This window comes from Streptomyces sp. NPDC087270 (assembly GCF_044744625.1).
In the GTDB taxonomy this organism is placed as follows: domain Bacteria; phylum Actinomycetota; class Actinomycetes; order Streptomycetales; family Streptomycetaceae; genus Actinacidiphila.
In genome coordinates, this window is record NZ_JBIUYR010000011.1 from 106519 (window position 1) to 318079 (window position 211561).

The window sequence follows — 211561 nt, forward strand, 5'->3', positions numbered from 1 at the left end:
GGGTTTCCCCCCCCCCCCCCCCCCCCCCGCGGGGGGGGGCGGGGGGGGGGGGGGGGCGGCGGGGGGCCCCCCCCCCCGGGCCCCCCCCCCCCCCGGGGGGGGGGGGGGGGGCCCCCCCCGGCCCCCCCCCCCCCCGCTTCCGCGTGGGCGCGCCGTGCGCGCCCCGCCCTGCCTCAGTCCTTGATCTCGCAGATGACCGCGCCGGAGGAGATCGAGGAGCCGACCTCCGCCTTCAGGCCGACGACGGTGCCGGAGCGGTGCGCGTTGAGCGGCTGCTCCATCTTCATCGCCTCCAGCACCACGATCAGGTCGCCCTCGGAGACCTGCTGGCCCTCCTCGGCCGCGACCTTCACGATGGTGCCCTGCATCGGCGAGGCGAGCGTGTCGCCGGACACGGCGGCGCTCGCCTTCGCCGCGGCCCGCCGCTTCGGCTTGGCCCCCGCGGCCAGCCCGGTACGGGCCAGCGTCATCCCCAGGTGCGCGGGCAGCGACACCTCCAGGCGCTTGCCGCCGACCTCGACCACGACGGTCTCGCGCCCGCCGGACTCCTCCTCGTCGGCCGCCGCGCCCTTGAACGGAGGGATGGTGTTGTCGAACTCCGTCTCGATCCACCGGGTGTGCACCGTGAACGGGCCGCCGTCCGTCGGCGCGAACGCCGGGTCGACGACCACCGCGCGGTGGAACGGGATCGCGGTCGCCATGCCCTCGACGGTGAACTCGCCCAGCGCGCGGGAGGCCCGCTGCAACGCCTGCTCACGGGTCGCCCCGGTCACCACCAGCTTCGCCAGCAGGGAGTCCCAGGCCGGGCCGATCACGCTGCCGGACTCCACGCCCGCGTCCAGCCGTACGCCGGGACCCGAGGGCGGGGTGAAGACGGTGACGGTGCCGGGCGCGGGAAGGAAGTTGCGGCCCGGGTCCTCGCCGTTGATCCGGAACTCGAAGGAGTGGCCGCGGTGCTCCGGGTCGTCGTAGCCGAGCGCCTCGCCGTCGGCGATCCGGAACATCTCCCGGACCAGGTCGATGCCGGAGACCTCCTCGGTGACCGGGTGCTCCACCTGGAGGCGGGTGTTCACCTCCAGGAAGGAGATGGTGCCGTCCTGGCCCACCAGGAACTCGCAGGTGCCCGCGCCGACATAGCCGGCCTCGCGCAGGATCGCCTTCGACGCGCTGTAGAGCTGCGCGTTCTGCTCCGGCGACAGCCAGGGCGCCGGGGCCTCCTCCACGAGCTTCTGGTGCCGGCGCTGCAAGGAGCAGTCACGGGTGGAGACCACCACCACGTTGCCGTGCGTGTCGGCCAGGCACTGCGTCTCCACGTGCCGGGGCCGGTCCAGGTAGCGCTCCACGAAGCACTCGCCGCGGCCGAACGCGGCCACCGCCTCGCGCACCGCGGAGTCGTACAGCTCCGGGACCTCCTCCAGCGTGCGGGCGACCTTCAGGCCGCGGCCGCCGCCGCCGAAGGCCGCCTTGATGGCGATCGGCAGGCCGTGCTCCTTCGCGAACGCGACGACCTCGTCCGCACCCGACACCGGGTCGGGGGTGCCGGCCACCAGCGGGGCGCCCGCGCGCTGGGCGATGTGACGGGCCGCCACCTTGTCACCCAGGTCGCGGATCGCCTGCGGCGGCGGGCCGATCCAGGTCAGCCCGGCGTCCAGCACCGCCTGGGCGAACTCCGCGTTCTCCGACAGGAACCCGTAGCCGGGGTGCACCGCGTCGGCGCCCGACTCCGCCGCGGCCGCCAGCACCTTGCCGATGTCGAGATAGCTGGTCGCCGGGGTGTCACCACCCAGCGCGTACGCCTCGTCGGCAACCCGGACGTGGACCGCGTCCCGGTCCGGCTCCGCGTACACCGCGACACTGCCGATACCGGCATCCCGACACGCACGAGCGACACGGACAGCGATTTCACCGCGGTTGGCGATGAGCACCTTGCGCACGATGGCTCCCTCCTTGGAACAAGCAGAGTTTAGGCAATGGCCACACTTGAAACCGAGGCACCCCTACACGTGAGGTTGCCCACACAGAGGGTGATCCAGGGGCCCGGAGAACCCGTGGAAAGCCTGCTCATTCCAAGGTACGGCGCGGGTTGGCGCAATGTCCCGCACTCCCGTGTGTGGAACGGGTCTCGCATGTCGGCCGACCTGGGACGCGCCGATCCTTTGTGGAGTTCCTACGAAGAGAGCACGGAAACTTTGCTGCCGTCCGTTCCCTGACGAGTGGTTGTGCCCGGGCCCTTGCCGCCGCGCATACCCGTGAGTAGCCTGCGAGCCGCGGGGTACCTGGGGTAACTCCCCGGAAAATCCCGGCGAGTCGGGGCGCGGTAGGGCTTCGGCTCGCAAGGACCACCCGGACGGACCATGACAAGGGGGACGATGTGCGCAGAGGTATAGCCGTGGCCACCGCCGTGGTGCTCGTGCTCGACGCCCTCACCATCGCTGCGGTGAACTGGATACTCGGGCTGGCGGTTCGCCGCCAGCAGATGTCCCTCGGCGGGCTGCCGACCCACGCGATGGAGGTCGGGTCGTGGGTGGCGGGCGGGATATTCGCGCTCTTCCTGCTCGGGTGCGCGGCGCTGGTGGCCCGCATCGCGCTGCGCGACCGGATGGCCGGCAGGGTCGGCCGCATCGTGCTCATCGTCTGCGCCGTCATCCACGGCGTGGTCGGCGCCGCCGTGGTCGGGCTCGTCGGGTGGTACGCGTTCGTGGTGATGATGGTGATACTCGCGCTGCTCGTGGGCACGTTGCTGCTCTACGCGCCCGACCAGAACGGTACCGACGAGAACGGCGCCGTCGAGGCGGTCCCGGCCACGTAGCGAGGCGTCGGCCGCGCAGCGAGGCTTGGCCCCACCTCCACGCCCGGCCCCACCTCCACCCCCGGCTCTACGCCCACCCCCGGCCCCACCTCCACCCCCGGCTCTACGCCCCCACGTCGGCGGTCACGCCCACAAGTCGGTGATGGGGATGCCCAGCTCGGCCAGGAGGGCGCGCAGGAGCGGGAGGGAGAGCCCGATGACGTTGCCCGGGTCGCCCTCGATGCCGTCGACGAAGGGGGCCGAGCGGCCGTCGAGGGTGAAGGCGCCGGCGACGTGGAGGGGTTCACCGCTGGCGACGTAGGCCGCGATCTCGGCGTCGTCCGGGGTGCCGAAGTGCACCGTGGTGGAGGCGGTCCGGGACAGCCGGCGGCCGTCGGCCGTGTCGATGACGCAGTGCCCGGTCTGGAGCACCCCGCTACGTCCGCGCATCGCGTGCCAGCGCTGCGTCGCCTCGGCCGCGTCCTTCGGCTTGCCCAGCGCGCGACCGTCGAGTTCGAGCACCGAGTCGCAGCCGACCACCAGCTCGCCGCCGTCCAGCCCACCGCCGTCCGCGACCGCCGTCGCCTTCGCCTCGGCCAGCACGCGGGCCAGTTCGGCGGGGGAGGGCGCGGTGATCGCCTCCTCGTCGACGCCGGAGACCACCACCTTGGGGTCGAGCCCGGCCTGTCGCAGCAGCCCGAGACGGGCGGGCGAGGCGGACGCGAGGACGAGGGCGCGGCGGGGCGAAGAGGTCACCGGGCCATCGTAGAGAACGCCGGGAGGGCGACCGCCGCCCGCTCACGCATGCCAGGCGGCCAGCGCCATCACCATGACCGCCGCCACCGCGAGCACCAGCATCGCCCGGCGCAGCATCACCTGAGCCCGGCGCAACTCCTCGTCGCGCTTGCGCGGTTGATCATCGGACCACAGCATGCCGTCAAGGGTGGACCGTCGCGCGGACGCGCGCCTGAGTACGAGTACTCACTGCGCGGCCCGACGCACTGACCGCCCCACCCGTCCCACGGGCCCCTGCGGTCAGGCATCCTGCACGGTCAGGCATCCTGCACGGTCAGGCCGGCCACACCGAGGTGCGCCACGCCGTCGGGCCGGGCCGGGGCGAGGCGCCCGGCACCGTACGGGCCGGGTCGGACCACGCGCTGCGCGCGCCCGTCCGGCCGTCGCCGCCACCGTCGGAGTCCAGGGCGGCGGCGCGCGCCTGGACCAGCGCGACGACCGCCGCCAGCTCCTCCGGGGTCGGCCGGCCCCGCTCCACCTTGATCATCATCCGTACGGTCCTCCTTCGCGGGTCCGGCTGCCCGGCTGCCGTTGCTACAGCGGGATGTTGCCGTGCTTCTTCGGCGGCAGGCTCTCCCGCTTGTTGCGCAGCGTCCGCAGCGCCTTGACGAGTTGGGCGCGGGTCCTGGACGGCTCGATGACCGCGTCCACGTAGCCGCGCTCGGCCGCGACGTAAGGATTCAGCAGGGTGTCCTCGTAGTCGGTGATGAGCTGCCGGCGCAGCGCGTCGGCCTCCTCCGGGGTAGCCGCCTCGGCGAGGGTGCGGCGGTGCAGGATGTTGACGGCGCCCTGCGCGCCCATCACGGCGATCTGGGCGGTGGGCCAGGCGAGGTTGAGGTCCGCGCCCAGGTGCTTGGAGCCCATCACGTCGTACGCGCCGCCGAACGCCTTGCGGGTGATGATCGTGATCAGGGGCACGGTCGCCTCGGCGTACGCGTAGATCAGCTTGGCGCCGCGGCGGATGATGCCGTCCCACTCCTGGCTGGTGCCGGGCAGGAAGCCGGGGACGTCGACGAAGGTGACCACCGGGATGTTGAAGCTGTCGCAGGTCCGCACGAAGCGCGCGGCCTTCTCGGAGGCGTTGATGTCCAGACAGCCGGCGAACTGCAGCGGCTGGTTGGCGACCACGCCCACCGGCCGGCCCTCGATCCGGCCCAGGCCGGTGAGGATGTTCGGCGCGAAGAGGGCCTGCGTCTCCAGGAACTCGCCGTCGTCCAGGACGTGTTCGAGCACCTTGTGCATGTCGTAGGGCTGGTTCGCGGAGTCCGGGATGAGCGTGTCCAGCTCGCGGTCCTCGTCGGTGGACTCCAGGTCCGCCTCGGCCGGGAAGGCGGGCGGCTCCTCCAGGTTGTTGCTCGGCAGGTAGGACAGCAGCGCCTTGACGTACTCGAAGGCGTCCTTCTCGTCGCCGGACAGGTGGTGGGCGTTGCCGGAGGTGGTGTTGTGGGTGCGCGCGCCACCCAGCTCCTCCATGCCGACGTCCTCGCCGGTCACCGTCTTGATCACGTCGGGACCGGTGATGAACATGTGCGAGGTCTGGTCGACCATCACCACGAAGTCGGTGATCGCCGGGGAGTAGACCGCGCCGCCCGCACACGGGCCGACGATCAGGCTGATCTGCGGGATCACCCCGGAGGCGTGGGTGTTGCGGCGGAAGATCTCGCCGTACATGCCGAGCGAGGTGACGCCCTCCTGGATGCGGGCGCCGCCGGAGTCGTTGATGCCGATCACCGGGCAGCCGGTCTTCAGCGCGAAGTCCATCACCTTGACGATCTTCTCGCCGAACACCTCGCCCAGCGCCCCGCCGAAGACCGTGAAGTCCTGGGAGAAGACCGCCACCGGGCGGCCCTCGACGGTCCCGTAGCCGGTGACCACCCCGTCGCCGTACGGGCGGTTCGCCTCCAGGCCGAAGTTGGTCGAGCGGTGCCTGGCCAGCTCGTCCAGCTCGGTGAAGGAGCCGTCGTCCAGCAGCAGTTCGATCCGTTCCCGGGCGGTCAGCTTGCCCTTGGCGTGCTGCTTCTCGACGGCCCGCCGCGAACCCGCGTGCGTCGCCTCCTCGATCCGGTGGCGCAGATCGGCGAGCTTCCCCGCGGTCGTGTGGATGTCGTACTGCGGCTCGGCCATGGAAGCGGCTCTCCTGCTCTCGGCGGGTCGTACGCGTATGGTCAGCGCGCACGTGACTGGCGAGTAACGCTGCTGAGTAGCGTAGTGGTGACGCAGACGAACGAGCAGTGCGGCGTTCACCACATCGCGTGCGGGGCGGCGGGCGTGGCGTGGTTCCCGCGGGCGGTGCTCATAGGGTGGGGGCATGACGTCCAGCCGCTGGTCCGACCTGGAACGGCCGCCGCTCAACGCCGGCGCCCTGCGCAAGGCGGTGGTCACACCGGAAGCGGTATGGACCTCGCTCGATGTGGTGGAAGCCACTGGCTCGACCAACAGTGACCTGTCCGCCCGGGCCGCCGACGGCGCGCCCGAGGGCGCGGTGCTGGTCGCCGAGGAGCAGACCACCGGGCGCGGCCGGCTGGACCGGCGGTGGAGCGCACCGGCCCGGTCCGGACTGTTCTTCTCGGTGCTGCTCCGGCCGGGTGAGGCCGCCGCGACCGCCGACGGCATCCGCAAGCCGGTGCCCGTCCACCGCTGGGGCTGGCTGCCGCTGCTCGCCGGTGTCGCCACCGCCACCGCGCTGTCCCGCGCCGCGGGTGTCGACACGGCACTCAAATGGCCCAACGACCTGCTGCTCACCGTTGACGGTGAGGAGCGCAAGGCCGGCGGCATCCTCGCCGAGCGGGTCGGGGAGACCGCGGTCGTCGTCGGCATCGGGCTGAACGTGTCGCTGCGCGCCGAGGAGCTGCCGGTCGGCACCGCCACCTCGCTCGCCCTCGCCGGCGCCCCCGGCACCGACCGCGACCCCCTGCTGCGGGCCGTCCTGCGCTCCCTCGGCGACTGGTACGACGCCTGGCGGGCGGCGGGTGGCGACCCGGCCGCGTCCCGGCTCCAGCAGACCTACGCGGCGGGCTGCGCCACCCTCGGCCGCCAGGTGCGGGCCGAGCTGCCCGGCGGCCGGGACCTGTCCGGCACGGCGGTCGCGGTCGACGGCGACGGGCGGCTGGTGATCGCCGGGTCGCACGGCGAGCAGGCGGTCGGCGCCGGCGACGTGGTCCATCTGCGCCCCACCGGGTGAGAGTGAGCCAGGGCACACCTGCCGTATCGTTGAGGGGCTGCGTCGTCTCGATGATCGGAAGGGCTGTGCGCAGGGACTCTTCAGGGGCCGGGCGGTAGACGTGGACAACGACAGCCCCCCGCCGAATGCCTCCGGCGGTGAAGCCGCCTCCGACGGTGCGCGTGCCGCGTCCGGCGGTGATTCGGCGTCCGGCGATGCCCGGGCCGAGGGTTCTGGTGGGGCCGCGGGTTCGGGTGGGGCCGCGGGTTCGGGTGGTGCTGAGGGTTCAGGCGGTGTCGAGGGTTCCGGTGAAGCCGCGGGGGGCGGCGAGCCCGCACTTTCCGGTGGACCGGAAGACGGCGCGGACGGCGGCGGGGGAGAACCGGACGGCGGCGGGGGAGCCGGCGGGGAAGCGGACCCTGGTGAGAACCAGGACGAGGACCCGGACCCGGACCAGGACCAGGACCTCGGCGAGGCCGGGGTGGAGTCCGGGGAGCACCCGCTGGCGCTGCGGTTGGAGCAGCTGATCCTCGGCGCGCCGCGCCGCTACACCCCGTTCCAGGCGGCCCGTACCGCGGGCGTGTCCATGGACCTGGCCTCCCGTTTCTGGCGGGCGATGGGCTTCGCCGACATCGGCCAGGCCAAGGCGCTCACCGAGGCGGACGTCCTGGCGCTGCGCCGCCTGGCCGGGCTGGTCGAGGCGGGCCTGCTCAGCGAGTCGATGGCGATCCAGGTGGCGCGGTCCACCGGGCAGACCACCGCGCGGCTCGCCGACTGGCAGACCGACTCCTTCCTGGAGGGCCTGACCGAGCCGCCCGAGCCGGGCATGACCCGGGCCGAAGTGGCGTACCCGCTGGTCGAGTTGCTGCTGCCCGAGCTGGAGGAGTTCCTGATCTACGTGTGGCGCCGGCAGGTCGCGGCCGCCACCAGCCGGGTCGTACAGTCCGACGACGAGGAGGCGGTCGACCGCCGGCTCGCCGTCGGCTTCGCCGACCTGGTGGGCTTCACCCGGCTCACCCGCCGGCTGGAGGAGGAGGAACTCGGCGAGCTGGTCGAGGCGTTCGAGACCACCGCGGCGGATCAGGTCGCCGCGTACGGAGGACGGCTGATCAAGACGCTCGGCGACGAGGTGCTCTTCGTCGCCGACGACCCGGGGACCGCCGCGGAGATCGGTATCCGGCTGATCGAGACGATGACCGGCGACGAGACGATGCCCGCGCTGCGGGTGGGGATGGCGTTCGGCACGGTCACCACGCGGATGGGGGACGTGTTCGGGACGACCGTCAACCTCGCGTCCCGGCTCACCTCGATAGCGCCACGCGACGCCGTCCTCGTGGACGGGGACTTCGCGGAGGCGCTCGGCGCGGCCGGGGAGGCCCCGCTCTCCGAGGCCGACGTCGACGCGACCGCGGAGAAGTACCGCTTCGCCCTCCAGCCGATGTGGCGCCGCCCGGTCCGAGGGCTCGGCGTGGTCGAACCCTGGCTGCTCTCTCGCCGAGAGGGCTGACCCGATCCCCCCGGGTGCCCTCGTTCCCGTCGCTTCCGGGGGCACCCGCCGGAGGGGGTCCCTACCTGGCGAGAACACCGTCCAAGTACGCCTGCACAGGCGCGAAGAGCCCGTAGGGAACGTATTCGGCGATCTCGGAGTGCGCACACCAGGCCAGCTCCGCCAGTTCGTCGTCGTCAGCGACACGTGCGATGCCCGCTACGACGTCGCAGGCGGTGTACGACATCAGCCGGTGCGTCTTCGGATGGACCCGCTCGCCGATCCGTTGGACGGCTACGACGTGGAGACCGGTCTCCTCAAGCGTCTCCCGAACGGCGGCTTCCTCCGGCGACTCTCCCGCCTCGATCGCTCCGGCCGGGAACTGCCAGGAGAGCTGTCCCTCGGCGATGCGTCGACGGACCATCAGGACACGGCCCTCATGGGCGATGATCGCCGCCGAGATGCCCGGGCGCTCATCGGTGGGTTGATCGGTCACGATTGTTCCTCCAAAGCTGCAATCACTGGCGGGAAATGACGACGAGTACGCCTGGGGCCGGCCGGTTCGTAAAGCGTCATGCTGCCCTTGGTCTTCGCTGTTCGGTGATGTCAGCAGAACGAACCGCGCTCTCGCCGCGTGCGCGCACCTTCGGAAGGATGACGGCACCGCCGTATGACCCAGCTCACGAGGGATGTTTGGTGGGCTCGCGTTGGTGGCTGGCCCAGTCCTCGTGGATGGTGCGGAAGGCGGGGAGGACGTCGCGGGCGAGGAAGTCGGTGTGGGCGCGTAACCGGGCGATGAGCGCGGCGAGTTCGGCGGGTTCGTGGCAGGTCGTCGTGTGGTTCTGGGTGATCTGGACGAGGAGGACGGGGGTGAGGGGGTCGTCGGGGCGGGCGTGGTCGGGGTGCGGGTGGCATTCGATCTCGCAGAAGTACGACGCGATGCCGTCGTCGGCGTCCGGGTCGTCGTCGCTTTGTGTGACGAGGGGCGTGGCCAGGCCCGTGAACGGGAAGTGGTGCACGATGTCGGTGAGGGTGAGGCTCAGGGCGCGCGGGTCGAGGTCGGTCTCGCTGGGGTCGTCGTCCGCCCAGGCGGGCAGGTAGCCGTAGGCCGTGGTGCCGTTGGTCGTGGTGATCCGCCAGGTGCGTGCTCGGCTGGTCATACCCAACGCCGAGGCGTCGGCGCTCATCGGTGGGGCTCCATCGCGGTGTGTTCGGCCAGCGCGGTGCGGAGGAAGGTCAGGGAGTCCGTCGGCGTGAGGGCGGTGTCGCGGAGCAGGTCGTAGGCGAGGCGCAGGGGTTCGACGTCTTCGGGTTCCTCCACGAGGTGGCCGCTCCAACTGCTTTGCGTGTACGCCACCACGTGGCCGTCCTGGAAGAAGATCAGCTCCAAGCAGCTGCGGATGTGGTGCGGGCCGGTGCCGAACGGGACGACGTGCAGGGAGACATCGGGCTGCTGGGCGGTCTCGATGAGGTGTTCCAGTTGGCCGGTCCACGTCCGGGGGTCGCGGGCTTTGCGGCGCAGTACGGCCTCGTCGATCAACGCGCGGTAGTGGACGGGGTTCGGGCCGGTGAGACGGTCTTGCCGCTTCAGCCGTGCGGCGACCTGGGCGCCCAACTCCTTGACCCGGTGCGGGCGGACGGTGCTCAGTTGCTCCTCGGCGTAGGCGCGGGTCTGGAGGAGGTACGGCACGGCACTGACCGCGTACTCCTGCACGCTCACCGCGTCCGCCTCCAAGGGCGCCAATCCGAGGAACGGTCGGTCCTTCGCCTCGCGTTTGGCCAGGTGCCACAGCTTCACCAGGAGGTCGCCGGTCCCGTACACCTTGTCCAGCGCGGCAGCCGCCTCCACGGTGCCCAACCGCTGCCCCCGCTCCAGCCGGTGCAGGTACGACTGCTCGTACATGCACAGCCCCGCGAGTTCCATCAACGTCAGCCCCGCCTGCTGCCGCCGACAGGCCAGCTCGCTGGCGTACAACTCCCGCGCGGATAACCACTCCCAGTCGATGACGACCTTGCTCCCGCTCCCGCCGCTTACGCTGCTTCCGGCCATACGGAATTCCTCTCTACGGTGATGGTCGTGCTGGTGCTATGTGCCCCGGGGGCCACGGGAATTCCGCGTGCCGGGGCGCCACGTCCCCTTGTCCGGAATCGAACCGGAGTCATCGGGCCTGCCCGCACGCATGAACGGAGAGTGTGCGGTGCCGCCCGGGCTCTTCCTGACTGAGCTACAAGGGGGAGTTCATGAATCAAGGGGGCGACCGGGTGCCACCGGTGGCAGGTCCAGCAGCGCACCACGGCTGTCGGCAACGCGCAGCGCGTCCGACAACGCCGTGCACAAGTGCGTCACCATGCCGCGGAGTTCGGTCTCCGACGGAGCCGCCTCCCGCAGCGTCTTACGCACGATGCCCAGCAACTCCGAGCCCATTCCGAGCTGCACCGACTCCATCTCGTCCGCCAACCGCCACAACGCCGATGCCGTGTCGCGCTCAACCGAGGGCAGGTAACACGCCTGTCCGTTCGGCCCGGGCCAGGGCAGCAATCGCAGACTCACCGTGCAGCCCCCGACTGCGTTGAGATCGCGACACCAATCAGAGCAGTGCGCGGCGCCGGCCACCAACGCCTGACGGGTTTCCACATGTCGGCCTGCCTCCCAGGTGCGTCACACCCCGCGCCGCGACAGCGGCATCCGGGGCTGTGTCAGTCCATGGTGAAGACCCGTCAGGGACTTTTGTTTCCAGGTCGGGAGACAGTCCAGACGTCTGGCCGCTATCGTAGAGAACGCCCAAACGACCCAGGGGTAAGTATTGAATACGTACCTGCGATCTGCTATGCAGTCGGCGAGCATGTCGCCGCGACAGCTTGCGCTTCGAGTTGGCGTTTCTGGCAAGACCGTTGAACGATGGGTGGCTGACGCGGAGCTGATCCCGCACGCCAGAAATCGGGAAGACGTATCCTCTGTGCTGGGAGTTGACCAGGATATGCTGTGGCCGAAAGCGGTGAAAAATCGAATCAAGACGGGTGGCGACCAGGAGATTGTTCGCTCTTACCCCTACCGCTCGGCGTGTCCGTCGACGGTTTGGGGGGAGCTGACCGCCAACGCTGCAGATGATCTTTTCTTCGCCGGCTACACGAATTATTTCCTTTGGTTGGATCAACCGCATTTCGTTGCAACTCTGCTCGGGAAACTCGACAATGGATGTCGAGTCCGTTTTCTGCTCGGAGATCCCGAAGGTGAGGTCACGCGCAGTCGAGAGCGGGTGGAAGAGGTTGCTCTCAGCGTGTCGACGCGGATTCGCATCACCCTGGAGCAGATAGAGAAACTCGGATCGCACCAGGGGCTTGAGGTCCGGTACTCGGCGACGGAAGACGCGGTGAACCACGTGTCCTTGTCCGTGTTCAGATTCGATGGCGAAGCCCTCGTCACTCCGCATCTCGCTCGATTGGTCGGGCATGACTCGCCCCTTCTTCACCTGCGAAAGCTGAGCACAGGGGGACTCTTCGATCGTTTCGCTGAGCACGCCGAGGAGTTGTGGTCAAGGGGTGTCCCCATTGACGCGACGAAAGCAGTGCGGAACTGACTCCGGCCGGTCGGCTCCGGTCACCTCTCGCCGTCTACCAACGACGTAGGGTGCCCGGAGCGTCCGAACTGGCCCGCCGCGCGCGGGAAGCGCTGGCCTGAGATGCCGATCGGCCGGCCGGCGAAGGGACGCATCGTGGTTCCGGAACCGTGTCGTCCTGCTTCAGCGCAGCGAGAACGCCACGTTCGTCCGTAGGCCCGTAGGCCCGTAGGTCCGGAGGCTCGGCCGGCTGCCGGGGGCCGTGCGTGCCCCCCCACCGGCAGGTGGTCCCTCGGCCGGACGGAACCCGGGGCACCCCGGGGGGTCAGGGGCGCCGTCCACGGAGCCTGCGGCGTTCGCCTTCGGGGCGGGACGGGGGGGAGTCGGCGAGGCGGACCACCGGGTCCTGCGGGCCCTCACGGCCCGCGACCACCGGGTAGTCCGCGCGGAGCGCCTTCGCCCGGTACTGTGCCGCGTCCGCCAGACGGAAGAGGCGCCGGGCGGAGCGGACCGGTCCGATCGGGTCACCGGTGGAGGCGAGCCCGCAGGCCACTCCGTCACCGACTTCCAGTTCGGCGGCGCGGCGGCACAACTCGTCGGCGGCGCGTACGACTTCGTCGGCGGTCTGCCCCACCGCGACGAGGCAGAACTCGTCCCCGCCGAGCCGTGCCGCGAGACTCCCGGGAAGCATCGCGCCGCAGAGCGAGAGGAGCGAGCCGAATCGTTCCAGCAACCGGTCGCCGACCGCGTGCCCGAGCCGGTCGTTGACCCGCTTCAGCCCGTTCAGGTCGCACACCACCAGGCTCACCACCGCGCCCTGCTCCCGGTGCAGCTCCAGCGCCTCGTCCAGCCGCACGTCCACCGCCCTGCGGTTGCCGAGGCCCGTCAACGGATCGGTGAACGCGAGGAGTTGGACTTCGGCGAGGCGTTCGGTCTGGGCGATCCCGGACGCGATCAGCGCCGCCAGCACCGTGGCGAAGTCGGCGTCCGCGCGGTCGAAGCCGGCCTCGCCCACCCGCCGCGCGACGTACAGCTCGCCCCACGCCCGCCCGTGCAGCACGATCGGCGCGACAACGCAGCTGCCCCGCCCGCGCCGCCGCAGCGCCGCGGCCCGGCCCCAGCTTCCTCCGCCGGGGGACGTACCGGTCGCGTCCTTCGTCTCCACCCACGCGTGCGGCTCACCGCCCGCGGCCCAGGTGCCGTGCAGGAACTCGGCGATCTCCGGGAAGTCGTGCACCGAGTACGACTCGTCGGCCGGCTCCGCCTCCTCGCCCGGGGCCAGGTCGCCGTCGTTGACCAGGACCCGCAGCCGGCCGGTCTCCCGCTCCCACGCCGAGACCGCGGCGAAGGTGCCCTGCATCGCCAGCCTGGCGCGGCGCGCCCCCGCCCGGACCGTCGCACGCGGGGTTTGCGCCGTGGCCAGCGCCTGTGCCAGCTCGACGACCGCCCGCAGCCGCACATCGGCTGTACCTTCCGCCATCACCCCAGGCTAGGCACGTTTGCCCCGCCTTGACGCTCGACCGGCCCCGCACTGAGCCGAACGGACCTCCCCGATTCCCGCCGCCCCGGCGCGCCGTCGTCAGAGCCCGGGCCAGGCGGGCGGGCGCTTCTCGTTGAACGCCGCGACCCCCTCCGCCCGGTCCGCCGAGAACGCGACGGTGCGCCAGGCCGCGTCCTCGACCTCCAGACCGGTCCGCAGGTCCAGCCCGTGGCCGACCCGCAGGGCCTGCTTGGCGGCGCGCAACCCCACCGGGGAGTTCCCCGCGATGCGCTCCGCGAGGGCGAGAGCGGCGGTACGGGCCTGGCCCGCGGGCACGAGCTGGTCGACCATGCCCAGCTCCAGCGCTTCGGCCGCCGGGACGCGGCGCGCGGTGAAGACCAGTTCCGCGGCCCGGGCGGCGCCCACCCGGCGCGGCAGCAGCTGGGTGCCGCCGCCACCGGGGATGACCCCCACGGACACCTCCGGCAGCCCGACCACCGCGGACTCGTCCGCGACGATGAGGTCGCAGGCGAGGGCGAGTTCGTACCCGCCGCCCAGGGCGAACCCGCCCACCGCGGCGATCGCGGGCATCGGCAGGTCCAGCACGCCGCCGTACGCCGCCCGTGCGCGCGGGCGCTGGCGCAGCAACTCGGCGTCGCTCAGCGAGTTCCGCTCCTTCAGGTCCGCTCCGGCGCAGAAGGCGCGCTCGCTCGACGAGGTCAGCACCGCCACGCTCACGGCCGGGTCCGCGGCCACCGCCGCGCACGCGGCCGCGATCGCCTCGGCCATGCCCGTCGACACCGCGTTCATCGCCTTCGGGCGGTCCAGCACCACCTCGGCGACACGGTCCCCGTGCCGGCGCACCACCACGAAGTCCCCGAACCTCCGCGTGCCCTCTTCCACTTGCTCGCCCATTCCGCCCGTCCCTCCCGCGCTCGGTTAACGATCGCAAACCTCCCGCCATCCTCGCACGCCACCGCGTCCGCCCGCCGCCGTTCCCGGCGGAGCCTCCGGAGTGGCTTTACGGGCCCGCGCCGGGTGGTGAGCATGGAACCGCACGGCGCCGCGTGGGCGCCGGAGGGGGCGGGCGGCGTGAACAGGTGGCAGCGGGTCTCGGTCGCGGCGGTGACCGCGTCGGCGGTCGCGGGGTGGGTCGTGTTGTGGCTGGTGGTGGCCGACCGCGCGTGGGAGGCGCCGGCCCGGATCGCGCTCACCGTGACCGCGGCCGCCCTGCTGGTGGCCGTGCTGACCGCCCTGCCCCTGCGCAAGGGGGAGGACCTGGGCGAACACCTCGGCGCGTCCGCGGTGGCGCTCGCCCTGGTCTGGAGTTGCGCGGCCTCGACCGCGTGGAGCACGCACGCGCTGCGGGAGTGGGGCGACTCCCCCACGAAGGTCCGCGCGACCGTCACCGCGTGCCGCCGGGACGGCACCGAGGTGAACCCGGACGTCGGCTCCAGCCAGGACGTGTACTCCTGCGTCTACCACTGGAGCGTCGACGGCCGCTCCCACCAGCAGCGCCGCGACGCCGCCCGCCGCTACCCCGACGGCACGGTCGCGTACGTCCACGTGGACACGTCGGGCGCCGCGCACAGCCACAGCGTCACGAACATCGTCTTCGCGCTCCTCGCCGCCGCCGTGTCCGGCGGCCTCCTGCTCTTCGGCCTCGGCGCCTTGGCGGTGGACCTCCGCGACCGGCGCCGTGAGAACCGCCGCCGGAACCGAAACCACGGCCGCCGGGGCGGCGGGTGACAGGGAACGATTCAGTGCTTAGGGTTTGTGAATATGGATATGCAGAACGTGGTGGTGCTGGGCGCGCACGGCACGGAAGCGGAAGACGTCACAGCCGTCGCCCGCGGCAACGCGCGGATCGAGGTCGGCGCGGAGGCGCTGGAGGGCGTCGCGCGAGCGCGCGACGTGATCGACGCGCTCGCCGCGAAACCGGAACCGGTCTACGGCGTCTCGACGGGCTTCGGCGCGCTGGCGGTGCGCCACATCAGCCCGGAACTGCGCGCCCAGCTGCAACGCAGCCTCGTACGGTCGCACGCCGCGGGCATGGGTCCGCGGGTGGAACGCGAGGTGGTGCGCGCGCTGATGTTCCTGCGGCTGAAGACGCTGGCGTCGGGCCGTACCGGGGTGCGCCCGGTGGTCGTGGAGACGATGGCGGCGGTGCTGAACGCGGGCATCACTCCGGTCGTGCACGAGTACGGCTCGCTCGGCTGCTCCGGCGACCTCGCGCCGCTCGCGCACTGCGCCCAGGTGCTGATGGGGGAGGGCGAGGCGGAAGGGCCGGACGGCGTGGTGCGCCCTGCGGGGGAGCTGCTCGCCGAGCACGGCATCGAAGCGGTCGAGCTGCGCGAGAAGGAGGGCCTGGCCCTCATCAACGGCACCGACGGCATGCTCGGGATGCTCGTGATGGCCTGCGCGGACCTGGCGGGGCTGTTCACCGCGGCCGACGTCACCGCCGCGCTCACCCTCGAAGCGCTGCTCGGCACCGACCGGGTGCTCGCGCCCGAACTGCACGCGATCCGCCCGCACCCCGGGCAGGCGGCCAGCGCGGACAACATGCGCAGGGTGCTCGCGGGCTCCGGCCTGACCGGCCACCACCAGGACGACGCGCCGCGGGTGCAGGACGCGTACTCCGTGCGGTGCGCGCCGCAGGTCGCCGGGGCCGGGCGGGATACCCTCGCGCACGCCCGGCTGGTCGCGGACCGCGAGCTGGCCGCGGCCATCGACAACCCGGTGGTGACGGAGGCCGGCACGGTCGAGTCGAACGGCAACTTCCACGGCGCCCCGGTCGGTTACGTGCTGGACTTCCTCGCGATCGCCGCGGCCGACCTCGCGTCGATCGCGGAGCGGCGTACGGACCGGCTGCTCGACAAGAACCGGTCGCACGGGCTGCCGCCCTTCCTCGCCGACGACCCGGGCGTGGACTCCGGGCTGATGATCGCGCAGTACACCCAGGCGGCGCTGGTCAGCGAGATGAAGCGGCTGGCGGTGCCCGCGTCCGTCGACTCGATCCCCTCCTCGGCGATGCAGGAGGACCACGTGTCCATGGGGTGGTCCGCGGCGCGGAAGCTGCGGACCGCGGTGGACGCGCTCACCCGGGTCATCGCGGTGGAGATGTTCGCGGCCACCCGGGCGCTGGAGATCCGTACCACCGGGACCGAGCTGCGCCCGGCGCCCGCCACCGCCGCCGTGCTCGCCGCGCTGCGCGCCGCCGGGGTGCCCGGGCCCGGGCGGGACCGCTTCCTCGCGCCCGACCTCGCGGCCGCGGAGGCCTTCGTCCGCCACGGCTCCCTGGTCCGGGCCGCGGAGAGCGTGACGGGGCCGTTGGCCTAGTGCCGTGACCGCACCAGCCGGGGGCGGGCGTCCGGACCCGCGGCCGTGTCCGGGTCCGGGTCCGCTCCGGGAGAGCGTCCGGACCCGCATCGCCGGCATGCGGGTCCGGACGGGTCAGGGTGCGCCCGCCGTCGTCCTCGGCGTCAGATCCTCCAGGTCCTTCTGGTCCTCCAGGTCCTTCAGGTCCTTCAGATCTTGTTGAAGATCTTGGAGTAGGCGTACCCGGTCGGCTTGTCGTACTGGTCGACCTCCCAGAAGGCCAGTTCCTGCACGCCCTTCGACGCGGCGAAGCTCTCCAGGGTGGAGGCGTTCGCCTGGGTGAAGTTCTCGTCGTCGTCGTTCTGCCCGGCGATCGGGGTCAGGCCCATGCGGGCCCAGTTCTGCGCGGCCGAGCCGCCGTAGATGCTCGCGAACTGCTTCTCGGCGGCGGTGGCACCGGACTCCGCGTCCGCCAGGGCGTTCTCGCCGTCGCCGAAGTCCATGGTCATGAGGTTCACCGCGCTGGTCTTCACCCCCGCCGACTGCGCGTTCTTCAGCAGCGTGGTGACGTCGGACTCCATGCCGTCCGGGTCCACGGCCACCGTCCAGTCGATCTGCACGGACGGGTCGGCCTGCTGGAGCGCCGCCAGGGCCTGGTCCCGCCGGGCGTTGGCGTTGCCGTTGGCGAGGGTGTCGCCCTCGATGTCGAAGTCGAGCCGGGTGACGCCGTAGGTGCTGACCACCTTCTGGTAGGCCGCGGTGAGACTGGAGACCGAGGTACAGGTCTGGGCGAGTTCCTTGCTGCCGGCGCCGCCGAAGGACGGGATCACGTTGCCGCCGGCCGACTTCACCGCGTTGATCTGGGAGCTGAAGGCGCCGACCGAGTCCCCGCCGTCCTCCCACTGGAGGGTGCAGCCGGACTTGGAGGTGAGGAAGGCCAGCGTGTAGTTCTTCAGCCCGCTCGCGCTCTGGTCGGCGGCCATGTCCTTGGCGGAGGAGGAGTCGATCTGCAGGTACGGCGCCGCGAACTGTGCGGGGAGCGCGGTCGGGGCCACGGCGGCGGCGTGGGCGCCGGGGGCCGCGGCGAGCAGCGCGAGCACCGGGGCGACCGCGGCCGCGGCGACGAGTGCGGGGCGGACGGGTGACTTGGCCATGGTGAAACCTCTCGGGAGGCGGAGGAGACAGTGGGGGAGCGCAAGACCGCAGGGGTGACAGGTTAGGAAAGCTTCCTAACCATGAGTCAGCATGGTTGGGCCGTTGGCTGGTGCACGTCAAGACCCGGAGTTCAGATAAATGAATCGCGGCCACCCTCTTGACCGAGGTTTTGCCTGCCGCGGGTCCGGGGTCCGGTCCCGGGGCGTGGGGCGTGGGGCGTGGGGCGTGGGGCGTGGCGGCGCGCGGCCGGGGCTGGCTGGGCCGGGCCGAGCGACGCGGGAGGGCGCGCGCCCGGCGATGGGCGGGGGAGGGCGGGCTCGGCGGAGAGCCGCCGGCTTACTCCTCCGGGTCGGCGTCCTCCGCCGCCTCGGCGACCTGCAAGGCGTGGCGGGAGCGGCGGGTGGCGTTGACGACGAGCCCGGCGCCGGCGAGGAGGAAGACCGCGCCGCCGATGACGTAGGGCTTCGTGTCGATCATGCCGGTCTCGGCGAGCGACCCGGCGGGCGCCGCCTGCGTGGTCGTGGCGGGGGTCCGGGCGGAGGTGGCGGCCGGCGTCGTGGCCGCGACGGTGGAGGTGGCCGCGACGGTGGCGGTGTCCGCGTGTGCCGAGGGGACGAAGTAGAGCGCGGCCAGCACGGCAGCGGCGGCCACGGCGACGTACGGGCGGGGCGAGGCCATCTGATCCCCCAGCGGATGCGGCGAGTTGACCGTAAGGGCCGATCGTAGTGACTGGCGGCGGCCGGTGGGAAGCGGCGGGTCGGCCCGACGGGGATTCGCCGGCGGTTCGCGGTGCGTGGCGGGCGGGCTACGGAATGCCGCGGAAAGCCGCGTGACGGTCATCACGGGGAGTACGTGTCAAAGCCCACAATTTCCATCGGAAAGGACATACCTGGCGCCGAGGCTGTTTCCATGGATGGCGGAAGAAGCCCCGCGCCGATCGTTTCGGCCTGCGGGCGACCCCGATCATGGGAGAGACGCGTGACGCCGCCCGACACCGGAAAATCCCCCGCCTCCGCAGAGGACGGCCCCGCCGAGCACGGCCCGACCGGAGCAGTCCGCCGGAAGCGCACCGTGTTCCGCCGCGGCACCCTCGCGGCGCTCGCGGTGGTGGCCGGCGGCGCGGTGGCGCTGACCGCGTGCGGCCACGGCGACAGCGGCAAGGACAGCAGCCAGAACGCGGCCGCGTCCGTCTCCCCGACGACGAGCGCCACCTCCGCCGACCCCGGCTCCAACCCCACCACGAGCCCGACCACCAGCCCGCAGACGCAGGCCCGGGAGGACGCGGCGGCGGCCAAGCACACCTCGACCGCGAAGATCACCATCTCGCCGAAGTCCGGCACCACCCAGGCCGCGGTGAGCGGCGCGGTGAAGGTGAGCGTCACCGGCGGCAAGCTGACCAAGGTGACGATGACGGCCACGTCGACCGGCCACACCGTGGCGGGCAGGATATCCGCCGACGGCACCACCTGGACGCCGAACGCGACGCTCGCGCACGGCCTCCAGTTCCGGATATCCGCCACCGCCAGCGACTCGCAGGGACGTACGACCTCCACGCAGGCCACGTTCGGCACCAAGGCGGCCACCGGCAGCTTCGTCGGGTACTTCACCCCGGAGGACGGCTCCACGGTGGGCGTGGGCATGCCGGTCTCGATCAACTTCAGCAAGGCGATCTCGTCCGCCGACCGGGCCGCCGTGCAGCGCGGGATCTCCGTGCAGTCCAGCAGCGGGCAGCAGGTCGTCGGCCACTGGTTCAGCTCCACCCGGCTCGACCTGCGGCCGCAGAGCTACTGGCAGGCCGGCTCGCACGTCACGCTGAACCTGAACCTGGCGGGCGTCGAGGGCGCCCCGGGCGTCTACGGCACGCAGCACAAGACGGTCGGCTTCGACGTGGGCCGCTCGCAGGTCTCCACGGTGGACGCCGCCACGCACATGATGACCGTGGTCCGCGACGGCAAGGTGATCCGCACCCTGCCGATCTCCGCCGGCGGCGACGGGCACACCACCTACGACGGCCAGATGGTCATCGAGGAGAAGGACCAGACCACCCGGATGAACGGCGCGACGGTGGGCTTCACCGACGACGACGGCAAGGGCGAGTACGACATCCCCGACGTGCCGCACGCCATGCGGCTGAGCAACTCCGGCACGTTCATCCACGGCAACTACTGGTCCGACAAGTCGATCTTCGGCACCGCCAACACCAGCCACGGCTGCATCGGGCTGAGCGACGTCAAGGGCGGCAAGGACGACACGACGGACGCGGCGTGGTTCTACAACAACTCGCTGATCGGCGACGTGGTCGTGGTGAAGAACTCGCCCGACAAGACCATCCAGCCCGACAACGGCCTCAACGGCTGGAACATGTCGTGGAGCAAGTGGGTGGCCGGCTCCGCGCTGTGAGCTGAGCCGGGCAGGTAGCCGGCCGGGCAGCAGACCGTACGGGAGCGGCCGTACGGGAGTGAGCCGGGCGGTACGGGTCGCGTCTCGGGGGCGCGGCCGGTACCGCCCGGCTCGCTCGTCAGTCCAGGGCGGTGTGAATCCAGGCGGCCGGGTCGTCCAGGACGGCCCGCACCGCGCTGTAGGCGGCGCCGCGCAGCACGCCGTCGCGGCCGAGCCGCGAGGTGACCACGTCCTCCGGGCGCCACTGGCGGTCGGTGACGCGGGCGGCCAGTTCGCGGCGCGCGCCGGGCAGCAGCCAGGGCGCGAGGTCCGCGAGCGGGCCGCCGACCACCACGGCCTGCGGGTCGAGGAGGTTGACGGCGCCGCTCAGCGCGATGCCCAGGGCCGCGCCGGCGTCCTCCAGGGCGCGGATCGCAGCGGGGTCGCCGGCCGCCGCGGCGGTGCGCAGCTCCCTCGGGGTGCCGGCGCCCGCGGACCGGAGCAGGGCCTCCTCGCCGGCGAAGGTCTCCAGGCAGCCGTGCGCGCCGCACGAGCACAGCGGCCCGTCCGGGTGGACCGGGACATGGCCGAGCTCGCCGGCGAAGCCGCGGGCGCCGCGGAAGAGCCGGCCCTCCACGATGAGGGCGGCGCCGATGCCGATCTCGGCGGAGACGTGGACGAAGTCCGCGAGGCGGTCGTGGCCGCCGAGCCAGAGCTCGGCGAGCGCGCCGAGGTTCGCCTCGTTCTCCACGACGGTCGCGTGCGGGCCGAGCGCGGTGGCGACGGAGACGTCCTCCCAGCCGAGGTTGGGGGCGCGCAGTACGGTGCCGCGGTCGCGGCTGACCAGGCCGGGGACGGCGACCGTGGTGCCGACCGGGCGCAGCTCCATCGCGGCGGCCTCCTTGGCGACCTGCGCGGTCAGCTCCGCGAGTTCGGCCAGCACGGACGCGGCCGGGCGGCCCCGGTTCGCGGCGGGGGACTCGGTACGGCAGCGCAGCTCGCCGCGGAGGTCCACCACGCAGGCGGCGAGGTGGTCGATACCGATCTCCGCGCCGATGCCGGCGGGGCCGGTGTCGGACAGCGCGAGGGCAGTGCCGGGGCGGCCCACGGTGCCGGGGCGGCGGGCTCCGCGCTCCTCCAGCAGGCCCGCGGCCAGGAGTTCGTCCACGAGCGTGGAGACGGTGGCCCGGGTGAGGCCGACCTCGGCGGCGATGGTGGCGCGGGTGAGGTCGTCTTCCGTGGCCAGGGCTCGCATCACCAGGGAGAGGTTGCGGTGGCGTAGTTCCGATTGGGCGCCGGTGCGTTTGACCACGGTTCTCCTTTCACGCCGTGCCGTCCACAAAGTATGTGCGGCCCCTCCGGGGGCTCCTCCCCGCCCACCCGCCGCTTCTGGTGGGGAGCACGCCCCGGGCCCCCGCCGCGGGGGTTCCGACATTCGCCCTTCCGCCCCGCGGCAAGCGCCTGTGACGTCAGGCGCCCACCAACGGCAGCGCTGCCCGCAGCCGTTCGAGCGTCGCGTCGTCGCGTTCCGTCGCCGGGAGCAGCTCGCCCCGGTCGGTGCCCCAGCGCGCGGCGACCGCGGCGGGCTCCTCGCCGGTGAGGAGGACGGCCGCCTGGACCGCCGCGCCGAGGGCGACCAGCTCCGAGGCGACGGGCACCTGGACCGCCCGCCCGGAAAGCCTCCGTACGGTCTCCCGCCACGCGGCCCCCCGTGCGCCGCCGCCGATCAGCAGGATCGGCTGGTCGCCGGGGTCCGCCCCGTCGACGGCGAGCACGAGGTCGAGCGCGGCGAGCAGCGCGTACACCGCACCGTCGTAGGCGCCTTGGAGCACCTGCCCGGCGGTGGTGTCGTGCCGGACGCCGGTGAGCAGGCCGGAGGCGTACGGCAGGTTCGGGGTGCGCTCGCCGTCGAGGAAGGGGAGGAAGGCGACCGAGCCGCCGGGGTCGACCTGCTCGCGGTCGCGGCCGAGCAGCGTGGCGACCTTGTCCACGGCGAGCGTGCAGTTCAGCGTGCAGGCCAGCGGCAGCCAGGCCCCGTCGGCGGCGGCGAACCCCGCGACGGTGCCGGAGGGGTCGGCCGGGCGCTGCCGGGCGACCGCGTAGACGGTGCCGGAGGTGCCGAGGCTGAGCACCGGCCGCCCCGGGGCGAGCCCGAGGCCGAGGGCGGCGGCTGCGTTGTCGCCGGTGCCGGCGCCGACCAGCGCGCCGGGCCGTACGCCGGCGCCGTCCCGTACGGTGCCGGCTTGCTCGCCGGGCCCGAGCACCGCGGGCAGCAGCTTCGGGTCGAGCCCGACCTCGGCGAGCAGCGCGTCGTCGTACGCCCCGGTGCTCGCCGCCCACCAGCCGGTGCCGGAGGCGTCGCCGCGGTCGGTGACGGCGGTGCCGCTCAGCCGCTCGGTGAGGAAGTCGTGCGGCAGCCGGACCGCCCGCGCGGCCGCGGCCGCCTCGGGTTCGTGGGCGCGCAGCCACTCCCACTTGGCGATGGTGAAGCTCGCGCCGGGCACCGAGCCGACCCGCTCGGCCCACCACGCGGCGCCGTGCCGTTCCACCAGCGCCTCGGCCTGCGGGGCGGAGCGGACGTCGTTCCACAGCAGCGCGTCCCGCACCGGGCGGCCCCGCTCGTCGAGCACGACCAGGCCGTGCTGCTGGCCGCCGACCGAGATCGCGTCGGCCCGCGCCGCGTACGGTCCGAGCTCGCCCAGCGCTTCCTGGAGGGCGTTCCACCACACCTCGGGGTCGGTCTCGCGCCCGGCGCCGGTGCTGACGGTGTGCGCCGCCTGGCCGCGGGCGAGCACCTCGCCGCTGTCGACGTCGACCGCCAGCACCTTCGTGGACTGCGTCGAACTGTCCACGCCGAGCACGATCTGCCCTTGTCGCGCCATGTGATCCCGGTCCTTTCGCGCGGTTCCTACTTCCCAACCCTGGGCTCGCATACTAATTTGTTCAACAGTCTGACGAATAGGAGCCGACCGCAATGACTTCCGAGACGAACCTCACCCCCACCCCCGCCGACAAGTTCACCTTCGGACTGTGGACGGTCGGCTGGCAAGGCCGCGACCCGTTCGGCGACGCGACCCGCGCCCCGCTCGACCCGGTCGAGTCGGTGAACCGGCTCGCCGAACTGGGCGCGTACGGCGTGACGTTCCACGACGACGACCTGATCCCCTTCGGCTCCTCCGACGCCGAGCGCGACGGCCACATCAAGCGCTTCCGGCAGGCGCTGGACGCCACCGGCATGAAGGTGCCGATGGCCACCACCAACCTCTTCACCCACCCCGTCTTCAAGGACGGCGGCTTCACCTCCAACCTCCGCGAGGTGCGCCGCTTCGCGCTGCGCAAGGTGATCCGCAACATCGACCTGGCCGTGGAGCTGGGCGCCGAGACCTACGTCGCGTGGGGCGGCCGGGAGGGCGCGGAGTCCGGCGGCGCCAAGGACGTCCGGGTCGCGCTGGACCGGATGAAGGAAGCCTTCGACATCCTCGGCCAGTACGTCACCGAGCAGGGCTACAACCTGCGCTTCGCGGTGGAGCCGAAGCCGAACGAGCCGCGCGGCGACATCCTGCTGCCGACCGTCGGCCACGCGCTGGCGTTCATCAACTCGCTGGAGCGCCCCGACATCGTCGGCGTCAACCCCGAGGTCGGCCACGAGCAGATGGCCGGGCTCAACTTCCCGCACGGCATCGCCCAGGCGCTGTGGCACGGCAAGCTCTTCCACCTCGACCTCAACGGCCAGACCGGCATCAAGTACGACCAGGACCTGCGGTTCGGCGCCGGCGACCTGCGCTCGGCCTTCTGGCTGGTCGACCTGCTGGAGCGCGGCGGCTACGAGGGCCCGCGGCACTTCGACTTCAAGCCGCCGCGGACCGAGGACATGTCCGGCGTGTGGGCGTCGGCGGCCGGCGGCATGCGCAACTACCTGATCCTCAAGGAGCGGGCCGCCGCCTTCCGCGCCGACCCGGTGGTCCAGGAGGCGCTGCGCGTCTCCGGCCTGGACGAGCTGGCGCAGACCACGCTGGGCGCCGACGAGTCGCTGGCCGAGCTGCTCGCCGACCGCAGCGCGTACGAGGACTTCGACGCGGACGCGGTGGCCGAGCGCGGGATGGCCTTCGAGGCGCTCGACCAGCTCGCCATGGACCACCTGCTCGGCGTGCGCTGAACCGTACGACCGCTGCACGTCCCCGGTCGGACCGGCGGACCGGCCTGCCGGCCCGTACGCCGGTCCGGGCAACGGACAAGAGTCCCGGACCAACCTGGGGACCGGCTGTGAACAGGCCGTGCGCGGCCTGTTCAAGGAAGAAATCACCTTCCGCTCAGCCGGACCTCATCTCCACGTGCTCTTTCTCAAGCCCCCCTCACTTTCGCCTCACCGCGCCCTCACCGCCGATTCCTAGCGTTGCGCGGCAGTGGGAGCAGGGGCGGACGCCTCGCCCTCCTCGCGTTCGCCCCCGCTCTCCGCACCTCACCCCGGTGCACTCCACTGCCTCTCTCTGCCAAACACGAGGAATCGGATGTTCTTCACGTATCTCCGGCGCGAGCTGCGCCGCCGGCGCAAGGCGGCGCTCGTGGTCGCGCTGGGCCTCGCGCTCGGCATCGGCCTCGTCATCACGGTCGACTCGGTCTCGTCCGGCATGGACCAGGCCCAGGGCAAGGTGCTCAAGTCGCTGTACGGCCTGGGCACCGACATGACGGTCACCAAGGCCGCGCCGGCCGCCGGCACCGGTTCCACCACCCGGCCCAAGTTCGACTTCGACGCGAACAGCGACGGCAAGTCGCAGAGCAGCGACCGGGTCACCGTGCAGGGCTTCCAGACCCTGTCCTCCTCGGTCGTCAGCAGCGTCGGCAAGCAGAAGAACGTCGCGGGCGCGGTCGGCGGGCTCAACCTCCAGGTGCTGAAGATCAACGGCACCTTCACGCCAGGCCAGTTCCAGCAGCGCCAGAGCACCTCCGGCGCGGGTGGCGGGCCCGGCGGCGGCTCCGGCGGCAGCGGCGCGCCGCAGGGCGAGGTCAAGGGCGGCGGCGCGCAGTTCGACGCCAACAGCTACACGCTCTACGGCGTGGACGTCTCCAACCTCTCGCTCGGCCCACTGACCTCCTCCAAGATCACCTCCGGCACCACCTTCACCGCGGCCGACGCCGACGCGAAGGTGATGGTCGCCGACTCCGCGTACGCCAAGCAGAACAAGCTCAAGGTCGGCTCCACCGTCACCGTCAAGGGCACCAAGTACAAGGTGATCGGCATCGCCACCGCCGACAGCGGCGACGCGGCGGCCAACCTCTACCTGCCGCTGAAGCAGGCGCAGACCCTCTCCTCCTCGGCGAACAAGGTCACCACGGTCTACGTCAAGGCGGCCGACTCCAAGCAGATCTCGGGGGTCAAGTCGGAGATCCAGAAGAACATCTCCGGCACCACCGTCACCACCTCCGCCGACCTCGCCTCCACCGTCTCCGGGTCGCTGTCCACGGCGTCGTCGCTCGCCACGAACGTCGGCAAGTGGCTGTCCATCGCGGTGCTGATCGCCGCGTTCCTCGTCGCCGGGCTGCTCACCTCCTCGGCGGTCAGCCGCCGCGTGCGGGAGTTCGGCACGCTCAAGGCGCTCGGCTGGAAGAGCGGCCGGGTCACCCGGCAGGTCATGGGCGAGGCCCTGGTCAACGGCCTGATCGGCGGCGTCCTCGGGATCGCGCTGGGCCTGGCCGGCGCCTTCGCCGTCACCGAGATCAGCCCCAGCCTCACGGCCCAACTCGGCTCCTCCGCCTCCTCCGGCGGCACGGGCGGGCCCGGCGGCGGGGGCCCCGGCGGCTTCGGCGGCGGCGCCCGGCAGGCCGCGTCCAAGACGCTCGACGTCGCCCTGAGCGCGCCCGTCAGCGCCGGCACCATCGTGCTGGCCGTGGGGCTCGCCATCGGCGGCGGCCTGATCGCCGGCGCCTTCGGCGGCTGGCGCGCGTCCCGGCTGCGCCCGGCCGACGCGCTGCGCCGCGTCGAGTAGCCGCGGCTGTGATCGGCCGCCGATCGGCCGCGCCGCCCGCTGATCGGCCTCGCTGATCGGCCTCGCTCGTCGGCCTCGCCGCCCGGCCCCACCCGGTGGCCGGGCAGGGCCGGGTGGCCGCCACCCGGTCACTCGGTCACCTGGCCGCTCCGCCGCGTGACCCCGGCCGTCCGGCCGCCCCCGGGGCCTCTCACCCGGCGGCCACCCCCACTTCCCTTCCGCTCCCAGGAGTCCACCCATGTACCAGCTCAGCGGCGTCACCAAGCGCTATCGCCGGGGCAAGACCAACGTCGACGCCCTGCGCGGCATCGACCTCACCATCGCCGACGGCGACCAGGTCGTCATCCAAGGCCCCACCGGCGGCGGCAAGTCCACCCTGCTCCAGATGCTCGGCGCGCTGGACCGGCCCACCTCAGGCTCGATCGAGTTCGACGGCACCGACCTGGCCAAGCTCAGCGAGGCACGGCTGACCAAGGTCCGCTCGGAGAACATCGGCTTCATCTTCCAGAGCTTCAACCTCATCCCCACGCTCACCGCCCAGGAGAACGTCGAGACCGCGCTGGTGCCGCTCGGGGTCCGCCCGTCGCTGCGCCGCACCCGCGCCGCGGCCGCCCTGGAGTCGGTCGGACTCGGCGAGCGCCTCACCCACCTGCCGTCCGAGCTCTCCGGCGGCCAGCAGCAGCGCGTCGCCATCGCCCGCGCCCTGGTCAAGGAGCCCAAGGTGCTGCTCGCCGACGAGCCGACCGGCAACCTCGACGAGGGCACCCGCGACGACATCATGGCGTTGCTCGAAGGGCTGTGGCGCGACCGCGGCCTCACCTTCATCCTGGTCACCCACGACTCCACCATCGCCAAGCGCGCCCCCCGGCTGGCCACCATCCGCAAGGGCACCCTCACGGTGCGCGAGTCCACCCGCAAGTGAGCCCCCGGGGCGGCGCCGCCGCCGGTCGTCAGCCCGTCGTCGGCCCGCCGCCGGCCGTCAGCTCGCCGCCTGCCCGGCGGCGCGCTCCTGGGCTTCGAGCAGTTCCTCGCCGTGCTCCCGGGTCCAGCGGCCCATCGCGCGCAGCGGGCCGTCCACCAGGCTGGTGCCGAGCGGTGTGAGGCCGTAGTCGACCCGGGGCGGCGCGGCGCGGAAGGCGCGGCGCTCCACCAGGCCGTTGGCGAGCAGGCGGCGCAGCGACTCGGTGAGCACCTTGTCGCTGATCCCGCCGGCCAGCGCCCGCAACTCGGCCCGGCGCAGGGGCCCTTCGCTGAGCCCGGCGAGGATCACCGGGTCCCAGGTGTGGGCGAACAGCTCGGTGGCCGCGCGCAGCCGGCAGTCCACGAGCAGCCGCTCGCAGGAGGCGTCCCCGGGGTTCCGGGTGGTGGGGGCGCCTCGGTTCTCCCGGGCGTCGTGCGGGGCCCGGGTGCCGGTCGCCGGTTCGGCCGTCACCGGTGCGGCGGTCGTCGGTGCCGTGGTCGCCGGTGCGGTGGTCGTCGGGGTGGCGCGGTCGTCGTCCATCGTGCCGCCATGGTCCCGCATCCGTTTCCTACCGTCCGGTGCGCGTCGGTTTTCCTACGGTGGCGGTCCCGCGGCGGCCTCGACCCGCAAGCCGCCCACACCTTCGGGAGCACACGATGAGGATCGGGATTCTCGGCACCGGAAACCTGGCGACCGCGCTGGGGGCGGCCTGGGTACGGGCCGGGCACGACGTGGTGGTCGGCGGCCGTTCGCCGGAGAAGGCCGCCGCGGCGGCGGCCGCGATGGGCGCCGGTACGGTCACCGGTGATCCGGGCCGTGGCGGTACGGCCGCCCGTGGCACCGCCCGCGCGGGGGCCACCCCTGCTGAGGCCGTCGCCGGGCAGGACGCCGTGCTGCTCGCCGTCACCTGGACCGGGGTGCCCGACATCCTGCGCGCGGCGGGCGCCGCCGGCGGCGCGCTGTCCGGGACCGTGCTGATCGACCCGGTCAACGCGGTGGACCACGGCGTCGGCGAGCACCTCGTGGCCGACGGCCGGGCCGCCGCCGAGCACATCGCGGAACTCGCCCCGGGCGCACACGTGGTCAAGGCGTTCCACCTCTTCCCCGCGGACCAGTGGTCGCCCGGCCGCGCACCGGTCACCGTACCGATCGCGGGCGACGACGAGGCGGCCCTGCACACCGCCGCCGGCCTCGTCCGCGACGCCGGCGCCGAGCCCGCGGCCGTCGGGCCGCTGCGCCGCGCGCGCCAACTGGAGGAAGCGGCGGGCCTGGTGATCGCCCTGGTCTTCGCCGGGCACGACCCGGGCGCGGCCGTCCCCCACGTGCCGGCCCGCGCCACCGCGCGGGCCTGAGCCGCCCCGGCCGCCGGGCGCGGACCCGCCCGGTCGGAACGGGGGCGCGCGCCACGCCGTACGATCCGGCGCGTTGCGCCGATCAGCGGGTCACGGTGCTCGGCGGCTACGCTCGGCGGCATGAACGATAGCCCTCACCACCCGCGTGCGCACCAGCACTTCGAGACCCTGGCGATCCACGCCGGCCAGCCGGCCGACGCGCAGACCGGTGCGGTGGTCACGCCGATCTACCAGGTCTCGACGTACAAGCAGGACGGCGTCGGTGGACTGCGCGGCGGTTACGAGTACAGCCGCTCGGCCAACCCGACCCGCACCGCGCTCGAACAGAACCTCGCCGCCCTCGAAGGCGGCAGCCGCGGCCTCGCCTTCGCGTCCGGCCTGGCCGCGGAGGACTGCCTGCTGCGTACGGTGCTGACGCCCGGCGACCACGTGGTCATCCCCAACGACGCCTACGGCGGCACCTTCCGGCTCTTCTCGAAGGTCGCCGAGCGGTGGGGCGTGCGGTGGTCGGTCGCCGACACCTCCGACGTGCAGGCGGTACGCGACGCCGTACGGCCGGAGACGAAGCTGATCTGGGTGGAGACGCCGTCCAACCCGCTGCTCGGCATCACCGACATCGCCGCGCTCGCCGGGGTGGCGCACCAGGCCGGGGTGCGGCTGGTGGTCGACAACACCTTCGCCAGCCCCTACCTCCAGCAGCCGCTGGCGCTGGGCGCGGACGTGGTGGTGCACTCCATGACCAAGTACATGGGCGGGCACTCCGACGTCGTCGGCGGTGCGCTGGTCACCTCCGACGCCGCGCTCGGCGAGGAGTTGGCGTACCACCAGAACGCGATGGGCGCGGTGGCCGGGCCGTTCGACGCGTGGCTGGTCATGCGCGGGATCAAGACGCTCGCGGTGCGGATGGACCGGCACAGCGAGAACGCCGGGCGGATCGCGGAGATGCTGGCGGGCCACGGCAAGGTCACCCGGGTCTACTACCCCGGGCTCGCCTCGCACCCCGGGCACGAGGTCGCGGCGAAGCAGATGCGGGGGTTCGGCGGGATGGTGTCCTTCCAGGTGGCCGGCGGTGAGGAGGCGGCGGTCGCCGTCTGCGACCGTGCGGAGCTCTTCACGCTCGGGGAGTCGCTCGGCGGGGTGGAGTCGCTCATCGAGCACCCGGGGCGTATGACGCATGCGTCTGTGGCCGGTTCCGCGCTCGAGGTTCCGGCGGACCTCGTCCGTATCTCGGTCGGCATCGAAGCGGTGGACGACCTCATCGACGATCTTCGCGGCGCGCTCGGCTGATCCACCCGGGTGCCCCGGTCCGACGGTCGAGGGACCACCTGCCGGTTTGGGTGCTCGCGCGGGGGGTGGTTGCTCGCCGTGTCCAAGGGCAGCCCCCAGGGGGTGGTCCCGGCGCCGGCAGGGCTGGGGCACCCGGGGGGTTCAGGCGAGGAGGAGCACTGCCGTGGTGGCCGCGGCGAGGAGGACCGCGCAGAGCGCGTAGCGCACGATGCGGCGGCGCCGTAGGAGGTGGCGGCCCCGCGCGGCGGCGCGCTCCGCGAGGTCGGAGGGCACCAGCGGGTGCGGGGTGTCGAGTTGCCGCCGCAACTCGTCCTCGCGCCGGTTCGGCGGCGCACTCACCGTCCGACCGCCGAGGCCGTACGGGACCGGGACCGTGCGGCCCGGGGGCCGACCCGGGCCGGCCGGCTGCGCAGCCTCGCCCCGCTGTGCGCGGCGATCTCCCCGACCCGTTCGACCCCCATCCCGAGCAGCGCCGCGGTCTGCTCCTCCCCGATCCCCTCGAAGTACCGCATGGTGATGATGAGCCGCTCGCGCGCGGAGAGCCCGTCGAGGGCGCCGCCGCGCAGGCGGCGCCAGGGCCGGTAGGCGTACCGCACGAACAGCTCGGTGCGCGCCCGGTCGTAGGGGTCGTCGCCGTCGAGCAGGTGCTGCCAGTCCGCGTAGAGCCGGGCGAGCGCGGCGGTGAGCAGCCGCTCGGCGGCGGCCCGGTCGCCGGTGAGGAGGAGGGCGGAGTGCAGCAGCCGTCCGCCCGCGCCCGCGACGAACGCCGCGAACTCGGCGTCCCGGCGGGTCCCCGCGACCGCCCGGCGCTGACGCCCTGGAGTGCGTCCTGGAGTGCGCCCTGGAGTCCCCACGCGGCCATGGGACGGCACGCCCGGGCCCGGGGTCAATACTCGTGCGTGACCCGGGTCACACCGGTTCGGCGGCGCCGGTGCGGGGGTGCGCTCAGCGGCCGACGATGTCCTCGCCGCGGTCCGGCTCGCCGCGCTGCCCGAACCCGGAGTGCCAGTCGGCCAGCGCGATGTTGAAGCGGCCCAGCAGCTCGGTGAACAGCTCCCGTTCCCGCGGCGACCAGTCCTCGGTCACCTTGGCCATCAACTCCCGCCGGGAGTCGCGTACTTCGCCCAGCCGACCGCGGCCGCGCGGGGACAGCGCGAGGACGACCGCACGTCCGTCCTCGGGGTGGGAGGTGCGCTTGACCAGGCCGGTGTCGACCAGCGGCGCGACCTGGCGGGTGACCGTGGAGGAGTCGATGCCCATCGCCTCGGCGAGTGCCTTGACGCCCATCGGGCCCTCGTGGTCGAGCCGGTTGAGCAGGAGGTAGGCGGCGCGGTCCATGGAGTTGCGGGCCCTGCCGACACCGCCGAGCCGGGTCTGCTCGGCGCGGCGGGCGAAGAGGGCGACCTGGTGCTGGAGGCTCTCAAGGAGTTCGGTCGAGGTCTCCGGAGGGTTGGACATGACCTTGAAGCTCGCGTTCTGTCGGTCCGGTGGAGTACCGGTGAGGGTTCCGGTCGAAGGTGGGATGAGCGGGGGATGAGCGGGAGGTACGGCGCGGGTACGGCGGGAAGTTGGGAGAAGAGTACGCGGCCACGGTCACCGCGGGGAGCTTCTGTCGACTTCCCGGGCAAAGGGTTGGCCGGGATCGCGAGGTCGGACTGCGAGACTGGGCGCATGGACAACAATCGGCTCCGGTCGATCACCCTGGATGACGTGCGCGGAGCCCACAAGATGCTCTCCGGGGTCGCCCGGATCACCGCGATGGAGACCTCCCGCCACTTGTCGTCGCTGGTCGGGGCGCCGGTGCATCTCAAGTGCGAGAACCTCCAGCGCACCGGGTCGTTCAAGATCCGCGGCGCGTACGTGCGGATCGCCGGGCTGCGCCCGGAGGAGCGCGCGGCCGGCGTGGTGGCCGCGAGCGCCGGCAACCACGCGCAGGGCGTCGCGCTCGCCGCGTCGCTGCTCGGCGTGCGCTCGACGGTGTTCATGCCCATGGGCGCCCCGCTGCCCAAGGTGGCCGCGACCCGCGACTACGGCGCCGAGGTCCGGCTGCACGGCACGGTCGTCGACGAGACGCTGCGCGCGGCGATCGCGTACGCGGAGCGGACCGGCGCGGTGTTCATCCACCCCTTCGACCACCCGGACATCATCGCCGGGCAGGGCACGGTGGGCCTGGAGGTGCTGGAGCAGTGCCCCGAGGTGCGGACCGTGGTGGTCGGCGTCGGCGGTGGCGGGCTGGTGGCGGGGATGGCGGTGGCGATCAAGGCGCTGCGGCCGGATGTGCGGGTCGTCGGGGTGCAGGCGGCGGGCGCGGCGGCGTATCCGCCCTCGCTCGCGGCGGGGCGGCCGATAGCGCTGGGCTCGGTGGCGACCATGGCGGACGGCATCATGGTCGGCCGGCCGGGCGACGTGCCGTTCGCGCTGGTCAAGGAGCTGGTCGACGACGTGGTGACGGTCTCCGAGGACGACCTGTCGTCGGCGCTGCTGCTGTGTCTTGAACGGGCGAAGCTGGTGGTGGAGCCGGCCGGGGCCAGTTCGGTGGCGGCGCTGCTGGCGGCGCCGCGGTCCTTCGAGGGCCCGGTGGTGGCGGTGCTGTCGGGCGGGAACGTGGACCCGTTGCTGATGCAGCGCATCCTGCGGCACGGCATGTCGGCGGCCGGCCGCTACCTGTCGCTGCGGCTGCGGCTCACCGACCGACCGGGCGCGCTGGCCGGGCTGTTGAGCACATTGTCAGAGGCGGATGCCAATGTGCTCGACATCAGCCACATGCGCACCGACCCGCGGCTCGGCCTCACCGAGGCGGAGGTCGAGGTGCACCTGGAGACGAAGGGGCCCGAGCACCGCGCGGTGGTCGCGACGGTCCTGGAGGACGCCGGCTACCGGGTGATCGGCTGAGCGGGCGGCGCGGCCCGGGAAGACCGGGCCCGGGAAAACCGGGCCCCGGAAAAACCGGTTGACGCGATATATCGCGTCTGGCATGCTCGCGGACTATCGCGAAGACGCCCGTCGACCGATGAGTTCCGGTCGGCGCACCGGTCGAACGGGCACGAGGCAGCGGGCCCGGCCGCGGGCACGCGGCTGCCGCCCCGGTACGCGTCCCGCGTACGCGCACACACAGATCACCGACGGGAGCGAAAGACATGGCGGGCGCCATCTACGCCGAAGGTCTGGTCAAGACCTTCGGAGACGTCAGAGCACTGGGGGGAGTGGATCTCGACGTGCCGGAAGGCACCGTCCTCGGCCTGCTCGGGCCCAACGGCGCGGGGAAGACCACCGCCGTCCGGGTCCTGACCACACTGCTCCGCCCCGACAGCGGCAAGGCCGTCGTCGCGGGCATCGACGTGCTCAAGCACCCCAACGAGGTCCGCCGGCACATCGGGCTGTCCGGCCAGTTCGCGGCCGTCGACGAGTACCTCACCGGCCGCGAGAACCTGCAGATGGTCGCGCAGCTCTACCAGCTCGACGCGAAGCGGGCCAAGGCGCGCGCCGACGAACTGCTGGAGCGGTTCAACCTCGCCGACGCCGCCAACCGCGTCTCCAAGACCTACTCCGGCGGTATGCGCCGCCGGCTCGACCTGGCCGCCGCCCTCGTGGTCAGCCCGCCGGTGATGTTCATGGACGAACCCACCACCGGGCTCGACCCGCGCAACCGGCAGCAGTTGTGGGAGGTCATCCAGGAACTGGTGGCCGGCGGCACCACCTTGCTGCTCACCACGCAGTACCTGGAGGAGGCCGACCACCTCGCGCACGACATCTGCGTCATCGACCACGGCCTGGTGATCGCCCGCGGCACCTCCGACCAGCTCAAGGCGCAGACCGGCGGCGAGCGGATCGAGGTCGTCGCCCACGACCAGGGCCGGATCGAGGACACCGTGGCCGTGCTGGTCCGGCACGGCAAGGGCGGCCGGGACGCCGTCACCGTCGAGCAGCACACCCGCAAGGTCACCGTGCCGGTCGCCGGCGGCGCCAAGCTGCTGGCCGAGGTGATCCGCGACCTCGACGCCGAGAGCATCGAGATCGACGACATCGGGCTGCGCCGCCCCACCCTCGACGACGTGTTCCTCTCCCTCACCGGGCACACCGCCGAGGAGTCCGAGGCGCAGGCCGCGGAGGCCGCCGAACGCGCCGGCTCCGACTCCGGCTCCGGTGACGACCAGCAGGCCGCTTCGGCGAAGGAGAGCACGAAATGAGCGCCGTCACCGGCACCCCCGAGACCCCGCACGCCACCCTCGCGCCGACCCCGCGCGGCGGCGTGCTGGGCTCCCTGCACGACTCCCTGGTCGTCGCCAAGCGCAACCTGCTGCGGATGATGCGCATCCCCGAGGTCGTGATCTTCGGCCTGTTCCAGCCGATCATGTTCGTGGTGCTGTTCAGCTACGTCTTCGGCGGCTCGGTCGCCGTCGGCGGGTCGTCCAACGCCTCCGACTACCGCAACTTCCTGATGGCGGGCATCTTCGCGCAGACCGTCACCTTCGCCACCGCGGGCGCCGGCGCGGGCATCGCCGACGACATGCACAAGGGCCTGATCGACCGGTTCCGCTCGCTGCCGATGTCGCGCGGCGCGGTGCTCACCGGCCGTACCCTCGCCGACCTGGTGCAGACGGCGCTGACCGTGGTCGTCCTCGCCTGCGTCGGACTGCTGGTCGGCTGGCGCATCCACAACGGCGTGCCGAAGATGTTCGGCGCGTTCGCGCTCCTGCTGCTGCTCGGCTACGCCTTCTCCTGGATCGGCGCGCTGATCGGCCTGTCGGTGCGCACCCCCGAGGCGGCCACCTCCGGCGGCCTGGTCTGGCTCTTCCCGGTCACCTTCGTGTCCAACGCGTTCGTCTCCCCGGAGAACATGACGCCGTGGCTGCGGCACATCGCCGAGTGGAACCCGTTCAGCGCCACCGTCCAGGCGAGCCGCACGCTCTTCGGCAACCCGGGCGTGGTCAAGTCCTCGGCCTGGCCGATGGAGCACCCGGTGTGGGCCTCGCTGGCCTGGTCGGTGGTCATCGTGGCGATCTTCCGCACCCTCGCGGTGCGCAAGTACCGCTCCGCGGCCTCCTAGCCGGTCCCGTACGAGGCCGTACACAGCCCGTACGCAGGCCGTACGCGCCGGTACGCCCGCGCCCCGGACGTACGCCGTACACGTACGCAGCCCCGGCCGTCACCCGACGGCCGGGGCTGCGTCATGCGTGCCGCGAGGGCGGCGCCGCGCGGAGGGCTCAGCCCTGGTACGGCTTCACGTCGAGGACCTTCACCGCCGCCGTCTTGCCGTTCGGCAGCTCGTACGTGGCGTCCTCGCCCTTGCGCTTGCCGGCCACACCCCGGCCGAGCGGCGACTGCGGCGAGTACGTGTCGAGGTCGCTGCCGACCCCCTCGCGCGAGCCGAGCAGGAAGGTCAGCGTGTCGTCCGGGTCGCCGTCGAACGCGATGGTCACCACCATGCCGGGCGCCACCACACCGTCGTCGGCCGGCGCCTCGCCGACCTTCGCGGTCTCCAGGATCTGGTTGAGCTGCCGGATGCGCAGCTCCAGCTTGCCCTGGTCCTCACGCGCCGCGTGGTAGCCGGCGTTCTCCTTGAGATCGCCTTCCTGACGGGCTTCCTCGATCTTGGCGACGATCTCGGCGCGGGCCGGACCAGACAGATGCTCCAGCTCGGCCTTGAGCTGGTCGTACGCCGCCTGGGTGAGCCAGGTGACGTTGTCGCTGGTCTGGGTCACAGGTGCTCCTCGTCGGTACTGTCATGCGGTGTGCGTATGCGTGTCCCTTTCCGGTGAACAAGTGCATTGCCAGCCGGTGCAGGGACGAAACCACGAGCCTAACAATTCCTGACCGGCGAGGCGGCCTCGTCCTGCCGGTCCGCGGCCACTCGGCGGCCGGCGGGCGGGTCCCGGGCGGGCACCGGGCGGGGCCCCGGGCGCGTCCCGCACGCGCCTCGAACGCGTTTCCGGGCCTCGTGGAGCCCTTCTGGCGCGTGCCGCTCGGCGCGCGGCCGACATGCGGCGGCGCCCCCGGCCGGGTGCGGGGAGATATGCCCCACATGCGGTTACATCGTGCGGAGCGACCGTACTGCGCGAAGGGTGGCAGCGTGCCGGACAGCCCGAGCCGGGACACGGCTTACACGACCCTGGGCGTGCCGCGGCAGCGCCTGCTGTTCGGCGGCGTGTACGGGACGGTGCTCGCCAGTTCCCTCGCGTCCGCCCTCGACCACGACACCGGCCAGCCCAACCCCGGCTACGACGCGCTGTGGATTCTGCTGGCCGCGGTCACGGCGGCCGCGGCCCACGGTTACGCGCACACCATCTCCCACTGGTCGGCCGGCGGCGGCAAGAAGGCCACCGTCGAGACGCTCCGGTCGATGCGGGACGAGTGGCCGCTGGTCGCCGCCGTGATGCCGACGCTGTTCGTGCTCCTGGGCGCGTCCGCCGGGTGGTGGAGCGAGAGCGGCGGCACCAGCGTCGTCCTGATCGTCAACACCGCGACGCTCTTCGGATGGGGGCTGTGGGCGGCCCGCGCGGCGGGTCAGGGCTGGGGGCCGTCCTGCCGGGTCGGCGGCGTGGACGTGCTGATCGGCCTGTTCATCGTGGGCGCGAACGTGCTCAGCCACTGACGGGAGCGGGGCCGGGCGGCCGGCCCGGGGCCTGCCCTTCGGCCGTCCTCCGGCTGCTCGTCAGCTGTTCTTCGCGGTCTGGCAGCCCACGAGTTCGCCGGTGGTGCCCAGCGCCGTGGTGCGGAGCGTCACGATCGTGTCGACGTCCTTGGCGTGCTGGGTGATCCGTACGTCCTTGCGCCCGACCTCGTTGTGGTCGGTGTCCTGGGAGCGGACCGTGCAGATCGCGACGGTGCCGGCGCCCTTGTGGACTTCGAGGTGGATCTGCAGGGAGTGGTCGGTCACCGCCTTGAAGGAGACGACCTGCGCGCTGATCTTGTTCCCGGTCAGCGAGTGCCAGGCGAAGTAGCCGATGCCGACCGCCAGGAGCGCGCCCAGCACGACCGCGGCCCTGCGCAGGGCGCGGTCCTTGCGGGCGTCCGCGTCCGGGCCGCCGCCGTAACGCCCTTCGGGCAGCGCGGGTGCCGGGCCAGGCTGCACGGCCGTCATGATCGTCCCTCCGTCGGGGAACCGCGGAATTATTCGCCCCCGTCTCCCGTCACTATAGGGAGGTTCCCCCGGGTGACTTCGGAGGGGGTTCGACACTGTTGTGAAGACCGGAGACCTAAGGAAGCCAGCCTTGACCGATCAGCTTCGACTGATGGCCGTGCACGCCCACCCCGACGACGAGTCGAGCAAGGGTGCGGCCACCATGGCCAAGTACGTGTCAGAGGGGGTCGACGTGCTGGTGGCGACGTGCACCGGCGGCGAGCGCGGCTCCGTGCTCAACCCCAAGCTACAGGGCGACGCCTATATCGAGGAGCACATCCACGAGGTCCGGGCCAAGGAGATGGACGAGGCCCGGCAGATCCTCGGCGTGAAGCAGGCGTGGCTCGGCTACGTGGACTCGGGGCTGCCCGAGGGCGACCCGCTGCCGCCGCTGCCCGAGGGCTGCTTCGGCCTGGAGGACGTGGACACCGCGGCCGGCGTGCTGGTGAAGCTCATCCGCGAGTTCCGGCCGCAGGTGATCACCACCTACGACGAGAACGGCGGCTACCCGCACCCCGACCACATCATGACCCACAAGATCTCGGTGGTGGCGTTCGAGGCGGCGGGGGACCCCGAGCGCTACCCCGAGGCGGGCGAGCCCTGGACCCCCTCGAAGCTCTACTACAACCAGGGCTTCAACAAGGCCCGCACGCTCGCCCTGCACGAGGCGCTGCTCGCCCGCGGCCTGGAGTCCCCGTACGAGGACTGGATCAAGCGGTTCGAGGAGTCCGACCGGCCCGAGCGCAACCTGACCACCCACGTGCCGTGCGGCGACTTCTTCGAGATCCGTGACAAGGCGCTGCTCGCCCACGCCACCCAGATCGACCCCGACGGCGGCTGGTTCCGGGTCCCGATGGACGTCCAGCGCGAGGTCTGGCCCACCGAGGACTACGAACTCGCCCGCTCCCGGGTGGACGTCTCCCTGCCCGAGGACGACCTGTTCGCGGGCGTTCGCGGGGCCTGACCTCCGGGGCCTCGCGGGCCTGAGCAACAATGGAGGGCGTGACTGACTACCACGCCCTCCACCACCTTGTCCCGCTCGCCCAGGAGCTCGACAAGAACAAGGTGACCCCAGGGCTGCTCGGGTTCGTGGTCTTCGCCGTGATCGCGGTGGGCCTGTGGGCGCTGATGAAGAACATGAACAAGCAGATGAAGAAGATCGACTTCGAGGAGCAGCCGGCTCCCGACACGAAGCCGAAGATCCCGGCGGCGCGGGAGTAACCGCGCGGCGGCCCGCCGCTACGTCGGGACCGCCATCACCATCCGGGCAGACCTCGTCGGGGTCATGCCCAGCCTCCACGCGTCCCAGGGCGACCCGGGGACGATGGAACCGCGGGCGAGCAGCAGCAGGTGCGCCTCGGCGTACTCCGTGAGATCGGGGTCGCGCTCGGGGAAGGACTCGGCCAGCAGCGCCTGGAGCTCCTCACGGGCCCGGGTGGTGCCGTCGGGCCCGGCCGGGTCCGGCGGCAGCAGCGGCAGCACCGTGGCCCGCAGGAAGACCGCCCAGTCATGGCCGCGCCGGTCCCCGAGCGAGGCGAAGAGCTCCGCCGCCTCGTCCAGCAGCGTCAGCGCCTCCAGCAGCCGCCCGTTCCCCGCGTCGATCACCGCCAGCTCCACGCACGACCACGCCTCGCCGTGCTCCACCCCGATCCGCCGGAAGTCCTGCCGGGCGTCCTGGAGCAGCTGCCGGGCGAACCCGCTGTTGCGCAGGTTCCCGGTGCGGGCCGCCCGCTGGTCCCGGGTCACCCGCGCGGAGTGGTGCCGGGCGCACGCCAGCCCGTAGACGTCCCGCATCCGGGAGAACATGCTGCGCGACCGCTCCAGGGTGCGCAGCGCCGCGTCGGTGTCGCCGCTCTCCTCCAGCGCGTGCCCGAGGTAGTACAGCGTCCACGCCTCGCCGCGGGCGTCCTCACTGGTCCGGTGCCGCTGCACCGCCTCGTCCAGGTCGCGGGCGGCCTCCCGCGCCTCGCCCCGCATCAGCCGCGCACGGGCCTGCTGGGTGAGCGTCCACGCGGTGCCGCGCGGGTCACGGGCCAGGGCGTACGACCGCCCGGCCGCGCGCAGTTCCTCCTCGCCCTCCGCCAGCCGGCCCAACCGCAGGTAGACCTGGCCGAGTTGGAGGTGCGCCCAGGCCTCGCCCTGCACGCTCTCGTTCTCCCGGTGCAGCGCCAGCGACTCCTGGAGCAGTCCGAGCGCCTGCCCGACCTGGCCCATGTCCCGCAGTACCGCGGCGAGCGCGTGCAGCGTCCAGGCCCGGTCCTCCTCCAGCCCGGGCGCCGCCTGGATGTCGACGGCCTCGCGCAGCCGCAGTTCGGCCTCCCGCAGGTTGCCCTGGTGGTGCAGGGTGATGCCGAGGCTGTCCAGCGCGCGGGCGGCGCCGGCCGGGTGCTCGGCCTCGAAGTACAGGTCCACCACCGCGCTGAGGGTGGACTTCGAACGGTCCAGCTCGCCGAGCTGCCGGGCCGCGATGCCGGTCCGCCACTGCACCGACCGCACCAGCACCGAACGGTCGTCCTCGGTGCCCGAGCGCAGCCCCGCGGCCTGCTGCGCCTGGGCCATCTCGCTGATCTCGCCCAGCCGGTACAGGTCGCCGCGCAGCAGGCAGTAGTCGCACAGCGCGCCCAGCAGCGCCTGCACGGCGGACTGGTCCACGCCCGCGGTGTCGCGCAGCGCGGCGGTGATGAACGAGGACTCCTCGTCCAGCCAGCGCAGCGCGAGTTCGAGGGAGGCGAAGCCGTGCGGCCCGAACCGGCCGGCCCGGGTCGAGGTCTTCCCCTCGACCAGCCGGATCACGGTGTCGGCCAGGTCGGCGTAGGAGCGGATCAGCCGTTCGTGGGCGGCGGCCCGCTCGACCGGGTCCTCCTCGTCGAGCAGCCGCTCCGCGGCGAAGGCCCGGACCAGGTCGTGCGGCCGGTAGCGGCTGCCGCGGACGTTCTCCAGCAGCCCGGCGGCGGCCAGTTCGGCCAGCCGGCGGCCGGCCTCCTGCTCGTCGGTGGCCAGCAGCGCCGCGGCCGCGGCCGCCCCGAAACTGGCCCGGCCGGCGAGCGCGAGGCGGCGCAGCAGGCGGCGGCCCGGCTCGGGCTGGTCGTGGTAGCGCAGCGCGAGCACCCGGTCGACCGGGTCGCGCGGCCCGAACACCTCGATGTCGTCGGCCAGTCCGGCCGCGCCGCCGTGCTCGGCGAGCCCGGAGGCCGCGATCCGCAGCGCGATCGGCAGGCCCGCGGTCAACTCGCGCAGCCGCTCGGCCTGTTCGGGCGGCGCGGTGTCGGTACCGGCCGCGTCGGCGATCTCGCCGAGCAGTTCGAAGGTGTCGTCGAGGTTCAACGGGCCGACCGGCAGGTGATGCACGACCGCGCCCGGCAGATCCGGGTCGAACGGCTCGGCGGAGGTGACCAGCACCAGGCTCTCGGAGCGCTCCGGCACCAGCTGCCGGATCTGCTCGGCGTCGGCCGCGTCGTCCAGCACGATCACCACCGGCACGCCGGTCAGGTGCTGCTGGTACTGCTCGGCGAGGCGGCGCATGTGCTGGCCCTGGTCCTGCCGCTCCGGCCGCTCCCGGAAGAGGAGCTGGTCGCGGGGCGCGCCGAGCCGGTTGAGCAGGTGCAGCAGCGCGTCCCTGACCGGCAGCGGCGCGGCGCCCGCGCCGCGCAGGTCCACCACGCACGCGCCCTTGAACTGGTCCTTCAACTCCCTTGCCGCGCGCACTGCGAGGGCGCTGCGGCCACCGCCGGCCGGGCCGTGCAGGACCACGACCGTGGGGCGTACGGCAGTTGACGCGCGGGCCTGGTGCACCCACTGCGCGATCTGGGCGAGGTGGCCGCGCCGGCCGGCGAACGGCCCCTCGGTCTCCGGAAGTTGGCCGAACGACTGCTCCAGGACCGCCCGGGCCCGGGCGGCGGCGCTGCGGTCCCCGCCGCGCCGCGCCTTGGTGGCCGCGGCCCGCTCCGGTACGGGCGGCGGCACCGGTGCGGGCGGGGCCGGGGAAGCGGGTGCGGGCGCGGGCCCGCGGGTGGGCGGCGGCGCGGTCGCGCGCGGCGGCTCGGGCGCGGCGGTGCGCTGCCTGGCGATCGATGGGGCGCCCGCGCCGGATGCGGAGCCCTGCGTGGAGCCCTGCGCGGAGCTCTGTGCGGAGCCGGATGCGGAGCCCGGTGCGGCCGGCCGGGCGTCCAGCACGAACGGCCTTATCCCGCGCTGCTCCACCGCCGCCAGCCACGCCGACCTGGCCTGCGCGGCGCCGGCGGGCAGCGCCTGGTGCGCCCGGAGGGTGCGCAGCGCCGCCACGCAGAAGGTCGCGGCGCCGGTGGCGAGGCCGGTGATCACGGCGGCGCCGGCCGACAGCCCGTGCCCGAGGTCGAGGCCGAAGGCGACCACCGCGGCCACGATCGCGGCGAGTCCTGGCACCGAACCGGGCGCCATCGCCGAGACGTTGGAGGCTGCCCGGCCCTCGCGCAGCGCCTTGCGGTAGGCGGTGTACTCCTCGGGAGCGGCACCCGCAAGGTCGTCCAACTGCTTCCGGCCGCGCGCCAGCAGCGCCCGCGTGTCGCCCGCGGGGCTCCCGGCGCCGGCGCCCCGCTCGGCCACCGTTCGGCGCAGCAGCCGCTCCACCTCGGCCCGGTCCGCCGCCCGCAACGCGATCCGCGACTCCGCCACATGCCCTCCCGTTGCCTACCGGCCCCGTGGTGAACACACTCCACGGGTAGTAGGAGGTTCCCGTACCGGGCCCGCCTCAACCCCCCGTTTCCGGCGCACCGTTGACAAGCACCCGGAGCCCACCGCGCGCGCCGGGCGGACGCAGGCGCCACCGGGCGTGGTGCCGGACCGGCGGCAGGCGCTGCGGCGGAGCCGGTACGGGCGCGCGCACGGTGCGGGCCGCGGGCGTCAACTGCCTTGCGGCTGAACTCCGTTGTCGGCGGCAGCGGTGGCGCGCTTGCCTGCTTCCCTGCCCGGCTCCGGCGCCGGCTCCACCTCCGCCTTCGCGCCTGCCTCGGTCTTCGCGCCCGCTTCCGCCTCTGCGCCCGCCTGCGCCGACCGCCGCAGCAGCAGGGCCCGTTCGGCGTTGTTCCGGGTCGACTCCGCGGCCCGGGCGAACTCCTCGCGCGCCTCGGCCGCCCGCCCCAGCCGCAGCAGCAGGTCCGCCCGTACGGCCGGCAGCAGGTGGTAGCCCTCCAGCGCGCCCGAGTCGGCGAGCGCGTCGGCCAGTTCGAGGCCCGCGGCCGGGCCGCGCGCCATGCCGACCGCCACCGCGCGGTTCAACTCGACCACGGGGGAGCCGGTGCGGGCGGCCAGCATCCGGTACAGCCCGGCGATCCGGTCCCAGTCGGTGTCCGCCGGGTCGAGCGCGCTCGCGTGGCAGGCGGCGATCGCGCCCTGGAGCGCGTACGGCCCCGGCGCCACGCCCCGCTCCCGCGCCGCGGCGTTCGCCCGGGCCAGCGCGGCGAACCCGCGGCGGACCAGCAGCATGTCCCAGCGCCGCCGGTCCTGGTCGGCCAGCAGGACCGGCTCGGCGCCGCCGCGCGCGGCCGACCGCGACGCCTGGATCTCCAGCAGCGCGGCGAGCCCGTGCACCTCCGGCTCGGCCGGCATCAGCCCCGCCAGCACCCGGGCCAGCCGCAGCGCGTCCTCGCACAGCGCGGGACGCGTCCAGTCGTCGCCGGCGGTCGCCGAGTAGCCCTCGTTGAAGACCAGATAGACCACTTCGAGGACCGACGCGAGGCGCTGCGCCCGCTCCGGCCCGTAGGGCACCTCGAACGGCACCCGCTCCTTCGCGAGGGTGCGCTTGGCCCGGACGATCCGCTGCGCCACCGTCGGCTCCGCGACCAGGTACGCGCGGGCGATCTCGTCCGTGGTCAGGCCGCCCACCAGCCGCAGGGTCAGCGCGACCCGCGCCTCCTGGGACAGCACCGGGTGGCACGCGGTGAACACCAGCCGCAGCAGGTCGTCCTCGATCGCGTCCGGGTCCTCCGCCCGTGCGAACGCCTCCTCGACGTCCGCCGGCCCGGGCCCGGTCTCCTGCTCGCGGGCGAGCAGCCGCAGCTTGCGGGCGAACGTCTCGTCCCGGCGGATCTGGTCGATCGCCCGCCGCTTGGCGGTGGTCATCAGCCACGCGCCCGGGTTGCGCGGCACCCCCTCGCGCGGCCATTGCTCCAGCGCGGCGACCAGCGCGTCCTGGGCGAGTTCCTCCGCCGTGTCCAGGTCCCGCACCAGCCGGGCCAGCCCGGCCACCAGCCGCGGCGACTCGATCCGCCACACCGCGGCCACGGCCCGATGCGCGTCCCGTCCCGGGTCCGTACGGGACCGGGCCTGCCCGTCCACCGCCGCTTGCCCCTGTCCCTCTTCCTCCGTCATACCGTCATACCGCCACACCCGCCGCCTGCCGTGCCCGCCGTCGTCGCCGTGCTCGCCGTGCTCGCCGTGCTCGCCGTACCGACCCATGACAGCAGCCGGGGGCGCCCGCGCACGGCAGGCGCCCCCCGACGCGCGGATCGCGTTACTGCGGCTCCACGATCTGCCGGATCTCCGACGACAGCTCCCACTCGTCGTCGTGCACCGACAGGAAGCGGGACGCCCACTCCAGGGCCTCCTCCTGCGACTTCACCTGCACGATGCAGTAGCCGCCGACGATCTCCTTGGCCTCGGTGAACGGCCCGTCCAGCACGGTCTGCTTCCCGCCGGACAGGTGCAGCACGGTGCCCTCCTCGGCCGGCCGCAGCCCCCCGGTGTCCAGCAGCACCCCGGCCTTGGCCATCTCGTCGATGAGCTTGCCCATCTCCGTCATCATCTCCGCGCTCGGCCCCGCCGCGGGCGCCTTCGAGGGGTCCACCTTGACCAGCATCATGTAGCGCATCTCGTGCTCCTTCGGTCCGTCCGGAGATCCTCCGGCCGCGGGACTTCTTCCCGCTCCCACCAGTGCGTCGAGCGGACCACCCCGGAATCGACACGCCCGCGGAACTTTTTTCCGGGCGGTCGTCGAAGACCGGGCACGCGCGCCCGGAAGCAGCACATACGGGTGGACCAGCGCCACGGTCGCCGGCGCCCGCTCGACCCGCCAGTGGAACGGAATGCCCGCGCACTGCTCGGCCGACCACGAGTCGTACTGCTGGGCGGTGATCCGCTCGTGCATCCACGCGGGCACGACCCTCCCGGCACTCATCGTGCGCTTCCCGGTCCTCCTGGTCTCCGGCGCCGTCCGACGGCAGCGTGCGCAGCGTACTGGCCAGGGACGCGCGACGCGGTGACGGTGGGTCGTGGAGCGGCCGTCACGACACCTCCACGTCGGCGCGCGCGGAGGGTCGTGGCGGCGTGAGAAAGTGGCCGGGTGAACCGACTTGGTGACGCGACGTCGCCGTACCTGCTTCAGCACGCGGACAACCCGGTGGACTGGTGGCCCTGGGGCGAGGAGGCGTTCGAGGAGGCCCGCAAGCGGGGGGTGCCGGTGCTGCTGAGCGTGGGGTACAGCAGCTGCCACTGGTGCCATGTGATGGCGCACGAGTCGTTCGAGGACGAGGCGGTCGCCGCCTACCTGAACGAGCACTTCGTCGCGGTCAAGGTGGACCGGGAGGAGCGCCCCGACGTCGACGCGGTCTACATGGAGGCCGTGCAGGCCGCCACCGGCCAGGGCGGCTGGCCGATGACCGTCTTCCTCACCCCCGACGGCGAGCCGTTCTACTTCGGCACCTACTTCCCGCCCACCCCGCGCGGCGGCATGCCCGGGTTCCGGGAGGTGCTGGAGGGCGTGGTCGCCGCGTGGCGGGAGCGCCGCGAGGAGGTCGGCGAGGTGGCCGGCCGGATCGTACGCGAACTGTCCGAGCGGGCCGGGGCGTACGGCAACGCGACCGGCGGCGTGGGCGAGAGCGAACTCGCCGCGGCGCTGCTCGGCCTGACCCGGGCGTACGACGAGACGCACGGCGGCTTCGGCGGCGCCCCGAAGTTCCCGCCGTCGATGGCGCTGGAGTTCCTGCTGCGCCACCACTCCCGTACCGGCGCCGAGGGCGCCCTGCGGATGGTCCGCGACACCTGCGAGGCGATGGCCCGCGGCGGGATCTACGACCAACTCGCGGGCGGCTTCGCCCGGTACAGCGTGGACGATGCGTGGGTCGTGCCGCACTTCGAGAAGATGCTCTACGACAACGCGCTGCTCACCCGCGTGTACGCACACCTGTGGCGGACCACCGGCTCCGACCTCGCTCGCCGGGTCGCCCTGGAGACCGCGGACTTCATGGTCACCGAACTCGGCACGGCCGAGGGCGGGTTCGCCTCGGCGCTGGACGCGGACAGCGACGACGGCAGCGGCCACGGCGTCGAAGGGGCCTACTACCTCTGGACGCCCGCCCAGCTCGCCGACGAACTCGGCCCGGCCGACGGCGAGTTCGCGGCCGGCTACTTCGGGGTGACCCCGGAGGGCACCTTCGAGGAGGGCGCCTCGGTCCTCCAACTCCCGCAGGGCAACGGCGTGGTGGACGCCGACCGGGTGGCCTCCGTACGCGACCGGCTGCTCACCGCCCGGGCGCGGCGGCCCCGGCCCGGCCGGGACGACAAGGTGGTGGCCGCCTGGAACGGGCTGGCCATCGCCGCGCTCGCCGAGACCGGCGCCTACTTCGACCGGCCCGACCTGGTGCAGGCCGCGGTCGACGCCGCCGACCTGCTGGTACGCGTCCACCTCGACCCCGACGGACGGCTGCTGCGCACCTCCCGCGACGGCGCGCCCGGCACCAACGCGGGCGTGCTGGAGGACTACGGCGACGTCGCCGAGGGCTTCCTCGCGCTCGCCTCCGTGACCGGGGAGGGCGCCTGGCTGGACTTCGCGGGGCTGCTGCTGGACGGGGTGCTCGCGCATTTCACCGCGCCCGACGGCACGCTCTACGACACCGCCGACGACGCCGAGGCGCTGATCCGCCGCCCGCAGGACCCGACGGACAACGCGGTGCCCTCCGGGTGGAACGCGGCGGCGGGCGCCTTGCTGTCGTATGCCGCGCACACCGGTTCCGAGCGGCACCGCACCGCGGCGGAGCGGGCGCTCGGTGTGGTCGGGGCGCTGGCCGCCCGCGCGCCCCGCTTCGTCGGGTGGGGGCTCGCGGTGGCCGAGGCGATGCTCGACGGGCCGCGGGAGGTCGCGGTCGTCGGGGCGGTCGGGGACCCGCTCACCGACGAGTTGCACCGCACCGCGCTGCTGGGCGCCGCGCCCGGCGCCGTGGTGGCGATCGGGGAGGAGGGGTCGGAGGAGTTCCCGCTGCTGCGGGGGCGCCCGACCAGAGGAGGGCGCGCGGCGGCGTACGTCTGCCGCCGCTTCGTCTGCGACGCCCCCACCTCCGACCCCCGCGCCCTGCGCTCCCAACTCCGAGTGGACGCCTGACCCCCCGGTGCCCCCGTCTCCGTAGGCACGGTCCCGGGGGCGCGGGGTGGTTCAGGTCAGGTCGGCGGGATGTCGAGACCTCGGCGGAGCAACCCGAGGGTGCGGTCGAGCAGTTCGATCATGTCCTCGGACCGGTGGTGCTCGATCCAGTACATCGTGGTCTCGTGGATCGCCCCGAAGACCGCCGTCGTGAAGACCCGGACCTCCAGGTCGTCCGCGGGCCGCCCGGTCCGCTCCGCGATGATCCCGCCGAGCAGCCGCCCGGTCGTGGACATCGACTCGTGCGCGCGGGCCCGGATCGCCGGCACGTCCCGGACCAGTTCCTCGCGCCGGACCATCTCGTCCCGCGCCTGCGGGTCGTCGAGCATGCGGCTCAGCACCTCGTGCATCACGTGCCGCACGGAGGCGAGCGCCGGCTCGTCCATCGGGCGGGTGCGCAGCACCCTCGCCATGTCGTCGTCGTACTCGTCCGTGAGGACGATGTCCTCCTTGGTGGGGAAGTAGCGGAAGACGGTACTGGGCGACACGTCCGCCTCCGCGGCGATCTGGTCGACCGGCGTCGCGTCGTACCCCTGCTCGGCGAAGAGCCGGTACGCGGCCGTGCGGATGGCCTGCCGGGTTTTGACCTTCTTGCGTTCCCGCAGGCCGGGCGCGGGCACGTCGGTGGGGGTCGTACGAGGGCACATGCCGCTCATTGTCGGGCATCGGTGGCCTTGGGAGCCATGGGCGCGGGCGCGCCCTGCGGTACGTCCTGCCGTGCGTCCGGCGCGGTGGCCTGGCCGGATGCCTGGCCGGACGCGTTGCCCGCGGCCTTCCCGGATGCCTGGCCGGGGGCCGCCGGCGTGCGCGTGTCGGGCAGGAAGACCGCGACGAGCGCGGCCGCGGCCAGCGCGGCGGCGCCGCAGACCACGATCGCCAGGTCCATGCCGTGGACGTAGGCCCGGTCCGCGGCGGCGGCGAGCGCGCGGTCGCCGAGCTTGGCGGCGACCTGGTGCGCGCCGACCACGGAGTCCCGTGCGGTGCGGGCCGCCGCGCCGGTCAGCCCGGTGGAGCCGAGCCGGTCGCGGTAGCCGGAGGCCAGCACGCTGCCGAGGATCGCGACGCCGACCGCGGAGCCGGTCTGCCGCAGCGTCTGGAGCAGCCCCGAGCCGCTGCCGGCCCGGTCGCGGGGGAGCGCGCCGAGCGCGCCGTCCATCGAGGGCACGATGGCCAGGCCGAAGCCGAGCCCGGCGATCGGCTGCCAGGTCGCGCAGGCGCCGTAGCCGTCACCGCTGCCGGTGGTGGCCCCGAGGAAGGCGGCCGCGGCGAGCAGCAGCAGCCCGGTGGCGATCACCGGCCGGGGGCCGAACCGCCGTACCAGGCCGGCGCTGAGCCGGGCGGCGACCATCAGCCCGCCCATCATCGGCAGCAGCCGCAGGCCGGTGCCGAAGGCGTCGTAGCCCAGCACGGTCTGGAGGTAGGACGGCAGCACGAAGAGCAGGCCGGTGAGGATGAAGCTGACCAGGGTCGCGGCCACCGCGTTCCACAGGAAGCCGCGCTGCCGCAGCAGCGACAGGTCGAGCATCGGCCGCGACACCCCGCGCTCGCGCAGCACCAGCGCGGCGATCAGCAGCACCGACCCGAGCAGCGAGCCCAGCACCAGCGGGTCGGCCCAGCCGCGGTCGGGGGCCTCGATGATGCCGTAGACCAGGGCGCCCAGGCCCGCGGCCGCGCACACGGTGCCGACCGGGTCCACCCGTGGCGCGGCCGGGTCGCGGGTCTCGGGGAGCAGCAGCACGCACGCCACGATGCTGATCGCGACCAGCGGGATGTTGATCAGGAAGACCGAGCCCCACCAGAAGTGCTCCAGCAGCGCGCCGCCGATGATCGGGCCGAGCGGCATGCCGAGCGCCATCGAGGTACTGGTGATGGCCACCGCCTTGGGCCGGTCGGCCGGGCCGAACAGCGACGGGATCACCGACAGCGCCAGCGGCATCACGAACGCCCCGCCCAGGCCCATCACGGTACGGGCCGCGATCACCGGCCCCGGGCTGTGCGCGAGGGTGCCGATCATCGAGCCGGCGAGGAACACGACCAGGCCGGCCACCAGCATCCGGCGCCGCCCGAACCGGTCGCCGAGCAGGCCCGCGGGCAGCATCGCGGCGGCGAAGACCACGGTGTACGAGTCCACGATCCACTGCAGGTCGCCGGTCCCGGCGTGGATCTGCCCGGCCATGCTCGGCAGCGCCACGTTGAGGATCGTCATGTCGAAGCTGAGCACGAGGGTGCTGGCGACCAGCGCGCCGAGCGCGAGCCATCTCCTGGGGTCGGCGCCCGGCTGGTGGGTGTGGGGCGCTGCTGCGGAGGGTGTTGCGGACGGTGCCGACACGAGATCTCCCGCGAGTAGATGTCAAATGAGAGTGACTACTAAAAAATAGTAGCTGTCACTCCGGACATGCGAAAGCCCCGCACTCCCGTGGGCGGGGAGTGCGGGGCGTGGCGGGTGCGGCGGGTCGGTTCTGGTGGTCGGTTCCGGTGGGGCGGATCTGGCGGGGAGGGTTGTGGCGGGACCGGGTCTGGCTGGATCAGTTGTGGCTGTAGGCGACCAGCGAGATGCCGACGTAGTGGACGATGAACGCCGCCAGCGTGAAGGAGTGGAAGACCTCGTGGAAGCCGAACCAGCGGGGTGAGGGGTTGGGCCGCTTGAAGCCGTAGACCGCCGCGCCGGTGCTGTAGAGGATGCCGCCGACGACCACGCAGACCATCACGGCGACGCCGCCGGTGCGCATGAAGTCCGGCAGGAAGAAGACCGCGACCCAGCCGAGCGCGATGTAGCAGGGCGTGTAGAGCCAACGGGGGGCGCCGACCCAGAAGACCCGGAAGGCGATACCGGCCAGCGCGCCGGCCCAGACCAGCCACAGCAGCAGCTCGGAGGTGGCTCCGGGCAGCAGCAGGATCGTCAGCGGCGTGTAGGTGCCCGCGATGATCAGGAAGATGTTCGCATGGTCAAGTCGTCGCAAAATTCCGGCACCGCGCGGGCCCCAGTTGCCGCGGTGGTAGAGCGCGCTGACGCCGAAGAGGGCGCAGGCGGTGACGGTGAAGACGGCGCAGGCGATCCGCCCGCGGGTGCTCTGCGCGAAGGCCGTCAGTACCACGCCGGAAATGAGTACCGCGGGGAACATTCCCGCGTGCAGCCACCCCCTGAGCTTGGGTTTCGTGAGCTTGGGCAGGTCGACCGAAGCAGCGGGGGAGGCTGCGTCGTCGGTCTCGTCCACGGCGGTCATACCGCGGATGATACCTACGCGACCGTAAGTTACCCGTAAGTAGTATGACCGCCCTCCGAGTGGTAATGCTCACGCTGGGTGGTCTGGACAGAATCATTTCGCCGGGACCACACTCATATGAGTGCGGTCGGCACCGGATGAGCACTCCACGAACGCGTCCGGGCCGCAGCCCCCAAGGGGCCGAGACAACACCCTCACACCACGCCGGTCTGTGCGGACCCGGCGGGACGGAGCGATCGTGGCGCGCGGCAATGCGGCTCCCACCAACCATCAGGAACTGATCAACTGGGTCGGCGAGATCGCCGAACTCACCCAGCCCGACGAGGTCGTGTGGTGCGACGGCTCGGAGGAGGAGTACCACCGGCTCGCCGGGGAACTCGTCGCCAAGGGCACCTTCACCAGGCTCGACCCGACCCTGCGCCCCAACTCGTACTACGCGGCATCCGACCCCACCGACGTGGCGCGGGTCGAGGACCGGACCTTCATCTGCTCGCGGCGCGAGGCCGACGCGGGCCCGACCAACCACTGGAAGGCGCCCGCCGAGATGCGGGAGATCTTCACTGGCCGGAAGGGTGACCACGGGCGCGGCGGCACGAGCGGCGGTGCCGGCACGAGCGGCGAGATCCCTGAGGGCGGTGAGGGCGGCCTGTTCCGCGGCGCCATGCGCGGCCGGACCATGTACGTGGTGCCGTTCTGCATGGGCCCGCTCGGCTCGGAGCTGTCCGCGATGGGCGTGGAGATCACCGACTCCGCCTACGTCGCGGTGTCCATGCGCACCATGACCCGGATGGGCCGCGCGGTGCTCGACGAACTCGGCACCGACGGCGCCTTCGTCAAGGCCGTGCACTCCGTCGGCGCCCCGCTGACCGACAAAGCGGCCGACGTGCCGTGGCCGTGCAACGCGACCAAGTACATCTCGCACTTCCCCGAGGACCGCGAGATCTGGTCCTACGGCTCCGGCTACGGCGGCAACGCGCTGCTCGGCAAGAAGTGCTACGCGCTGCGGATCGCCTCGGTGATGGCCCGCGACGAGGGCTGGCTCGCCGAGCACATGCTGATCCTGAAGCTGACACCCCCGCACGGCGAGGCCCGGTACGTGGCCGCGGCCTTCCCCTCGGCCTGCGGCAAGACCAACCTCGCCATGCTGGAGCCCACCGTCTCCGGCTGGAGCGTGGAGACCATCGGCGACGACATCGCCTGGATGCGGTTCGGCGCGGACGGCCGGCTCTACGCGATCAACCCCGAGGCCGGCTTCTTCGGCGTCGCCCCCGGCACCGGCGAGCACACCAACGCCAACGCGATGAAGACCATGTACGGCAACTCGGTCTTCACCAACGTCGCCCTCACCGACGACGGCGACGTGTGGTGGGAGGGCATGACCGAGCAGCCGCCGGCCCACCTCACCGACTGGAAGGGCAACGACTGGACGCCGGACAGCGCCACCCCGGCCGCCCACCCCAACGCCCGGTTCACCGTGCCGGCCGCCCAGTGCCCGATCATCGCGCCCGAGTGGGAGGACCCCAAGGGCGTGCCGATCTCGGCGATCCTCTTCGGCGGGCGCCGCGCCTCCGCGGTGCCGCTGGTCACCGAGTCCTTCGACTGGCAGCACGGCGTCTTCCTCGGCGCGAACGTCGCCAGCGAGAAGACCGCCGCCGCCGAGGGCAAGGTCGGCGAGCTGCGCCGCGACCCGTTCGCGATGCTGCCGTTCTGCGGCTACAACATGGGCGACTACTTCGGCCACTGGGTCAAGCTCGGCAAGGAGCAGGACCCCGCGAAGCTGCCGAGGATCTACTACGTCAACTGGTTCCGCAAGGACGCCGACGGGCGCTTCGTGTGGCCCGGGTTCGGCGAGAACAGCCGCGTGCTGAAGTGGATCGTGCAGCGGCTGGACGGCCAGGCGGAGGGGGTGCGCACCCCCATCGGCGTGTTGCCGGCCGAGGGCGCCCTCGACACGGACGGGCTGGGCCTGTCCGCGGCTGACCTCGAACTGCTGCTGAGCGTCGACCGCGACATCTGGCGGCAGGAGGCGGCGCTCATCCCGGCCCACCTGGAGACCTTCGGGGAGCACACCCCGCCGGAGCTGTGGACGGAGTACCGCTCGCTGGTCGAGCGGCTGGGGTAAGCGGTGAGGGGCGCGGGGGATGGACCCCGCGCCCCTGCGAAACGGCTCGTACGGCTGGAGTTCTTACGGCTGGAACTCCTACGGCTGGAACTCGTACAGCTGGAACTCCTACGGCTGGAGCGCTTACGGCTGGCTGTAGCCGTCGAGGAAGCGGCCGATCCGGCCGACCGCCTCGCGCAGGTCCTCCGCGCGCGGCAGCGTGACGATGCGGAAGTGGTCCGGCTCGATCCAGTTGAACCCGGTGCCGTGCACGATCATGATCTTCTCCGCGCGCAGCAGGTCAAGCACCATCTGCCGGTCGTCCTTGATCTTGTACACCTGCGGGTCGAGCCGCGGGAAGGCGTACAGCGCCCCCTTCGGCTTGACGCAGGTGATGCCGGGGATCTCCATCAGCGCTTCGTACGTGGCGTCGCGCTGCGCCCGCAGCCGGCCGCCGGGCAGGACCAGGGAGTTGATCGACTGGTGGCCGCCGAGCGCGGTCGCGATGGCGTGCTGTGCCGGCATGTTCGCGCACAGCCGCATGTTCGCGAGGATGGTCAGGCCCTCGATGTAGCTGCCGGCATGCTTCTTCGGGCCGCACACCGCCATCCACCCGCTGCGGAAACCGGCCACGCGGTACGCCTTCGACAGCCCGTTGAAGGTGAGCGTGAGCAGGTCGGGGGCGATCGCGGCGGTGGGGGTGTGGGTGGCGTCGTCGTAGAGGATCTTGTCGTAGATCTCGTCGGAGCAGACCACCAGGCGGTGCCGGCGGGCGATGTCGGTGATGCCGCGCAGCAACTCGTCGTCGTAGACGGCGCCGGTGGGGTTGTTCGGGTTGATCACCACGATCGCCTTGGTGCGGTCGGTGACCTTGCGCTCGATGTCGGCGAGGTCCGGCATCCAGTCGGACTGCTCGTCGCAGCGGTAGTGCACCGCGGTGCCGCCGGCCAGCGAGACCGAGGCGGTCCACAGCGGGTAGTCGGGGGCGGGGACCAGCACCTCGTCACCGTCGTCGAGCATCGCCTGCATCGACATCTGGATCAGTTCGGACACGCCGTTGCCGAGGTAGATGTCCTCGACCTCCAGCGGGATGCCCTTGGTCTGGTAGTGCTGCATCACCGCGCGCCGCGCCGACAGCAGCCCCTTCGCGTCCCCGTAGCCATGCGCGTCACCCAAGGTGCGCAGCATGTCCTCCAGGATCTCCGGCGGGCAGTCGAACCCGAAAGGCGCCGGGTTGCCGGTGTTCAGCTTCAGGATGCGGTGCCCGGCCGCCTCCAGCCGCATCGCCTCCTCAAGAACCGGACCCCGGATCTCATAACAGACGTTCGCGAGCTTCGTGGACTGAATCACCTGCATGTCGGTCACCTTACGGCGGCGTCACGGGAGCCGCGCGGTGTTTTCCACCACGTGGACACCGGACGGATTTCGCCGGGCCCGCCCCTGGGGCGTCCAGGGCTGGAAGACTCGGGGGATGGCGATCCAACCGCCGCACGGCGGCCGGCCCGGGCCCGCCGCGCCCGGCACGGTACGGATGGGGGAGGGCGCCCGCAGCGGGCTGGTGCTGCTCAACGACGAGCCGGTGACCGGCGCCGAGGACGACGAACTGGGTGCCCGGTGGGTGGCCGAGCAACTGTCCGCGCTGCTGCTGGCCTCCCGGCGCTCCACGCCCTTCACCCTCGCGCTGGAGGGCGGCTGGGGGATGGGCAAGAGCAGCCTGATGCGGCTGGTCGACGCCAAGCTCCAGGACACCGACGGCGTGCACACCGTCTGGTACAACGCCTGGAGCTCGACCGGGGCCGACGCGCTCGAAGGGCTGATCAAGTCCGTGCTGGCGCAGTTCGACCCGAACGTCCTGCGCCGCGCGCTGCGCCGGTTGCAGGGCGGCAGCGGCCTGGCCAGGGTGGTCCGCGCGCTCACGCTGGTGGCCGCGGGGCCGCTGGGCGTGGCGGGCATGGTGGACGCGCTGTGGCGCGCCCTGTCGGTGGACGCCACCGCGCGCAACCGGATGCGGGACGCGCTGCGCAGGATGGTGGCGGACTGGACGGCCGCGCCGCACCCGGGAGCCCCCGGCAGGCTGCTGGTGATCTTCATCGACGACCTCGACCGCTGCTCCCAGGAGACGGTGCTCGCGCTGTGCGAGGCGCTCAAGGTCTACCTGGACGTGCCGGGCCTCGCCTTCGTGATCGGCTGCGACCGCGAGGCGATGAGCGAGGAGGGCATGCTGCGCAACCTCACGCCGGCCGGCGCGGCCTTCATGGAGAAGATCTTCCAGACCAGCTACCGCATCCCCGCTCCCGGCAACCGCGACATCCAGCGCTACGTATGGAGCTGCGCCGGGCGGGCCGGCATCGCCGACCTCCTCGACCAGCAGCTGGTGGAACTGCTGGGCTACCGGGCCGCCCGCAACCCGCGCCGGGTGAAGACCCTGGTCAACGGCCTGCTGCTGGAGGCGAACCTCAACCCGAGCTGGTCCGACCTGAGCACCGAGGCGGTCATCATCACGCTGCTGCTCCGGTACCTCTACATGGACTTCTACCGGTTGATGACCGCGCAGAACGAGCCCGGTTCGCAGCCCGAGGTGGTGGACACCTTCTTCGAGTACTGCGCGGTCCGGACGCTGCTGCGGGCCGGTTCGCACTGGTCGGCGCGGGACGCGGAGCGGGTCGAGGGCTTCCTGGCCCGGTACGCCATGGCGCCGCCGGAGGGGGAGGACCAGCACGACCGCGAGGACACCCTGCGCGTGCTGGAGGGCGAACTGCCCGACCGGTTCCCCGCGTTGGCCATCGACCAGACGTTCGTGTCGCTGCTGTGGGGGCTGCGGGAGCTGGAGGGCGCGGAGCTGGTGCTCCAGCGGCTGCGGGAAGGGATGGACCGCCCGCTGGAGCCGCTGCCGTCATCGCCGTCCGAGCCGCCGGCGGGGTGGGTCGCGCCGGCGATGGTGGGGCTGCCGGACAGCGGCGAGCCGACGATGCTTCCGGGGGCGCGCGGGGAGCCCGGATCGAGCGTGCCCGGTGGGGACCGTCCCGGGGCCGGCCGGCCGAGCGGGGACTCGCCGAGCGGGAACCCGCCGGGCGGAGACGGGTCGGGCGGCGACCGGCCGGTCGGGAACTGGCCGGCCGAGAACTGGCCGACTGGGAACCGGCCGGGCGGGAACCGTTCGACGAGCACGCCGCAGGCGTCGCCGCGCACCACCACGCAGCCGCCCGCGGCCCGGCCGGCCGGGCCGGTCGATCCGGTCAGCCCCGCGCTCGACCCGCAGGACACCGAGACCTTCCCGGTGGACTATCCGCTGCCCGCCGGGTACGCCCAGCGGATGCCCTCGTCCCTGTCCCCGGGCGGCGACGGGCGGGGCGCGCGCCCCCCGGTCGTGGTGGTGGCGGGCTTCACCTCGGGCGCCGCGGGGGCGGTCGGTTTCGCGCTGCGCCGCGGCGGTCTTGACCACGACTTCGACTTCTACGAAGAGCTGTGGCCCGACGTGCTCGCCCGCGAACCGCGGGCCGTGCTGTGCCATGTCGCCGCGTTCGGCACCCCCGGCCGGGGCTTCGAGCTGATCCGGGCCGCCCGCGATGACGGCTACCGGGGCGTCGTCGTCTTCTACACCCCGACACTGACCCCGAACGAGCGGCTGGCCGCCGACCGGCTCGACGCCGAGATCACCAACGACCCGGACCAGGCGGCCGCCCTGCTGTGGGCCGGGCTGCGGCGACCGCAGGCCGGGCCGCCCGCCGCCTCGGGCTGAGCGGCACCGCCCGACGCCCGCCCTCCCGTCCCCGCCTCACCCGCGCCGGCCGCCGCGCGCCGGCGACCTGCGCACCGAGCGCCCGGCGAGCACCCCCGTACGCCGGCCGTCGGCCATCACGAACCGGCCGTCCACCAGCACGTACGGAATGCCCGTCGGCAAGGTGCGCGGGCGCTCGAAGGTGGCGCCGGCCGCGACCGTGTCCGGGTCGAAGAGGACCAGGTCGGCGCGGTAGCCGGTGCGGACCAGGCCGCGGTCGGGCAGCCGCAGCCGGGCCGCGGGCCGCCCGCTCAGGTGCGCCACGCACTCCTCCAGCGTCAGGACGCCCAACTCCCTCACGTAGCGGCCGAGATAGGCCGGGAAGGTGCCGTAGGCGCGGGGGTGCGGTTTGGCGCCGCGCAGGATGCCGTCGGAGCCCGCGGTGTGCGCGCGGTGGCCCATGATCGTACGGACGTTGGACTCGTCGCCGACGTGCTGCAGGATCGTGGTGCCCAGGCGGTCGTCGAGCAGGAGGCGGCGGGCGGTGGGCCAGCCGTCCACCCGGGTGCCGATGCGGGGGGACAGGGCGGGGTCGGTGACGCCCGAGATCTCGATGGTGGACCAGTCGACGGGCACCCCGTGGCAGCCGTCGGAGCCCTCGACCTCCAGGGCGCGGCGGATGGCCTCGGCCGCGGTGTCGTCCCGCAGCCGGGCGAGGGTCGCCTCCGGACCGCCCTCCGCGGCCCAGCTCGGCAGCAGCGCGACCAGCGTGGTGCAGCCCGGGGTGTACGGATACGTGTCGAGGGTGACGTCGATGCCCGTGTCCAGGGCGCGGTCGAGCAGGGCCAGCAGTTCGGGGGCGCGGCCGGTGTTCTCGTCGAAGTTCATCGTGGCGTGCGCCAGGTGCAGGGCGCACCCCGAGGTGCGGGCGAGCGCGAGCATCTCCTCGTACGCGGTCAGCGCGCCGGCGCCGTACGACCGGTGGTGCGGGCAGTAGTAGCCGTCGTAGGCCGCCACCACCCGGCACAGCTCGGTCAGTTCGCCATCGGAGGCGTACATCCCCGGGGTGTAGGTGAGGCCGGAGGACATGCCGACGGCGCCCTCGGCGAGGCCGCGCGCGACCTCCTCCTTCATCCGGTCCAGCTCGGGCTCCGTCGGCGGCCGGTCCGCCCAGCCCATCACCATCGCCCGCACGGTGCCCTGCGGCACCAGGTAGGCGGCGTTCACCGCGATGCCCTGGTCCAGCCGGTCCAGGTAGCCGCCGACGCTGCGCCAGGTGAACTCCGCGTCGGCGCCCGGACCGTTCCACCCGGCGATCTGGGTGCGCAGCTCCTTGAGGGTGACGTCGTCGACCGGGGCGTACGACAGGCCGTCCTGCCCCAGCACCTCCAGGGTGACGCCCTGGGCGGCCTTCGCCTCGTGCGCGGGGTCCTCCAGCACCGCGAGGTCGCTGTGCGCGTGCATGTCGATGAAGCCCGGGGCCAGCGCCAGCCCGTCCGCGTCCACCACGAGCCGCCCGCCGAGCCGCGCCCCGCCGTCCCGCTCCCGCCGGATCTCCGTGATCCGCCCGCCGTCCACCCCGACGTCGGCCCGGTACGAGTCGCCGCCCGACCCGTCCACCACCCGCGCCCCGCGTACCACCAGCTCCATGAACAGCCATCTTCCCTTACGAATCGAGCGTTTCCGGCGGGCGGCCCGCCCCCGCAGCCCCGGGGCCGCCGGGTCACGGGCGGCGAGGGGCGGGCCGTACCACCGGGTCGGAAACGGGTCAGAAGAACGTGCGGACGTAGGACGTGACCGTGCCGTCCGCCCGGGCGACCGGGATGAGCACCCACTTGTCGAATGTGGTGCAGGGGTGGGACACGCCGAGCGCGACCCAGTCGCCGACCTCCAGGCCGTCCTCGGGCGGGACGCGCAACCAGGCGTGCTGGTCGGAGAGTTTGACCACCTCCAGCCCGTCCGGCGCGGTGCGCACCGCGCCGTCGCGGGCCGAGCGGACCGTGCGGGGCGTCGGCAGCCCGAGGTCGTAAGGGGCGTCCCGCTTGCCCGCGTTGAGGAACGCCTGGTCCGGTGCGGGCCGGGAGACGACCTGCGCCCACAGCCGGAAGGCGGGCTGAAGGTCGCCGTCGTCCGGCACCCGGTTGAAGGGCGTGATCCGCCGGTAGTGGTCGTCGTCGTGGGTGACGTACGCCCCCGAACGCAGCAGCCGCAGCGCCGGACGGGACAACTCCGGTACCTCCGCGAAGACTTCGGCGACCGCGTCGAACCACGCGGAGCCGCCCGCGCTCACCACGATTTCGGTGGCGTCCGCGAACCGGCCGGCCCGGTCGAGCGTTTCGGCGAGCGCCACCAGCCGGCGCAGGTAGGCCCGTACCCGCTCCGGATCGGCCGCGGGCACCTCGCCCTCGTACCCGGCCACGCCCACCAGCCGCAGCGTGCCGGCCGCCGACACCGCCGCCGCGACCGCTTCGGCCTCGCGGTCGGTGCGCACCCCGGTCCGCGCGCCCTGCCCGGCGCCGAGTTCGACCACGACGTCCAGCTGCCGCTGTACGCCGGCCGCGCGCAGCGCCGCGTCCATCAGCTCGACCCCGCGCAACGAGTCGACGTAGGTGATGAGCTGGAAGTCGGGGTCGGCGTCCAGTTCGGCGCCGATCCAGCGCAGCGCGGCCGCGTCGACCAGTTCGTTGGCGAGGAAGATCCGCGGCACCCCGAACGCCCTTGCCACCCGCACCTGGTGCGGCACGGCCAGGGTGATCCCCCAGGCGCCGTGGGCGAGTTGGCGGGCGAAGAGCTGCGGCGCCATGGAGGTCTTGCCGTGCGGCGCGAAGACCAGGCCGTACTTGTCGGTGTACTCCTCCAGCGCGGCCAGGTTGTGCGCCAGGGCCTCCTCGGACAGCACGAGCAGCGGCGTGCCGAAGCCGCCGTCGAACAGGCTGCGGCGCTGCGCGGCCAGCTCGCCCACGGTCAGCCCCTCGGCGTCCGGCGGAAGCGCCTTGAAGCGATGGTCGATCCGCTCGGCGTCCAGTGCCGCGATCCGCTCGTCGATGTCCATCCACCCTCCCGGGAAGCGGCCCGGCGGTGCCGGTGCCGCGTCGTACGGCCGTTGCATCCTGTGCAACGTCCGTTGCGTATTCTGTTTCAAGCTGTCTAACATCCTGGTCGGCGCGGGGTCAACGGCGTCCGGACCGGCCGGCCCGATGATCCGCCGGCTCCGATCCGGCCCCGTCCGCCCGCCCGAGCCCGTACCGACGAGGAGCGGAGACCCGCGTGACCGCAACGCCGAGCGCCGAACGTGTCGATGTCGTCTGCCTGGGCGAGTCCATGGTCACCTTCGTACCCTCCCGGCCGGGACCGCTCGCCGACGTCCCCTCCTTCCACCGTGCCATCGGCGGTGCCGAGTCCAACGTGGCCTGCACGCTCGCCCGTGCCGGGCACACCACGAGCTGGGTGAGCCGGGTCGGCGCGGACGGCTTCGGCGACCACCTGGTGGACACCATCGCCGCGGCCGGGGTGGACGTCGGCGCGGTGCAGCGCGACCCGCGCCGTCCCACCGGCGTCTACTTCCGCACCGCGCAGGAGCGCGCCACCACGGCGGCCGGGCCGTCCGAGCGCGCCGAGGTCGTCTACTACCGCAAGGGCTCGGCCGCCTCCGCGCTGTCGCCCGCGCTGGTCCGCCGGAGCGACGTGTGGGCCGGCCGGGTGCTGCACCTGACCGGCATCACCGGTGCGCTGTCCGCGAGTTGCCGCGCCCTGATGGCCCGCCTCACCCACCGCGAACCGGGCCGCCCGCTGGTCTCCTTCGACGTCAACCACCGCCCGGCGCTGTGGCACGACGCCGACCCGTGGCAGCTCGCCGAACTGGCCCGAGGCTGCGACCTGGTCTTCGTCGGGGAGGACGAGGCGCAGGCGGCGTGGGGCCTGCCGGACGCGGACGCGGTACGGGCCGCACTGCCGGAGCCGGCGATGCTCGTGGTCAAGCAGGGCGCGGCCGGGGCGACGGTGTTCACGTCCGCGGGGGCGGAGTTGCCGGAGGGGCTGGGGGATCTGGGGGACCTGAGCGGCCTGGGTGACCTGGACGGTTCGGGCGGCGCGGGTGCTTCGAGCGGCGCGGGTGCTTCGGGCGGTTCGGGCGGGCCTGGCGGTGATGCGGGGCGGGGCGGCATCCGGCTCCAGGTGCCGGCGCCCGCCGTGGAGGTGGTCGCGCACGTCGGCGCGGGTGACGCCTTCGCCGCCGGGTTCCTGTCCGCGACGCTGCGCGGGCTGCCGCTACGGGACCGGATGCGGCACGGCCACCTGCTGGCCGCCGCCGCGCTGACCGTCGCCGACGACCTGGCGGTTCCGCCGGACCGGTCCCGTACCGACGCGTTGGCCGCGCTGGACGACGCCGCATGGGGCAGACTGCGGCTGGGCCCGGGGTGGACGCGGGACGCGGGCGGAGAGGTGCCGGGATGAGCCAGACCGTGGACCGGGCGCTGAGCATCCTGCCGCTGCTCGCCGAGGGGCCGGCCGGGCTGGAACAGGTCGCCACCCGGCTCGACGTGCACAAGTCGACCGCGCTGCGGCTGCTGCGCACCCTGCACGAACACGGCCTGGTCTACCGCCAGCAGGACCAGCGCTACCGGCTCGGCGCGCGGCTGTTCGCGCTCGCCCAGCAGGCCGTCGAGGCGCTGGACATCCGGGAGATCGCCCACCCCCACCTGGCCGCGCTCAACGAACGCACCGGCCACACCGTGCACCTGGCGGTGTACGAGCAGGGCGAGGTGGTCTACATCGACAAGGTGGACAGCCGCTACCCGGTGCGGATGTACTCCCGGGTCGGCCGCCCGGTCGCCATCACGGTGGCCGCCGTCGCCAAGCTGCTCCTCGCCGACCTGCCGGAGCCCGAGCGGCGGGCGGTCGCCGAACGGCTGGACTACCCGCGCTACACCGCCCGTTCGACGCCGGACGCGGCCGCGTTCCTCGCCGAGCTGGCGCGGGTGCGCGAGCAGGGCTGGGCGAGCGACCTCGGCGGCCACGAGGAGTCCATCAACTGCGTCGGCGCGCCGATCCACGGCCCGGACGGCCGGGTCTGCGCCGCGATGTCGCTGTCCGCGCCCAACGTGATGGTCGGCGCCGACGAGTTGCTGCGGCTGCGCCCGCTGATCCTGCGAACCGCGCACGCGGTGGGCGAGGAACTGTGCGGCAGGCACGGGAGCGAGCGCGACGAGCACGAAGAGCCCGACGGACGCGACCGCCCCGACGAGCGTGACCGCCCCGATGAGGGCGACCGCCCCGACGACGCCGTACACCTCGCGGACCACCACGACGCGGACCACCCCGACGCGGACCACGACTGACGCCACGGCCACGCCACGACCGACACCACGTCTCCCGACCCCCCTACGACTCCCCTCCCCGACGAACCGAGCAACGAGGACACCGACGCATGAGCGACCAGCCCGAGACCGGCACCGACCGGCTTCCGCGCCTGACCAAGACCGCGATCACCCCGCCCACGCACACCGCGCCCCCGGCGAAGTTCTCGCACGGCGTCCGCAAGGGCAACATCCTCCAGGTCGCCGGCCAGGTCGGCTTCCTGCCCGCCGTCGAGGGCCAGGCCCCGACCCCGGCCGGCCCGACCCTGCGCGAGCAGACGCTCCAGACCCTGGAGAACGTCCACTCCGTGCTGACCGCCGGCGGCGCGAGCTGGGAGGACGTGGTGATGGTGCGGATCTACCTGACCGACACCGCGCACTTCGCCGAGCTGAACGACCTCTACAACGCCTACTTCGCCGACCTGGAGCAGCCGCCCGCGGCCCGCACGACGGTCTACGTCGGCCTGCCCGCCGGCCTGCTGATCGAGATCGACGCGCTGGCCGTACTGGGCTGAACCGCGGCTTCTTCCCACGGCGAAGGGAGCGCCCCAAGTGCGGGGCGCTCCCTTCGTGTTGTGCGGTTGGTGCCTACGTGCCTACGTGCCTACGCGCAGACGTTCAGACGTTCAGACGTGATTACGACATCGCGTGGACGTGGGCGCCCACCGTGTTGGACCAGGAATTCCCGTTGGAGGCGTCCCAGTTCGTGGACCAGGTCATGGCGCCGCGAATGGTGGGCCACTTGGCCGACGGGTGGAAGGTACCGCAGTTGGTGCCGCTGGCCAGGCAGTCGAGCGCGTTGTCGACCACCGACGGCGAGACGTACCCGGAGCCGGCCGCGCTGGTGGAGGCGGGGGTGCCGATGCCGACCTGGGACGGGTCGAGCCCGGCCTGGATCGCGGTGCAGGCCAGCGTGGTGATGAAGTCCACGGTGCCCTGGCTGTAGACCCCGCCGTCGCAGCCGTTCATCGAACCGCTGTTGTAGTACTGCGTGTTGACGACGGTGAGGATGTCCTTGATGTTCAGCGCGGTGGCCAGGTAGTCACTGGACGGCGACAGCATGTCGATGGTCTGCGGCGCCATCGTGATGATCAGCCCGGAGCCCGCCTTCGCGCTGAGGCTGCGCAGCGCCTGCGACATGTAGGTCGGGTCGATCCCGTTCTCCAGGTCGATGTCCACGCCGTTGAAGCCGTACGTCTGCATCAGGGTGTAGACGCTGTTGGCGAAGTTCGTCGCCGAGGCGGAGTCGCGCACCGAGATGGTGCCGTCCTGCCCGCCGACGGAGATGACCACCTTCTTGCCCGCCGCCTGCTTGGCCGCGATGTCCGCCTTGAACTGCGCCTCGCTGTAGTTGAGCGAGGGGTCCAGGGAGAAGCTGACCGCGCCGGGCGTGGTGGTGGCGGTCGCGAAGGCCACGGCGATGATGTCGTACTGGTTCTGCACCTGCGCGATGGTCTGCACGGTCGCGCCGTTGGAGAAGTCCTGCCAGTACCCGGTCACCGCGTGCTTGGGCAGGTCGCCGGCCGGCGGGCTGGTCGGCGGCGTGGTGGGGGGAGTGGTGGGCGGCGTCGTCGGGGGCGTGGTCGGCGGGGTGGTCGCGGTGCCGCCCGGGCCGGACAGGGTGACATCGTCGGCGTAGTAGGCGGGTTGGCCGTACCAGCCGTGCGTGTAGACGGTCACCGAGGTGGTGCTCGCGCCGGTGGTGAAGTTGACGCTGAGCTGGGAGTAGGAGGAGGCGCTCGGCGTCCAGGTGGACGGGTCGGTGCCGCCGGTGCCGGTCGCGCCGAGGTAGACGTACGACCCCTGCACCCACGCGCTCAGCGTGTAGGCGGAGTTGGGCTGCACGCTGATGGTCTGCTGGCACTGGGCGGTGTCGCTGCCGGACGGGGTGGCCTTCAGCGCGCTCGACCCGGAGTGCACCGGGGTGGAGACGGCCGCACCGCTGCCGGCGGAGCAGGTCCAGCCGGAAAGGCCGCTCTCGAAGCCGGAGTTGGCCACCAGATTGGTGGTGGCGGCGGAGGCGGCGCCCTCCGTGACGAGCGCGACGCCGGAGCCGATCACGGCCGCGGCGCTCAGCCCGGCGATCAACCGGCGCTTGAGGGTTGCTCTCGACTTCGCATGGCTCGCTCGATTCGCGTGCGATGCACGTTCCACGACTGCCTCCTGGGGGCAAGGAGTTGGGGGGTGGTGGGGTGTGCGGGTGACCCGGGTGCCCACGGATGGCATGGACACACGTAGTAGGGAGAAAGTTGGTCCAGACCAATCCGGTTGTCAAGACCTCTGATGGACACCGGTCGTTCACCTCGTTCGATCCGCAACTTTCCGCGCCCAACTCGCTACACATCGATAAGCTGACGACCGCGTACGGCCAGGCGGACCCCACTCGACCCGGACCGCCGCGCGCAGATGGGGAGGGGTGCCGCATGCCGAGCGTCATCACGGTGACCGCGGACGACCTCGCGCTCCCGCTGGAGGAGCAGGTGGTGCGCACCTCCACCGCGCTGGACATGCACGGCCACCTGGTCGCGCTCGCCCCGGCCGAGGCCGACGACCCGGCCCGGCGCCGGATGCACACCGTCCGCTCCGCGCTGGAGGGCGACCGGATCGCGATCGTGCCGCTGGCCCTGCCGCCGCTGGCCCGCACCCTGCTCGGCGAGCAGTTACGGCAGCTGTCCGGCACCGACCTCGGGCCCGGCGTGCTGGCCGGCGCCGCCCGCCTGCTGTCGTACTACCTGCACTCCGGCGCGCTGCTCGCGTCGGTCAGCAAGCTGGACCGGGTGCCGGTGAGCGTCGGCAGCCACGTCAAGTCCCTCGTGCCCGGGCGGCACTTCGCGGTGGTCGCGCACCCCGAGCCGTACCTGGGCGAGGCCGACGCGGAGCACGTGCCGCCCGGGCCCGGCTACCAGACGCAGCTCGCGGTGGCCGGAAACGGCCTGGACCCCGGCTGGGTGGCCGGGCCGCTCGCCGCGGCCTGGCGCACCCAGCATCTGCGCGAGGTTCCGCTGCCGCCCGACTCGGCGCGCTGGTGGGGGACTTCACGGCTGGTCGAGTTCACCGCGTACATCGCCGACGTCGGCATGCTCTACCAGCTCGTCACCTCGGTGCGGCGCGACACCTGCACCTGGTGCGGGCTCGAAGTCATCGGCGACCAGTGCCTGTTCTGTGCCACCCGGATCAACGACCGCGGCAACCCGGCCAAGCACGCCGCCCGTCCGCCCGGCACGGCGGTCGAGACACCGCGCCGCCCCCAACTCGAACCCCACAAGCGATAGGTCCACCCGCACATGAACTCACGTCAGCGCCGTGGCGTCGTCCTCCTGGTGGTCTCCGTGGTCTGCGCGGTGGCCGCCTTCGCCGGGGTGCTCGCCGTCGTCAGCAACGCCCGCTCCCAGGTGGGCCAGAAGGTGACGGCGTACGAACTGTCGTCGGACGTGCCCGCGTACACCGCGCTGGACTCCTCCAAGGTGCACCGGATATCGATGCCGAAGCGGTGGCTGCCGGACACCGCCGTCCGCGACCTCGGCGAGTTCCAGGGGAAGATCGCCGCGGTGCCGCTGAAGAAGGGCTCGCTGCTGGAGTCCGACATGGTCGCCGCCCGGCCCGAACTCAAGCCCGGGCAGATGGAGATCGCCATCATGATCGACGCGGAGACCGGCGTCGCGGGCAAGATCACCCCCGGCGCCCGGGTGAACATCTTCGCCACCTTCGCCGGCCGCAAGGACACCGACCCCGACGTCTCGAAGATCATCGTGGCCGGCGCGCAGGTCCTCGACGTCGGCCAGATCAAGGCGTTCGACAAGAACGAGGACGCGCAGCGGCTGTCCGAGGAAGGCGTCCCGATCACCTTCGCGCTCGACGCCCAGGACGCCCAACGCGTCGCGTACGCCGAGTCGTTCGCCGAACACGTCCGGCTCGCCCTGGTCGCCCCCGGCGACACCGCGGCCCCGCCGGACAGCGACCGCACCTACACGCTCTCCGGCGACACGTCGGCGGCGTCCACGTCGGGAGCCGCGCGATGAGGCCGGGCGCGGTCGGGCCGGGCAGGGTCGGGCCGGGCGCGGTCGGGCCGGGCGAGACGAGGCCGGGCATGGTCGGGCCGGGCATGGTCCGGCCGGGCGAGACGAGGCCGGGCGCGGCCATGGGAGGGCCGAGATGACCGTACGCATCCTCGCCGGCACCGCCGACGCCGACGCCGCCCGTGCGCTGGTCGGGCTGCTCGGCCAACTCCCGGGCGCCGAACCCGCCCCCGCCCTGCCCAACTCCACCGCGCTGCTCGACGCCCTCGCCCGCGCCGCCGAGGCGGGCGTCGACGAGCTGCCCGAAGTCGTCGTCGTGCACGACCTGATCGGGCCGATGCCCGCGCTCGACCTGGTGCGGGACGTGGCGCTGCGCTTCCCCGCGGTCGGGGTGGTGCTGCTCACCGCCGACCCGAGCCCGGCGATGCTGGCCTCCGCGATGAACTCCGGCGCCCGCGGGGTGATCGGAATGCCGCTCGCCTACGACGAGTTGGGCGCCCGGGTGGAGGCCGCCGCGTCCTGGGCGGAGGGGGTGCGCCGGCACCTCGCGCCGGGCCGGGCCGCGCTGCCCGCCGTCGCCGGCGGCACCCTGGTCGCGGTGGCCGGCGCCAAGGGCGGTGTCGGCACCACCGTCATCGCCGTCCAACTCGCCCTGGCCGCACACGCGTCGGGCCGCTCCACCGCCCTGGTCGACCTCGACCTGCAAGGCGGCGACGTCGCCTCGTACCTCGACGTCCAGTTCCGCCGCTCCATCGCCGACCTGGCCGACATCGCCGACGTCTCCTCGCGGGTCCTGAACGACGCGATGTACGTCCACGAGTCCGGGCTGGCGCTGCTGCTCGCCCCCGCCGACGGCGAGCGCGGCGAGGACGTCACCGACCGGGCCGCCCGCCTGGTGCTGACCGCCCTGCGGCAGCGGTACGAAGTGGTCGTCGTCGACTGCGGCACCCAGGTCACCAGCGCCAACGCGGTCGCCGTCGAGACCGCCGACACCGCCGTGCTGGTCACCACCCCCGACGTCGTCGCCGTGCGCGCCGCCAAGCGGATGGTGCGGATGTGGGACCGGTTGCAGATCCGCAAGCCCCAGGACACCACCGCCGCGGTCAACCGGCACACCCGGGGCAGCGAGATCCAGCCCTCGCTGATCGGCCGGATCACCGGCTCCAGGATCGCCGAGTCCGCCATCCCGGCCGGCTTCCGCGAGCTCCAGCCCGTCATCGACGCGGGCCGGCTGCACGACCTCGACGCGCGCTCCACCGTACGCACCGGAATCTGGTCGCTGGCGGGGGAGTTGGGCCTGGTCACCGGCGCGACGCTGCCGGCCGGGCGGTCCGGGAAGCGGCTGCGCCGGGGCGACCGCGACCGCGGCCAGGTCACCCTGGAGACGCTGGGCATGACCCCGGTCATCCTGATCACCCTCATCCTGGTCTGGCAGGCCGTGCTGGCCGGCTACACCTTCACCCTCGCGGGCAACGCCGCCGACCAGGCCGCCCGCGCCGCCGCCGTCGGCGCCGACTACCGTGCGGCCGCGGCCAGTGACCTCCCCGGCGCCTGGGCCTCCGACATGCAAGGCCCCACCGCCGACCGCTCCCAGGACGGCCAGGTCTCCGTCACCCTCGGCCTCAAGGTCCCCGTCCTGTTCCCCGGCGCCATCGACTTCCCCGTCACCGTGCACGGCCACGCGAGCACCGTGGACGAGACGGCCGGCGAGGGGACCACGCCATGACGACGCGGCGGGAGCGGCACGGGGAGCGGCACGGCGGGCGGGCTGGTGGGCGACTCGGCGGCACGTTCAGCGAGCGGTCCGGCAGGCCGTCCGGCAGGACGCTCCGCGAGCGGCACGGCGAGGGGCACGGCGGGCGGTACCGCGGGCGGATCGGCGGGCGGCGCCCGGCCGGCCAGGCATCCCTGGAATACCTCGGCATGCTGCCCTTCCTGCTGCTCATCGCACTCGCGGGCATCCAGCTCGGCATCGCCGCCTACTGCGGCTCGCAGGCGGGCACCGCGGCGCGGACCGCCGCACGTACCGCGGCGCTGCCCGACCCGCAGGGAGGCATCGACGCCGGCGCCCGGGCGGGCGAGGCCGCGGTCAGCGGCTGGGTCCACCCGGACATCGGATGGCCGGTGAACGACGCGCAGAGCGTCACCGCGGAGGCCACCGTGGACATCCCGTCCGTGCTGCCCGGTGTACACCTGTTCGGGCCGGTGCACCGCGACGCGACCATGCCGAAGGAGGACTGGACGCCATGAGCCTGCGTGCCCGCCTCGCCGTCGAAGAGGCCACCCCGCAGACCCAGGAAGGCCACCTCGTGGCCGTCTACCGGGCCAAACTGCTCCAGGAGATCGACCTCGCCGAGATGTCGGCGCTCGCCGCCGCCGAGCGCCGCGCCCGGCTCGAACGCGTCCTCGGCCACATCATCAGCCGCGAGGGCCCGGTGCTCTCCAGCGCCGAACGCGCCGCGCTGATCCGCCGGGTGGTCGACGAGGCGCTGGGCCTGGGCATCCTCGAACCGCTGCTGGAGGACCCCTCCGTCACCGAGATCATGGTCAACGGCCCGGACCGGATCTACGTCGAACGCGGCGGCCGGGTCGAGCTCGTCCCGGCCCGCTTCTCCTCCGCCGACCAACTCCTGCAGACCATCGAGCGCATCGTCTCCACCGTCAACCGCCGCGTGGACGAGTCCAATCCGATGGTCGACGCCCGCCTGCCGTCCGGCGAGCGCGTCAACGTCATCATCCCGCCGCTCTCGCTGACCGGCCCCACCCTGACCATCCGCCGCTTCCCGCGCGCCTACACGCTCCAGGAACTCATCGGCCTGGGCACCCTCGACGAGCACATGCTGCTCCTGCTCTCCGGGTTCGTCCGCGCCAAGTGCAACATCATCGTCAGCGGCGGCACCGGCTCCGGCAAGACCACCCTGCTCAACGCGCTGTCCGGGCTGATCCCCGACGGCGAGCGGATCATCACCGTCGAGGACGCCGCCGAACTCCAGCTCCAGCAGGAGCACGTGATCCGGCTGGAGTCCCGCCCGCCGAACGTCGAGGGCGAGGGCCGCATCACCATCCGCGACCTGGTCCGCAACTCCCTGCGGATGCGCCCCGACCGCATCATCGTCGGCGAGGTCCGCGGCGGCGAGACCCTCGACATGCTCCAGGCGATGTCCACCGGCCACGACGGCTCCCTCGCCACCGTGCACGCCAACTCCGCCGAGGACGCCGTCCTGCGCCTGCAGACCCTCGCCTCCATGAGCGAGGTCAAGATCCCCTTCGAGGCGCTGCGCGACCAGATCAACTCCGCGGTGGACGTGCTGGTCCAGCTCCAGCGGCACGTCGACGGCACCCGCCGGATCGCCGAGATCGCGGTGCTCTCCTCCCGCGGCCGCGACACCTTCCGGCTCACCTCCGCCACCCGCTTCCGCGCCGAACCCCTCGGCGTCGACCGCATCGTCCGCGGCTGGTACGAACACCACCCGCTGCCCCGCGAGATCGGCGACCGCCTCTACCTGTCCGGCGAGCACATCCCCGCCGCGTACGGTGTGGGCGCCACCGAACTCGAACTCGACAGCCGGGAGGCGAAGTGACCCTCGCGCGAACCCAGTTCGCCAGTACCCAGTTCGCCTCCGGGCCCTACCCGCTGTTCGTGCTCGGCGTCGCCACCGTCGCGCTCGCCTTCGGTGTCTGGGGCCTGCACGCCTGGTGGGGCGGCCGCGCCGACCGCGCCGCGCTCGTCGAACGCCTCGCCGGCGACTTCGGCGACGACGGCCCCCGGCGGCCCGCCTTCGCCGCGCTGGACCGCCGGGTGCGCCGCTACGCCTGGGGCCGCCGGCTGGCCGGACGGCTCGCCGCCACCGGCACCAACCTCACCCCCGGCCAGTTCACCGCCGCCGTGACCGGCGTCATCGCCGCCGCCTGGATCGTCGCCGCGACCCTGCTCGCGCCGTTCTTCGGCCCGATCGCCGCGCTCCTGGCCGGCTGGGCCGGCTTCTCCTTCCTCGCCTGGCGCCGCCGGGTGCGCACCGAACGCTTCATCGCCCAACTCCCCGAACTCGCCCGGGTACTGGCCAACGCCACCCAGGCCGGCCTGGCGCTGCGCACCGCGGTCTCCATGGCAGCGGAGGAGCTGGAGGCGCCCGCCGGCGAGGAGTTGAAGCAGGTCGCCGACGCCATGGCGCTCGGCCACTCCGTCGAGGACGCCCTCGGCGAACTCCAGCAGCGCCTGCCCAGCCGCGAGTTGGTGGTCCTGGTGTCCACCCTCGTGCTGTCCAGCCGGGCCGGCGGCTCCGTCGTGGAGTCCCTGCGCAACCTCACCGTCACCCTGGAGGAGCGCAAGGAGACCCGTCGCGAGATCCGTACCCAGATGTCCCAGGTCACCGTCACCGCCTACGCGGTCCCGGTGATCGGCATCGGCTCGCTGCTGCTGCTCAACCGCATCATGCCCGGCTCGCTCAGCGCCATGACCGGCTCCGGCATCGGCCGGATCTGCGTCCTGGTCGCCCTGGCCCTGTACGTGGTCGGCTTCGCGCTCATCCGCCGGATGTCCCGGATCGACGTGTGAGGAACCTGCCACGATGACCCTGATCGGACTCGGCCTCGCCGTCCTGCTCGCCGCCGCCCTGACCGGCGTCGTCTACGGCGTCGGCCTGCTGCGCGCGGACACGAAACTCCCCGACGACCTCGCGCTCGCCCTCGAAGTCGGCCGCACCCGCACCACCCGCACCGGCAACGCCATCGACCGGGTCGGCATGCGCTGGGCGCCCATGGTGCTGCGGATGATGGGCCCCGCCCGGATCGCCAAGATGCGCGCACGGATCGACCACGCCGGCCACCCCTACGGCCTCACCGTCGAGCGCTACGCCGCCCGCCGCGCCGTCTACGGCTTCCTCGGCGGCCTGGCCGCCCTGGCGCTGTTCAGCCGCGGCAACTGGTTCCTGGCGCTCCTCCTGCTCGGCTACGCCTGGTGGTGGGCCGACCTCGGCATCTGGCTCGCGATCCGCCGGCGCCGCGACGACATCGAGCGCACCCTGCCGGACTTCCTCGACGTGCTCGCGGTCGTGGTCAGCGCCGGGCTCGGCTTCCGCCAGGCCCTCGAACGCGTCAACTCCGTCTACCAGGGCCCCTGGTCCGACGAAGTCCGGGTCGCCCTGCGGCAGATGGACGTCGGGGTCAGCCGCCGCGACGCCTTCGACCAGCTGCGCAAGCGCAACCGCAGCGACCAGGTGGGGCAGTTCGTCACCGCGCTCCAGCAGGGCGAGGAACTCGGCGCCCCCATCGCGCGCACCCTGCTCCAGATCGCCACCGACATGCGCCGTACCGAGGCGCAGAACGCCCGCCGCCGCGCGGCCCGCATGGTCCCGCGCGCGACGGGCGTCATCACGATCCTGCTCGTCCCGGCCACCATGATCCTGCTCATCTCGGGCACGATCATCGGCTCCCAGATTCACTTCGGTGACCTCTTCGGGGGCGGGTGAGCCGTTGTTTTGCGTGAACGGGGTACGACACAGCGTGAGTTCGCGTCATGCTGGCTCAGAGGGCGCCGACGTGCCCGGTATGAGCAGCAGGACCAGCGAAAGGCGGTGCGCCGTGCCCCCCGAGCCCGACCGGCCGGAACCGGCCGCCGTGACCAGGAGCCAGGTGATCAGGAATGGGGCGAGCAATCGTGAACAGGTGGGTTCTCCAGCACTACACGGACGCCGAGGTCTGGCTCCGCACCCGCACGGACCGTCTGACCGCCCGCCTCGCCGCCCGCACGGCGACCCGCTCGGACCGCGGCCAGACGTCCTTCGAATACCTCGGGATCGCGGTGGTGATCGCGGTGATCATCGGGGTGCTGGCGGGGACGACGGATATCGGCGACAAGATCAAGAGCGCGATCACCAAGGCCATCAACCGGATCTCGAACGGCGGCAAGTAGGGCTGCTGCGCGACGACCGCGGCCAGACGGTCGGTATCTACATCGTCGCCATCGCCGCGCTCTTCTTCCTGGCCTTCGCGTACTTCGCGGTCGGCCAGGCGGCGGTGACCCGCAACGGAGCGCAGACGGCGGCGGATTCGGCGGCATTGGCGGCGGCTCGCCAGAACCGCGACGACGTCCAGGTCGCGTTCCTCGCTGCCCTGAAAGGCGGCGACGTCACGGTGCTCGGCCGGCTGCTCGACAGCGCCGGCCTGGACGACCAGAGCGCGTGCGGAGCCGCTTCCGACTACGCCGACGCGAACCACGCGACCGTCAACGACTGCGTCCCGCTGTCCGGCAAACCGGGATACACCATCACCGTGACCACCAAGGGCCCCATCGGCGATTCGGTGATCGACAGCACCAAGAGCACGCACGCGAAAGCAACCGCGACCGCCGTGGTCGAACCTCGGTGCAGCCTCGGTTCCAAGGACGGGGACATCCTCAAGTTCAGCTGTGACAACGGTTCGCTCGCGATCAACCCCAAGGCGGACGACTTCACACTGGACCTGTCGGACTTCTACTCGGTCCGCCTGACCAAGTGACCACCGAACGAGCAGCGAGGGAACGGGGAACGATGGCATACGGGCGCAGGGCGACGACCGCAGTGGCTTGTGCGGTCGTCGCCGCCATCACGCTGGCGGGTTGCGGCGGGGGAGGCGGGGACAAGAAGGCGGACGACAAGCCCTCCGCCTCGGCGAGCGCATCTGCCAAGAACACCCCGGGCAAGAAGGGCAGTTCGCCGTCCGCGACTCCGACGCAGATTCTGGCCCAGATCAAGGGAGAACAAGGGGTCTCGATCACCATCAACTCCGCGGTGCGCGACGCGGGCGGCTTCGTCACCGTGCAGGGTGTGCTGACCAACGGCGGCTCCGAAATCTACGACGCCAATGATCTCCGCGGCAATGAGACGGCACTTGTTGCGTCGGGCGCCTCAGTTGCCGGTGCGGTTCTCGTCGATGAAGCCGGGAAGAAGCGCTACTACGTGTTGCGGGACACGGACGGTCGGTGCCTGTGCACGATGGGCCTGGAGGACATTGACCCGAACGCCTCCCGCCCCTTCTTCGCCCAGTTCCCCTCCCCACCCGAATCAACCACCTCCGTCGAGTTCGAACTCCCCACCATGCCCCCCGCCAAGATCTCCATCTCCGAGGGGTGACCCCGCCGTGACCCGCACACCCCACCCCCGTCGGACCGTCGCCGCGGCCGGCGCCTCCGCCGCGGCCGCGCTGATCCTCGTGTGCGCCACCCCCGCCGGCGCGGACCCGAACCCGCCGCCGACCGCGGGCGACCCAACGCCGTCCGCCCCCGTGCAGATCGACCCGAAGTCACCGGACCTGAAACTCCCCGAGGGCGCCACGCTGGCCCCGCCGAAGGTCCTGGACATCGTCTCGGTGACCGACCAGGGCTCGGTGTCCGCGAGCCAGCCGGAGGAGCGGCAGGAGACGTCGAACACGACGGTGACGTACGCCCTGCAGGCCGAGGTGCTGTTCACGAAGGACAGCGCGAAGCTCTCGGCGACCGCGACGTCCCGTATCCAGGCGATCGCGGGTGACATCAACGCGCAGCACGTCACCTCACCCATCCGTGTCTTCGGGTTCACCGACAACCTGGGCAGCAGCGAGCACGGCGACGTGCTGTCGAAGCAGCGGGCCACCGCGGTCTACAACGTGCTGGCCGCCCAACTGGCGACGCTGGGCGACCCCGCGCACACCTTCCAGGTCCGCGGCTACGGCGAGCAGTACCCGATCGCCGACAACTCCAGCGAGAGCGGCCGCCGCGAGAACCGCCGGGTGGAGATCACCTTCACGCCACCCGCGTCGTCGTAGGGAGCACCGGCCCCGGGCGCGGTAGCGTGTGAGTCCCCCCTCGGGCCGGTTCGCGCTCCCCCCTTGCGAACCGGCCCGTTCCCGTTTCCGCGTACCGGGAGCCCGACCCGCGACGCCGCCAAGGCCGTTCCTCAGTCCGGCACTTCCAGCGTGACGCCCTTCACGATGCCCCACCGGGCGAAGGCACCCGCCTCGGCCTCCAGCACGTGCCGGGCCCGCAGCCGGGGGCGGCCGACACGGCCGGGCGGCATGGTGCGGACCGCGAGGACGCGCAGCCGCCGGTCGAGGTAGGCCACGTCGATGGCGAACCGCATCCGGACGGTGTGGATGCTGGACGCGGGGGTGAGCAGCAACGCGCCGTCGAGCCCGTCGCAGCCCAACAGCCCCCGGGTACGGGCGCGGTAGGAGGCGGCGACCCGGAGCGCCACCTCGGTGCCCGGCGTGCGCAGCAGGCCCTCGCCGTCCTGCCAGCGTCGGCGCATGGTCCGTCTCCTCCCCGTCCGCCCGGCCCCTCCCGAACGGCGCGACCGCCCGTGTACGGTCGGCCCGGTGCATGTCTATCTGATCGTGGGCGCCGCCGTCTGGGGAATAGCGAGCGGGCTGCTCCTGCCGCGCGCCGCCTACCGGTTGGCGGTCCCCGCCGACGAGCCCTGGGCGGCGGCCTGCCCGTCCGGGCACCCGGTCGGCGGCTGGCTCGGCCCGGCCCGCTGCGGGCGGTGCCCCGAGGACCAGCGGCGCCACGGACCCGGCCACGGTGCCGCGCTGGGCTGCGCGCTGGTCTGCGCGGCACTCGCCTGGCGGGTGGGCGGGCACCCCGAACTCGCCGTCTGGCTGCTGCTGGTACCGGTCTGCGGGGTCCTCGCCCGGGTCGACCTCGCGGTCTTCCGGCTGCCGGACGTCCTGACCCTCCCCGCGCTCGGGCTCACCGCGCTCCTGCTCGGCGGCGCCGCCCTGCTGCCCTCCCACCACGGCTCCTGGACGCGTGCCCTGATCGCCGCGGTGGTGCTGGGGGTCCTCTACGCCGTGCTGTTCTTCGTCAACCCGGCCGGCATGGGCTTCGGCGACGTGAAGCTCGCCCCCACCCTCGGGCTGGTCCTGGGCTGGTACGGCTGGGGCGCCGTGATCACCGGCACGTTCGCCGGGTTCCTGCTCGGGGCGGTGGCCGGGCTCGTCCTCATCGCCACCCGGCGGGCCACCCGCAAGACCGCGATGCCGTTCGGCCCCTTCATGCTCGCCGGCGCCCTGACCGCACTGCTCCTGGTGCCCTGACCCGTCAGCCCGCGGCCGTCAGAGGCTCCCGTCAGCCCCTGCCGCCAGCCCCGCCCTCAGCGCCCCCGCCCTCAGAGCCCCCCGCGCCCGGGTGCCCCTGAACCGGCGGAACAGGGGCACCCGGGGTCCGGCTACGCGTCGCTGCTGACGCTCCAGAGGTTCACGCCCTCCGGCTCCACGGCGTGCCGGTCGATCTCCGCCAGCTCCTCCGCGGTCAGCGGCGCCGCCCCGACCGCGGCGACGTTCGCCTCCAGCTGCCCGACGGACGACGCCCCGATCAGCGCCGAGGTCACCCGCGGGTCCCGCAGCACCCAGGACAGCGCGAGCTGCGCCAGGGACTGGCCGCGGGCGGCGGCGACGTCGTTGAGGGCGCGCAGCCGCGCGATCGTCTCGTCGTTGACCAGCGCGGGGTTGAGCGACTTGCCCTGCGCGGCCCGGGAGTCGGCCGGGATGCCGCCGAGGTAGCGGTCGGTGAGCAGGCCCTGGGCCAGCGGCACGAACCCGATGCAGCCCATGCCCTCCTCGTCGAGGACGTCCAGCAGCCCGTCGTCCTCGATCCAGCGGTTGATCATGGAGTACGACGGCTGGTGGATCAGCGCCGGCACGCCCAGCTCACGCAGGATGCGCGCCGCCTCGCGGGTCCGGTCCGGCCCGTAGGAGGAGATGCCGACGTACAGCGCCTTGCCCTGCTGGACCGCGGTGGCCAGGGCGCCCATCGTCTCTTCGAGCGGGGTGTCCGGGTCGAAGCGGTGGGAGTAGAAGATGTCGACGTAGTCCAGGCCCATCCGGGACAGCGACTGGTCGAGCGAGGCGAGCAGGTACTTGCGGGAGCCCCACTCGCCGTAGGGGCCCGGCCACATGTCGTAGCCGGCCTTGGAGGAGATGACCAGCTCGTCGCGGTAGGGGCGGAAGTCCTGCGCGAAGAGGGTGCCGAAGTTGGCCTCGGCGGCGCCGTACGGCGGGCCGTAGTTGTTGGCCAGGTCGAAGTGGGTGATCCCGAGGTCGAAGGCGCGGCGCAGGATGGCCCGCTGCGAGTCCAGGGTGCGGTCGTCGCCGAAGTTGTGCCACAGGCCGAGCGAGACGGCCGGGAGCTTGAGGCCGCTGCGTCCGGTGCGGCGGTACTCCATCGAGTCGTAGCGCTCGTCGGAGGCGCGGTAGAGGTTTCGGATGTTCACGTCCTCTGCTTATCACGCGCGGTTGAAGGATCTACTACGCGATACCGCCCGCCCGCGCGGTCGCGCCGCCGCTCACGGCCCCGCCGCGCCACCGTCCGGCGCCCGTATCCGGCCCCGTCCGCGACCTGCGGCTGCTCGACCCGGTTCGTCCGTACGGCTGTTCGCGCAGTAGTGTGGCCGCTCGGGCGACGAGCACATGAGGGGCTGGTACGCGATGAATCTGCGCGACCTGGTGTACGGGTTGTACTCCCGCCGGGTGGAACGCCGGATCGACGTGTCGCAGACCCCCAAGCACATCGGCGTGATCCTGGACGGCAACCGGCGCTGGGCCAAGGCGTCCGGCGGCAGCCCCGAGCAGGGCCACCGGGCCGGCGCGGACAAGATCGCCGAGATGCTGGGCTGGTGCGAGGAGACCGGGGTCGAGGTGGTCACCCTGTGGCTGCTGTCCACCGACAACCTGGACCGGCCGGCCGACCAGCTGGTGCCGCTGCTGGGCATCATCGAGGACGCCGTCACCGAACTGGCCGCCGCGGGCCGCTGGCGGGTGCACCACGTGGGCACGATGGACCTGCTGCCCGCGCGCACCCAGAGCGTGCTGAAGGAGGCCGAGCAGGCCACCGACGGCCAGGAGGGCATCCTGGTCAACGTGGCGGTCGGCTACGGCGGCCGGCAGGAGATCGCCGACGCGGTCCGCTCGCTGCTGCACGAGCACGCCGGGCGCGGCACCTCCATCGAGGACCTGGCCGAGATCCTCGACGTCGAGCACATCGCCGAGCACCTCTACACCCGCGGCCAGCCCGACCCCGACCTGGTGATCCGCACCTCGGGCGAGCAGCGGCTGTCCGGCTTCATGCTGTGGCAGAGCGCGCATTCGGAGTACTACTTCTGCGAGGTCTTCTGGCCCGCCTTCCGCAAGGTGGACTTCCTGCGGGCGCTGCGTGACTACGCGGCCCGGCATCGCCGCTACGGAGCGTGATCGCCTCCACCGGAGGGGTGAGCGTTCCGTGGCGAGGCGGTGACCGTCGGGTGACTGTCGTATGCATCCGCATGCGAGCGGCTGATGCAGGGCATATCACTGGCAGACCGGCATCCGGACCTTGGCTGCCGGACCGCAAGACTCACCTCTCCCGAGGGGGTTCGTCCACACGTGGTGACCAGCAAGAATCGCCGTGATCACGACCGGCGCACATATGTACTCGACACCAGCGTGCTGCTCGCCGACCCCAACGCCTTCACCCGTTTCGACGAGCACGAGGTCGTGCTGCCGGTCGTCGTGGTGACGGAGTTGGAGGCCAAGCGCCACCACCCCGAACTCGGCTACTTCGCCCGCCAGGCGTTGCGCACGCTCGACGAGTTCCGGATCAGGTACGGCAGGCTCGACGCGCCGATTCCGATCGGCGACATCGGTGGCACGCTCAGGGTCGAGCTCAACCATTCGGACCCCGGGGTGCTGCCCGCGGGTTTCCGGCTGGGTGACAACGACTCGCGCATCCTCGCCGTCGCCCGCAACCTCCAGGCCGAGGGGTACGACGTCACCGTCGTCTCCAAGGACCTGCCGCTGCGGGTGAAGGCGTCCTCGGTCGGCCTGCTCGCCGAGGAGTACCGCGCGGAGCTCGCCATCACCTCCGGCTGGACCGGGATGGAGGAGCTGCAGATCGGCGCCGAGGACGTGGACGCCCTCTTCGCTCAGGAGGTCATCGATCTGCCCGACGTGGCGGATCTGCCGGTGCACACCGGGCTGGTGCTGCAGTCCGAGCGCGGCAAGGCGCTGGGCCGGGTCACCGAGGACGGCCGGGTGCGCCTGGTGCGCGGCGACCGGGAGGCGTTCGGCATCCACGGCCGCAGCGCCGAGCAGCGGATCGCGCTGGATCTGCTGCTGGACCCGGAGGTCGGCATCGTGTCGATGGGTGGGCGGGCCGGCACCGGCAAGTCCGCGCTGGCGCTGTGCGCGGGCCTGGAGGCGGTCCTGGAGCGCCGCCAGCACCGCAAGGTGATGGTCTTCCGCCCGCTGTACGCGGTCGGCGGGCAGGAGTTGGGCTATCTGCCGGGCAGCGAGGCGGAGAAGATGAGCCCGTGGGCCCAGGCCGTCTTCGACACCCTCGCGGCGGTGACGTCGAAGGAGGTCATCGAGGAGGTGGTGGCGCGCGGCATGCTCGAAGTGCTGCCGCTCACCCACATCCGGGGCCGCTCGCTGCACGACGCGTTCGTGATCGTCGACGAGGCCCAGTCGCTGGAACGGAACGTCCTGCTGACCGTGTTGTCCCGGATCGGGGCCGGCTCGCGGGTGGTGCTCACCCATGACGTGGCCCAGCGCGACAACCTCCGGGTCGGGCGGTACGACGGAGTCGTGGCGGTGGTGGAGAAACTGAAGGGGCATCCGCTCTTCGCCCACGTGACGCTCAGCCGCTCCGAGCGGTCGCCGATCGCGGCACTCGTCACCGAGATGCTGGAGGAGACCGGCGGCTGAGCAATGGCCGTATCTGTCCGATAATCAGGCGAGTTGAGGCTGCTGCGTCCGGGAAACCGGGCGCAGCAGCTTAGCGTTCGGGGGGTGTGCGTGCAGGGATTTACCTCCGTCCGCAGCATGTGAAGTTTGCCACTCAACCGGAAATTGCCGCACGGCGTCGGAGTACGGCAGGGTGTGAGGCTGTCAGGCCCCGCTCATGGCACTCCCGTACCCCTCGGGGCGCGGGAACGCGTCACCCACAAGTCCACATCGACGCCATGAGCCGCCCGAGCACCACGCGGACCCCGCAAGGGACTTCGCACCGGGCCAGTACCCCCGTGACCGCCCGGCCCGTACGGCGGACCGGCCCAGGGGGACCGCGCCAGGGGCACGATTCCGTCCGTGCGGTCACCAAGCGGGCGATTCCGGAAGGAAACCGTGTGAGCCGGATCTCGGTCCGGGGACTCGCGGTGGCGTCAGCCACTGCGGTCACCACAGTGGGCGCCGTGGTAGGCGTCGCGTCGGGCGCAGACCAGGGCAGCGGCACAGCCGACCAGCCCGTCGAAGCCGCGGGCACGACCACCCTCCTCGCAGACATCCCCGCCGGCCAGCAGGTGCAGCAGGCGTCGTTGACGGAGCAGGTACAAGCTCAGTCGGACGCCGCAGACGCCTCGGCCCGGCAGTCCGCGGAGCAGGCAGCCCGCGTCCAGGCCGCGAAGGACGCCGCCAGCAAGAAGAAGGCGGACGACGCAGCGGCGGCCAAGGCGGCCAAGATCAAGGCGGAGTCCGGCAAGGGCGACTCGAGCGCGACCTTCTCGGTACAGGCCTCGTACACCACCGCACAGGTGCAGGCCATGGCGCAGCAGATCGTCGGCAGCGGCCAGTACATGTGCTTCTCCAACATCGTGACGCACGAGAGTGGCTGGGACTACACCGCTCAGAACGCGTCCAGTGGTGCCTACGGTCTGGTCCAGGCCCTGCCCGGCTCCAAGATGGCCTCGGCGGGCGCCGATTGGCGGACCAACCCGGCCACGCAGATAAAGTGGGGCCTGAACTACATGAACAGCCGCTACGGCAGTCCTTGTGACGCCTGGCAGTTCTGGCAGGTCAACCACTACTACTAGAATCCGGCGCCGGACCGGCAGCCGCGTCGCGCCACCGATCGGGCCACTACCGTGGCCGGGTCAACCCTGATCCCGGGTAACGTCGTCTTGCACAGCAGTGCCACAGAGGGCCGACGGGTCAGGGGGAGAACAGCGATGCCGGACAAACGCCACTGGAGCGCCACGCTCGCGTCCGGTCTGGCGAACCTCGCCGGGCGACTGGACGAACGACACGCCACTGTTTCCGCGCGCGACGCGGAGCACCGGGGGGCCGCGACCACCGCGGCCCCCTCTGGCGTGCCCGCCCAGCCGGAGCCGGCCCGGCCCGAGGCCGCCGTCGCGCAGCCGCCGGACCCGGCGGCGGCCGGCACCGCCGACCCGGCGTCAGTTCCCGCGCAGGCGGCGGCATCCGACCCGCCCGCGCCGCCGCGCACCGCGCCGGTGCCGAACCCGGTCGCGGTGGTGCCGTGGAGCATGCGGGTCGCCGCCGAGATCGGCTGGCGGCTGCTGGTCCTGGCCGGCACCGTGTGGGTGCTGATGCGGGTGATAGGCGCGGTCCGGCTGCTGGTGCTGGCGTTCGTCGCCGCGCTGCTGATCACCGCGCTGCTCCAGCCGTTCGTGGCCCGCCTGAAGCGGATGGGGGTACCGCGCGGGCTCGCCACCGCCATGGTCTTCATCGGCGGCTTCGTGGTGATGGGCCTGGTCGGCTGGTTCGTGGTGTGGCAGGTGATGGACAACATCGACAGCCTGTCCACCAGCCTCCAGGACGGTATCGACCAGGGGAAGAAGTGGCTGCTCAACAGCCCCTTCCACGTCACCGACGACCAGATCAACCAGGTCGCCAACAACCTCAGCAACGCGATCGGGCACAACACCAAGCAGCTCACCGACGCGGGCCTGCAAGGCGTCACCGTCATCGTGGAGTTCCTGACCGGCGTGCTGCTGGCGATGTTCAGCACCCTGTTCCTGCTCTACGACGGGCCGAACATCTGGAACTGGGTGCTGCGGCTGTTCCCGCGGGACGCCCGGGCCGGACTGGCCGAAGCCGGCCCGCGCGCCTGGCGCACCCTGACGCTGTACGTGCGCGGCACCGTGATCGTGGCGATGATCGACGCGATCTGCATCGGCATCGGCATCTTCTTCCTCGGCGTGCCGATGGCGGTGCCGCTGGCGGTCGTCATCTTCGTGTCGTCGTTCGTGCCGCTGGTCGGCGCGGTCGCCTCGGGCGCGGTGGCGGTGGTCGTCTCGCTGGTCACCCAGGGGCCGTTCACCGCGCTGCTGGTGCTGCTCGTGGTGCTCGCGGTGCAGCAGATCGAAGGGCATGTGCTCCAGCCGTTCATCCTCGGCCGCGCGGTGCGGGTCCACCCGCTGGCCGTGGTGCTGTCGGTGGCGGCCGGGTCGATGATCGCCGGGATCGGCGGGGCGATCAGCGCGGTGCCGCTGGTCGCGGTGAGCAACACGGTCGTCGGCGTGCTCAGGGCGCGGGCGAAGTCGGGTTCCGAGGGCGAGACCGGGACCGGGACCGGGACGTCCCCGGCTGCACCCGCGCCGGACGCCGAGCCCGCCCAGGAGGCGGCGGACCCGTCCTCGGCCCCGGGTCCCGACGCGGACCCCGCCGCGGAGACGGCTGCGGAGGGGCGCGCGACGGCGGATACCGACACGGACACCGGCACCGACACCGGCACCGACGAGGACGAGCTCGACGCGCGTGAACTGGCGGACGACGGCGTGAAATAGGGGCGCGCGGGAGGGAATTCCGACCCCCACCACGCGCCCCGTCGGGACGCGCCCTACTCCGTGCGGAGCCCGTCCGCCCGCATCAGCCGCCACAGCGGCGGCATGCTGAGCAGCGTCACCGCGAAGATGACCCCCGCCCCGACCCCGGTCATCGTGGCGACGCTGACCCAGTCGGTGTGGAAGGGCCGCTCCACCATCGCGAGCAGCGCCGCGCCGAACCCGATGCCGGCCGCGACGGCGAGCACCAGCCCCAGCACCACCGGCACCGCCGCCTGCCACAGCACCGACCACGCCAGCACCGAGCGCCGGGTGCCGAACGCGACCAGTACCGCGAGCAGCTTCTTGCGCTCGCGCAGTTGCTCCAGCATCGTCACCAGCAACCCCGCGCCTATCAGCCCCATGGTGAAGACCGCCCCGGCGAGCAGACCGCGGTGGATCTGCGTGAAGCTGGCCTTCGTCCGCGTGTCATACAGGGTGTAGATGGACATGTTGACACCGAGGCGGGCCACGGCGTTGCGCGCCCGTTCGATCGCGTCGGGCTGGTCCGGGTCGAGCACGACCGCCAGCTGCCCGTCCAGGTACTTGAGCGACGAGCTGTCGATCGCCTCCGGAGTGGCGAGCACGCCCCACGTGTGCGCGCCCGTGGCGTCCGCGCGTGAGCGCACGCTGACCGCGGTGGCCGGGATCTGCCACAGCCGGGGCTTGCCGCTGTAGGCGTTGCCGTCCGGTGTGTTGAGGTCGAGTTTCCCGCCGGGCCTGGCGTACTTCTGGTAGTCGCTGTCGGTGCCGTCGCCCGGCGGCACCAGGAACACGCTGCCGGGCCGGCAGGTGGTGATCCGCGCCATCTGCCGGAGCGCGGTGCAGTCGCCGACGCTGATCGCCAGGTCGGGGTACTGCGTCTCGTCGTTCCTGGGGAGTTTGCTCGCGTCCGGCCCGGTGGCGTCGCCGTGCACGTAGCCGTAGACCTGCTTGACGCCCTGCGCGGCGGCGATGGACTTCGCGTCCGCGTCGAGCTGCGCGCCGCTCGAGACCATGCCGTTGACGGCGGCCTGGGCGCGGTTGGTGTCGGCGCCGGTGGACCGGACGTAGTCGCCGCTGACGCCGTTGAAGAGCATCTGGAGCGCGATCGCGCCGGCGACGGCGATGGTCACCCCGCTCACCATCCGGGCGGACGCGCTGCTGCTGAGCTGGAGCCTGCGGGTGGCCAGCTGCCAGGCGATCGGCCCGCCGCGCAGCCGCCCCACGACGGCCTCCACCAGCCACGGCAGCACCGCGGTCACCCCGAAGAGCAGCAGGACGGCGCCGGTCGCGACCTGGTACTCGTTGATCCCCGAGCCCCCATGGACCTTGCCGAACAGCGGTACCAGCAGGGCCAGTCCGACCGCGGGCAGCAGCAGCCGCCACCACAGCCGGCGGCGCCGGCCGACGGCGTGCCGTACGACGCCCAGCGGCTCGATCGTGGTGCCGCGCAGGCTGGCCAGGGTCACCGCGATCGACGCGATCGGCACGGCGAGCACGATCAGTACGGTCAGCGCCGGGTTCGGCGTCAGGTCCGAGGAGAACGCGGAGATCGACATGACGCTGATCTTCGAGGCGAGCTGTCTGCCGATCAGGAACAGCGCCCCGCCGAAGAGCAGCCCGAACAGCGCCCCGAACACCGCCTCGCCGGCCGCGATCCGGTGGGTCATCCGGATGTCCGCGCCGACCAGCCGCAGCGCGGCCAGCCGCCGGTCCCGGCGCTCACCGCCGAGGCGTACCGCGGTGCCGATGAACACCGCGACCGGCAGCAGCAGCACCACCAGGACGATGACCAGCAGCAGTTCGAGCGTCGGGCCGAGCGGCTCCGACTGGTCGGCGAGGCCGAAGCCGGTGATCCGGTCGGCGTTGCCGACCAGGTAGCGGGAGTCGTGGGGGACCAACTGGTTGCTGCCGGCGTAGTAGTACAACTCCGCCGGGCCGGTGATCCCGGCCTTCCCGATGGTGCCGGTGATCGTGTACGGCAGGCGCTCGCGCAGCAGCGGCGCGGACGCCAGCAGCTTCTTCAGCGCGGGCGACACCACCATCTGCCCGTTGCCGGGCCAGCGGGTCAGGCCGGGCGGCAGTTGCGCCTCCGCGCCCTCCGGGTGCACCAGGGCCCCGCCGATGTCGTGGTCGCGGTACGTCGTCTGGGCGTCCGCCCGCAGCAGGCTGTCGGCGGTGGGATGGGCGACGTAGGTGGCGTTGGCGGGCTGGCGGGCGTTCTCCTTCTCGCTGCGGGTCTGCATCATCGCCGGCACCGCCGCGGTCAGCAGCAGCAGTGCCACCCCGAGCCCCACCCCGACCGCGGTGAGCATGGTGCGGGTCCACCCCTCGCGCCCGCCGCTGATCGCGAAGCGCGCGCCGAGCGCGAGGTCGCGCAGCCATGTGCGCAGGTCGGCGGAGTGCTCGGGCGGGCGCCCTGGGTGTCCTGGGTCTCCTGAGCGTCCCGGGCTGCGCGGGCCGCCGCCGGTCGCGTCGAAGCCGGCGAACGGCTCGAACCGCGCGCTTCCGTGCTGGGTGCTCATGACACCCGTTCCATGTCGCGCGACTTCCCGTCCCGCACGACGATCTCCCGGTCGGAGTACGCGGCCACCCGGGGTTCGTGGGTGACCAGGACGACGGCCGCGCCGGTGTCGTGGGCGGCGTCGGTGAGCAGCCGCATCACGCGCTCGCCGTTGAGCGAGTCCAGCGCGCCGGTCGGCTCGTCCGCGAAGACCACCCGGGGGTCGTCGACCAGGGCGCGGGCGACCGCGACCCGCTGGCCCTGCCCGCCGGAGACCTCGCCGGGCCGCTTGCCGGAGACGTCGGAGACCTCCAGCCGCTCCAGCCACTGGGCCGCCTTCTCCTCCGCGACGCGGCGCTTGACGCCGCCCAGCCGCATCGGCATCGCCACGTTCTCCAGGCAGGTCAACTCGGGGACGAGCTGGCCGAACTGGAAGACGAAGCCGAAGTCGGTGCGGCGCAGCGCGCTGCGCTCCCCGTCGGACATCGCCGACAGCTCCTGCCCGCGATAGCGGACCTCGCCGGAGTCGGGCCGCACGATGCCGGCCAGGCAGTGCAGCAGCGTCGACTTGCCGGACCCGGACGGGCCCATCACCGCGACGACCTCGCCGGCGCGGATGGTCAGGTCCGCCCCGTCGAGGGCGGCGGTGGGTCCGTACGCCTTGCGTATCGCGATCGCCCGCAGCAGCGGTTCGGTCGAGGCGCCCTGGTCACGGGCGCCCGGACGGTTGTCGGCTTCTCCAGCGCTCACTTGGCCACCTCCGCGGCGAGTTGGTCCAGTCGGGCCGCGGTCAGTTCCAGCCACCGCAGGTCGGCTTCCAGGTGGAACAGGGCGTGGTCGCAGATGAGCTGGTCGGCGAGGTCGCCGTCCTTCTTGCGACGGGTCAGCTCGCGCATCAGCCGCAGGTGTTCGGCGCGCTGGGTGTCCAGCAGGTCCACGGCGGACCTGCCGGTCAACAGGGCCAGGACGACCTTGGTGTAGAGGGTCGTCTGGAGGTAGGGCTCGGGCTTCTCCGGTTGGGCGAGCCAGTCGGCCACGTCGGTGATCCCGGCGTCGGTGATGGCGTACCGCTTGCGTTCCGGGCCGCCGCCGGGCTCTATGCCGTCCACCTCGACCAGGCCGTTCTTCAGCAGCCTGGCCATCGTGGAGTAGACCTGGCCGTAGGCGAGCGGCCGATCGTGTCCGAAGCGTTCGTCGAAGGCGCGCTTGAGGTCGTAACCGTGGCGCGGCCCGGACTCCAGGAGTCCGAGCAGGGTCTGGCCGATTGACATGCCGAGCAGACTACACCATGGGTATACATCACGTGTATACCCACTGTGCATAACTCTTCGGCTCGGCTGTTTCCGCAGGTCAGGGCGGTTCTATGGTCTCAACGGGGCTCGGTTGGCGGCTCCTTCGCCGGGCGCCCGCGGCGTGGGATCGGCCGGGCGGCCGGCGGCATCCGGCCCGCCTCGGTCAGTGCCCGCCGGAGCAGGTACTCGATCTGCGCGTTCGTGCTGCGCAACTCGCCCGCCGCCCACGCGGCGAGCGCGTCGTGGACGGCCGGGTCGAGCCTGAGGAGCACCTGCTTGCGGGAGGGGCGGCTGGGTTCGGTCACTGGCTGCGGTCCGCCTTACTGGTAGAGCGTGCCGGTGTTCAGCACCGGCTGGGCCGCCCGCTCGCCGCAGAGCACGACCAGCAGGTTGCTGACCATGGACGCCTTCCGCTCCTCGTCCAGGATCACGATGTCCTGCTCGGCGATCCGCGACAGCGCCGACTCGACCATGCCCACCGCGCCGTCCACGATGGTCTGCCGGGCCGCCACGATCGCCCCCGCCTGCTGCCGCTGCAGCATCGCCGAGGCGATCTCGGCGGCGTAGGCGAGGTGCGTGAACCGCGACTCGATGATCCGCACCCCCGCCGACGCCACCCGTGCCGCGATCTCCGTGGAGAGCCGCTCGGTGATCTCCTCGCTGTTCTCGCGCAGCGACAGCCCGTCGGTGTCATGGCTGTCGTACGGGTAGCGCGTCGCGATGTGCCGTACCGCGGTGTCGGTCTGGATCGACACGAACCGCACGAAGTCGTCGACCTCGAAGACCGCCTGCGCGGTGTCCTTGACCTGCCACACCACGACCGCGGCCAGCTCGATCGGGTTGCCGTACGCGTCGTTGACCTTCAGGACGGCCGTCTCCTGGTTGCGCAGCCGCGTGGAGACCCGGCGCCGGCTGGTGAACGGGTTCACCCAGCGCAGGCCGTCCTGCCGGATCGTCCCCTGGTAGCGCCCGAACAGCTGGCACACCCGCGCCTGCCCCGGCGCGACCTGGGTCAGCCCGAAGAGCAGCACGAAGGCCACCACGGCCACCACGATGCCGACCGTCACCAGTGCGACCGCCGTACCGCCGCCCGCCCTGGCGCCGACCACCGTCAGTGCCACCCCGGCCGCTATCACCAGCAGCGCGATCAGCAGGAACGGCAGCCCCGGCATCCCCGCCGCCCGACGCTCGGACACTCTCGGCGCCGGCATCTCCGGGACGTCGCTCTGCTCGGCCGGAGCCGTCCCCTGTGGTTGCTCGGTCATGAGATCCACCCCGTTCTTGTGATTCCCTGCACTTATCTAAGTGATATCATAAAAACGCGAGGCGGTCACGGTTAAGGCATGGCCGGGGCCGGCACGCGATGCAGCCCCGGAGCACGGGGGGGACACGTGTTCCGGGGCTGCGCTCTTACGGTGGGTCCAGGCGAGAACGGACCGATCCTGGGCCGATCCTGACGGTCGGCGGGTTCTGGCGGTCAGCCGGTCTTGCCGGTCAGCGGGTCTTGACGGCCTGGGCGATCCGGTCGCCGACGGTCTGGTCGATGCTGCGCCAGTACGCGAAGGCGCGTTCCAGGACGGGCGCGCTGACCCCGTCGGACAGATGCCCGGCGACATTGCCGACCAGCCGGTCGCGCGCAGCGTCGTCCAGCACCTCGCGCACCAGCGTGCCCGGCTGCCCGAAGTCGTCGTCCTCGCTGTGCGGCGTGTACGCCTCCCGCACCATCTCACCGGCCGACTGCCACCCGGCGATGTCCCCGTACGCCTGCGCGGACGCGGCCGGCCCGCCGTAGGAGTTCGGCGCGTACGGTGCCCCGGTCCTGGCCGGCTCGAACCGCATCGGGCCGTCCTTGGCGTAGGAGTGCACCGGCACGTGCGGACGGTTCGGCGGGAGTTGCTGGTAGTTCGGGCCGATCCGGTAGCGGTGCGTGTCCGGGTAGGAGAACAGCCGCCCGAGCAGCATCTTGTCGGGGGAGGGGCCGATCCCCGGCACCATGCTCGACGGTTCGAACGCCGCCTGCTCGATGTGGATGAAGTAGTCCTCCGGGTTGGTGTCCAGCGTCATCCGGCCGACCTCGATCAGCGGGTAGTCGCCATGCGGCCACACCTTCGTCAGGTCGAAGGGGTTGAACCGGTAGTCCGCCGCGTCCTCGAACGGCATGACCTGCACCCGCAGCGTCCACGACGGGTGGTCGCCCCGCTCGATCGCCTCGTACAGGTCCTGCCGGTGGAAGTCCGCGTTCTGCCCGGCCATCGCGTCCGCGTCGGACTGGGTGAGGAAGTCGATGCCCTGGTCGGTCTTGAAGTGGTACTTCACCCAGAACTTCTGGCCGGCGCCGTTGATCCACATGTAGGTGTGCGATCCGTAGCCGTTCATGTTCCGGTAGGTCTTCGGGATGCCGCGGTCACCCATCAGCCAGGTCACCTGGTGCGCGGACTCCGGGGAGAGCGTCCAGAAGTCCCACTGCATGTCGTTGTCGCGCAGGCCGTTGTCGGGGCGGCGCTTCTGGCTGCGGATGAAGTCCTGGAACTTGATCGTGTCCCGGACGAAGAACACCGGGGTGTTGTTGCCGACCAGGTCGTAGTTGCCGTGCTCGGTGTAGAACTTCAACGCGAAGCCGCGCGGGTCGCGCCAGGTGTCGGGGCTGCCCTGCTCACCGGCGACCGTCGAGAACCGGGCCAGCATCCGGGTGGAGCGGCCCGGCTGGAACAGGTCGGCCTTGGTGAACTGGCTGACGTCGTTGGTCACCTCGAACCGGCCGTACGCCCCGCTGCCCTTGGCGTGCACCACCCGCTCCGGGACCCGTTCCCGGTTGAACTGGGCCATCTTCTCGATCAGGTAGTGGTCCTGCAGCAGGATCGCGCCGTCGGGTCCGACGGTCAGCGAGTGCTCGTCGCTCTCCACCGGGATGCCGGCGTTGTCGGTGGTGGGCGGGATGTTCGACGTGCTCATGGAGTGTCCTTCCGGGTCCTCCTGGGCCGATGCCGCATCAGGACACCGGTCATCGTCTCGCGGTCCGCTACCCACCCTCGCACCGAACATTCCGCGCGGCATGCCGGCTCAGGGCGCTCAGGCCACGGCGGTGACGGCACTCCCCGTGAACTCGGTCGCGCCGGAACGCGGGCACTGAGCCCCGGACGTGAAGGGCAGGAAATCAGGGCAGCGGGAGCTCGAACCAGACGACCTTGCCGGCGCCCAGACGGGTGGCGCCCCAGCGCTGGGCCATGCGGTTGACGAGGTAGAGGCCGCGGCCGCCCTCCTCCTCGGGAGCGGCGTGCCGCATCCGGGGGAGCAGCGGGGCGTCGTCGCCGACCTCGCAGCGCAGCACGTCGGTGCGCAGCAGCCGCAGGGTGACCGGGCGTTCCGCGTACCGCACCGCGTTGGTGACGATCTCGCTGACCAGCAGCTCGGCGGCGTCGACCTGGTCGTCCAGGCCCCAGCGCATCAGCGCTTGGCGGACCAGCCGGCGGGCGCGTCCCGCGGTCTGGGCCTGCGGCTCCAGGAACCAGTACGCGACGTCGCTCGGCGCGATCCCGGCGAACCGGGCCGCGAGCAGCGCGATGTCGTCGTCGCGGTCACCGGGGCCGAGGATCTCCAGCACCTCGTCGCACAGCGGCTCCAGGGGCGGCGGGGAGACCACGGTGGCGGCGTCGTGCAGCCGCTCGCGGAGCAACTCGATACCGCCCCAGACGTCGCGGGTGCGGGACTCCACCAGGCCGTCGGTGTAGAGCAGCAGCGTGGCCCCGGCGGGAGCGGGCAGCTCCACGGCCTCGAACGGCACGCCGCCGACGCCGATCGGGGCGCCCGGAGGCACCCGCAGCACCTCGGCGAGACCGTCGGCGTGCAGCAGTACGGGCGGCGGGTGACCGGCGTTGGCCACCACCAGGCGGTGCGCGATCGGGTCGTACACGGCGTAGACGCAGGTGGCCATCCGGTCCTGGCCGAGCCGCTGGGCCTGCTCGTCGAGGTGGTAGAGCACCTCCTGCGGGGCGAGGTCCAGCCCGGCGAGGGTCTGCACGGTGGTGCGCAGTTGGCCCATGATCGCCGCCGAGGTCATGGAGTGGCCCATCACGTCGCCGACCACCAGCGCGACCCGGCTGCCGGGCAGCGGGATCGCGTCGTACCAGTCGCCGCCGACCCGCGCGGACTCGGCGGCCGGCAGGTAGCGGCTGGCGAGCTGCACACCGGTCGGCTGCGGCAGCGAGTCCGGCAGCATCTCGCGCTGGAGGGCGTCGGCGATGTACGCCTCGCGGCCGTAGAGCACCGCCTTGTCGACGCCGAGCGCGGTGTGCGTGGCGAGTTGGGCGGCGACCAGCAGGTCGTCGGACTCGAACGGCGGCCGGTCCGCGCGGCGCAGCAGCACCGCGGCGCCGATCACCCGGCGGCGGCCGCGCAGCGGGGCCAGCAGCGCGCGGCGGCCGACCGGCAGCGGGCCCGGGGGGTTGCCGAGGAGTTCGGCGAGGGCGTCCGCGGCCCGCGGCGAGTCCGCGAAGACCGGGCGCACCCCGCGCAGCACCTCGGCGAGCGGACCGTCGAGCAGCACCCCGATGGTCTCGGGGGCGCCGCCGGACGGGGTCTCCAGCGCCGGCAGGTCGCCGACCGGCATGTCCGGGGTGTCGCCGGGACCCTCCAGGCCGCCGTCGGCCCGGCGCAGCCGCAGCCGCAGCGGACCCGAGGGGCGCTCGTCGCCGACCGGGAGCGGCTCGCGCAGGTAGACCAGGATCGCGTCGGCGAACGCGGGCACCGCCGAGCGGCACAGCCCGAGCAGGATCTCGTCCAGGTCGAGGCCGCGGGCGATCCGCCGGGTGGCCGCGCCGACGTACCGCAGCCGGTCCGCCTCGGGGCCGGTCTGCACCGGCATCGGGATGCGCATGCCCACCGAGTCCTCGTCCGCGGTGTGCCCGGCCGCGGTGTGGCCGGCCGCGTCCAGCGGCGTGCCCCGCGGCGGTGTGCTCACAAACGAGCTCAACGCCTCGCTCCCCTCCGTCACTGCCGGCACCCATCCCGTGTCGTGCGCCGGGGCGGGGGACTGCGCGGGTCCCTCAGGCTGGGCCCCGCCGCGCGCCTCGCCCGGCGCCGTTTCCGCGCGGTGCTGCCCGGCCGCCGGGGCACCATCGCTCCGCCGTGCACTGTACGCCCCGGGCCGGGTGGGCGCGGCGGGCTCGGTGGTCTGCTCGTCGTGCGCGCGGGCGGCGGGCGGGTGTCCCGCGTGGTCGTGGTCGTGCGCCTCGGACCCGGCGGCGCTCGGCGCCGCGGTCGTGTCGTCCTGGGCCGGCGGCGCCGATTCGCGCACGCCGAAGCTGCCGCGCGGGTCCTGCGGGGACGGCACGGTGTGCGGCCGGGGTGGGCGGGGCGGGTCCGTGGTCACGCGAGTGGGTCCATCCGTCGGTGCTCCGCCGCGGCCAGCGCGAGGCGGGGCTCGGGCCTGGTCTGGGTCAGGCGCGTCGGCAGTAGAGGAAGATCTGCTCCTCCGGCGGCACGTCGGTGCTCGCCGGCGCGTACGTGTACGACATCTCCTTGATCACCTCGAAGCCCGCGTCCACCACGATCTCGCGCAGCTCGTCCTTCAGGTACCCCGAAACCCGCACGGTGTGCCCGAGGAAAGGGATCGGTACGTCGTCCACGTCCGCCTCGACCATGCCGAGCGCCAGCAGGCCGCCGGGCTCCAGCAGTTCGCGGACGGCGGTCAGCGTGGCCGGGATCTCGGCCCTGGGCAGCATCAGCAGGGTGAAGAACGCCGCGATCGCGGAGAAGCCGCCGGTGGCCAGCGACCCGCCGTCGACCAGGTCCGCCACGTCCGCCTGGACGAACTCCGCCTCGGGGACGTTCGACCGGGCTCTGGCCAGCATGCCGGCGGACAGGTCCACTCCCGTCACCCGCATGCCGGCCTCGACGAACTGCCGGGCGGTCGGCAGGCCGGTCCCGCACCCGAGGTCGAGCACCCGGGCGCCGGACGGCAGCTCGGCGATGAGCCAGCTGCCCGCGGTGATCTGGCCGTCCTTGTGTGGGAACGCCTCGTCGTACCGGTCGCCGATGGCGTCGAACGCCTCGGCCTGGCCGGTACGGTCCCGCCCCGACGCCGCCGCGGGGTTGTCGGACGGCGTGCCAACGGGCTCGTAACCGTCGGTATCCACTGCTCAGGGCCTCCCTGGCTGCTGTGACTGGTGTGACGGACGGGGCTGGAATGGGACCGGGGTGAAGCGGTGACGGGAAGGGTGGGTCCGGTGGGGCGTTGTTTGGCATATGCACAGGAGCGGCACTCGTTTGTACCCCCGTGACGTGGCGTCAAACTCTAGGCCGTGCCGGGCAATTGCGCAGGCTTCCGGTGGACGATCCTACGGTTGACGGCCCGGGGCGCGCCAAGGGGATCATGACCGGCGCCCGGACCTGAGCGCGCGCCCCCCGTCTTCGCTGGTCCCGCGCTCCCTGTTCCCGGGCTCACACCGCGGGGCGGTCCCAGTCGGACGGCAACTCGGGCACCGGCCATGACGGGTCGGGCCGCCAGTCCTGCCAGCGGTCGCGGAAGGGCGGGTCCCAGGCCCTGATCGCGCGCACCGCTTCCCGGCCGGCCTGCCGGACTCGGGCGGCAAGCTCGGCCGGCATCAGCCCGTCGGCCTGCGCCTGCGCGAACTCGTCCTCGTCCCGCCAGTACCAGTTGCGGTCCGGGTGGACCGAGATGTCGAGGAAGTGGTCTTGCGAGTCCACCCCCGCGGACCAGCGGTTGAGCGGCTCCTCCAGATTCACGTACCAGCTTCTGAACTGCCAGTCCTGCTCCCAGAACAGCCACACCGACCAGGGCTGACCCGGCCGGGCCAGCTTCAGCACCCCCGAGCCGAACCACTCCTCCACCACCCGGGTGCGGGGCTTGGTGTACCGGGTGGCCAGCGGCTCCTGGTACAGCGGAGTGCCGTCGGCGAGCACCGGCTTGATGCAGCGGGTGCCCGCCGCCAGCCACACCACGAGCAGGTCCGGCTCGTCGCGCACCACCGTCACCGGGCGGCAGATGTGCACCTCGTCCGTGCCGTTGCCGCGGTAGCGCCACAGCACATGGTCACCAGGGGCCCAGCGGCCCGGCCGCGGCGCGTTCGATCCGTCCGGTTGCGTGGTGTCGAGGTCGGCTGTCATGAACAGAGTTTACGGAAGGCGTGTTACGGGTGGGTCATTCGCAGCACGTCCAGCGCCTCGTCGAGCTGCGCCTCGGAGAGCTCGCCGCGCTCCACGTACCCCTCCTCGATCACCACCTGCCGGATCGTCTTCCGCTCCGCCAGCGACTTCTTCGCCACCTTCGCGGCTTCCTCGTAGCCGATGTAGCGGTTCAGCGGGGTGACCACGGACGGCGAGGACTCGGCGTACTCCCGGGCCCGCTCCGGGTGCGCCGTGATGCCGTCGATCGTGCGGTCCGCGAGCAGCCGCGAGACGTTCGCCAGCAGCCGTACCGACTCCAGGACGTTGCGGGCGATCACCGGGAGCATCACGTTCAGCTCGAAGTTGCCCGCGGCGCCCGCGACGGTGATCGCCGTGTCGTTGCCGATCACCTGCGCGGCCACCATCAGCACGGCCTCCGGGACCACCGGGTTGACCTTGCCCGGCATGATCGACGAGCCCGGCTGGAGGTCGGGCAGGCTGATCTCGGACAGCCCGGTGCGCGGGCCCGAGGCCATCCACCGCAGGTCGTTGGCGATCTTCGTCAGCCCCACGGCGATCGTCCGCAACTGGCCGGACGCCTCCACGATGCCGTCCCGGGCGCCCTGGGCCTCGAAGTGGTCGCGCGCCTCGGTCAGCGGCAGGCCGGTCGCCCGGGCGACCTCCGCGATCACCGCGGCCGGGAACCCGGGCGGCGTGTTGATCCCCGTCCCCACCGCGGTGCCGCCCAGCGGCAGCTCCGCCAGGCGCGGCAGCGACGCCTCCAGCCGCTCGACGCCGTACCGCACCTGCGCGGCGTACCCGCCGAACTCCTGCCCCAGCGTCACCGGCGTGGCGTCCATCAGGTGGGTGCGGCCCGCCTTCACCACGCCCGCGAACTCCGCCGACTTCGCCTCCAGGGACTCCGCCAACCGGGTCAGCGCCGGCACCAGGTCGCCGGTCACCGCCGCGGTCGCCGCGATGTGGATCGAGGACGGGAACACGTCGTTGGACGACTGGGAGGCGTTCACATGGTCGTTCGGGTGCACCTTGCGGCCCAGCCGCTCGGTGGCCAGCGCGGCGATCACCTCGTTCGTGTTCATGTTGGACGAGGTGCCCGAGCCGGTCTGGAACACGTCGATCGGGAACTCCGCGTCCCACGTCCCCGCGGCGACCTCGTCCGCCGCCGAGGCGATGGCCGCCGCCATGTCGGCGTCGATCACGCCCAGCTCGGCGTTCACCTTCGCCGCCGCGGCCTTGATCCGGGCCAGCGCCTGGATGTGCGCGCGGCTGATCCGCTGCCCTGAGATCGGGAAGTTCTCCACGGCGCGCTGGGTCTGCGCGCCCCACTTCGCCGCCGCGGGAACCCGCACCTCGCCCATCGAGTCGTGCTCGACCCGGAAGTCGTCCATACCGTCGTCCATACCTCCTACAGTGCCTCGCCCCCTGCCTTTGTTCCCCCGGACGCGCCCGTGCGCGGCCAAGCCCGGCAGCGGTCCCCGGGTGCCTTCAGCGTGCCGCCGTCCTCCCGCTGGCGTGCCTCCGTCGCGCTCCCGTCGTGCTCCCGTCGTGCAATGGATCACCCCGCTCTCTGGCGTGCATGTGCATTCCACCCCGCCCCGGCCGCCGCCAGGGGTGCGCTGCGCGAACGGGCGGAGCTCAGTCCTCCCAGTCGAGTTGGGATTCCGGTATGCCGATGCCTCGGCCGTAGGCGGCGACCTCGGCGCGTCCCGCCGGGTCGCCGCGCGGGTAGCGGAACACGCGGTCGGCGAAGACCACGAACGCGTCGGCCGCGGTGTTGTAGTTGACGTACCAACCCCCGCTCGGCGCGAGGCAGTCGGCCAGCGCCGCGGCCAGCCGCTCCGCTTCCGCTTCCGGGGCGCGGAAGTCCAGCAGCGTCCACTGGGTCGGCTGCCCCTCGGCCGCACCGGTCACCGCGATCCGCCGCACCGTCGACACCTGCAAGGGCACGCCGTCGAGCGCCGACCCGACCCGAAGGCTCTCCCCGATCAGGACCCCACGCAGCATCTCGCCGACCTCTCCCTGCTGACCGTTCATCCGCCCACGCACCTCCAACACCATCGATCTCTCCGACTCGTTCGCCCGCTTACCTCCACATTTCCGAGCGTATGTGCGAACCGGTGCGCCAGGGAAGAGGAACCGTGCATGATTCGCTCGTTTGAGCGAATATGCGAAACGTGCAACCACCCACTCCGGGCTCCGCGCCCGCCCTCGAAGCCCGACTCACGGCCTTCCTGAGGCGATACGAACAGGCCAACAACAGCCATCGGATCGACCGCGTGCTGCCGATGATCGCGGAGGACGCCGTCTACTGGTTCACCGACGGCTCCTTCCACGGCGTCCCCGAGATCGCGACGGCGATCCAGCGGACCTTCGACGCCATCCAGGACGAGAACTACGAGATCCGCGACCTCGAATGGCTTGTTCTCGGCGCCGAACACGCCGTCTGCCGCTACCGGTTCCGCTGGACCGGAACGGTTGACGGCCGCTCCCGATCCGGTCAGGGCCGGGGCACCAACCTGATCGTCAGACGCGATGGCGAGTGGAAGATCCTCCACGAGCACCTGAGCGCGTGAGTGTGCCGCCGCCCTACGGATGCGGCGCGGTCCTTCCGGGGCACTGCTCCGCGACGGGGCGGTCCGCCGTGTCCAGCCACACGTGCGAACCGTGCGGCGTGACCGTCAGGCCGAAGCGGTCGATGGTCGGGTGGTCCTGGGAGCGCCACCAATGGACGGCGGACTCGACCTCGTCCCACAGCCGGCGGGGGCCGAACTGCCAGACCGGCGAGGCCGGTTGACCGTCGCGGAAGGCGACGACCGCCCAGGAGGGGTCAGCCAGGCCGTAGAACCAGACGGGGCGGGTGTCGCCGCGCTTCTCGGCGGCGGCCTGGAGGCAGCAGGGCACCCGTAGCCCGAGGACGAAGGGGACGGTGCCGGAGCCGTCGCCGAGCAGGTCCTCCTCCGTGAGGGTCGTGGTCGACGGGTCGGCCAGGTCGGTGCCCTCCGGTGGGACGCGGTCGCCGTGGCGTACGGCCGTCCGCTGGGCGCGCATCTTCATGAACTCCACCCGGCGGGTGAAACGCCCCGAGGCCGCCCCGTCCGCGACCTCCAGCCGGACCACGGCGTCGGCGTTGCCGAAGCGGGTGCCCCACGGGGCGACGATCACCCCGCCCGGCGTCGTCTGCTCCACCCACGCGTACGGGATCTCGCGCACCCCGCAGGTCGCGATGATCCGGTCGTACGGTGCCCGCGCCGGGTGCCCGGCGAACCCGTCGCCGCTGATCACGGCAGGGCGGAACCCGGCGCGCTCCAGGGTGCCCCGGGCTGTTGCCGCCACGCCCGGGTCCACCTCGACGGTCGTCACGTGCGCGTCGCCGAGCCGGTGGGACAGCAGCGCCGCGTTCCACCCCGTGCCGGTGCCGACCTCCAACACGGTGTTGCCGTCGGCCACTTGCAGGTCGCCGAGCATGGCGGCCACGACCGACGGCATCGAAGCGGAGGAGGTGGACAGGCGCCCTGGTGCGGTCCCTTCGTGCTCCCCGTCGTCCCACTGCGTGACGACGGGCACGTCCGCGTCGGCGAACGCCCGCCACACCACCGGGTCCTGCGTGCGCACGACGGGTACGGCCCTGCGTTCGGCCATGTCGTACGGCCACATCAGGTCCGGCAGGAACGCCGAACGCGGCACCGCCCGGAAGGCGTCCTTCCACCCGGGTGCCAACTCGTCGCCGCGCCACGCGGGCAACGGCCGGCCCGCCGTGGACTGGCCTCGCGCGCCTTCCACCGCAGTCACTTGCGGTGCGTTCCGTCCCCGGGCGGCGTCGTCCCGTCCGGACTCGGCGGCTCCTCCGGCGGCGTCCACGGCGTCCCCGGGTGCCCATCACCCCCGTCGCCGGCGGTAACCCTCGTGGTCCTGTCCATGGTCCTCAACTCCCCAGCTCACTTCGGGTGTTCGGTCCCTTTCACGGTAGGCGCCCCGAAGTCGCCTTCCTACTCCGTTTCCTGTTCGCGCAAGAATTCGTCTCTGATCGCTTGCAGCGTGGTCCGCATTTCCTCGCCGGAGAGCGCTGCGTGAAAGAAGCCGCTGAACTTGTCGACGTACTCCTTGATGTCCCGGGGGTCGGTCACCACGACCTCGGCGTGGACGGTCTCGACCGTGACCAGTTTCTCGTCCCTGATCACAAAGGAGTGGGAGGGAAAGTCGCTCTGGCGCGCCGACTGGGAAACGACGCGTATGTCAACGGTGGGAAGCCGGGACAGCGAGATCAGCCGGTCGATCTGGCCGGCCATGACGGCTGATGAGGCGATCCGCCAGCGGCACACCGACTCGGTGATGACGAAGCGTAGTTCCTTGGTGCTGTCGTAGAGGACTTGCTGTCGGTCCAGTCGGGCGGCCAGCGTGCGCGCCTGCGAATCCGCGGTCAGTCCATGCCTGGCTACCACCGCCCTGATGTACTCAGGGGTCTGGAGAAGCCCGGGGATGAGCGCGGGCTGGAAGACCCGTAGCAGAGCCATCTGCCGATCCAGCGCCTGAACCTGCTGCTGACCTTTGTGGAACCCGGTGCGCGCCAGAAGCCGCCACGCGATGACCTCGGTGGCGGCGGTTCTGGCCGCCTCCATGTATTCGGCTGTGGCCTGTTCGGAGACGCCGATGGCCGTGAGGATGCTCTGCACGTCGACGACGCTCGGGGCGAGCTTCCCGGTCTCGATCTTGCTGATCTTGCTGGCGGACATGGAAGCGCTACGGGCAACCGCCTTGGCCTCCTTTCCGGATGCCTTCCGCAGTTCCCGTAGCGCTGCTCCGAGTTCGGTCTTCCTCACTCTTCCCCGTACTGCTCCCACCACGTCACGAACGGCCGCGCATGACGGAGCGCCCTGTTCCGGTGCTCGACGAACTCCGCTGCTCTGGCGGGCGGGAGGACCTTGGCGCCGAGGAACCCACCTGACGTGTCGTAGTTCATCGTCGCCGCCTCTTCATCGTCGAACAACCAGAAGTCCCCTACTCCGTCGAGCGGGTTGGCTTTCCCGGTCGTGTCGAGGATGAAGAACTCCTCGCCCGCGGTCGCGTTCTTCCGGTAGCCCCAACCCAGCTCGAACCGAAGATACGGAGTCAGGGGGCGGCTGAGTACGTGCACCCGGTAGATCCGCTTGCCGACCGATGTCGCCGCCCGAACCTCTTCCACCCAATCGGCGTTGTAGTCTGCCGGTTGGGGATCGCCGGAAACATACTGTCGAAAGGCGTCGACATTACCGGACCCGCTGTACTCGTCCAGCGTCTCGAGCCGGAACGCCTCGCGCTTGAAAGAGTCGAAGAGGTCGCCGAGAGACCTAGAAGACACCATCGGTGATGGCCTTCTTCAGCAGTTCCACCGGAATTTCTACGACTCCCTCGCCTTGCGGCATGGTGAGCCCGTGCTCGTCTCCCGTGTAACCCTGGACCAGGAGTGTGCCCCTGTCGGTCTGGTAGAGCGTCGGGCAGTCCTTCTTGTCACAGATCTTGGCGAGCACGGTGACCTGCATCGGCATCCCCTTTCCGGTGGTGTGCTGTCGATGCTCCGGGCTACGCGAGTGCCCGGTCAAGGCCGGGTATGTGCCGGAACGGGAAACCCGCGGAGTTGCGGCAGACCGCAGCGCACGTGACCGCCTGCCGTCATGTCAAGGAACGCATGACGGCAGGCGGGTGGACGCCCAATTCCGGAAGCCGCCGGGCTTCGCGGGGCTCGGGCCGGGCGCATGGGGTGGGTCGGGTCAGGCGGTGAGGGTGTCGGTGTCCTTGTAGGTGACGCCGTCCTTCATGACCAGCAGGACGTTCGCGGGGTCACCGAGGGAGCCGATGTCCTCGAGCGGGTTGCCGCGGGCGATCACGATGTCGGCGCGCTTTCCGGGTTCCAGGGTGCCGATCTCGCCCGCGCGTCCGAGGAGTTCGGCCGCCTCGCTGGTCCCGGCCAGCACCGCGCCCATCGGGGTCATGCCGCACTCCACCAGGTACCCGAGTTCCCGCAGGTTGGTGCCGTGCTCGGCGATGCCGCAGTCGGTGCCCATCGCGACCCGCACCCCGCGCTCGATGGCGCGCGGGATGTGCCGGCGCGCGACCTCCTGCCAGTGCTTCTTCTTCGCGTACGCCCAGGGCGCGGCCTTCGCCGGGTCCGGGTCGGTGTTGGCGGTGCTGAGGGTCGGGACGAGGAAGGTGCCCTGCGCCAGCATCAGGTCGATGGCCTCGTCGTCGATCTCGTAGCCGTGCTCGATGCTGGCGACGCCGCCGCGGACGGCGTTGAGTATCCCGTCGCGGCCCTGGGCGTGGGCGGCGACCTTCTTTCCCCGGTGGCCGGCGGCGATCTGCGTGATGGTGCGGATCTCGTCCTCCAGGAAACCGTCGTCGTCGGGCTGGTCGGTCGGGCTCCACACGCCGCCGGTCGCCGCGATCTTGACGCAGTCGGCGCCCTGCCGCAGCACCTCCCGTACCGCGTTGCGGCACTCGGCGATTCCGTCGGCGAGCCGCGCCATGCCGTTGGCGCTGGGGCGGCGGTCGTTGCCGGCCCGGAAGTCGCCGTGGCCGCCGGTCGGGCTGAGCATGGAGACCGCGACCAGCAGCCGGGGACCGACCAGCAGACCGGATTCGACCGCCCGCCGGTGTCCGGCGTCGGCGCCGCCGAGGTCCCGCGCGGTGGTGACGCCGGCTTCGAGCGTCTGCTTCATCCGCGGCCCGGACAGGAAGGTGAGCAGGGTGTGCGGCATGGTGGCGAGTTCGGCGTGGCTCAGCGCCGAGGTCCCGGGGGCGGCCATGTGGACGTGGCAGTCGATGAAGCCCGGGAGGATCGCGTCGCCGCGTACGTCGATGCGCCGGGTGCCGGCCGGGACGGAGCACTCCCCGGTCGGGCCCGCCCACCGGACGAGCCCGTCCTGGACGAGCACCGCTCCGTCGCGTACCGGCTCACCCCCGGTGCCGTCGATGAGCAGGCCGTTGTGCAGGAGTACGGAGGTGGAGGGGGCGGGCATGCTGGGGTTCCTTCCCTGGAGTGGGCGCGCGAGGGCGGGTCGGTGGGGCAGTGAGGCAGCGGGTCAGTGAGGCAGCGGGTCAGTCGACGGATGACCGGGGGCGGGCCACGACCGTCGCGGAGACCGCGACGAGGATCGAGACGCCGGCGCAGCACCACCACACGGTGGTGTAGGCGTGGATGGTCGGGATCTCCGTGCCCTTGAAGGTGATGGCGGTGAGGATGGCCGCGAAGATCGCTCCGGCGACCGAACCGCCCACGGTCTTGGCGGTGTTGTAGATGCCGGTGGCGATGGAGGTGCGCTCCTGCGGACTGGACTCGACGATCAGGACCGGCATCGCGCTGAGCGCCAGGCCGACGCCCAGGCCGTTGATGATGTTCACCACGACGAACTGCCAGGGCTTGTCGTGGCCCTCGATCAGGAAGACGTAGCCGATCGCCATGAGGACTCCGCTGACGGCGAGGACAGCGCGGCCGCCGAGGAGTTTGAAGAGCCGGGAGGCGAACAGCGAGGCGACGAAGGCCATCACACCGGACGGCAGCATCAGCCACGCGATTCCCAGGGCGTCGTACCCGAATCCGTAGCCGAGCTTGTCACCGGGGGAGGAGACGAAGAGGACCGCGGCGGTCTGGGCGCCGAAGAGCGCGGTGCCGAGCAGGAAGCTCGCCGCGTACACGGGGAACAGGGTGCGCCGCACGGAGAGCCGGATGTCGACGATCGGTTCGGCGACGCGGAGTTCGACCAGCACCCAGGCGACCAGCGTGAGGGCGGCGACGGCGAACAGCGTCATGGTGTACGCGTCGGTCCAGCCCCACTTGGGGCCCTGGGAGATGCCGAGCAGCAGGGTGGCGAGTCCGACGCTGAGGAGTCCGGCGCCGACCCAGTCGACCTTGCCCTGGGCGCGCACCTTCGACTCGGGCACGAGGAAGAAGACGACTCCGGCGCACAGGACGGTGACGGCGGCCGGAATCCACAGCACGCCGTGCACGGAGGAGATGGCCTGCCGCAGCAGTCCGGCGACGACCATGCCGGCGCTGGCGCCGAAGGTCAGCGCGCCGACGAGCATGGCGATGGCGCTGCGGCCGCCCGCGGTGTCCAGCCGGTCGCGGACCAGGCCGATCTCCAGCGGCAGCAGCGCGGCGAGCGGGCCTTGCAGGACCCGGCCGACCAGCAGCACCTCGAACGAGGGCGACAGGGCGACCAGGACCGAGCCGGCGGCGAGGCACAGGACGGCGATACGGAGCAGCCGTCTATGGCCGTACATGTCCCCGAGGCGGCCGAACAGCGGCACGGAGACCGCGGCGGCGAGGAGCTGCGCCGCGTTGACCCAGTTGAGGTCGCCCGCGCTGACGTGCAGTACGGAGCCGAGTTCCGGCAGCAGGGCCGGCATCATGCCCTGGATGATGCCGCTGGTCAGCTCGACGAAGACCAGGAAACCCACGACCGCGGCGACACGGGCGCCGTCGAGGCCGGGAGCGTCGGCGCCCGCGGTGGGCTGGGTACGCAACATGGGTTCTCCACTTGGGCACGGCCGCGCGCGCAGGCGACACGGCAGAGGGTGAGGTGAGGGTTTCGGGGTTTCGGGCGGAGCCGGGGGCGCCGCTTTCCGGGTGGCCGGGATCGGCGGGCCGGTGCTGGAGCGGCAGGTGCAGGTGTTGGAGCGGCCGGGGTCGGCGGGCGGTGCTGGGTGACCGGGGTGACCGGGGGTGGCCGGGGTCGGCCGGTCGGTTCCGGAGTGGCAGGTACTGGAGTGGCCGCGGTCAGGCGGCGGTACTGGGGTGGCCGGGGTCAGGCGACCGGCTGCCGGCCGGCGTCGTTGAGCATGCGGGACACGGCCCTGATCACGGCCAGGTCGGCGGGTCCCGCGGTGATGCCGAGCGCGGCCAGCGCGGTCTCGGCACCGTCGTCGCCGGGTGCGCGCGCGGGTGGGGCGGCGGGCACGGGTTCCGGCCGGGTGTGCTCCGGGTCCCGGAGCGGGGCGGGCCGTTGCCGTGGGTCCGGCGCGGCCCGGCGCAGATGCCAGGTGGTGGCGGACTGGAAGGTCTCGCCCGCGGCGATCAGGGTGTGCTCGCCGCCGCGACGAGCGACCAGTTGGAGGGAGAGCGGGAGCCCGGCCGGGTCGGCGCCCATGGGCAGCGCGAGGGCCGGGAAGCCGGTGGGGTTCCACACCGCGGTGAGGTTGAGCTCGTCACCGGGCGCGGTCTCCTGGGTGTACGGGCGCGCGCTCGCGGGCCAGGTCGGGGTGGCGATCAGGTCCACACCTCCGGGTCCGTCCATCCGCTCCAGCAGCAGCGCGGTGAGCCGTTCGCGGTTGTGCTGGACGCGCAGGTAGACGTGGGCCGGCAGGAGCGCCCCGGCGGCGGCCAGCCGGCGAAAGCCCCGGCCGTGCCCGTCCCAGTCGGCGGCGAGCCGCTCGCCGTGGACGGCGAACGCCTCGGCGAGCATGGTGACCGCGTTGACGGCGAGCAGCGCGCCGAACTCCGGAAGCTCGAACTCCCGCACCTCGGCGCCGAGTTCGCGCAGCGTCCGCAGGGCGTCCTGGAACGCGGCGCGGCACGGCGGCGTGATCGCCGGCCCGTCGAGCAGCCCGAACGGGACGCCGACGCGCAGCCCGCGCACTCCTTCGGCGGTGGGCGTGCGCGGCGCCTGCCCGGTCATCGCGTCCAGCAGGAGCCCGCAGTCGCGGGCGCTGACCGCCATCGGGCCCAGTACGTCCTGGGAGGGGCTGAGCGGCACGCAGCCGTCGTTGGGCAGCAGCCCGGAGGTGGTCTTCAGGCCGGTGGCGCCGCAGAGCGCGGCGGGCAACCGCACGCTGCCGGCCGTGTCGCTGCCGAGGGCTCCCAGGAAGAGCCCGGCGGCGATGCCGGCGCCGTTGCCGGTGCTCGATCCGCCGGTCCACCGCTCCGGGTCCCACGGGTTGCGGGGCACCGGGAACGGATGGGCGGGGTCGGGGCGGCCCATGGCGTACTCGACCATGGTGGTCTTCCCGAGGACCACCGCTCCCGCCGCGCGCAGCCGGGCGACGGCCGGCGCGTCGCACCCGCGCCACCAGAGCGGGTCGTGGACGGGGCTCTGCGCGGTGGGCGACCCCTCGACGGTGGCGAGGTTGTCCTTGACGGCGAGCGGCAGCCCGTGCAGGGCGCCGCGCTCACCCGCCGGGACACGGTCGGCGGCGTCGGCGGCCGCGAGCGCCTGTTCCGGGAAGCGCGTCACGTACACACCGAGCAGCGGATCGAGCAGTTCGGCGTCGGCGAGCGCGGACTCGACGAGTTCACGGCTGCCGACGGTGCCCGACTGCAGAGCCGAGGCGGCCTCGGCGAGGGTGGCGAAAGGCTGCGGCACGCGGCACCTCGGGGCTGGGGATGTGGCTGGATTCACTGGATTCGGTGAAGTACGGCGATGCTAGTCTCCGATCAGAAAGCGGCCTCGGATTGCATGTTTCTGTCAGATGCCGAGGCTGAATCCGGTTTTTTCCCACAGCGCCCCGGGGCACGGACCCCAAAGGACTCCTTCATGGCTGAAAACCTGCCCTCGCTCAGCGAGCTGGACCTCGCCCTGGTCAACGCCCTGCAGATCAATCCACGCGCGCCCTGGATCGATCTGGCCAAGGCGCTGGACGTGGATGCCGCGACCGTGGCCCGGCGGTGGGAGCGGCTGCGGGCGGCCGGGCACGCCTGGGTGACGGCCTACCCGTACGGCGGCTCCGGCGCCGGCGCGCTGATCGAGATCGACTGTGCGCCCGGGCAGGCCGGAGCGGTGGCGGAACTGCTGTCGGCGGACCCGCACGCGGTGACCGTGGAGCACGCGGCGGGCGGCCGCGACCTGCTGGTCACCGCGATGGCCACCAGTTTCGGCGCGCTGTCGGGCTACATCGTGGACCGGCTCGGCACGATCCCCGGGATCACCGCGACCCGGGCGCACCTGGTCACCCGCAGCTACACGGAGGGCAGCGTGTGGCGGCTGACGAGTCTGAGCCGCTCGCAGCAGGAGGTGCTGGCCGCTTCCCGCCGGTCGGCCCTGGGGGACGGGCAGCCGCTGCCCGAGTACGCCGAGCTCGTCACGGCGATAGGGGAGAACGGCCGGATGTCGCTGAGCGAGCTGGCCGCGGAGCTCGACGTGTCGGTGAACACGGCGAGCCGCCGGCTGAACCGGCTGCTGGAATCGGGCCGGCTGGTGCTCCGCTGCGACCTGGCCCGCTCGCTGTCCGGTTCACCGGTCGCGGTGACCTTCTTCGGCTCCGCGCCCGCCGAGCACCTGGACGCCACCGCGCGCGAGCTGGCCAAGCTCCCGGAGATCAGGCAGTGCCTGGGGCTGGCCGGGCCGCAGAACCTGATCGCGACGGTCTGGGTCGCCTCTCTGGTCGACGCCCAGGCCCTGGAGGTGCGCCTCGCCACCACCCTGCCGCATCTGCGGATAGTCGACCGTGCGGTCGCGCTGCGTGCGGTCAAGCTGATGGGACGCCTGCTGGACCCGGACGGCCGCGCGATCGGGTTCGTGCCCATCAACCTCCTGGAGTGACAGCCGGCCGCGCGCTCACGATCGCGGTGGCGGGTCAGCCGCGGTCAGACGGTGGGGAGTTCGCCGGTGCGTATCGCGGTGATGAACGCGGTCCAGGCGGTGGGCGCGAAGGCGAGAGCGGGGCCGTGGGGGTCCTTGGAGTCGCGGACGGGGACGGTGCCCTGCACGGCGAGGCGGGAGGGCGCCCACTCGACGCAGTTGCCGCCCTCGCCGCCGCTGTAGCTGCTCTTGATCCAGGCGGTGCCGGTGGGGTCGGGGGTGTGGCTCATCTGGTGTGCTCCTCCGCGATGCTTCGGATGAGGGACAACGAGTCCTGCGGGGACGCGGCCGCGGCGCGGAGCCGGTCGTACGCCGTCCTGGCGCTCTCCACCGCTTCCGCTGACTCGTCCACATGTCCCGCGTTGCGGGTCTCGGAGTACACCACCCGCGTCCCGTCCCATGACGACAGTAGGATAAAGGGCGCGGAAGATGTCGGGGCTCCCGCCGAGAAGGGCAGGACCTGCACGGTGATGTTCGGGTTCGCCGCCCGCAGCACCAGGTGCTCCAACTGCGCGGCCATCACGGCCCGTCCGCCGACCTCCGTGCGCAGCACCGCCTCGTGCAGGATCACCCACAGCAGCGGTGGCCGCTTGCCCTCCATCACGCGGTACCGCTGCCGCCTCGCCTCGACCCGCGTCTCGATCTGCCCGTCGTCCTCGCGGGGGTTGGCCGCGCGGAAGGTCGCCTCCGCGTACTCCGGAGTCTGCAACATGCCCATCAGTAAGGTGCTTGAGTAGTCGCAGATCTCCTTCGCGCCCTGCTCCAGCTTCACGTACGGCACGAACCAACCCGCGTGGCCGCGCTCGGTCACCCGCTCCCGTAACCGCGTGAAGAAGCCCGACGTCCCGAAGATACGGTCGCACGCCTTCACGAACTGCTCCGACGCGAGGAGCTGCCCGCTCTCCACCCGGGTCACGTAAGGCCGTTCGTACCCCGTCTGCTCGGCGAGCTGCTGCTGCGTCAATCCCAGGTGCTCCCGGGCGAATCTGACCTCCTGGCCCAGATACGCCGCGCCGTCCTTCCGGCCTTGCTGCCACCGGTCCTTCTCCTGAATGTCCGTCACTTCGGCACCCCCGAAACGTCGATGGTTCCGAACCGTTCGGAACCAGTTCACCCCTGGTCGGCCAGGGCCGTCCCCGCAAAGCTGACCGAGACGGGCCGACCTCGGAAGGACGATCGTCCTATTCCCTCCGCATTTGAGAGCTTATGGGCCGATCGAGCCCGCAGGGAAGGAAAACGAACGCAATTAGCTCTTTCGAGCTAACGTTCGATATCCGCCGCTCCGTCACGCCTCCCCGACACCTCGTCATGTCCTCCCACACCGCCTGGACATGCCGCGGCCCCCGCCCTCCGGGGTGAGCCGGGGGGACGGGGGCCGAGGTCGAGCGGGAAGCGGTCGAGCGGGGAAGCGGTCGAGCGGAGAAGCGGGGAAAGGCGTCAGGCGCCCGGGCGGACGGGGATGGAGGTGAAGGTGGGGGAGGGGGCGGGGTCCTGGAAGAAGTCGTTGCCCTTGTCGTCGACGACGACGAACGCCGGGAAGTCCTCGACCTCGATCTTCCAGACGGCCTCCATCCCGAGTTCCGCGTATTCGAGGACGTCGACCTTCTTGATGCAGTCCTGGGCGAGGCGGGCCGCGGGGCCGCCGATGGAGCCGAGGTAGAAACCGCCGTGCGCGGCACACGCGTCGGTGACCTGCTGGGAGCGGTTGCCCTTGGCGAGCATGACGAACGAGCCGCCGGCGGCCTGGAACTGCTCGACGTACGCGTCCATGCGGCCGGCCGTGGTGGGTCCGAAGGACCCGGAGGCGTATCCCTCGGGGGTCTTCGCGGGACCCGCGTAGTAGACGGCGTGGTCGCGCAGGTACTGCGGCATCTCCTCGCCCGCGTCCAGCCGCTCCTTGATCTTGGCGTGCGCGATGTCGCGCGCGACGACCAGCGGCCCGGAGAGCGAAAGCCGGGTCTTGACCGGGTACTTGGTCAGCTCGGCGCGGATCTCGTCCATCGGCCGGTTGAGGTCGATGCGGACCACGTCGTCGTCGAGGTGCTCGTCGGTGGTCTCCGGCAGGAAGCGCGCCGGATCGGTCTCCAACTGCTCCAGGAAGACACCCTCCGCGGTGATCTTCGCGAGCGCCTGGCGGTCGGCGGAGCAGGACACCGCGATCGCCACCGGGCAGGACGCGCCGTGCCGCGGCAGCCGCACCACGCGCACGTCGTGGCAGAAGTACTTCCCGCCGAACTGCGCCCCGATCCCGATCTTCTGGGTCAGCTCGAAGACCTGCTGCTCCAGCTCCTTGTCCCGGAAGCCGTGCCCGGCCGGGGACCCTTCGGCGGGCAGCTCGTCGAGGTAGTGCGCGGAGGCGTACTTCGCCGTCTTCAGCGCGAACTCCGCGCTGGTGCCGCCGACCACGATCGCCAGGTGGTACGGCGGGCAGGCGGCCGTACCCAGCGAGCGGATCTTCTCCTCCAGGAAGCGCATCATCGACGCCTCGTTCAGCACCGCCTTCGTCTCCTGGTAGAGGAAGGACTTGTTGGCGCTGCCACCGCCCTTCGCCATGAACAGGAACTTGTACGCGCCGCCGTCGGTGGCGTACAGCTCGATCTGGGCGGGCAGGTTGGAGCCGGTGTTCTTCTCCTCCCACATGGTCAGCGGGGCCATCTGGGAGTAGCGCAGGTTCAGCTTGGTGTACGCGTCGTAGATGCCGCGGGAGAGCGCTTCCTCGTCGCCGCCCTCGGTCAGCACCTGCTGGCCGCGCTTGCCCATCACGATCGCGGTGCCGGTGTCCTGGCACATCGGGAGCACGCCGGCCGCCGCGATGTTCGCGTTCTTCAGCAGGTCCAGGGCGACGAAGCGGTCGTTCGGGCTGGCCTGCGGGTCGTCCAGGATGCGGCGGAGCTGGGCGAGGTGGGTCGGGCGCAGGTAGTGCGAGATGTCGTGCATGGCCTCGGCGGCCAGGCGCCGCAGCGCCTCGGGCTCCACCTTCAGGAAGGTGCGGCCGTCTGCCTCGAACGTGCTGACGCCTTCGGCGGTGACCAGGCGGTACGAAGTGGGGTCCGCACCGAGCGGAAGCAGATCCGTATAGGTGAACTCGGGCATATGCGGCAATCCTCACTCGGCTGCGTCGACGCTGAAGCATATTCAGAGTAATTCCCCCGCACCCCGCCTCCGCCGCGGGGCCGGGTCCCCCGGCGGAGGGCCCGCCGGGCGTCGCGGGGGCCCTGGCCGAGGTGGTACGGGGCGCCTCGCCGAAGCCGGTGCGGGCCGATTTCCCGCGCCCCCTAAGGGAGCGCTCAGGGGGCCCTCGGGGTAGTCGCGATCTATCGCGTCTGTGGACGGCTGTGTACGGTGGTCGGGTGGACGAATCGCCGCTCCAGAAGCGCTCGCAGCCCGCGGAAACGCCCGACCGCCCCAGCCCGGCGACCAGCCCCGCCGCCCCGGCGGTCCCGCAGACGGCCGGCGGCGCCCTGCGAGCCTCGGACGCCGACCGCGACCGGATCGCCGACATCCTGCGCGAGGCCCTCGCCGAGGGCCGCCTCGACGCGGAAGAGCACTCCGAGCGGCTGGACCGGGTCTACGCCGCGAAGACCGTCGGCGAACTGGAGCCGCTGGTAGGGGACCTGCCCGCGGGCCGGGTGGCCGCCGCGGCGGCGCCCTCGGCCGCGGCGCGCTCGTACGCGGGCGAGCCGCTTGGCGAGAACCCCACCCTGGTCGGCATCCTCAGCGGGGCGGAACGCAAGGGCCGTTGGCGGGTCGGCAACCGGATCACCGCGGTCGCGGTCATGGGCGGGATCGAGATCGACCTGACCGAGGCGACGTTCACCTCGCCGGAACTGGTCATCCACTGCACCGCGGTCATGGGTGGCATCAGCATCAAGGTCCCGGAGAACGTCACGCTGCAAGGCAGTGGCGTGATCGGCATCATGGGCGGCGCCGACGTGCGGGCCTTCGAGGCCCCCGACCCGCACGCGCCGACGGTCCGGGTCGTGGGCGTCGCCTTCTGGGGTGGGGTCGAGGCCAAGGCCAAGCGCGGCAAGAAGGTCGTCGACTGGGCGAAGAAGCAGCTCGAAGGCTGACGGTGGTGGCCGCGGTGACGGCGTACGTGGGTGACGGTGGCGGCCGGTACGGCACGGCCGGACGTCACTTGACCCGGTTTTCTGGTCCGTTCTGAACGACCCGACACGGCTGACGCCGCCCTGACGCGGACGCCGGCCCGCCCCTCCCTTGCGGCTCGCACGCGAAGCCCGGCTCCGACTCCTCGCCCCAACTCCCGCCCGCCCCCGGCATTCCGGACGACCCGGGCGGCGCACGCCGGAGCGATGGTCGTACGCGGGAACGAACACGGTGCGCATGAAGTCGCGCACAGCGGGTAGGGGAACGGCACGCCGCCGCACGGCAGCTCCGCCCAGCTTCGCCCGGGCGCCGGGCAGCGACGGGCAAGCGTGGCAATCTCCCCCAGAGCCGCGCCTGGGGGACCCCCAACGCCGTCGTCAGGAGTTTCCCGTGCTTCAACCGATCGAGCCCGCCACGGACCTCACGCTCCCGCCCGGACACCCGCGGGATCTGGGCGGCCCCTGGCACTCGGAGGCCGCCTGCCGAAGCGACGAGGCGGGGCTGTTCTTCGCTCCGTCGAAGGAGCCGACGGCGGCCCGGCTGTCGCGCGAGGAAGCCGCCAAGCGGGTCTGCGCGCGGTGCCCGGTGATGCTCGAATGCCGTGAACACGCCCTGCTCCAGCCGGAGCCGTACGGAGTGTGGGGCGGCATGACCGCCGCCGAGCGCCGCGTGGTGCTCGCCCGCAGGCGCCGTCGCGAGGTCGAACTCCAGCACGCGGCCCCCCGCATCGCCGCCGCCGGCTGAGCACCGCCGGCCGCGGGTGGCGGTCGGCGGTGCCCACAAGGAGTTGTCCAGGGAGCCGTCCAGGAGCCGTCAGGACACCAGCGAGGACCGTAGATCGCCCATCGGGACGGAGAAGACGATCCGCTGCCGTACCACCGTGCCGGTCGTCGGGTACGTGCCGTCCGGGGCCGCGGCCCACTCCGTCTGCGCCCAGACCTGGTTCTGGTCGGCCATGAAGGTCATCCCCTCCGAGTGTTGTGCCCAGGAGTGCTCGGCGGCGGTGCCGGCGCTGGTGCTGCCGCCGGTCGAGGTGGTCTCGTGTGCCGCGGTCTGCGCTCCGGTGGCAGGCAGCGGAACCCGCCATGGAATGCCGTGTACCCCCGGACTGCCCAGCGAATCAGCGGTGTAGACGACTCTCTCGCCGTTCTCGGTCTGATTCAGCGTGCCTTGGATGCCGACGATGTCCGTGTCGTACACGTCGATCGGATCGGCGTGGCCGGCGCTGTTCACGGCGATGGGCATCAGGCGGCTGGTCGGCGCGAGCTTGTAGCGCCAGATCCGGGAGGTCGCCCCGACCGTACCTGAGGAGACCCACTCGTTGGCGACCAGCGTGTAGGGGTCCTGGGACCGGTCCATGGACAGCCCGTCGAAGCAGGGCAGCCGGTCGGCGCTGTGGTCGTTGTAGGAGCAGGCCGAGGTGACGCCGTACGACCCGATGGCCGGCCAGAAGTACTGGTAGCCGTGGGCCGACACCTGGCTGCCGTTGTGGCCGATCCAGGAGGCGTTCGTGTTCGCCTGGTAGATGTGCTTGGTCGAGAAGACGTAGATCGCGTTGTGGTGCGGGTCGCCGTCGAGCGACGCGGTGACCAGCAGCTTGTCGCCCCACCACACCATGCCGCCCATGTGTGAGGGGAAGCGGGTGAAGTTCGTGCCGCCGGCGGTGGGGATGACCGGCAGCACCCACCGGTAGCCGAGCTTGTTCGGCGACCCGTCGGTGTCGTTGATCACCGCGATGCGCCCCATGGCGGTGGTCTTGGGGGCGCTGGCCCAGCCGGAGAGCAGCACGCGGTCGGTTCCCCACACGCCGTCGCTGTCGGCGTCGCCGGAGGAGGTCATGCCCTGCGGCGAAAAGCTCTGCGTGGCGGCGTCGCCGGCGTCCCAGCAGTAGGCGCTGCTCGCGGTCGGGGTGAGGGGCACGGTGTCCTTCTCGTCGGCGGTGCAGTCGCCGCCGGTGACCGTGTGCAGGTGGTGGTTCACGGTGTTCGCGATGGTGTGGATGCTGCTGTTGGCGAAGGTGTCGTCCATCGCCTGCTGCGACGCGTCCGACACGCGGTGCACCGTCAGTTCGAGTTTCGCCGCTGCCGCGGCCGAGGCGCGGACCGCCTTGCCCGGGGTTCCGGGCGACGCGCTCGCCGAGCCCGCAGCGCCCAAGGAGGCGAGGCCGAGCGCGAGCGCCGCGATCCCCACCGCCGTGACGCGGCCGGCCAGCCGCCACCCGCCCGCCCGGGACCGCGCCTCGCGGGTCCCCGTCCCGGTCCTTGTCCCCCTCGTCGTCCCTGTCTTCCCTGCCTTTGTCTCCGGTGCTCTTCCGTCCCCGTCGACACGCTTCACTGGTACGCCTCTCCGTCGCCTTCAGTCGGGCGGACGGATGCCCCCGCGTCCAAGTTCCCCACGTGGACACCCCCCGGCGAAGGGGAACGCTATCGCGCCGGGTGGCAGCGGTGAAGGGCGTCACGGTCGGGTGTGAGACCGGCGCCTCACGTACATACGTACGCACGCACGCGTACGCGTGGCCGAGGGACGCAGGCGGCCGGCGACGCGGGCGCGCCACCCGTCGCGACGGATGGCGGGCAGCGCCCGGCCCGGCTCACCTGGCGTCCTCTTCCCCTACCGGGGCGGTCGGTCGGCGGTCGGTCGGCGGTGAACAGGCGGGGAGCAGGCGGTCAGTTCGCCCGGTCGAAGTCGATCGCGCTGTACGCCCGCAGCTTCGACAGCCGGTGCACCGAGTCGATCTGCCGGATCGTGCCGGACTTCGACCGCATCACCAGGGAGGAGGTGGTGGCCGTCTCCGCCCGGTAGCGCACGCCGCGCAGCAGTTCGCCGTCGGTGATGCCGGTCGCCACGAAGAACACGTTGTCGCCGCTGACCAGGTCCGTGGTGTGCAGCACGCGGTCCAGGTCGTGGCCCGCGTCCAGCGCCTTGCGCCGCTCCGCGTCGTCCTTCGGCCACAGCCGGCCCTGGATCGTGCCGCCCATGCAGGCCATCGCGCAGGCGGTGATGATGCCCTCCGGGGTGCCGCCGATGCCCAGCAGCATGTCGACGCCGGTGCCTTCGCGGGCCGCCATGATCGCGCCCGCCACGTCGCCGTCCGCGATGAACTTGATCCGCGCGCCGGTCTCCCGGATCTGCCGGGCCAGCTCGTCGTGGCGCGGCCGGTCGAGCACCACGACCGTCACGTTCTCGGGGGCGATGCCCTTCGCCTTCGCCACCCGGCGGATGTTCACCGCGGGCGGCGCGGTGATGTCCACGAACTCGGCCGCCTCCGGGCCGACCACCAGCTTGTCCATGTAGAAGACCGCCGACGGGTCGTACATCGTGCCGCGGTCGGCCGCCGCGAGCACCGACACGGCGTTCGGCATGCCCTTGGCGGTCAGCGTGGTGCCGTCCACCGGGTCCACGGCGACGTCGCACTCCGCACCCGTGCCGTCGCCGATCCGCTCGCCGTTGTAGAGCATCGGCGCTTCGTCCTTCTCGCCCTCGCCGATGACCACCACGCCGTTCATCGACACGGTGTGCACGAGGGTGCGCATGGCCTTGACGGCGGCGCCGTCCGCTCCGTTCTTGTCGCCTCGGCCCACCCAGCGGGCCGAGGCCATCGCGGCGGCCTCGGTGACCCGGACCAGTTCCAGGGCGAGGTTGCGGTCGGGTGCCTCCGGACTCACTTCGAGCTGCGGAGGCAAGTGCTGTTCGGTCATCACGCGCACCTTTCTGTACGGGGACGGCCGGAAAATGAGGGTGCTGCGACCTTATCGGGTGAACTGCAAATCTGAGCAGGGGACATGTCACATGAGCAGCCGCCAACTCTTCGGGTACCCGGCGGACGGGCCGCAAACGCCCATGGGGGACGATAGGGCGCGTGGCAGCGGACAAGCGTGGTGGCAACAAGACGATCCGGGACCTGGTCCTGTCGATGCTCGTGCTCGGGGTCGTCGTCTACCTGATCTATCTGTTCATCCCGCACGACTCCAAGGAGACCCCTGTCAAGACGGAGACCGTCGGGTACAGCGTGGAGCTCAAGCAGGCGAGGCGGGACGCGCCCTACCCGGTGGCCGGCCCCGAAGGGCTCAGCGCGAAGTGGCACGCCACCTCCGTCACGTACTCCGCGGGCGACCGCCGCAACGTGACCTGGCACCTCGGTTTCATCGACCCCGACCAGCAGTACGTGGCGCTGGAGCAGTCCAACGGCGACCCGACCGGGTTCATCAGCCAGGTGACGATCAACGCGCACCGCGACGCGGGGCGTACGGTCGCGGTCGGCGGGGCGAGCTGGCAGTACTACACCGGCGGGCGTTACGACGCGCTGGTGCGCGAGGAGAAGGGCGTCACCACGGTGGTGCTCGGTACGGCGCCGGACGCCCAGCTCCAGCGGTTCGCGGCGACCCTCAAGCCGTAAGCGGCTTCCGGCCCGCCGGCGCCCTCAGGCCGTGAGCCGGACCTGGCCGTGGGCGGGGCCTTGCCGTGGGCCGGACCTTGCCGTGGGCGGGTGGGGCGCTATTCGGGCTCGGCGCCCTCCGCCTCTTCGGGGTCCTCCGCTGCCAGCGCGGCGTCCAGCCGGGCCCGGGCGCCCTCCAGCCAGCGCCGGCAGACCTTGGCCAGCTCCTCGCCCCGCTCCCACAAGGCGAGCGACTCCTCCAAGGTCGCGCCGCCCGCTTCCAGGCGGCGCACCACGTCCACGAGCTCGTCGCGGGCCTGTTCGTAGCCGAGTACGGCGCTGGTGGATTCCTCGTCTGCCATGCCCGCAAGCCTAGGGCGTACCGCGGACACTCCCGGGCGGCGCGGAGCGAGGTCGCTCCGGGGACCGGATCTCCAGCATTAGGCACCCCGTCCTCGTCCGGTAGGGGCCGTGCGGCATGCCCGGGGGGCGGGAGGCGTAGTGCCCCGCGGTGAAGGTGCGGCCGAGGGTGAGGTCCTCCAACTCGCCCTCCAGCAGGTACACCTCCTCGTAGTAGGGGTGCCGGATCACGCCCGCCGCGGAGGTGTCGAGCCCGGGCTCCCAACGGGCCAGCTGGGTCTGCTCGACCGCCGGATCGGGCCCGGCGGACAGCGGCCGCTCGCTCACCCCGGGCGCGCCCTCGGCCGCGCGCCACGGCACCCCCGCCGTGTCGTGGAACTCGCGCTCGTCCTTCATCGCCCGCCCTCTTCCGGCATCAGCCCGCCCTCTTCCGCTCGGTTCGCGCTTCAGTTCCCCTGGACCCGCACCGTGAAGTCGCCCTCCGCGACGCGGGCGCGCAGCGTGTCGCCGTCGGCGACCTCGGCCGGGTCGCGGACCGCCGCGCCGTCCTCGCGCTGGAGGACCGCGTAGCCGCGGCGGAGGGTGGCCGCGGGGGAGAGGGCGACGACGCGGGCGAGGGTGTGGGTGAGGTCGGCGTCGGCCCGGTCGAGCAGGTGCCCCAGGGTGCGCCGGGCCCGGTCCACCCGGTCGGCGACCTCCGCCTCGCGCTGCTCGACCATCCGGTACGGCGCCGCGAGGGCGGGACGGCTGAGCGCCGCCTCAAGGCCGCGCTCCTCCCGGTCGAGGATGCCGCGCAGCACCCGCAGCGCCCGGTCCCGTACCAACTGGACGCGGGCCAGCTCCTCCCGCACGTCCGGCACGATCCGCTTGGCGGCGTCCGTGGGGGTGGACGCGCGCAGGTCGGCGACCAGGTCGAGCAGCGGCGTGTCCGGCTCGTGCCCGATCGCGGAGACCACCGGGGTGCCGCACGCCGCGACCGCCCGCACCAGCCGCTCGTCGGAGAACGGCAGCAGGTCCTCCACGCTGCCCCCGCCGCGCGCCACCACGATGACGTCGACCTCCGGATGGGCGTCGAGCTGCTGCACCGCCTCGACCACCCGGGGGACCGCGGCCGCGCCCTGCACGGGGACGTTCCGCACCTCGAAGCGGACGGCGGGCCAGCGCAGCCGCGCGTTCTCCCGTACGTCCCGCTCGGCGGCCGAGGCGCGGCCGGTCACCAGGCCGATCAGCCCGGGCAGGAACGGCAGCGGGCGCTTGCGGTCCGCCGCGAAGAGCCCCTCGGCCGCCAGCGACTTCTTCAACTGCTCCAGCCGCGCCAGCAGTTCGCCCATCCCGACCGGCCGGATCTCGCTCGCCCGCAGCGACAGCGTGCCCCGCGGTCCGTACCACTCCGGTCTGGCGTGCACCACGACCCGCGCGCCCTCGCCGACCACATCGGCCACCTGTTCGTACACCGCGCGGTAGCAGGTCACGGACAACGACGTGTCGTGCGACGGGTCGCGCAGCGTCAGGAACACCACCCCTGCGCCCGGGCGGCGGGAGAGCTGCGTGATCTGGCCCTCCACCCACACCGCGCCGAGCCGGTCGATCCACCCGCCGATCAGCCGCGACACCTCGCCGACCGGAATCGGCGCTTCCGCCGAGGTGTTCAGAGCCATACCCGCACCTTAGTGCGCCCCGCCGACACCCCACCCCGCCCCGGAGGCGGCCCCGTACGATGGACCGCATGACCTCTGACTCCACCCGCCGTGTCCTCCTCGCCGCCCCCCGCGGGTACTGCGCGGGTGTGGACCGTGCCGTCATCACCGTCGAGAAGGCGCTGGAGCAGTACGGCGCCCCGGTCTACGTCCGCAAGCAGATCGTGCACAACAAGTACGTGGTGCAGACCCTGGAGAAGAAGGGCGCCGTCTTCGTCGACGAGACGGAGGAGGTGCCCGAGAACGCGATCGTGATCTTCTCCGCGCACGGCGTGGCCCCGGTCGTGCACGAGGAGGCCGCCCAGCGCAGCCTCGCCTCCATCGACGCGACCTGCCCGCTGGTCACCAAGGTGCACAAGGAAGCCGTCCGCTACGCCGGCGAGGACTACGACATCCTGCTCATCGGCCACGAGGGCCACGAAGAGGTCGTCGGCACCATGGGCGAGGCGCCCGAGCGCATGCACCTGGTCGACGGCCCCGCCGACGCGGCCAAGGTGAAGGTGCGCGACGAGTCCAAGGTGGTCTGGCTCTCGCAGACCACGCTCTCGGTCGACGAGACGATGGAGACCGTGGACGCCCTCAAGGAGCGCTTCCCGCGGCTGGTCTCGCCGCCGAGCGACGACATCTGCTACGCCACGCAGAACCGCCAGGTCGCGGTGAAGCAGATCGCCGCCGACGCCGACCTGGTGATCGTGGTCGGCTCCCGCAACTCCTCCAACTCCATCCGGTTGGTCGAGGTCGCGCTGCAGGCCGGCGCCGGCGCGTCGTACCTGGTGGACTTCGCCGAGGAGTGCGAGGACGGCTGGCTGGAGGGCGTGCGCACGGTCGGCGTGACCTCGGGCGCGTCCGTGCCGGAGGTGCTGGTCGACGGGGTGCTGGAGTGGCTGGCCGCCCGCGGCTTCGACGACGTGTCGGTGGTGACCTCCGCGCAGGAGTCCATCCAGTTCTCGCTGCCGAAGGAACTGCGCCGGGATCTGCGTGCGGAGGCCGTCGAGCGGGAATCGGCCAAGAGGTGAGCGGTTCCACCCACCTTTAACCTGGGGGCCATGAACATGTTCGGTGTGGACATCGGCGGTACGGGAATCAAGGGCGCTCCGGTCGATCTCGACCGGGGCGACCTGTCGGACGAGCGGCACAAGGTGCCCACCCCGCAGCCGGCGACACCGGAGGGTGTCGTCGAGGGCGTGGCCGAGGTGGTCGAGCACTTCGGCCACAAGGGCCCGCTCGGCGTGACCTTCCCCGGCGTCGTGGTGGACGGCGTGACCCGCACCGCCGCCAACATGGACAGCGGCTGGGTGGGCGTGGACGCGCGGAAGCTGATCAGCGAGCGGCTGAGCCTTCCGGTGGTGATCCTCAACGACGCGGACGCCGCGGGGGTCGCCGAGATGACCTTCGGGGCCGGCCGCGGCCGCGGCGGCACCGTCATGCTGCTCACCCTCGGCACCGGGATCGGCAGCGCGCTGTTCGTGGACGGGCACCTGGTGCCCAACACCGAGTTGGGCCACCTGGAGCTGCACGGCCACGACGCGGAGAAGCGCGCGTCGGTCAAGGCCCGTGAGGACGAGGATCTGAGCTGGGAGCACTGGGCGCACCGGCTGAAGAAGTACCTCGCGCACGTGGAGATGCTCTTCTCGCCCGACCTGTTCGTGATCGGCGGCGGGGTGAGCCGGAAACCCGACAAGTTCCTGCCGCTGATCCACGGGATCAGCGCGGAGATCGTCCCCGCGGAGTTGCAGAACAACGCGGGGATCGTCGGCGCCGCGATGGCTGCCGCAAAGCTCTGACCGCCACGATCGCGGCGGCGAGCACCGTACCGGTGTAGAGCCAGCCGGTCATCAGGGCCAGGCCGGTGAAGACCCCGACCACGTGCCCGAGCAGGCTGCCGTCGCCGCTGTCGGCCGTCAGGGTGATGCCCACCGCGAACGCGATGGGCGCCGCCACCGGCGCCGCCACCAGGTCGTACGGCCGGACGTACACCGCCGCGGCGATGCACACGGCGATGAAGACCAGCCCGAAGAGGACGCCGGGGCCGTCGAAGAGCAGCGAGTCGACGGCCCCGCCGAGCACCGTCACCACGGTGGTCAGGGCGCCCGTGCCGAGGCCGGTCAGGCGGGGGCGGGGGCGGGGCAGGGTCCGCAGCCGGTGCGCGGCCGCCGCGAGCCGGTTGCTCGGCCGGGGCGGCGCGGACGCGGATGGCGTGGCCGAGGCCGCGGTCGATCCGGACGCCGCCGCCGAGGCTGCCGGCGCCGCCTTCGACGGGAGGGCGGCGGGGACCTGGCGGGCGGTGGTGCTCGTACGCGCAGTGTGTTGCTCCACCTACTCAACGTAGGCGGGTTGCGCTGGTCGCGCAGGTCCGGGACACGCGGATTCGCTCGCCTGGGCCCTCTGTTCGAAGTGCTCCGTTCGAGTGAGGCGGGGTTGACGCGGGGGTGGTGGGCGGTGGTCGGGTGGGCGTCCCGCCGGTGGTGCGGCGGCCCGTAGACTGGTCGGCGCCAGCCCCCACCTCCTGCCCACGGGAAGTCGTCACGTGTCGCTCTCCATCGGAATCGTCGGCCTGCCGAATGTCGGCAAGTCGACGCTCTTCAACGCCCTGACCAAGAACGACGTGCTGGCGGCCAACTACCCGTTCGCCACCATCGAGCCCAACATCGGCGTGGTCGGCGTGCCCGACCCCCGGCTGCACCGGCTCGCCGAGATCTTCGACTCGGCCCGGGTGCTCCCCGCCACCGTGGACTTCGTCGACATCGCCGGCATCGTCCGCGGTGCCTCGGAAGGCGAGGGCCTGGGCAACAAGTTCCTCGCGAACATCCGGGAGTCCGACGCGATCTGCCAGGTGATCCGCGCCTTCAAGGACGAGAACGTGGTCCACGTGGACGGCAAGGTCTCGCCCCGCGACGACATCGAGACGATCAACACCGAGCTGATCCTCGCCGACCTGCAGTCCGTGGAGAAGGCGATCCCGCGCCTGACCAAGGAATCGCGGATGCAGAAGGACAAGGCGAAGGTGCTGGCCGCGGCCGAGGCCGCGCAGACGATCCTCGCCGCCGGCGACACCCTCTTCGCCCACGGCATCACGAAGGACACCGAGCAGGGCGCCCTCCTGCACGAGCTGCACCTGCTCACCACGAAGCCGTTCCTCTACGTCTTCAACGTCGACGAGGACGAGCTCACCGACGAGGCGTTCAAGGACGAGCAGCGCGCCCTGATCGCCCCCGCCGAGGCGATCTTCCTCAACGCCAAGCTCGAAGCAGACCTGGCCGAACTCGACGACGCCGAGGCCCTCGAACTCCTCCAGTCCGTCGGCCAGGAGGAGCCCGGGCTCGCCACCCTCGCCCGGGTCGGCTTCAACACCCTCGGGCTCCAGACCTACCTCACGGCCGGCCCCAAGGAGTCCCGCGCCTGGACCATCAAGCGCGGCGCCACCGCCCCCGAGGCGGCGGGCGTGATCCACACCGACTTCCAGAAGGGCTTCATCAAGGCCGAGGTCATCTCCTTCGACGACCTCGTGACCACCGGCTCCGTCGCCGAAGCCCGCGCGAAGGGCAAGGCCCGCATGGAGGGCAAGGACTACGTCATGCAGGACGGCGACGTGGTGGAGTTTCGGTTCAACGTGTGATCACGTACCCACAGACGGCCTGACCTGCGGAGATGCGGGTCGGGCCGTTGTGCGTTCCGCAGGAGTCCGCAGTCCTGCGGACCGGGGCCGAGGCAGTGCGGAAGACTTTCGCCCCCTGTGTCGAGCCCGGGAGGGTAGGCGCGGCGGCCCGATCCCGGCTCGCTGATCGCCATGCTCTTCGCCGGTGGGAACTCAGACCTTGAGGACTTCCACGGTGGGGCCGCAGAGGAGTGTCAGGTCCTCGCGGTCGGAGGTGAGAACGGTACATGGGCGGACGGCGGTGCGGGCGATGACGGCGAAGGCGGCGTCGATCGCGTACTTGTGACCGTGGAGGCTGTGGGTGCGCAGGAGCGCGGCGGCCTGAACGGTGACGTCCTTGGTGATGTCGTGCACGTCGACCCGGGAGAGGACCCAGGAGATCCGGGCGGGGTGAACGCGGTCGTAGTCGGCCTCAAGGAGGGTCATGGCGCTGGTGGCCACGCGAACTTCCTCTTCCGATGCCGCCTGGACCAGGGCCACGACCGCGCGATCCTTCCGGTACAGCTTGGAGAGACCTTCACTGTCGAGCAGGAGGGTGCCGGGCATCAGGCGGCGGCCCCGCCGGCCTGCCGACGATCGTGGCGCAGTAGCGCCCGGGCGGCTTCGACCTCCTCGCGGGTGAGCTCGTCGTGGTCGGTCTCGAAGTCGGCGACGATCTCCCGGAGCTTGTCCATGGCGACCCGTTGTTCGAGGGCTTCGGCGACGTAGGCGGAGAAGCCGCCAGGCCCGACGTGGGTACGTGCGGCCTCGGCGAGGTCCTCGGGGAGGCTGATCGAGTACTTCTTGCTACCGCTCATGATGCCGATCCTACCTGTGGTAGCAAGCTGCGGCGGCGCCGGATCACCCCTGGGCGTGAGGACGGCCCTCCCCGCCGGCGCGGACGCCAACGGGTGAACACGATGCGCCGTCCGGGCTGCGCTCCGTTGGTCGTCGCGTCGATGTGGGCGGAGCCGGTCGGCAGGTCGGTCATCTTCCCGTGCCCTTCATGCGGGCGTCGACGTTGTCATATCTTGCGTGCCGATGACGGAGAGCAGGCTCAGCTGGGCCGCGCCCTCGGTGCCGGGTGGGGCGCTGAACCACAGCAGGCGCTGGCGTCCGTCCTCGCTGAACAGGCTCTGGCAGTCCAGCTCGATGACGCCCAGGGCGGAATGGACTATGCGTTTGTGGTCGGTTCGCCGGAGGGCGACGTCGTGGGTGTCCCACAGGGTGGCGAACTCCCGGCTGCGTCCGCGCAGCACGGCGACCATCCGGGTCACCTGGGTCTCGCTGCCGCGGCGGGCGGCGACCGCCTGGAGGTCGGCGACGAAGACCCGGGAGTGGTGGGGGTGGTCCTCGGGCGGGTAGAGGGTCCGGGCCTGGGGGTCGGTGAACCAGCGGTGGACGAAGCTCGCCTCGAGACCGCGCAGTGCCGGGGGCCGGCCCACGAGTGCGGCGGCCAGCGGGTTCTGGACGAGGGTTTCGTGCAGGTCGGTGATGACCTGGGCAGGAGTGGTGGTGAGCTGGTCCAGCAGGCCGAGCAGACCAGGCTGGACATGTGCGGTCGGGCCGTGCGCCGCCGGGGGGATCGGACGGTCGGCGAGGTGGAACAGATGGTCGCGTTCGTCGCCGTTCAGCCGGAGCGCCCGGGCCAGCACGGCCAGGACCTGGGCCGAGGGCTGGGCGCCGCGTCCGCGTTCCAGCTCGGTGTAGTAGTCCGCGGACAGCCCGGCCAGATGGGCTACCTCCTCGCGCCGCAGACCGGGCACCCGGCGCCGCGGGCCGGTGGGCAGGCCGACGTCGGACGGGCGGACCCGGCCGCGCCGGGACTTGAGGAACGCGGCGAGTTCGGAATGGTTCACGTCTCCTATCGTCGCGCCCACCGGTGGACGCGAGCCAGGGGATGGCAACCCCTGGGTGCGGACAGCCCTGGCTGGGGCGGGCACGCCGAACCACTCTGGAGCCACGAGCGGGGCACCGCACCGATGCCCCTGGCCGTGATCCCTCTGTCGCGGCATCCCTTTTCCCGCACCTCCAGCAGGAGTGTTCATGTCTGCCCAGGAACCCGTGGACCGCCACGCCACGCCCGATCCCCGCGCCGATCGGCTCCGCGTCGCCATCGTCACGGGCGGCTCCCGCGGGATCGGCCGCGCGACGGTGAGCCGACTGGCCGCCGACGGATTCGCCGTCGTGGTCGGCTATGCGGGCAACCGCGAACTGGCCGAGGCCGCCGTCAAGGACGTGACCGCCGGCGGCGGCAGAGCGATCGGTGTCCAGGCGGACGTCGCCGACGAGCAGCAGATCTCCGCTCTGTTCGCCACCGCGGAGGCCGAGTTCGGCGGCGTCGACGTCGTCGTCCACGCGGCCGGCCGGGTTTTGCTGGCACCCATCGCCGAACTGGACCTGGCGGAGCTGGACGCGCTCCACCGCACCAACATCCGCGGGACCTTCGTCGTCGCCCAGCAGGCCGCACGGAAGATCCGCAGCGGTGGCGCGGTCGTCACCTTCTCCACGTCCGTGGTGGGCCTGGCCTTCCCCGGCTACGGCGCCTACAGCGCCAGCAAGGGCGCCGTCGAAGCACTCACGCTCATCCTCGCGCGGGAGCTGCGCGGCCGGAACATCACCGTCAACGCCGTGGCCCCCGGCCCCACCGCCACCGATCTGTTCCTCGACGGCAAGGACGATCAGACCATCGCCCGGCTGGCCGCCCAGCCCCCACTGGAGCGCCTCGGTACCCCCGCCGACATCGCCGAAGTCGTCGCCTTCCTCGCCTCCCCGGCCGGCCACTGGATCAACGGCCAGATCATCCGCCCCAACGGCGGCATCATCTGACGGCCCCGTGCCCGGTGTCGGCCCCCGGCTGATACGCCCCCACGGACCCCAGCCCCGACGGAGGTGAAGTCCTCTCCGCGATCCTCTCCGCGATCGCCGCCGGCCTCCGCGCCGAGTTCTTCCACCGCGTCGGGCTGGACGACCTGCTCACCGCAGGCGCTTCCCCGTAACCACAACCGAAAGAGAACCACCATGCCGTTCGCGAACTTCAAAGTCCCTGCCGGAACCCTCGACGAGAAGCAGAAGGAGACGATCGTCACCCGTACCACCGAGCTGTACGTCGAGATCTACGGCGAACGCGCCCGGGCCAACACCATGGTCCTGGTCGAGGAGGTCATCGACGGCGGTTGGGGCATCGGCGGCAACGTCCTGACCCTGTCCATGCTCCAGCAGCCCACCGAAGGCTGACGACCCGGGATGATCCACGGCTGGGGTCAAACCGTCGCCGCGACCGGCCCCAGCCCCGACCGGGCCGCCACCCGGTCGGCCGGATCGGGGACGGCAGTACCGCCGTCGATCGCGATGGCGTCAAGGCCGAACGCCGACGCATGCCAACGCGCAAGCACCTGTTCGGAGCGCCGCCTCAACGGCTGCCGGCAGCAGGTCACACCATTCCGCGCACCGTCGTCAGCGGGCCTGGTCGGTCGGACGGATCAGGATCTCGTTGACGGCGACGTGCTCGGGCTGGGTGAGCGCATACAGGACGGCGCCGGCGATGTCCTCGGGCTGAAGGGTCCGCATGGAGTCGGCGTAGTTCCTGGCGAGGGCCTGCATGGCGGGGTCGGTGATGTGGGTGGCCAGTTCGGTCGCGACCATTCCGGGTTCGATGACGACGACGCGTACGCCCTGCGCGGTGACTTCCTGCCGCAAGGCCTCCGAGAAGGCGGTGATGCCGAACTTGGTTGCGGCGTAGACGCCTCCGCCGGCAGATGCGGTGCGCCCTGATGTCGAGGAGACCTGCACCACGGCGCCCTTGCTCTCCAGCAGGTGGGGCAGGGCGGCATGGGCCGTGTACATCGATCCGAGGAGGTTGGTGTCGATCATGCGCGTCCACTCGGCGGTGTCCGCGTTCAGGATCGGTCCGCTGAGCATGACGCCAGCGTTGTTCACGAGGGCGTCGAGCGCCCCGAAGTGCTCGACGGTCGCCGTGACCGCGTCTTGCACGGACTCGCGGTCCGTGACATCGAGCTCCAGGACCAGCATCTCCCCGGGGGCGTCCTGCGCCAGCGACTTCAGTCGATCGGCCCGGCGGGCCCCGACCGCCACCCGGGCGCCGGCTTCGGCCAGGGCGAGTGCGGTGGCCCGTCCGATGCCCGAGGAGGCGCCGGTGACCAGGACGACCTTTCCGTCGAGGGTGGTGCTCATGTCTTCCTCCGATGGATGCGTGGTGAGAGGTGGTGGCCCGCCAGGCGTCTTGACGCCACGCAGCGGTTGACCCGGGCGGAAAATGACCGCTGGGTCATTTTGACCTTACACCAAAAATGACCACCCAGTCATGTTGCTGGTAGGCTCGTACTCGCCGGATGAGAGGTGCGTATGAGCGAGATGGCCACCGCGGGTCGGCGGGCGGACATGGTGCGCAATCGGCGCGTTCTGCTTCAGGTCGCGACGGAGGCGTTCGCGGAGCTGGGGACGGACGTGTCGATGGGCGAGATCGCCCAGCGCGCCGGCCTGGCCAAAGGCACGGTGTTCCGGCACTTCGCGTCGAAGGAAGACCTGCTTGCGGCGATCATGCTGCAGCTCGTCGACCGGTTGACCAGCACGGCGGAGCGCCTTGCCGAGGCCGACGACGCGGATGCGGCACTGGTGGAGTTCATGGCCGACGGCATCGAGGCCCTGGCCGCCGACCGTGCGTTCTGCGAAGTGATCGGGCGCCCGTCACTGGACCATGCCGGCGTCCGGGACGCGATCGGCCGCCTCTGCGACGCGGCCGAGGCGCTCACGGGCCGGGCGCAGGAGCAGGGAACCGTCCGCGGCGACGTCACGGGCACGGACATCGTGCTGCTGCTCGCGGGCATCCACCAAACGGCAGCGCCCTTGCTGGCCGCACAGCCGCAGGCGTGGCGCCGCTACCTTGAACTGGCCCTGGACGGGCTCCGCGTCACCGGCGCTCGCGAACTGCCGCATCCACCGGGGGATCTGCACCTCGGTGGGCGTTCCGGCAAGAGCTGACCTGCGGACGCCGCCGTCGCCCTGCGCCGCGTGGCACGCTCCCGCGTCGTGCGGACGTCGGGGACCGGACCGGCCACCGCACCGCATCGCACCGCCCACCGATCCGTTCGGCGACGTGATCGGCTCCCACCGCTGGTTCGACGTAGCCGCGCTCCTCGGGCCGAGGCACCGGCAGGAGGGCCTGGCGAGGTCCGGGTGCCTGGCCGGAGGGCCGACTCCGTCGAGGTGGCTCTCCGCCGCACGCGCCAAGTCATACGGCGCGGCCGTCCCGATTCGACGTCCGGCCGCGCGGTGCCTGCCAAGGCATCGGCTTCACCGCCCGGATCACGGCGACCGTCCATACGGAGCCGCCGGTTCCGGCCGCGGACGAAGAGTGGGAAGGCGTGTGGGGGACGGCCCCTCACGAGTTCGAATCTCGTATCCTCCGCACTTGCCCACCAGGGCAGACGTGGCCCCCGACCGCACCGCGGCCGGGGGGCGCGTCACGCTCGCCCAGCGGAGTGCGGGCGCAACGCACCGCTCGGGAAGTCGGCGGCGGGTTCGGGCGCGAGCGATCAGGGGGTGGGGCGGGGGCGGCGGAGGAGGGCTTCGACGCGGGGGCGGTCCTGCGGGGAGGGGGTGCAGGTGACGACCTTGTGCTCGGGGTTGTCCGCGAGTTGGAGCACGACGTGGTGGAGCGTGAACTCGCCGAGCTCCGGATGACGCAGCCGCTTCGTGCCCGAGCCGACGGTGTCGACCTTGTGCTGCGGCCACCACGCCCGCACCTCCGGGCTCACCGCGTGGAGGCGTTCGAGCAGGTCGGCGAAGCCGGGGTCACCCGGGTGCCTGGCCGCGGCCGTGCGCAGCCGTCCGAGCAGCGCCGACGCCTCCTCCTCCCAGTCGACGACGATCCGCCGGGCCTCCGGGTCCGCGAACATCCACCAGAGCATGTTGCGGGTCTGCGGCGGCCGGGCCGGCCAGTCGGTCCAGAGCACCCGGGCGGCCCGGTTGGACGCCAGCACGTCCCAGTGCCTGCCGGTGACGTAGGAAGGGCACGGGTCGAGCCGGTCGACGAGGGAGACGACGGCGGGCGGAAGCGTCTCCATGGCGGCGGAGGCCTGCTCCGGTTCCGGCGGGGCGCCGTGGACGAGTTGGTGGACGTGGGCCCGCTCGCACACGTCGAGTCGCAGCGCCGCGGCCAGCGCGTCGAGGACCTGCCGGGAGGGCCGTACCTCGCGGCCCTGTTCCAGGAAGGCGTAGTAGGTCGCGGAGATGGACGCGAGCTGGGCCACCTCCTCGCGGCGCAGGCCGCGGGTCCGGCGCCGGGTGCCCGGCGGGAGGCCGACGTCGGAGGGCTGGAGCCGTTCGCGGCGGGAGCGGAGCAGATCGCCCAACTCCCTTGCCTGGGTCACCGTATGGGGCATCCTGGCACTCTCGTTACTAGGAAAGACGTCCTATGGATGGCGCTGGGGGACGCGGTTACGGTGACCGCATGGACAATCGAATCATCGGGCCGGAAGGGCTCACCGTATCCGCTGTCGGACTCGGTTGCATGGGGATGTCCCAGGGCTACGGAGCGGCCGACGACGCCGAGTCGATCGCGGTCCTGCAGCGCGCCGTCGACCAGGGGGTCACCTTCCTGGACACGGCGATGAGCTACGGCAGCGGCCACAACGAGGAGTTGCTCGGCAAAGCCCTGGCCGGCCGGCGCGACCAGGTCGTGCTGGCCACCAAGTTCGGGATCGTCCGCAGCCCGGAGGGGGTCCGGCTCGACGGCCGCCCGGAGAACGTCCGGCGCCACTGCGAAGCCTCGCTGGCCCGGCTCGGGACGGACCGCATCGACCTGTACTACCAGCACCGCGTCGACCCGCAGGTCCCCATCGAGGAGACGGTCGGGGCGATGGCCGAGCTTGTGGCCGAGGGCAAGGTCCGCCACCTCGGGCTGTCGGAGGCGAGCCCCGAGGAACTCGAACGGGCCGCCGCCACCCACCCGATCAGCGCCGCGCAGTACGAGTGGTCGCTGTGGTGGCGCGACATCGAGGACGACGTGCTGCCCACGGCCCGCCGGCTGGGCATCGGGATGGTTCCGTACAGCCCGGTGGGCCGCGGCTTCCTGGCCGGGCCGGTCAGCGTGGACGGTTTCGGGGCCGGCGACTTCCGGCAGAACGACCCCCGGTTCCAGGCCGAGAACCTCAAGCAGAACGAGGCGATCGTCGCCGAGGTACGGTCGCTGGCCGCGGCGCGCGGGGTGACGCCCGCTCAGCTCGTGCTCGCCTGGCTGCTCGCGCAGGGCGACGACGTCGTCCCGATCCCCGGGACGCGCCGGGCCGAGCGGGTCGAGGAGAACGCCAAGGCCGCCGACGTCGAGCTGTCCCAGGACGACCTCGACCGGCTGGAGGCCGTCGCCCCGCGCGACGCATGGGTGGGCGACCGCCAGTCCTTCGCCGCGCACCGCGTGGTGCGGACCCCCGTCTGACGCGCTGCCCGGTCCCCCCGGCCGGTCCGGTCCGCCCGGCCGGTCTGGTCGAACGTGCCCGACGTGCCGAACGTGGCGGACGTGCCCGTGCCCGTGCCGGCCCACCGTGATGGTGGGCCGGCACTCGCGCGCGTGCGGCTGTCCGTCCGGTACGGCCGCTGTCACGCGGTGGCCGGCACCGGTCGCGGCCGGGCGAGGACGACGACGCCCAAGGCGAGGACGGCACCCGCGGCCAGCACGATCCCGGAGTCGTGCAGGGTGGACAGGGTGCCGAGCACGGCGACGCCCAGCGCGGACCCCGCCTGGCGTCCGGCGTTGAGCGCGCCCTGTCCCGTCGCGGCCAGGTGGGAGGGGGCGGCGCCCGCCATGTCGGCGGTGGCCGCGGGGATGGCGAGGGTGCTGCCGAAGCCGAGCACCACCTGCATGCCGATGATCATCCCCAGCGGCGTGTGCGTCCCGGAGAGGGCGAGCAGGAGTCCGGAGACCACGTCGAGGCCGAGGCCGGCGAGGAGCACCGGCCGGGCGCCGGCACGCGCGACGATCCGTCCGGCGTAGAACGGCATGAAGCACATGGGGAGCGTCATCGGGAGGAAAGCCAGGCCGGTCTGCAGGGCCGACAGGCCGCGCTCCAGGACCATCCACTGGGTAAGCGCGAACAGCACGCCGTAGAAGACGAAGGACGCCATGGCGCCGGCCATCAGGTCGGCCTTGACCCGGGTCAGCCCGATCAGCGCCGGCGGCAGGATCGGGGCCTCGGCCCGCCGTTCGGCGACGACCAGCAGCACGAAGGCGATCAGGGCGCCGCCCAGGGCCAGCAGCGGAGCGGGCCGGCCCCACCCGGAGGTGCCCGCGTCCACCAGTCCGAAGGTGAGCGCACTCAGCCCGGCGACGGACAGCAGCAGCCCCGCGCGGTCCACCGGCCTCGGCTCGTTCTGCGGCCGGTGCCCACTCAGTCCGCGCGCCAGCAGCAGCGTGGCGAAGGCGATCGGCGGGTTGACGAGGAACACCAGCCGCCAGCCGCCGAGTTCGACCAGCGCGCCGCCCAGCACCGGCCCCAGGATGAGTCCGATGCTGCTGATGGCGGCCCAGGCGCCGATCATGCGGGACCGCTGCGCGGCATCCGGGAACAGGGCGGACAGCAGGCCGAGGGACGCGGGGACCAGCCCGGCCGCCGCGACGCCGAGCAGCGCCCGTCCGCCGATCAGGGTGCCCACGTTGGGCGCCAGGGCGCACAGCAGCGAGATGACGCCGAAGGCGGCGAGCGCGCTGCGGTAGATCCGGCGCGGCCCCCACCGGTCGGCGACGGCGCCCGCGGCCAGCAGCAGCCCGGCGAAGACGACGGTGTACGCGTCCACCGCCCAGGGCAGCGCCGCCGCGGAGGCGTGCAGGTCGTGCCGTGCGTCCGGCAGGGCGACGTTGAGGATCGAGGTGTCGAGCAGCACGAGGAAGTTGCCGACCACGATGCCCGCGAAGTGGCCGTTCGGGCCCCTCCGTGCGGGTTCGTCCACGACGGGAGTCTTGCCACTGGTCAGAGTCATGGCATCAGCGTCGCGAAGTCCGCCGGGGTGCGACCAGGCTGTCTTTTCGATGGCGCCATCGGACTTCTCGATGGCATCATTGAGAAGTGGACCAACGACATCTTCGCGCCTTCGTCAGCGTCGCCGACCTCGGGGGCATCTCCGCAGCCGCCGAGCGGCTGGGTTACGCGCAGTCCACGCTGAGCGTTCAACTGCAGCGGTTGGAGCGCGACTTGGGCGCGAGCCTGTTCAACCGCAGCAACGCCGGGGCGGCGTTGACCGAGGAGGGGCAGCGGCTGCTGCCCTACGCCCGCGAGGCGCTGAACCTTGAGGACGAGATGCGCCGGGTGGTGCGGAGCGGCCGGCCGCGGCTGCGCATCGGGGCACTGGAGACCCTGGCCGGCGAGTGGCTGCCGGACATCCTCGCCGCCCTGGCCCAGGGGGCGGCCGGCCCCGAGGGCGCCGCCGAGGTGAGCATGGTGGTCGCCCGGCGGGCGCAACTGGAGGATGACCTCGCCGCCGGCCGGCTCGACCTGGTCTTCGTGTTCGACAACGGGGTGCCGACCATAGGGCCGCACGCGGTCGTGGGCCATGACCGCACCGTCCTCGTCGCCGGCCCGGGCCATCCGCTGGCCAAGGTGCCGCGCATCTCCCAGGGGATGCTGCTGGAGGCGGAGTTCCTGATCGCCGAGCCTGGTTGCACCTCGCAGATGCTCGTCGACCGCTTCGGGCAGGACCTCACCTCGCGGACCTGCGTCAGCATGGTCACGGGGTCGCTGGCGGCGCTGCGCAGGCTCGCCTGCCACGGCCGCGGCGTCGCCCTGATGCCGCACCTGTCCGTCGTCGGCGACCTCGAGGACGGGGAGCTGGTCGAGCTGGACGTGCGCGAGGGGCTGGCGCCGGTGAGCATCGAGGCGCGCTGGCGGACGGGGCTGGGCCCGGCCGAGGCGCCCATGCAGGCCGTGCTGCGGCTGGCCCGCCGCCACCAGCCGCCGTCCCGCCCCCTCGCCGAGACGGCCTGAGACCACCGGGGCGCCCGGAGGCGGCCCGGGGCGCCGGACGGTCGGGCGGTCCAGGGGCGCCGGACGGTCGGGCGGTCCAGGGACGGCTCACAACCGCCGAGCCCGGCCCGACACACCCCGACACGGTCCGACAATGTCCGATACTGAGCATTCTCTGATGCCGCAGTGAAAGCAGAGAGCTTTGTTGCCGAAGTGAATCCAGAAAGGTCATTTGGTCGGTTTTCCGTCGGCGACGCCCCGGGCGACCTGCGGGTTGCGACGATCCCCTATGTGGTTCATCACCTTTTTCGGATTCCTCCGACTGCCCCCTGTGCTATAGGGCCGGATGCAGTCGGAGGCATTTGAATAATCCTTGCGATATACCTTGCGGAAGGTTTATCGTATTCGGGTCAAGCGTGACTGGAACCCCCGCTACGCGGGGGCACACAGCAACGGGGGCTTGTCTTGATCGTGCACATGGAACCTTCAGCGGCGACCGACGACGACCGCCGCGCGCCCGACGGGCGCATGCCCCTCCGCGTCCCGCCCCGTGATTCCGGGCCTCGCATCCTGGAATCAATGGCGACCGACCATGGGGGAAACTTGCAGGTCTATCATCTGATGGCATTTCGCGAAGTGGCGAACGAACTCAGCTTCACCAAGGCCGCCGAGAAGCTCCACTGCGCCCAATCCACGGTGACCAGCCAGATCAAGGAGTTGGAGCGATCCCTCGGAGCCGAACTCTTTCACCGGGATCGGCGGCCGATCGAACTCACCTCGGCCGGAGCACTGCTCCAGGCACGACTGGGACCGATCCTGCGTTCCGTCGAGAAGGCGAACGCGGAGGTCCGCGAAGTCAAGCAGGCGGTGATGAAGCAAGGGCGCGCGGTGGGGAGGCCGGCCGTGCATCCTTCGCCTGAGGTCTGCTGAGCCACGGTACGTACACGCCGCCGTCCACTTCGTGCTGGACGGCGGCGTGTCGCGTGCCGGGGCCGGTCCGACGCCTCCGGCCGTGAACGGCCCGGTCAGACCTGGCCGATGGGCCGCATCTGGATGTGGTTGACGTCCATCCCCTCGGGCTGGTTGAGGGCGAAGAGGATGCTCTCGGCGATGTTCTCGGCGGTCAGCGCGGGGCCCTCCGGCGTGCCCCCGCGGTGGTCCCAGAACGGGGTGTCCACCTTGCCGGGCGCGATCAGCGTCACGCCGACGCCGTCGTTGGTGACGGCCATCCGCGTGTTCTCCGCCAGGGCGTGCGCGGCCCACTTGGTGACGGAGTAGAAGTTGCCGGGCGTGTTCTTGACCCCCGCCACCGATCCGACGATGACGATGCGCCCCCGGGTGTCCTTGAGGTACGGCAGCGCCTCCCGGATGACCAGCGCGGGCCCGAGCACGTTGGTCATCAGCATGGCCCGCATGGCCTCGGGCACGTGGTCGGCCAGGGTGCCGGGGAGGGAGAAGCCGGCGTTGACGATCACGTTGTCCAGGCGGCCCCACGCCTGGGCGGTCGTCCTGACCGCGGTCTGCACGTCGTGCGGGTCCGAGGTGTCCCCGGGGATGGTGATCAGGTCGTGCCCGGCGTCCTGCTCAGCCGCGAAGTCGCTCAGCTTCTCCGGGTCCCGGCCGGTGATCGCCACCATGTGACCCTCCTTCAGCAGCCTGCGGGCGGTCGCGGCGCCGATCCCCGAACTGCCACCGGTGATCAGGGTGACGTTGGCCATCGTTGCTCTCCTCGTTCGTGGTGGGAGTTCGTGGTGGGAGTTCGTGGTGCGCGCTCGTGGTGGGCACTCGCGGTGGGCGTCGCCGCCGATCCATGCGACACGGCCGCCCCAGGGCCCTGACGGGTCGGGACGGCCGTCGTCACACACTCCGAACGGCGGCGGTCGGTGTGGACGCGAACAACTGATGGTGCGTCAACGTGCTTTCCCGGCGGTGCTGAACGGCGCGGGAACCGGTCAGCGTCCCTGAAGCCCAGGATAGCGACCGGTGTTGACCCACTCCGCGATTGCCGGCTTGTCCTCGATCCCCACGTACTCGATGCGCACGCCCATCAGGTCGGGAGCGGTGATGAGGGCGAACGGAGTCTCGCCCTCGGCGGGTCGGAAGTACGCGTCCACGCCGATGCCGGACGCCTCCAACCACGCCACGCGGGCCGCCATGTCGGGCTCCCACACGCCGTAGTACAGGACCTTCCCGGCGTGCTCGACGGACATGATGCCGTCGCCGTCGGCCTGGATGAGTTCGTACTGCGGCTCCGTGGTGCGGGAGAAGGCAGCGGTCATCTTGCCCGGGGCGCCCGTGCCGCCCTGCTCCAGGTACGGGATCTCGAAGGTGGCGGGTTCGGCGAACTCGATGCCGAACCACTCCGTGTACTGTTCCACGGCCTTGGCGAGGTCGGGCACCACGACGCCGATGTGGAAGCAGGACGCGGGCAGGACCGGCTTGGCCTCCGCCGGCCGGTACACCTCCACGGCCGGCGGCTCCTCCAGGCACTCCAGGAGCCGGGGTATGAAGGCCGCCAGGTAGTCGGTGTGCTTGTGGGCCTCCAGGGCGTTCTCGTCCGCGTACTCCTCGATGACCAGGCGCTCGCCGGGCCGGTCCGCGGAGACGACGTAGTCGAAGCGCAGGCAGCCGGGCTCGTTGGCGCGGATGTCCCGCTCCAGTTGGGCCATCAGCGCGTCGAGGCGTGACTCGGTGCCGGGCTTGATGATCTGGCGTGCGGTCGCGGTGATCGTCACGATGGGGAATCCTTCCAGGGGTCGGGTGGGTGCGTGCCGGGTCAGGCCCGGCGGGCTCGGCGCGGCTCTGCTGGGCGGGGGAGCGGTCGAGGCTGCCCGTCCCGGCTCGCCACCAGGCGTGTCACGGGGTGTCTCACAGGGTGTTGAGGAAGCGCGGTCCGTAGAAGACCGGCTCGGCCAGGTCGGTGTAGTGGTCCAGCGCCCGGAACTCCTCGGGGTACAGCTCCGCCAGCCGCGCCACCGCGGTGGGGGGGATCTGGTTGCGCATGATGGTGAAGCACGAGCGGACCCGCATCTGGTCCATCTGGGTCACGGCGGCGCCCAGCGAGGGCCACCAGGTCTCCACCGGCCCGTTCCACGAGGTGTCCAGCGCCACCAGCATCTGGGTGTAGGCGTCGTCGAAGCCGTCAAGCTCCTTGCGCACCTCGGCCTCCCGCGGGTCGAGGGCGAGTACCGCCTCGTAGCCGTCCGCCGGCACGGCCAGCGTGTTGATGACGACGGGCCAGGCGATCTCCTCACCGCTGAAGAAATCGGGCTCGGTCTCGCGGGTGATGGAGACGCCGTCCTGCGGGACGTACCGGCGCCCGTAGCGCAGCTCGGCGAAGCGGGCGTAGTGCGAACCCTCCTTCTGGAAGTCCTCCTTCACGGTCTCCACCGTGCCCACGCCCTGCCCCTCGCCCTGTTCGGTGATGATGTCCAGGGCCCGCAGGAACGAGCCCACCGGGTCCTTGTCATCCTTCTCGAACGTGGGATAGCCCAGGTTGCCGCCGACCTGGTTGGCCGGCCCGCCGCGGCGCACCGCCAGCTCCACCGCGTCCGCGTTGCGGACGACGGCCTCCCGCACGGCGTCGTAGAAGGAGCCGATCGTGGGGTAGGCCGACCCGCGCTGGCGCGAGTTGAGCATGAACTCCGGGGCCTCCAGCCGCATGAAGGACTCCAGGCTGGCGTTCGACAGCTTCGCCAGCCGGGGCCGCAGGTCCGGGGCGGTGCCCCCGGGCAGCCCGCCCCGCCCGGCGTACGGCGGGTTCAACCCCTTGATGTCGGGACTGCCGCCGAGCGCGGCCACCATGTTGGAGGCGATGGCCATGTGGACCATCTCCTCCATCAGCACGCTGCGGATGGTGTTGTACGACGGGTAGTTCTGTACTTCCAGCGAGTACATGGCCGCGCAGTACAGCGGCATGGTGGCGTGCTCCAACGCGATCGCGGTCTGCAGGGCGCCGCGTATCCAGCTGAGGTCTCGGAGTTCGACGGGCGTGGGCATGTGACGGCTCCAGGTCTGCGGGTCGGGTCAGGCTTCCGCGTTCTCGTCCAGCGGCGGGTAGAGCATGGGCTGGAAGAAGTCCTGGAACGACTCCTCCAGCGAGGGGTTCTGGAAGAACTCCGGCCCGGTCTCCTCGAAGATCACGTCGCCGATCCCGCCGAGCGTGTCGAACATCATCGAGACGATCGTTCCGACCTCGCGGCCGAAGTAGTGCGCCACCAGGGCGACCGCGCCGCCGTTGACACCGTAGGAACCGGTGAAGGTCCAGATCCGCGAGGCGGGGTTGGCGATCCACATGTGGCGGGCCTTCGAGACGTTGAAGCCCTCGCCGCGCAGTCCGCGCGCCACCGCGGCCACGCAGGTCAGCGGCTCGTCGTTGACGATGCCGGAGCGGGCGATCACGCCCACGCCGGAGCAGTTGGCGGCGATGACCTTGCCGGCCTCGTGGTGCCGGCGGATCAGCTTCTGCACCCGGTCGTTGGTCAACAGCGCGCCGGAGCCGACGCCGCCGGGGACGTAGAGGATGTCGAAGAGCTCGTCGTCGTTGAGCACGGAGTCCGCCACAACGTTGGTGCCCATCTGCATCTTGACGACGCCCGGCTCCAGCGAGACCAACCTGACGTCCAGGTCGCGGTTGGCGGATTCCCGCTGCCAGGGGGCGATCCCGCCGTTGAGGACCATCGCGGCCCCCTTGAAGATCTCCAGCGGGGTGATCGTGTCCTGCTCGGAGCAGGACTCGTAGCCCAGCACACCGATCGAGTTGATCTGGACGGGCGCGTTGTTCCGTGGTGCGGCCTGGCGACTGCGGGCGGGCATGGGTGTAGTCACGGTTTTTCTCCCCTGTCGAGTCGGTGAGGACGCCGATGACCGCTGCTTGCGGGGAAGGGCCGGCGCCTTTCGGAAAGGAACCCTGCCGCACGATCCGACCGGCCAACAAATAAGAATGCGCGGGGATGGGCATTGCGACTTCCGGGGGCCACGCGGCGGTTATCGGGGACTGCCGCTCCCGCTATTTGAGCCCGCCTCGGTCGGCCGTCTAGCGTCCACTCTCGGACCGGGGGGTTCACCAACCGACCGACAGATAGGACGAGCAGCGCATGTCCGAGATGATGCGCGAGACGCAGCCGGCCGACCTGCTGGTGCGGATCGACCCCGGCCCTCGCGACTTCGCCGCACTGAACGAGGCGGTCCGCAAGGGTTCCCGCGTGGCGAACGAGCACCTGGACGACGACGAGCACCTGAACGAGGTCATCCCGAAGCCGTGGGGGCTGGAGTACCGCGTCTTCGTGGACGACTTCATCGACGTGTGGAACCTGAGGATCAACTCGGGCGAATCCACGTCGATGCACGTCCACCCCCGCAAGCTGACCTACCTCCTGTGCCTGGCGGGAGAGGGGGTCACGGACACGCTGACCGGGCAGGTCCCGCTCTCCGCCGGCACGATCCTGCGGATCGGCGGGGGCGCGTTCCACTCGTCCAGGAGCCTGGGTCCCGAACCGCTGTGGCTCATCGAGGTCGAGGCACCGCGGAACAAGTTCGACCTGATCCGGTTGCGCGACAACTACGACCGGCAGGGCACCGCCTACGAGCAGGACTACACCGAGTCCCCGGACCTGCCGGCCAAGCCGATCTCCTACCTGCCGCAGGCCCGGCTCCGCGACCGCAGCCCGGGGGCGGAGTTCGCGTTCTCCATCCGGGCCGGCATGGACATCTTCTACCGGCGCCAGGAGCAGGACCTGTTCCACATCGCGCTCGGGCTCACCGGTGTCGTCACCGGCGAGATCGACATCCTCGTTCCGGTCCGGAGCGACCTACGGCGTCCCACGCTCGACCAGTACTACCTCTCCATCGCCAACTCCGCCTGACCCGGTGCCCTGCCGCAGCGACCTGCCGCAGGGACCCGGCCCGCAGACCCGACCCAGAGAGAAGGACACCGATCATGCCCAGTGCCGTCATCATCACCGGTCCCGGCTTCCAGGACCACGACGTCGTCTACACCTACTACCGGCTCATCGAGGAGGGCTGGACGGTGGACGTGGCCACCAAGAACGGCGCCCACGTGGTCGGCAAGTACGGTATCCCGCTGCCGATGGACAAGACCGCCAAGCCGCTGGTCTCCTTTGACCAGCTCGACGCGGACACCTACGACGCGGTGATCCTCACCGGTGGCCACGAAGCCCCGGACCGTGTCCGCCAGGACGCGCACGTGCTGGAGTTCCTGCGCACCATGGACGCCCGGCAGAAGGTCGTCGCCGGTCTGTGCCACGGCCCGTGGATCATGGTCTCCGCCGGTGTCCTCAAGGGGCGCAGGGCCTGCGCCTACATCGGGCTGCGCGACGACGTGATCAACGCCGGCGCGGACGTCGTCGACTCCGACGTGATCGTGGACGGCCACATCATCACCTGCTCGTACTACGCCTACGTGGGCAAGTTCATGCAACTGGTCTTCGAGACCGTCGCCAAGAACCAGGTGGCGGCGGCCTGAGTTCCGGGCCCCCGCCGCCTCGCACGGGGACGGGCGTCTCCCACCCCGGTCCGGCGCCCGCCCCCGTGCACCCTCTGGTACCGCGTCGGCGCTTGCCGTGACGGGTGGGCAGGAAACCCGCCGGCGCCGACTTCCGCGGCTCCGACCGGTGCAACCGGTGCAACCGGTGCACGAACCGCCCATGCACCGCGTCCAACCCACCAGCCCACGACCCGACCCCGGCCGCACCCCCGTGAAAGCCCCGACACCCGACCTGCCCGCCCGTCACGGCACACACCGTTGCGGTACTAGGAGACACCGTGCTGATACTCGACTTCGACGGCGTCATCGCCGACGCGTTCACCGAGTGCGCCCTCGTGACGTACTACGCCGACCACGACCCCGACACCGTGGCGGACAAGCCGATCGACGAACTGGTCGCCGCGCTGCCGGCCGGGTTCCTGGCCCGCTTCCGCACCGTGCGCGGCTACGCCCGCATCCTCGGCGACTTCATGACCGCCCGTGAGACCGCCGCCGAGAGCATCCGCGGGGTCGAGGACTACGACCTCCTGCTGACGGGTATCCCGCCCACGAAGCTGGCCGGACTCGTCAGGGGCGCGACCGCGGTCCGCTCCGCGCTTCGCGCGCGGCAGAAGGACGCCTGGCTGGACATGCACACCGTCTACCCGGGCGTGGACCGACTGCTGCGCCGTCACCAGGGCAGGGGCACCTCGATCGTGACGGCCAAGGACGCGGCGAGCGTGTGGGAGATCCTGGCCCACCACCAGTTGGAGAACACCGTGGTGCAGGTCGTCGGCGAGTGCTCCGACAAACGCGCGGCCGTACGGGAGATCGCCCTCAGCGACGGACTCCCGTCCTCCGCCGTGACGTTCATCGACGACCACATCACCAACGCCCTGGCCGTCCGCGACACCGGCGCCACCAGCCTGTGGGCCTGGTGGGGCTACCACACGCCCGACCACGTCGAGCAGGCCATCAGCCGCAGGCAGCGGCGCGTGTACCTGCCCGAACTGACCACCCTGACCGCCTGATCCCCGTAACCAGAAGGACATTCGCCATGCCCAAGGTACTGTTCGCACTCACCTCGCACGGCCGGCTGGGCGACACCGGTCGCAACACCGGCTTCTACGTGCCCGAGGTCGCCCACCCGGCCCGGGTCTTCCAGGACGCCGGCTGGGACATCGCCTTCGTCTCCGTCGCCGGCGGGAAGCCGCCACGCGACGGGATCAAGCCCGATGACACCGTGACCGCGGAGTTCCTGGCGGCCAACGGCGACGCCCTGTCCGACACGCCGTCGGCCGACGCGCTCAGCGCCCGCGACTACCAGGCCGTCTACTTCGCCGGCGGCCACGGCACCATGTGGGACTTCCCCCACGCGACCGTCCTCACCCGGCTCGCCGCGGAGATCTACGAGCACGGCGGGATCGTCGGCGCCGTCTGCCACGGGCCGGCCGGCCTGGTCAACCTCACCCTCTCGGACGGCTCCCACCTGGTGGAGGGCAAGCAGGTCTCGGCGTTCACCAACGAGGAGGAGGAGGCCGTCGGCCTGACCGGTGTCGTCCCGTTCGCGCTGGAGTCGGCCCTGGTCGACAAGGGCGCGAAGTTCACCAAGACGGACAACTTCGCCGAGCACGCCGTCGCCGACGGCCGGCTCGTCACCGGGCAGAACCCGGCCAGCGCGGCCAAGGTGGCGGAGCTGATCCTGGAGCAGTTCGGCGCCTGACCGCATCCGAACCCACCGGCAGGCGGAGACCTGCGCCCCGTCGTGACGGCCGGGGCGCGCGGGTCCCGCCTGCCGGTGCCGTTTCCGCGCCCGCCTGCCGGTTCCGGTTCCGCCCTCCCGGCTCCGCGACCGAGCCTCCCGAAACCCTCCGAACCACGTCATCGGGATCTCTGATAACGATTGATGCCGCCCAGAATGATTGATTTTATCGAATAGCACTCAGAACGAAGGTGAAACACATGCATGTCGCCGTGGACATCGCACGCATCAGCATGGTCGGTCATTCCGTCGCAGAGGGGTCGGACACGTGCAACTGGGTTGGCTGCAGACGTTTATCGCTGTTTACCATACCGGCTCCTTCACGAAGGCGGCACAGAAACTCGGCATCACCCAGCCGGCCGTTACGCAGCATATCCGGGGACTGGAAAGCAAGTTCGGCAAACCGCTTTTCGACCGCACCCCGCAGGGCGCCGTTCCCACCTCCGAGGGAATGGCCCTGGCCTACGAGGTGCAGGCCCCCATGGCCAACCTCGACGCGGCCATCTGCCGGCACTTCGACACCAGCCCCAGCAGCAGACCGGTGCGCCTCGGCGGCCCCGCCGAACTGGTGACCGCGAGGCTCATGGCCTCGATCAGCGAACTCATCGCGTCCGGCCTGGACATCCGGATCAGCTTCCGGGAAGCGCCCGACCTCCTCGAAGACCTCAGGACCGGCCACATGGACATGGTCGTCTCCACCGTCCAGCCGCGGATGCGCGGGGTGGACTCGGTGGCGCTCATCGACGAGGAACTCGCCCTGCTGGCATCGCCCCAGGTCGCCGAGACCATCCCCTCCGGTGCCCTGGCGGTCGACGGGCCGCGAGCGCTGGAGAAGTTGCCGATCATCGCCTACGGCGAGACGTTCCCCATCATCGACCACTACTGGCGCAGCGTCTTCGACGCCCCGCCGCCGCGGGTGCCGTCGGCGGTCGTCCCCGACCTCCGCGCCGTCATCGCGGCGGTCTGCTCGTCGGCGGGCATCTCGGTCATCCCCACGTATCTGTGCGCCGACGAACTGGCGGCGGGCCTGCTGGTACCGCTCTGGGAGCCGGACATCCCCCCGCTCAACACGTACCACCTCGCCACACGGCACGGAGCCCTCGCCGATCCGCGCCTGGCCCGGCTCCACGACCACCTGGTGGCCGCGGCCCGGAACTGGGAGCTGAACCCGGAACCGCTGGCCCCCGGGCGGATGTCGGGCCGGACGTAGCGCACCCCGCTCCGGGGATGCGACAGGAATCGGGCTCCGGGTCGTCTCTGACTTGCGGAGGGCCGGCCCCGGCTGGTCAGGCCGGGGCCGTGCCGTAAGTCGTCGGGGGTGGTGTCGGATGAGCGCTACGGGAGCCGTGAGGCTGGAGGCGGCGATCAGCGCACCGAGCAGGGCGACTCCGATCGCGCCGCCGAACTGCCGGGCGGCGCTGAGTACTCCGGATGCGAGGCCGGCCCGCTCGTGCGGCACCGACTCCAGCATCACCGAGGTCAGCGGCGGGATCGTGAGTTGCGCATTGCGGTGTGCGGGGGCGGGTACGGGGGCGGGTGCGTGGGCCGGTGCCGGTGCCGGTGCCGGTGCCGGTACGGGGGCGGGTGCTGGTGTGGAGGCCGAGGCGCCCGGGCTGGCGCCGCCCCCTCACTCCCCGTCGAAGTCGGTGCCCCGGCTGACCGCGTCCCAGGCCGCCGCCTCCTCGCCGGCGGCCTTCGACTGGGCGGCGATGGCGTCGGCGGCGTCGTTGCCGAGGGCCAGTCGCAGCGGGGTCCGCTCGGCGGCCAACGCGGTCAGGATCGCCGCGGCGGCCTTCTCGGGGTCGCCGGGCTGCTTGCCGTCGCTCTCCGGGAGACCGGCGCGGACCGGGCCGACCGTCTCCGCGTACGCGTCCAGGGGCGCCGACTGCTGGAGCGCACCGCCGCCGGCGAACCCGGTCCGGAACGCCCCCGGCTCCACGATGAGCACCTTGATCCCGTGCGGGGCGACTTCCAGGGCCAGCGCCTCGGACAGCCCCTCCAGAGCGAACTTGGTGGCCGAGTAGGCGCCGACGCCGGGGAAGGAGAACCGGCCGCCCATGCTGCTCATCTGCACGACGGCGCCCGAGCCCTGCCGGCGCATGTGCGGGAGTACGGCGCGGGTGAGCGCGGCGGGGCCGAAGAAGTGCAGGGCCATCAGGTCGCGCAGTTCGCGGTCGGTGGTCTCCTCGACGGCGCCGAGATGTCCGCGGCCGGCGTTGTTGACCAGTACGTCGATCCGCCCGTACCAGAGGATCACCTCGGCGACGACGGCGGTGATGCGGGCCGGGTCGGTGACGTCGAGGGCGACGGGGACGACACGGCCGGGGTGCGCGGCGGCGAGTTCGTCGAGGGATTCGGGGCGGCGGACGGCGGCCACCACGGTGTCACCGGCGGCGAGCGCCACCCGCGTGATCGCCTGCCCGAAACCGGAGTTGGCCCCGGTGATCAGCCAGACCTTGCCGGTCGCGGAGCGGGTGCCGGTGTCGGCGGCGGTGTCGGCGGCGGAGTCAGCAGCGGTGCGGGCGTTGTCGCTCATCGGGATCTCCAGGGTGGTTCCGGAAGCCGACCGGGCGCCGGCCGGCGAACACGGCCGAGGTGGTGTCCCGGCGTGCGTCTCCATTACGGCCCCCGCCCGGCCCCGCCGTCCAAGACAGAGATCGACACGATCCATAAGGAGCGTTTATCGCCGCTGGTTATGCTCTTGCCCATGGACTTGCGGCAGTTGAGCTACCTCGTGGCGATCGCCGAGGAGGGGAACCTCGGCCGGGCCGCGGCGCGGCTGTACGTGAGCCAGCCGGCCCTGTCGTCCGCGCTGCGGAAGCTGGAGGCAGAACTCGGCGTCCTCCTCTTCGAGCGGCACTCCGGCGGCGTGAGCCAGACCCCTGCCGGGCGCGACGTGGTGACCGAGGCACGCCGGACCCTGCGCCAGGCGGACCGTGTCCTCGCCGTGGCGGAACGCCACCGCTGCCAGGAGAAGGCGGTGCTTCGGGTCGGCTTCGAGGCAAGCGGCGCGGGCGAGTTGACCACCCGGGCCCGGGCCGAGTTCGCCCGCCGCAATCCGGACGTCCGGGTGGAGCCGAAGCGCTTCGACTGGGGCCAGGAGGCGGCCGCGCTGCGCGACGGCCGGGTGGACGTCGCCTTCGTCTGGCTGCCCACCGACCTCACCGACCTGCACACCGAGGTGGTCCACACCGAACCCCGGGTTGTCGGCCTGCCCGCCGGGCACCCGCTGGCGGGACGTACGGGCATCGGCATCCTGGAGGTCAAGGACGAGCCGCTGCTGTGGACGGAGCGGGCGCCGCGCGAGTGGGTCGACTGGTGGGCGGTGAACCCCAGGCCGGACGGCTCCGCACCGCGATGGGGTCCGAAGAACGACAACGTCGAGGAGATGCTGGAGCAGGTCGCCGAGGGCACCGCGGTCTGCTTCGCCCCGGCGAACATGGCGCGGTACTACGCCCGCCCCGACCTGTCCTGGGTCCCGCTCACCGACGTCGAACCCCTGAGGGTCGCCCTGGCCTGGTGCAAGAGCTCGAACAGCCCCCTCGTACGGGGCTTCGCCGAGGTGGTACGCGAACTCGCCGCCGCTCTGTAGCAGGCGTCAACGCATGCCGCCGACGCGGAAATACCTGTCCGGGGCCCTGATCGGCGGGTGGCGCCCCACGTTCTGACGGCCGTGGACGTCGCGTGGCGTCGGCCGCGCGGGAGTACGACGCAGGGTCGTCGCCGGCTGCACCGGTCCAGGCCGGACCCGCGCCCGTCCGGCCCGGACCCGGACCCCCGCTCCGCGCGCACCCGCGCGTACCCGCCGGCCCCGTCCGCGCTCCCGCTCCGTGCGCACCCGCGCGTACCCGCCGGACCCGCCCGCGCCCCCCGCCGCGCGCGTCCGCGCGTCCCCGCCGGCCCGTCCCCACCCCCGACCTGCCCTGATCCACCCCGCCCGCACCCACCCGGGGATTGACAGCGCCGCCGCCCCGACTTAAATTTGCGACTAAATTTACTTGCCGAAGTTACTACTAGTCGCCAACGGAAGGGGGTTGGGAAGCGTGTCCACCACCGTCCCCACCTCGCCTCGCGGTCTGTCACGCACGGCGGTGCTGGCGCTGCTGGGGCGGAGCGGGCCGCTGAGCCGCGTGGAGATCGCCCGCCGGCTCGACCTCAGCCAGGCCACGGTCACCCAGATCACCAAACGCCTGCTCCTGGAGGGCCTGATCGCCGAGGCGGGCTCGGTGCCCTCGGTCGGCGGCCGGCCGGCCATACGGCTCGCCGTGGTGGCCGACGCGGGGCGCGCCGTGGGAATCAAGGTCGCCCCCGACCACGTCACCCTGGTGCACGTCACCCTCGACGGCACGGTCAGCGGTGCCCTCACCCACCCCTTCGACGCGGTCGACGACGACGCCGCCGATCGGCTCATCGCCCTCCTGGGGCCCGAGCTGACGCAGCCCGCGGAGAAGCCACGGCTGCTGGGCGTGGGAGTGGGCGTCCCCGGCCGGGTCGATCCGGCCGGGATCGTCGACTCGCCGACCCTCGGCTGGCATGCGGTGCCGCTGGGCCGGACGCTGTCACGGGCGCTGGGGCTGCCGGTCCTGGTGGACAACGACGTGAACACCGTGGGCGCCGCCCAACTCCTGTACGGGCACGGGCGGGGCCGGGACGACTTCCTGGTGCTCACCCTGGGTCACGGCGTCGGTCTCGCCGTGGTCGAGCGGGGCGCGGTGCGGCGCGGCACCACCGGCGCCGCGGGTGAGATCGGGCACGTTCCGGTGACCGACAACGGGCGGCTGTGCCAGTGCGGCAACCGCGGTTGCCTGGAGGCGTACCTCGGCTTCGCGGGACTGCTGCGTACCGCCGTCGAGCACGGCCTGCTCGAACCCGGCGACCGGCCGGAGTCGCTGATGGCCCTGGCCGAGGCGGGGGAGAGCGCGGCGCTGGAACTGCTGCGCGGAGCCGGCCGGCTGCTCGGGCGCACCCTCGCGGGCGTCGCCAACGTGCTGGACCCGGGCGCGGTCGTCGTCACCGGGGAGGGCGCGGCCTTCTGGCCGTACCTGCGGGACGGATTCGAGCCGGCCCTGCGCGGCCACCTCTTCCGCCCCACGAACGGGCTGACCGTGATCACCGACGACTGGAACGACCAGGCGTGGGCGCGCGGCGCCGCCGCCGTCGTGCTGTCCGCGCCGTTCGGCGGCGACGCCCCCGGCGAGGGACCCGCGGAAGCGGTCCGAGCCCGGATGGGCATGGTCGGCGGCGGGGCGTCATGAACACCCTGCGCGGTCCCCGCAAGGCGGCCCTGCTGGCGCTGCTGCTGGCTCCGAGCCTCGTGCTCATCCTGGCGTTCGTGCTGGGCCCGATGTTCGGCTCGCTGTGGATCAGCCTCCACGACTGGAACCTGCTCAAGCCGATGCGCTGGACGGGGCTGGCGAACTACCGGGACGTGCTGAGCGACCCGGCCACCTGGAAGGCGTTCCGCCACACCCTCCTCTACGTCGTCGGGTATCTGCCCCTGGTCTACGTCGGCGGGCTGCTCATCGCGCTGGGCCTGAACCGGGCGATGCGCGGCCGCAACCTGCTGCGCGGGATCTACTTCCTTCCCGTGGTGACCAGTTGGGTCGTGGTGGCCCTGGTCTGGAAGTGGATTCTCAACCCGGAGTCCGGCGCCTTCAACACGGTGCTCGGCTGGTTCGGCATCCACGGCCCCGGCTGGTGGACCGACCCGGACTGGGCGATGGCCTCGGTCGTCCTGGCCTCGGCCTGGAAGGACCTGGGCTTCGTGATGGTGATCCTGCTGGCCGGGCTCCAGGCGATCCCGCAGGCCGTCCACGAGGCGGCGATGATCGACGGCGCCGGCTCCTGGCACCGGTTCCGGTACGTCACCTTTCCGCTGCTGGCGCCGTCGACGCTGTTCGTGGTGATGATCTCCGTGATCAACGGCTTCCAGGTGTTCGACCAGGTCTTCGTGATGACCGGCGGCGGACCCGCCGGCGCCACCACGACCGTGGTCTCCGCGGTGTACGACGACTCCTTCCGCTACGGGCGGATCGGCTATGCCAGCGCCCTGAGCTGGGTGCTGTTCGTCGTCATCCTGCTCGTCTCGCTGGCCCAGAGCCGGCTGCAGCGAAAGGTGGTGGACGCCCAGTGACCGCGACGACCCCCCGGGTGCGCCCGCACGATCTGGTGGAACCCGAGCCGAGCGCGTCGCGCGGGGCACGTCGCCGCTCCGGCGCGGCCCGGATCGGGGTGAGCGCCGTCCTGGTCGTCGGCGCGCTGTGCATGCTCTTCCCGTTCGCCTGGATGGTGCTCACCGCGTTCCAGCCGGACGGCTCCCTCGGGTCCGCGCCTTCGCTCCGCCATCTGACCGGCGGCAACTTCGGCACGCTGACCTCGGCCATGCCGTTCTGGCGCATCCTGGGCAACTCGCTGTGGATCTCGGTGCTCTCCACCGCAGTCCAGCTCGCGACCAGCACGCTGGCCGGGTACGCCTTCGCGCGCTTCCACTTCCGCGGTCGTGACGCCCTGTTCATGATCTACCTGGCGACCATGATGATCCCGCAGCAGGTGCTGCTGGTCCCGCTGTTCGTGGAGATGAAGCAGCTGGGCCTGATCGACACCTACGCCGGGATTCTGCTGCCCGGCCTGGCCTCCGCCTTCGGCACCTTCCTGATCCGCCAGGCGATGCTCTCCGTCCCCCGCGAACTGGAGGAGGCCGCGCTGGTGGACGGCGCGGGCCATCTGCGCATCCTGTGGACGGTGGTGCTGCCGCTGGTGCGCCCCGCGCTGGCGACCTTCACCGTGTTCGGGTTCATGGCCTCCTGGAACAACTTCCTGTGGCCGCTGGTGGTCACCCGCTCCCCGGAGCTCTACACCCTGCCGCTCGGGCTGTCCGCGCTTCAGGGCCAGTTCACCACCCACTGGAACGTGGTGATGGCGGGCTCGGTGGTCAGCGTGATCCCGATGCTGCTGATCTACCTGGTCGCGCAGAAACACGTGGTGCGTTCGATCGCCACCACCGGACTGAAGTAGGCAGGCCCCGATGAGTATTCCCGCCCCGCGCCGGGCCGTACGCCGGCTGCTGCGCCCGGCCGCGCTCCTGACCGCCGTCGTCGCCCTGGTGGCCGGCTGCGCGCACGGTTCGGTGACCCGTACCACGACCGGGGACGGCCGGCGGATCGTGCACTACATGACGTTCACCGCCTCGCCCGACCACCTCGAGGACCTGGCACGGCTGGCGAAGTCCTTCGAGCGGTCCCATCCGGGCATCGACGTCCAGGTCCAGAGCGCGCCGTTCGACCAGTACTTCACCCAGTTGCAGACGAGTGCCGCCGGTGGCACCGCCCCGGACGTCTTCGAGCTCAACCAGGACGAGTTCGCCTCCTTCGCGGACTCCGGAGCCCTCGCCGACCTCGACTCCCGGGTCCGCGCCGACGCGGTGGCCGGCCACTTCTCCGCGTCCTCGCTGGCCGGCTTCCGCTACGACGGCCGGCAGTACGGCCTGCCGTCCAGCTTCTCCACCGAACTCCTCTTCTACAACAAGAAGCTCTTCGACGCGGCGGGCGTGGCCTATCCCACCGCGGACTGGACCTGGCAGGACGAGCAGCGGGCCGCACGGAAGATCGCCGCCCTCGGCCACGGCGTCTTCGGCGACTACCAGAACACCACCTACCTGGAGTTCACCAAGGCCCTGGCGCAGAACGGCGGCAGCTTCCTGTCCGAGGACGGCACCCGGGTCGCCTTCGACAGCCCGCAAGGCATCGCCGCCGCACGGTGGTTGACCGGGAAGGTCGGCAGCACCATGCCCACCCAGGCGCAGATGGGCGGCAGCACCGACTACGACACCAGGCTCTTCGAGGAGGGGAAGCTCGGCATCTGGCACAGCGGCTCCTGGTTCTTCCCCAACCTCGCCGCCGTCCACGGCCTGAGCTGGGACGTCGTCCAGGAACCCGCGGCGAGCACCGCCACCCCGGCCGAGTCGGTCTTCCAGAACTCCCTCGCGATGTCGAGCCAGTCGAAGAACGCCGACGCCGCCTGGCAGTGGATGCGCTACCTGACGACCTCCCAGGAAGTCGCCAAGCTGCGCATCGACACCTCCTGGGAGCTGTCCCCGGCGACGGGCGCGAGCCTGCGGAAGAGCTACCTGGCGCAGACGCCGCCGACCAACCGCGCCGCCGTCTTCGAGGCGCTGAAGCATGTGGCGCCCTCGCCCCAACTGCTCCACCAGGCGCAGATCGCGGACATCGTCACCAACGAACTCCAGGCCGTCACGACCGGTTCGGCGACCGTCGAGAAGGCCCTCGCCACGGCAGCCCGCCAGGTCCAGCCACTGCTGTCGCACGACGACTGAGCCCCGTACCGCCGCACCTCCGCACTGCCCGCACCTCCGCACTGCCCGCACCTCCGTACCGCCCGCACCTCCGTACCGCCCGTACCGCCCGTACTCCAGGAGAGACCCCGTGCCCGACCCGCACGCCCCCGACCATTCCGCTCTGCTGCGCCGCAGCATCGAGGTGATCACCGGCAACCAGCACTCCTCCGGCGCCTACCCGGCCTGCCCGGAGTACGAGGTGTACCGCTACTCCTGGCTGCGCGACGGCTCGTTCGTCGCCGAGGCGGCCTCCCGGGCGGGGGCGGCCGGCAGCGCGGACGCCTTCCACCGCTGGAGCGCGAAGGTCCTCACCGACCGGTCCGCGCGCATCGAGAAGCTCGTCGCCGCGGTGCGCCGCGGCGAGCAGCCGGCCGAGGGCGACCGCCTGCCGACGCGTTACACCCTCGAAGGCGAGGACACCGGCGAGGTGGGCTGGTGGGACTTCCAACTCGACGGCTACGGAACGTGGTTGTGGGCGCTGACCGAGCATCTCGCCCGGCACGAAGGGGATCACGCGCCGTACCGCGAGGCGGTCCGGCTCACCATCGGCTACCTGGCCGCCAGTTGGGCGACGCCCTGCTACGACTGGTGGGAGGAGTACGCCGACCAGGTGCACGGGGCCACCCTGGGCGCGATCCGCGGCGGCCTGCACGCGGTGCGCGCGTCGGGAATGGCGGCCTCGGTCGGCCTGGACGACGTGTGCGCCGACACCGTCGACGCCATCGACGCGATGATCGAGGAACGCGGCCTGTTCGACGGCCACCTGGCCAAGTGGCTGGGCAGCAAGCAGGTCGACGGCAGCCTGCTGGCGTGCCTCACCCCGTTCGGCAACGTCCCGCTCGACGGGCCCGTCGCCCGCGCCACCGTGCACGCCGTGGAACTCGACATCGCCCAACCCGGCGGCGGCGTCTACCGCTACCTGGGCGACACCTTCTACGGCGGCGGCCAGTGGCCGGTGCTCGCCGGCTTCCTCGGCTGGCACTACGCGCGCACGGGCCGCAGGGACGACGCCCTGCGCGAGCTGGACTGGATCGCGGCCCAGGCCACCGCCGAGCACCTGCTGCCCGAACAGGCCCCCGGCGTACGGCTCCAGGCGCCACGCCGGCTGCCCGAATGGGAGGAGCGCTGGGGGCCCAACGCCACCCCGCTGCTCTGGTCCCACGCCATGTACCTGATCCTCGCCGACGAACTGGGAGTCACCCCGTGATCCGCCACCGCCCGCACGGCTCAGGCCACCCCTACCAGCCCACCGACGACCAGCGTGTCCCCGCCACCCCGCTGGCCGGACAGGGGTTCGAGGTGCGGGCCTCCACCGGCCCGCAGGTCACCGCCGTGGTCTGCGAATGGCTGACGGAGGACCGTGCCCTGCTGCTGACCGCCGCCGTGGAGAGCGGCGAGGAGCAGGACGCCGCGCCGGTCGGCGACTCCGGCGGCGACAGCGACAGCCACCTCGCCGCAGCCGCCTCCGGCGCCGCGCGCCAGGACCGCAAACGGTGGGTGGCCCGCCCGGAGCCGCTGGCCGAGGGCGCGTCCGCGCGCTACCGGTTCGTCGCCACGCACGCGGACGGGCGTACGCACAGGACGAGTTGGTACAGCGTCAGCCCCGCCGTCTGGCACGAGGGCGCCACCGGGCTCACCGTCACCGGGGCCGCCGCGACCCGCCTGGTCGAGGGCAGCACCCGCACGCTGACCGCGGGCGACGGCACCCCGCTGCGAGTCCGCTTCGCACTGCGACTGGCGCCCGCCGAGCACGTGGTGGGCTTCGGCGAGCGCTACGACGCGGTGGACCAGCGCGGCCGCTCCCTGGACGCGCAGGTCTTCGAGCAGTACAAGGGCCAGGGCTTCACCAGCCGCAGCTACCTGCCGATGCCCTTCGCCATGGTCGTCGGCGGCGACGGGTGGGGCTTCCACGTCCGCACCTCACGCCGCACCTGGTACGACGTCGGCGCCGCGGAAGGCGACCGGCTGTGGATCGAGGCCGAAGTGGGCCCGGACGGCGTGCTCGACACCGCCGGCTACGCCGGCCGCGCCGACCAGGTGCTCGGCGCCTTCCTCGACGAGACCGGCCGCCCCGAACGGCTCCCCGACTGGGTGTTCGGCCTCTGGGCCAGCGGCAACGAGTGGAACACCCAGGCCCGGGTGATGGCCGAGATGGACACCCACCGCGAACTGGACATCCCGGTGCGGGCCCTGGTCATCGAGGCGTGGAGCGACGAGTCCACCTTCACCGCCTTCCGTGACGCCCGCTACGACGTGCACGAGGACGGTTCGCCGCACCGGCTGGCCGACTTCACCTTCCCCGCGGAGGGCGCCTGGCCGGACCCCAAGGGCATGGTCGACGAGCTCCACGCGCGCGGCGTCAGCGTGCTGCTCTGGCAGATCCCGCTGATGAAGATGCGCCCGCACCCGGCCGGCCAGGCCGCCGCCGACGCGCGCGCGATGATCGAGAACGGCTACGGCGTCCTGGAGGAGAACGGCGCGCGCCCCTACCGCAACCGCGGGTGGTGGTTCCCGCTCGCCCTGATGCCGGATCTGACCGATCCGCGGGCCCGCGCGTGGTGGCTGTCGAAGCGCCGGTACCTGGTCGACGAGATCGGCGTCGACGGCTTCAAGACGGACGGCGGCGAGCACGCCTGGGGCGCCGACCTGCACTACGCCGACGGCACGGCGGGCGACGCGGGCAACAACCGCTACCCGGTCGAATACCCGCGCGCCTACGGGGAGTTGCTGAAGGAGTGCGGCAAGGCGCCGGTCACCTTCAGCCGCGCCGGCTTCACCGGTTCGCAGACCGCCGGCGCCTTCTGGGCCGGCGACGAGGACTCCACCTGGGCCGCCTACCGGCACTCGGTCAACGCCGGAATCACCGCCTCCGCGTGCGGCATCCTCTACTGGGGCTGGGACCTGGCCGGCTTCTCCGGTGACGTTCCGGACGCCGAACTCTATCTGCGCGCCACGGAGTTCTCCACGTTCGTCCCGATCATGCAGTACCACTCCGAGTTCAACCACCACCGCCTGCCGCTGCGTGACCGCACCCCGTGGAACATCGCCGAACGCTCCGGTGATCCGCGGGTGCTGGAGGTCTTCCGCCGCTACGCCAAGCTGCGCGAGCGCCTGGTCCCCTACCTCGTCGCGGAGACCGAGGCGGGGCTCGCCGAGAACAAGCCGCTGATGCGGGGACTGTTCTTCGACCACGCCGACGACCCGGCGATCTGGGAGCACCAGGACCAGTTCCTCCTCGGGTCCGCGCTGCTGGTCGCCCCGGTCACCGAGCCCGGTGCCACCGGTCGCAGCGTCTACCTGCCGGCCGGCGACTGGGTCGACGTGTGGACCGGCGAGCCCGTCACCGGCGGCGGGGCCATCGAGCGGCACGCGCCGTTGGGCACCATCCCGGTCTTCGCGACCGCCGCCCGCTGGCCGGACCTCGGCCCCCTGTTCACCGAGCCGGCCTGACCGCTCCAGCCGCCAGGCCCATCGCCGGTGGGAGCTCACACCTTGAGGACTTCCACGGTGGGGCCGCACAGGAGAGCCAGGTCCTCGGGGCCGGAGGTGAGAACGGTGCGCGGGTGAGAACGGTGCGCGGGTGGGCGGCGGTGCGGCCGAGGGCGACGTGGCGACCAGCACCCTGGCCGACCTGACCGTCTCCGACGTGCCCGTGGCCGGGCTGACCGCGTTCCACGGCGTGTTCGGCACGGCGGGCTCTGCCCCGGACGCGGGGCTCGACGAGGGGGACCTCTCCGACCCGTCCGGCGGGGCCTACCAGCCGGTGTCCTCCGCACGCGCCGGCCTGGACATCACGATCACCGGCACGTTCCGCGACACGGACGGGGCCGTCGCCTACGACGGTCCGGTCACCCGCCTGGAACTCGGCCACGTCGCCGTGACCTGCGAGCCCCCCACGGCGACGGACACGGGTACGCCGACGGATACGGGTACGCGCACCCCCACATCCCCCACACCCACGCCGACCGGGTTCGAGTCGTGCCCGCCCAGGGCGACGCCGAAGCCGCACCACCCCGGTGGCGGTGGCTACGGGCGGCACGCGAGCGCGTAGGCGTCCGGCCCGGCTCTCCGCCGGGTCGGTCACCCACGTGGGTCCACCGGGTCGCGGCATCCGGTGGGCTCGCGGAGCGTGAGGAGCGTTCCTGTGACCGGAGGGCGTGGTGCCGTGGGTGACGCGATCGGGCAGATGCTGGCGTCCGCCGTGGGGATCGCCATCAGCCCGTTGCCGCTGATCGCGGTGATCCTCATGCTGGCCACGCCGAAGGGACGCGCCAACGGCATGGCGTTCACCGCCGGGTGGATCGTGGCGCTCGCCGTGCTGGTCTCGGTGGTGGTGCTGGTCGGCTCGGGCGGGGACGCCTCCCATGGCGACGGTGGGCCGGGGCGCTGGACGTACTGGCTCAAACTCGCGCTCGGGCTGGTGTTCCTGCTGCTGGGCGCCGGGCAGTGGCGCCGGCGTCCGCGCGAGGGGCAGGAGGCGGCGCCGCCCGGGTGGATGCGGGCGATCGACGGTTTCTCGCCCGCCAAGTCCGCCGGGTCTGGCCGCGGCGCTCGCGGTGGCCAACCCGAAGAACCTGGTCCTCGCGATCGGCGGCGCCGTCTCCATCACCGCCTCCGGCGCGAGCACGGGCGGCAAGACCGTCGCCGCCGTCCTGATGGTGCTCGTCGCGTCGCTGTGCACCCTGCTGCCGCTGGGCACGTACCTGCTGGGCGGCAGCCGGTCCGAGGCCGTACTGGGGGAGTGGCGCACCTGGATGGCCCGGCACAACGCGGCGATCATGACGACGGTGCTGGTCGTCCTGGGCGCCAAGTACGTCGGCGACGCGATCAGCGGTCTGACCCGGTGAGCGCGAGCAGCGGTGCCGCGGCGGCCCCGGCACGCGAGAGCGGCCGCTGATGGCCGGGGACGACGACCCCGCCACCGGGTCCGGACCCGACGACGCCCACCGGTCGACCGCGGAGGGCGCGTGGTGGGAGCGGGGCGAGGAACCCGACTACCGGGCCACCCTGGCCAACGAACGCACCCTGCTGGCCTGGTCGCGTACCGCGCTGGCGTTGCTGGCCGCCTCCTTCGTCGTCGTCAATCTCACCGTCATCACGCCGCGCGCCCTGCGACTGGCGCTCGGCGCCTATCTCGTCGCCCTGTCGGGCGGCGTCACGGTCACCGGATACGTCCAGTGGCGCGTCCGCCAGGCCCGGATGCGCCACCGGCTGCCCCTGGGCCGCGTCGTGAGCCCGCCCGTGCTCACCGCGGCGCTGCTGGTGCTCGCCGGTTTCGTCGTCGCGGTCATCGTCATCGCGTCATGAGGAGGTGGATCGGTGGCCGTACGACCGCACCCGCTGGTCCGCGTCCGGTCGACGCTGTCCGGCGTGAGCGGCCCGGGCGCCCGGGGCGACCTGCTCGGCGCGCTGACCGCCTGGGCCCTGATCGTCCCGGAGTGCGTGGCGTACGCGCAGATCGCGGGGGTGCCGCCGCAGAACGCCTTCTACGCCGCGCCGGTCGCCCTGGTCGCGTACGTCCTGCTCGGCCGCTCCCGGTTCCTGATCATCGGGGCGACCTCCGCGGCGGCGGTGCTGTCGGGTGCGACGGTCGCGGACATCACGTCGGACCCCAAGCGGGCGGTGGGCCTGTCGGCGGCGCTCGCGGTGATCGCCGGCGGTGTGCTGCTGGCCGCGGGGCTGGCCCGGCTCGGGTTCGTGACGAACTTCCTCGCCGAACCGGCGCTGTACGGCTTCCTGTTCGGGATGGCGCTGACCATCGTGGTCCGCCAGGCCGCGAAGATCGTCGGGGTGTCCAGCGGCGACGGGCAGTTCTTCCCCCGCGTGTGGACGCTGCTGCGGCACCTGCCCGACTGGTCGCTCGCCTCACTGGCCGTCGGGGCCGCGGCACTGGCGGCGCTGTTCGCGCTGGAGCGCTACGTCCCCAGGCTCCCCGCGTCCCTCGTGGTGCTGGTCGTGGCGCTGGCGGTGTCCGCGGCGGCCGGGCTGGAGGACCACGGGGTGGAGGTGGTCGGGAAGATCCCCTCGGCCGTACCGGTGCCCCACCTGCCCGGTATCCCGGCCGCGGACTGGTGGAAGCTGGTCGGCGGGGCCTGCGGGGTGTCGCTGGTGGTGTTCGCCGAGGCGTTCAGCATCGCCTCGCGGTTCGCGCGCGAGCACGGCGACGAGGTGGACGGCAACCGGGAGATGGCCGCGGTCGGATTCGCGAACGTCGCGGTCGGCTTCGTCCGCGGCTTCGCCGTCTCCGGCAGTGCCTCGCGCAGCGCCGCCGCCGAGTCCGCCGGCGCCCGCTCCCAGCTGACCTCGCTGATCGCCGCCGTGCTCATCCTGCTCACCGGCGCCTTCCTCACCCCGCTCTTCACCGACCTGCCCGAGCCGGTGCTCGGCGCGATCGTGATCGTCGCCGTCCGCGGCTTCCTGTCCACCTCCGAACTGCGGCGCTACGCCCGAGCGGACCGGGCGAGCCTGGGGGTGGCGCTGACCGCGCTGGCCGGGGTGCTGCTCTTCGACCTGCTGCCCGGGCTGCTGCTGGCGGTGGCGCTGTCGCTGGTGCTGTTCATCGCCGCCGCCAGCACCGCGCACCTGTCGGTCCTGGGCCGGCTGCCCGGCGGCCGGCTGTACGGCGACACCGCGCAGCACCCCGGCGCGACCACCGTCCCCGGGGTCCTCGCCACCCGGCTGGACGGCGCCTTGTTCTTCGGCAACGCCGACCGCACCCGGCTGGGCCTGCTCGCGCTGGCCTCGGCCGCCCACCCCCGACCCCACACCGTCGTCCTCGACCTGGGTGCGAGCTACCACCTCGGCGTCCCCGTCCTGGACACCCTGGACGAGCTGCGCGCCGCCCTCGACCGTCAGGGCAGCGCCCTGCACCTCGCCGGTCTGCGCGCGGTGGCCCGCCCCGCGTTCGACCACCACCGGCTCGCCGCCCGGCTCGGCCCCGACGCCGTGCACGCCACCGTCGAGGACGCCATCGCCGCGGTCGCCCGGCCGCCGGCCGGATCGCAGAAGTGAGGGCCATGCGCAACCCGCTGTCCGCCACCGGCCGCCGCCGCTCCCGCCGCTCACCCCGCGCGGCGTGGCCCAACCGCGGCCTGGCCGTCGTGCTCGTGGCCGCCGGGGCGCTGCTGGGCTGGTGGCTGCCGCACCTGGAACGGACCAGGAACCTCGGCGGCCTGTCCTACGACGCGTCCGCCGCGCAGGCCACCCTCGGGGCGATCGCGTCGGGCATCATCACCCTCACCGGTTTCGTGCTGACCGCCGTCACCCTGGTCGTCCAGTCCGTGCAGAGCATGTCGTCCCGGCTCGCCGGGGTGCTGGGCTTCTTCGAGCGTTCGCTGGTGCTGTTCGGCGCGCTGACCGGCACGGCCGTGTACTCCCTCGTCGTCCTCGCGCAGGTCCGCGAGCACCATGTGCCGGACCTGGCGGTCACGTTGGCCATCGTCTTCGTCGTCCTGTCCACGGGCACGATCCTGCGCACGCTCGCCGGGCTGCGGGAGGTGATCACCGGCGGCGGCCTCGTACGCGCGGTCGGGCAGCGGCTGCACGAGGCACTCGACCGCGTCTGGCAGGACACGGCAGCAGCGGAGCCGGCTGCCGGGCCGGGCGCCGGACCCGAACCGGAGGGTGCCGTGGTCACCGCGACCGCCGGCGGCATCGTCCAGCGCATCGACGGTCCCGCCATCGCGGCGGCCGCGGCCGGCAGCGGCCTGCACGTCACCTGCCTGACGGCCGTCGGCAGCTTCGTCGAACCCGGCGAGCCCCTCCTGCGCGTCACCCCCGGGCCGCCGGCCGAGTCCGACGCACGGCGCCTGGTCCGCGCCGTACGCCTCGGGCCCTCCCGCCGTATCGACCACGACCCCGCGTACGGGCTGCGCCTGCTCGTCGACGTCGCGATCCGGGCCCTGTCACCCGCCGTCAACGACCCGACCACCGCGGTCCAGGCCCTCGACCAGATCGAAGCGGCCCTGCTGCGCCTCGCCCCCCGGCCGCTCGGCCCGGCCACCCTCCGCGACCGCGACGGCGCCGCCCGCGCCACCATCCCCCGCCCCGGCTGGAGCCAGCTCCTCGACCTGGCCCTCGCGGAGATCCTCGGCTACGGAGCCGGCTCCCTCCAGGTCCAGCGCCGCCTGCGGGCCCTGCTCGACACGGTGCAGCGGACCATCCCGCCCGCCCGCGCCGCCACCCTCACCCCCTACCGCGCCATCCTGGACCCGACCATGTCCGAAGCCGCCACCACCCCCGACCCCCAGGGCATCGGCGGCCCCGCCCCCATCCGATGACCCCCGCACCCGGCCGCGGCGCCCGGCGCCCGGCCGGTCGAACTGCCGGGTGGGTTCGGGTCAGCGTTTGATGCCCACGCCTGCGAGCAGGCTGATCTCGGCGTCCGCGATCTCCGCACCGGGGGTGGCGGGTTCGGTGGAACGCCAGCGGTGGCAGCAGCAGATGCCGGGGTCGATCAGGTCGAGCCCGTCGAAGAAGCGGCGGACGTCGCTGTGCGAGCGGAACTGCACCGGGGAACCGGACTTCGTGTAGACCTCCGCGACCCTGTTCCAGGTGACGGGGTCGAAGTCGGGCGTGCAGTGGTTCATGGCGAGGGCGCTGCCCGCCGGGAGCGGGTCGAGCAGGCGGTGCACGATGGCGTACGGGTCGTGCGGGTCGGTGATGAAGTGCATGAGCGCGTTGAGGGAGAGCGCGATGGGCTGGTCGAAGTCCAGGACCCCCGCGTCCTCCACGGAACTCATCAGCGCGTCGGGGTCGGTGATGTCGGCCTCGACGTAGGCCGTGCGTCCCTGGCTGGTGCTGCGCATGAGGCGTTCGGCGTACTTCAGGACGAGCGGGTCGTTGTCCGCGTACACCACGCGGGCGTCGCTCGCGACGGACTGGGCCACCTGGTGCAGGTTGGGCTCGGTCGGTATACCCGTGCCGATGTCGAGCCACTGGCGGATGCCGTGCTCCTGGGCCAGCACCCGGGTGGCCCGGTGCATGAACGCCCGGTTCTCGCGCGCGGTCACGTAGATACCGGGGTGGGCCTGGGCGGCGACCAGGGCGGCTTCCTTGTCGATCTCGAAGTGGTCCTTGCCGCCGAGGAAGTAGTCGTACATCCGGGCCGAGTGCGCCTTGCTCGTGTCGAGGTCGCGGCCGGCCTGCCTGGTGGTCATGTTCTCCCCTTCATGCGTGTGTCTGTCGGCCCGCGGGCCGTGGACGGGACCGGTGTCGTCGTCCCCCCCCCGGGCCCGCGGGCCCGGGGGCGGGACCGGTGTCGTCGTCCCTTCCGCTCACCGTCGGATCGCCCGGCGGCTCCGCTCACCGTCGGCTCAGCCGGCGGCCAGGTGATCGGCCAGCCCCTCCTTGACGCCGCGGACGAACGCGGCGATCTCCTCCGGCGTGTAGATCAGCGCCGGGCCGGCCGGATCGGTGGACTGCCGTACGGCCACGCGGCCGTCGGCGAGTTGCTTGGTCTCGACACACTGACCGCCGTTCGGCCCGCTCCAGGGGCGCTCCCAGCCTTGTTCCCCGAGATCGCGCGCCGGCATGCCGTTGTAGACGCTCTCGTCGGTCATCGTCATGAGTACTCCTTGCGCATGCGGTTCAAGAGGGTCTTGCTGTCCTCGGAAGACGTCAGCAGCGCCATGCGGTTGTGTGCCTCGAGATGGGAGACGACGTCCGCGCGCTGGTCAAGGTAGACGGAGGCGGAGAGAAGCTCGCTGTAGACGATGTCGGGCAGTTCGGGTTCCTCGAACCGGAAATAGGTGAACGGGGCGCACGCTCCGACATGCGCGCCCGCACTGAAGGGCACGATGTCGAGGCTGACGTGCGGGAGTTCGGAGGCGTCCAGCAGCCGTTCGAGCTGCTCGCGCATCACGTGCGGGCCGCCCACCACCCGGTGCAGGACCGATTCGTCCATGACCACCCACAGCGTGGGGGCGTCCGCCCGCTCCAGCAGGCTCTGGCGGCGCAGCCGCAGCTCCACCCGGCGTGCGAGCTCCTCCTCGCTGTCGTTGGGGAACCCGCCGCGCAGCACGGCGCGGGCGTAGTCGTGGGTTTGCAGAAGGCCCGTGACGTACTGGGGTTCGTACGTGCGGAGGGTCTTGGCGCCGGTCTCCAGGCTGACGTAGGCGGTGAACCAGCTGGGGACGGCGTCGCGGTAGGAGTGCCACCAGCCGGGCTTGTTGGCCTGCTCGGCCATGTCGACGAACTCGTCGATCTCCTGGCGGTCCGCGCCGAACGTCTGCAGGAGCTTCTCCGCGTAGAGCGGCTTCAGGGCGACCTCGGCCTTTTCCAGCCGGCGGATCGTCAGGGGGGTCACGCGCAGGGCCTTCGCCGCGTCCTCCAGCGACACACCGGCGCCCAGCCGCATGTCCTGCAGCCGACGGCCGAGGATCATCCGCAGGACCGTCGGCGCGCTGGTGCCGGAACGGGCTTCGCTCACGCCCAACCCCCTGAGTGATCGTCAACAAAGCCATTCTTACAGCCATTTGATGATGACACCAGAGTGATACAAGCGCTGCTGAGATTATCAGGGAGTCGGTTGCAGCGTGAGCTATCGCACGCGCATAGTGGACCTGTGAGCGGTCAAGGCACAGTAATGACGCAGAATCCGGTGCCGGAGAGCACGCGTGATGTCGATCCCGTCGTCGGCCCCCCACCGCTGGTCACGTGCCTCGGCGCACGCCTCGCACCGCTCGCGCCGCAGTCCCGTATCCCCTCACCGCGCCCCGCCCCCCGGAGGCGCTGGAAGGCGACACCCGTGACTCTGTCCACGCCCTCCCCTCCGGCCCCGGCCTTAGCCGGGACCGTGCCGTGCCGGGAGTACTGGTTCGGCCTGCCCGCCCTGCGTTCCAGCGTGAGACCCGCCCGCGACACCGTGCGGGACCGGCTCCGCGCGTGGCAGCTGCCCGACGACACCTGCGGCGACGCGGTGCTGCTGGTCTCCGAGTTGACCACGAACGCCGTGCTCCACACCGGCAGCGGTCAGGTCCTGTGCGGCCTCACGCTGACCGGCGACCAGCGGCGCCTGCGGATAGAGCTGCACGACGAGGGCCGTACTCCGGTCCTCCCGCCTGAGCACCGCGCCGGCCCCGGCGAGGAGAGCGGGCGAGGGCTGTTCCTCGTCCAGCAGCTCGCGGACACCTGGGGCTCCGCACGCTCGACGCGGGCCGAAGGAAAGGTCGTCTGGGCAGAGTTGACGGCCCACCCGTGACGCTGTGGGGAACGGTCGGCCGCCGCACCGGACCGGTCGCGCCGACCCGCGGCAACGACCGCACGCCCCCGCCGCGTTCACCGTTGCGCGCGGCGGAACCCCTCCCACTCCTCCTCGTTCTCCTCGCGGAAGGTGCCCATGACTCCTCACGATGACGCCGCTTCTTCCGTCGTGCTGTACGTGTGCGCCGACCGAGCCCGGTGCGCGCCCGGGGAGGCCACGCAGCGCGCGCAGATCGAAGGGCACGCGTTCGCCGAGGAGCGCGGACTGACGATCTCCGAGGTCATCACCGACCCGTACGGCGAGTCCGACCCGGCCCGGCGCAGCGGATGGCGGCGGGTGAGACAGCTGGCACAGACCGGCCACGTCGGCACGGTGCTCGTCCGCTGGCCCAGCGCCATCGCCCCGGAGTCCGCGCACGAGCTGCGGACCCGCGAGGCCGAGTGGCTGCGCGCCCAGGGTGTGCACGTGCGCTACACCTGGGCGCCCTTGTCGTCGGGGTGCTGCGAGACCGGCTGACGTCACTGGCCGGTCGGCGGCCGGCCTGCGGCGGGTGGCCGGTCAGGGAAACGGATGAGGGTGGGGGTTGATCTCCTCGGGGAGCCGGCGGGGGGTGTGGCCGAGGGGGTTCGGGGCGGTCAGGACGCGGTCGAGTCCGGCGATCCGGCGCAGGTGGTGCCCGAAGGTCATCGGGAGCAGGCCGGGCACGAGGACCTTGACGCAGGAGAGGTCGGACGCGGCGTGCACCGGGGTGGTCTGGTCGACGACGATCGCTTCGAGGCCGGACGCGGCGAACCGGCCCACCACCTCGTCGAGATCCGCGCGCAGGTCGGCGTGGAGCGGCCAGGCGTAGTGGTCGGCGAGTTCGCGCAGGTCGCGGCGCTCCTGGGGCGGGCGGCCGCCGGGGGCGAGCAGGAAGTCGAGGCGGCGGGCGGCGATCGGGTCGCAGTGGAGCAGCGCGTGGTCGTCCATCAGGCGGACCTGCTCGGGGTCCTCGCGCATCCGGGCGGCGTCGGCCACGCGCTTCGGGTAGATCAGCCGGTACGCCTCGATGGCGGTGACCAGTTCGTGCAGCGCGCCGAAGACACCCCGTTCGGGGTCGAGCCCCGAGCCGCCGGCGCACAGCACCCGGGGGCGGGGCGCCGCCGGTTCGCTGCCGGGAGCGGAGGCCGGTCGGGCGTCCACGGCGGCGGCCCAGAAGCAGGGGATGCGCTCGGCGCCGGTCACGTCGAAGACCTCGACGCGGTAGCCGGTGCGCTCCTGGATACGGTCGGCGAGCAGCCCGATCCGCCGGTCGCGCGCGGAGCGCAGGTCGAGTGCGGGCGCCGGGAGCCGGGCGTACCAGGTGAGCAGGAACGCGTCGCGCTCGGCGAGTTCGAGCAGGCCGTACAGGGCGGCCTCCTCGACGCAGCCGCCGAGCGCGCAGCCGTTGGAGATCTCGGAGACGAACGGCCGGGCGGACCGCGGGTGATGCCGGCCGAGCCGGTAGTACACCAGGCTCTCGGGGACCAGGACCGGCTGCTCGCGGGTGAGGGAGTGGCCCCAGACCCAGGGCAGCACGAGGTCGGGGTGGTAGGGCTGGAAGGGGAAGCCGGGTTCCTGGTAGCGGTGGGGTTCGTGGCCGCCGGTGGTCGCCGGGTCCAGTACGGCGCCGGGGTGCCGGGCGGCGAGTTCGCGGTGGCTGCCGCGCACCACGGTGCGCCGGCCGCCGGGGCGGCCTCCGCCGAGCCGCTCCAGTGCCTCGGCGATCGCGGTGACCCGGGCGGTGCGGAAGTCGAGCGCGCGGCCGTAACCGCCGTCCACCGACTCGGGCGGGCCGACCTTGGCCTCGGCGAACGGCAGCGTGTGCAGTCCGCGGGCGCGCAGTCCCTTGAGGACGCCGGTCTCGTCGTCGGCGTAGCGGGCTTCCAGCACGGCCCGCTCCGCGCGCAGGTTCCTGACCCGGGTGACCGCCGGGTCCGGCTTGGGCCGGGTGACGCGCGGGATCGTGGCGTCGGCGGGGGAGTCGTCGGGCAGGCCGCCGCACTCGGGGCAGAGGGGGTCGGGCAGGAAGCGGTGCCGGGTGATCTCCAGGTCGCTGAGGCGGAGCATGGTGACGGTGTGCCCGGCGCCGGCGGTGGCGGGTGCGGCGGTGGATACGGTGGTGGGCGCCGCGGTGGTCGCGGCCGGAGTCGCCGCTGAGGTCGCCTCGGCGGTCGCCGCGGTGCTGAGCTGGTTCAGGGCGAGTCGCGCGGCGAGGTCGGCGGCGATCGGGGTGAGCAGGGGCGAGACCGTGCCGGTGAGGCGGTTGCCGTAGGTGGCGTGCAGGGCCGCCGCTTCGGCGGCGTCGTCACGTGCCCCGGCGCGGCGGGCGGCGAGGCATCGGTGGCAGCCCGGCGTGCCGGGGCGGACCAGCGGGCCGATGACCACGCGGTCCAGTTCCGCGACGACGAGCAGGAACGGGGCGCCGGCAGCGGCCAGTTCAGGCGTGTGCGCCGCCGCCGCGTCGGGTGTGTCGGCGGCCAGCAGCCGTACGTCGCTCAGGAGCTGCGCCTCGCTCCGGGGCCGCGCCATCGTGCCGGACCGGCGGACGAGCGCCTGGCCGAGCAGGCCGCCGTCGTGGTGCGTCCGGGGGGAGGTCGCCAGGAGGCCGTCAGTCATCGCAGCGCACCGTTCGTAGCAGGTAGGGCAGGATCGCGGTGGCGGCCGGATCGTGGTCGAGCGGCACGATCAGCGCGCCGTGCGTGGGGCCGCGCAGGTCGCGAAGTGCCGCCGCCACCGCCTCGGTGAACGTGCCGCCCGAGCCGAGTCCCCGGGGCGCGCCCGGTCCCCGCACGGATACGGCGGCCGCCGGCACCAGGTGGGCCGTGCCGCGCTCGGGGGACCACGCCCACAAGGAGGGCCCGCCGGGCCCCGGGACGAACCGCCGCGGGTCGAGGGCGAGCAGCGCGTACAGCGCCAGGGCGCGCGACGCGGTGCGCAGGCGCGCAGTGGTGAAGTCGGTTCCCGTGGCGTGGACCTGGTGCTCGGCACGGCCGGTGCGCGGGTCGCGGACCAGGGCCCGGGAGGCATGCCGGGGGAACTGCGGCAGCTCCCCCTCGTCCAGGTCCGCGAGCAGTCCGGCGCGCGGGTCGATGCAGCCGGCCGCGCGCCGGGAGAACTCCTCGGGGCCGACGGCCGGGCCGTCGCGCAGGGCGGTGATTCCGGCGAGGAACCGCGCCTCGGACTCCGGCGCCGCCGGCAGCGCGGCCGGGTGGGGGCGGTAGGCGTGGCGGGTGGTGGTCAGGGTCGCGGTGTCCAGCCGGACGAGCGGTTCAGGCTCGGCCGCCGCTCCGGTGGAGGAGTCGAGGAAGGCCCGCTGGAAGCGGTACGCCAGCAAGGTGGCGGCGAACTCGGCCCCCTCGGAGGGGTGTTGGGGGAGCGGAGTGGCGGCTTGCGTGCCGTGCACGCGCAGCCGGGCGCCGAGCCAGCCGCCGGCGGCGCGGTCGGGACCGGGGGAGAGCGTCGGGCCCAGCCACCAGGACTCCGCGTCATGGACGGCGGCGGCGAACCACAGGCCGTGCGCGCGGCAGTCCTCGTCGAGCCGGGCGACGGAGGGCGGATCATCGCCCGCCGACAGGAGCAGCAGCGCGTCATGGCCGCCGGCCGCCACCGCGGTCGCGGCCGCCGCGTGGTCGGCGACCGGCGTGACGGCCGGCAGGCCGGTCAGCCGCAGCGCGTCCGTCAGCGCGCCGACCGCGGCCGGCGCCCCGAGGACCAGCACCCGCAGCCGCGAGTAGGCGGCGGTGCGCCGCTCCGGGCCGGGGGCGGCCTGGTCCGTCAACAGGCCGTGGCTGTCGATGAGTCGAAGGACGCGGAGCACCATGGCGCTCCGGGCCGCGTCGAGGCCGCCGACCAGCTGTCCCACCGTGCGGGTGCCGTCCAGGAACGGAGCGAGCCGGTCCAGCCAGTCGGCGATGCCGGGGGCGGCGATCAGGTCGGTGCCCTGGCTGGAGCGCACGTAGACGGTGCCGCTGCCGCTCGGGGTCAGGAAGGCGTCGGCGCGCAGGAGGGGCGCGGAGTCGTAGGTGATCACGGTGTCCTCGGCCGGGGAGAGGTCGGCACGGTCGGGTGGAGCAGATGGCAGGCCGGTGTGCCGCTGCCGCGTTCCTGGCCGAGCAGAGCGGCGAGCAGCGTGGTGCGGTCGGGGGGCGTACGGGCGGGGTCGGCGCGGTCGGGGTCCGTACGGGCGGGCTGTGTACGGGCGGGGTGCGCGCCCAGCAAGGCGTCGGCGGCCGCGGTGTCGACGTCGCAGCGGAGCCCGGCGCCGAGTCCGGCGCGCGCGGCGGCCAGGCCGATCCGCTGGCCGATGATGCCCGCTCGCAGGTTGAGCATCTGGTACCAGCGGTCGCCGTGTTCGGGATAGCCCGACTCGTAGTCGCCGGTCACCAGCACCGCGCAGGCCGCCTCGTAGCCGGCCAGCTCGCCCGGACCGCCGGGTGGGAACAGGTTCCGGGGCGTGCCGTCCCCGGTGACCGGTACGAGCCGGCCCGTGTCCGGGTCGTGCCGGTGGCAGCCGGCCGGAAGTCCGGTGACGCGGTGGGCGACGACGTACAGGTCGCAGCCGGCGGGGGCGGCGTGGTCCAGGGGGATCGGGCGGGCGGCGTCCGCCAGGACGGTGAGCAGGACGGCCAGCGGAACGGGGACCGGTTCGAAGCCGGAGCGGGCCGAACGGCGGTGCAGCAGCGGGGCGTCGGGCGCGATCGCGCCGGGCGTCCGGGCGGTGACCACGGCGTGGACGCGCTCCGCTTCGGGGTCGAGGCCGAGCAGGCGGCCCAGTTCCCCGCCCGCGAACCGGGCGTGCGCCGTCGGCGCGGCGCCGGCCGACTCCAGCAGGGTGAGCGCCTGCCCGGTCAGCACGCCGGTGTCGAGCGCCTGCAGCCGGTGGCCGAACGGGCCGTAGCGGGCCAGGTTCGCGTCCAGCCGGCTGGTGATCAGCAAGACCGACTCGGGCTGCTCGGGCGGCGGCCGGTCCAGCGCGCGGGTGAGGTCGGCGCGCAGGTCGGCGCGGGAGAGGAGTTCGAGTGCGTGGGCCGACGGCAGGTAGTGGCAGAGCCCGGCGGCGCCGGCCGTGTACACCTCGGCCGGATACGTGCCGCCGCCGGACGGCACCGGCCGGCCGGCACCCACGCCCGCGCCGGTCCAGTCGACCCGGGTGACGCCGTTGAGCAGCGCGAGCAGGGCGCCCAGGCGCTCCGCGGAGGCGGCCGGATCGCGGTCGGCGGAGGGCGCATCGGGTGCGGTGGAAGGCGAGTCGGGGTCGGCCGGGGGCGGGGGGAGGACCGGCGGGAACGGCAGGGGGAGGACGGGCGCGCCCGGGTGGTGCTTGGGCGGGGCGCTGCCCGCCGCCGGGTCGATGGCGGGCAGCACCCGGCCGTACCGCGCGTGGTAGCGGCGGGCCGCCGCCCCTCCGGTGTCGGCGGGCGGCGGGTAGGACGGGTGGGCCGCGTCGGACAGGTCAGCCGGGTCGGACAGGTCAGCCGGGTCGGACGGGTCGGCCTGGTCGGACGGGTCGGCGTCGGGCCCGGGAGCCGGTGGCGCGGTCCTCATCCGTGCGTCCGCGCCGCCGCGGTGGCGCGCTCCGGCGTACCGGGGGTGTCCGCCGCGGTGGCCAGCACCAGTTCGAGCGCGCTGACCCCGTAGACCTCCTCCACCGCGTCGGCCGCGAGGTGGCAGAGCAGGTAGCGGGTCAGGCCGGGCAGCCCGAGACGGGAGAGGTGGAGATAGGTGTAGTTGAGCATCAGGCGGTAGCGCAGGAAGCGCGGGTCCCGGTACATCATCTGCTTGTACGTGGCGCTGCCGCTGATCGCCCGGTGCAGCGGGCTGGCGGTGAGCAGTCCGCCGATGCCGTTCTCCTCGTCGGTCGGGATCTCCGCCTCGGGGATCTCGCCGGCCTCGTACAGCGCGGTCCAGCGGCTGCCCAGCGGGTCGATCGCGGCCACCCAGCGCCGCAGCGCCGCCGCCTGGTCCGGCCCGGCCGCGGTGCCCGGCGGCTCGGGTTCGGCCCCGGCGGTGTCGAAGGCCGCGACCACGGCGCGCACCTGGTCGGTGAGCACCGCGCGGTTGGCCGCGTACCGCTGCGCGAAGGCGTCCCGCACCTGGGGGCCGACCGTGCTCAGGTAGCCCTCGGCGTGCGAGCGGAAGGAGACGAACCCGCGGCGGATCGAGGGGTCCTGCGGGTGCCGGCAGAGCGTGTGCGCGGTGGCGAGCATCAGGCGCAGGGCCAGCGTCTCGCGCGGCAGTCCCGCGGCGACGGCCTCCAGGTGCTCGAACATCAGGTCGTTGGTCCGCTGGTAGAAGAGGGCCAACTCGTCGGCGCCGACCGGACAGCCCAGCACGTCGACCCGGCGGTCGTGCTCCTCCCAGGTGATCGCGTGGTCCTGGTGGAAGGGGGTCAGCGGGCCGGGTTCCCGTTCGGCCGCGGCGAGGCGGCGGTGCAGCGGCAGCAGGGCGGCCTCGTCGAGGGGGGCCGCGGACGGCCGCGTGGCCAGATATCCGCCGATCAGCTCGGCGACGGCGGGCTCCACCAACTCGGCGAAGACGGCCGGCGTGGCCTGGACCACCAGCCGCAGATGGGGACCGCGGCGCCAGTGCCGCAGCACGTAGGCCGAGGCGACGTGACCGGCGCAGCGCTCGATCACCGGCCGTACGGCCTGGAGGATCAACTGGTCGGTGTCGTCACCGAAGTACGCGATGTGGGCCGCGCGCCACTGCGGCTCGTCGGTCGGCGGGATGGCTGCCACGGGGGTCCCTCCTTCGTGGTTCTCTGCGGTCCGGGCTCGTTGCCACGGGCTTTCGTCAGCCTGTCGCTACGGGGGCCGGCCTTACGGTGGTGCGGCGCCGTCGTGGCGCGCGGGGCCGCCGGCGCCCGTCAACTCCGCCACGGCCAGCAGCGCCAGGCCGCGCAGGGTCGCCTCCTGGCCGAGCCGCACGTCGAGGCGGTTGCAGGCCAGGTGGGTCAGATGGCCGGCCAGCCGGTCGGGGAGGGCGGAGTGCCGCTGGGCGTTCCGGCAGGCCGCGAGCCACTGGTGCACCGGGTCGGCGCCGGCCTGGCCGGCAGCTTCCCCCGGTGCCTGCGCGCGGGCCGCGCGGGCTGCTCGGGCGACGGCGAGCAGGGCGGCCCGCCGGTCGCCGTACCGGGCCAGCAGGTCCGGCGCCGGCCGGTCCGGCGCGACCGCCGCGTCCAGGCTGCCGGTCAGCAGGGCGAAGCAGTGCGCCGCCCGCCGTGCCGGGCCCCACTCGGCCAGCACCGCGGCGACGGCCAGTTCGCTGCAGGTGGCGAACGCGTCCTCGACGGCCCGCAGCGCCGCACCCCGGCCGTACTTGCCGTGCTCCGGCCGGTAGGGGTGGAAGGCGAGGCTGTCGTGAGGGGCCAGGGTGCCGGGTTCGCTCTCCGGCTCCTGGGCGGCCAACTGACGTGCCAACGCCTGGTATCGGCTTTCCGTCATGGCCGGTGACGGCGGCCGGGTACGGAAGAACGCGGCGGCGTGCGCGTCCAGCGTCGTGCGTACCGCGGGCTCCGCCGCCGGCGTGGTGAGGCGTACCCGCAGGCGCAGGTGCGGACCGCCCTGCCAGTGGCGGAGGAAGAAGAAGCGGTCGGCCAGGCCGCGTCGGCGCAGCTCCGCGACGGCCTCGGGGAGCAGCGCGCGCACCACCAGGTCGAGCGGGTGCCCGGTGAACACGTGGGCGCTGACCCAGCGGTCCTCGGGTTGCGGGTCCGATGCCGGGGCCGGCTGAGACTCCGGCTCCGGGTCCGGCCCCGGGTCCGGTACGCCTCCGGGCGGGCGGGTCAGCATGTCCGCGCCTGGCGGTCCGGCAGCGGGAGCGGGGCGGCGGGCAGCTCGACCACGAACTCGGTCGCGTACCGGCGGCCGTCCCGGTGGGCCGGTGCGTCGTGGAGGTCGGGCAGGGCCTCGGTGAGCAGCAGCGGGCGGCCGGTGGCGGCCGCCCGCTCGAAGACGCGGAGCAGATGGGCGTGGGCGAAGTCGACGTACACCGGCTTGCGGTCCTTGTCGTGCAGCGCGGGGCCGGTGAAGCCGTCGGCGGGGCGTGGGGTGAGGGTGCGCAGGAAGCAGCGCTGCGGCAGGCCGAGCGCGGCGCGCCAGGTGTGCACGCGGACCAGGTAGGCCGCGTCCGGCTCCCCGGCGGGGCGGGCCGGCGCCCGTCCGCGGTCGACGAACCAGGTCGCCCGGCGCAGCACGACGGCCCCCAGGGCGAGCCGGGGCATCCTCGTCCAGCCCGCGTCGGGCGCCGCCCCCGGGTCCGTACCCGGTGGCGCGGTCCGCTCCGGCGGGAGCAGCTGCCACAACTGCGGCCAGTCCGACCAGAAGGCGTAGGAGGTCTGACCGAACGCCTCCGCCAGCAACCGGGCCGGCAGCGGGAGCAGCGGCGTGGCGAGCAGGCCCAGGTGCAGCGGCCGTACGACGCGGCCGGAGGCGCGGTGGAGCAGGTGGAGGCGGCGGGTGCGGGGGTCGTGCACGACGTCCAGGTCGGCGGGGCGGATCAACCGCTCGGGGGGCCGGTGCGAGGTGGCGCCGTCCAGGTCGATCGCGTAACGGGTGGCCGCCGCCCGCTGGTTGAGGGCACTGCCGAAGGCGGCGTCGAACTCGACGTGGAGCGGGGTGCCCGCGGGAACGCCGTCGGGAAGCCCCTCGTGGGCTGCCTCGGGGCAGCCGGGGTCGGGTGCGGCAGCGTCGGGTGCGGCAGCCTCGGAATCGACCTCCTCGGGTTCGGCTGCTCCGGCCGCCGCGTCGAGCAGGCGGGCGATCCGGGTCCGGCCGGTCCCATGCCCGCAGGTGACCGTGTTGAGCACCAGGCCGAGCCCGGCGGTCGGGTCGTCGGGCAGGGTCTGGACGTAGTAGGCGTGGTGGTCGCCGGAGGTGTCCGGGTCGGGCCAGGCGCCGCACAGTTCGCCGACGGCCTGGGGTGCGAGACGGACGGTGCCGTCGTGCGCGGGCACAGTGCCGGCGATCAACTGGCGTAGCTCGTCCCGCCGTTGAACGTCGCGCTCGCTCGGAACGTGTGCCCCGGGTGCGGCCCACCAGGCACCGAAGTCCTGGAGGAAGCGGGTGAAGGGCTGCCGGAAACCGGGGCCGTACGCGGTCAGGGCGCGCTGCCGGAGTGCTTCGCGCGGCGGTGCGAGCGTGTCGAACGGGGCGAGCAGCGCGGGTATCCGTGCCAGGTCGGCGAGCGCCTGCTGCCAGCCGGCGGGATCGAGCACGGCGGCCGTGCCGACCGTGACGGTGTGGTGGAAGTACACCGGCCCGCGGTCCAACTCGTCCTTCGGGCCGATCAGTTGGAGGCGCCGGGCGGCATCCGTGGTGTGCCGGCGCAGGGCGGCGGCGAGGTCCCGGTGGGAGCCGGGCGCGGCGGCCCGGGCGGCGTCGATCCCGTCGCGGATGGCGCGCAGGTCGTCGAGCAGAGGGGTGAGGCGGTCGCGGTGCCGCGGTGCCGGCAGGTGGCGGCCGAGCCAGTCGTCCAGCGCGGCGGCGTCGAGTTCCTGGTCGGGCGGGCCGAGCCGGACCTCCAGCAGGCCGAGCCGGACCAGCCGGGCGATGACGGCGTCGGCGGCGGAGCCGGGGGAGCCGGCGGCGGGGAAATCGGCTGAGTCGGCGGGGAAATCGGCTGAGTCGGCGGGGCCGGTCGTGGCGCTCCCCGGGCCGGGCGCGCCGAGCAGGGCGCGCAGCCGTACGGGGCTGGGCTCCTCGTGGACCGCCGCCAGGATCGAGGCCAGCGCGGGTGTGGCGGGCAGGACGCGTACCTCGCCGGACGGGCCCGGCGCGGTGAAAAGCCACCGCTCACCCTCGGGGGAAGACACCGGTGTGGCCGACGGGTTGACGCGCAGCCGCACGGCGGCGCCCAGTTCGGGCACGTGGGCGAGGGCGGCGGCGATCCGGGACAGCGGCAGCAGACCCGCCTCGGCCACCTCGGCCCGGACGGAGCTCTCCAGCCGCACGCCGGCGCCGGCGTCCGCCTCCCAGCGGCCGAAGCCGACGGCGGCGAAGGTGGTCAACGGGCTGGGTTTGGCCATCGCGCGGCCCGCGTACTTGGCCAGCCGCACGGCCGCCCCGTCCAGCGGGCGCCGTTCGGGCGTGCCGCGCTCGCCCCAGCGCAGCAGGTCCTCGTACAGGTCGGGGCTGGCGTAGTCGAGACCGGTGGCGAACGCCGGGTCCTGGACGAGCGCGGCGAGGGCGGCCGCCGCCGACCGGGTCTCGACCGGTAGGACGCTGCCCAGTTCGGCGAAGAGCTCCGCCCGGGTGCGACGCAGATCGGCGTGGTGGTGGAGGCGCTCGGCGAGCGCGGTGCCGAGTACGTCCGGCGGGGCCGCCGCGCCCAACAGCGGTCCGATACGGGCGCCTTGGTGCACGGCGCGGCGCAGGCCCACCAGCCGGGCCTTGAAGGGGCGGGCCGGCTCGGTGCCGATCAGGGCGTACAGCGCGTCGCTCAGCCGGGCCGCGTCGACGGTCAGCCGCTGGTCCAACGACGCGACGCGGACGGCGAGTTCGGTGCTGCGCGGGATGCGGGACGCGTCGAGCGCGGTGGTCGGCAGCCCGGCGGTCCGCACTCCCACGGTCCGGTCGGCCGGGGCCGGAACGGGGGCGGGCGCAGGGGTGGTGACCGCGGGGCGACCGGTCGAAGGCGGCGTGTTCCGGCTCATCAGAACACCACGGGGATACGGAAGGCGGCGCCCGGGCGTGCCGTGCCGACGGCCACCTGGAAGAGCACGGTCTCCTCGCCCGAGGCCGCCCCGAGCAGGCGTTCGGCGCTTGCGGCGTCGTAGCCGTTGTGGACCCGCGCGGACAGGCCGTGCCGCGCCGCGACCACGCAGAGCAGGTGGGCCGCCGCCCCCGTGACCAGGTGCAGCCTGCGGAAGGCGTCGGTGCCGTGCCGCGCGACGGCGGCACCGCGCCGCACGGCGAGGTACGCGGTGCAGGAGGTGGCGCGGAAGTTCATCGACACCCGGCCCTCGGTCTGCCCGATCCGTTCGAGCAGCGGCAGCGGGTCGCCGTCGTGGATTTGGCGCAGGCGGCCGCCGCCGTGGACGTAGTGGCCCGGGGAGGTGCCGGCGACGCGCCGGACCAGCAGGTGGCAGGAGAAGCCGGTGAACGGCGCCGCGGCGAGGGCGGTTTCGAGATCGGTGAGCAACTCCCGTGGCGCGGGCACAGGTTCGGGGTCGAAGAGCGCGGCGCCGGAGTGGCGGGCGCGGAGCACCGAGGCCAGGTCGGGTGGCGGCCAGGCCGCCCGGTCGGCCGTGGGCGCCGCCGGTCCCAGGATCTCCAGGTAGCCCATGGGGTGTTCAGCCATGGTCGGCAGCCGGTTCGCGCAGAGGTCGTGCAGCGTCTCCCGGTCCTGGCCGGGCCGGGTGCGCAGGCCGAGCGCGGTGGCGACCAGGTGCACCGCGCCCAGCAGCATCCCCGCCTCCTGGGCGCACAGCCGCGGGGCGTAGTCGCCGTAGAGCCGGGCCGTCCGGGCGAACCGGCTGGTGATCACGACGTACCGCGAGGTGCCGGGTACGCCGTCCCGATCATCGCCCAACGACCCTGGCAACAGCACGAGTTGGTGGTGGAGCGGATCGAACCGGAAGGCCGCGGTGGGGGTGAGCAGGGTGAGCTCGCTCGGGTAGCGGCACCGCGCGGAGGCCACCGCGCGGTGCAGTGGCCAGCCGCCCGGGGTCAGGTCGTGCTGGAGCAGGCCGTAGGAGTAGTGCAGCAGCGCGGCGAGGACGGCCGGGTCGGCGAGGGTGACCGGGGAACCGGGGGAGGGCGCCAGGTGGAGCGGCGGCGGCGCCAGCGGGAGGCGCGGCCCGGGCGGGAGCGGGTCGGGCTCCGCGCCGGCCGTTCCGGGTGCCGGGTGTCCCGCCGCGAGCGTGGGCGGGATGGCCCGGCGGGAGTAGACCGCGTCCGCCCAGAGCGACGAGGGGAACGGGTCCTCGGTCGCGAAACTCCTTGCGGTGGTGGGGGTTCCGGGGGTTCCGGGGGTTCCGGGGGGCTCGGGAACCGTACGGGCCGTGCCGGCCGGCGCGGTTGGACCGGTCCCCGCGGCCGTGCCGGTCCGGCCGGCGGCCCCGCCGGTCACCGCGCCTCCGCGCCGAGGAAGCGGCCGGTGGGCAGATCCAGGACCGCGGCATCGGTCACCAGTGACGGGTCGGCGCCCTCGCCGGTGCCGTCCAGGCCCGCCACCCGGTGCAGCAGGTGCAGGCACAGCTGGTTGGCGGCGAGCGCCGCCACCGGGCCCCCGAGGTACGCACTCGGCTCCGGCGGGTGCGCCGGACCGCCCGAACCCGTGGCGCCGGTCGCGCCGTGATCGGGCCCACCATCCTGCGGTTCCACGGGGGTTGGAGGCTCCGAGGCGTCCTCGGGAACGCCCACCGAACTGATCACCACGCGGTCGCCCCGTCCCACCGCCTGCCCGTACAAGAGCCCGCCGCGGGACGCCAGCGCGCGGGCCCGGTCCGCCGGTTCCGGGTCCCACACGTCCGAGCCGAGCAGCACCACCCCGGCGTTCGCGGGCGGTTCGGAGGTCTCCGCGCCCACGGCTTCGTAGCGAAAGCACCCGCCCTCCTGCTGGAGCAGCGCCACGCACGCGCTCAGCCGGGCCGTGTCCCTCGCGGCATCCGGACCCTCGTCGGCCTCGCCGCGTCGCAGGCGGACATGGGCCACCCCCGAGGCGAGCAGGGCGAGGACCAGCGCGCGTGCCATCCGCCCGCTGCCGACCACCAGGGGAGCGCAGTCGCGGTACCGCTCGAAGCGGTGCTCGGGCGAGTCCGCGCGCGCCGCGACGAAGTCGATCAGCGCGGCGTGGTGGGCGCGTATCCGCGGGGTCAGGCCGTGCGGACGATCCGCCGTGGCGTCGCGTACGAAGCCCTCCCGGGCCAGCAGTTCCACCAGGGTGCGGACGTGCCGCGCGGCCTGTGGCGGGAGGTCGGCGGTGAGCTGGTCCAGGTCGCTGCCGCCGTCCAGGAACGGCCGCAGCCGTTCCAGCCACGGGTGGATTCCCGGCAGCGCGAAGGCCGCCGTGTGCCGGGGTCCGCTGATCACCACGCCCCGTTCGGAGGGCAGCAGATGCGTGTCGGGAAGCAGCCTCGGCCTCATCGCCACCTCCATCGGGGTTCCGCGGCGGGAACGTGTTCTCGCGGGCGAAAGGCGCGGGGAGGCGCCGGACGAAGCCGTGCCCACGACCTCCGGGCGGCCGACACTAGCTCAGCTCAATGGTCTAGTCCATCCCCTTCACAGACCCCATTCGTCACGCTAGTGTCCGAACTGGGCGCCCGAACATGCGTGTTGATGCTCCATTAGGTTCGAAAGGAGGGCTCTGATGAACGAGAACAGCAACGGCTCACCCTCGCTTGCTGCGGCGGTCGCCGACCTCGCGCTGGACCTCGACTTGGACTCGCTGGCCGGGGACGAGCACAGCCAGTCGCTCACGGCGGGCCACGGTATGACGGAGGCGAGTGCGTCCTTCTGCTGCGCTCCGCCGCCGAACTGCTGTAACTGCAGCTGTTCGTGAGTCGGTAGCGCGTGCCGGGCGGAAGGTCGCCCGGCACGCGCGTCGGCCCGGTGCCGGCCGGCCTCGCGCCGGTCGGCCCGGTGCCGGTCGGTCTCATGCCGGTCGGCCCCCGTGCCGGTCGGCTCCCCGCGTGCTCAGCTCCTCGCGTGCTCAGCGCTCGCGGTTCATCAGGCTGAGGACGGCGCGGACGAGCGCGGCCAGCGCGGAGTCGGACAGCGGTTTCGTCTCCAGCCGGAACTCCACGGTGGTGCGGCTGTTGTCGCGCTTGAAGCGGAAGGCGACGTGCAGGCGCAGGAAGGCGAGGACCCCGGCGAGGACCGCCAGGTCGGGGAGGAGGTCCTCGCCGCCCATCTGGTCGTCCTCCGGCGGGTCGTCGAGGATCTCCGCGACCAGGTCCCGCGCGGCCTCCTCGCGTACGAGCGCGGCCAGCACGCGGCGGGCGGCGGCCCCGGGATCGTCCGGCCGAAGCGGCGGGGCCCCGGCGCCGGCCTGGGCGAAGAGCTCCTCAAGGACCTGCTGTGCCTGCATCGTGTCCGTCACGCCGGTGGGGAAGGCCCGGCCCAGCTCGTGGGCGGCCTCCTCCAGCGCCAGCAGCGCGGCGCGGTCCGGCAGGGCGGCGGCCCGCTCGGCGTGGACGTCGTCGCCCATGTCAACTCCAGTCTCCGAGCGGGACGAACGCCGCCCAGTGGTAGGGATGGGACAGGTAGCGGCGGTCCTCACCGGCGAGCATGCGCCGCTGCGCGTCCCACAGGGCGCGCCACAGCGGGCGGCCGTCCATCACCGCACCGGTCACCTCGTCGAGCAGGGCCGCGGAGCTGGTGCGGTCCACCTGCCAGATCGGGGCGAGGACCGTGCGGGTGCCACCGCGCAGCAGGGCGCGGGGCAGGCCGGTGAAGTCCTCGCCGGGATGGTCCGGTTCGTGCCAGCCGACCGAGCAGGCGCGCAGCACCACGCGGGACGGGGTGCGCGACCCGCTCAGGTCGCGGGCGCGCAGGAAGGTCCGCCGGGCCCGCTGCGAGGCGGGATCGGCCTGCCGGCTGGGCCGGTCGGTGCCGTCGGAGAGCAGCAGGGCGGAGTTCTCCGGGTCGCTGTGGTCCTGGTGGCCGTGGCAGGCGATGTAGGCGAGGTCGGCCCGCGCGATGTGGTCGAGGACCTCCTCCGGGGTGGCCTGCGATCCGGTGAGGGCGGACAGCCGCCAGCCGCGGCCGGCGGGAAGCGTGTCGGCCTCGAAGCCGCTGCCGCCGCCCCGCAGGTCCTCCTCCGCCGCCACCCGTACGCACAGCGCGCTGCCGGAACCGGCCGGCGGTGCGGCGCGCAGCGCGGCCAGGGCCGAGATGCTCGGGATGTACACCAGCGCCGCCTGCTCGACGCAGTACCGGCCGTCCGGCAGCCGCAGCGCGCCCAGCGGCAGCACGGACAGCGGCCCGTGCGGCGCCACGCACAGCAGCCCGCGCCCCTCCAGCAGGTCCTGGAACGGCATCAGCCGGGCGGCGAGCCCCTCCAGGGGCAGCGGGGACGGCCGCCGCGGTCTGATCGGGGGGACGGGGGGAAAGGCGGAGCGGTCGCCGTCGACCGTGCGGCGGATCTTCTCCGCGGCGGCGTGCAGTTGCGCGCGTCCGACCCGGATGCGGTGCCACCGCAGGGCGTCCTCACCGGACGCCAGCACGAAGCAGAACGTCTCGGATTCGCCGGTGAAGTACGAGGCCAGCACCATGCCCTCGGCCGGAGCCGCCTCGTTGAGCAGCCGCGACGCCTCGGCGAACCCGGCGGGCCGTGCGGTGCGCAGCCGTACGTACTCCGGGACGAACGGCTCCAACTGCTCGTACAGCAGGCCGAGCGCCCCCGCGCACTCGCGCCAGGCCCAGGCCCGGTCCGGCCGCTCCCCGCCCGCCAACCGCCGCTGCGCGGACAGCAGTCGCCGCTCCTCCGCCCACACCCGCTGCGGCACCTGCGGCGGCTCGGCCAGCGGCATCCGTGCGAGGTCCTCCACGACCCCGCGTGCCTTCGTCTCCTCGTGCAGGTCGAACGCGAGCAGGTCCGGCGGGCGGCCGTCGGGCAGCGGCAGGTCGTCGCCGTGCTCGAACAGCAGGGACAGCAGGGCCTCGTAGAGCCGGAGCACGAGCCCCGCCGCCTGGTCCGCGTCCTGGAGCACCGGATGCGACTCCCGTGCCCGCAAGCGCAGTTCGCGGTGGTGCCACAGCACCTCGAAGGCCCGCCGGTGCCCGCCCGGAACCCGCAGCAGCAGCCGGGCCAGCCCCAGCGGCAGGTCCGGGTCCGGGAGCCGGCCGTGCGCGTCGTACGAGGCGAGGACCTCCTCCGCCAGCCGCGCCGCCACCAGCGGGCCACGGACCTCGGCGACCGCCTCGCACACCGGCACCGTCAGGTCCTGCAACGTGAGGAGCGCGTCCCGCTCGATCGCCCGGCGCAGCCCTTCCGCGAGCCGGTCCGCGAGCTGCTCCCGCCGCCGGGGATCGCGCTCGACGCGGCACAGCCGTTGCAGCGCCAGCAGGCGGGTGTCCGGCAGGTGGTTGGCCCCCGCGGGAAAGAGCCGGAGCATGCGCTCGCGCAGCCTGGCGAGGGCGAAGGAGAGCGAATCGTGGAAACCCTCCGCGGGCAGCAGCCGGGTGAGCGGCATGCGCGTGCGCAGCCGCTCGGGAAGCCGCTCCGGCTGCCGCGCGTGCCCGGGGTCCCCGGACACGTACAGGGCGTAGCGGTAGCACTCGGCCGCGCCCTGGTGGCGGTCCTCGGACAGGTCCAGATCGCCCATGGTGACGAAGAGTTCGCCGAAGCACGGGTAGGTCGAGCCCGCCGCCTCGAAGAGGCCCTGCACCAGATGGGACTCCAGCGTGAACGTGTCACGCGGCAGCCGCGGATCGGTGCCGGAGAACAGCAGCCTGGCCAGCGTGCAGCGCAGCGACACCGCGCTCAGGGCGCCCGCCCCCTGCTGCTCGGCACGTTCCAACTCGTTGCCGAGCAGCTCGAACGCCTCCCACTGGCGGTCGTTGCGCTCCAGGCAGGAGGCCAGGCCGTACACCGCCGAAGCGCGCACCGCCGCGCGCGTCGACGTCTGCGGCAGCTCCAGCAGGGCGCGGTAGGCGTCCGCCGCCGCCCCGAGCGCACCGACGGCCTCCGCCACGCGGGCCCGGCAGCCGAGCAGATCCGACCGCGCGGGCACGAACGACCGTTCCGCGTCGTCCAGACCCGCCGTCAGCGCCTCCGCCCGTTCCAGCGCGGGCACGGCCTCCCGGTAGTGGTGCAGCGCGATGAGGGCCTGCGCGAGCTGGAAGCGCAGCGCCGCCTCCTCCACGGCGGTGACCTCCGGCTCCCGGTCCACGGCCGCGGCCGCCTGCCGCAGCACCTCCGCCCGGCGCGGCGGATCGCCCATCGCCACGTACACCGACGCCAGTTGCAGGTAGGTGTTCACCAGCGAATGCGCGTCGCCCACCGCGTGCTGGAGCGAGAGCGCGTGGGCCGCGTGGTAGAGCGCCCTGCGGTGCCGGCCCTGCCCGAGCAGGTGGTTCGCCCAGTCGGCGCGGGCCGTGGTCCGGCTCGGGCCGTGGTCGGTGAGCAGTCCCAGCGCGGCGATCGCGTGGGCGTTGCCGCTCCGGTCGGCGTTCCACTGCGCCAGCAGCCGCGTCGCGGCCCGCACCGGCTCGTCCGGAATCAGGGCGCGCTGCCCCTCCAGCACGCGGTAGGCACCCAGCACGCCCCGCGCGGCGCAGGCGCGGCGCAGCAACCCCGGGAACCCCTCCCCGCCGGCGGACCCGCCCGCCGGTCCGGCGGCGGGAGCCGTCACCGCCAGGGCCTCGCAGCGCTCGGCGAGGAACACCGCCAGCTCCGCGAAGGTCCCTCGCCCGAAAGAGCGGTCCGTCTCCGCCTGCTGCCGCAGGACGGCCGCCGTCTCCTCGTGCCGGCCCGGCGGGATACGCCCGAAGTGGGCGAGCACCTCCTCGTACGTGGGGGCCGACAGGGCACGCAACGCGAGCTGCACGGGCAGCACATCCCGGTCCTCATCCGGCATCGTGCTCCCCCTTCCGGCCATGCCCGCCGAGTCCCGACAGGGCCTCCTGGTACGGGCCCGGGTACTCGGAGGCGCGGGCGCGCAGCCGCAACTGCTCCCACGGCTCGCGCAGGCTCCGCTGGCCGCGCTCGGCCTCCGTCTCCAGCAGCATCGCCTCGAACCCGGCCTCCTGCTCCCGGGTGCGCCGTTCGAGGAGGGTCGGCTGCTGCACGGCGGCCAGCACCGCCGATCGAGGAGCGAGGCGGCGCAGGCGGGCCAGCACCTCGTCCCGCTCCCGTGCGGGACCGACCGCGACGCGGATACGGGCCAGTTGCTCCAGCAACGCTCCCGCCAGGGGCAGTCGGTCCTGCTCCAGCAGCGCCGCCGCCCGGTCGAACGGGTCGAGCGCGTCCTTGGCCTCCCCGAGGGCGACCAGCGCCGCCGTGTGCAGCAGCAGCCGGTCCGTGCCCAGCGGCTCCTCGCCGAGCCGCTCCCGGATCTCCCCGTCCGCCGCGGTGCGCAGTTCGAGGAAGCGCAGCTCGTCGGCCCGTTGCTGGCGCAGGTCGCGCACCGCGATCAGCCGGTTGTGGGCCATCGCGGCACGCTGCGAACCCGCCGGGTACGGCGACGTGTGCGGACCGACGTTCTCGAATCCGCTGACCACGTGGGCCAGCAGCCACATCGCCATCTCGGGCCGCTCCGCCGCCGCGTAGGCGCAGGCCGTGTCCACCCACGCGCCGCGGCGCCGGGGACCCGCACTGAGCGCCGACAGCAGCGCCGTCGCCGCCGCGAAGACCTGCCCGGCGCGCAGCAGCGCGACGCCCAGCAGATGCTCGTGCACCGGACCGCGCGTCGCGACCTCGAAGAACGGTTCCAGCGCGCCCATCCGTTCCCGAAAGGGCGCCTGCGGCACCGGCAGCCGCTCCACCCACTCGCGCGGCAGTTCCTCCGGGTCGAAGGGAACCTCCCACCCCAGCACCGCGGTTGCCTCACGCAAGACCGCCACCCCCGTCCGGAACGCGACCTCTGTCCTTCGGTGACCAGTGTGCCCGAGCACGTACCCCGCGGGCGCGGAGCCGGCGGATGCGGGGCCGGCGGACGCGAGGCCGGCGGATGCGGTACGGGGCGGCCCGGGGCTCACTCGTCCATGAACACGATCCGGCGGGCCGGGCCGGAGGTGCCGGGGGCCGTGATGGTCGACACGCGGCCGGCGGGGACCGCGCGTTCGCGGCCCCAGGCGCGGATCTCCTCGATCTGCTCGGGGTTGAGCCGGCTCAGCGGCACGGTGTTGGCGAAGGCGTCCAGGAGGTAGGAGGGCTTGAGCCGGTCGGCGCCACCGCATCGGAACGCCTCCTCGCCGACGTCGTGGAGGGTGGACTCGATGTCGGACCCCGCGAAGCCCTCCGACAGGTCGACGAGCCGGTCCACCTGCTCCGGGTCGGGGTCGGCCCGCAGATAGCGGTGGTAGTAGACCTCGATGATCTCCTTGCGGTCCTGACTGTCCGGCAGGTCCACGAAGAACAGCTCGTCGAACCTTCCCTTGCGCATGAGTTCGGGCGGCAGGCTGCGGATGTCGTTGGCGGTGGCCACGATGAAGGCCCGCGACCGGGACTCCTGGAGCCAGAAGAGGAACTGCCCGATGATCCGCTGCGGTACGCCGGACATGTCGTCCCGGCCCGCCAGGCCCTTCTCGATCTCGTCGATCCACAGGACGCACGGCGCCACCCGGTCCGCCATGGCGAGGGCCTCCCTGAAGCGGCCCTCGGACTCGCCGAGGTACTTGCCGTGGATGCTGGCCATGTCGAGCCGGTAGAGCGGGAGTTGCCACTCGTGGGCGATGGCCTTGGCCGACAGCGACTTGCCGCAGCCCGGAACTCCCACCAGCAGGACGCCCCGTGGCGGCCGCAGTGCCGTGTCGCGCAGGTCGGCGTGCATCATGTCGTGCTTGCGGGCCAGCCACTTGCGCAGGTTGGTGAGGCCGCCGATCGTGTAGTCGCCCTCCTTGAGCTGGACGCGTTCGAGCCCGGTGAGGTCGGAGAAGATGCGGTCCTTCGCCTGGGCCAGCCCGAGGACGTCGCCCTTCAGGATGGAGCCCTTGGCGGCGATGGTGGCCATCAGGTTGATGCACTCGGCCTCGGTGACACCGCAGAGGAACTCGGCCGCGCGCCGGGCGTCGTCCTGGTCCCACTCGATCGGGATGTGCCCCTGGTGGTCGCCGAGGAAGCCGGTCAGCGCGTCGTACATCTCGTCGGTGTCCGGCAGGTCCAGGTGCAGGCTCATGCCGAGGCGCTGAAGCCCGCTCCAGATGGGCGCGTCCGTGATCAGCACGATGCTGCCGGAGTTGTTGTCGGCGAGCCGGGCGAGTTCGGCGATGTGCCGGGTGACGGGAGTGTCGTCCTCGAGGTGGTCGGGATCGACGAGGACCACGGTCGCGTTGGCCCGGCCGCTGAACTGCTTCGCGGCGAAGTCCATCGCGCCGACCAGCGAACGGTCGTCGTGCACGGGGGCGTTGGTGCGCAGGTCGCGCAGCCCGGTGGCCCGCGTGTAGATCCAGAACGGCATGGTGCTGCGGCGCGGCTGGTTGGCCGCGTCCCGCAGCAGCCGCAGGGCACGCTGCTGCTCGATGGAGCGCATACCGATCACGGGCACCCGGGCGGAGATGTAGCTGTCGAGGTGGGCCAGGCTTTCGGAGTAGTTCGACATGCGGGCCTTCGGTCGCGTGGGCGGAGTTGCGGGCGGGGGGCTGCGTCGGCGGGGTCTGCGGGGGCCGGGTCATGTGGGCACGTGGCGGGGGCGGAAGGCGGGCCGCGTGAGCAAGTGGCCTGGCCAGGAGGGGAGTTCGGTCGGCTCAGTCGGTGATCACCCGGCGGCGCGGGCGGGCCGCGGGATCGACGGCCCACGGGTCCGGGTCCGGGATCGGGACCGCGTTCGGGTCCGCCTTCCCGCGGGCCGCGGCCTTCCCCGGAGCGGGCGGGTCGGCCGGGAGCGCGGCGGTCAGCGGGTTGTCCCGGAAGGTGCGCCGGCGCTGCTCCACCCAGCGGGGGTCGGAGCCGTTCTCGGCGGCTGCCAGGTCCAGGGAGCGCTCCAACTGGTCCTGCAGATCACGGATCTGGCCGTCGACCATGTCGGTCAGCCGGGTGCGCGTCGTCTCGGGCAACCCCGGGTGCCCGGCGACCGCCCGTACGGCCCGCAGCCCGTTTCTGGCCTGGGCCAGCGCGCGCCCCGCCGAGAACTCGTCCGACGCCGCGAGCAGCGCCGCGACCAGCCGGTCGGCCCAGGTGGTGAGCCGGGTGTCGAGCGCCCGGCTCAGGTGCTCCGCCAGCCGCTCCCAGGTCTCGGCCGGAAACCGGTCGTCGGCGAGCGGCGGCAGCGCGCCGGGGGTGACCGGCTCCTCGGCCGCCCAGCGCCGCAGGAACTCCACCCACGTCTCGTACGGCCCGCCGTGCCCCCAGTACGTGTTCACACCGAGCCGCCGGGCCTGCGCACGAGGGTCTCGCCCGGCGGGAGCGGCTCCCAGTCGGGCAGGCCCTCGACGACCCTGCGGACCCGGCTGGTGACACGTTCCCCGGTTCTCCGGCCGGCGGAGGAGGCCCACGGGGAACCGCCGCCGGACGAGGACCAGGCGGTCTCCCCGGGCGGCCTGCGGGGCGGGGGCGGTTCGGTGGGGTACGGGCCGGGGCCGGTGGTGCTCACGATGCGGGTCCCTCCTTGGCTACGGTGCGGCCCTCGAAGGGCGAACCGCTGTGAACAGCGGTGCCCAACGACTTGATCATCTCCCGGCAGCGCGGCTCGACGTCCTCGGCCGTGCGCAACTTCTGCTTCCAGTCGGTGAGTTCGGCGGAAGCGGCGCGCAACTGGTGGACGGACTCCAGCTTGGCCTTTTCGAGGATCGTGCGGGCGTTGTCCTGGAGCCGGCGGGCGGCCTGGGCGCCGTTGTAGAGGACCAGGCCCCAGACGCCGCCCACGACCACCGAGATCACCAGGGCGACCGGCATGCTGAAGGCCCCGACGACCACCAGGATGCCGAGGATCACGAGCGCGAGCGGCGCCGCCTTCCGCACCCACGGGAAGGCGTACGAGGCGACGAAGGGCGCCATGTGCTGGTCCCAGTGCGCGGTCAGCGACTGCTCCAGGTCGGGCATCGGCCGGGTGAACGTACCGTTCCACTGCGGGAGTCGGAACGTCTGCGCGGCCACCGTGCACGTCGTGCCGAACTGCGCCTGGACATCCGGCGGCACGGCGGCACGGTAGTCGCGGGTGAATCCGGCGTGCGCCTGCAGGAACCACTCGTGGCAGGCGGCGACGGCCAGTTGGCGGGTGGCCTGCGAGGTGCCGAGGGCCGCCGGGTTGAGCGCGGCGGTGGTCTGCACGGTCAGGTAGTCGAGCGTCTCGTCGTACGAGGCGGAGTCCGCGTCGGCTGCCTTGCGGGCGGCGTCCAGGTCGCCGCCGTGGTCGATGACCGCGTGGTTGAAGGCGAGGTCGCGACGGAGCGGCAACTCCTCGTTGTCGTACCCGGAGACGAGCCGGTCGAGGATGTCGTCCACCGCGTCCTCGATCCGCTCGGTGGGCCGGCCGACGTGGTCCATGACGGCCTGGTACTTGTCGAGCACGGCCTGCTGGGCGCGGGCCCGGCCGAGGACGCTGCCGAGCTGCGGCCACTGCGGGCTGACCTGGGCCAGGCGCGGGAACTCGGCTACCGCGGACGGCCGGGCGAGCGAGTCGATCTCGTCGCGCCAGCGGGTGATCTGCCGCCGCTGGGAGTCGTCGTCGTCCATGAACTGCTCGCGCCAGCCGGCCAGTGTCGTGTCGAGCAGTTCGCGGCCGGCGAGCCCGAACGCGCCCTGGGCGATGGACTCCAGGATGACGGCGAACTCCCGGCCGAGCGCGGCCGGGTCCTGGGCGATCAGGTAGTGGCGCAGCCAGCGCACGGCCGCCGCCCTGCGCTCCTGCCGGCGCAGCACCAGGGCGAAGAACAGCGAGGTGCGCTCCGGAGAGCGCCGGAACGCCTCGTCCACGGCCTTCTCGCACAACGTGCGGTCGTCGGCCGACCAGGAGGCCAGCGCCACCAGGGCGGGCGCCAGCCAGTAGCGGGGCGTCTGGATCATCAACTGGTCGCTGACGAGGCGGACGTTGTCCTCGGACACCAGGCCCAGGTCGAAGGCCTGGAGCATCCCGACCGCGGTGCGGCGCACCGTCTTGTGGTGGCCGAACTCGTGGTCGACCTGGTCCTGGATCACGCCGACGCGGGTTTCGGCGCGCTGGACGTTGGCGGTGAGCTGTGCGGTCCTGACGAAGGCGAGGAACTCGTCGCGCAGTTGCTGGAGTTCCGTGCGGGTCTGCTGCTGGTGGGACTCGACGGCCGCCACCTGGCCGGAGACGGAACCCACCTGCTCGCTGAGCCGGACCACGAGGTTGCTGACCTGCTGCACCTTCCGATGAAGGGCGTAGTCCACCTCGGACATGCGGTTTCTCTCCGATCACACGGTTCGGGTCGGGGGCGTCGGCAGCGGGTGGGTCAGGGACGGACCACGGTCCCGTCGTCGAGGACCGGCAGGAGCAGCCCGCCGGGGTAGACCTCGACGAAGGCGTAGCCGCCGGAGCGCACCAGCATCCGGGCGGCCGCGAAGGGTTCGGGCACCGCCTCGAAGGGGGTGAAGTGCCGGACGATCTGCTGGAAGAGGTTGAGTTGATGGTCGACGTACGGGGGGCCGAGGCGGCAGACGGCGAAGAAGCCGACGGGGGCCTCGCCGTAGCCGGTCTCGTACTGGTCGCGAATCCACTCGGCCAGTCGCTTGCGCGCGGTCTCGTCGAAGCCGGCGTCGAGGCGGCCCACCGCGTCGCGCAGGTCCTGCGGGCGCGGGGCGAGGGCCGCACGGCGCAGCGGGACGTGGGGCTCGGTCCGGCCGACGACCCGGCCGGAGGAGGGCCCGGTACCCGTCCCCTGCTCGGTGCGGCGCAGGAGGTCCGGCGACATGGCGGGCGGCGACACGGCAGGCGGCGACATCGCGGGCGTCGCCGCACCGCCGCTCTGCACGATCCGCCGTGGCCGTTCCAAGTGACCCATGTGTCCCCCGACGTGAGTGAAGGCGTTCGCCGTCTCCGCGGTGCGTGCCCTCTTCAGCTTCAGCGTGGCGGCTGCGAGAGACGAAGACTAGTGACGCTGCGTCAATTCTGCGACCGGAAGCGCGGCTTCACGGTCGAATAACCGAATTGCGCCCAGGATTCGCCCGGTCGACGCCCGGCTCGCTCGCGCGAGCGGCGCGACGCGGCTGGCAGACTGCCCACCATGGGGTCGATCCATGCGTTCATGACGGGCGTCAACGCCTACCCTGCGCACATCGCCAAGCCGCTCACCGGCTGCGTCAACGACATCACCGAGGCCCGTCGGCTCCTGACGGACCGCACCGGGGGCGCCGCCCGGGTGCGGGTCCTGCTCGACGGCGCGGTGACGGTCGCGGCGGTGGAGGACGGCATCCGTACGTTCCTGGGGGCCGCGGGCCCGGGGGACACGGCGCTCTTCTGGTTCTCCGGGCACGGCACCGAGACGGTCGCGTCGGGCGCGGACCTGCTGATCGAGGCGACGGGCCGGAACCAGGCGCTGGTCTGCGCGGACGGCCCGCTGCTCGACAAGCGGCTGGGCGCACTGCTCGGCGAGGTCGCGGGCCGCGGCGCCCATGTGGTGGCGGTGCTGGACTGCTGCTACTCCGGCGGCGCCACCCGGGACGACGCGGAGGCGGCGGGCATGACCGCGCGCTTCGCGCCACCGCCGCCGCGGTGGGGGGAGGGGGAGGCGGCGCGGAGCGTGGCGCGCGAGGACATGGCGGGGGATGCGGCCCAGGGCGTGACGCGGGACGTGGAACTGTCCCAAGTCCCACCGCGGCACCTGCTGTTGGCCGCGAGCAGGCTCGATCAGCCCTCGTACGAGAAGGAGTTCGACGGGCGCCGGCACGGTGTCTTCACGCACGCCCTGCTGGGCGCGGCCCGGACCGCGGGCCCGGACACCACGTACCGGCAGTTGCTGGCCGCGGCCGACGCCCGGGTCCAGCGTGCCGGCGGCGGGCAGCGGCCGGTGCTGTATCCCGAGGCACCCGGCGTCGCCGATCTGCCCTTCCTCGGCGGCGCGGTCGCGGGAGCGACGGGGGACCACCTGCTGCGCTTCGGGGCGCACGGCTGGGAGGTGGACTGCGGCACCGGCCACGGGTTGCGGGACGGCGCCGGGGCCGAGGGCACGGAGTTCAGCGTGGTGGACACGGGCTGGGCGGGCGAGCCGAACGGCCCGATCGGCTCGGACAGTTCGGACAGCCCGAACCGTGCGGGAGGGGAGGACGGTACGGCGCCCGGCGGGGTACTGCGGGCCCGCGTGGTCCGCGCCGACCGCACCCTCGTGGACCCGGTGGACTGGCTGCCCGACACGGCGCGGGTCTATCCGGTGGTGCTGTCGGCGCTGGCGTCGGCGCCGGCGACCGTGAGCGTGGCAGCGGACGGGCTGCCGGGCGCGGCGGAGCGGCTGGCGGCGGCCGTCGCGTCGGCCGGGCCGGGCGGCGGGCCGTCCCCGCTCCTCCAGGTCGTCGACGCGCCCGGGGACAGCGGCGACCCGCACTTCCGCGTGGTGGCGCGGGACGGGTTCGCGTCGGTGCTGGACCGGGACGGCACCGCACTGGTGGACCCGCTGCCGTTCGGCGAGGACCCGGCCGGGAACGGGGCCGGCGACCCGGACCCGCGACGGCTCGCCGCGTGCCTGACGCATCTCGCGGGGTGGCGGCGGCTGCGGGACTTCACGTCGCGGCCCTCGGTGCTGGACAACCAGGTGCGCGTGGAGATCGTTCCCTGGGACGCGCCCGACGGGCCGGCGCTCGTCCCGGACGGCCGGGGCGAGATCGTCCGCGCGTACGGCGCCGGGTCCGCCGAACGGCCGCGCGAGCCCTGGGTCTCGATCCGGCTGCACAACCGCTCGCAGCGCGCGCTGTGGTGCGTCCTGCTCGACCTGACCGACAGCTACGCCGCCGACTCCGCGCTGTTTCCGGGGCACTTCATCGGCCCGGGCCGCACCGGCCACGCGCTGGACGGCGACCCGGTGCAGCTGTCGCTGCCGCCCTCCCGGCCGCTCGTCCCGGGAGCCGAGGTCCGGGACTGGCTCAAACTCATCGTCGCCGAAGGCGAGTTGAACACGGTGCCGTTCCGGATGCGGGCGTGGGACCCGGCCCGCGCGGTCAGCCGCGCAGACGGTGCGGCGGCCGAGGACCCGGGGACCGCGGGAGTCCTCCGGTTCGAAGGCCCGGACCGTTCCGGTGGCCGGCGCGAGGCCGGACGCGTCACCGGCGCCGTGCCCGTCCGCTGGGCCACGCGCACCATCGCCCTGCGGACCGTGGTGCCCTGGGGCCCTACTGGCCCAGGTGCGTGAACCCCGCCCAGGCGCTCAGGTCGTCCGGGTCGATGTGCCGGGTGCGTTCGGCGAGGGACGCGGGCAGGGAAGCGGGCAGCTCCCGGGCCGGATCGAGCATCCACAGCTGACCCCGGCGCAGTGCGGTCGCGGGCGGCTCCCCCTCGGCGCGCAGGTAGTGGTGGACCAGGAACATCAGAACCGACGTCGCGTCGTCCGGCACCGGCCACAGCGAACCGATGACCGACCGGGCGCCGGCCACCAGGAAGGCGGTCGCCAAGCTGTACGCCTCGTTGTGGCCGCGCCCGGAGACATGGCTGCGGCACGCGGCGAGCAGGACGAGGCCGAGCCCGCTGCCGCCCGTCGCGCCCGTGGCCTCGGTGAGGTCCTCGGCCGCCAACTCGCCTCCGTGGAGGGTGAGATGGGCGGTGTGGCGGGTGTCCGCCGAGATGGCGGCATGGCAGGCCAGGTGCAGTACGGCGCCCTCCTCGACCCCGCCGCCGCCCGTGACCTCCGCGCTCCCCGTGACCTCTGCGCTCCCCGCAGCGGCGGCCCCCGCGTCGGCGGCCCCCGCAACCCCCGCCGCCTCGCCCGTCAGCCAGGCGAGCACCTCCGCCGGCGTGCCGGGTCCGTCCGACGCTCCGCCCTCGCGGTGCCCGAGGAACCGGCCGCGCGGGTAGAAGGCCCGCTGCACAGCGTCGGCCTCCTCGCCCGCGTACCGCAGATCCCCGGTGGGGTCGCCCACGACGAGCGCGGCACCGGTGTGGGCGGCCGGCGGACGGGCGGCCACATCGCACAGGAGCCGGGCGGAGGCGGCGTACGAGATCTCCGCGTCGTGCAGCGCGTACCGGCGCCGCCCGTCCGGCCCCTGCCGCCATGCGGCGTGCCAGGGCACGAGCCCCAGGGTCCCCATCGGCACGAGGACGAGGCGCGGGACGCGACCGGTCCGGGTGGCGAACACGTCGAGCAGCGGCCGCATCCCCGCGTACCAGGCCCACCCGCACACCCGGTCGAGGCGGCGGCGCAGTGACGCGGTGGCCGAGGAGGCGGACGCGTGGCCGGGCACCGGCCCGAGGTCGCGGCCGGAGCCGGAGCCCGAGCTGGACCAGGACCCCGACCCCAGACCGCCGTTGCCCGGTCCGGGCGCGTCGCCGGAGCCCGCCACCGGGGCTTGGACGTAGTCCCGCAGCGCCGCCGCGTCCGCGGCCAGGGTCGGCAGCGGAACGGCGTGCACGGCGCCGGTCGAGGTGACGAGCACGGCGCTGCCGGGGGTGTCGTCCGTCGCCGGGACCAGGTAGACCAGCGCGTCCTTGCGCAGGGTGCGCAGCGCGGCGGCGATCTCGTCCGGGTCGGGCGGGTCGAGCAGGCCGTCCTGGACCGGGTCCGTCCCGGTGAGGGCGGCGAGGACGCGGCGACGCAGGCTGCTGGGCACGGCGAGGGGCGCCTGGACAGCGGTGAGGGGGTCGGCCGGGTCGGCGGGGCCGAGGCCCGCGGCGCTCCACTCGGCGGCGAGGTCGTCGCGGCCCGCGGCGACGAGTCGTTCGGGCACCGTACGGGAGGTGGTGGCGGCGTGCAGGACGAGGCCGCGGCAGGCGTCGAGGGCCCGGACGGCCTGCTCGGGAACGTTGTCGCGCAGGCACCAGCCCGCGACCTCGAACGCGGTGTCGGTGGCCTGCACCACGGCCTGGGCGGCGTGTTCGGTGCCCGACTGGAGCAGCGCGGCCCACGCGTGGCCGCGCAGCGCGTCGAGCCCGACCCGGCGGCCCGCGCCGCGGTCGTCGCCGCGCAGCTCGCCGCGGGTCCGGTAGGCGCGGCCGAGGGCGAGGCCGGCGAGCGCGTACAGGCGGTGGTCGGGGCCGCCGGCCAGCGCGAACGCCGACTCCAACAGGGCGATTCCCTGGGAGAGATGGCGGGCCCGGGCGGTGGGCAGGCGCTGGACCTCGGCGAGCGCGCAGTGCCCGGAACCGAGGCAGTGGGCGTACCGCAGCCGGCTGTCACTGCCCTCGTCGGCCAGGTCGTGGGCTTCCTTGAGCAGTTCCATCGCCTCGGCCAGCGCGTCCGCGTCCTGCCGGTCGGCGGCCCGGGTGAAGCGGGCGATCGCGTTGTCGCCGAGCACCCACGTACGGTGGTCGCGCGGCAACTGCTGCGCCGCGGAGCGGAGTTGAGCGATGGACGGGCGGCCGACGAGCGGCGGTGCGGGCGGGGCGCCCAGGGTGCGGGCGGCATGGTCGCGGACGGAGCGGGCGTTCTCCAGGAGCGTCCAGACCTCGATGCGGGACGGGTCCTCGGGGTCGAGCGCCGCGTGTGCCGCGAGCATCGCGGCGAGGTGGCCGTCCGCGGCGGCGAGGTCGCCGCGCTGGGCGGCGGCCTGGGCGTCGACCGCGGCCTGCTGCGTGTCCAGCATCCGGCGCAGGTAGGGGGTCACCCGGGGGTCGTCCCGCAGTCGCTGCCACTGGCCCCGGGCCGCCACGCCGTCGTCGCCGGTCGCGGCGGTCTGCCCCCGGGTGGCCGTGGCGGTGAGCCGGATGAGGTCGATGCCGAGACCTCTGCCGTCGGTGCCGCCCGGCGCGCCCGTGGCGGGCTCCGCGCGCGCGAGGTGGTCCAGTACCTCGTCCATGCCGCCGGCCGAGCGGGAGTCGCTGCCGACAAGGAGGGCCTGCGCGGCGACGGCGTGGGCCCGGCGCTGCCACTGCGGATCGTCCTGGCCGAAGCTGAGGACGCAGTCGATCAACTCGGCCTTCTGCGCGGCGGTGACGTGGGTGCCGTGCGGGTCGACGAGCATCAGGCGAGGCAGCAAGGAGGCGGCGAGGTGGGCGCGTTCCTCGTGCGACTCCAGGGCGCGGAACCGCGCGTACTCCACGTCGAAGGCCCTGGCCCGCCGGCCGTCGCTGTCGACGCTGCCGAACATGCCGGGGAAGCCCTGGTCCCCGTTGCCGAAGTCCAGGAAGGTGCGCCCCTGTTCGATGTCGCCCAGCAGGCTCCGGTACGCCGCGAGCGCGCCGTCGAGGCGGAAGGCCTCCGGCACGTCGTCCGGTGCTTCGAGGGTGACGCCGTGCGCGTTCTTCAGCATGGAGTGGGCCCAGAAGCCGGTCAGCTGCGTCATCTTGCGCAGGTCGTCGTCGAGTTGCCCGTCGGTGAGGACCAGGTCCGCGCCTTCGGCCGCGTCCCGCAGCCGCCGCGGATCGGGGTCCTCCAGGTAGCGGTTCTGCTGGAAGACCGCGAGGAGCAGAGCGGTGACGGTGACCGGGCCGTCGCGTTCCGGCACCCACGCGTCGACGGCCCGCCGGATGAGGGCGATCGCCCGGTCCTGTAGAGCCTTGTCGCCCCGCACGCCGCCGCGTTCGTACAGCAGCCGTCCGAAGCTGTCGAGGTACAGCGGCAGCAGCCGGTCGACGTCGGCCGGATCGGCCAGCAGCCCGGCCAGTTCCACCTCGGCCGCGGCGGCGTGCGCCTGGTCCTTCCAGGTGGCCCAGATCAGGAACCGGATGAAGGCGCACCGGATCTCGGCTTCCCAGGCCCAGGGCGGGGCTTCGCCCGCGGTCCGGGTCGCTTCGAGCACGGCCGAGTCGAACTCCCCTCGGGAAAGCTCCAGTTCGGCCCGGTCGCGGGTCATCCGGCCGTGGCCCAGGAGGGCCAGGGCGCGGCTGTAGCGCAGGAACGGCAGGTCGATGCCGGGCGGGGCGGCGTCCAGCACCGTGCCGTAGAGGCGGGCCGCGGCCGCCGCGTCGGCCGGGTCGGAGCACACCTCGCAGCGCTCCAGGTGCAGGTAGGCCCGGGACACCGTCAGCTCCAGGGCGTCGTCATCCGGGCGCGAGGCTTCCTCGTCGCCGGGCAGCGCGTCGCCGGGCAGCGCGCCGTCGGCTTCCTCGTACCGCCGCAGGGCCTCGTCGAGCAGTTCGGCGCGCCGCTCCGCCGGGCCGTCGAAGTCCTGGAAGCGCTCCTTGGCGCAGACCGCGAGCAGGTGGAGCCCCAGGAAGCGGGCGAGGCCGTCGCGTTCGTCGAGTTCGCCGCGTTCGTCGCGATCGGCAAGGCCGGAGATCCCGTCGCGCAGCAACTCCTCCGTCTCGTCGATGAGTTCGGCGCGCGGTTCGGCTTCGTACTGGCAGCGGCGGACATGCCCGAACTCGATCCGCCACACGGCCCACTCGCCGTCGTCGCCGGGCGCCCGGAAGGCCAACCCGAATGCCTCGGCGGCCAGTTCCAGGTCCTCCGGCCGGCCCTCCAGCAGCCACAGGCGGTAGCTGAGCGTGCCGGCGCGGGCGCACAGGACGGGCGCCGCGGGAGCGTCGGAGGCGGTCGCGGCGAGGGTGGCGAGGATCTCCTCGCGCCCGGCACGCAGCTCGTCGCCGTCCTCGTACGCGTCCTCGTCCTCGTCCTCGTACGCGTCGTCGCCGGACTCGTACGCGTCCTCGTCCTCGTACCTGTCGGTGTTCGCGTTCTCGTCGGGAGCGGGTGTCGGGTTCTGCGCGGTCACGGTGACGAGGGTCCCAGGATTCCGCGGAGAGAGGGGGCCAAGTGCTGCTTTCAGGGCGCGAGTTGGACGTAATAGGGCCGGAGCACGGCGTTGAGCCACTCCCGCCCCTGCGCGGTGTCGAAGTCGACGGTGCCGCCTTCGTCGATCCGCAGCGCGTCGGCCGGGACGCGGTCGCCGAACAGCATCACCGAGCGGTCCGCCGGTTCCCGCTTGGAAGCCCACACCAGCCCCTGCGCCCACGGCTCGGTCTGGCGGCGGAGCCAGTGCGCCCAGTCGCGGGTGTACGGGTACTCCTGCGCCTCGGTGTGCACGAGCCAGGTGTCCTGGTGGACGGCGGCCAGGTCCTGCGCGCTGACCAGCGGCAGGACGCGCAGGTCGGCGGTGAGCCGCAGCGCGCTCAGCCGGCGCCCCTGCACCGCGCGGCGCGGCAGCAGCCGGGGCCCGCCCGCGGGGTCGAAGGGCAGCGAGCGCAGCAGGGTCTCGCAGACGGCCGCCGTCGCGCTCAGCCCGGCGTACAGGTATCCGTACGGATCGCAGGAGGTGGCGTCGAACCGGCCTCCTCCGTAGAGGCAGTGCGCGGGCTTCGGGTTGAAGCCCTCGGCCGCGCGGTGGGAGCCGTGGATACGGTGCAGCAGCGTCCCGCGGGGCAGCGTCACCTTGCCGGGGGTACCCGTCATCGCTTCGGGCGGGCGGTAGTTGGGCACGGCTACTCACCCTCCAGCAGGAACCCCGCGACGTCGACGAGCCGCCGGTCGCCCCCGGTGCCGAGCAGCCGTACGGGGCTGGTGCCGAGCCACGCGTTGGCCGACAGCCACCAGTCGGCGGCGCCCCACGGGTCGCCGTCGGCGGCCAGCAGCGCGTTGACCTCCCGCACGACCGGCCGGGGACGGACGTCCTCGGTGAACTGGAAGCGCGGCAGCCGCAGTTGCCCGCCCACCCCAGGCAACCGGATCAGATCCGGGGCGAAGGGGTCGCTGCCGTGCTCCAGCACCGTCCCGGCGTCCAGCGCGGGTTCGGCGAGCAGCCGCGCGCGCACCGGGCCGAGGACCGGCCCGACCATGCGGTGCCCGTCGACCAGCAGCACCGCGAGGTCCTCGGCCGCGAAACCCTCCACGAGCAGCGGCCCGTCCACCGCGCCGCCAGGGACCAGCCGGGCCTGCGCCTCCTGTGCCTCCTGCGCCTCCTGCACATCCTGCCCGAACACGTCGGGCAGCCGCTCGCGCAGCAGATCCGCGGCATCGCCCGCCGCGGCGCGGCGCGGGCCGGAAGGGCGGTCCGCGTCGCGCACCACGCCGAGCAACGCGGCCAGCCGGGCGCGCAGGTCCGGTCCGAGGCGCCCCTCGACGAGGTCCCAGCGTGCCGCCGCGGCGGCGAGGACGACATACGGGCCGGCCGGCCCGGCCGGGTCCGGGCTCATCCGTCCACCCCCGTGACCTCCGTGCCGGCCAGCAGCCTGACCAGGAGGTCGGCGCGGTCGTGGCGGCGTACGACGAGATGGACGTCCCAGTCGGCGCCCCGGGCGAGTTCGGCCTCGACCGCGGCCCACAGCGCGCCGAAGCTCTCCGACGCGGTCAGGCCGCCGCGACCGGCGCCGAGCAGCGGCAGGCAGATCGAGCGCAGCGGCGGCTCGTACCGCGGCGCCTCCTCGGCCAGCACCGCGAAGACCCGGGCGACTCCTCTGGTGATGTCGGCGGGCTGCACCTGGTAGTCGTTGGTCTCGGGGCGGGGTACGGCCAGGGCCACGTGGTAGATACGGCGGATGCCCTGACGGCCGAGCTCGCCCCCGGAGGTGACGGCGACGGTGCCCGGCCGGGCTTCCCGGCCGGCCGGTGCGTGCCGGGCGGTCCACCGCCGCAACTCGTCCTCGATGCGGTCGTCCACGAGCCCGCCGATGGGGTCCCGGCGCGCTCCCGCGCGGCGCAGCGTCGCGGAGACGGACGACTTGTAGGGCGGGGGCAGCACGAAGTAGGTGTTCGACGGTGAGACGACCACGTCGATGTCGCGCAGGAGGTCGACGGCGTGGACGTGCACCGTCACGGCCACGGTGCGGTGGTGCACCCGCACGCGCAGGGCCCGGTGCGCGGCGGGGACGCGGTCGTACGCTTCGGGCCCGAGCGGATGCTCGACGGTGCCGGCACCGGCGCCGCCGCCGGAACCGGAACCGTTCGTGGCCCCGGCGTCCCGCGGCGCCCGCTCCGCGAGCCGGACGACGAGTTCCGCGACCTGCCCGAGAACGATCAACTCGTGGTGCTTGCGGAAGCGTTCGACGCTCACCCCGTACACCTGGGCGGCGCTCCTGCGCCGGTCGCTCGCCGGCCAGTCCCGGGTGCCCGGGAAGAGGCCGAGGCTGTACTCGGCGGCGGCCTGGAGCGTGCCGCCGTCCAGCCGGGAGACGGCCAGGCGCAGCACCCGTTCCACCGCCCCGCCCGGCCCCTCGCCGCCCTCCCGCGGAACCGGAACGTCCCGGGCGATCCCGGTGAGGGCGGGCACGTCCAGCGTGCGCAGCCTGACGACGCCGGCCCGCCGTACCTTCCGCACCTCCGCGAGGACCTCACCGTGGTCGGGCACGCGAGGAAGCGGGGACATGACGGCCAGCATCGCACCGGCGCCGCGCGGCTCACAACCCTGAGGCGCCGCCCACCGCCGCCTCCCCGCCGGCTTCCCGCCGCCTCCCCGCCGGCTCGGGACAGGACGAGGCGTCAGGTCAGCGCGGCGGCCCAGATCTTGTCGGTGCACAGCTGGATGGCGCCAGAGACGACCGCGTCCTCGGCGAGCGCGGACAGGGAGACCCGGGGGCAGACCAGGACGCGTTCGGCGAGGTGCGCGGCGATGGCGTCGGCCAGCACCGGGCCCGCGCGGGCCACCCCGCCGCCGATCACCACCGCGCCGGGCGCCAGGGCGAGGACCACGGGGGCGATCGCCCTGGCGAAGGTGCCCGCGATGTCGTCGACGACGGCGAGCGCGGCCCGGTCGCGGCGGGTGGCCGCGGTGAAGACGGCGGCGGCCGGGTCGGTGCCGGCCGCGATCTGGGTGGCGAGGACGGAACGGGGGTGCGCGGCGGCCGCCTCGACACCGCGCCGGCCGATCGCCTCGGACGACAGCCGGCTCTCCAACTCGCCGCGCCCGCCCGCCGTGACCAGGCGGGCGCTCTCCCCGATGAACCCGATCTCGCCCGCCGCGCTCCGCGAACCCCGGTGCAGCCGGCCGTCGATCACGATCCCGGCGCCGAGGCGCTCACCCCACTGGACGGCCAGCAGCGTCCCGTCCGGGTCGTCCTGCGCGCGGGCCAGCGCGAGCGCGGCGAGGTTGGCGTCGTTCTCCAGGTGGACGGCGCAGGGCACGACGGCCCGGACCCGCTCCACGATCGCCAGCGACGGCCAGCCCGCGACGCTCGGCGCGAGCTCCACCGTGCCGGTCGCGGCGTCGATCAGTCCCGGCGAACCCGCCGCGGCCGCGGTCACCGACCCGGCGTCGACCCCCGCCTCGGCGAGCGCGGACCGTACGGCGGCGTCCATCGCGGACAGGACGTCGGCCGCGCGCGACCGGCCGACGACCTTGCGGACCGTCGCCAGACGGCGCCCGCTGACCTCGGCCACCACCGCGGTGACCCGGTGCGGCCCCACGTCGATCCCGAGCACGGGACGCGACCGGCCGTCGAGCGCGAAGCGCGTGGCCGGCCGGCCGACCGAGCGGTCCTCGGTGCCCGGTACGGCGACCAGCCACGCCCGCTCGATCAGCAGGTCGACGGCCTGCCGCACGGTGGGCCGGGCCAGCCCGGTGCGGTCGGCGATCTCGGCGATGCGCAACGGCACCGGCACGGCCCGCCGTACCGCGTCGAGCACCGCGATGCGGTTGAGCTCGCGCAGTACGGCGGTGCCGGTGGCGCCGTGCGTCACGTGCCGGCCTCCCGGATTCCGGCGCCCGCGGGCGGCACGGCGTCAGTAGCGTCAGTTGGCGGCGGCCCGCACGGTCACCTCGCTCAAGTGGAACGTGCCGTTGGCCGAGTTGGACAGGCCGACCACCCGTACGTAGCGGGCCCGGGCGTCCATCGCGTAGCTGTCCCCGGCGTCGGCGGCCACCGCGGTCGAGAGTTTACCGCCGAGCGAGAACCAGTGCGTGCCGTCCGTGCTTCCCTCCAACAGGTAGGTGTAGTACCGCTTTCCGTCCACGTAGGTGCGCACGTTCACCGACGAGAGCCGCTGGTCCGAGCCGAGGTCGACCTGCCACCAGGTGCCGGCGTCGCCGATCACCCCGCCCCAGTACCGCTGGTTGGTCCGGTCGCCGTCGTCGGCCGCCGACGGCGGGCTGCCCGCCTCGGAGGAGAGCGCGGTCGCGGGCCGGCCGACGCTCACCACCGGGTCCCCTGAGGTGTCGCGCGGCGTGGAGGCGGAGACGGTCAGGCCCTGGAAGACGGCGTATCCGCTCTGGTGGGTGTTCTGGTTGACGGCCGAGAAGTCCACGCCCGCGTCCTCGGCCGGGCTCATGCCGGGCACGGTCGCCGATCCGACGACCGCCCAGTTCGTGCCGTCGGTGCTGCACGCGCCGGTGACCGTGTCGCCGGCCCGGCTGATCCGGACGTACGCGGGTGCGGTGAGCCCGTCGTCCTCCAGGTAGTGGTCGAGCCGGCCGTCCCCGTCGGAGTCCCAACTCAGCATGCAGCCGTGCTCCGGAGTGACCGCCAGCGTCGCGTACCCGCCGGAGCCCGGCGCGGACAGGTCGGAGGAGACCACCAGGCCGGCCCGGGCGTAGGGCGCGCTGTCGCCCTGCGCCCGCACCTGCGTCGTCACCGACGTGCGGTCGGCGAGGAGTCCGGGGCGGTAGACGGTGCCGTACTCGTCGGAGCCCTTGTACTGGTCGGCGCCGCCCCCGGCGAGGGCGAGCGTGGACCCGCTCTGGGCCACCGTCAACGGTGTGGTGGCGGTAGTGCGGTACGGGTCGGACACGGGTCCGGCGACGAGCACGCCGCTGCCGGCCGTGGCCGCTCCGTGCGCGCTGCCCGAGGCCCAGGTGACCCGGGCGGACAGTCGCGCCACCGTCGTGGGGGTGGCGCTCGCGGGGATCGTCACGTCCCAACTCCGGCTCGCCGTACCGTTCACGGGCACGGTGGTCGAGGCCGGCCCGCTGACCGGCCGCACGCGGTACCCGGCCGGCGCCCGCAGGACGAAGTCGGGCTGCCCGGCGGCGCGCACCGGGTTGCCGTTCGCGAACGTCGCCGTCACCCGGACGGTGCCGCGCGGGGCCGCGCCCGACTGCGCCGAGTCGAGCGCCAGGGTGCCCGAGGGGAGGTCGGCGACCCGTTCGGCGAGCGCGTGCGCGTCGCCGGCCGGGGTGCTGCGGTACTGCGTGGTCTTCTCGTCCCACTGCTCGGCGACGGCGATCCAGTCGATGGCCGGCGCCGGTTCGCCGGTGCGCAGCGACTGGTCGAGGCCGTCGAAGTACTTCTGCCACCGCGGCAGGTAGTAGTCGCCGACCAGGCCGTTCCACTCGCGGGCGGCGTAGTCCTGGATCACGCCGGTCTTCGACCACTGGGTGAGCAGGGAGCGCGCGTCGTACTGCAGCGCCGCCGCCTCGGCCGGCGAACCGGCCTGCGCCGCGGCGTCCGCCTGCCAGGAGCCGAACAGGAAGTCGCTGTCGGTGCCGAGCAGTTGGTCGAGGAGCTTCATCTCGCCGGTGAACGTGCCGGTCAACTGCTCGAAGAGCGCTCGGTCCTGGGCGGAGTAGGCGGTGCGGATCTTCGGCAGCAGGGTCCGCCCGTCGTTGGCGAGCACCTGCCGGGCGAGGTCCACGACGTCGTAGCGGTACGCGGTGCTCGTCCGCAGCGACGGGCGCACCGCGAGCAAGTCGCTCAGGGCCACGCGCAGTTGCGCGGGGTCGTAGTCCACCGATCCGCCGCTCCTGGTCAGTGACGGCTGCAACTCGTAGACGCCGGTGACGTGTTTGGTGTCATTGGTGGCCGGCCAGGAGTAGACGGTGTCGGCCAGGATGCCCCAGGCGGCGGTCGCGTGCGGGTCGCTCCCGCCGTACCGGGCGGTGGCGTAGTCGGCGAACCACGGGTGGACGTCGACCGCGGTCGGCTCCCAGGCCAGGTCGGAGAAGAACTCCACGGCCGCGGGGTTGTTGTCGATGGCCTCGGGCATCATCGCGATCCCGTTCAGCGCCGTGCCCGGCCGGGCCAGCCACTGGTGGAACTTGGTGTTCCATGTGGTCAGGCTGGTACCGAGGTTGGTGTGGCCGCCGAAGTTCCAGATGGTGCCGAAGGCGTAGGGCACCCCGTCGAAGTCGTGGTCCCGGTCGGTGATGTTCGGCTGGTCGGAGTTTCCGTCCACGACGAGCATCTTCGACTGGTCGACCGCGGTGAGGGTGGCCTGCAACGGGTTGTTCTCCTAGCCCAGGATGGCCCAGATCGCGTCGGGGTGGGCCTTCTCCAGGGCGTTCTGCACGGCGCGGGAGGCGTCCGGGATGTCCACGTCACCGGCCTGGCCGCCCTCGTGCAGCAGGTCCATCTTGTACATCGTGCTCGGTCCGAAGAGCCGGGTCTGCGCCTGGTAGAACTCCGCGGCCACGGCGGCGAAGTCCGCACCGGTGGGGTCGAGCCAGTCCGGCCGCTTCAGGCCGTTCCAGGTGCCCTGCGCGATGGTGTGCGCGCCCGCGTTCTTCTGCGCGAACTCCGGTGGCACGGTTCCGTAGTAGCCGGGCAGCACGGGGGTCATGCCGAGCGAGCGGAGCCGGGAGGTGATCTGCCGGCCGAGCGCGGCCCGGGAGTCGATCAGCTCCTGGGGGATCGGGCTGCCCAGGCAGCACAGGTTCTGCAGCATCCACCACGACTGGTGGCCGGGTTGCGGAATCCACGAGCGCATCTCGGCCGCGGTGTAGCCGAACTTCTCGAAGGTCTGCTCGTACACCGCGTCCTGGCCCTCGTAGACCAGGACTTCGTTGATCCCGTCCAGCGCGAGCACGTCGATCCGGTGCTGCCACTGGCTCCACGTCATGTACGGGCCGCTGTACCCCTCGTTCGTGTCGTTGAGCGCGAACCGGTGGGCCACGACGGCGTCACCGGTGAGCGGGGCCTTGGGGAGCGGGAGGCGCGCCGGGAGGTGCGCCTGGTCGCCGTCGAGCGAGAAGTCCGCGTGCACGACGTCGTGCAGATACGTGCCGAAGCCGCGCAGCGCGGTCGCCGGGGTGGTGCCGCTGACGGTCAGGTGGCCGCCCAGCGCCTCGACCCGGTAGCGGTCGGTGCCGCCGGACAGTTGGCGGAGGTCGACCTGGGCGGCGTGGGCCGTGCCGAGCAGGCGGACCAGCGCGTCATGGGCCGACGCCATGGCGGAGGCGTCGGCGGAGGAGGCGGCGGAGGCGTCCGAAGCGGAGGTGGGAGCGGGGGAGGAGGCGGGGGCGGCGTGGGGAGCGGCGGCCGAGGTGGGGGTGGCCGGCGCGGCAGCCGCCACGGCGGTACCCGGCACGGCGATGAGCGCCGCGCCCGCGGCCAGCACGGACAGGGCGGCGAGCGCCCGGCGGTAGGGACTGCGGATGCCGGCGATCACGGCCTGGCTCGCATTACGAAGTGTCTCTTCCTATCCATGCGAATAGTTGAGCGGTTCATGCCATTTAGCGTCAAGAGACTGCACAGGCACCGCGGGGACGAGTTTCGGCCGATCCTCGCCCGCCGCGCTGTCGCGCCCCCTCGGTCGCCGCGGCCGGTCCACGGGCGAGGGTGCGCGCCCGCATCCCTGCCGTCGACCCTTCGTTCCATGTCGTTTCCCATCGAACGAAGGCCGCGGGATATGGGCCGTGGCTTGGATTCGATGATGGAAGGCAGTGAATGTCGCGGATATGGAAGCCGAATGACCCGCGATGACCTTGGATGTGATGGATGTGTGTCGCCAGTCTTTCGATATCGATGAACGGCGTGCCACCATGCAGCCAACGCAAGTGCACTCGATATGCATTCGAGTGATGTCGCTTGAGCGCCGAGAATTCACGGTTCGGTTGCTTCGGGTGGCCGTTGCCGCGTTGCGGAGTGGCGTTGGCGTCCTCACGACCGGCTCCACCCGCCGTGCCGAACTGTCGAGGGGTGAGATGACCAAGCTGCGCAAGATGTCGACCACGTGGTGCGCGGGAGCTCTGCTGGCTCCCGTCCTGCTGTGCCATGCCGCGCAGGCCGACGAGAGAACCACCGTGTGCGCCGGCGCCGCGGCCACGTCGGCCGCCGGACCGACCGCCACCGAGATCCTGCAGGTGGACTACGAGAGCGGCACCCTGGATTCGGGGGTGCCGGGCCTGACCACCACGCACGCCACGGCCCCCGACGCCTCCGCTGTCGTGCGGCCCGGAGACGACAGCTCGTACGCGGTCCAGCACAAGGTGACGCTCGACGACCCGGGATACGTCTCCGACGGCGCCCCGCGCAGCGAGAGCGCCACCGACCAGCTGAAGAACGGGCAGTTCAACGTCGGCGACGTGCAGCGCTACGAGTTCAGCGTGCTGCTCAAGGACTGGCAGCCGTACACGGCGGGCGACAGCGAGACGGGCGACATCGTCTTCCAGGGCAAGTACGGAGACGCCCAGCCCCCGGCGTTCTACCTGATGACGAAGCGCAACGCGATCGCGTTCAGGTCGCCGCAGATGGACCGGCAGTCGACCGTGGTGCCCGACTTCCGCCCCTACGTCGACCAGTGGATGAACTTCCGGGTGGACGCGGACTGGACCACCGACGACACCGGCTACTTCAGGGTCTCCGTGCAGCTCCCGGGCCAGTGCGACTACGTCCCGGAAGCCGCGTGGGAGGACATCCGCACGTATCAGCCCGCGAAACCGACCGACCACGGCTACCTCAAGTGGGGCCTGTACCGGCCGTCGGAGTCGATCGCGAACGGCGACGTCCCCACGCGGATCGTCGAGCACGACGACATCCGGGTCTTCGACCTGTCGTGACGCGCGCCCGTGCCCGCTCGTCCAGGGACGCCGACCCGCTCCGTGCGGCGGCGATCCGAACCCGCGACATGAGTTCCCAGAGTTCCCAGAGTTCGCAGATTTCCCAGAACCACCAGATCCGACACCTTCAGGAGTACAGATGACCGACCACGCTTCCCTGAGCAGGCGCCGACTGCTGCAGGCCGGCGGCGCGTTGGGGCTGGCGGCGGCCGCGGAGTCCGTCCTCGCCGGCCGGGCCGACGCCGCGACCGCCGGGCGGGCCCGGACGACGGTGACCGACCTGGGCCCGGGTCTCGTCCAGTTCTCGCTGATGAGCGGGCTGCTGGTCGGTGACACCGTCTACGTCGGGTCACGCAACCTGGACCCCGCCTGCGTGGTCGGGTTCGACCGGTCGACCCGGAAGGTGGTGGCGCACACCCCCATCGACGCCGAACCCGAGCCCTCCATCCAGGCGCTCGCGGCCGACCCCGCCGGCCGCTACCTCTACGTCGGCGTCCTGCTCAAGGCCGACCAGGGCGGGCCGAACCTCTTCCGCTGGGACCTCACGACGCCGGACCGGCCCGCGGTCGCCGTCGGCCGGACCGAGGACCGGGACATCCGCGATCTCGCGGTCGCCCCCGACGGCACCGTCTACGCGGTGGGCGGCCTGCCGGGCAAGGCGCCCGCCCTGTGGGAGTACGACCCGGCCACCGGCGCTGTCACGAACCTCGGCGTCCCCGACCCGAACGCGACGCTGGCCAGGGCGGTCGCGGCCTCGCGGGACGCCGTCTTCTTCGGCGCGGGCAGCATCCTCGCCGGCGGGGGCGGCGCGAGCCGCGCGTCGCTGTTCGCCTACGACCGGGCGGCGCGCACCTTCGCCTCGATCGTGCCCAAGGAGATGGAACAGGACCCCAGCATGCGGGAACTCGCCGTCATGGGGGACCAGTTGCTGGCCAGCACCTCGGGCGCCGTGGAGCCGGGGAAGATCGCCGTGATGGAACTGAAGGACCTGTCCTCCTACACCCTGGTGACCACGCAGAGCGACACCATCAAGTCGTTCACCTGGGACGACGACCGGGTCTACTTCGCCACCGAGTCCGGGGTGCAGGCGTACACGAAGGCGGACCGGACGATCGCGCCCGTCACGTTCTCCGGGCCCGACCTCGGCGAGATCTGGGGCCTGGACCGCGTCGACGGGGACCTGGAGGTCGTCTCGGGCTACGGCTTCGTCGCCGAGATCGACCTGGCGGCGAAGACGTCCGTGGTCACCGACCTGCTGGCGGCCGGCGCGCCCGCCGGCCCGCAGCTGGGCATGGGCATCGCGGCCGGCGGCGGGTACGTCTACGTCGGCGGCAACGGCGGTGTCGCCCGGCACGACCGCAGGACCGGGGAGGTCGTCAACCTCCTGGTGCCCGGCGAGGCCAAGGACGCCGAGGTGATCCGGGGCAGCCTGTACACCGGCCAGTACGACGCGCAGGGCATCTGGCGGTACGACCCCGCCGCCCGGAACGCGCAGCCGCACCAGGTCGCGGACTTCCCCAGCCAGCAGAACCGCCCGCTGGACACGTCCTGGGACCCGGTCAACCAACTGCTCCTGGTGGCCGTGCAGTCCGACACCGAGGGCGGCGGCGCCCTGTGGACGTACGCGCCGAGGACCGGGAAGTCGGCCTCCTACGTCAACCCGATCGACGATGTCCAGATGGTCCGGGCGGTGGCGAACGAGGGCGGGGTCGCGTACCTGGGCGGCGACAACGCGGCCGCCGGGGGACCGGCGCCCGCCGTCGTCGCCGTCGATCCGGTGACCGGGCGGGAGCGGTGGCGGATCGACCCGCGGCAGCCCGCGGGGGTGGCCGCGCTCGCCGTGCGGGGCCGGTACCTGTACGGGCTGGGCAGGAAGGGCGGGCTGTTCGTCATCGACGTCAGGACCCGCACGCTGGTGCACACCGCCGATGTGAGCGCCGTCTGCACGGGGTTCGCCGCCATGGTCGTCAACCGCGGTACGGTCTACGGGGTTTCGGACACGACGCTCTTCCGCGTCCACCCGCGGACGTTCGCGGTCAGCACCGTGGTCGCCGGCATCGACGGCGCCTGGTACAGCGGCCCGCACGTCAACGCCCAGGGCGGTCTGCTCTACACCCTGCGCGGCCGCAACCTCGTCGAGGTCGACGACCGGCCGGCCCGCTGACGGGTCGCCCGCTGACGGGGGGCGCCCGCTTCCCGCTGTACGCCGAGCCGTGGCCGGCGGCGAAAGCCGCCGGCCCCCGGCCGTATCGACCTTTGATTGATATCTTTCGGTTGTCGAGTGAAGGTGGACGGCTCACGCTCGTGCCGAGAGAGGACTGAACGTGTTGGCTGAGGAACGGCGTGAGGCGATTCTGCGTGCTGTGGAGCGCCAGGGTTCGATCACCGTGAAGGAGCTCGCGGCGGAGATGGGCGTCTCCGCCGTCACGCTGCGCCAGGATGTACGGGAACTCGCCGGCCGCGGCCGGCTCACGCGCGTGCACGGCGGTGCGAGGGCGCTGGCCCCGGCCGAGCCACCCGCCACCACCGCTGCCACCGCATCCACCGCGGGCCCGGCGCCGGCCGGTGAACGGCATGCCGTCGGGCTGGTGGTGCCGCCGGGCGGCTACTACTACGCGGAGGTGATCCGCGGCGTCCAGAACGCGGCCCGCCCGCTCGGCGTCCGCGTCGTGCTGGCGGTCTCCGGGGAGTCGCTGGCGGAGAACCAGGAACAGGTGCGCCAGCTCCTGGCCGGCGGCGTCGACAGCCTGCTGCTGATGCTGCACTCGGGGCTGCGCCCGCTCGACGAGGCCGAGGAGTGGCTGAGCGGCCTGGACACACCGGCCGTGCTCGTGGAGCGCCGGGTGGGGCTGCGGGCCGGGCAGTTGGAGCAGGTGGCCTCCGACCACGCCTACGGCGCGGCCCTGGCGGTGCGCCACCTCGCCGGGCTCGGCCACGACAAGGTGGCCCTGGTGGCCCGGGTGGAGAGCCCCAACACCCCGCTGCTCAGCGCCGGTTACGCCGACGCAGTGGCGGCGATCGGGCTGACGCCGTGGCCGGAGTACCTCATCGACACCAGCGGCGACGCCACCGCGGCCGACGCGCGCTTCGAGGAGGTGGTGCGGGCGGTGGAAGCCGGCGAGGTCAAGGCGGCGCTGGTGCACAACGACATCGACGCCATCGCCCTGGTGGGCATCCTGCGCGCGCGGGGGCTGCGGGTGCCGGAGGACCTGGCGCTGGTCACCTACGACGACGAGGTGGCCGAGTTGAGCGATGTGCCGCTGACCGCGGTGGCCCCGCCCAAGCAGGCGGTGGGGGCGTGGGCCCTGGACCTCGCGCTGCGCCGCCGGGCCGACCCTTCCGCGCCGCTCGCCGAGATCCTGCTCCGCCCGCAGCTGCGGGTGCGGGCCTCCTGCGGTGCCGACCGGCAGGCCGGCGCCTGACCGACGAATAGCGTTTGCTTTCGTTTTCTTCATTCGAAATCATATGCATTGACTGGCTGTCGTGTGTAGCGAATACTTGCGGTGACACCCAAGCGAACGATCGGTGGCACATCATGTTTCGTAGCCGACTGGCAGCCCTGGCCTGCTCCGTCGCGGCACTCGGCCTGCTCGTCACGGGATGCGGGAACTCGGACGGCGGCGGGTCCGCGGCGGGCAAGGACACCGGGAAGGTCACCTTCTGGTCCTTCGTCAAGGGCTCCGACAAGGTCGCCGCGGCATTCAACCGGACCCACCCGGGCATCAAGGTGAGCTTCGAGTCGATGCCCTCGGGCCAGGAGTACTACTCCAAGCTCACGAACGCGGTCCGGGCCGGCACCGTCCCGGACGTCGCGGTGGTGGAGTACCCCCAACTGCCGCAGTTCGCCACCCAGGGCATGCTGGAGAGCCTGCCCGGGTCACTCGGCTCGCTGGTCAGGACCGACTTCCCGGCCTCCGTCCAGCGGCTGGTCCAACTGGGCGGCAGCACCTGGGGCGTTCCCCGTGACGCGGCGCCGCTGATGCTCTACTACCGCAAGGACTTCTTCGCGGACCACAAGATCTCCGTCCCCACCACGTGGGACCAGTACCGGGACATGACGCAGCAGGTCAAGAAGGCCGATCCGAAGGCCCGCGGCGGCGTGTTCTACACCGACGACCCCAGCCTGTTCACCGGCCTCGCCTGGCAGGCCGGTGCGCGGTGGTTCGGCACGGACAAGGACGCCTGGAAGGTGTCGCTCGACGACGCGGCCTCCCGCAAGGTGGCCGACTTCTGGGGCGACCTCGCCCGCAAGGACCTGGTCAGCTCGCTGAGTTCGCTCGACCCGTTCTGGACCAGCGTGCAGCAGAGCCGCACCGTCGCCTACGTCTGCGCGAGTTGGTGCGCGGGCTCCCAGCAGGCGACCGTCGCCGACCAGGCCGGCAAGTGGTCGGTGGCACCGGTCCCGACCTGGGACGGCAAGCCGGCCTCCGCCATGTACGGCGGCTCGTCGTTCGTCATCCCCAAGGGCGCCGGGAACAGCGCGGCCGCGGCCGAGTTCATCAAGTGGATCACCACCGACCCGCAGGGCATGAAGGCGTGGGTCTCCGGCGGCACCAGCAGCATGTTCCCCGCCGACCCCAAGCTCGTACCGGTCACCAAGGCGGCCTTCCCCACGACCTACTTCGGCGGCCAGGACGTGTACGCGGTGGCCGGCGCGTCCTACGACGCCGTCAAGCCGGGCTGGACGTGGGGTCCCGACATGGGCACCACGAACACGGCCATCGTCGACCAGCTCCCGAAGGTCGCCGAGGGCAAGGCGAACCTCTTCGACGTCCTCAAGGGCGCGCAGCAGGACACCGCCAAGGACATCCGGCACCGCGGGATGAAGCTCGTCCCGTAGCACCCGCGGCGCGCGGGCCCGTTCGGCCGCCGGACACCCGCCCGGTCCCCGGGCGCCGGTGCTGCTCCCGCACATCCGCCCGGGCCCCCGTCCCGTCCCCGCCCCGCACCCCCTCCGCGCTCTCCCGTCGAGAAAGGCCGGTATGGCCAGCCCGTCCGTCCGTGCCCAGCGCCGTACCGCCGCGCTGCTCCTGGCACCGTTCTTCGTCCTCTTCAGCGCCGTCGTGCTCGCCCCGCTGGTCTACGCCGGCTGGCTGAGCCTGTTCACCACCCGCACCTCCGGCCTCGGCTTCGGCGGTACCCAGCAGGTCTTCGCCGGCCTGGACAACTACACGCGGGCGCTCTCCGACCCGGCGTTCCGGAACGGCTTCCTCACCATCGCCGCGTACGCCGCCGTCTACCTCCCGGTGATGATCGGCGGCGCGCTCGTCCTCGCCCTGCTGCTGGACTCGGCCCTGGTCAAGGCGCGCGCCTTCTTCCAGCTGGCGCTGTTCCTCCCGCACGCGGTGCCCGGCCTGATCGCGGCCCTCATCTGGGTCTACCTCTACACGCCGGGACTGAGCCCGGTGATCGACCTGCTCGGGTCGGCCGGCCTGCACGTCGACTTCCTCTCGGCGGACAACGCGGTGTTCTCCGCGGCCAACATCGCCGTCTGGGAGTGGATCGGCTACAACATGGTCATCTTCTACGCCGCGCTCCAGGCGGTGCCGCGCGAGACCCTCGACGCGGCGCGGCTCGACGGAGCCGGCGGCATCCGCACCGCGCTGTCGATCAAGGTGCCGATGATCCGCCCGGCCATCGCGCTGGCCGTGCTGTTCACCGTGATCGGCTCGGTCCAGCTCTTCACCGAACCGAAGGTCATCTACAGCGCCTCCAGCGCGATCGGCAGCAGCTGGACGCCCAACATGTACGTCCAGACCGCCGCGTTCACCCGCGACGACCTCGGACTGGCCGCGGCCGCCTCGCTGCTCATCGCGCTGTTCGCCGCGGCCCTGTCGTTCCTCGTCACCCGCTTTCCGCGCCGCAGGAGGCAGCCATGACCGAGCCCACGACGCTCAGCGCGCCGCCCGCCGCGGCCCCGGCGCCGACCGGCGGGAAGCCGCCGGTCCGGCGCGGGCCGCGCCGACCCGGCAGCCGTCCGTCGCTCCTGCTGTCCAGGGCCGGGGTGACCGCGATGCTGGGGCTCGCCGCCCTGTACACGCTGCTGCCGATGCTCTGGCTGGTCCTGTCGTCCACCAAGAGCCGCCAGGACCTGTTCGCCACCAACGGATTCGCGCCGGGCCGCCACTTCGCGCTCTTCGGCAACCTGCGGTACCTGTTCACCACCGAGGACGGCGTCTACCTGCGCTGGATGGGCAACACCGTCCTGTACGCGGGCGCCGGCGCGCTGCTGGCGACGGTGCTCAGCGTCGCCGCCGGGTACGCCTTCGACAAGCTGGCCTTCCCCGGCAAGGAGAAGCTCTTCGCCCTGGTCCTGCTGGGCGTGATGGTGCCGGGCACCGCGATGGCGATCCCGCTGTACCTGATCGCCGCCAAGGTCGGCCTGGTGAACACCTACTGGAGCGTGTTCGTCCCCGGCCTGGTGTTCCCGTTCGGGGTCTACCTGGCCCGGGTCTTCAGCGCGTCCTACGTCCCCGGCGAGGTGCTGGAGGCCGCCCGGGTGGACGGCGCGGGCGAGTTCAGGACCTTTCGCCGGATCGCCTTCCCCATGCTCGCGCCCGGCTCGGTGACGATCTTCCTCTTCCAGTTCACCCAGATCTGGAACAGCTTCTTCCTGCCCCTGGTGATGCTGTCGGACAAGAAGCTCTACCCGGTCAACCTCGGCCTGTACGTCTGGTACTCCTCCGCGCTGTCCGAGGGGCACCCGCAGGACTACCTGCTGGCCGTGGTCGGATCGCTGGTCTCGGTGGCCCCGCTGGTCGTCCTCTTCCTGATGCTCCAGCGCTACTGGAAGTCCGGCATGACCGCCGGCGCGGTGAAGTAGCCGGGCGGGAGGCCCCCGCGGACGTCGAGCGGCCCGGGGGCGGCGTCGACGAAGCAGCCGGCCCCGCCCTCCCCGCTCTCCTCACACGTCACGGTGGCCCTTTCAGCCACACGCGTTTCGACGTGCATCGCTCCCGCACCACGGCCGCCAGGCATCGGAAAGCGCAGGCGGCTCGCCCTCGCCCGCCCGGGGCGACCTGGTCGAACGCCGCACGGCGCGGGTCGAACGCCGCAATGCGCGGCCCGGGGGAGGGCGGGACAACGGCCGAAACGCCCCCTTAACCACGGAGGTCGGCAGATGGATATTCCGACGTGGGTCACCGTGAACATGTCATGAACCTGACGACCGCCTCGGTGCCCGGTCCCCCATCCCCCCACAGCCCCGGCCTCGACGAAGCGGCCGGGGTCCCGGAACAGGAGAGACACATGCGCACCAGTTATGCCCTGCCCGTGGCCGCGCTCGGCGTGGTCGCCGCGCTCGGGCTGTCCTCCGGCGCGGCGTCGGCCGCCGACAACCCGCTGAGCCTGGCCTGCCAGGCCACACCGCCGATCGTCTCCGCGGAGACCTTCACCATCGACGCGGGAGTCAACGGCACCGCGCCGGCTTCCGTGGCCGCCGGAAGCGCCTTCACCGTGTCGCTGGCCCCGGACGCGATCACCGTTCCCTCGTCCGTCAACGGGAACACCGTGAACTCGATCAGCTCGCTGAAGCTGACCGCGCCGGTGCCGGCGAACGCGACGCTGACCGGCGAGTCGCTCAGCGGCGGTTCCGGGCTGGGCTCGGGCGCCCCGTCGGTCTCGGTGAGCGGCGGCACCATCGCGCTGACCGTGCCCGGCCCGATCAGCGGCGGCAGCACCTTCACGCTGCCGACGCTGAACCTGGACCTGACCGCCGGCGCCTCCGGCACCACCGTGCAGACCCAACTCGCCGGCAGCAGCTACTCCAGCCCCGGCCTGACCTTCACCGCGAACGTGACCTCCAGCATCTTCACGGTGAACGCGCCGACCGCCTGCTACCCCTCGCCGAACCCGGTGCTGACCTCGACGACCGTCTCCTGACAGCCGCGCACGGCACGGGCGACGGGCCCGGCACCGACGACCTGGTGCAGGCCGTCGGCGCCGGACCCGTCGCCCTCGACCGCACTACGCGGTCGCCGCGCCGGTGCTCGTCACGGCCCCGAGGTCAGATAGGTCACCGTGGTGCCGCCGTTGACCTGGCCGCCGGAGTTGTTGATCACATGGCTGATGGTGCCGCTGCCGCCCAGCGAGACGGTCACCATGTCGTGGAAGGACGATCCGCTGCCGGGCACCTCGATGGCGCGGTCGGCCACCACCGACGGGTTGGTGCTCATGTAGCAGTAGACGCCCAGCCCCCACGCCTGGTGCGAGGTGACCGAGTCGGCCACCTTGTAGGAGGGGTAGCCGTTCTCCCCGCCGCCTGGTGTCCAACTGGCGTTGTTCGGCACGTCGTAGGGCATCTCGGACTGGTAGAAGTACGTCCGCCCGCCGTTGCCTTTCCACAGCGTCTGGTACTGCTGGTAGTGCTCGACGGCCAGGCCGTACATCGTGACGTTGTTGCCGTTGACCACCAGCCCGTTGGCGGCGGTGTTGGTGTTCCAGCCGACGGTGCCGCCGTTGCCGTGGTCGGCGCGCCAGATCCACAGGTCGCTGCCGATGGTGTTCGCGCTGTTGACGACGAGGGACTGGGTGGCCTTCCCGGCGACGTCGCCACCGACCCGGAAGAACACGTCCTGCAACGTGGTCGGGTCGGCCGCGTGGCTCGCCGAGGCGCCGGCCGGGCCGATCTGCACCAGCGAGCTGCTGTTGGTGGTGCCCGCGCTGACGATCAGCCCGGCGATGTCGATGCCGTCCACGTCGGCGGTGGTGATCGCGGTGACGCCGTTGTCGGGCATCAGCGTGGCCAGGCCCAGGCCGAGCACCACGGTGTCCGGGCGGGTGATGTTGATCGGCGCGTTCAGGTGGTACACGCCGGGGGTGAAGAGCAGGTTCAGCCCGGAGGAGAGCGCCGCGTTGATGGTGGCCGCGGTGTCACCGGACTTGACCACGTAGAACTGGGTGATCGGGATCGAGGTCCCCGGCGTCGAACCGCCGGTCCAGTCCGGGCCGGTGGCGTTGGTGCGCAGGCTCGGCACCATGACGTTGTACAGGCCGGTCGAGTCCGTGTAGAGGTACGGCTTCTCGCGCACCGTCGGGGACTGGCCGACCGTGGTGTAGGTCGGGAACGACTGGGCGGGGGCGCCGTTGTCGCCGACGAAGACCATGTTCCAGTTCGACCCGGCCCAGCTGCCCATGGAGGTGTCCTGGGTCAGGAACTGCTGCTGGGTACCGGAGTTGACCTGGCCGGAGACCCGAGAGTCGCCGATGAAACCGCCCGAGGACCAGTTGCTGCTGTTGTTCCCCGAGGTGTTGTCGTCCAGGATCATGTTGCCGTGCACGTCGACCCGCCGGAACGGGTCGGCCTGCGAGACGGCGTACTCCAGCGTCCCCGAACTGGGCGTGTCGGAGAGGTTCTCCACGTCGCGCCAGAAGTTCTGGGTGGCGTTGCCGCCCGACCAGCCCGCGTCCACGTGCACCCCGCCGCCGGTCAGCGAGACGTCGTCGGGCGACGCCCCCAGGCCGGCCACCTGGGTGTAGAAGCCCACCGGGACGTCCACGTTGTAGCTGCCCGGCGTGAACAGCAGCGCGTAGCGGTTGTTGCCGAACTGGTTGGACTGCTGGGAGCTGTAGACCGAGTTGATGGTCGACTGGATCGACGACGACGACATCGACGGGTCGAAGATCTTCACGTTGGGGCCGAGGTCGGGGTTGTTCGGGTTGGTCGGCGGGGGAGTGCCGCCGGTGCCGCTGCCCGAGTCGTTCAACGCGAAGGACTGCGCGCTGCTGCCGTTGCAGGTGTACTGCTGCAGCTGCACCGAGTCCGCGGTCGAGGCGCTGGGGACGTCCAGGCACAGGCCGCTGTAGTGGTTGACGAAGTGGTAGGAGCCGCTGCTCTCCTGGACCGGCTGCCACTCCTGGCTGCTCCACCCCCCGTTGGACCACAGGTGGATGAGCGCGCCGTTGGCGGTGGACGGACCGTCCACGTCGATGGCGGGCTGCGCGCCGTTGGCGTTGACGATCGTGTAGTAGCCGGAGTCGGTGGCCGGTTTGAGCTGCCACTGCTGAGCGGTGCTGCCGTTGCAGGTGTACTGCTGGACGGCGGTGCCGTTGGCGGTCGCGGCCGCCGCCGCGTCCACGCACTTGCCGCTGTTGCCGGCCACCAGGTTGTACCAGGTCGAGGGGGAGACGGCGGCGTGCGCGCTGGCCGCGCCGACCGTGGAGAGCGCGGCGGCCACGAGTACCGCGGCCGCTCCGGGTCCGACCGCGCGACGCGCCGTCCGGCCCAGTTTCAAGAAACGTTTCATGACGCCCTTTCCCAGCGGGGTTCGTGTTTCTGAAACAAGAAGTGCGGCACATCCCGGACCAGCGCACCCCCGCGACCGTGGTGGCGCGCGTGCGGCTGATGAACGTCCGGCCTCTCAGCAATGTGTGTTTCATGAAAGAAGCAGAGCCGTTGCGGGCATGTCAAGACATTGGTCTGACACCGCACGTCAGCGGTGCCGAGGCACGGGGGACCAGGTGATCTCCCCGGCGAGTGCGGCCACGGGTGCCACCCGGCGGCGCGGGTCCGTCCGCCCGGCGCCGATGGTCAAGTCTTCATCTTCTGGACGCTGTTGAGGTCCGGTACGGCCGGGCGGCGGGACTGGACGGCAGGTGTCTACAGCTTGTGAACGCACAGGTCGGGGCGGGGTGGCGGGTCAACCGCGGTGCGCGGGCGCTGACTCGGCGGTACGGCCTGAACGCATCCGGTCAGGAAGGTTTGCTTACAGAAGCCTTGACGCGGTCTCGCGTTCCGTCGCAGACTCCGGTTCTGCTCGGCCGAGATGAAACACCCCCCCACCACCGGCCCACACGGAGCCACGCATGCGTCCCAGACACGGCATCGCGTCCCTTGCCACGATGGCCCTCGCCTCCGCAGCCGCCTTCCTCGGCGCTGCGGGCCAGGCCCACGCCGACACCGGCCTGCCCGCCCACTTCGCCGCCCCCTACCTCCAGATCGACGGCAACACGGCCAACGACATGGCGTCGGACATGAACGCCACCGGGCTGAAGTACTACACGCTCGCCTTCCTCACCCCGAAGTCCGGCTGTACCGCGGAGTGGGAGGCCAGCGGCGACTCGGTCGGCGCGTACACCTCGCAGATCAACGCGCTCAAGTCGGCCGGCGGCACCGCGATCATCTCCTTCGGCGGGGCCGAGGGCGGGGAACTCGCCCAGACCTGCACGTCGGTCTCCTCGCTCACCGCCGCCTACGCCAACGTCGTCAACACCTACGGGATCACCCGGCTCGACTTCGACATCGAGGGCGGCACGCTCGGCGACACCGCGTCCAACCAGCGCCGCAACCAGGCGCTCGCCGCGCTCCAGGCGCAGAACCCGGCGGTGCAGGTGGCCTACACCCTCGCCGTCGCCCCGAACGGCCTGCCCTCCCAGGAGTACGGCGTCCTCACCGACGCCAAGAGCAAGGGCGTCAACGTCAGCGCGGTCAACATCATGACGATGGACTTCGGGGACGGCGAGAACGCGCTCAACGACGCCGAGTCCGGCGCCCGCGCCACCGCGGGACAGCTCGCCGGCCTCTACGGCATCTCCACCTCGGCGGCCTACGGCCGGCTCGGGCTGACCCCGATCGCGGGCCAGAACGACGACAACGAGTACTTCTCGCAGTCCGACGCGCAGACGCTGGAGAGCTTCGCCGCGTCCAACGGCGTGCAGGAGCTGTCGTTCTGGGAGGTCGACTACTACGACAAGGGCGTCGGCTACGCCTACTCCCGGATCTTCAACCAGCTGACCGGCGGCGGGGGCGGCACCCCGCCGGGCGGCGGCACGACCGGCCGGATCACCGGATACGGCGGCAAGTGCGTGGACGTGGCGTCCGCCTCCAGCGCCAACGGCACGGCGGTGCAGCTCTACGACTGCAACGGCACCAACGCGCAGCAGTGGACGGTGGGTTCGGACGGCACCCTGACCGCGCTGGGCAAGTGCATGGACGTGGCCGCGGCCGGCACCGCCGACGGCAGCCAGGTGCAGCTGTACGACTGCAACGGCACCGGCGCGCAGGTCTGGCAGCACCAGTCCAACGGCGAGCTGTTGAACCCCGCGTCCGGCAAGTGCCTGGACGCGACCGGCCCCAGCTCGGCCAACGGCACCCGGCTGCAGATCTGGACCTGCGCCGACAGCGCCAACCAGCAGTGGACCCTGCCGAGTTGAGCTGACGCCAAGCCGCGGCCCCGGCTCCGGGGCCGCGGTCGGGGCCGGCCCGGCCGGGGAGCGTCCACCGCCCCTCGACCCGGTCCGGCCCGCAGCCGTGCCCGGATCACCACCGGCCCTGACCAGCGGCTTTCACGCGTGGTCGACCCGCGGTCACGGCGCCGGCATCGGAGTGCCGGATTCCGGTCGCCGGGTGTTCCGCAAGTGTTCAACTCGACGTCCGTGGCGGCGCTGTGTGCGGTCCCTAGGGTCCCTTGAGGCTCAGGAGGAAGGGACTCATGGACACACCCCTCGCGGTCCGGGCACGTGGGATCACCAAGTGCTTCGGCGATGTCGTCGCACTCGACGGGATCGATCTGGATGTGGCGCAGGGTCAGATCCACGGCCTGGTCGGGCCGAACGGCGCGGGCAAGACCACCCTGCTCGGCCTGCTGCTGGGCCTGGCCGTCGCCGACGGTGGGCGCCTGGAGATCCTCGGCGCACCGGTCGGGCGGGCGCTCGCCGCGCCCGACGGCGTCGCCGGCTTCGTCGACGGACCCGGCCTGTACCCCTCCCTCACCGCCCGGCAGAACCTCGCCGCGCTGGTCGCGCTGCGCGGTCACGACCCGCGGACCGGCGCGATCGGCGACGTACTGGACCAGGTCGGGCTCACCGACGTCGCCGACGACCGGGTCCGCGGCTACTCCCTGGGCATGCGCCAGCGGCTCGGGCTCGCCGCCGCCCTGCTCACCAGGCCCCGGCTGCTCGTGCTCGACGAACCCTCCAACGGCCTCGACCCGGCCGGGAAGAGACACGTCCACGGGGTGCTCACCCGGCTCGCGGCGGACGGCACCGCCGTGGTGGTCTCCAGCCACCGCATGGACGACCTGGAGGCGCTCTGCTCCGAGGCCACCATCCTCGCCACCGGGCGGGTGGTCTTCTCCGGCCCGCTGAGCAAGCTCGCCGCCGAGAACCGCGAACTCGACTACCGGCTGCTCAGCTCCGACCTGCCGGCCGCCCGCCGGCTGGCCGCCGACACCGCCGGGATCACCGTCGTGGACGACGCCCGGGCCTGGCGCGGCGCCGAAGCGCTCGTCGTCCGGGCCCTGGTGCCCGCGCTCGACGAACTGGTGGCCGGGCTGGTCCGGTCCGGCGTCGCGGTGCGCGAGCTCGCCCCCGTGTCGTCGCCGCTCGAAGCCGCGTTCCTCGCCCTCACCGAAGAAGAAGAGGAGGCCGGCCGATGACCGCGCCGCCGACGACCGTGGACACGGCCGCGACCGCCGCCGACGACGGCGGAACCGCCGTCGGGGTGCGCCCCGTCTCGGTGGCGCGTGCCTACCGCTTCGAACTGGTCAAGCTGGTCTCCCAGTGGCGCGTCCGGCTGCTGGTCCTCGTCTGCTGGATCGCGCCGGCCCTCTTCGTCGCCGCGGTGAGTGAGCAGAGCACGCTCCCCTCCGACACGCTCTTCGGCCGCTGGATGCACGCCACCGGGTGGGCCGGGCCGCTGGTGGTGCTCGGGTTCGCCGGCAGTTGGGCGCTCCCGCTGCTGACCTCGCTGGTCGCCGGCGACGTCTTCGCCGCCGAGGACCGGCTCGGCACCTGGCGCCACCTGCTGGTGGCGGTCAGGTCGCACCGACGGATCTTCGCGGCGAAGGCACTGGCCAGCCTCACCGTCATCCTGCTGCTCGTGGTCGGGCTGACCGCGTCCGGTGTGGTCGGCGGCCTCGCGGCGGTCGGCAACCACCCGCTGGTCGGTCTCGACGGCCACCTGCTGTCGCCGTCGTCCGCCGCCGGGAACGTCCTGCTCGCCTGGACCTGCGCGCTCGCCCCGACGCTGGCGCTCGCCGCGATCGGCCTGCTCGGGTCGGTCGTGCTGGGCCGGTCCCCGATGGGGCTGCTGCTGCCCGCGCTCGTCGCGCTCGCGATGCAACTGGCCCAGCTCCTGCCGCTGCCCGTCGCCGTACGCCTGGCGCTGCCCGGCTACGCGTTCATCGCCTGGAACGGCCTGTTCACCAGCCCGGCGCAGGTCGGGCCGCTGCTGATCGGCATCGCGGTCAGCCTGGTGTGGGCGGTGGCCGCGACGGCGCTGGCCTATCTGCTCTTCCTTCGGCGCGACTTCACCAACCTGACCAACGACGGCTCCGGACGCCGCGCGATCACCGTCGGGCTGCTGCCGCTGGCCGGACTGCTCGCCGTCACGGTCGCGGTCGTCGCCGTCGCGACCCCCTCGACGGGCTCCGGCATCGACCGGAACAAGCTGCAGCGGTCGGTCGCCACGGCCTTCGGGCACCTGTACCGGATGCAGACCGAGCAACTCAACCGCCCCGCCGTCACCGAGGCGCAGTTGCGGGTCACGGCGGCGTGCGACAAGAGCGACGGCCATGTCGCCGCCAAGGGCGCGGGCAACGACTGGCGCTGCGTCGTCACCTGGCACCTCCCCGGCGTCCAGGCCCCGGGCACGGCCGTCTACCAGCTCGACGTCACCTCCGACGGGCGGTTCGTCGCCGACGGCGACGGACCGAAGGAAGTGAACGGCTACTTCCTGGTGCGCTCCCCGACCGGCGACGTGCCGAACCCGCTCTGGCAGTTCGACGGCAACGTCGAACTGCTCCACGCCACCTCGAAGGGATAGCACCTGATGCAGGTAACACGCCGCCGAAGGCGGGCCGAGAAGGCGCATGTCGTCTTTCTCGGCCGGCGCATCGGCCGCCGGACGATCCTGGTCACGGCGGGCCTGACCACGCTCGCGCTGGGCGCCACCGGCACCGCTTTCGCCCAGACGCACCAGTTCGGCACCGAGCAGGTCGGCCAGACCACCGACAAGGGCCAGGTCATCTCCAGCGACCAGTACCTCGCGCCGTACGGCGACCGCCTCGTCATCAACGACGGCAAGATCATGTCGTCCTCGGTCAGCCCGGACGGCACCCACCTCGCGGCCTCGGTCACCGATGGCGACGGCGCGCTGACCATTGTGGACCTGAAGACCTGGAAGGTGCAGCAGCTCGTCGGCAACAACGCGGCGGCGAACCCGCGGATCAGCGGCAACGACGTGGGTCAGGAAGGCCCGTCGTACTCGCCCGACGGTTCGCAGCTGTGGCTGGGCCAGACCGACGGCTACACCCGCTTCACCGTGAACGCCGACGGCACCCTCGCCGACCCGGTGTCCGTCAAGATCCCGGCGGACGGCGCCAAGCACGCCCTGGTCGGGGCGGCGGTGTTCTCGGCCGACGGCTCCACCGTGTACTCCGCGGTCAACGGCCAGAACCGGGTGGTCGCCATCGACGCGGCGACCGGCGCCATCGAGCAGAGCTGGGCGGTCGGCAACGCGCCGCGCGACCTCGTGCAGGTCGGCGGCAAGCTCTACGTCAGCAACGAGGGCGGCCGGCCGGCGAAGAGCGGCGACACCACGCTCAACTCCTACAACACCCAGGTGCCGGCCAGCCCGGTGACCGGCGCCACCACCACCGGCACCGTCAGCGTCATCGACCTGGCGAAGCCGGCCGCCGCCCCCGCGACCATCAACGTCGGCCTGCACCCGACCGCGCTGTACGCGAAGAAGGGCACGGTGTTCGTCACCGACACCGCGAGCAACGACGTGGCGGTCATCGACACCGCCCGCGGCAAGGTCGTCCAGACCATCTCCACCAAGCCCTGGCCGGAGGCGTCGGTCGGCTACGAGCCCGACGCGGTCACGCTCACCGACGACGGCCACCTGCTGGTGACGCTCGGCCGCGCCAACGCGATCGCCGTCTACAAGTACCGCACCGCGCAGGAGCCGGTCAGCTACGTCGGCCTGCTCCCGACGGACTACTTCCCCGCGGAGATCACCACCGTCGGCAAGCAGGTGGTCGTCTCCAACACCCGCGGCATCGACTCCCGCCGCCCCACCACCAGCGCCGGGCACGGCACCCACGACACGACGTCCAGCCTGACGCACTTCACGCTGCCGAACGACCGCGTGATCAGGGCCGAGACCGCCAAGGTCTTCCAGCAGAACGGCTGGACCAGCAGCGACGTCAAGCTCGCCAAGGGCCACAAGGCGAAGGCGGTGCCGGTCCCGGCCCGGCTGGGCGACCCGTCGACGATCAAGCACGTCTTCCTGATCGTCAAGGAGAACCGGACCTACGACCAGGTCCTCGGCGACATGCCGCAGGGCGACGGCGACCCGGCGCTGACGGAGTTCGGCGAGAACGTGACGCCCAACCAGCACGCGCTGGCCACGCAGTTCGGGCTGTACGACAACACCTACGACATCGGCACCAACTCCGCCGAGGGCCACAACTGGCTGATGCAGGCCGACGATCCGGAGTACACCGAGTCCTCCGCCGGTGAGTACACGCGCAGTTACGACACCGAGGACGACGCGCTCGGCCACCAGAAGAGCGGCTTCCTGTGGACCGGCGCGCAGGCCGCCGGGAAGACCGTGCGCGACTTCGGCGAGTTCCAGCAGTTCCTGACCAAGCCGGCCGACGCGAGCTGGCAGAACCTGTACTGCGACGCCAGGAACATGAACGCGACCGGGCAGCCGAGCGGTTACACCCTCGACTCCTCCTCGCCGATCCCGTCGCTGAACAACGTCTCGCTGCCCACCTTCCCGAAGTTCGACACCAGCGTCCCGGACATCTACCGGGAGCAGATCTGGCAGCAGGACTTCGAGAAGAACGGTCCGGCGAACCTGAACATGTTCTGGCTCTCCAGCGACCACACCGGCGGCCCGGCCAGCCCGGCCGCCCAGGTCGCCGACAACGACCTCGCCGTCGGCCGGATGGTCGACACGATCTCGCACAGCAAGTACTGGAAGGACTCGGCGATCTTCGTCGTCGAGGACGACTCCCAGGCCGGCCTCGACCACGTCGACGGCCACCGCGCGCCGATCCAGATCATCAGCCCCTACGCGCAGCACGGCGTGGTGGACGACCACTACTACTCGCAGATCACCATGGTCCGCACCATCGAGCAGATCCTCGGCATCCACCCGATGAACCAGAAGGACAGCGCGGCCAGCCCGATGACGGGCGCGTTCCGGGCCAAGCCGGACGACACCCCGTTCACGGCGCTGCCCAACCGGACCTCGCTGACCGCCGGAGTGACCACCCCGCCGTCCTGCGGCGTGGACACCCCGGCACCTCAGGACCCCAAGGCGGCGGCCGTGCCGTCGGTGAGCGTGCCGGCGGCCGAGAAGACCGTGGCGGCCCAGTGGAACGCCTGGAAGTCGAAGCAGCGGCTGACCGGCCCCAACGCCGTGCCCGACTACGCCCCGCCGGCCCAGATGAACCACTTCACCTGGTACCAGACGCACAACTGGGCGAAGCCGTACCCCGGTGAGAGCAGGATCTACGCACCGGACGCCGTACCCGGCGCCTACATCCCGTCGGCGGACAACGACGACTGACACCGACGACTGACACCGACGACTGAGACCGACAGCGTCGAAGGGCCCCCGGACGGCTTGGGTTCAAGGGGTCGTCGCAACACCACTTGTTTCAGGTGGTGAGTAGATCACGTAGACGCTCGGCTGGGGTATCCCAGTCGAGCGTCTT

184 protein-coding genes and 3 pseudogenes are annotated in these 211561 nt (G+C 72.6%); 89 read left to right on the forward strand and 98 right to left on the reverse strand.

All coding sequences use genetic code 11. The features are described 5' to 3' along the window. Window positions 1-173 precede the first annotated feature (173 nt). The gene (locus tag ACIPAE_RS22615) at window positions 174-1934 is read right to left on the reverse strand and encodes a biotin carboxylase N-terminal domain-containing protein (protein ID WP_366414322.1); all 1761 of its coding nucleotides are present in this window, start codon (window positions 1932-1934) and stop codon (window positions 174-176) included. 437 nt (window positions 1935-2371) lie between these two features. On the opposite strand from ACIPAE_RS22615, the gene ACIPAE_RS22620 reads away from it, so the two are divergent. Continuing rightward, window positions 2372-2809 carry a hypothetical protein gene (locus ACIPAE_RS22620; protein WP_329365487.1) on the forward strand — a complete coding sequence of 146 codons (438 nt, stop codon included), beginning with the start codon at window positions 2372-2374 and terminating at the stop codon, window positions 2807-2809. Window positions 2810-2932: 123 nt separating this feature from the next. Here the strand turns inward: ACIPAE_RS22620 and ACIPAE_RS22625 are convergent, their stop codons facing one another. The 4 genes from ACIPAE_RS22625 to ACIPAE_RS22640 all read right to left on the reverse strand — a co-directional run bounded on the left by ACIPAE_RS22625 (window position 2933) and on the right by ACIPAE_RS22640 (window position 5707). Next, window positions 2933-3544 carry a nucleoside triphosphate pyrophosphatase gene (locus tag ACIPAE_RS22625; RefSeq protein ID WP_328468462.1) on the reverse strand — a complete coding sequence of 204 codons (612 nt, stop codon included), beginning with the start codon at window positions 3542-3544 and terminating at the stop codon, window positions 2933-2935. Window positions 3545-3586: 42 nt separating this feature from the next. After that, a complete protein-coding gene (mmpB, locus tag ACIPAE_RS22630) occupies window positions 3587-3721 on the reverse strand; it encodes a morphogenic membrane protein MmpB (protein WP_328468464.1) in 135 nt (44 codons plus the stop codon). A 136-nt stretch (window positions 3722-3857) separates the two neighbouring features. Continuing rightward, window positions 3858-4073, reverse strand: coding sequence for an acyl-CoA carboxylase subunit epsilon (locus tag ACIPAE_RS22635; RefSeq protein ID WP_402447462.1), 216 nt, complete (start codon window positions 4071-4073; stop codon window positions 3858-3860). Window positions 4074-4117: 44 nt separating this feature from the next. Next, the gene (locus ACIPAE_RS22640) at window positions 4118-5707 is read right to left on the reverse strand and encodes an acyl-CoA carboxylase subunit beta (RefSeq protein ID WP_329365484.1); all 1590 of its coding nucleotides are present in this window, start codon (window positions 5705-5707) and stop codon (window positions 4118-4120) included. Window positions 5708-5891: 184 nt separating this feature from the next. On the opposite strand from ACIPAE_RS22640, the gene ACIPAE_RS22645 reads away from it, so the two are divergent. Both ACIPAE_RS22645 and ACIPAE_RS22650 read left to right on the forward strand, forming a co-directional pair. Next, complete coding sequence (locus tag ACIPAE_RS22645) at window positions 5892-6764, forward strand: biotin--[acetyl-CoA-carboxylase] ligase (protein WP_329365482.1); 873 nt, start codon at window positions 5892-5894, stop codon at window positions 6762-6764. A 100-nt stretch (window positions 6765-6864) separates the two neighbouring features. Then, window positions 6865-8250, forward strand: coding sequence for an adenylate/guanylate cyclase domain-containing protein (locus ACIPAE_RS22650; RefSeq protein ID WP_402447464.1), 1386 nt, complete (start codon window positions 6865-6867; stop codon window positions 8248-8250). A 61-nt stretch (window positions 8251-8311) separates the two neighbouring features. Here the strand turns inward: ACIPAE_RS22650 and ACIPAE_RS22655 are convergent, their stop codons facing one another. From ACIPAE_RS22655 to ACIPAE_RS22670, 4 genes are all read right to left on the reverse strand, one after another. Further along, window positions 8312-8725 carry an NUDIX hydrolase gene (locus ACIPAE_RS22655; protein WP_402447466.1) on the reverse strand — a complete coding sequence of 138 codons (414 nt, stop codon included), beginning with the start codon at window positions 8723-8725 and terminating at the stop codon, window positions 8312-8314. Window positions 8726-8909: 184 nt separating this feature from the next. Continuing rightward, window positions 8910-9416 carry a DUF6907 domain-containing protein gene (locus ACIPAE_RS22660; RefSeq protein ID WP_402447468.1) on the reverse strand — a complete coding sequence of 169 codons (507 nt, stop codon included), beginning with the start codon at window positions 9414-9416 and terminating at the stop codon, window positions 8910-8912. Continuing rightward, a complete protein-coding gene (locus ACIPAE_RS22665) occupies window positions 9413-10279 on the reverse strand; it encodes a helix-turn-helix transcriptional regulator (protein ID WP_402447470.1) in 867 nt (288 codons plus the stop codon). The genes ACIPAE_RS22660 and ACIPAE_RS22665 overlap by 4 nt, the downstream gene beginning before the upstream one ends. A 189-nt stretch (window positions 10280-10468) precedes the next feature. Continuing rightward, window positions 10469-10864: a hypothetical protein gene (locus ACIPAE_RS22670; RefSeq protein ID WP_402447471.1), complete on the reverse strand. Its 396-nt coding sequence runs from the start codon at window positions 10862-10864 to the stop codon at window positions 10469-10471. A 343-nt stretch (window positions 10865-11207) separates the two neighbouring features. On the opposite strand from ACIPAE_RS22670, the gene ACIPAE_RS22675 reads away from it, so the two are divergent. Together ACIPAE_RS22675 and ACIPAE_RS22680 are read left to right on the forward strand one after the other, a co-directional pair. Continuing rightward, window positions 11208-11807, forward strand: a complete 600-nt coding sequence (locus ACIPAE_RS22675) for an XRE family transcriptional regulator (protein ID WP_402447643.1) — start codon at window positions 11208-11210, stop codon at window positions 11805-11807. A gap of 14 nt (window positions 11808-11821) precedes the next feature. Beyond that, window positions 11822-11908, forward strand: a pseudogene (locus ACIPAE_RS22680) (tat (twin-arginine translocation) pathway signal sequence domain-containing protein); the annotation flags it as partial. 203 nt (window positions 11909-12111) lie between these two features. On the opposite strand, the gene ACIPAE_RS22685 reads toward ACIPAE_RS22680, so the two are convergent. Together ACIPAE_RS22685 and ACIPAE_RS22690 are read right to left on the reverse strand one after the other, a co-directional pair. Next, window positions 12112-13266: a diguanylate cyclase domain-containing protein gene (locus ACIPAE_RS22685; protein ID WP_329365470.1), complete on the reverse strand. Its 1155-nt coding sequence runs from the start codon at window positions 13264-13266 to the stop codon at window positions 12112-12114. 99 nt (window positions 13267-13365) lie between these two features. Further along, window positions 13366-14181 (reverse strand): enoyl-CoA hydratase-related protein, encoded by an 816-nt coding sequence (locus ACIPAE_RS22690; RefSeq protein ID WP_366414314.1) that lies wholly within the window; start codon window positions 14179-14181, stop codon window positions 13366-13368. A gap of 132 nt (window positions 14182-14313) precedes the next feature. Here ACIPAE_RS22690 and ACIPAE_RS22695 point away from each other — a divergent pair, with 132 nt between their 5' ends. After that, on the forward strand, window positions 14314-15015 hold the full coding sequence (locus tag ACIPAE_RS22695) for a hypothetical protein (RefSeq protein ID WP_402447473.1): 702 nt from the start codon (window positions 14314-14316) through the stop codon (window positions 15013-15015). 33 nt (window positions 15016-15048) lie between these two features. Continuing rightward, on the forward strand, window positions 15049-16605 hold the full coding sequence (gene hutH / locus ACIPAE_RS22700; protein WP_402447475.1) for a histidine ammonia-lyase: 1557 nt from the start codon (window positions 15049-15051) through the stop codon (window positions 16603-16605). 188 nt (window positions 16606-16793) lie between these two features. On the opposite strand, the gene ACIPAE_RS22705 is transcribed toward hutH, so the two are convergent. Together ACIPAE_RS22705 and ACIPAE_RS22710 are read right to left on the reverse strand one after the other, a co-directional pair. Continuing rightward, on the reverse strand, window positions 16794-17738 hold the full coding sequence (locus ACIPAE_RS22705; protein WP_366411081.1) for a glycosyl hydrolase family 18 protein: 945 nt from the start codon (window positions 17736-17738) through the stop codon (window positions 16794-16796). A gap of 337 nt (window positions 17739-18075) precedes the next feature. Next, on the reverse strand, window positions 18076-18417 hold the full coding sequence (locus tag ACIPAE_RS22710) for a hypothetical protein (RefSeq protein WP_329365456.1): 342 nt from the start codon (window positions 18415-18417) through the stop codon (window positions 18076-18078). 393 nt (window positions 18418-18810) lie between these two features. On the opposite strand from ACIPAE_RS22710, the gene ACIPAE_RS22715 reads away from it, so the two are divergent. After that, window positions 18811-20139: an Ig-like domain-containing protein gene (locus ACIPAE_RS22715; protein WP_402447645.1), complete on the forward strand. Its 1329-nt coding sequence runs from the start codon at window positions 18811-18813 to the stop codon at window positions 20137-20139. 118 nt (window positions 20140-20257) lie between these two features. Here ACIPAE_RS22715 and ACIPAE_RS22720 read toward each other — a convergent pair whose 3' ends face one another. Together ACIPAE_RS22720 and xylB are read right to left on the reverse strand one after the other, a co-directional pair. Next, on the reverse strand, window positions 20258-21373 hold the full coding sequence (locus tag ACIPAE_RS22720) for an ROK family transcriptional regulator (protein ID WP_329373983.1): 1116 nt from the start codon (window positions 21371-21373) through the stop codon (window positions 20258-20260). Window positions 21374-21587: 214 nt separating this feature from the next. Continuing rightward, window positions 21588-23000: a xylulokinase gene (gene xylB / locus ACIPAE_RS22725; protein WP_329365454.1), complete on the reverse strand. Its 1413-nt coding sequence runs from the start codon at window positions 22998-23000 to the stop codon at window positions 21588-21590. 92 nt (window positions 23001-23092) lie between these two features. On the opposite strand from xylB, the gene xylA reads away from it, so the two are divergent. The 3 genes from xylA to ACIPAE_RS22740 all read left to right on the forward strand — a co-directional run bounded on the left by xylA (window position 23093) and on the right by ACIPAE_RS22740 (window position 27024). Continuing rightward, window positions 23093-24274, forward strand: coding sequence for a xylose isomerase (xylA, locus tag ACIPAE_RS22730; protein WP_402447478.1), 1182 nt, complete (start codon window positions 23093-23095; stop codon window positions 24272-24274). Window positions 24275-24626: 352 nt separating this feature from the next. Further along, window positions 24627-26102 carry an ABC transporter permease gene (locus tag ACIPAE_RS22735; RefSeq protein WP_329365451.1) on the forward strand — a complete coding sequence of 492 codons (1476 nt, stop codon included), beginning with the start codon at window positions 24627-24629 and terminating at the stop codon, window positions 26100-26102. A gap of 238 nt (window positions 26103-26340) precedes the next feature. Further along, entirely contained in the window at window positions 26341-27024 is a 684-nt protein-coding gene (locus ACIPAE_RS22740) for an ABC transporter ATP-binding protein (protein ID WP_366411083.1), read from the forward strand. Window positions 27025-27081: 57 nt separating this feature from the next. Here the strand turns inward: ACIPAE_RS22740 and ACIPAE_RS22745 are convergent, their stop codons facing one another. Then, complete coding sequence (locus ACIPAE_RS22745) at window positions 27082-27432, reverse strand: helix-turn-helix domain-containing protein (protein WP_329373981.1); 351 nt, start codon at window positions 27430-27432, stop codon at window positions 27082-27084. 287 nt (window positions 27433-27719) lie between these two features. On the opposite strand from ACIPAE_RS22745, the gene ACIPAE_RS22750 reads away from it, so the two are divergent. Both ACIPAE_RS22750 and ACIPAE_RS22755 read left to right on the forward strand, forming a co-directional pair. After that, window positions 27720-28415, forward strand: coding sequence for an NADPH-dependent F420 reductase (locus ACIPAE_RS22750; RefSeq protein ID WP_402447480.1), 696 nt, complete (start codon window positions 27720-27722; stop codon window positions 28413-28415). Window positions 28416-28535: 120 nt separating this feature from the next. After that, on the forward strand, window positions 28536-29702 hold the full coding sequence (locus ACIPAE_RS22755; protein ID WP_329365446.1) for a cystathionine gamma-synthase: 1167 nt from the start codon (window positions 28536-28538) through the stop codon (window positions 29700-29702). 141 nt (window positions 29703-29843) lie between these two features. On the opposite strand, the gene ACIPAE_RS22760 is transcribed toward ACIPAE_RS22755, so the two are convergent. The 3 genes from ACIPAE_RS22760 to ACIPAE_RS22770 all read right to left on the reverse strand — a co-directional run bounded on the left by ACIPAE_RS22760 (window position 29844) and on the right by ACIPAE_RS22770 (window position 31160). Continuing rightward, window positions 29844-30041 (reverse strand): hypothetical protein, encoded by a 198-nt coding sequence (locus ACIPAE_RS22760; RefSeq protein WP_402447482.1) that lies wholly within the window; start codon window positions 30039-30041, stop codon window positions 29844-29846. Then, complete coding sequence (locus tag ACIPAE_RS22765; RefSeq protein WP_366411086.1) at window positions 30038-30556, reverse strand: sigma factor-like helix-turn-helix DNA-binding protein; 519 nt, start codon at window positions 30554-30556, stop codon at window positions 30038-30040. Before ACIPAE_RS22765 ends, ACIPAE_RS22760 begins: the two co-directional genes overlap by 4 nt. 91 nt (window positions 30557-30647) lie before the next feature. After that, complete coding sequence (locus tag ACIPAE_RS22770) at window positions 30648-31160, reverse strand: MarR family transcriptional regulator (protein WP_328468514.1); 513 nt, start codon at window positions 31158-31160, stop codon at window positions 30648-30650. Between the two features lie 213 nt (window positions 31161-31373). Here ACIPAE_RS22770 and ilvA point away from each other — a divergent pair, with 213 nt between their 5' ends. The 3 genes from ilvA (at window position 31374) to ACIPAE_RS22785 (ending at window position 34749) form a co-directional block, all read left to right on the forward strand. Then, window positions 31374-32594 carry a threonine ammonia-lyase gene (gene ilvA, locus ACIPAE_RS22775; RefSeq protein WP_366411087.1) on the forward strand — a complete coding sequence of 407 codons (1221 nt, stop codon included), beginning with the start codon at window positions 31374-31376 and terminating at the stop codon, window positions 32592-32594. A gap of 245 nt (window positions 32595-32839) precedes the next feature. After that, window positions 32840-33889, forward strand: a complete 1050-nt coding sequence (locus ACIPAE_RS22780; protein ID WP_402447485.1) for an ATP-binding cassette domain-containing protein — start codon at window positions 32840-32842, stop codon at window positions 33887-33889. After that, window positions 33886-34749, forward strand: a complete 864-nt coding sequence (locus tag ACIPAE_RS22785) for an ABC transporter permease (protein ID WP_328468520.1) — start codon at window positions 33886-33888, stop codon at window positions 34747-34749. Before ACIPAE_RS22780 ends, ACIPAE_RS22785 begins: the two co-directional genes overlap by 4 nt. Window positions 34750-34906: 157 nt before the next feature. Here the strand turns inward: ACIPAE_RS22785 and greA are convergent, their stop codons facing one another. Beyond that, complete coding sequence (gene greA, locus ACIPAE_RS22790; protein ID WP_328468522.1) at window positions 34907-35404, reverse strand: transcription elongation factor GreA; 498 nt, start codon at window positions 35402-35404, stop codon at window positions 34907-34909. Window positions 35405-35772: 368 nt separating this feature from the next. Between greA and ACIPAE_RS22795 the strand changes: the two genes are divergently transcribed. Then, window positions 35773-36294 carry a hypothetical protein gene (locus ACIPAE_RS22795; protein WP_329365436.1) on the forward strand — a complete coding sequence of 174 codons (522 nt, stop codon included), beginning with the start codon at window positions 35773-35775 and terminating at the stop codon, window positions 36292-36294. Window positions 36295-36354: 60 nt separating this feature from the next. On the opposite strand, the gene ACIPAE_RS22800 is transcribed toward ACIPAE_RS22795, so the two are convergent. After that, on the reverse strand, window positions 36355-36783 hold the full coding sequence (locus ACIPAE_RS22800) for a DUF4307 domain-containing protein (RefSeq protein ID WP_366411089.1): 429 nt from the start codon (window positions 36781-36783) through the stop codon (window positions 36355-36357). A gap of 130 nt (window positions 36784-36913) precedes the next feature. Between ACIPAE_RS22800 and mca the strand changes: the two genes are divergently transcribed. Beyond that, window positions 36914-37786 carry a mycothiol conjugate amidase Mca gene (mca, locus tag ACIPAE_RS22805; protein WP_402447488.1) on the forward strand — a complete coding sequence of 291 codons (873 nt, stop codon included), beginning with the start codon at window positions 36914-36916 and terminating at the stop codon, window positions 37784-37786. Window positions 37787-37815: 29 nt separating this feature from the next. Further along, window positions 37816-38043 carry a hypothetical protein gene (locus ACIPAE_RS22810; protein WP_329365431.1) on the forward strand — a complete coding sequence of 76 codons (228 nt, stop codon included), beginning with the start codon at window positions 37816-37818 and terminating at the stop codon, window positions 38041-38043. Between the two features lie 18 nt (window positions 38044-38061). On the opposite strand, the gene ACIPAE_RS22815 is transcribed toward ACIPAE_RS22810, so the two are convergent. The 3 genes from ACIPAE_RS22815 to ACIPAE_RS22825 form a co-directional block, all read right to left on the reverse strand. After that, the gene (locus tag ACIPAE_RS22815; protein ID WP_402447647.1) at window positions 38062-41238 is read right to left on the reverse strand and encodes a tetratricopeptide repeat protein; all 3177 of its coding nucleotides are present in this window, start codon (window positions 41236-41238) and stop codon (window positions 38062-38064) included. A gap of 462 nt (window positions 41239-41700) precedes the next feature. Further along, window positions 41701-43167 carry an RNA polymerase sigma factor gene (locus tag ACIPAE_RS22820; RefSeq protein ID WP_402447649.1) on the reverse strand — a complete coding sequence of 489 codons (1467 nt, stop codon included), beginning with the start codon at window positions 43165-43167 and terminating at the stop codon, window positions 41701-41703. Window positions 43168-43309: 142 nt separating this feature from the next. After that, on the reverse strand, window positions 43310-43666 hold the full coding sequence (locus tag ACIPAE_RS22825) for a YciI family protein (protein ID WP_329365429.1): 357 nt from the start codon (window positions 43664-43666) through the stop codon (window positions 43310-43312). Window positions 43667-44137: 471 nt separating this feature from the next. On the opposite strand from ACIPAE_RS22825, the gene ACIPAE_RS22830 reads away from it, so the two are divergent. After that, window positions 44138-46171 carry a thioredoxin domain-containing protein gene (locus ACIPAE_RS22830; protein ID WP_402447490.1) on the forward strand — a complete coding sequence of 678 codons (2034 nt, stop codon included), beginning with the start codon at window positions 44138-44140 and terminating at the stop codon, window positions 46169-46171. A gap of 56 nt (window positions 46172-46227) precedes the next feature. Here the strand turns inward: ACIPAE_RS22830 and ACIPAE_RS22835 are convergent, their stop codons facing one another. The 3 genes from ACIPAE_RS22835 to ACIPAE_RS22845 form a co-directional block, all read right to left on the reverse strand. Beyond that, window positions 46228-46857, reverse strand: coding sequence for a TetR family transcriptional regulator (locus ACIPAE_RS22835; protein ID WP_366411093.1), 630 nt, complete (start codon window positions 46855-46857; stop codon window positions 46228-46230). A 5-nt stretch (window positions 46858-46862) separates the two neighbouring features. After that, complete coding sequence (locus ACIPAE_RS22840) at window positions 46863-48539, reverse strand: MFS transporter (protein WP_402447492.1); 1677 nt, start codon at window positions 48537-48539, stop codon at window positions 46863-46865. 196 nt (window positions 48540-48735) lie between these two features. Continuing rightward, a complete protein-coding gene (locus ACIPAE_RS22845; RefSeq protein ID WP_329365422.1) occupies window positions 48736-49434 on the reverse strand; it encodes a hemolysin III family protein in 699 nt (232 codons plus the stop codon). 238 nt (window positions 49435-49672) lie between these two features. On the opposite strand from ACIPAE_RS22845, the gene ACIPAE_RS22850 reads away from it, so the two are divergent. Beyond that, window positions 49673-51556 carry a phosphoenolpyruvate carboxykinase (GTP) gene (locus tag ACIPAE_RS22850; RefSeq protein ID WP_402447494.1) on the forward strand — a complete coding sequence of 628 codons (1884 nt, stop codon included), beginning with the start codon at window positions 49673-49675 and terminating at the stop codon, window positions 51554-51556. Window positions 51557-51679: 123 nt separating this feature from the next. On the opposite strand, the gene ACIPAE_RS22855 is transcribed toward ACIPAE_RS22850, so the two are convergent. Continuing rightward, a complete protein-coding gene (locus ACIPAE_RS22855) occupies window positions 51680-52891 on the reverse strand; it encodes a pyridoxal phosphate-dependent aminotransferase (protein WP_329365419.1) in 1212 nt (403 codons plus the stop codon). Between the two features lie 115 nt (window positions 52892-53006). On the opposite strand from ACIPAE_RS22855, the gene ACIPAE_RS22860 reads away from it, so the two are divergent. Continuing rightward, window positions 53007-55274 carry a P-loop NTPase fold protein gene (locus tag ACIPAE_RS22860; protein ID WP_402447495.1) on the forward strand — a complete coding sequence of 756 codons (2268 nt, stop codon included), beginning with the start codon at window positions 53007-53009 and terminating at the stop codon, window positions 55272-55274. A gap of 36 nt (window positions 55275-55310) precedes the next feature. On the opposite strand, the gene ACIPAE_RS22865 is transcribed toward ACIPAE_RS22860, so the two are convergent. Together ACIPAE_RS22865 and ACIPAE_RS22870 are read right to left on the reverse strand one after the other, a co-directional pair. Then, a complete protein-coding gene (locus ACIPAE_RS22865; protein WP_402447497.1) occupies window positions 55311-56903 on the reverse strand; it encodes an amidohydrolase family protein in 1593 nt (530 codons plus the stop codon). Between the two features lie 118 nt (window positions 56904-57021). Then, window positions 57022-58305 carry an alanine racemase gene (locus ACIPAE_RS22870; protein WP_402447499.1) on the reverse strand — a complete coding sequence of 428 codons (1284 nt, stop codon included), beginning with the start codon at window positions 58303-58305 and terminating at the stop codon, window positions 57022-57024. Between the two features lie 269 nt (window positions 58306-58574). On the opposite strand from ACIPAE_RS22870, the gene ACIPAE_RS22875 reads away from it, so the two are divergent. The 3 genes from ACIPAE_RS22875 to ACIPAE_RS22885 all read left to right on the forward strand — a co-directional run bounded on the left by ACIPAE_RS22875 (window position 58575) and on the right by ACIPAE_RS22885 (window position 61122). Continuing rightward, window positions 58575-59705 carry a sugar kinase gene (locus tag ACIPAE_RS22875; RefSeq protein WP_402447651.1) on the forward strand — a complete coding sequence of 377 codons (1131 nt, stop codon included), beginning with the start codon at window positions 58575-58577 and terminating at the stop codon, window positions 59703-59705. Further along, window positions 59702-60589, forward strand: a complete 888-nt coding sequence (locus tag ACIPAE_RS22880) for an IclR family transcriptional regulator (protein WP_402447501.1) — start codon at window positions 59702-59704, stop codon at window positions 60587-60589. The genes ACIPAE_RS22875 and ACIPAE_RS22880 overlap by 4 nt, the downstream gene beginning before the upstream one ends. A gap of 89 nt (window positions 60590-60678) precedes the next feature. Further along, a complete protein-coding gene (locus ACIPAE_RS22885; RefSeq protein WP_402447503.1) occupies window positions 60679-61122 on the forward strand; it encodes a RidA family protein in 444 nt (147 codons plus the stop codon). 121 nt (window positions 61123-61243) lie between these two features. On the opposite strand, the gene ACIPAE_RS22890 is transcribed toward ACIPAE_RS22885, so the two are convergent. After that, the gene (locus tag ACIPAE_RS22890) at window positions 61244-62668 is read right to left on the reverse strand and encodes a carbohydrate binding domain-containing protein (protein WP_329373977.1); all 1425 of its coding nucleotides are present in this window, start codon (window positions 62666-62668) and stop codon (window positions 61244-61246) included. A 362-nt stretch (window positions 62669-63030) separates the two neighbouring features. Here ACIPAE_RS22890 and ACIPAE_RS22895 point away from each other — a divergent pair, with 362 nt between their 5' ends. The 11 genes from ACIPAE_RS22895 to ACIPAE_RS22945 all read left to right on the forward strand — a co-directional run bounded on the left by ACIPAE_RS22895 (window position 63031) and on the right by ACIPAE_RS22945 (window position 72402). Then, window positions 63031-63879: a hypothetical protein gene (locus ACIPAE_RS22895; protein WP_402447505.1), complete on the forward strand. Its 849-nt coding sequence runs from the start codon at window positions 63031-63033 to the stop codon at window positions 63877-63879. 12 nt (window positions 63880-63891) lie between these two features. Next, the gene (gene cpaB, locus ACIPAE_RS22900) at window positions 63892-64626 is read left to right on the forward strand and encodes a Flp pilus assembly protein CpaB (protein ID WP_328468566.1); all 735 of its coding nucleotides are present in this window, start codon (window positions 63892-63894) and stop codon (window positions 64624-64626) included. Between the two features lie 133 nt (window positions 64627-64759). After that, entirely contained in the window at window positions 64760-66349 is a 1590-nt protein-coding gene (locus ACIPAE_RS22905) for a CpaE family protein (RefSeq protein WP_402447507.1), read from the forward strand. Then, entirely contained in the window at window positions 66346-66873 is a 528-nt protein-coding gene (locus ACIPAE_RS22910) for a TadE/TadG family type IV pilus assembly protein (protein ID WP_402447508.1), read from the forward strand. The genes ACIPAE_RS22905 and ACIPAE_RS22910 overlap by 4 nt, the downstream gene beginning before the upstream one ends. Continuing rightward, on the forward strand, window positions 66870-68204 hold the full coding sequence (locus tag ACIPAE_RS22915) for a CpaF family protein (protein WP_328468573.1): 1335 nt from the start codon (window positions 66870-66872) through the stop codon (window positions 68202-68204). The genes ACIPAE_RS22910 and ACIPAE_RS22915 overlap by 4 nt, the downstream gene beginning before the upstream one ends. A gap of 53 nt (window positions 68205-68257) precedes the next feature. Continuing rightward, window positions 68258-69178, forward strand: a complete 921-nt coding sequence (locus ACIPAE_RS22920; RefSeq protein ID WP_328474434.1) for a type II secretion system F family protein — start codon at window positions 68258-68260, stop codon at window positions 69176-69178. A 22-nt stretch (window positions 69179-69200) separates the two neighbouring features. Then, complete coding sequence (locus ACIPAE_RS22925) at window positions 69201-70091, forward strand: DUF5936 domain-containing protein (protein ID WP_329373973.1); 891 nt, start codon at window positions 69201-69203, stop codon at window positions 70089-70091. A 188-nt stretch (window positions 70092-70279) separates the two neighbouring features. Next, on the forward strand, window positions 70280-70534 hold the full coding sequence (locus ACIPAE_RS22930) for a hypothetical protein (protein WP_402447510.1): 255 nt from the start codon (window positions 70280-70282) through the stop codon (window positions 70532-70534). Between the two features lie 5 nt (window positions 70535-70539). After that, window positions 70540-71118, forward strand: a complete 579-nt coding sequence (locus ACIPAE_RS22935; protein ID WP_402447654.1) for a pilus assembly protein TadG-related protein — start codon at window positions 70540-70542, stop codon at window positions 71116-71118. Window positions 71119-71150: 32 nt separating this feature from the next. Next, complete coding sequence (locus ACIPAE_RS22940; RefSeq protein ID WP_402447511.1) at window positions 71151-71732, forward strand: hypothetical protein; 582 nt, start codon at window positions 71151-71153, stop codon at window positions 71730-71732. A 7-nt stretch (window positions 71733-71739) separates the two neighbouring features. Next, complete coding sequence (locus tag ACIPAE_RS22945; RefSeq protein WP_402447513.1) at window positions 71740-72402, forward strand: OmpA family protein; 663 nt, start codon at window positions 71740-71742, stop codon at window positions 72400-72402. A 131-nt stretch (window positions 72403-72533) separates the two neighbouring features. Here the strand turns inward: ACIPAE_RS22945 and ACIPAE_RS22950 are convergent, their stop codons facing one another. Continuing rightward, window positions 72534-72884, reverse strand: a complete 351-nt coding sequence (locus ACIPAE_RS22950; RefSeq protein WP_402447515.1) for a DUF192 domain-containing protein — start codon at window positions 72882-72884, stop codon at window positions 72534-72536. A gap of 67 nt (window positions 72885-72951) precedes the next feature. On the opposite strand from ACIPAE_RS22950, the gene ACIPAE_RS22955 reads away from it, so the two are divergent. Further along, window positions 72952-73671, forward strand: coding sequence for a prepilin peptidase (locus ACIPAE_RS22955; RefSeq protein WP_402447517.1), 720 nt, complete (start codon window positions 72952-72954; stop codon window positions 73669-73671). A 131-nt stretch (window positions 73672-73802) separates the two neighbouring features. Here the strand turns inward: ACIPAE_RS22955 and mgrA are convergent, their stop codons facing one another. Beyond that, the gene (gene mgrA / locus ACIPAE_RS22960; protein ID WP_329365398.1) at window positions 73803-74846 is read right to left on the reverse strand and encodes an L-glyceraldehyde 3-phosphate reductase; all 1044 of its coding nucleotides are present in this window, start codon (window positions 74844-74846) and stop codon (window positions 73803-73805) included. 214 nt (window positions 74847-75060) lie between these two features. Here mgrA and ACIPAE_RS22965 point away from each other — a divergent pair, with 214 nt between their 5' ends. The 4 genes from ACIPAE_RS22965 (at window position 75061) to ACIPAE_RS22980 (ending at window position 80132) form a co-directional block, all read left to right on the forward strand. Next, a complete protein-coding gene (locus ACIPAE_RS22965) occupies window positions 75061-75822 on the forward strand; it encodes an isoprenyl transferase (protein ID WP_328468587.1) in 762 nt (253 codons plus the stop codon). Between the two features lie 171 nt (window positions 75823-75993). Next, entirely contained in the window at window positions 75994-77313 is a 1320-nt protein-coding gene (locus tag ACIPAE_RS22970) for a PhoH family protein (protein ID WP_328468589.1), read from the forward strand. Between the two features lie 419 nt (window positions 77314-77732). Continuing rightward, window positions 77733-78416, forward strand: a complete 684-nt coding sequence (locus ACIPAE_RS22975) for a transglycosylase SLT domain-containing protein (RefSeq protein ID WP_329365396.1) — start codon at window positions 77733-77735, stop codon at window positions 78414-78416. A 135-nt stretch (window positions 78417-78551) separates the two neighbouring features. Beyond that, window positions 78552-80132, forward strand: a complete 1581-nt coding sequence (locus ACIPAE_RS22980) for an AI-2E family transporter (RefSeq protein WP_402447520.1) — start codon at window positions 78552-78554, stop codon at window positions 80130-80132. A gap of 53 nt (window positions 80133-80185) precedes the next feature. On the opposite strand, the gene ACIPAE_RS22985 is transcribed toward ACIPAE_RS22980, so the two are convergent. Continuing rightward, entirely contained in the window at window positions 80186-82543 is a 2358-nt protein-coding gene (locus tag ACIPAE_RS22985; RefSeq protein WP_402447656.1) for an FtsX-like permease family protein, read from the reverse strand. On the opposite strand from ACIPAE_RS22985, the gene ACIPAE_RS22990 reads away from it, so the two are divergent. Continuing rightward, window positions 82534-82677 (forward strand): GlyGly-CTERM sorting domain-containing protein, encoded by a 144-nt coding sequence (locus ACIPAE_RS22990; protein WP_402447658.1) that lies wholly within the window; start codon window positions 82534-82536, stop codon window positions 82675-82677. The two genes, ACIPAE_RS22985 and ACIPAE_RS22990, sit on opposite strands and share 10 nt — an antisense overlap. Here ACIPAE_RS22990 and ACIPAE_RS22995 read toward each other — a convergent pair. The 10 genes from ACIPAE_RS22995 to ACIPAE_RS23040 form a co-directional block, all read right to left on the reverse strand. After that, window positions 82672-83340, reverse strand: coding sequence for an ABC transporter ATP-binding protein (locus ACIPAE_RS22995; RefSeq protein ID WP_328474440.1), 669 nt, complete (start codon window positions 83338-83340; stop codon window positions 82672-82674). The genes ACIPAE_RS22990 and ACIPAE_RS22995 overlap by 6 nt on opposite strands. Before the next feature lie 59 nt (window positions 83341-83399). After that, window positions 83400-83924, reverse strand: a complete 525-nt coding sequence (locus tag ACIPAE_RS23000) for a PadR family transcriptional regulator (RefSeq protein WP_329365390.1) — start codon at window positions 83922-83924, stop codon at window positions 83400-83402. A gap of 98 nt (window positions 83925-84022) precedes the next feature. Beyond that, entirely contained in the window at window positions 84023-84250 is a 228-nt protein-coding gene (locus ACIPAE_RS23005) for a toxin-antitoxin system HicB family antitoxin (RefSeq protein WP_402447523.1), read from the reverse strand. A gap of 15 nt (window positions 84251-84265) precedes the next feature. Further along, window positions 84266-85210 (reverse strand): SPFH domain-containing protein, encoded by a 945-nt coding sequence (locus ACIPAE_RS23010; RefSeq protein ID WP_366411108.1) that lies wholly within the window; start codon window positions 85208-85210, stop codon window positions 84266-84268. Between the two features lie 229 nt (window positions 85211-85439). Next, window positions 85440-86897 (reverse strand): catalase, encoded by a 1458-nt coding sequence (locus ACIPAE_RS23015; RefSeq protein WP_329365385.1) that lies wholly within the window; start codon window positions 86895-86897, stop codon window positions 85440-85442. Window positions 86898-87099: 202 nt separating this feature from the next. Further along, on the reverse strand, window positions 87100-89313 hold the full coding sequence (locus tag ACIPAE_RS23020; RefSeq protein ID WP_366411110.1) for a SpoIIE family protein phosphatase: 2214 nt from the start codon (window positions 89311-89313) through the stop codon (window positions 87100-87102). Window positions 89314-89380: 67 nt separating this feature from the next. Continuing rightward, entirely contained in the window at window positions 89381-90079 is a 699-nt protein-coding gene (locus tag ACIPAE_RS23025; protein ID WP_402447526.1) for a class I SAM-dependent DNA methyltransferase, read from the reverse strand. A 304-nt stretch (window positions 90080-90383) separates the two neighbouring features. Continuing rightward, complete coding sequence (locus ACIPAE_RS23030; RefSeq protein WP_329365381.1) at window positions 90384-91070, reverse strand: DUF402 domain-containing protein; 687 nt, start codon at window positions 91068-91070, stop codon at window positions 90384-90386. Window positions 91071-91093: 23 nt separating this feature from the next. Then, a complete protein-coding gene (locus tag ACIPAE_RS23035) occupies window positions 91094-92479 on the reverse strand; it encodes a class II fumarate hydratase (protein ID WP_402447660.1) in 1386 nt (461 codons plus the stop codon). A gap of 247 nt (window positions 92480-92726) precedes the next feature. Continuing rightward, window positions 92727-93125, reverse strand: a complete 399-nt coding sequence (locus tag ACIPAE_RS23040; protein ID WP_366411111.1) for a hypothetical protein — start codon at window positions 93123-93125, stop codon at window positions 92727-92729. Between the two features lie 140 nt (window positions 93126-93265). Between ACIPAE_RS23040 and ACIPAE_RS23045 the strand changes: the two genes are divergently transcribed. Continuing rightward, window positions 93266-93664, forward strand: coding sequence for a YybH family protein (locus ACIPAE_RS23045; protein ID WP_402447529.1), 399 nt, complete (start codon window positions 93266-93268; stop codon window positions 93662-93664). 13 nt (window positions 93665-93677) lie between these two features. On the opposite strand, the gene ACIPAE_RS23050 is transcribed toward ACIPAE_RS23045, so the two are convergent. From ACIPAE_RS23050 to ACIPAE_RS23080, 7 genes are all read right to left on the reverse strand, one after another. Continuing rightward, the gene (locus tag ACIPAE_RS23050; protein WP_402447663.1) at window positions 93678-94871 is read right to left on the reverse strand and encodes a methyltransferase domain-containing protein; all 1194 of its coding nucleotides are present in this window, start codon (window positions 94869-94871) and stop codon (window positions 93678-93680) included. A 206-nt stretch (window positions 94872-95077) separates the two neighbouring features. After that, a complete protein-coding gene (locus ACIPAE_RS23055; protein WP_402447531.1) occupies window positions 95078-95908 on the reverse strand; it encodes a helix-turn-helix domain-containing protein in 831 nt (276 codons plus the stop codon). After that, window positions 95905-96429 (reverse strand): DUF6879 family protein, encoded by a 525-nt coding sequence (locus ACIPAE_RS23060; RefSeq protein ID WP_402447533.1) that lies wholly within the window; start codon window positions 96427-96429, stop codon window positions 95905-95907. Before ACIPAE_RS23060 ends, ACIPAE_RS23055 begins: the two co-directional genes overlap by 4 nt. Next, window positions 96416-96607: a hypothetical protein gene (locus ACIPAE_RS23065; RefSeq protein WP_402447534.1), complete on the reverse strand. Its 192-nt coding sequence runs from the start codon at window positions 96605-96607 to the stop codon at window positions 96416-96418. The genes ACIPAE_RS23060 and ACIPAE_RS23065 overlap by 14 nt, the downstream gene beginning before the upstream one ends. Before the next feature lie 228 nt (window positions 96608-96835). Further along, entirely contained in the window at window positions 96836-98083 is a 1248-nt protein-coding gene (locus ACIPAE_RS23070; RefSeq protein ID WP_402447536.1) for an amidohydrolase family protein, read from the reverse strand. Window positions 98084-98162: 79 nt separating this feature from the next. Further along, a complete protein-coding gene (locus tag ACIPAE_RS23075; RefSeq protein WP_402447538.1) occupies window positions 98163-99593 on the reverse strand; it encodes an MFS transporter in 1431 nt (476 codons plus the stop codon). A gap of 278 nt (window positions 99594-99871) precedes the next feature. After that, window positions 99872-101425, reverse strand: a complete 1554-nt coding sequence (locus tag ACIPAE_RS23080) for an amidase (protein ID WP_402447540.1) — start codon at window positions 101423-101425, stop codon at window positions 99872-99874. Between the two features lie 171 nt (window positions 101426-101596). On the opposite strand from ACIPAE_RS23080, the gene ACIPAE_RS23085 reads away from it, so the two are divergent. Continuing rightward, complete coding sequence (locus ACIPAE_RS23085; protein WP_329365361.1) at window positions 101597-102601, forward strand: Lrp/AsnC family transcriptional regulator; 1005 nt, start codon at window positions 101597-101599, stop codon at window positions 102599-102601. A 44-nt stretch (window positions 102602-102645) separates the two neighbouring features. On the opposite strand, the gene ACIPAE_RS23090 is transcribed toward ACIPAE_RS23085, so the two are convergent. From ACIPAE_RS23090 to ACIPAE_RS23100, 3 genes are all read right to left on the reverse strand, one after another. Beyond that, window positions 102646-102870, reverse strand: a complete 225-nt coding sequence (locus ACIPAE_RS23090) for a DUF397 domain-containing protein (RefSeq protein ID WP_402447541.1) — start codon at window positions 102868-102870, stop codon at window positions 102646-102648. Then, window positions 102867-103703 (reverse strand): helix-turn-helix transcriptional regulator, encoded by an 837-nt coding sequence (locus ACIPAE_RS23095; protein ID WP_329365358.1) that lies wholly within the window; start codon window positions 103701-103703, stop codon window positions 102867-102869. The genes ACIPAE_RS23090 and ACIPAE_RS23095 overlap by 4 nt, the downstream gene beginning before the upstream one ends. 374 nt (window positions 103704-104077) lie before the next feature. Continuing rightward, window positions 104078-105733 carry a fumarate hydratase gene (locus ACIPAE_RS23100; RefSeq protein WP_329365356.1) on the reverse strand — a complete coding sequence of 552 codons (1656 nt, stop codon included), beginning with the start codon at window positions 105731-105733 and terminating at the stop codon, window positions 104078-104080. Window positions 105734-105990: 257 nt separating this feature from the next. Between ACIPAE_RS23100 and ACIPAE_RS23105 the strand changes: the two genes are divergently transcribed. Further along, complete coding sequence (locus ACIPAE_RS23105) at window positions 105991-106710, forward strand: DUF1707 domain-containing protein (protein WP_402447544.1); 720 nt, start codon at window positions 105991-105993, stop codon at window positions 106708-106710. Window positions 106711-107137: 427 nt separating this feature from the next. Then, on the forward strand, window positions 107138-107491 hold the full coding sequence (locus ACIPAE_RS23110; RefSeq protein WP_402447546.1) for a WhiB family transcriptional regulator: 354 nt from the start codon (window positions 107138-107140) through the stop codon (window positions 107489-107491). 69 nt (window positions 107492-107560) lie between these two features. Here the strand turns inward: ACIPAE_RS23110 and ACIPAE_RS23115 are convergent, their stop codons facing one another. After that, complete coding sequence (locus tag ACIPAE_RS23115) at window positions 107561-108937, reverse strand: hypothetical protein (protein ID WP_366411123.1); 1377 nt, start codon at window positions 108935-108937, stop codon at window positions 107561-107563. 476 nt (window positions 108938-109413) lie between these two features. Continuing rightward, a complete protein-coding gene (gene glpX / locus ACIPAE_RS23120; protein ID WP_328468631.1) occupies window positions 109414-110445 on the reverse strand; it encodes a class II fructose-bisphosphatase in 1032 nt (343 codons plus the stop codon). A gap of 215 nt (window positions 110446-110660) precedes the next feature. Between glpX and ACIPAE_RS23125 the strand changes: the two genes are divergently transcribed. Then, window positions 110661-111143, forward strand: a complete 483-nt coding sequence (locus ACIPAE_RS23125; RefSeq protein ID WP_402447665.1) for a DUF4245 domain-containing protein — start codon at window positions 110661-110663, stop codon at window positions 111141-111143. Between the two features lie 98 nt (window positions 111144-111241). Here the strand turns inward: ACIPAE_RS23125 and ACIPAE_RS23130 are convergent, their stop codons facing one another. From ACIPAE_RS23130 to xseA, 3 genes are read right to left on the reverse strand one after another with little or no spacing between them, the layout of a single operon-like run. Next, the gene (locus tag ACIPAE_RS23130) at window positions 111242-111484 is read right to left on the reverse strand and encodes an exodeoxyribonuclease VII small subunit (RefSeq protein ID WP_366411125.1); all 243 of its coding nucleotides are present in this window, start codon (window positions 111482-111484) and stop codon (window positions 111242-111244) included. Window positions 111485-111494: 10 nt separating this feature from the next. After that, window positions 111495-111878 (reverse strand): cupin domain-containing protein, encoded by a 384-nt coding sequence (locus tag ACIPAE_RS23135; protein WP_402447549.1) that lies wholly within the window; start codon window positions 111876-111878, stop codon window positions 111495-111497. A gap of 50 nt (window positions 111879-111928) precedes the next feature. Beyond that, on the reverse strand, window positions 111929-113140 hold the full coding sequence (gene xseA / locus ACIPAE_RS23140) for an exodeoxyribonuclease VII large subunit (RefSeq protein ID WP_366411127.1): 1212 nt from the start codon (window positions 113138-113140) through the stop codon (window positions 111929-111931). A 59-nt stretch (window positions 113141-113199) separates the two neighbouring features. On the opposite strand from xseA, the gene ACIPAE_RS23145 reads away from it, so the two are divergent. Beyond that, window positions 113200-114195, forward strand: a complete 996-nt coding sequence (locus ACIPAE_RS23145) for a 4-hydroxy-3-methylbut-2-enyl diphosphate reductase (RefSeq protein WP_366411128.1) — start codon at window positions 113200-113202, stop codon at window positions 114193-114195. A 30-nt stretch (window positions 114196-114225) separates the two neighbouring features. Further along, window positions 114226-114963 carry a polyphosphate--glucose phosphotransferase gene (gene ppgK, locus ACIPAE_RS23150; RefSeq protein ID WP_328468643.1) on the forward strand — a complete coding sequence of 246 codons (738 nt, stop codon included), beginning with the start codon at window positions 114226-114228 and terminating at the stop codon, window positions 114961-114963. On the opposite strand, the gene ACIPAE_RS23155 is transcribed toward ppgK, so the two are convergent. Further along, window positions 114884-115495: a DUF6542 domain-containing protein gene (locus tag ACIPAE_RS23155; RefSeq protein WP_402447551.1), complete on the reverse strand. Its 612-nt coding sequence runs from the start codon at window positions 115493-115495 to the stop codon at window positions 114884-114886. The genes ppgK and ACIPAE_RS23155 overlap by 80 nt on opposite strands. 211 nt (window positions 115496-115706) lie before the next feature. Between ACIPAE_RS23155 and ychF the strand changes: the two genes are divergently transcribed. Beyond that, the gene (gene ychF, locus ACIPAE_RS23160) at window positions 115707-116795 is read left to right on the forward strand and encodes a redox-regulated ATPase YchF (RefSeq protein ID WP_329365342.1); all 1089 of its coding nucleotides are present in this window, start codon (window positions 115707-115709) and stop codon (window positions 116793-116795) included. 192 nt (window positions 116796-116987) lie between these two features. Here the strand turns inward: ychF and ACIPAE_RS23165 are convergent, their stop codons facing one another. The 3 genes from ACIPAE_RS23165 to ACIPAE_RS23175 all read right to left on the reverse strand — a co-directional run bounded on the left by ACIPAE_RS23165 (window position 116988) and on the right by ACIPAE_RS23175 (window position 118672). Then, a complete protein-coding gene (locus ACIPAE_RS23165) occupies window positions 116988-117380 on the reverse strand; it encodes a DNA-binding protein (protein WP_402447553.1) in 393 nt (130 codons plus the stop codon). Beyond that, window positions 117380-117631, reverse strand: a complete 252-nt coding sequence (locus ACIPAE_RS23170) for a hypothetical protein (RefSeq protein ID WP_402447554.1) — start codon at window positions 117629-117631, stop codon at window positions 117380-117382. Before ACIPAE_RS23170 ends, ACIPAE_RS23165 begins: the two co-directional genes overlap by 1 nt. Before the next feature lie 186 nt (window positions 117632-117817). Continuing rightward, window positions 117818-118672: a helix-turn-helix transcriptional regulator gene (locus ACIPAE_RS23175; protein WP_402447555.1), complete on the reverse strand. Its 855-nt coding sequence runs from the start codon at window positions 118670-118672 to the stop codon at window positions 117818-117820. A 187-nt stretch (window positions 118673-118859) separates the two neighbouring features. Between ACIPAE_RS23175 and ACIPAE_RS23180 the strand changes: the two genes are divergently transcribed. Together ACIPAE_RS23180 and ACIPAE_RS23185 are read left to right on the forward strand one after the other, a co-directional pair. Beyond that, on the forward strand, window positions 118860-119642 hold the full coding sequence (locus ACIPAE_RS23180; RefSeq protein WP_402447556.1) for an SDR family oxidoreductase: 783 nt from the start codon (window positions 118860-118862) through the stop codon (window positions 119640-119642). 192 nt (window positions 119643-119834) lie between these two features. Beyond that, the gene (locus ACIPAE_RS23185) at window positions 119835-120050 is read left to right on the forward strand and encodes a tautomerase family protein (RefSeq protein ID WP_402447557.1); all 216 of its coding nucleotides are present in this window, start codon (window positions 119835-119837) and stop codon (window positions 120048-120050) included. A 219-nt stretch (window positions 120051-120269) separates the two neighbouring features. On the opposite strand, the gene ACIPAE_RS23190 is transcribed toward ACIPAE_RS23185, so the two are convergent. Further along, window positions 120270-121007, reverse strand: a complete 738-nt coding sequence (locus ACIPAE_RS23190; RefSeq protein ID WP_402447559.1) for an SDR family NAD(P)-dependent oxidoreductase — start codon at window positions 121005-121007, stop codon at window positions 120270-120272. Window positions 121008-121178: 171 nt separating this feature from the next. On the opposite strand from ACIPAE_RS23190, the gene ACIPAE_RS23195 reads away from it, so the two are divergent. Beyond that, complete coding sequence (locus tag ACIPAE_RS23195; protein WP_402447560.1) at window positions 121179-121814, forward strand: TetR/AcrR family transcriptional regulator; 636 nt, start codon at window positions 121179-121181, stop codon at window positions 121812-121814. 554 nt (window positions 121815-122368) lie between these two features. Here ACIPAE_RS23195 and ACIPAE_RS23200 read toward each other — a convergent pair. Further along, window positions 122369-123217 (reverse strand): helix-turn-helix domain-containing protein, encoded by an 849-nt coding sequence (locus ACIPAE_RS23200; protein WP_402447562.1) that lies wholly within the window; start codon window positions 123215-123217, stop codon window positions 122369-122371. A gap of 68 nt (window positions 123218-123285) precedes the next feature. Between ACIPAE_RS23200 and ACIPAE_RS23205 the strand changes: the two genes are divergently transcribed. Beyond that, the gene (locus ACIPAE_RS23205) at window positions 123286-124269 is read left to right on the forward strand and encodes an aldo/keto reductase (protein ID WP_402447564.1); all 984 of its coding nucleotides are present in this window, start codon (window positions 123286-123288) and stop codon (window positions 124267-124269) included. Window positions 124270-124430: 161 nt separating this feature from the next. On the opposite strand, the gene ACIPAE_RS23210 is transcribed toward ACIPAE_RS23205, so the two are convergent. Next, window positions 124431-125807, reverse strand: coding sequence for an MFS transporter (locus ACIPAE_RS23210; protein WP_329365330.1), 1377 nt, complete (start codon window positions 125805-125807; stop codon window positions 124431-124433). Window positions 125808-125893: 86 nt separating this feature from the next. Here ACIPAE_RS23210 and ACIPAE_RS23215 point away from each other — a divergent pair, with 86 nt between their 5' ends. Both ACIPAE_RS23215 and ACIPAE_RS23220 read left to right on the forward strand, forming a co-directional pair. Next, window positions 125894-126808: a LysR family transcriptional regulator gene (locus ACIPAE_RS23215; RefSeq protein WP_329365329.1), complete on the forward strand. Its 915-nt coding sequence runs from the start codon at window positions 125894-125896 to the stop codon at window positions 126806-126808. 558 nt (window positions 126809-127366) lie between these two features. Further along, on the forward strand, window positions 127367-127717 hold the full coding sequence (locus ACIPAE_RS23220) for a LysR family transcriptional regulator (RefSeq protein WP_329365327.1): 351 nt from the start codon (window positions 127367-127369) through the stop codon (window positions 127715-127717). 95 nt (window positions 127718-127812) lie between these two features. Here the strand turns inward: ACIPAE_RS23220 and ACIPAE_RS23225 are convergent, their stop codons facing one another. The 4 genes from ACIPAE_RS23225 to ACIPAE_RS23240 form a co-directional block, all read right to left on the reverse strand. Further along, window positions 127813-128505, reverse strand: coding sequence for an SDR family oxidoreductase (locus ACIPAE_RS23225; protein ID WP_329365326.1), 693 nt, complete (start codon window positions 128503-128505; stop codon window positions 127813-127815). 234 nt (window positions 128506-128739) lie between these two features. Further along, a complete protein-coding gene (locus tag ACIPAE_RS23230) occupies window positions 128740-129522 on the reverse strand; it encodes an antibiotic biosynthesis monooxygenase (RefSeq protein ID WP_366411135.1) in 783 nt (260 codons plus the stop codon). A gap of 133 nt (window positions 129523-129655) precedes the next feature. Beyond that, entirely contained in the window at window positions 129656-130786 is a 1131-nt protein-coding gene (locus ACIPAE_RS23235; protein ID WP_366411136.1) for a ferritin-like protein, read from the reverse strand. Between the two features lie 27 nt (window positions 130787-130813). Next, window positions 130814-131614 carry a DJ-1/PfpI family protein gene (locus ACIPAE_RS23240; protein ID WP_402447567.1) on the reverse strand — a complete coding sequence of 267 codons (801 nt, stop codon included), beginning with the start codon at window positions 131612-131614 and terminating at the stop codon, window positions 130814-130816. A gap of 269 nt (window positions 131615-131883) precedes the next feature. Here ACIPAE_RS23240 and ACIPAE_RS23245 point away from each other — a divergent pair, with 269 nt between their 5' ends. From ACIPAE_RS23245 to ACIPAE_RS23265, 5 genes are all read left to right on the forward strand, one after another. Beyond that, the gene (locus ACIPAE_RS23245) at window positions 131884-132651 is read left to right on the forward strand and encodes a cupin domain-containing protein (protein WP_329365319.1); all 768 of its coding nucleotides are present in this window, start codon (window positions 131884-131886) and stop codon (window positions 132649-132651) included. Between the two features lie 74 nt (window positions 132652-132725). Then, window positions 132726-133271: a DJ-1/PfpI family protein gene (locus tag ACIPAE_RS23250; RefSeq protein ID WP_366411137.1), complete on the forward strand. Its 546-nt coding sequence runs from the start codon at window positions 132726-132728 to the stop codon at window positions 133269-133271. Window positions 133272-133570: 299 nt separating this feature from the next. Next, window positions 133571-134302 carry an HAD family hydrolase gene (locus ACIPAE_RS23255; protein WP_329365315.1) on the forward strand — a complete coding sequence of 244 codons (732 nt, stop codon included), beginning with the start codon at window positions 133571-133573 and terminating at the stop codon, window positions 134300-134302. 26 nt (window positions 134303-134328) lie between these two features. Further along, window positions 134329-134994 (forward strand): type 1 glutamine amidotransferase domain-containing protein, encoded by a 666-nt coding sequence (locus ACIPAE_RS23260; protein ID WP_329365314.1) that lies wholly within the window; start codon window positions 134329-134331, stop codon window positions 134992-134994. Window positions 134995-135301: 307 nt separating this feature from the next. After that, window positions 135302-136243, forward strand: coding sequence for a LysR family transcriptional regulator (locus tag ACIPAE_RS23265; protein WP_329365312.1), 942 nt, complete (start codon window positions 135302-135304; stop codon window positions 136241-136243). Between the two features lie 417 nt (window positions 136244-136660). Here the strand turns inward: ACIPAE_RS23265 and ACIPAE_RS23270 are convergent, their stop codons facing one another. Next, window positions 136661-137569 (reverse strand): oxidoreductase, encoded by a 909-nt coding sequence (locus ACIPAE_RS23270; RefSeq protein WP_402447570.1) that lies wholly within the window; start codon window positions 137567-137569, stop codon window positions 136661-136663. 171 nt (window positions 137570-137740) lie between these two features. Here ACIPAE_RS23270 and ACIPAE_RS23275 point away from each other — a divergent pair, with 171 nt between their 5' ends. The 13 genes and pseudogenes from ACIPAE_RS23275 to ACIPAE_RS23335 all read left to right on the forward strand — a co-directional run bounded on the left by ACIPAE_RS23275 (window position 137741) and on the right by ACIPAE_RS23335 (window position 151665). Beyond that, window positions 137741-138625 carry a LysR family transcriptional regulator gene (locus ACIPAE_RS23275; RefSeq protein ID WP_402447572.1) on the forward strand — a complete coding sequence of 295 codons (885 nt, stop codon included), beginning with the start codon at window positions 137741-137743 and terminating at the stop codon, window positions 138623-138625. Window positions 138626-139076: 451 nt separating this feature from the next. Further along, window positions 139077-140288, forward strand: coding sequence for an ROK family protein (locus ACIPAE_RS23280; protein ID WP_402447573.1), 1212 nt, complete (start codon window positions 139077-139079; stop codon window positions 140286-140288). Next, window positions 140285-141166, forward strand: coding sequence for a carbohydrate ABC transporter permease (locus ACIPAE_RS23285; RefSeq protein WP_402447574.1), 882 nt, complete (start codon window positions 140285-140287; stop codon window positions 141164-141166). The genes ACIPAE_RS23280 and ACIPAE_RS23285 overlap by 4 nt, the downstream gene beginning before the upstream one ends. Further along, a complete protein-coding gene (locus tag ACIPAE_RS23290; protein ID WP_329365302.1) occupies window positions 141163-142047 on the forward strand; it encodes a carbohydrate ABC transporter permease in 885 nt (294 codons plus the stop codon). Before ACIPAE_RS23285 ends, ACIPAE_RS23290 begins: the two co-directional genes overlap by 4 nt. A gap of 10 nt (window positions 142048-142057) precedes the next feature. Continuing rightward, the gene (locus ACIPAE_RS23295; protein ID WP_402447576.1) at window positions 142058-143365 is read left to right on the forward strand and encodes an ABC transporter substrate-binding protein; all 1308 of its coding nucleotides are present in this window, start codon (window positions 142058-142060) and stop codon (window positions 143363-143365) included. A 109-nt stretch (window positions 143366-143474) separates the two neighbouring features. Further along, entirely contained in the window at window positions 143475-144593 is a 1119-nt protein-coding gene (locus ACIPAE_RS23300; RefSeq protein WP_402447577.1) for a glycoside hydrolase family 15 protein, read from the forward strand. Beyond that, entirely contained in the window at window positions 144590-146836 is a 2247-nt protein-coding gene (locus ACIPAE_RS23305) for a TIM-barrel domain-containing protein (RefSeq protein ID WP_402447579.1), read from the forward strand. Before ACIPAE_RS23300 ends, ACIPAE_RS23305 begins: the two co-directional genes overlap by 4 nt. 130 nt (window positions 146837-146966) lie before the next feature. Further along, complete coding sequence (locus ACIPAE_RS23310) at window positions 146967-147437, forward strand: hypothetical protein (RefSeq protein ID WP_402447581.1); 471 nt, start codon at window positions 146967-146969, stop codon at window positions 147435-147437. A 195-nt stretch (window positions 147438-147632) separates the two neighbouring features. After that, window positions 147633-147857 (forward strand): annotated as a pseudogene (locus ACIPAE_RS23315) (GAP family protein); the annotation flags it as partial. An 85-nt stretch (window positions 147858-147942) separates the two neighbouring features. Beyond that, window positions 147943-148233 carry a GAP family protein gene (locus ACIPAE_RS23320; RefSeq protein ID WP_402447583.1) on the forward strand — a complete coding sequence of 97 codons (291 nt, stop codon included), beginning with the start codon at window positions 147943-147945 and terminating at the stop codon, window positions 148231-148233. Between the two features lie 49 nt (window positions 148234-148282). Next, entirely contained in the window at window positions 148283-148693 is a 411-nt protein-coding gene (locus tag ACIPAE_RS23325; protein ID WP_402447584.1) for a YidH family protein, read from the forward strand. 12 nt (window positions 148694-148705) lie between these two features. Continuing rightward, window positions 148706-150397: a SulP family inorganic anion transporter gene (locus ACIPAE_RS23330; protein ID WP_402447586.1), complete on the forward strand. Its 1692-nt coding sequence runs from the start codon at window positions 148706-148708 to the stop codon at window positions 150395-150397. A 5-nt stretch (window positions 150398-150402) separates the two neighbouring features. Further along, window positions 150403-151665, forward strand: a complete 1263-nt coding sequence (locus ACIPAE_RS23335; protein WP_402447587.1) for a DUF2254 domain-containing protein — start codon at window positions 150403-150405, stop codon at window positions 151663-151665. A 60-nt stretch (window positions 151666-151725) separates the two neighbouring features. Here the strand turns inward: ACIPAE_RS23335 and ACIPAE_RS23340 are convergent, their stop codons facing one another. From ACIPAE_RS23340 to ACIPAE_RS23350, 3 genes are all read right to left on the reverse strand, one after another. Continuing rightward, entirely contained in the window at window positions 151726-152544 is an 819-nt protein-coding gene (locus ACIPAE_RS23340; protein ID WP_366411150.1) for an SAM-dependent methyltransferase, read from the reverse strand. Window positions 152545-152700: 156 nt separating this feature from the next. Continuing rightward, on the reverse strand, window positions 152701-152952 hold the full coding sequence (locus ACIPAE_RS23345) for a DUF397 domain-containing protein (protein WP_329365264.1): 252 nt from the start codon (window positions 152950-152952) through the stop codon (window positions 152701-152703). Continuing rightward, complete coding sequence (locus tag ACIPAE_RS23350) at window positions 152949-153815, reverse strand: helix-turn-helix transcriptional regulator (protein WP_329365261.1); 867 nt, start codon at window positions 153813-153815, stop codon at window positions 152949-152951. Before ACIPAE_RS23350 ends, ACIPAE_RS23345 begins: the two co-directional genes overlap by 4 nt. 318 nt (window positions 153816-154133) lie before the next feature. On the opposite strand from ACIPAE_RS23350, the gene ACIPAE_RS23355 reads away from it, so the two are divergent. Next, complete coding sequence (locus ACIPAE_RS23355) at window positions 154134-154586, forward strand: ATP-binding protein (RefSeq protein ID WP_329365259.1); 453 nt, start codon at window positions 154134-154136, stop codon at window positions 154584-154586. Window positions 154587-154724: 138 nt separating this feature from the next. Then, window positions 154725-155105, forward strand: coding sequence for a hypothetical protein (locus ACIPAE_RS23360; protein WP_366412556.1), 381 nt, complete (start codon window positions 154725-154727; stop codon window positions 155103-155105). 42 nt (window positions 155106-155147) lie between these two features. On the opposite strand, the gene ACIPAE_RS23365 is transcribed toward ACIPAE_RS23360, so the two are convergent. From ACIPAE_RS23365 to ACIPAE_RS23400, 8 genes are all read right to left on the reverse strand, one after another. Beyond that, a complete protein-coding gene (locus tag ACIPAE_RS23365) occupies window positions 155148-157226 on the reverse strand; it encodes a TOMM precursor leader peptide-binding protein (protein ID WP_402447589.1) in 2079 nt (692 codons plus the stop codon). Further along, a complete protein-coding gene (locus ACIPAE_RS23370; protein ID WP_402447591.1) occupies window positions 157219-158640 on the reverse strand; it encodes a hypothetical protein in 1422 nt (473 codons plus the stop codon). The genes ACIPAE_RS23365 and ACIPAE_RS23370 overlap by 8 nt, the downstream gene beginning before the upstream one ends. Then, on the reverse strand, window positions 158637-160154 hold the full coding sequence (locus ACIPAE_RS23375) for a hypothetical protein (protein ID WP_402447593.1): 1518 nt from the start codon (window positions 160152-160154) through the stop codon (window positions 158637-158639). Before ACIPAE_RS23375 ends, ACIPAE_RS23370 begins: the two co-directional genes overlap by 4 nt. Continuing rightward, window positions 160151-161347 carry a thiopeptide maturation pyridine synthase gene (locus tag ACIPAE_RS23380; RefSeq protein ID WP_366412560.1) on the reverse strand — a complete coding sequence of 399 codons (1197 nt, stop codon included), beginning with the start codon at window positions 161345-161347 and terminating at the stop codon, window positions 160151-160153. The genes ACIPAE_RS23375 and ACIPAE_RS23380 overlap by 4 nt, the downstream gene beginning before the upstream one ends. 81 nt (window positions 161348-161428) lie before the next feature. Then, window positions 161429-162400 (reverse strand): lantibiotic dehydratase C-terminal domain-containing protein, encoded by a 972-nt coding sequence (locus ACIPAE_RS23385; RefSeq protein ID WP_402447595.1) that lies wholly within the window; start codon window positions 162398-162400, stop codon window positions 161429-161431. Beyond that, complete coding sequence (locus tag ACIPAE_RS23390) at window positions 162394-165261, reverse strand: lantibiotic dehydratase (protein WP_402447597.1); 2868 nt, start codon at window positions 165259-165261, stop codon at window positions 162394-162396. The genes ACIPAE_RS23385 and ACIPAE_RS23390 overlap by 7 nt, the downstream gene beginning before the upstream one ends. Beyond that, window positions 165261-166679, reverse strand: coding sequence for a hypothetical protein (locus ACIPAE_RS23395; protein ID WP_402447599.1), 1419 nt, complete (start codon window positions 166677-166679; stop codon window positions 165261-165263). The genes ACIPAE_RS23390 and ACIPAE_RS23395 overlap by 1 nt, the downstream gene beginning before the upstream one ends. Next, window positions 166676-167695, reverse strand: a complete 1020-nt coding sequence (locus ACIPAE_RS23400) for a hypothetical protein (RefSeq protein WP_402447601.1) — start codon at window positions 167693-167695, stop codon at window positions 166676-166678. Before ACIPAE_RS23400 ends, ACIPAE_RS23395 begins: the two co-directional genes overlap by 4 nt. A gap of 223 nt (window positions 167696-167918) precedes the next feature. Between ACIPAE_RS23400 and ACIPAE_RS23405 the strand changes: the two genes are divergently transcribed. After that, on the forward strand, window positions 167919-168110 hold the full coding sequence (locus tag ACIPAE_RS23405; RefSeq protein ID WP_328468733.1) for a thiomuracin/GE37468 family thiazolyl RiPP peptide: 192 nt from the start codon (window positions 167919-167921) through the stop codon (window positions 168108-168110). A gap of 150 nt (window positions 168111-168260) precedes the next feature. Here the strand turns inward: ACIPAE_RS23405 and ACIPAE_RS23410 are convergent, their stop codons facing one another. The 8 genes from ACIPAE_RS23410 to ACIPAE_RS23445 all read right to left on the reverse strand — a co-directional run bounded on the left by ACIPAE_RS23410 (window position 168261) and on the right by ACIPAE_RS23445 (window position 178174). Continuing rightward, window positions 168261-168758: a hypothetical protein gene (locus tag ACIPAE_RS23410; protein WP_329365241.1), complete on the reverse strand. Its 498-nt coding sequence runs from the start codon at window positions 168756-168758 to the stop codon at window positions 168261-168263. A gap of 1 nt (window position 168759) precedes the next feature. Further along, window positions 168760-172131 (reverse strand): CHAT domain-containing protein, encoded by a 3372-nt coding sequence (locus tag ACIPAE_RS23415; RefSeq protein ID WP_402447603.1) that lies wholly within the window; start codon window positions 172129-172131, stop codon window positions 168760-168762. After that, a complete protein-coding gene (locus tag ACIPAE_RS23420) occupies window positions 172121-173107 on the reverse strand; it encodes a hypothetical protein (protein WP_402447605.1) in 987 nt (328 codons plus the stop codon). Before ACIPAE_RS23420 ends, ACIPAE_RS23415 begins: the two co-directional genes overlap by 11 nt. 140 nt (window positions 173108-173247) lie before the next feature. After that, window positions 173248-174813: an AAA family ATPase gene (locus ACIPAE_RS23425; protein WP_329365237.1), complete on the reverse strand. Its 1566-nt coding sequence runs from the start codon at window positions 174811-174813 to the stop codon at window positions 173248-173250. Between the two features lie 145 nt (window positions 174814-174958). Further along, complete coding sequence (locus ACIPAE_RS23430) at window positions 174959-175573, reverse strand: hypothetical protein (protein WP_402447608.1); 615 nt, start codon at window positions 175571-175573, stop codon at window positions 174959-174961. Further along, a complete protein-coding gene (locus tag ACIPAE_RS23435) occupies window positions 175570-175803 on the reverse strand; it encodes a hypothetical protein (protein ID WP_366412569.1) in 234 nt (77 codons plus the stop codon). Before ACIPAE_RS23435 ends, ACIPAE_RS23430 begins: the two co-directional genes overlap by 4 nt. Further along, on the reverse strand, window positions 175800-177572 hold the full coding sequence (locus tag ACIPAE_RS23440; protein ID WP_402447610.1) for a hypothetical protein: 1773 nt from the start codon (window positions 177570-177572) through the stop codon (window positions 175800-175802). Before ACIPAE_RS23440 ends, ACIPAE_RS23435 begins: the two co-directional genes overlap by 4 nt. A 53-nt stretch (window positions 177573-177625) precedes the next feature. Then, entirely contained in the window at window positions 177626-178174 is a 549-nt protein-coding gene (locus tag ACIPAE_RS23445; protein WP_402447612.1) for a hypothetical protein, read from the reverse strand. A 222-nt stretch (window positions 178175-178396) separates the two neighbouring features. Here ACIPAE_RS23445 and ACIPAE_RS23450 point away from each other — a divergent pair, with 222 nt between their 5' ends. After that, on the forward strand, window positions 178397-180511 hold the full coding sequence (locus tag ACIPAE_RS23450; RefSeq protein ID WP_402447613.1) for a caspase domain-containing protein: 2115 nt from the start codon (window positions 178397-178399) through the stop codon (window positions 180509-180511). On the opposite strand, the gene ACIPAE_RS23455 is transcribed toward ACIPAE_RS23450, so the two are convergent. From ACIPAE_RS23455 to ACIPAE_RS23485, 7 genes and pseudogenes are all read right to left on the reverse strand, one after another. After that, entirely contained in the window at window positions 180492-184964 is a 4473-nt protein-coding gene (locus ACIPAE_RS23455) for a CHAT domain-containing protein (protein ID WP_402447615.1), read from the reverse strand. The two genes, ACIPAE_RS23450 and ACIPAE_RS23455, sit on opposite strands and share 20 nt — an antisense overlap. 50 nt (window positions 184965-185014) lie before the next feature. Then, the gene (locus ACIPAE_RS23460; protein WP_329365227.1) at window positions 185015-185668 is read right to left on the reverse strand and encodes an RES family NAD+ phosphorylase; all 654 of its coding nucleotides are present in this window, start codon (window positions 185666-185668) and stop codon (window positions 185015-185017) included. A gap of 2 nt (window positions 185669-185670) precedes the next feature. Next, a complete protein-coding gene (locus tag ACIPAE_RS23465) occupies window positions 185671-186381 on the reverse strand; it encodes a hypothetical protein (protein ID WP_402447617.1) in 711 nt (236 codons plus the stop codon). Then, window positions 186378-187550, reverse strand: coding sequence for a hypothetical protein (locus ACIPAE_RS23470; RefSeq protein WP_402447619.1), 1173 nt, complete (start codon window positions 187548-187550; stop codon window positions 186378-186380). Before ACIPAE_RS23470 ends, ACIPAE_RS23465 begins: the two co-directional genes overlap by 4 nt. A 113-nt stretch (window positions 187551-187663) precedes the next feature. After that, window positions 187664-188860, reverse strand: a complete 1197-nt coding sequence (locus tag ACIPAE_RS23475) for an ROK family protein (RefSeq protein WP_402447621.1) — start codon at window positions 188858-188860, stop codon at window positions 187664-187666. A 51-nt stretch (window positions 188861-188911) separates the two neighbouring features. Further along, window positions 188912-189619: a discoidin domain-containing protein gene (locus tag ACIPAE_RS23480; RefSeq protein WP_402447667.1), complete on the reverse strand. Its 708-nt coding sequence runs from the start codon at window positions 189617-189619 to the stop codon at window positions 188912-188914. Between the two features lie 645 nt (window positions 189620-190264). Continuing rightward, window positions 190265-192283, reverse strand: a pseudogene (locus ACIPAE_RS23485) (alpha-N-acetylglucosaminidase); the annotation flags it as partial. A gap of 754 nt (window positions 192284-193037) precedes the next feature. Between ACIPAE_RS23485 and ACIPAE_RS23490 the strand changes: the two are divergent. From ACIPAE_RS23490 to ACIPAE_RS23520, 7 genes are all read left to right on the forward strand, one after another. Beyond that, window positions 193038-193892, forward strand: a complete 855-nt coding sequence (locus ACIPAE_RS23490) for a heparin lyase I family protein (RefSeq protein WP_402447623.1) — start codon at window positions 193038-193040, stop codon at window positions 193890-193892. 139 nt (window positions 193893-194031) lie between these two features. Then, window positions 194032-196056 carry a PQQ-binding-like beta-propeller repeat protein gene (locus ACIPAE_RS23495; protein WP_402447625.1) on the forward strand — a complete coding sequence of 675 codons (2025 nt, stop codon included), beginning with the start codon at window positions 194032-194034 and terminating at the stop codon, window positions 196054-196056. 160 nt (window positions 196057-196216) lie between these two features. Further along, window positions 196217-197314, forward strand: a complete 1098-nt coding sequence (locus ACIPAE_RS23500; protein WP_402447627.1) for a substrate-binding domain-containing protein — start codon at window positions 196217-196219, stop codon at window positions 197312-197314. Window positions 197315-197427: 113 nt separating this feature from the next. Further along, on the forward strand, window positions 197428-198732 hold the full coding sequence (locus ACIPAE_RS23505; protein ID WP_366412581.1) for an extracellular solute-binding protein: 1305 nt from the start codon (window positions 197428-197430) through the stop codon (window positions 198730-198732). Window positions 198733-198874: 142 nt separating this feature from the next. Beyond that, a complete protein-coding gene (locus ACIPAE_RS23510) occupies window positions 198875-199771 on the forward strand; it encodes a sugar ABC transporter permease (RefSeq protein ID WP_328468771.1) in 897 nt (298 codons plus the stop codon). Continuing rightward, window positions 199768-200715, forward strand: a complete 948-nt coding sequence (locus tag ACIPAE_RS23515; protein ID WP_402447630.1) for a carbohydrate ABC transporter permease — start codon at window positions 199768-199770, stop codon at window positions 200713-200715. Before ACIPAE_RS23510 ends, ACIPAE_RS23515 begins: the two co-directional genes overlap by 4 nt. Before the next feature lie 425 nt (window positions 200716-201140). Further along, on the forward strand, window positions 201141-201773 hold the full coding sequence (locus tag ACIPAE_RS23520) for a cyclase (protein ID WP_366412583.1): 633 nt from the start codon (window positions 201141-201143) through the stop codon (window positions 201771-201773). Between the two features lie 110 nt (window positions 201774-201883). On the opposite strand, the gene ACIPAE_RS23525 is transcribed toward ACIPAE_RS23520, so the two are convergent. Further along, a complete protein-coding gene (locus ACIPAE_RS23525; RefSeq protein ID WP_366412584.1) occupies window positions 201884-204136 on the reverse strand; it encodes an RICIN domain-containing protein in 2253 nt (750 codons plus the stop codon). Between the two features lie 559 nt (window positions 204137-204695). Here ACIPAE_RS23525 and ACIPAE_RS23530 point away from each other — a divergent pair. The 4 genes from ACIPAE_RS23530 to ACIPAE_RS23545 all read left to right on the forward strand — a co-directional run bounded on the left by ACIPAE_RS23530 (window position 204696) and on the right by ACIPAE_RS23545 (window position 211413). After that, window positions 204696-206042, forward strand: coding sequence for a ricin-type beta-trefoil lectin domain protein (locus ACIPAE_RS23530; protein WP_329365203.1), 1347 nt, complete (start codon window positions 204696-204698; stop codon window positions 206040-206042). 278 nt (window positions 206043-206320) lie between these two features. Next, window positions 206321-207265: an ABC transporter ATP-binding protein gene (locus tag ACIPAE_RS23535; protein ID WP_366412586.1), complete on the forward strand. Its 945-nt coding sequence runs from the start codon at window positions 206321-206323 to the stop codon at window positions 207263-207265. Continuing rightward, window positions 207262-208653, forward strand: coding sequence for an ABC transporter permease (locus ACIPAE_RS23540; RefSeq protein ID WP_402447633.1), 1392 nt, complete (start codon window positions 207262-207264; stop codon window positions 208651-208653). The genes ACIPAE_RS23535 and ACIPAE_RS23540 overlap by 4 nt, the downstream gene beginning before the upstream one ends. Window positions 208654-208659: 6 nt before the next feature. Further along, a complete protein-coding gene (locus ACIPAE_RS23545; RefSeq protein WP_402447635.1) occupies window positions 208660-211413 on the forward strand; it encodes a phosphoesterase in 2754 nt (917 codons plus the stop codon). The last annotated feature ends 148 nt before the right edge of the window (window positions 211414-211561 follow it).

What these genes read in the sequence shown, in the direction of transcription:
- ACIPAE_RS23450 (WP_402447613.1), top strand. Translation starts at nt 178,397, where the DNA reads ATGGGGTCGATCCATGCGTTCATGACGGGCGTCAACGCCTACCCTGCG.
- ACIPAE_RS23360 (WP_366412556.1), top strand. Translation starts at nt 154,725, where the DNA reads ATGACTCCTCACGATGACGCCGCTTCTTCCGTCGTGCTGTACGTGTGC.
- ACIPAE_RS23425 (WP_329365237.1), bottom strand. Translation starts at nt 174,813, where the DNA reads ATGTCGAACTACTCCGAAAGCCTGGCCCACCTCGACAGCTACATCTCC.
- ACIPAE_RS23480 (WP_402447667.1), bottom strand. Translation starts at nt 189,619, where the DNA reads ATGCTGAGTTGGGACTCCGACGGGGACGGCCGGCTCGACCACTACCTG.
- ACIPAE_RS22870 (WP_402447499.1), bottom strand. Translation starts at nt 58,305, where the DNA reads ATGGACATCGACGAGCGGATCGCGGCACTGGACGCCGAGCGGATCGAC.
- ACIPAE_RS22660 (WP_402447468.1), bottom strand. Translation starts at nt 9,416, where the DNA reads ATGAGCGCCGACGCCTCGGCGTTGGGTATGACCAGCCGAGCACGCACC.
- ACIPAE_RS22740 (WP_366411083.1), top strand. Translation starts at nt 26,341, where the DNA reads ATGTACCAGCTCAGCGGCGTCACCAAGCGCTATCGCCGGGGCAAGACC.
- ACIPAE_RS23225 (WP_329365326.1), bottom strand. Translation starts at nt 128,505, where the DNA reads ATGGCCAACGTCACCCTGATCACCGGTGGCAGTTCGGGGATCGGCGCC.
- ACIPAE_RS23445 (WP_402447612.1), bottom strand. Translation starts at nt 178,174, where the DNA reads ATGGGTCACTTGGAACGGCCACGGCGGATCGTGCAGAGCGGCGGTGCG.
- ACIPAE_RS23285 (WP_402447574.1), top strand. Translation starts at nt 140,285, where the DNA reads ATGAACACCCTGCGCGGTCCCCGCAAGGCGGCCCTGCTGGCGCTGCTG.
- ACIPAE_RS23195 (WP_402447560.1), top strand. Translation starts at nt 121,179, where the DNA reads ATGAGCGAGATGGCCACCGCGGGTCGGCGGGCGGACATGGTGCGCAAT.
- ACIPAE_RS22910 (WP_402447508.1), top strand. Translation starts at nt 66,346, where the DNA reads ATGACGACGCGGCGGGAGCGGCACGGGGAGCGGCACGGCGGGCGGGCT.
- ACIPAE_RS23145 (WP_366411128.1), top strand. Translation starts at nt 113,200, where the DNA reads ATGGACCGCATGACCTCTGACTCCACCCGCCGTGTCCTCCTCGCCGCC.
- ACIPAE_RS23205 (WP_402447564.1), top strand. Translation starts at nt 123,286, where the DNA reads ATGGACAATCGAATCATCGGGCCGGAAGGGCTCACCGTATCCGCTGTC.
- ACIPAE_RS23440 (WP_402447610.1), bottom strand. Translation starts at nt 177,572, where the DNA reads ATGTCCGAGGTGGACTACGCCCTTCATCGGAAGGTGCAGCAGGTCAGC.
- cpaB (WP_328468566.1), top strand. Translation starts at nt 63,892, where the DNA reads ATGAACTCACGTCAGCGCCGTGGCGTCGTCCTCCTGGTGGTCTCCGTG.
- ACIPAE_RS22695 (WP_402447473.1), top strand. Translation starts at nt 14,314, where the DNA reads ATGGAACCGCACGGCGCCGCGTGGGCGCCGGAGGGGGCGGGCGGCGTG.
- ACIPAE_RS23185 (WP_402447557.1), top strand. Translation starts at nt 119,835, where the DNA reads ATGCCGTTCGCGAACTTCAAAGTCCCTGCCGGAACCCTCGACGAGAAG.
- ACIPAE_RS23465 (WP_402447617.1), bottom strand. Translation starts at nt 186,381, where the DNA reads ATGAGCCCGGACCCGGCCGGGCCGGCCGGCCCGTATGTCGTCCTCGCC.
- ACIPAE_RS23075 (WP_402447538.1), bottom strand. Translation starts at nt 99,593, where the DNA reads ATGTTGCGTACCCAGCCCACCGCGGGCGCCGACGCTCCCGGCCTCGAC.
- ACIPAE_RS23180 (WP_402447556.1), top strand. Translation starts at nt 118,860, where the DNA reads ATGTCTGCCCAGGAACCCGTGGACCGCCACGCCACGCCCGATCCCCGC.
- ACIPAE_RS22780 (WP_402447485.1), top strand. Translation starts at nt 32,840, where the DNA reads ATGGCGGGCGCCATCTACGCCGAAGGTCTGGTCAAGACCTTCGGAGAC.
- ACIPAE_RS23295 (WP_402447576.1), top strand. Translation starts at nt 142,058, where the DNA reads ATGAGTATTCCCGCCCCGCGCCGGGCCGTACGCCGGCTGCTGCGCCCG.
- ACIPAE_RS22705 (WP_366411081.1), bottom strand. Translation starts at nt 17,738, where the DNA reads ATGGCCAAGTCACCCGTCCGCCCCGCACTCGTCGCCGCGGCCGCGGTC.
- xseA (WP_366411127.1), bottom strand. Translation starts at nt 113,140, where the DNA reads ATGGCTCTGAACACCTCGGCGGAAGCGCCGATTCCGGTCGGCGAGGTG.
- ACIPAE_RS22815 (WP_402447647.1), bottom strand. Translation starts at nt 41,238, where the DNA reads ATGGCGCCCGGTTCGGTGCCAGGACTCGCCGCGATCGTGGCCGCGGTG.
- hutH (WP_402447475.1), top strand. Translation starts at nt 15,049, where the DNA reads ATGGATATGCAGAACGTGGTGGTGCTGGGCGCGCACGGCACGGAAGCG.
- ACIPAE_RS23390 (WP_402447597.1), bottom strand. Translation starts at nt 165,261, where the DNA reads ATGAGCCGGAACACGCCGCCTTCGACCGGTCGCCCCGCGGTCACCACC.
- ACIPAE_RS23365 (WP_402447589.1), bottom strand. Translation starts at nt 157,226, where the DNA reads ATGACTGACGGCCTCCTGGCGACCTCCCCCCGGACGCACCACGACGGC.
- ACIPAE_RS23070 (WP_402447536.1), bottom strand. Translation starts at nt 98,083, where the DNA reads ATGCCCGCCCCCTCCACCTCCGTACTCCTGCACAACGGCCTGCTCATC.
- ACIPAE_RS22720 (WP_329373983.1), bottom strand. Translation starts at nt 21,373, where the DNA reads ATGCGAGCCCTGGCCACGGAAGACGACCTCACCCGCGCCACCATCGCC.
- ACIPAE_RS23135 (WP_402447549.1), bottom strand. Translation starts at nt 111,878, where the DNA reads ATGAAGGACGAGCGCGAGTTCCACGACACGGCGGGGGTGCCGTGGCGC.
- xylB (WP_329365454.1), bottom strand. Translation starts at nt 23,000, where the DNA reads ATGGCGCGACAAGGGCAGATCGTGCTCGGCGTGGACAGTTCGACGCAG.
- ACIPAE_RS23090 (WP_402447541.1), bottom strand. Translation starts at nt 102,870, where the DNA reads ATGAGCCACACCCCCGACCCCACCGGCACCGCCTGGATCAAGAGCAGC.
- mmpB (WP_328468464.1), bottom strand. Translation starts at nt 3,721, where the DNA reads ATGCTGTGGTCCGATGATCAACCGCGCAAGCGCGACGAGGAGTTGCGC.
- ACIPAE_RS23520 (WP_366412583.1), top strand. Translation starts at nt 201,141, where the DNA reads ATGCGCACCAGTTATGCCCTGCCCGTGGCCGCGCTCGGCGTGGTCGCC.
- ACIPAE_RS23495 (WP_402447625.1), top strand. Translation starts at nt 194,032, where the DNA reads ATGACCGACCACGCTTCCCTGAGCAGGCGCCGACTGCTGCAGGCCGGC.
- ACIPAE_RS22990 (WP_402447658.1), top strand. Translation starts at nt 82,534, where the DNA reads ATGTGCGCAGGTCGGCGGAGTGCTCGGGCGGGCGCCCTGGGTGTCCTG.
- ACIPAE_RS23415 (WP_402447603.1), bottom strand. Translation starts at nt 172,131, where the DNA reads ATGCCGGATGAGGACCGGGATGTGCTGCCCGTGCAGCTCGCGTTGCGT.
- ACIPAE_RS22835 (WP_366411093.1), bottom strand. Translation starts at nt 46,857, where the DNA reads ATGTGCCCTCGTACGACCCCCACCGACGTGCCCGCGCCCGGCCTGCGG.
- ACIPAE_RS23235 (WP_366411136.1), bottom strand. Translation starts at nt 130,786, where the DNA reads ATGCCCACGCCCGTCGAACTCCGAGACCTCAGCTGGATACGCGGCGCC.
- ACIPAE_RS23375 (WP_402447593.1), bottom strand. Translation starts at nt 160,154, where the DNA reads ATGAGGACCGCGCCACCGGCTCCCGGGCCCGACGCCGACCCGTCCGAC.
- ACIPAE_RS22750 (WP_402447480.1), top strand. Translation starts at nt 27,720, where the DNA reads ATGAGGATCGGGATTCTCGGCACCGGAAACCTGGCGACCGCGCTGGGG.
- ACIPAE_RS22980 (WP_402447520.1), top strand. Translation starts at nt 78,552, where the DNA reads ATGCCGGACAAACGCCACTGGAGCGCCACGCTCGCGTCCGGTCTGGCG.
- ACIPAE_RS23100 (WP_329365356.1), bottom strand. Translation starts at nt 105,733, where the DNA reads ATGCCCGAGTTCACCTATACGGATCTGCTTCCGCTCGGTGCGGACCCC.
- ACIPAE_RS22915 (WP_328468573.1), top strand. Translation starts at nt 66,870, where the DNA reads ATGAGCCTGCGTGCCCGCCTCGCCGTCGAAGAGGCCACCCCGCAGACC.
- ACIPAE_RS23325 (WP_402447584.1), top strand. Translation starts at nt 148,283, where the DNA reads ATGGCCGGGGACGACGACCCCGCCACCGGGTCCGGACCCGACGACGCC.
- ACIPAE_RS23170 (WP_402447554.1), bottom strand. Translation starts at nt 117,631, where the DNA reads ATGAGCGGTAGCAAGAAGTACTCGATCAGCCTCCCCGAGGACCTCGCC.
- ACIPAE_RS22710 (WP_329365456.1), bottom strand. Translation starts at nt 18,417, where the DNA reads ATGGCCTCGCCCCGCCCGTACGTCGCCGTGGCCGCCGCTGCCGTGCTG.
- ACIPAE_RS22965 (WP_328468587.1), top strand. Translation starts at nt 75,061, where the DNA reads ATGAATCTGCGCGACCTGGTGTACGGGTTGTACTCCCGCCGGGTGGAA.
- ACIPAE_RS22950 (WP_402447515.1), bottom strand. Translation starts at nt 72,884, where the DNA reads ATGCGCCGACGCTGGCAGGACGGCGAGGGCCTGCTGCGCACGCCGGGC.
- ACIPAE_RS23125 (WP_402447665.1), top strand. Translation starts at nt 110,661, where the DNA reads ATGCTCGTGCTCGGGGTCGTCGTCTACCTGATCTATCTGTTCATCCCG.
- ACIPAE_RS23400 (WP_402447601.1), bottom strand. Translation starts at nt 167,695, where the DNA reads ATGAGGCCGAGGCTGCTTCCCGACACGCATCTGCTGCCCTCCGAACGG.
- ACIPAE_RS23540 (WP_402447633.1), top strand. Translation starts at nt 207,262, where the DNA reads ATGACCGCGCCGCCGACGACCGTGGACACGGCCGCGACCGCCGCCGAC.
- ACIPAE_RS22885 (WP_402447503.1), top strand. Translation starts at nt 60,679, where the DNA reads ATGAGCGACCAGCCCGAGACCGGCACCGACCGGCTTCCGCGCCTGACC.
- ACIPAE_RS22635 (WP_402447462.1), bottom strand. Translation starts at nt 4,073, where the DNA reads ATGATGATCAAGGTGGAGCGGGGCCGGCCGACCCCGGAGGAGCTGGCG.
- ACIPAE_RS23200 (WP_402447562.1), bottom strand. Translation starts at nt 123,217, where the DNA reads ATGCCCCATACGGTGACCCAGGCAAGGGAGTTGGGCGATCTGCTCCGC.
- ACIPAE_RS23545 (WP_402447635.1), top strand. Translation starts at nt 208,660, where the DNA reads ATGCAGGTAACACGCCGCCGAAGGCGGGCCGAGAAGGCGCATGTCGTC.
- ACIPAE_RS23335 (WP_402447587.1), top strand. Translation starts at nt 150,403, where the DNA reads ATGCGCAACCCGCTGTCCGCCACCGGCCGCCGCCGCTCCCGCCGCTCA.
- ACIPAE_RS23245 (WP_329365319.1), top strand. Translation starts at nt 131,884, where the DNA reads ATGTCCGAGATGATGCGCGAGACGCAGCCGGCCGACCTGCTGGTGCGG.
- ACIPAE_RS23250 (WP_366411137.1), top strand. Translation starts at nt 132,726, where the DNA reads ATGCCCAGTGCCGTCATCATCACCGGTCCCGGCTTCCAGGACCACGAC.
- ACIPAE_RS23010 (WP_366411108.1), bottom strand. Translation starts at nt 85,210, where the DNA reads ATGACCGAGCAACCACAGGGGACGGCTCCGGCCGAGCAGAGCGACGTC.
- ACIPAE_RS22845 (WP_329365422.1), bottom strand. Translation starts at nt 49,434, where the DNA reads ATGACCGCCGTGGACGAGACCGACGACGCAGCCTCCCCCGCTGCTTCG.
- ACIPAE_RS22875 (WP_402447651.1), top strand. Translation starts at nt 58,575, where the DNA reads ATGGTCACCTTCGTACCCTCCCGGCCGGGACCGCTCGCCGACGTCCCC.
- ACIPAE_RS23130 (WP_366411125.1), bottom strand. Translation starts at nt 111,484, where the DNA reads ATGGCAGACGAGGAATCCACCAGCGCCGTACTCGGCTACGAACAGGCC.
- ACIPAE_RS22895 (WP_402447505.1), top strand. Translation starts at nt 63,031, where the DNA reads ATGCCGAGCGTCATCACGGTGACCGCGGACGACCTCGCGCTCCCGCTG.
- ACIPAE_RS23345 (WP_329365264.1), bottom strand. Translation starts at nt 152,952, where the DNA reads ATGACGATGACCGACGAGAGCGTCTACAACGGCATGCCGGCGCGCGAT.
- ACIPAE_RS22825 (WP_329365429.1), bottom strand. Translation starts at nt 43,666, where the DNA reads ATGCGCTACATGATGCTGGTCAAGGTGGACCCCTCGAAGGCGCCCGCG.
- ACIPAE_RS22640 (WP_329365484.1), bottom strand. Translation starts at nt 5,707, where the DNA reads ATGGCCGAGCCGCAGTACGACATCCACACGACCGCGGGGAAGCTCGCC.
- ACIPAE_RS23030 (WP_329365381.1), bottom strand. Translation starts at nt 91,070, where the DNA reads ATGACAGCCGACCTCGACACCACGCAACCGGACGGATCGAACGCGCCG.
- ACIPAE_RS23210 (WP_329365330.1), bottom strand. Translation starts at nt 125,807, where the DNA reads ATGACTCTGACCAGTGGCAAGACTCCCGTCGTGGACGAACCCGCACGG.
- ACIPAE_RS23190 (WP_402447559.1), bottom strand. Translation starts at nt 121,007, where the DNA reads ATGAGCACCACCCTCGACGGAAAGGTCGTCCTGGTCACCGGCGCCTCC.
- ACIPAE_RS23530 (WP_329365203.1), top strand. Translation starts at nt 204,696, where the DNA reads ATGCGTCCCAGACACGGCATCGCGTCCCTTGCCACGATGGCCCTCGCC.
- ppgK (WP_328468643.1), top strand. Translation starts at nt 114,226, where the DNA reads ATGAACATGTTCGGTGTGGACATCGGCGGTACGGGAATCAAGGGCGCT.
- ACIPAE_RS22755 (WP_329365446.1), top strand. Translation starts at nt 28,536, where the DNA reads ATGAACGATAGCCCTCACCACCCGCGTGCGCACCAGCACTTCGAGACC.
- xylA (WP_402447478.1), top strand. Translation starts at nt 23,093, where the DNA reads ATGACTTCCGAGACGAACCTCACCCCCACCCCCGCCGACAAGTTCACC.
- ACIPAE_RS23270 (WP_402447570.1), bottom strand. Translation starts at nt 137,569, where the DNA reads ATGAGCGACAACGCCCGCACCGCTGCTGACTCCGCCGCCGACACCGCC.
- ACIPAE_RS22855 (WP_329365419.1), bottom strand. Translation starts at nt 52,891, where the DNA reads ATGCAGGTGATTCAGTCCACGAAGCTCGCGAACGTCTGTTATGAGATC.
- ilvA (WP_366411087.1), top strand. Translation starts at nt 31,374, where the DNA reads ATGGACAACAATCGGCTCCGGTCGATCACCCTGGATGACGTGCGCGGA.
- ACIPAE_RS23535 (WP_366412586.1), top strand. Translation starts at nt 206,321, where the DNA reads ATGGACACACCCCTCGCGGTCCGGGCACGTGGGATCACCAAGTGCTTC.
- ACIPAE_RS23085 (WP_329365361.1), top strand. Translation starts at nt 101,597, where the DNA reads ATGGCTGAAAACCTGCCCTCGCTCAGCGAGCTGGACCTCGCCCTGGTC.
- ACIPAE_RS22820 (WP_402447649.1), bottom strand. Translation starts at nt 43,167, where the DNA reads ATGACGGAGGAAGAGGGACAGGGGCAAGCGGCGGTGGACGGGCAGGCC.
- ACIPAE_RS22665 (WP_402447470.1), bottom strand. Translation starts at nt 10,279, where the DNA reads ATGGCCGGAAGCAGCGTAAGCGGCGGGAGCGGGAGCAAGGTCGTCATC.
- ACIPAE_RS23260 (WP_329365314.1), top strand. Translation starts at nt 134,329, where the DNA reads ATGCCCAAGGTACTGTTCGCACTCACCTCGCACGGCCGGCTGGGCGAC.
- ACIPAE_RS22645 (WP_329365482.1), top strand. Translation starts at nt 5,892, where the DNA reads ATGACGTCCAGCCGCTGGTCCGACCTGGAACGGCCGCCGCTCAACGCC.
- ACIPAE_RS22785 (WP_328468520.1), top strand. Translation starts at nt 33,886, where the DNA reads ATGAGCGCCGTCACCGGCACCCCCGAGACCCCGCACGCCACCCTCGCG.
- ACIPAE_RS22810 (WP_329365431.1), top strand. Translation starts at nt 37,816, where the DNA reads ATGGAGGGCGTGACTGACTACCACGCCCTCCACCACCTTGTCCCGCTC.
- ACIPAE_RS22880 (WP_402447501.1), top strand. Translation starts at nt 59,702, where the DNA reads ATGAGCCAGACCGTGGACCGGGCGCTGAGCATCCTGCCGCTGCTCGCC.
- ACIPAE_RS23505 (WP_366412581.1), top strand. Translation starts at nt 197,428, where the DNA reads ATGTTTCGTAGCCGACTGGCAGCCCTGGCCTGCTCCGTCGCGGCACTC.
- ACIPAE_RS23470 (WP_402447619.1), bottom strand. Translation starts at nt 187,550, where the DNA reads ATGTCCCCGCTTCCTCGCGTGCCCGACCACGGTGAGGTCCTCGCGGAG.
- ACIPAE_RS23385 (WP_402447595.1), bottom strand. Translation starts at nt 162,400, where the DNA reads ATGCTGACCCGCCCGCCCGGAGGCGTACCGGACCCGGGGCCGGACCCG.
- ACIPAE_RS23490 (WP_402447623.1), top strand. Translation starts at nt 193,038, where the DNA reads ATGACCAAGCTGCGCAAGATGTCGACCACGTGGTGCGCGGGAGCTCTG.
- ACIPAE_RS23275 (WP_402447572.1), top strand. Translation starts at nt 137,741, where the DNA reads ATGGACTTGCGGCAGTTGAGCTACCTCGTGGCGATCGCCGAGGAGGGG.
- ACIPAE_RS22685 (WP_329365470.1), bottom strand. Translation starts at nt 13,266, where the DNA reads ATGGCGGAAGGTACAGCCGATGTGCGGCTGCGGGCGGTCGTCGAGCTG.
- glpX (WP_328468631.1), bottom strand. Translation starts at nt 110,445, where the DNA reads ATGACCGAACAGCACTTGCCTCCGCAGCTCGAAGTGAGTCCGGAGGCA.
- ACIPAE_RS23405 (WP_328468733.1), top strand. Translation starts at nt 167,919, where the DNA reads ATGAACGAGAACAGCAACGGCTCACCCTCGCTTGCTGCGGCGGTCGCC.
- ACIPAE_RS23220 (WP_329365327.1), top strand. Translation starts at nt 127,367, where the DNA reads ATGGCGACCGACCATGGGGGAAACTTGCAGGTCTATCATCTGATGGCA.
- ACIPAE_RS22865 (WP_402447497.1), bottom strand. Translation starts at nt 56,903, where the DNA reads ATGGAGCTGGTGGTACGCGGGGCGCGGGTGGTGGACGGGTCGGGCGGC.
- ACIPAE_RS23410 (WP_329365241.1), bottom strand. Translation starts at nt 168,758, where the DNA reads ATGGGCGACGACGTCCACGCCGAGCGGGCCGCCGCCCTGCCGGACCGC.
- ACIPAE_RS23515 (WP_402447630.1), top strand. Translation starts at nt 199,768, where the DNA reads ATGACCGAGCCCACGACGCTCAGCGCGCCGCCCGCCGCGGCCCCGGCG.
- ACIPAE_RS23040 (WP_366411111.1), bottom strand. Translation starts at nt 93,125, where the DNA reads ATGAACGGTCAGCAGGGAGAGGTCGGCGAGATGCTGCGTGGGGTCCTG.
- ACIPAE_RS23035 (WP_402447660.1), bottom strand. Translation starts at nt 92,479, where the DNA reads ATGGACGACTTCCGGGTCGAGCACGACTCGATGGGCGAGGTGCGGGTT.
- ACIPAE_RS23165 (WP_402447553.1), bottom strand. Translation starts at nt 117,380, where the DNA reads ATGCCCGGCACCCTCCTGCTCGACAGTGAAGGTCTCTCCAAGCTGTAC.
- ACIPAE_RS23340 (WP_366411150.1), bottom strand. Translation starts at nt 152,544, where the DNA reads ATGACCACCAGGCAGGCCGGCCGCGACCTCGACACGAGCAAGGCGCAC.
- ACIPAE_RS23000 (WP_329365390.1), bottom strand. Translation starts at nt 83,924, where the DNA reads ATGTCAATCGGCCAGACCCTGCTCGGACTCCTGGAGTCCGGGCCGCGC.
- ACIPAE_RS23065 (WP_402447534.1), bottom strand. Translation starts at nt 96,607, where the DNA reads ATGCAGGTCACCGTGCTCGCCAAGATCTGTGACAAGAAGGACTGCCCG.
- ACIPAE_RS22800 (WP_366411089.1), bottom strand. Translation starts at nt 36,783, where the DNA reads ATGACGGCCGTGCAGCCTGGCCCGGCACCCGCGCTGCCCGAAGGGCGT.
- ACIPAE_RS22735 (WP_329365451.1), top strand. Translation starts at nt 24,627, where the DNA reads ATGTTCTTCACGTATCTCCGGCGCGAGCTGCGCCGCCGGCGCAAGGCG.
- ACIPAE_RS22770 (WP_328468514.1), bottom strand. Translation starts at nt 31,160, where the DNA reads ATGTCCAACCCTCCGGAGACCTCGACCGAACTCCTTGAGAGCCTCCAG.
- ACIPAE_RS23510 (WP_328468771.1), top strand. Translation starts at nt 198,875, where the DNA reads ATGGCCAGCCCGTCCGTCCGTGCCCAGCGCCGTACCGCCGCGCTGCTC.
- ACIPAE_RS23060 (WP_402447533.1), bottom strand. Translation starts at nt 96,429, where the DNA reads ATGGTGTCTTCTAGGTCTCTCGGCGACCTCTTCGACTCTTTCAAGCGC.
- ACIPAE_RS23525 (WP_366412584.1), bottom strand. Translation starts at nt 204,136, where the DNA reads ATGAAACGTTTCTTGAAACTGGGCCGGACGGCGCGTCGCGCGGTCGGA.
- ACIPAE_RS22905 (WP_402447507.1), top strand. Translation starts at nt 64,760, where the DNA reads ATGACCGTACGCATCCTCGCCGGCACCGCCGACGCCGACGCCGCCCGT.
- ACIPAE_RS22860 (WP_402447495.1), top strand. Translation starts at nt 53,007, where the DNA reads ATGGCGATCCAACCGCCGCACGGCGGCCGGCCCGGGCCCGCCGCGCCC.
- ACIPAE_RS22940 (WP_402447511.1), top strand. Translation starts at nt 71,151, where the DNA reads ATGGCATACGGGCGCAGGGCGACGACCGCAGTGGCTTGTGCGGTCGTC.
- ACIPAE_RS22690 (WP_366414314.1), bottom strand. Translation starts at nt 14,181, where the DNA reads ATGGGCGAGCAAGTGGAAGAGGGCACGCGGAGGTTCGGGGACTTCGTG.
- ACIPAE_RS22675 (WP_402447643.1), top strand. Translation starts at nt 11,208, where the DNA reads ATGCTGTGGCCGAAAGCGGTGAAAAATCGAATCAAGACGGGTGGCGAC.
- ACIPAE_RS23015 (WP_329365385.1), bottom strand. Translation starts at nt 86,897, where the DNA reads ATGAGCACGTCGAACATCCCGCCCACCACCGACAACGCCGGCATCCCG.